Origin of the sequence: Kitasatospora sp. NPDC096140 (assembly GCF_040303045.1) — a bacterium.
Taxonomy (GTDB): domain Bacteria; phylum Actinomycetota; class Actinomycetes; order Streptomycetales; family Streptomycetaceae; genus Kitasatospora.
The window spans coordinates 82,418-313,103 of record NZ_JBEOUW010000003.1; the positions used below are offsets into that span (position 1 = coordinate 82,418).

The 230,686-nt window shown below is 73.8% G+C and carries 185 protein-coding genes, 8 tRNA genes, 1 other RNA gene, 2 pseudogenes and 1 riboswitch (2 of these 197 cut by a window edge); of the genes and pseudogenes, 100 read left to right on the forward strand and 96 right to left on the reverse strand.

All coding sequences use genetic code 11. From position 1 onward, the window contains the following. Both ABT048_RS03720 and ABT048_RS03725 read left to right on the forward strand, forming a co-directional pair. Positions 1-1,410, forward strand: partial view of a hypothetical protein gene (locus tag ABT048_RS03720; RefSeq protein WP_350519678.1) — the 3' portion only. The gene continues 60 nt to the left of window position 1, outside the view; only the last 1,410 of its 1,470 coding nucleotides appear in the window; its start codon lies beyond the left edge, outside the window; its stop codon occupies positions 1,408-1,410. 253 nt (positions 1,411-1,663) lie between these two features. Next, positions 1,664-2,887 carry a hypothetical protein gene (locus tag ABT048_RS03725; RefSeq protein WP_350519679.1) on the forward strand — a complete coding sequence of 408 codons (1,224 nt, stop codon included), beginning with the start codon at positions 1,664-1,666 and terminating at the stop codon, positions 2,885-2,887. A 112-nt stretch (positions 2,888-2,999) separates the two neighbouring features. Here ABT048_RS03725 and ABT048_RS03730 read toward each other — a convergent pair whose 3' ends face one another. Both ABT048_RS03730 and ABT048_RS03735 read right to left on the reverse strand, forming a co-directional pair. Further along, positions 3,000-4,499 (reverse strand): aminopeptidase P family protein, encoded by a 1,500-nt coding sequence (locus ABT048_RS03730; RefSeq protein WP_350519680.1) that lies wholly within the window; start codon positions 4,497-4,499, stop codon positions 3,000-3,002. 213 nt (positions 4,500-4,712) lie between these two features. Beyond that, positions 4,713-6,194: a PP2C family protein-serine/threonine phosphatase gene (locus ABT048_RS03735; protein WP_350519681.1), complete on the reverse strand. Its 1,482-nt coding sequence runs from the start codon at positions 6,192-6,194 to the stop codon at positions 4,713-4,715. A 615-nt stretch (positions 6,195-6,809) separates the two neighbouring features. Between ABT048_RS03735 and ABT048_RS03740 the strand changes: the two genes are divergently transcribed. After that, positions 6,810-7,445: a bifunctional DNA primase/polymerase gene (locus ABT048_RS03740; protein ID WP_350519682.1), complete on the forward strand. Its 636-nt coding sequence runs from the start codon at positions 6,810-6,812 to the stop codon at positions 7,443-7,445. 193 nt (positions 7,446-7,638) lie between these two features. On the opposite strand, the gene ABT048_RS03745 is transcribed toward ABT048_RS03740, so the two are convergent. The 4 genes from ABT048_RS03745 to ABT048_RS03760 all read right to left on the reverse strand — a co-directional run bounded on the left by ABT048_RS03745 (position 7,639) and on the right by ABT048_RS03760 (position 12,061). Continuing rightward, positions 7,639-8,622, reverse strand: coding sequence for a DUF5926 family protein (locus ABT048_RS03745; protein ID WP_350519683.1), 984 nt, complete (start codon positions 8,620-8,622; stop codon positions 7,639-7,641). Between the two features lie 130 nt (positions 8,623-8,752). Next, the gene (locus ABT048_RS03750; protein WP_502893967.1) at positions 8,753-9,208 is read right to left on the reverse strand and encodes an ATP-binding protein; all 456 of its coding nucleotides are present in this window, start codon (positions 9,206-9,208) and stop codon (positions 8,753-8,755) included. Positions 9,209-9,614: 406 nt separating this feature from the next. After that, on the reverse strand, positions 9,615-10,439 hold the full coding sequence (locus ABT048_RS03755; RefSeq protein WP_350519684.1) for a glycerophosphodiester phosphodiesterase family protein: 825 nt from the start codon (positions 10,437-10,439) through the stop codon (positions 9,615-9,617). 173 nt (positions 10,440-10,612) lie between these two features. Next, a complete protein-coding gene (locus tag ABT048_RS03760) occupies positions 10,613-12,061 on the reverse strand; it encodes a purine-cytosine permease family protein (RefSeq protein ID WP_350519685.1) in 1,449 nt (482 codons plus the stop codon). Beyond that, positions 12,054-12,200, reverse strand: a riboswitch (TPP riboswitch). Its footprint overlaps the gene before it by 8 nt. Before the next feature lie 208 nt (positions 12,201-12,408). On the opposite strand from ABT048_RS03760, the gene ABT048_RS03765 reads away from it, so the two are divergent. Both ABT048_RS03765 and ABT048_RS03770 read left to right on the forward strand, forming a co-directional pair. After that, on the forward strand, positions 12,409-14,301 hold the full coding sequence (locus tag ABT048_RS03765) for a S1C family serine protease (protein WP_350519686.1): 1,893 nt from the start codon (positions 12,409-12,411) through the stop codon (positions 14,299-14,301). A 76-nt stretch (positions 14,302-14,377) separates the two neighbouring features. Further along, positions 14,378-14,465: transfer RNA gene (locus ABT048_RS03770), tRNA-Ser, on the forward strand. Between the two features lie 138 nt (positions 14,466-14,603). On the opposite strand, the gene ABT048_RS03775 is transcribed toward ABT048_RS03770, so the two are convergent. The 11 genes from ABT048_RS03775 to ABT048_RS03825 form a co-directional block, all read right to left on the reverse strand. Next, on the reverse strand, positions 14,604-15,971 hold the full coding sequence (locus tag ABT048_RS03775; protein ID WP_350519687.1) for a tyrosine-type recombinase/integrase: 1,368 nt from the start codon (positions 15,969-15,971) through the stop codon (positions 14,604-14,606). 69 nt (positions 15,972-16,040) lie between these two features. Then, positions 16,041-16,235: a helix-turn-helix transcriptional regulator gene (locus tag ABT048_RS03780; RefSeq protein ID WP_328955754.1), complete on the reverse strand. Its 195-nt coding sequence runs from the start codon at positions 16,233-16,235 to the stop codon at positions 16,041-16,043. A gap of 256 nt (positions 16,236-16,491) precedes the next feature. Further along, positions 16,492-18,474 (reverse strand): DUF3987 domain-containing protein, encoded by a 1,983-nt coding sequence (locus tag ABT048_RS03785; protein WP_350519688.1) that lies wholly within the window; start codon positions 18,472-18,474, stop codon positions 16,492-16,494. 69 nt (positions 18,475-18,543) lie between these two features. Beyond that, a complete protein-coding gene (locus tag ABT048_RS03790; RefSeq protein WP_350519689.1) occupies positions 18,544-19,527 on the reverse strand; it encodes a serine/threonine-protein kinase in 984 nt (327 codons plus the stop codon). A gap of 5 nt (positions 19,528-19,532) precedes the next feature. Next, a complete protein-coding gene (locus tag ABT048_RS03795; protein WP_030393886.1) occupies positions 19,533-19,940 on the reverse strand; it encodes a hypothetical protein in 408 nt (135 codons plus the stop codon). A 16-nt stretch (positions 19,941-19,956) separates the two neighbouring features. Further along, a complete protein-coding gene (locus tag ABT048_RS03800; RefSeq protein ID WP_350519690.1) occupies positions 19,957-21,036 on the reverse strand; it encodes a hypothetical protein in 1,080 nt (359 codons plus the stop codon). Positions 21,037-21,198: 162 nt separating this feature from the next. Then, the gene (locus tag ABT048_RS03805; RefSeq protein ID WP_350519691.1) at positions 21,199-21,369 is read right to left on the reverse strand and encodes a hypothetical protein; all 171 of its coding nucleotides are present in this window, start codon (positions 21,367-21,369) and stop codon (positions 21,199-21,201) included. Further along, positions 21,369-21,608, reverse strand: coding sequence for a hypothetical protein (locus tag ABT048_RS03810; RefSeq protein WP_350519692.1), 240 nt, complete (start codon positions 21,606-21,608; stop codon positions 21,369-21,371). The genes ABT048_RS03805 and ABT048_RS03810 overlap by 1 nt, the downstream gene beginning before the upstream one ends. After that, complete coding sequence (locus ABT048_RS03815) at positions 21,605-22,000, reverse strand: hypothetical protein (protein ID WP_350519693.1); 396 nt, start codon at positions 21,998-22,000, stop codon at positions 21,605-21,607. Before ABT048_RS03815 ends, ABT048_RS03810 begins: the two co-directional genes overlap by 4 nt. Continuing rightward, entirely contained in the window at positions 21,997-22,998 is a 1,002-nt protein-coding gene (locus ABT048_RS03820) for a DUF2637 domain-containing protein (protein ID WP_350519694.1), read from the reverse strand. The genes ABT048_RS03815 and ABT048_RS03820 overlap by 4 nt, the downstream gene beginning before the upstream one ends. A 91-nt stretch (positions 22,999-23,089) precedes the next feature. Continuing rightward, positions 23,090-23,368, reverse strand: coding sequence for a hypothetical protein (locus tag ABT048_RS03825; RefSeq protein ID WP_350519695.1), 279 nt, complete (start codon positions 23,366-23,368; stop codon positions 23,090-23,092). A gap of 427 nt (positions 23,369-23,795) precedes the next feature. On the opposite strand from ABT048_RS03825, the gene ABT048_RS03830 reads away from it, so the two are divergent. From ABT048_RS03830 to ABT048_RS03865, 8 genes are all read left to right on the forward strand, one after another. Further along, positions 23,796-24,644 carry a GntR family transcriptional regulator gene (locus ABT048_RS03830; RefSeq protein ID WP_350519696.1) on the forward strand — a complete coding sequence of 283 codons (849 nt, stop codon included), beginning with the start codon at positions 23,796-23,798 and terminating at the stop codon, positions 24,642-24,644. Then, the gene (locus tag ABT048_RS03835; protein WP_350519697.1) at positions 24,641-25,339 is read left to right on the forward strand and encodes an HAD family hydrolase; all 699 of its coding nucleotides are present in this window, start codon (positions 24,641-24,643) and stop codon (positions 25,337-25,339) included. Before ABT048_RS03830 ends, ABT048_RS03835 begins: the two co-directional genes overlap by 4 nt. Before the next feature lie 257 nt (positions 25,340-25,596). Then, a complete protein-coding gene (locus ABT048_RS03840) occupies positions 25,597-26,898 on the forward strand; it encodes a DUF262 domain-containing protein (RefSeq protein WP_350519698.1) in 1,302 nt (433 codons plus the stop codon). A 7-nt stretch (positions 26,899-26,905) separates the two neighbouring features. Beyond that, entirely contained in the window at positions 26,906-27,829 is a 924-nt protein-coding gene (locus tag ABT048_RS03845; protein ID WP_350519699.1) for a HEPN domain-containing protein, read from the forward strand. Positions 27,830-28,269: 440 nt separating this feature from the next. Then, positions 28,270-29,544: an MFS transporter gene (locus ABT048_RS03850; RefSeq protein WP_350519700.1), complete on the forward strand. Its 1,275-nt coding sequence runs from the start codon at positions 28,270-28,272 to the stop codon at positions 29,542-29,544. Between the two features lie 215 nt (positions 29,545-29,759). Then, positions 29,760-31,124 carry an FAD-binding oxidoreductase gene (locus ABT048_RS03855; protein WP_350519701.1) on the forward strand — a complete coding sequence of 455 codons (1,365 nt, stop codon included), beginning with the start codon at positions 29,760-29,762 and terminating at the stop codon, positions 31,122-31,124. A 487-nt stretch (positions 31,125-31,611) separates the two neighbouring features. Then, the gene (locus ABT048_RS03860; protein ID WP_350519702.1) at positions 31,612-31,944 is read left to right on the forward strand and encodes a hypothetical protein; all 333 of its coding nucleotides are present in this window, start codon (positions 31,612-31,614) and stop codon (positions 31,942-31,944) included. A 458-nt stretch (positions 31,945-32,402) separates the two neighbouring features. Further along, positions 32,403-33,191 (forward strand): pyridoxine/pyridoxamine 5'-phosphate oxidase, encoded by a 789-nt coding sequence (locus ABT048_RS03865; RefSeq protein ID WP_350519703.1) that lies wholly within the window; start codon positions 32,403-32,405, stop codon positions 33,189-33,191. A 135-nt stretch (positions 33,192-33,326) separates the two neighbouring features. Here ABT048_RS03865 and ABT048_RS03870 read toward each other — a convergent pair whose 3' ends face one another. Further along, positions 33,327-34,148 (reverse strand): EamA family transporter, encoded by an 822-nt coding sequence (locus ABT048_RS03870; RefSeq protein ID WP_350519704.1) that lies wholly within the window; start codon positions 34,146-34,148, stop codon positions 33,327-33,329. Between the two features lie 347 nt (positions 34,149-34,495). On the opposite strand from ABT048_RS03870, the gene ABT048_RS03875 reads away from it, so the two are divergent. The 3 genes from ABT048_RS03875 (at position 34,496) to ABT048_RS03885 (ending at position 38,503) form a co-directional block, all read left to right on the forward strand. After that, positions 34,496-35,368 carry a DUF1906 domain-containing protein gene (locus ABT048_RS03875; RefSeq protein ID WP_350519705.1) on the forward strand — a complete coding sequence of 291 codons (873 nt, stop codon included), beginning with the start codon at positions 34,496-34,498 and terminating at the stop codon, positions 35,366-35,368. Between the two features lie 43 nt (positions 35,369-35,411). Further along, complete coding sequence (locus ABT048_RS03880) at positions 35,412-36,689, forward strand: hypothetical protein (protein ID WP_350519706.1); 1,278 nt, start codon at positions 35,412-35,414, stop codon at positions 36,687-36,689. A gap of 152 nt (positions 36,690-36,841) precedes the next feature. Continuing rightward, positions 36,842-38,503: a long-chain fatty acid--CoA ligase gene (locus tag ABT048_RS03885; protein ID WP_350519707.1), complete on the forward strand. Its 1,662-nt coding sequence runs from the start codon at positions 36,842-36,844 to the stop codon at positions 38,501-38,503. A gap of 127 nt (positions 38,504-38,630) precedes the next feature. Here ABT048_RS03885 and ABT048_RS03890 read toward each other — a convergent pair whose 3' ends face one another. Next, complete coding sequence (locus ABT048_RS03890) at positions 38,631-42,176, reverse strand: response regulator (protein ID WP_350519708.1); 3,546 nt, start codon at positions 42,174-42,176, stop codon at positions 38,631-38,633. 178 nt (positions 42,177-42,354) lie between these two features. Here ABT048_RS03890 and ABT048_RS03895 point away from each other — a divergent pair. From ABT048_RS03895 to ABT048_RS03925, 7 genes are all read left to right on the forward strand, one after another. Beyond that, positions 42,355-42,448, forward strand: a tRNA-Ser gene (locus ABT048_RS03895). 296 nt (positions 42,449-42,744) lie between these two features. Continuing rightward, a tRNA-Arg gene (locus ABT048_RS03900) sits at positions 42,745-42,820 on the forward strand. A 31-nt stretch (positions 42,821-42,851) separates the two neighbouring features. Beyond that, positions 42,852-42,927 (forward strand) — tRNA-Arg (locus ABT048_RS03905). 685 nt (positions 42,928-43,612) lie between these two features. Then, the gene (locus tag ABT048_RS03910; RefSeq protein ID WP_350519709.1) at positions 43,613-46,288 is read left to right on the forward strand and encodes an Ig-like domain-containing protein; all 2,676 of its coding nucleotides are present in this window, start codon (positions 43,613-43,615) and stop codon (positions 46,286-46,288) included. 194 nt (positions 46,289-46,482) lie between these two features. Then, on the forward strand, positions 46,483-47,784 hold the full coding sequence (locus tag ABT048_RS03915; RefSeq protein WP_350519710.1) for an SPFH domain-containing protein: 1,302 nt from the start codon (positions 46,483-46,485) through the stop codon (positions 47,782-47,784). Beyond that, positions 47,781-48,797: a C40 family peptidase gene (locus ABT048_RS03920; RefSeq protein WP_350519711.1), complete on the forward strand. Its 1,017-nt coding sequence runs from the start codon at positions 47,781-47,783 to the stop codon at positions 48,795-48,797. Before ABT048_RS03915 ends, ABT048_RS03920 begins: the two co-directional genes overlap by 4 nt. Before the next feature lie 176 nt (positions 48,798-48,973). Further along, entirely contained in the window at positions 48,974-49,174 is a 201-nt protein-coding gene (locus ABT048_RS03925; protein ID WP_350519712.1) for a hypothetical protein, read from the forward strand. Between the two features lie 54 nt (positions 49,175-49,228). Here the strand turns inward: ABT048_RS03925 and ABT048_RS03930 are convergent, their stop codons facing one another. From ABT048_RS03930 to ABT048_RS03965, 8 genes and pseudogenes are all read right to left on the reverse strand, one after another. After that, positions 49,229-50,248, reverse strand: coding sequence for an endo alpha-1,4 polygalactosaminidase (locus ABT048_RS03930; RefSeq protein ID WP_350519713.1), 1,020 nt, complete (start codon positions 50,246-50,248; stop codon positions 49,229-49,231). Positions 50,249-50,270: 22 nt separating this feature from the next. Next, positions 50,271-50,966, reverse strand: coding sequence for a spherulation-specific family 4 protein (locus tag ABT048_RS03935; RefSeq protein ID WP_350519714.1), 696 nt, complete (start codon positions 50,964-50,966; stop codon positions 50,271-50,273). Then, positions 50,963-51,880 (reverse strand): NAD-dependent epimerase/dehydratase family protein, encoded by a 918-nt coding sequence (locus tag ABT048_RS03940; RefSeq protein ID WP_350519715.1) that lies wholly within the window; start codon positions 51,878-51,880, stop codon positions 50,963-50,965. Before ABT048_RS03940 ends, ABT048_RS03935 begins: the two co-directional genes overlap by 4 nt. 125 nt (positions 51,881-52,005) lie before the next feature. Beyond that, a pseudogene (locus tag ABT048_RS03945) lies at positions 52,006-52,707 on the reverse strand (nucleotidyltransferase family protein); the annotation flags it as partial. A 73-nt stretch (positions 52,708-52,780) separates the two neighbouring features. Further along, positions 52,781-53,773 carry an SDR family NAD(P)-dependent oxidoreductase gene (locus ABT048_RS03950; protein WP_350519716.1) on the reverse strand — a complete coding sequence of 331 codons (993 nt, stop codon included), beginning with the start codon at positions 53,771-53,773 and terminating at the stop codon, positions 52,781-52,783. Positions 53,774-53,922: 149 nt separating this feature from the next. Further along, positions 53,923-55,449 carry a hypothetical protein gene (locus ABT048_RS03955; protein WP_350519717.1) on the reverse strand — a complete coding sequence of 509 codons (1,527 nt, stop codon included), beginning with the start codon at positions 55,447-55,449 and terminating at the stop codon, positions 53,923-53,925. Between the two features lie 73 nt (positions 55,450-55,522). After that, complete coding sequence (gene pelF / locus ABT048_RS03960) at positions 55,523-57,037, reverse strand: GT4 family glycosyltransferase PelF (RefSeq protein WP_350519718.1); 1,515 nt, start codon at positions 57,035-57,037, stop codon at positions 55,523-55,525. Positions 57,038-57,148: 111 nt separating this feature from the next. Then, entirely contained in the window at positions 57,149-59,497 is a 2,349-nt protein-coding gene (locus ABT048_RS03965) for a hypothetical protein (protein WP_350519719.1), read from the reverse strand. Positions 59,498-60,019: 522 nt separating this feature from the next. Between ABT048_RS03965 and ABT048_RS03970 the strand changes: the two genes are divergently transcribed. Further along, positions 60,020-60,799 carry a tyrosine-protein phosphatase gene (locus ABT048_RS03970; protein WP_350519720.1) on the forward strand — a complete coding sequence of 260 codons (780 nt, stop codon included), beginning with the start codon at positions 60,020-60,022 and terminating at the stop codon, positions 60,797-60,799. A gap of 135 nt (positions 60,800-60,934) precedes the next feature. Here the strand turns inward: ABT048_RS03970 and ABT048_RS03975 are convergent, their stop codons facing one another. The 8 genes from ABT048_RS03975 to ABT048_RS04010 form a co-directional block, all read right to left on the reverse strand. Then, the gene (locus ABT048_RS03975) at positions 60,935-61,840 is read right to left on the reverse strand and encodes an RNA polymerase sigma factor SigF (RefSeq protein WP_350519721.1); all 906 of its coding nucleotides are present in this window, start codon (positions 61,838-61,840) and stop codon (positions 60,935-60,937) included. A 144-nt stretch (positions 61,841-61,984) separates the two neighbouring features. Then, positions 61,985-62,824, reverse strand: coding sequence for an RNA polymerase sigma factor SigF (locus ABT048_RS03980; protein WP_396545244.1), 840 nt, complete (start codon positions 62,822-62,824; stop codon positions 61,985-61,987). Positions 62,825-63,131: 307 nt separating this feature from the next. Next, entirely contained in the window at positions 63,132-63,425 is a 294-nt protein-coding gene (locus ABT048_RS03985) for a Dabb family protein (RefSeq protein ID WP_350519722.1), read from the reverse strand. 140 nt (positions 63,426-63,565) lie between these two features. Beyond that, positions 63,566-63,730 carry a hypothetical protein gene (locus ABT048_RS03990; RefSeq protein WP_350519723.1) on the reverse strand — a complete coding sequence of 55 codons (165 nt, stop codon included), beginning with the start codon at positions 63,728-63,730 and terminating at the stop codon, positions 63,566-63,568. A 449-nt stretch (positions 63,731-64,179) separates the two neighbouring features. Beyond that, positions 64,180-64,269, reverse strand: a tRNA-Ser gene (locus tag ABT048_RS03995). Between the two features lie 66 nt (positions 64,270-64,335). Next, entirely contained in the window at positions 64,336-64,863 is a 528-nt protein-coding gene (gene tadA, locus ABT048_RS04000) for a tRNA adenosine(34) deaminase TadA (RefSeq protein ID WP_350519724.1), read from the reverse strand. A 26-nt stretch (positions 64,864-64,889) separates the two neighbouring features. Beyond that, positions 64,890-65,447 carry a tRNA adenosine deaminase-associated protein gene (locus ABT048_RS04005; RefSeq protein ID WP_350519725.1) on the reverse strand — a complete coding sequence of 186 codons (558 nt, stop codon included), beginning with the start codon at positions 65,445-65,447 and terminating at the stop codon, positions 64,890-64,892. 291 nt (positions 65,448-65,738) lie between these two features. Then, positions 65,739-65,975, reverse strand: coding sequence for a hypothetical protein (locus tag ABT048_RS04010; protein ID WP_350519726.1), 237 nt, complete (start codon positions 65,973-65,975; stop codon positions 65,739-65,741). Between the two features lie 163 nt (positions 65,976-66,138). On the opposite strand from ABT048_RS04010, the gene upp reads away from it, so the two are divergent. Continuing rightward, positions 66,139-66,774, forward strand: a complete 636-nt coding sequence (upp, locus tag ABT048_RS04015) for a uracil phosphoribosyltransferase (RefSeq protein ID WP_350506235.1) — start codon at positions 66,139-66,141, stop codon at positions 66,772-66,774. A gap of 79 nt (positions 66,775-66,853) precedes the next feature. On the opposite strand, the gene ABT048_RS04020 is transcribed toward upp, so the two are convergent. Next, entirely contained in the window at positions 66,854-67,543 is a 690-nt protein-coding gene (locus ABT048_RS04020) for a LytR C-terminal domain-containing protein (RefSeq protein WP_350519727.1), read from the reverse strand. Positions 67,544-67,811: 268 nt separating this feature from the next. Beyond that, on the reverse strand, positions 67,812-68,108 hold the full coding sequence (locus ABT048_RS04025; RefSeq protein WP_030061387.1) for a type II toxin-antitoxin system VapB family antitoxin: 297 nt from the start codon (positions 68,106-68,108) through the stop codon (positions 67,812-67,814). A 255-nt stretch (positions 68,109-68,363) separates the two neighbouring features. Between ABT048_RS04025 and ABT048_RS04030 the strand changes: the two genes are divergently transcribed. Then, entirely contained in the window at positions 68,364-69,983 is a 1,620-nt protein-coding gene (locus ABT048_RS04030; RefSeq protein ID WP_350519728.1) for a helicase HerA-like domain-containing protein, read from the forward strand. 4 nt (positions 69,984-69,987) lie between these two features. On the opposite strand, the gene ABT048_RS04035 is transcribed toward ABT048_RS04030, so the two are convergent. Together ABT048_RS04035 and ABT048_RS04040 are read right to left on the reverse strand one after the other, a co-directional pair. Next, a complete protein-coding gene (locus ABT048_RS04035) occupies positions 69,988-71,154 on the reverse strand; it encodes a type II secretion system protein M (RefSeq protein WP_350519729.1) in 1,167 nt (388 codons plus the stop codon). A 90-nt stretch (positions 71,155-71,244) separates the two neighbouring features. Further along, positions 71,245-71,910: a rhomboid family intramembrane serine protease gene (locus ABT048_RS04040; protein ID WP_350519730.1), complete on the reverse strand. Its 666-nt coding sequence runs from the start codon at positions 71,908-71,910 to the stop codon at positions 71,245-71,247. Between the two features lie 83 nt (positions 71,911-71,993). On the opposite strand from ABT048_RS04040, the gene ABT048_RS04045 reads away from it, so the two are divergent. Further along, positions 71,994-72,512 carry a YbhB/YbcL family Raf kinase inhibitor-like protein gene (locus tag ABT048_RS04045; RefSeq protein WP_350519731.1) on the forward strand — a complete coding sequence of 173 codons (519 nt, stop codon included), beginning with the start codon at positions 71,994-71,996 and terminating at the stop codon, positions 72,510-72,512. A gap of 317 nt (positions 72,513-72,829) precedes the next feature. Here ABT048_RS04045 and ABT048_RS04050 read toward each other — a convergent pair whose 3' ends face one another. Continuing rightward, a complete protein-coding gene (locus tag ABT048_RS04050) occupies positions 72,830-73,807 on the reverse strand; it encodes a helix-turn-helix transcriptional regulator (protein ID WP_350519732.1) in 978 nt (325 codons plus the stop codon). Positions 73,808-73,918: 111 nt separating this feature from the next. On the opposite strand from ABT048_RS04050, the gene ABT048_RS04055 reads away from it, so the two are divergent. Next, positions 73,919-75,397 carry an MFS transporter gene (locus ABT048_RS04055; RefSeq protein WP_350519733.1) on the forward strand — a complete coding sequence of 493 codons (1,479 nt, stop codon included), beginning with the start codon at positions 73,919-73,921 and terminating at the stop codon, positions 75,395-75,397. Positions 75,398-75,503: 106 nt separating this feature from the next. Beyond that, the gene (locus ABT048_RS04060) at positions 75,504-75,725 is read left to right on the forward strand and encodes a KTSC domain-containing protein (RefSeq protein WP_350519734.1); all 222 of its coding nucleotides are present in this window, start codon (positions 75,504-75,506) and stop codon (positions 75,723-75,725) included. A gap of 163 nt (positions 75,726-75,888) precedes the next feature. On the opposite strand, the gene ABT048_RS04065 is transcribed toward ABT048_RS04060, so the two are convergent. Beyond that, positions 75,889-76,533, reverse strand: a complete 645-nt coding sequence (locus ABT048_RS04065; protein ID WP_350519735.1) for an HhH-GPD-type base excision DNA repair protein — start codon at positions 76,531-76,533, stop codon at positions 75,889-75,891. A 263-nt stretch (positions 76,534-76,796) separates the two neighbouring features. On the opposite strand from ABT048_RS04065, the gene ABT048_RS04070 reads away from it, so the two are divergent. The 4 genes from ABT048_RS04070 to ABT048_RS04085 all read left to right on the forward strand — a co-directional run bounded on the left by ABT048_RS04070 (position 76,797) and on the right by ABT048_RS04085 (position 81,430). Then, positions 76,797-77,144 (forward strand): DoxX family protein, encoded by a 348-nt coding sequence (locus tag ABT048_RS04070; RefSeq protein WP_350519736.1) that lies wholly within the window; start codon positions 76,797-76,799, stop codon positions 77,142-77,144. Between the two features lie 318 nt (positions 77,145-77,462). Next, positions 77,463-79,931 (forward strand): terpene synthase family protein, encoded by a 2,469-nt coding sequence (locus ABT048_RS04075; protein ID WP_350519737.1) that lies wholly within the window; start codon positions 77,463-77,465, stop codon positions 79,929-79,931. Positions 79,932-80,076: 145 nt separating this feature from the next. After that, on the forward strand, positions 80,077-80,874 hold the full coding sequence (locus tag ABT048_RS04080; protein ID WP_350519738.1) for a VOC family protein: 798 nt from the start codon (positions 80,077-80,079) through the stop codon (positions 80,872-80,874). A gap of 43 nt (positions 80,875-80,917) precedes the next feature. After that, a complete protein-coding gene (locus ABT048_RS04085; protein ID WP_350519739.1) occupies positions 80,918-81,430 on the forward strand; it encodes a DinB family protein in 513 nt (170 codons plus the stop codon). Positions 81,431-81,558: 128 nt separating this feature from the next. Here ABT048_RS04085 and ABT048_RS04090 read toward each other — a convergent pair whose 3' ends face one another. Then, on the reverse strand, positions 81,559-82,323 hold the full coding sequence (locus ABT048_RS04090) for an ArsR/SmtB family transcription factor (RefSeq protein WP_350519740.1): 765 nt from the start codon (positions 82,321-82,323) through the stop codon (positions 81,559-81,561). 64 nt (positions 82,324-82,387) lie between these two features. Here ABT048_RS04090 and ABT048_RS04095 point away from each other — a divergent pair, with 64 nt between their 5' ends. Both ABT048_RS04095 and ABT048_RS04100 read left to right on the forward strand, forming a co-directional pair. Beyond that, a complete protein-coding gene (locus ABT048_RS04095) occupies positions 82,388-83,842 on the forward strand; it encodes a hypothetical protein (protein ID WP_350519741.1) in 1,455 nt (484 codons plus the stop codon). Positions 83,843-83,949: 107 nt separating this feature from the next. Next, positions 83,950-84,744 carry an isocitrate lyase/PEP mutase family protein gene (locus ABT048_RS04100; RefSeq protein WP_350519742.1) on the forward strand — a complete coding sequence of 265 codons (795 nt, stop codon included), beginning with the start codon at positions 83,950-83,952 and terminating at the stop codon, positions 84,742-84,744. A gap of 58 nt (positions 84,745-84,802) precedes the next feature. Here the strand turns inward: ABT048_RS04100 and ABT048_RS04105 are convergent, their stop codons facing one another. Beyond that, positions 84,803-85,588, reverse strand: coding sequence for a TetR/AcrR family transcriptional regulator (locus tag ABT048_RS04105; protein ID WP_350519743.1), 786 nt, complete (start codon positions 85,586-85,588; stop codon positions 84,803-84,805). 290 nt (positions 85,589-85,878) lie between these two features. On the opposite strand from ABT048_RS04105, the gene ABT048_RS04110 reads away from it, so the two are divergent. Next, entirely contained in the window at positions 85,879-87,405 is a 1,527-nt protein-coding gene (locus ABT048_RS04110) for an MFS transporter (RefSeq protein ID WP_350519744.1), read from the forward strand. Positions 87,406-87,562: 157 nt separating this feature from the next. Next, positions 87,563-88,273 (forward strand): helix-turn-helix domain-containing protein, encoded by a 711-nt coding sequence (locus ABT048_RS04115; protein WP_350519745.1) that lies wholly within the window; start codon positions 87,563-87,565, stop codon positions 88,271-88,273. Positions 88,274-88,303: 30 nt separating this feature from the next. Here ABT048_RS04115 and ABT048_RS04120 read toward each other — a convergent pair whose 3' ends face one another. The 4 genes from ABT048_RS04120 to ABT048_RS04135 all read right to left on the reverse strand — a co-directional run bounded on the left by ABT048_RS04120 (position 88,304) and on the right by ABT048_RS04135 (position 91,572). Next, entirely contained in the window at positions 88,304-88,708 is a 405-nt protein-coding gene (locus tag ABT048_RS04120; RefSeq protein ID WP_350519746.1) for a VOC family protein, read from the reverse strand. Positions 88,709-88,858: 150 nt separating this feature from the next. After that, the gene (locus tag ABT048_RS04125; RefSeq protein WP_350519747.1) at positions 88,859-89,173 is read right to left on the reverse strand and encodes a hypothetical protein; all 315 of its coding nucleotides are present in this window, start codon (positions 89,171-89,173) and stop codon (positions 88,859-88,861) included. Positions 89,174-89,338: 165 nt separating this feature from the next. After that, a complete protein-coding gene (locus ABT048_RS04130) occupies positions 89,339-90,541 on the reverse strand; it encodes a hypothetical protein (protein WP_350519748.1) in 1,203 nt (400 codons plus the stop codon). Positions 90,542-90,642: 101 nt separating this feature from the next. Then, a complete protein-coding gene (locus ABT048_RS04135; RefSeq protein ID WP_350519749.1) occupies positions 90,643-91,572 on the reverse strand; it encodes an NAD-dependent epimerase/dehydratase family protein in 930 nt (309 codons plus the stop codon). A gap of 120 nt (positions 91,573-91,692) precedes the next feature. On the opposite strand from ABT048_RS04135, the gene ABT048_RS04140 reads away from it, so the two are divergent. Further along, positions 91,693-92,664, forward strand: coding sequence for a GlxA family transcriptional regulator (locus ABT048_RS04140; RefSeq protein WP_350519750.1), 972 nt, complete (start codon positions 91,693-91,695; stop codon positions 92,662-92,664). 244 nt (positions 92,665-92,908) lie between these two features. Here the strand turns inward: ABT048_RS04140 and ABT048_RS04145 are convergent, their stop codons facing one another. Further along, entirely contained in the window at positions 92,909-93,313 is a 405-nt protein-coding gene (locus tag ABT048_RS04145) for a carboxymuconolactone decarboxylase family protein (protein WP_350519751.1), read from the reverse strand. Next, the gene (locus ABT048_RS04150) at positions 93,310-93,975 is read right to left on the reverse strand and encodes a class II aldolase/adducin family protein (protein WP_350519752.1); all 666 of its coding nucleotides are present in this window, start codon (positions 93,973-93,975) and stop codon (positions 93,310-93,312) included. The genes ABT048_RS04145 and ABT048_RS04150 overlap by 4 nt, the downstream gene beginning before the upstream one ends. A gap of 141 nt (positions 93,976-94,116) precedes the next feature. Here ABT048_RS04150 and ABT048_RS04155 point away from each other — a divergent pair, with 141 nt between their 5' ends. Further along, positions 94,117-94,500, forward strand: a complete 384-nt coding sequence (locus ABT048_RS04155) for a MerR family transcriptional regulator (RefSeq protein WP_350519753.1) — start codon at positions 94,117-94,119, stop codon at positions 94,498-94,500. Between the two features lie 179 nt (positions 94,501-94,679). Here the strand turns inward: ABT048_RS04155 and ABT048_RS04160 are convergent, their stop codons facing one another. Both ABT048_RS04160 and ABT048_RS04165 read right to left on the reverse strand, forming a co-directional pair. Continuing rightward, a complete protein-coding gene (locus tag ABT048_RS04160; RefSeq protein ID WP_350519754.1) occupies positions 94,680-96,209 on the reverse strand; it encodes a serine hydrolase domain-containing protein in 1,530 nt (509 codons plus the stop codon). Between the two features lie 88 nt (positions 96,210-96,297). After that, positions 96,298-96,927 carry a TetR/AcrR family transcriptional regulator gene (locus ABT048_RS04165; protein ID WP_350519755.1) on the reverse strand — a complete coding sequence of 210 codons (630 nt, stop codon included), beginning with the start codon at positions 96,925-96,927 and terminating at the stop codon, positions 96,298-96,300. A 111-nt stretch (positions 96,928-97,038) separates the two neighbouring features. Here ABT048_RS04165 and ABT048_RS04170 point away from each other — a divergent pair, with 111 nt between their 5' ends. The 3 genes from ABT048_RS04170 (at position 97,039) to ABT048_RS04180 (ending at position 99,288) form a co-directional block, all read left to right on the forward strand. After that, positions 97,039-97,701: a hypothetical protein gene (locus ABT048_RS04170; protein WP_350519756.1), complete on the forward strand. Its 663-nt coding sequence runs from the start codon at positions 97,039-97,041 to the stop codon at positions 97,699-97,701. A 554-nt stretch (positions 97,702-98,255) separates the two neighbouring features. Further along, positions 98,256-98,720, forward strand: coding sequence for an excisionase family DNA-binding protein (locus ABT048_RS04175; protein WP_350519757.1), 465 nt, complete (start codon positions 98,256-98,258; stop codon positions 98,718-98,720). A 1-nt stretch (position 98,721) separates the two neighbouring features. After that, entirely contained in the window at positions 98,722-99,288 is a 567-nt protein-coding gene (locus ABT048_RS04180; RefSeq protein ID WP_350519758.1) for a PIN domain-containing protein, read from the forward strand. 220 nt (positions 99,289-99,508) lie between these two features. Here the strand turns inward: ABT048_RS04180 and ABT048_RS04185 are convergent. Further along, positions 99,509-99,593 (reverse strand) — tRNA-Ser (locus ABT048_RS04185). A gap of 108 nt (positions 99,594-99,701) precedes the next feature. On the opposite strand from ABT048_RS04185, the gene ffs reads away from it, so the two are divergent. The 10 genes from ffs (at position 99,702) to ABT048_RS04235 (ending at position 109,915) form a co-directional block, all read left to right on the forward strand. Beyond that, positions 99,702-99,798, forward strand: an RNA gene (gene ffs, locus ABT048_RS04190) — signal recognition particle sRNA small type. Between the two features lie 78 nt (positions 99,799-99,876). Then, positions 99,877-102,060, forward strand: a complete 2,184-nt coding sequence (locus ABT048_RS04195) for a DNA polymerase III subunit gamma and tau (protein ID WP_350519759.1) — start codon at positions 99,877-99,879, stop codon at positions 102,058-102,060. Between the two features lie 191 nt (positions 102,061-102,251). Then, complete coding sequence (locus ABT048_RS04200) at positions 102,252-102,590, forward strand: YbaB/EbfC family nucleoid-associated protein (RefSeq protein ID WP_148644036.1); 339 nt, start codon at positions 102,252-102,254, stop codon at positions 102,588-102,590. Positions 102,591-102,848: 258 nt separating this feature from the next. Beyond that, entirely contained in the window at positions 102,849-103,448 is a 600-nt protein-coding gene (gene recR / locus ABT048_RS04205; protein WP_218198914.1) for a recombination mediator RecR, read from the forward strand. Then, complete coding sequence (locus ABT048_RS04210; protein WP_350519760.1) at positions 103,441-104,103, forward strand: DUF5063 domain-containing protein; 663 nt, start codon at positions 103,441-103,443, stop codon at positions 104,101-104,103. Before recR ends, ABT048_RS04210 begins: the two co-directional genes overlap by 8 nt. Before the next feature lie 352 nt (positions 104,104-104,455). Beyond that, the gene (locus ABT048_RS04215; protein WP_350519761.1) at positions 104,456-105,736 is read left to right on the forward strand and encodes an aspartate kinase; all 1,281 of its coding nucleotides are present in this window, start codon (positions 104,456-104,458) and stop codon (positions 105,734-105,736) included. Between the two features lie 28 nt (positions 105,737-105,764). Continuing rightward, positions 105,765-106,835 carry an aspartate-semialdehyde dehydrogenase gene (locus ABT048_RS04220; RefSeq protein WP_350519762.1) on the forward strand — a complete coding sequence of 357 codons (1,071 nt, stop codon included), beginning with the start codon at positions 105,765-105,767 and terminating at the stop codon, positions 106,833-106,835. Between the two features lie 277 nt (positions 106,836-107,112). Next, entirely contained in the window at positions 107,113-107,658 is a 546-nt protein-coding gene (locus tag ABT048_RS04225; RefSeq protein ID WP_350519763.1) for a SigE family RNA polymerase sigma factor, read from the forward strand. Next, a complete protein-coding gene (locus tag ABT048_RS04230) occupies positions 107,651-108,973 on the forward strand; it encodes a hypothetical protein (RefSeq protein ID WP_350519764.1) in 1,323 nt (440 codons plus the stop codon). The genes ABT048_RS04225 and ABT048_RS04230 overlap by 8 nt, the downstream gene beginning before the upstream one ends. 129 nt (positions 108,974-109,102) lie before the next feature. Beyond that, entirely contained in the window at positions 109,103-109,915 is an 813-nt protein-coding gene (locus tag ABT048_RS04235; protein WP_350519765.1) for an SURF1 family protein, read from the forward strand. A 61-nt stretch (positions 109,916-109,976) separates the two neighbouring features. Here the strand turns inward: ABT048_RS04235 and ABT048_RS04240 are convergent, their stop codons facing one another. The 4 genes from ABT048_RS04240 to ABT048_RS04255 all read right to left on the reverse strand — a co-directional run bounded on the left by ABT048_RS04240 (position 109,977) and on the right by ABT048_RS04255 (position 114,845). Then, on the reverse strand, positions 109,977-110,639 hold the full coding sequence (locus ABT048_RS04240; RefSeq protein ID WP_350519766.1) for a hypothetical protein: 663 nt from the start codon (positions 110,637-110,639) through the stop codon (positions 109,977-109,979). Further along, positions 110,636-112,498, reverse strand: a complete 1,863-nt coding sequence (locus ABT048_RS04245; RefSeq protein ID WP_350519767.1) for a S9 family peptidase — start codon at positions 112,496-112,498, stop codon at positions 110,636-110,638. The genes ABT048_RS04240 and ABT048_RS04245 overlap by 4 nt, the downstream gene beginning before the upstream one ends. A gap of 297 nt (positions 112,499-112,795) precedes the next feature. Then, positions 112,796-114,328: an MFS transporter gene (locus ABT048_RS04250; RefSeq protein WP_350519768.1), complete on the reverse strand. Its 1,533-nt coding sequence runs from the start codon at positions 114,326-114,328 to the stop codon at positions 112,796-112,798. A 139-nt stretch (positions 114,329-114,467) separates the two neighbouring features. Further along, positions 114,468-114,845 (reverse strand): nuclear transport factor 2 family protein, encoded by a 378-nt coding sequence (locus ABT048_RS04255; RefSeq protein WP_350519769.1) that lies wholly within the window; start codon positions 114,843-114,845, stop codon positions 114,468-114,470. Between the two features lie 221 nt (positions 114,846-115,066). Between ABT048_RS04255 and ABT048_RS04260 the strand changes: the two genes are divergently transcribed. After that, positions 115,067-117,895, forward strand: a complete 2,829-nt coding sequence (locus ABT048_RS04260) for an AAA family ATPase (RefSeq protein WP_350519770.1) — start codon at positions 115,067-115,069, stop codon at positions 117,893-117,895. Between the two features lie 446 nt (positions 117,896-118,341). Here ABT048_RS04260 and ABT048_RS04265 read toward each other — a convergent pair. The 6 genes from ABT048_RS04265 to ABT048_RS04290 form a co-directional block, all read right to left on the reverse strand. Then, positions 118,342-118,415, reverse strand: a tRNA-Pro gene (locus ABT048_RS04265). 100 nt (positions 118,416-118,515) lie between these two features. Continuing rightward, entirely contained in the window at positions 118,516-119,460 is a 945-nt protein-coding gene (locus ABT048_RS04270) for a metallophosphoesterase (RefSeq protein ID WP_350519771.1), read from the reverse strand. Positions 119,461-119,771: 311 nt separating this feature from the next. Further along, entirely contained in the window at positions 119,772-120,143 is a 372-nt protein-coding gene (gene panD / locus ABT048_RS04275; protein WP_350519772.1) for an aspartate 1-decarboxylase, read from the reverse strand. A gap of 92 nt (positions 120,144-120,235) precedes the next feature. Then, positions 120,236-121,495, reverse strand: coding sequence for a beta-ketoacyl-[acyl-carrier-protein] synthase family protein (locus ABT048_RS04280; protein WP_350519773.1), 1,260 nt, complete (start codon positions 121,493-121,495; stop codon positions 120,236-120,238). Further along, positions 121,492-121,710, reverse strand: a complete 219-nt coding sequence (locus ABT048_RS04285; protein WP_350519774.1) for an MbtH family protein — start codon at positions 121,708-121,710, stop codon at positions 121,492-121,494. The genes ABT048_RS04280 and ABT048_RS04285 overlap by 4 nt, the downstream gene beginning before the upstream one ends. A gap of 110 nt (positions 121,711-121,820) precedes the next feature. Beyond that, positions 121,821-128,255 carry a non-ribosomal peptide synthetase gene (locus tag ABT048_RS04290; RefSeq protein ID WP_350519775.1) on the reverse strand — a complete coding sequence of 2,145 codons (6,435 nt, stop codon included), beginning with the start codon at positions 128,253-128,255 and terminating at the stop codon, positions 121,821-121,823. A gap of 413 nt (positions 128,256-128,668) precedes the next feature. Between ABT048_RS04290 and ABT048_RS04295 the strand changes: the two genes are divergently transcribed. Next, positions 128,669-129,139, forward strand: a complete 471-nt coding sequence (locus ABT048_RS04295) for a hypothetical protein (RefSeq protein ID WP_350519776.1) — start codon at positions 128,669-128,671, stop codon at positions 129,137-129,139. A 53-nt stretch (positions 129,140-129,192) separates the two neighbouring features. Here the strand turns inward: ABT048_RS04295 and ABT048_RS04300 are convergent, their stop codons facing one another. Then, entirely contained in the window at positions 129,193-130,812 is a 1,620-nt protein-coding gene (locus tag ABT048_RS04300) for an AMP-binding protein (RefSeq protein ID WP_350519777.1), read from the reverse strand. Between the two features lie 277 nt (positions 130,813-131,089). Here ABT048_RS04300 and ABT048_RS04305 point away from each other — a divergent pair, with 277 nt between their 5' ends. The 4 genes from ABT048_RS04305 (at position 131,090) to ABT048_RS04320 (ending at position 145,961) form a co-directional block, all read left to right on the forward strand. Continuing rightward, on the forward strand, positions 131,090-137,410 hold the full coding sequence (locus tag ABT048_RS04305) for a non-ribosomal peptide synthetase (RefSeq protein WP_350519778.1): 6,321 nt from the start codon (positions 131,090-131,092) through the stop codon (positions 137,408-137,410). After that, on the forward strand, positions 137,407-143,877 hold the full coding sequence (locus tag ABT048_RS04310; RefSeq protein WP_350519779.1) for a non-ribosomal peptide synthetase: 6,471 nt from the start codon (positions 137,407-137,409) through the stop codon (positions 143,875-143,877). The genes ABT048_RS04305 and ABT048_RS04310 overlap by 4 nt, the downstream gene beginning before the upstream one ends. A 142-nt stretch (positions 143,878-144,019) precedes the next feature. Beyond that, positions 144,020-145,078: a guanitoxin biosynthesis L-enduracididine beta-hydroxylase GntD gene (gene gntD / locus ABT048_RS04315; protein ID WP_350519780.1), complete on the forward strand. Its 1,059-nt coding sequence runs from the start codon at positions 144,020-144,022 to the stop codon at positions 145,076-145,078. A gap of 106 nt (positions 145,079-145,184) precedes the next feature. Further along, positions 145,185-145,961 (forward strand): SDR family NAD(P)-dependent oxidoreductase, encoded by a 777-nt coding sequence (locus tag ABT048_RS04320; protein ID WP_350519781.1) that lies wholly within the window; start codon positions 145,185-145,187, stop codon positions 145,959-145,961. 99 nt (positions 145,962-146,060) lie between these two features. Here ABT048_RS04320 and ABT048_RS04325 read toward each other — a convergent pair whose 3' ends face one another. Then, complete coding sequence (locus tag ABT048_RS04325) at positions 146,061-147,797, reverse strand: acyl-CoA dehydrogenase family protein (RefSeq protein WP_350519782.1); 1,737 nt, start codon at positions 147,795-147,797, stop codon at positions 146,061-146,063. Between the two features lie 202 nt (positions 147,798-147,999). Here ABT048_RS04325 and ABT048_RS04330 point away from each other — a divergent pair, with 202 nt between their 5' ends. Continuing rightward, on the forward strand, positions 148,000-149,016 hold the full coding sequence (locus ABT048_RS04330; protein ID WP_350519783.1) for a ferritin-like domain-containing protein: 1,017 nt from the start codon (positions 148,000-148,002) through the stop codon (positions 149,014-149,016). A 44-nt stretch (positions 149,017-149,060) separates the two neighbouring features. Beyond that, positions 149,061-150,320 (forward strand): beta-ketoacyl-[acyl-carrier-protein] synthase family protein, encoded by a 1,260-nt coding sequence (locus tag ABT048_RS04335; RefSeq protein WP_350519784.1) that lies wholly within the window; start codon positions 149,061-149,063, stop codon positions 150,318-150,320. Positions 150,321-150,558: 238 nt separating this feature from the next. Here the strand turns inward: ABT048_RS04335 and ABT048_RS04340 are convergent, their stop codons facing one another. Beyond that, positions 150,559-150,894 (reverse strand): acyl carrier protein, encoded by a 336-nt coding sequence (locus tag ABT048_RS04340; RefSeq protein ID WP_350519785.1) that lies wholly within the window; start codon positions 150,892-150,894, stop codon positions 150,559-150,561. Positions 150,895-151,197: 303 nt separating this feature from the next. Between ABT048_RS04340 and ABT048_RS04345 the strand changes: the two genes are divergently transcribed. Next, positions 151,198-151,773, forward strand: coding sequence for a hypothetical protein (locus tag ABT048_RS04345; protein ID WP_350519786.1), 576 nt, complete (start codon positions 151,198-151,200; stop codon positions 151,771-151,773). Positions 151,774-151,864: 91 nt separating this feature from the next. Here the strand turns inward: ABT048_RS04345 and ABT048_RS04350 are convergent, their stop codons facing one another. The 3 genes from ABT048_RS04350 to ABT048_RS04360 all read right to left on the reverse strand — a co-directional run bounded on the left by ABT048_RS04350 (position 151,865) and on the right by ABT048_RS04360 (position 155,636). After that, a complete protein-coding gene (locus ABT048_RS04350) occupies positions 151,865-152,878 on the reverse strand; it encodes a class I SAM-dependent methyltransferase (protein ID WP_350519787.1) in 1,014 nt (337 codons plus the stop codon). 67 nt (positions 152,879-152,945) lie between these two features. Beyond that, positions 152,946-154,115: a class I SAM-dependent methyltransferase gene (locus ABT048_RS04355; RefSeq protein ID WP_350519788.1), complete on the reverse strand. Its 1,170-nt coding sequence runs from the start codon at positions 154,113-154,115 to the stop codon at positions 152,946-152,948. A 213-nt stretch (positions 154,116-154,328) separates the two neighbouring features. Then, positions 154,329-155,636: a helix-turn-helix domain-containing protein gene (locus tag ABT048_RS04360; RefSeq protein ID WP_350519789.1), complete on the reverse strand. Its 1,308-nt coding sequence runs from the start codon at positions 155,634-155,636 to the stop codon at positions 154,329-154,331. A 565-nt stretch (positions 155,637-156,201) separates the two neighbouring features. Between ABT048_RS04360 and ABT048_RS04365 the strand changes: the two genes are divergently transcribed. Further along, positions 156,202-156,654: a GatB/YqeY domain-containing protein gene (locus ABT048_RS04365; RefSeq protein ID WP_350519790.1), complete on the forward strand. Its 453-nt coding sequence runs from the start codon at positions 156,202-156,204 to the stop codon at positions 156,652-156,654. A gap of 186 nt (positions 156,655-156,840) precedes the next feature. Here the strand turns inward: ABT048_RS04365 and ABT048_RS04370 are convergent, their stop codons facing one another. Further along, on the reverse strand, positions 156,841-159,186 hold the full coding sequence (locus ABT048_RS04370) for a transglycosylase domain-containing protein (protein WP_350519791.1): 2,346 nt from the start codon (positions 159,184-159,186) through the stop codon (positions 156,841-156,843). A gap of 423 nt (positions 159,187-159,609) precedes the next feature. Here ABT048_RS04370 and ABT048_RS04375 point away from each other — a divergent pair, with 423 nt between their 5' ends. Continuing rightward, entirely contained in the window at positions 159,610-159,933 is a 324-nt protein-coding gene (locus ABT048_RS04375) for a WhiB family transcriptional regulator (RefSeq protein ID WP_030240986.1), read from the forward strand. A 142-nt stretch (positions 159,934-160,075) separates the two neighbouring features. Here ABT048_RS04375 and bagB read toward each other — a convergent pair whose 3' ends face one another. Both bagB and bagA read right to left on the reverse strand, forming a co-directional pair. After that, the gene (gene bagB / locus ABT048_RS04380; protein WP_350519792.1) at positions 160,076-161,245 is read right to left on the reverse strand and encodes an ATPase BagB; all 1,170 of its coding nucleotides are present in this window, start codon (positions 161,243-161,245) and stop codon (positions 160,076-160,078) included. Beyond that, positions 161,242-162,330 carry an ATPase BagA gene (bagA, locus tag ABT048_RS04385; RefSeq protein WP_350519793.1) on the reverse strand — a complete coding sequence of 363 codons (1,089 nt, stop codon included), beginning with the start codon at positions 162,328-162,330 and terminating at the stop codon, positions 161,242-161,244. Before bagA ends, bagB begins: the two co-directional genes overlap by 4 nt. 213 nt (positions 162,331-162,543) lie before the next feature. On the opposite strand from bagA, the gene sp36 reads away from it, so the two are divergent. From sp36 to ABT048_RS04410, 5 genes are all read left to right on the forward strand, one after another. Further along, the gene (gene sp36, locus ABT048_RS04390; RefSeq protein ID WP_094743074.1) at positions 162,544-162,702 is read left to right on the forward strand and encodes a Sp36 family protein; all 159 of its coding nucleotides are present in this window, start codon (positions 162,544-162,546) and stop codon (positions 162,700-162,702) included. Continuing rightward, positions 162,699-163,166 (forward strand): RidA family protein, encoded by a 468-nt coding sequence (locus tag ABT048_RS04395; protein ID WP_350519794.1) that lies wholly within the window; start codon positions 162,699-162,701, stop codon positions 163,164-163,166. The genes sp36 and ABT048_RS04395 overlap by 4 nt, the downstream gene beginning before the upstream one ends. A gap of 63 nt (positions 163,167-163,229) precedes the next feature. Further along, on the forward strand, positions 163,230-164,096 hold the full coding sequence (locus tag ABT048_RS04400; protein WP_350519795.1) for an NUDIX hydrolase: 867 nt from the start codon (positions 163,230-163,232) through the stop codon (positions 164,094-164,096). Positions 164,097-164,242: 146 nt separating this feature from the next. Continuing rightward, positions 164,243-164,416 (forward strand): hypothetical protein, encoded by a 174-nt coding sequence (locus ABT048_RS04405; RefSeq protein ID WP_350519796.1) that lies wholly within the window; start codon positions 164,243-164,245, stop codon positions 164,414-164,416. A gap of 34 nt (positions 164,417-164,450) precedes the next feature. Then, positions 164,451-165,281: an MBL fold metallo-hydrolase gene (locus ABT048_RS04410; RefSeq protein WP_350519797.1), complete on the forward strand. Its 831-nt coding sequence runs from the start codon at positions 164,451-164,453 to the stop codon at positions 165,279-165,281. A gap of 160 nt (positions 165,282-165,441) precedes the next feature. Here the strand turns inward: ABT048_RS04410 and ABT048_RS04415 are convergent, their stop codons facing one another. Next, complete coding sequence (locus tag ABT048_RS04415) at positions 165,442-166,116, reverse strand: Crp/Fnr family transcriptional regulator (protein ID WP_030240972.1); 675 nt, start codon at positions 166,114-166,116, stop codon at positions 165,442-165,444. Positions 166,117-166,299: 183 nt separating this feature from the next. Further along, the gene (locus ABT048_RS04420) at positions 166,300-167,316 is read right to left on the reverse strand and encodes an ArsR/SmtB family transcription factor (RefSeq protein ID WP_350519798.1); all 1,017 of its coding nucleotides are present in this window, start codon (positions 167,314-167,316) and stop codon (positions 166,300-166,302) included. A 111-nt stretch (positions 167,317-167,427) separates the two neighbouring features. On the opposite strand from ABT048_RS04420, the gene ABT048_RS04425 reads away from it, so the two are divergent. Beyond that, on the forward strand, positions 167,428-168,252 hold the full coding sequence (locus ABT048_RS04425; RefSeq protein WP_350519799.1) for an isocitrate lyase/PEP mutase family protein: 825 nt from the start codon (positions 167,428-167,430) through the stop codon (positions 168,250-168,252). A 60-nt stretch (positions 168,253-168,312) separates the two neighbouring features. On the opposite strand, the gene ABT048_RS04430 is transcribed toward ABT048_RS04425, so the two are convergent. Continuing rightward, positions 168,313-168,930, reverse strand: a complete 618-nt coding sequence (locus ABT048_RS04430) for an RraA family protein (protein ID WP_350519800.1) — start codon at positions 168,928-168,930, stop codon at positions 168,313-168,315. A 101-nt stretch (positions 168,931-169,031) separates the two neighbouring features. Then, positions 169,032-169,820 (reverse strand): alpha/beta fold hydrolase, encoded by a 789-nt coding sequence (locus ABT048_RS04435; RefSeq protein ID WP_350519801.1) that lies wholly within the window; start codon positions 169,818-169,820, stop codon positions 169,032-169,034. 187 nt (positions 169,821-170,007) lie between these two features. Between ABT048_RS04435 and nth the strand changes: the two genes are divergently transcribed. The 4 genes from nth to ABT048_RS04455 all read left to right on the forward strand — a co-directional run bounded on the left by nth (position 170,008) and on the right by ABT048_RS04455 (position 173,927). Continuing rightward, positions 170,008-170,904, forward strand: coding sequence for an endonuclease III (gene nth / locus ABT048_RS04440; RefSeq protein WP_350519802.1), 897 nt, complete (start codon positions 170,008-170,010; stop codon positions 170,902-170,904). Beyond that, on the forward strand, positions 170,901-171,635 hold the full coding sequence (locus ABT048_RS04445) for an NUDIX hydrolase (RefSeq protein ID WP_350519803.1): 735 nt from the start codon (positions 170,901-170,903) through the stop codon (positions 171,633-171,635). Before nth ends, ABT048_RS04445 begins: the two co-directional genes overlap by 4 nt. A gap of 82 nt (positions 171,636-171,717) precedes the next feature. Further along, positions 171,718-172,902: a MarP family serine protease gene (locus tag ABT048_RS04450; RefSeq protein WP_350519804.1), complete on the forward strand. Its 1,185-nt coding sequence runs from the start codon at positions 171,718-171,720 to the stop codon at positions 172,900-172,902. Positions 172,903-173,222: 320 nt separating this feature from the next. Further along, a complete protein-coding gene (locus ABT048_RS04455) occupies positions 173,223-173,927 on the forward strand; it encodes a metal-dependent hydrolase (RefSeq protein WP_350519805.1) in 705 nt (234 codons plus the stop codon). Positions 173,928-174,026: 99 nt separating this feature from the next. Here ABT048_RS04455 and ABT048_RS04460 read toward each other — a convergent pair whose 3' ends face one another. From ABT048_RS04460 to ABT048_RS04490, 7 genes are all read right to left on the reverse strand, one after another. Further along, complete coding sequence (locus ABT048_RS04460; protein ID WP_350519806.1) at positions 174,027-174,236, reverse strand: hypothetical protein; 210 nt, start codon at positions 174,234-174,236, stop codon at positions 174,027-174,029. Positions 174,237-174,391: 155 nt separating this feature from the next. Next, positions 174,392-175,534, reverse strand: a complete 1,143-nt coding sequence (locus tag ABT048_RS04465) for an alpha/beta fold hydrolase (RefSeq protein WP_350519807.1) — start codon at positions 175,532-175,534, stop codon at positions 174,392-174,394. A gap of 90 nt (positions 175,535-175,624) precedes the next feature. After that, entirely contained in the window at positions 175,625-176,101 is a 477-nt protein-coding gene (locus ABT048_RS04470) for a phage holin family protein (RefSeq protein WP_350519808.1), read from the reverse strand. A gap of 331 nt (positions 176,102-176,432) precedes the next feature. After that, positions 176,433-177,926: a Na+/H+ antiporter NhaA gene (gene nhaA, locus ABT048_RS04475; RefSeq protein ID WP_350519809.1), complete on the reverse strand. Its 1,494-nt coding sequence runs from the start codon at positions 177,924-177,926 to the stop codon at positions 176,433-176,435. A 412-nt stretch (positions 177,927-178,338) separates the two neighbouring features. After that, positions 178,339-180,297: an acetate--CoA ligase gene (gene acs / locus ABT048_RS04480; RefSeq protein ID WP_350519810.1), complete on the reverse strand. Its 1,959-nt coding sequence runs from the start codon at positions 180,295-180,297 to the stop codon at positions 178,339-178,341. A 242-nt stretch (positions 180,298-180,539) separates the two neighbouring features. Next, positions 180,540-182,957: a SulP family inorganic anion transporter gene (locus ABT048_RS04485; protein ID WP_350519811.1), complete on the reverse strand. Its 2,418-nt coding sequence runs from the start codon at positions 182,955-182,957 to the stop codon at positions 180,540-180,542. A gap of 490 nt (positions 182,958-183,447) precedes the next feature. Continuing rightward, positions 183,448-184,455 carry an ATP-binding protein gene (locus tag ABT048_RS04490; protein WP_350519812.1) on the reverse strand — a complete coding sequence of 336 codons (1,008 nt, stop codon included), beginning with the start codon at positions 184,453-184,455 and terminating at the stop codon, positions 183,448-183,450. Between the two features lie 221 nt (positions 184,456-184,676). On the opposite strand from ABT048_RS04490, the gene ABT048_RS04495 reads away from it, so the two are divergent. After that, positions 184,677-185,567 carry a Fic family protein gene (locus ABT048_RS04495; RefSeq protein WP_350519813.1) on the forward strand — a complete coding sequence of 297 codons (891 nt, stop codon included), beginning with the start codon at positions 184,677-184,679 and terminating at the stop codon, positions 185,565-185,567. A gap of 371 nt (positions 185,568-185,938) precedes the next feature. Here the strand turns inward: ABT048_RS04495 and ABT048_RS04500 are convergent, their stop codons facing one another. Next, the gene (locus ABT048_RS04500) at positions 185,939-186,736 is read right to left on the reverse strand and encodes an HAD family hydrolase (RefSeq protein WP_350519854.1); all 798 of its coding nucleotides are present in this window, start codon (positions 186,734-186,736) and stop codon (positions 185,939-185,941) included. Between the two features lie 828 nt (positions 186,737-187,564). Between ABT048_RS04500 and ssd the strand changes: the two genes are divergently transcribed. The 7 genes from ssd (at position 187,565) to ABT048_RS04535 (ending at position 193,743) form a co-directional block, all read left to right on the forward strand. Further along, positions 187,565-188,689, forward strand: a complete 1,125-nt coding sequence (gene ssd, locus ABT048_RS04505) for a septum site-determining protein Ssd (protein ID WP_350519814.1) — start codon at positions 187,565-187,567, stop codon at positions 188,687-188,689. Then, positions 188,689-190,062, forward strand: a complete 1,374-nt coding sequence (locus tag ABT048_RS04510) for a TadA family conjugal transfer-associated ATPase (protein ID WP_350519815.1) — start codon at positions 188,689-188,691, stop codon at positions 190,060-190,062. Before ssd ends, ABT048_RS04510 begins: the two co-directional genes overlap by 1 nt. Positions 190,063-190,635: 573 nt before the next feature. Then, entirely contained in the window at positions 190,636-191,472 is an 837-nt protein-coding gene (locus ABT048_RS04515) for a type II secretion system F family protein (RefSeq protein WP_350519816.1), read from the forward strand. 218 nt (positions 191,473-191,690) lie between these two features. Then, the gene (locus ABT048_RS04520) at positions 191,691-192,251 is read left to right on the forward strand and encodes a type II secretion system F family protein (protein ID WP_350519817.1); all 561 of its coding nucleotides are present in this window, start codon (positions 191,691-191,693) and stop codon (positions 192,249-192,251) included. Positions 192,252-192,294: 43 nt separating this feature from the next. Then, the gene (locus ABT048_RS04525) at positions 192,295-192,567 is read left to right on the forward strand and encodes a DUF4244 domain-containing protein (RefSeq protein WP_350519818.1); all 273 of its coding nucleotides are present in this window, start codon (positions 192,295-192,297) and stop codon (positions 192,565-192,567) included. 256 nt (positions 192,568-192,823) lie between these two features. After that, positions 192,824-193,168 (forward strand): TadE family type IV pilus minor pilin, encoded by a 345-nt coding sequence (locus ABT048_RS04530; RefSeq protein ID WP_350519819.1) that lies wholly within the window; start codon positions 192,824-192,826, stop codon positions 193,166-193,168. Then, the gene (locus ABT048_RS04535) at positions 193,156-193,743 is read left to right on the forward strand and encodes an Rv3654c family TadE-like protein (protein ID WP_350519820.1); all 588 of its coding nucleotides are present in this window, start codon (positions 193,156-193,158) and stop codon (positions 193,741-193,743) included. The genes ABT048_RS04530 and ABT048_RS04535 overlap by 13 nt, the downstream gene beginning before the upstream one ends. Here the strand turns inward: ABT048_RS04535 and ABT048_RS04540 are convergent. Continuing rightward, positions 193,738-196,203 carry a DEAD/DEAH box helicase gene (locus tag ABT048_RS04540; protein WP_350519821.1) on the reverse strand — a complete coding sequence of 822 codons (2,466 nt, stop codon included), beginning with the start codon at positions 196,201-196,203 and terminating at the stop codon, positions 193,738-193,740. The genes ABT048_RS04535 and ABT048_RS04540 overlap by 6 nt on opposite strands. A 222-nt stretch (positions 196,204-196,425) precedes the next feature. Here ABT048_RS04540 and bldG point away from each other — a divergent pair, with 222 nt between their 5' ends. The 13 genes and pseudogenes from bldG (at position 196,426) to ABT048_RS04605 (ending at position 214,250) form a co-directional block, all read left to right on the forward strand. Beyond that, positions 196,426-196,767 carry an anti-sigma factor antagonist BldG gene (gene bldG / locus ABT048_RS04545; protein WP_049659132.1) on the forward strand — a complete coding sequence of 114 codons (342 nt, stop codon included), beginning with the start codon at positions 196,426-196,428 and terminating at the stop codon, positions 196,765-196,767. Between the two features lie 160 nt (positions 196,768-196,927). Next, a complete protein-coding gene (locus ABT048_RS04550; RefSeq protein ID WP_350519822.1) occupies positions 196,928-197,347 on the forward strand; it encodes an ATP-binding protein in 420 nt (139 codons plus the stop codon). A gap of 129 nt (positions 197,348-197,476) precedes the next feature. Beyond that, positions 197,477-197,846: pseudogene (locus ABT048_RS04555) on the forward strand (cyclophilin-like fold protein). A gap of 130 nt (positions 197,847-197,976) precedes the next feature. Continuing rightward, on the forward strand, positions 197,977-198,765 hold the full coding sequence (locus ABT048_RS04560; RefSeq protein WP_350519823.1) for a hypothetical protein: 789 nt from the start codon (positions 197,977-197,979) through the stop codon (positions 198,763-198,765). A gap of 364 nt (positions 198,766-199,129) precedes the next feature. Continuing rightward, positions 199,130-200,662, forward strand: coding sequence for a DUF7059 domain-containing protein (locus ABT048_RS04565; RefSeq protein ID WP_350519824.1), 1,533 nt, complete (start codon positions 199,130-199,132; stop codon positions 200,660-200,662). 146 nt (positions 200,663-200,808) lie between these two features. After that, complete coding sequence (locus tag ABT048_RS04570; RefSeq protein ID WP_350519825.1) at positions 200,809-201,267, forward strand: DUF3592 domain-containing protein; 459 nt, start codon at positions 200,809-200,811, stop codon at positions 201,265-201,267. 469 nt (positions 201,268-201,736) lie between these two features. Beyond that, positions 201,737-204,607: a type I DNA topoisomerase gene (gene topA, locus ABT048_RS04575; RefSeq protein ID WP_350519826.1), complete on the forward strand. Its 2,871-nt coding sequence runs from the start codon at positions 201,737-201,739 to the stop codon at positions 204,605-204,607. Between the two features lie 367 nt (positions 204,608-204,974). Next, the gene (gene tmk / locus ABT048_RS04580; RefSeq protein WP_350519827.1) at positions 204,975-208,502 is read left to right on the forward strand and encodes a dTMP kinase; all 3,528 of its coding nucleotides are present in this window, start codon (positions 204,975-204,977) and stop codon (positions 208,500-208,502) included. A gap of 287 nt (positions 208,503-208,789) precedes the next feature. Further along, the gene (locus ABT048_RS04585) at positions 208,790-210,001 is read left to right on the forward strand and encodes a DNA polymerase III subunit delta' (protein ID WP_350519855.1); all 1,212 of its coding nucleotides are present in this window, start codon (positions 208,790-208,792) and stop codon (positions 209,999-210,001) included. A gap of 314 nt (positions 210,002-210,315) precedes the next feature. Further along, positions 210,316-211,470: a hypothetical protein gene (locus tag ABT048_RS04590; RefSeq protein WP_350519828.1), complete on the forward strand. Its 1,155-nt coding sequence runs from the start codon at positions 210,316-210,318 to the stop codon at positions 211,468-211,470. Positions 211,471-211,665: 195 nt separating this feature from the next. Then, a complete protein-coding gene (locus ABT048_RS04595) occupies positions 211,666-213,336 on the forward strand; it encodes an alpha/beta hydrolase (protein WP_350519829.1) in 1,671 nt (556 codons plus the stop codon). 108 nt (positions 213,337-213,444) lie between these two features. Next, positions 213,445-214,095: a leucine efflux protein LeuE gene (gene leuE, locus ABT048_RS04600; protein WP_350519830.1), complete on the forward strand. Its 651-nt coding sequence runs from the start codon at positions 213,445-213,447 to the stop codon at positions 214,093-214,095. An 81-nt stretch (positions 214,096-214,176) separates the two neighbouring features. Beyond that, positions 214,177-214,250: transfer RNA gene (locus ABT048_RS04605), tRNA-Thr, on the forward strand. Between the two features lie 372 nt (positions 214,251-214,622). Here the strand turns inward: ABT048_RS04605 and ABT048_RS04610 are convergent. From ABT048_RS04610 to ABT048_RS04635, 6 genes are all read right to left on the reverse strand, one after another. Further along, positions 214,623-215,222: a YbaK/EbsC family protein gene (locus ABT048_RS04610; protein ID WP_350519831.1), complete on the reverse strand. Its 600-nt coding sequence runs from the start codon at positions 215,220-215,222 to the stop codon at positions 214,623-214,625. Between the two features lie 363 nt (positions 215,223-215,585). Continuing rightward, positions 215,586-217,199, reverse strand: coding sequence for an ABC transporter permease (locus ABT048_RS04615; RefSeq protein ID WP_350519832.1), 1,614 nt, complete (start codon positions 217,197-217,199; stop codon positions 215,586-215,588). Beyond that, positions 217,193-218,131, reverse strand: a complete 939-nt coding sequence (locus tag ABT048_RS04620) for an ABC transporter ATP-binding protein (RefSeq protein WP_502893968.1) — start codon at positions 218,129-218,131, stop codon at positions 217,193-217,195. Before ABT048_RS04620 ends, ABT048_RS04615 begins: the two co-directional genes overlap by 7 nt. 126 nt (positions 218,132-218,257) lie before the next feature. Next, positions 218,258-218,842 carry a TrmH family RNA methyltransferase gene (locus ABT048_RS04625; protein ID WP_350519834.1) on the reverse strand — a complete coding sequence of 195 codons (585 nt, stop codon included), beginning with the start codon at positions 218,840-218,842 and terminating at the stop codon, positions 218,258-218,260. Further along, entirely contained in the window at positions 218,839-219,483 is a 645-nt protein-coding gene (locus ABT048_RS04630) for a class I SAM-dependent methyltransferase (RefSeq protein WP_350519835.1), read from the reverse strand. Before ABT048_RS04630 ends, ABT048_RS04625 begins: the two co-directional genes overlap by 4 nt. Before the next feature lie 175 nt (positions 219,484-219,658). Further along, positions 219,659-220,126, reverse strand: coding sequence for a carboxymuconolactone decarboxylase family protein (locus ABT048_RS04635; RefSeq protein WP_350519836.1), 468 nt, complete (start codon positions 220,124-220,126; stop codon positions 219,659-219,661). 256 nt (positions 220,127-220,382) lie between these two features. Here ABT048_RS04635 and ABT048_RS04640 point away from each other — a divergent pair, with 256 nt between their 5' ends. Continuing rightward, positions 220,383-220,580 (forward strand): hypothetical protein, encoded by a 198-nt coding sequence (locus ABT048_RS04640; RefSeq protein WP_350519837.1) that lies wholly within the window; start codon positions 220,383-220,385, stop codon positions 220,578-220,580. Positions 220,581-220,620: 40 nt separating this feature from the next. Here ABT048_RS04640 and ABT048_RS04645 read toward each other — a convergent pair whose 3' ends face one another. Both ABT048_RS04645 and ABT048_RS04650 read right to left on the reverse strand, forming a co-directional pair. Beyond that, positions 220,621-223,185, reverse strand: a complete 2,565-nt coding sequence (locus ABT048_RS04645; RefSeq protein WP_350519838.1) for a lysylphosphatidylglycerol synthase transmembrane domain-containing protein — start codon at positions 223,183-223,185, stop codon at positions 220,621-220,623. Positions 223,186-223,568: 383 nt separating this feature from the next. Further along, positions 223,569-224,342 carry an SDR family oxidoreductase gene (locus tag ABT048_RS04650; RefSeq protein WP_350519839.1) on the reverse strand — a complete coding sequence of 258 codons (774 nt, stop codon included), beginning with the start codon at positions 224,340-224,342 and terminating at the stop codon, positions 223,569-223,571. A 183-nt stretch (positions 224,343-224,525) separates the two neighbouring features. On the opposite strand from ABT048_RS04650, the gene ABT048_RS04655 reads away from it, so the two are divergent. The 4 genes from ABT048_RS04655 to ABT048_RS04670 all read left to right on the forward strand — a co-directional run bounded on the left by ABT048_RS04655 (position 224,526) and on the right by ABT048_RS04670 (position 227,376). Then, positions 224,526-225,422, forward strand: a complete 897-nt coding sequence (locus ABT048_RS04655) for a helix-turn-helix transcriptional regulator (protein WP_350519840.1) — start codon at positions 224,526-224,528, stop codon at positions 225,420-225,422. A gap of 52 nt (positions 225,423-225,474) precedes the next feature. Next, on the forward strand, positions 225,475-225,741 hold the full coding sequence (locus ABT048_RS04660) for a UBP-type zinc finger domain-containing protein (protein ID WP_350519841.1): 267 nt from the start codon (positions 225,475-225,477) through the stop codon (positions 225,739-225,741). A gap of 193 nt (positions 225,742-225,934) precedes the next feature. Continuing rightward, the gene (locus ABT048_RS04665) at positions 225,935-226,207 is read left to right on the forward strand and encodes a hypothetical protein (RefSeq protein WP_350519842.1); all 273 of its coding nucleotides are present in this window, start codon (positions 225,935-225,937) and stop codon (positions 226,205-226,207) included. 176 nt (positions 226,208-226,383) lie between these two features. After that, the gene (locus tag ABT048_RS04670; RefSeq protein WP_350519843.1) at positions 226,384-227,376 is read left to right on the forward strand and encodes a sigma-70 family RNA polymerase sigma factor; all 993 of its coding nucleotides are present in this window, start codon (positions 226,384-226,386) and stop codon (positions 227,374-227,376) included. Here ABT048_RS04670 and ABT048_RS04675 read toward each other — a convergent pair. Continuing rightward, complete coding sequence (locus tag ABT048_RS04675) at positions 227,269-227,673, reverse strand: STAS domain-containing protein (RefSeq protein WP_350519844.1); 405 nt, start codon at positions 227,671-227,673, stop codon at positions 227,269-227,271. The two genes, ABT048_RS04670 and ABT048_RS04675, sit on opposite strands and share 108 nt — an antisense overlap. A gap of 98 nt (positions 227,674-227,771) precedes the next feature. Between ABT048_RS04675 and ABT048_RS04680 the strand changes: the two genes are divergently transcribed. Further along, complete coding sequence (locus ABT048_RS04680) at positions 227,772-228,263, forward strand: NUDIX domain-containing protein (RefSeq protein WP_350519845.1); 492 nt, start codon at positions 227,772-227,774, stop codon at positions 228,261-228,263. Between the two features lie 88 nt (positions 228,264-228,351). Here the strand turns inward: ABT048_RS04680 and ABT048_RS04685 are convergent, their stop codons facing one another. The 3 genes from ABT048_RS04685 to ABT048_RS04695 form a co-directional block, all read right to left on the reverse strand. Next, positions 228,352-229,110, reverse strand: coding sequence for a Clp protease N-terminal domain-containing protein (locus ABT048_RS04685; RefSeq protein ID WP_350519846.1), 759 nt, complete (start codon positions 229,108-229,110; stop codon positions 228,352-228,354). A gap of 100 nt (positions 229,111-229,210) precedes the next feature. After that, positions 229,211-229,954: a tyrosine-protein phosphatase gene (locus ABT048_RS04690; RefSeq protein ID WP_350519847.1), complete on the reverse strand. Its 744-nt coding sequence runs from the start codon at positions 229,952-229,954 to the stop codon at positions 229,211-229,213. A 131-nt stretch (positions 229,955-230,085) separates the two neighbouring features. Next, positions 230,086-230,686: the 3' portion of a VC0807 family protein gene (locus ABT048_RS04695; RefSeq protein WP_350519848.1), read on the reverse strand. 140 nt of this gene lie beyond the right edge of the window; only the last 601 of its 741 coding nucleotides appear in the window; its start codon lies beyond the right edge, outside the window; it ends in the stop codon at positions 230,086-230,088.

The window sequence follows — 230,686 nt, forward strand, 5'->3', positions numbered from 1 at the left end:
ACCGAACGGCTGCTCCGCGAGGCGATGGGCGCGCGCGCCGCCCTGGTCACGGCGAACAGCCTGCGCCCGGCCGCACCCCCGAAGAGCCGGATCCGCCGACTGCGCCCGGTGTACGCCGTCACCGTCCCGCTCGGCCTGGCCGCGGCGATGGCGCTCGGCGTGCTCACCTTCCACGGTGAGCCGGTCGCCCACGACCAGACCCCGCCGCCGCCGGCCGCCTCACTGACGACCTCCCCGAGCCCGACCGCCGAGCCGACCGTCACTCCCACCCCGTCGGCGACCCCCACGGCCACCGACACCCCGACGGGTGAGCCCGAGACCGACCTCCCGCTCGCCGACGGCGTCCCGTCCTCCAGCGCGTCGGCCACCAACACCGCACCCCCGGTGGGCCCGGCGACGTCGTACTCGTTCCGCGGCGTCAAGTTCAAGGTGCCGGCGGGCTGGAAGACGGTGCCGCTCGACGCCTCCACGGTCTGCGTCCTGAGCCCGGGCGCGCCGACGGACTCCTCGTCGAACTGGTCCCAGGACGAGTGCGAGCCGTACGGCGTCTACGTCACGGTCTACAACACCCCGGACGAGAGCGCGCACGCCATCTGGCCCACGATGGGCGACATGGCCTCAAGCTCGGGCTGGAGCCACCAGCCGTCCTGCCCGATCTGGGGTCATCCCTACATCCCCACCGGGCCCTACTCGTCGGTCTCCCCGGCCGTGCGGACCCGGCCCACCATCGCGGGGAAGACGGGCGACAAGACCCAGTGGAAGGCCACCTGCAAGCCCGGTGACTCGTTCACGTCCCAGATGTGGGCCCTGAGTTCGGACCAGGTGTACGTGGCGGCGAGCGGCCTCAAGGACGACTACCAGGCCGGCCTGCAGGCGATCGTCAACAGCCTGGACGTCAGCGGCCACAAGGCGCCGGGGGTGGCGTCGGAGGCTCCGGACCCCCCGGCGGTGAACCGCGACACCGTCGCCGTGACGTACAGCGGGATACTTCCGGGGGGAATGGTGTCCGTCAAGGACCCGCTGCCGGTGAGCATCGTGGTGACGTACCGGAACACCGGCACGGTCAACCTGCCGGCGGTCCAGCCGCTGGTCTTCACCGACCCCTACCCGGGGACGCCGAACAGCCCGATCCCGATGAACGTCGGCACGCTGGAGCGCCAGGACGGTGGCACCTGGACCAAGGTGAGCATGTCGCCCGGAAGCGGCATGGACTACGCGACGGCCGGCAAGGCGGCCGCCTTCCCCCTGGCGCCGGGCGCGAGCCACACGGTGATGTACCGCATGAGCGTCGACCCTGCCGACGGACCGGGGATCATGCCGATTCGGATGCAGGCGACGCTGCCGTACGACGGCAGCGGCTCGCTGACCGTGATCGGCGAGAAGATCGCCTTCGAGAACATCGTGAGGTAGTCGACCGGCGGCCGCCGAGAGGCGCCGTGACCAGGAAAACCCCTGGTCACGGCGTCTTTCGGCGTTCCGGGGCGAGGTTGCGGAAAAACCTTCGGATCCACCTGCAACCCCCCGCCGGGACGGACGTCTATCAGGGTGAGAGGCGGGGAGAGCGAGCCGGCGGGGCCGGGGCTCGGGCCGGTTCCTCGGGACGCAGGCAAGGCGTCCGCACATCCGACATCACCAGCACTGTGTCCTCTGGGGGGACTGTCACATGAACGCGTCCGTTATCGCCCGTATTGCGAAGATCGTCCCGCTCGTTGTGGTGGCTGCCATCGGCGCCTCCGCCTGCGACGCCTCGGAGGCCGCCCTCCAGGCCGCCCCCGCCCCCACCGCCGTCCGATCCGCCACGAGCGCACCGGCTGCGGCCTCCGTGGCGCCCACCGAGGCCGCGCCGAGCGCCGCCACCGCCGCCCCCTCCGCCGCCCCGACCGCCACCGCCCCGACCGCCACCGCGCCGGCCGCCGTCGTGACGCCCGCCGTGGTGGCCACCACGGCCACGGACTCCACCAGGACCACCACCAAGGACACGGCCAAGAACACCGCCAAGGACGCTCCCAAGCCCGTGACCAAGCCCGTCACCGGGAGCGGCGGCATCGCGATCACCTTCAACGGCCTGGGCGAGGGCCGGCAGGTCCAGGTGGGCGACCAGGTGCCCTTCTCGGTGACCTGGAAGAACAACGACGCCTCCGGCAGCCGCGCGGTGGCGCCGGTGGTGGCCACCCAGGAGTACGAGGGCGCGCAGTGCACGCAGATGCTCTCGATGGCGCGGGGCACGCTGGAGCGCAAGGACGCCTCGGGCTGGAAGGCCCTGCCGTCGCTGAGCCAGGGCGGCGGGATGGACTACGCGGGGACCGGTGACGACGCGGCGTTCACCCTGGCCGCGGGCGAGAGCCGGACCGTCGAGTACCGGATGGTCCTCGACGCGGGCAACCAGCCGGGCCGGCTGGCCGTCGAGGCGGACGCCGTGCTGCCGCACTCCCTCTCGGTCATGACGAAGAGCGTGGTCGGCGCCTCGGTCGTGGACCGCCACCGCCCCGTCGTGACCTCGGTGTCCGCCCCGACCGCGCTGGTCGTCGGCAAGGCCCCGACCGAGTTCTCCTTCAAGGTCTCGTCGCCGGACGGGTCGGCCCTGCTGCGCCCGGTGGTGCGGCTGTCCCTGCCCACGGGCGCCGGCCTGACCGGGTCGGACGTCACGATGGAGGCCAAGGTCGGCAACGAGTGGAAGTCCTTCGAGGTGACCGCGGACTGCAACGGCAGCCTCGGGGTGGCGCCGGCCGAGCTGGTCGGCGTCCTGCACGGCAACCCGGTGGAGTACACCTTCCGGGTGGGCCTGAAGCGGACCGGCAGCGCCGGCCCGGTGGAGATCCAGGTCGGCGGGGACTCGGACGGCCACCGCGGCGCGACCGCCGCGGTCCGGCCCACCGTCCAGCGCTGACCCCCCGGACGCACCGGGGCCCGGCCTCCCGAGCGGTTCGGGAGGCCGGGCCCTTCGGCGTACGGCGGCTCGGAGCGCGGTCAGGCCGGCTCAGGCCGGGTTCGGGCCGGGCTCAGGCCAGCGAGGCCATCCAGGCCTCGACGTCCTCGGAGCGGCGGGGCAGGCCGGCCGAGAGGTTCTCGTTGCCGTCGGCGGTGACCAGGATGTCGTCCTCGATCCGGACGCCGATGCCGCGGTACTCCTCCGGCACGGTCAGGTCGTCCAGCTGGAAGTACAGGCCGGGCTCGACGGTGAGCACCATGCCGGGCACCAGCAGGGCGTCGACGTGCTCCTCGCGGCGGGAGTGGGCGCAGTCGTGGACGTCCAGGCCGAGCATGTGCCCGGTGCCGTGCAGGGTCCAGCGGCGCTGCAGGCCCAGCTCCAGGACCTTCTCGACGTCGTACGCCGAGGCGTCCAGCAGGCCCCAGGCGAGCAGGCGCTCGGCGAGCACCCGCTGCGAGGCCTCGTGGAAGTCGCGGAAGCGGGCGCCGGGCTTCACCGCGGCGATGCCGGCCTCCTGGGCGTCGTACACCGCGTCGTAGATCTTGCGCTGCAGCTCGGTGAAGCGGCCGTCGATCGGCAGGCTGCGGGTGACGTCGGCGGTGTACAGGGTGTGGGTCTCCACGCCCGCGTCCAGCAGCAGCAGCTCGCCGGGGCGCACGTCGCCGTCGTTGCGGACCCAGTGCAGGGTGGTGGCGTGCGGGCCGGCGGCGGCGATGGTGCCGTAGCCGACGTCGTTGCCCTCGACCCGGGCGCGGCGCCAGAAGGTGCCCTCGATCCAGCGCTCGGAGGTGGCGACGGCCTGGCCGAGCTCGCGGACCACGTCGGTGAAGCCCTTGACGGTGGCGTCGCAGGCGGCGCGCAGCTCGCCGATCTCCCACTCGTCCTTGACCAGCCGCAGGCCGCTCAGGAACTCCTTGAACTCGGCGTCCTTGTCGGCGTCCAGGGCGTCGGCCAGCGCGGCCTCCAGGCCGGCGTCGTAGCCGCGGACGATCCGGGTGGGGACGGTGGAGTCCCCGGCCGCCGCGGCCAGCTCCTCGGCGGCCTTGCGGACGTCGCGGGCGGGCAGGCCGAGCAGCTGCTCCTGCTCGCTCAGGCTGTACCGGCGGCCGACCCACAGCTCGCCGTGGCCGTCCAGCCAGAACTCGCCGTTCTCGCGGTCCGAGCGGGGCAGCAGGTAGAGCGCGAACGCGTGGCCGGTCCCGCCGGTCGGCTCGGCGACGAGCACCGCGTCCTCGGTCTGGTCGCCGGTGAGGTGCACGTACTCGCTGGAGGCGCGGAAGGCGTAGTCGGTGTCGTTGGAGCGCACCCGCAGGTTGCCGGCCGGGACGACGAGGCGCTCGCCCGGGTAGGCGGCGGACAGCTTGGCACGGCGCTCGGCCGCGTACGGGGCCTGCGCGACCGGGGAGAGGCCGTGCAGCTCGGTGTCGGCCCAGCCGGACTTCATCGAGGCGGCCAGCTCGTCGGAGATCTCGCCGTAGAGCCCGTTCTTGCGGCCCTTGAACTCCTGCGGCTCGTCGCCGCCCTCGGCCTCGGGGTTCTCGGCCACCGCGGGGGTGCGGTCCTCGGTCACGTGCAACGCCTCCTTGGGGGTGGTACCGCCGCCCCTCGGGGGAGTGTCGGATCGCGACACGCGCGGGCGGCCGTGCGTCCATGGTACGGACGCCCGGTCGCTCGTCGGTTCGGGCCCGGTACATCCGTCCGGGCCCGGTCCGGGTGCGTCCGTCCGGGCCCCGCGGACCTCGGGGAGACGTGTGCACGCGCGGGAACGCGCGGGAACGCGCGGCTACTCGAAGCGCGCCGCCAGCAGCATCAGGTCGTCGGTGGCCGTCGTCGCGGCCTCCGGGGCCGGGCAGACGGCGAGCAGGTGGGCGCAGAGCCGGTCCGGGTCGATCCGCACGTCGCGCGGGGCGTCGGCGGCGGCCCGGCGCAGGTTGGCCTGCCCGGCGTGCAGGGTCGGGCCGCAGCGGCGGGCCAGGCCCTCGGTGTAGAGCAGCAGGGTGTCGCCGCGCTCGGCGGTGAACTCCACCCCGGGCGCCTCCCAGCAGGCCAGCATGCCGAGCGGGGCGGACAGCGAGGTCTCCACGAACTCGGCGCCGCGCCGGCCGACCAGGACGGGCGGGCAGTGCCCGGCGCCGGCCAGGGTGACCCGGCGCTCCTCGGGTTCCACCCAGGCGTAGACGGCGGTGGCGGTGCGGGTCGGCTCGGTGGTCTTGAGCAGCAGCTCCAGGTCGCCCAGGACGGAGACCGGGTCCTCGCCCTCCAGCACCGCGTAGGCCCGCAGCGCGGCCCGCACCCGGCCCATCGCGGCGGCCGCGCCGGGGGCCGAGCCGGGGCCGGCGCCCGGGCCGTCGCCGGAGACGGAGCCGACGGTGAGGCCGACGGTGCCGTCCGGCAGCGGGATCGCGTCGTACCAGTCGCTGCCGCAGGAGCGGTCCAGCCCGGCCGGGACGAGCCGGGCGGCCAGTCGCAGCCCGGCGGTCTGGGGGAGGTGGTCGGGCAGCAGGCCGCGGCGCAGCGCCTCGGTGGTGCGCCGGATCCGTTCCGCCTCCAGCTGCTTGGCGAGCAGTGGAGCGGCGATCGCGCAGTAGTGGCGGGCCAGTTCGCGCCGGCACTCGGTCGGCTCGGCGGGCTCGTCCCAGAACCAGAGGGCGGCGGCGAGCGGGCCGTCCTCGGGGGTGGCGAGCGGCAGGCCGAAGGCGCCGCCGAGGCCGAGGTGGACGGCGAGTTCGCGCAGCCGGGCGCCGATGGCCGGGTCCTCGGCGAGGTCGGGGGAGTGCAGCTGCTCGGGCCGGTCCCGTTCGCGCAGCAGCCGTCCGAGCAGGCTCTGCTCGGGCGGGACGGTCTCCAGGGCGCCGAGGCTGGCGCGGTCGAGGCCGAGGCCGACCGGCTGGCCGGGGCCGCCGCCGGGCATCCGGGTGACCAGGACGCCGCGGCGGGCGCCGAGCAGGGCGGCGCCGGAGGCGAGGAGGGTGTCCAGGGTGGTGGCGAGGCCGCGGGCCCGGGCGAGCCGCTCGGTGTGCTCGTGCAGGGCGGTGATATCGGACAGGCGTCCGGCCAAACGGTCCTGCACGGCGGTGGACGGTGCCGTGCGGTCGTCGGCCGGGCCGTCCGGTGCGCCCGGCGCGTCCGCGGGGCCGTCCTGGGCGTCGGCGGGGCCGGGGAGTCCCGGCGGGTCGAGGACGGTGAGCCCGCCTGCGCAGCCGGTTTCGCCCGGTTCGGCGGTCGTCGTCGACGGGAGGGCCGTCGGCGGGTGGGACTCGGTCATGCCGCCACTCCTGACGCGGTGCTACGTGCCATGCGAAACCCCCAGGTACGGCCAATGTGGAGCGAGCACGGCCAAAGGGCGTGTTTCGCCTCGATTCGCTACTACTCGTCATTGATCGACAGCAATGCCACCACTTCTACACAGGCCATTCGGGGCATGTCCAGATCCAGGACGACGCGGTGGCCGGTTCCACGGCCATTGCGACCCGGTCGGAGGGCGTGCGGGGTTCGTGTGCGCGCCGGTCGGACCGGGAGGCATGGAGCGAGCCGCGAACGGGCAGAACCGAGGGGACGGACCGGGCGGCCGTCCGGATCGTATGCCCGTGCCGCCCGGGAGCCGGGTCGGCCGGAAGTCTCTCACTCGTACGGTGGAACCAAACGCGCCCGGGCGGCGTCCATCCGGTCGCATACGGGATTCTCGTTCCAAGGGCTGTTTCCAGTGCACGGCCCTTCTCATGTCGTGCTCCACACCGTGCTCCTCGTCGTAGCCGCCCCGTCCGCATTGCCGCCCGCTCCGCACCGCCCGGGGCCGTGCCGCGGCGGGCCCGCGCGGAGGATCCCGACGGATGCCGACGGAGCGGAGCGAGCCGAGCGGTCAGGGAAAGGAACGAGCGCCATGCGTGAGAACCCGAAGGACCGGTCGGAGGAGCGTGCCGCCCGACTGGCCGCGGCCCTGGCGGCCGCCGTCGACCACCGCTGGCCCGTGGTGCCGGGCACCGTGCTGAGCGGTGGGCGCTGCTCCTGCGGCGACCGGGACTGCACCGTCCCCGGCGTGCACCCGCACGACCCCTCGCTGCTGGCCGCCACCACGGACGCCCGGATGGTGCGCTGGTGGTGGGAGCGGCAGAGCCCGGACGCGACGGTGCTGGCCGCCACCGGCTCCACGGTCTCCGCGGTCAGCCTGCCCGCGGAGGCCGGGGCGCGGGCGCTGGCCTACCTGGGCGCGTTGCGGATGCCGCTCGGCCCGGTGCTGGCGATGCCGGGCCGCTACGCGCTGCTGGTGGCCCCGTACTCGCTGGATGCGCTCGGCGAGATGCTCGCCCAACTCCCTTGGGTGCCGGGATCGTTGCGCTATCACGGGCCGGGCGGCTTCCTGCCGCTGCCGCCCGGCGGCTCGGCCGGCCGGGTGCGCTGGGTGCTGGCGCCGCGACCGGGGGCGGGCGGCGGGGTCTGGCTGCCGCAGGTCGGGCCGCTGCTGGGCGAGTTGGTCGATGCGACGGTCCGGTTGGACAGCGGCCGCTCGGCGTACTGATCCGCGGTGATCCACGCGGCCCGCCGGAAAAACAAAAGATCCGGCCGCTGGCGACGGGGGATGCACCAGCGGCCGGACTCTTTAGACAGTAACAAGGATCCGCGCCCGCGCCAATTTCCAAGACGCCCTCCACGCCCGGAAATTGCGCGTTCACCGCGACAATGTGACGCGTATCACGCGGATCCTGCGCGCTTTAGTTCAGGGTGACCTGACGGTTCACCAGGTTCGCGCGGGCGCGACGCTCCTCGGCGGTCAGCGGGGTCGCGTCGGCGAGGACGGCGGCGAGCCGCTCGCCGAACTCGGCGGCCGGCTTCTCGCAGTCGGCGGCGGTCATCGCGAGCGGCAGGTCCCACACCGGGACGGTCAGGCCGTGCGCGCGGAACGAGCCGACCAGGCGGGTGTCCGGGCCGAGCGAGGCCTCACCGGCGGCGTTCAGCCGGGCCAGCGCGTCCAGCAGCTGCTCCTCCGGGACGGTCATCACCCAGCGCAGGTGGTTCTTGTCCGGGGTGCCGCACCAGTAGGCGGCGTCGACACCGGCCAGCTTCTCGGTCGGGATGGCCGAGGCGTTGGCGCGCTCCAGGGAGGCGGCGACCTCGCCGGTGGCGGTCTCGGCGTCCTCCAGCCAGAACTCGAAGCCGGTGTGTACGGCGGGCGCGAACGCGGCGGTGGCGTCCAGCATGTCCTGCAGACGGCGCCCGCCCGGCACGGTCCGGCGGGCCGGTACCGGGGTGCCCGGCTCGGTGGCCAGGGCCAGCTCCAGGGCGTCGCCGAGGTCGCGGCTGAGGTCGCCGGAGGAGGACTGGGTCTGCAGGCCGAGCAGGATCGAGCCGTCCTGGCGGCGCAGGGCCGGCCAGGCCAGCGGCAGCACGGTGGCCAGGGTCACCGACGGGACCTCGCCGTTGGCGCCCTCGGCCACCCCGGCGGCCAGCGTCAGCGGCACCGTGGCGGCGGGCACCAGCTCGCGCAGCGCCACCCAGTCGGCCTCGCCCGACAGGCCCTCGAACGGGCGGTGCACCAGCTCCTGCACCGCGTGCGAAGCCTCCCGGCCGTGGCAGGCCTTGTAGCGGCGGCCCGAGCCGCAGGGGCAGTCCTCTCGGGCCCCGACCACGGGGATCTCGCCCGTGACGGCGGTGGTGGACTGACGCTGCGGCGCCTTCTTGGCGGCCTTCTTGCCCATGGTGCGGCTCTCCCGGGAACGGTGGTCCTGTGTCCCGGGAAGCCTACTGACGTTCCTGCGGCACCCGCGCTACCCCCGGCGCGCGCGAACGCGCCGGGGCGCGCCGGCACCGGGGACGCGAGGACGGGCCCTACGCGCTGCGGGCGTCGCCCCCGGTGCGCCGGGCGTGCCGGCTGCGGGCGGGCAGCGCCGCCCAGACCGTCACCTCGCCGGGCGCGTCGCGCACGCCCCAGTCGCTGGCCAGTCGGTCGACGATGCCCAGGCCGCGGCCGCCGCGCGAGGTCAGCGAGGGACTGGCGGGCAGCGGCCGGGTGGCCGCCCCGCCGTCGGTGACCTCCAGGGTGAGCACGCCGTCGGCGTGCATCTGCCAGCGGACCAGTACACCGCCGTCCGGCTCGTCCGTGCCCTCGCCGTGCTCCCGGCCGCCGTCCGCGGCGTGCGCCCCGGACGGCACGGAGGGGCCGGACGGAACGGACGGGACGGACGGCACGCCGACCAGCACCTGCCCGAGCACCTCGGCCCGGGCACTGCGGCCGAGCGCCGGCAGCGGGCCGAGCGGACGGGCGTACCGGCACGCATTGCTCAACAGTTCGGAAAGGATCAGTACGGCATCATCGATGACCGGTTCGGGTATCTGCCGGTCGCCCAGATCTCGACGCAGTCGGCGCCGTGCGACCCCGACACTCGCTGGGCCGTGCGGCACTGCCATGGTCGATGAAGTCGGCACTTCACGCGCCACCATCAACGCCACCCCCGGACCTCCTTCAGCGTATGCCGAGGGAGAGATGCCCCTTGGTAATGCGTCGGAAACGAGCACCGGACGATCCCGCGAGCCCATTTCGAGCACGGCGACGGACGGTCGACCGGAGGTCATTCCGTGCTCACCCTCTGTCGCCCGAGGCAAGGAATTCCGGCAATATCGCGCGCGGAAGGTTTGACTGCCGACCAGACCGATCAGTCCGCACCGGCACGGCCGTCGGTGCGTCGGCGGATCACCTGCCGAGCTGCGCCAGCACCTCGGCGGGCCGGTTGGTGATGATCGCGGACACACCGAGTTCCAGGCAGAGCTCGACGTCGGCCGGTTCGTCCACCGTCCACACGTGCACCTCGTGCCCCAGCTCGCGCAGCCGGGTCACCAGCTGCGGGCGGGCCCGCACCAGCTCGATGCCCGGCCCGGCGATCCGCGCCCCGCCCGGCAGCGCCGCGCCCTCGCGCAGTCGGCCGACCAGCGGCAGCGCCCGCTCGAACAGGAACACCCGCCGGAACTCCGGCGCGGCGGCGGCCACCCGGTTCAGCGCGACCGAGGAGAAGCTCATGATCCGGGCGGACGGGCGGTCGTTCTCCCGGGCCGCGCCGATCTTGAACCGCTCCAGCATCCGCAGCAGCTCGGCCTCCACCAGGCCGCGGAAGCGCACCGGGTGCTTGGTCTCGATCGCGAGGTCCACCGGGCGGCCGCAGTCCACCACCAGCTCCAGCAGGCGCTCCAGCCGGAGCACGCCGCGCAGCTCGGGGTCGGTGCTGGGGCGGCCGGTCTTCCAGGCGCCGAAGTCGTACGCCTCCAGCTCGGCGAGCGTCATCGCCGAGACGGTGCCCCGGCCGTTGGACACCCGGCCGATCCGCCGGTCGTGCACGCAGACCAGGTGGCCGTCGGCCGTCACCCGGACGTCGCACTCCACCGCGTCGGCGCCCTCGTCGAGCGCGCGCCGGAAGGCGGCGAGGGTGTGTTCGGGCAGGGCGTGGGAGGAACCGCGGTGGGCGATCACCTGGACGGGCAGCGCGGTGCGCGCCGCCGCCGAGGACAGGTCTGGGCTGGTCACAGGGCCAACGATAGGCGGCGGAGGTGACGGGGAGGCGAAGACGGTCCCAACCTGTGGGGCCGTCTGCCGGCTGCCGGGGGTCGCCGGGCGTCCACGCGGGGGACGCCCGGCGCCCGGGCGAGGGGTGCCCGGCGCGTCGGATGACGGCGCGCCGGGCCCCGGGGCGCGGGGTGTCAGCGCGCCGTGCGGCGGGAGAGCGGGGTGAGCGCCCAGGTGGCCAGGGCGGGCACCAGGAAGGCGAACAGCGAGGCGGAGGTCCACTCCTGCGGGGTGAAGTGCAGGGCGTCCTGGGCCGAGGTCCAGAAGTCCGTCCACCAGTCCGCCACCTTGGTCGGCGCGATGAACTGGTAGACCGCGAAGCCCAGCACCCACGGCAGCAGCATCGTCCAGCGGGCCGGCGCGTCCTCGGCGAGGTTCCAGCCGCGGCGCCCGGCGCCGAGGAAGAAGTCCACTGCCAGCACCGCCAGCAGCGGCACGAACACCGAGCCGATCAGGCCCAGGAAGTTGTAGTAGCTGTCGGTGAACTTGTCGATCTGCAGTGCCAGCACGGTGGTCAGCACGCCGATCCCGCCGCTCAGCACCCGGCGGTCCACCTTCGGCAGCAGGTTCTGCACCGACATCGCGGTCGAGTACACGTTGGCGAAGGACTGGTCGGTCTCGCGCAGCACCAGCACCAGCAGGAACAGCCAGCCGGCCCAGACGCCGAGGAAGGAGTCGAAGATCTTGTCCGGGTCGCCGCCGGACTGCAGCAGCGCCATCAGGCCGAGCACGTAGCACCAGACCTGGGCGATCGTGTACCCGGAGAAGCTGCCCCAGAACGCCGAGCGCGCGGTGCGCGAGTGCCGGGTGTAGTCGGCGGCCAGCGGGACGAAGGAGACCGACACCGCGATCATCGCGTCGGTCGCGCCGAGGAAGCCGTGCCAGTTGCCGGCGCCCGGGTCCGGCACGCCCTGACGCCCCAGCTGGACGGTGAAGTACACCATCGCCACGGCCACCGCGCCGGCCACGAAGCGGCGCAGCACCGCGATCGAGCCCAGCGGCCAGATCGTCAGCGCGGTGGTCACAGCCCCCGCGAGCAGCACGAACAGCCAGCGGTAGCCGGTGGTGTGGGCGACGGTCTGGGCGCCCGCCGAGATGGTGAGCAGCTCGAAGACGCCCCAGCCGATGCACTGGACGATGTTCAGCACCGTCGGCAGGTACGACAGCCGGGTGCCGAACAGCCCGCGCAGGTTCGCCATCGCGGGGGCGCCGGTCCGGGCGCCGATCAGCGCGGCCACGCCGAGCATCGCGGTGCCGACGGCCGTGCCGACCACGATCGCGGTCACCGCGGCGGCCAGCGACAGCTCGCTGCCGGGGGCGCCGAGCACGGTGGCGGCGGTGGAGAAGCCGATCAGGCTGACGCCCAGGTTCATCCAGAGCGCGAAGTGGTCGCGGAACCGCAGCGTGCGCGGCGGTTCGGTGTCCAGGACCAGCGGCGCCTCGACGCGTTCGAGGCGCTCGGGGCGGTCCAGGACGGCGGTCGCGGCACCCGTGCCGGCCGCGGGGCCGGAGGAATCCGCGGGGGCGGGGAAATCCTCGGAGCCGGAGGCACCCGAAGAAGAGGATGGCGAAGCAGACGGCATGGCCGATACTCCCTACGCCGGCATTACCCGGACAGGTTCCGGCGGTCTGCGCCCCCTCGACCGTGCGCCTCGCTCGCGTGGCGTACGGTCGACATGCGCACTCTCAGCCTGGTCGGTCCAAGCTCCCGCGTGTCAGTTTGGAGCGACAGGCTAACCGGCAGGGGGGCGAACGCCCAAGGCCACGGCGTGCGCGGTCCGCATCGCGGGACGCCAGGCGGGGAGGGGAGCCCCCGGCCGTCGGCACCGGCTAAGGATTCTTATGAGTTCTTCAGAGGGGTCCTTACGGCAATCGAATCGACAATGCGAAAAACTATGGTCCTTGGTTCTGCCAGCTATGGAGGTCGTCCGTGAGCACCGAGCGCGAGGTTGGGCCCACCGGGCCGCAGGGGGAGCAGCCCGCCGGCCAGGGGGCGGCTGAGTCGGCTCCCGACGGCCCCGCTCAGGGCGGGCACAAGCCGACCATGGCCTTCCGCCGGGTCACCGAGCCGGAGGCGGCGGCCGACGCCGTCGACGCCGCTCCGGCGGACGCGGCCCACGCCGGTGCCGCTCCGGCGGAGGGCGGCCACAAGCCGACCATGGCGTTCAGCCGGGTGTCCGAGTCCGCGGCCGAGCCGACGGCGTCGGAGCCGGCCCCCGAGGCCGCCGCGCCGGAGGGCGGGCACAAGCCCACCGTGGCCTTCACCAAGGTCCCCGCGCCGCAGGCCCCGGCCGAGGCACCCGTCGCAGCTGCTGCACCCGTCGCGCCGGTCGCCGAGGAGCCCGCCGTCGACCCGGCCACCGGGTACATCGACGCGCCGCCGCCGGTCCTGCCGCCCGCGCCGGCCGCTCCCTCGGCCCCGGTGCTGCCGCCGGCCGCCAACCCGTACGCCACGCCGACCCACGGCGTCCCCGCCGCCGGCGCGCACGACCCGTACGCCGCCGCGTCCGCCCCCGGCACCCCGGCAGCGCCCGGTGCGCCCGCCGCACACGGCCACCACCCGTTCGGCGCCGGCCAGCCGCTCGGCGGCTGGGGCCCGACCCACGACGCCACCTCCGGCGGCGCGGGCTACCCCGGCGGCCCGTCCGGCCCGCTGGGTTACCCGGCCGACTACCCCGGTGGCCCGACCGGCGGCGGCCCGCGCAAGAAGCGCGGCGGTCTGGTCGCCGTGATCGCGGCCGTCGCGCTGGTCGCCGGCGTGGCCGGCGGCGCCGTCGGCGTCACCGTGGCCGACCGCAACGGCAGCAGCAGCTCCGCGGACGACCACCGCAGCACCACCGTCCAGGCCAGCGACACCCAGAAGAACGAGCCCGCCCCCGGCTCGATCGCCGCCATCGCGCAGAAGGCGCTGCCGAGCGTCGTCACCATCAAGGCGCAGGGCAACGGCGAGTCCGGCACCGGCACCGGCTTCGTCTTCGACACCGAGGGCCACATCCTCACCAACAACCACGTGGTCGCGCCGACCCTCAACGGCGGCAAACTGACCGTCAAGTTCGCCGACGGCACCTCGTACAACGCCTCGGTGCTGGGCCACGCCGAGGGCTACGACGTCGCCGTCGTCAAGATCGACAACCCGCCGAAGAGCAAGCTGGCCCCGCTGCCGCTGGCCGACTCCGACAAGGTCAACGTCGGCGACGCCACCGTCGCGATCGGCGCGCCCTACGGCCTGGAGTCCACCGTCACCAGCGGCATCATCAGCGCCAAGGACCGCCCGGTCGCCTCCGGCGACGAAACCGGCTCGCAGGCCTCGTACATGAACGCCCTGCAGACCGACGCCTCGATCAACCCCGGCAACTCCGGCGGCCCGCTGCTCGACTCCGGCGGCGCGGTGGTCGGCATCAACTCGGCGATCCAGTCCAACGCCTCGGCCAACGGCCGGGCCGGCAGCATCGGCCTGGGCTTCGCCATCCCGATCAACCAGGCCAAGTGGGTCGCGGACACCCTGATCAAGACCGGCAAGCCCGTCTACGCCAAGCTCGACGTGCTGCGCAACGACGACTACAAGGGCGACGGCGCGCAGATCCAGACCAAGGACATCCAGGGCCAGCCGGCCGTCACCCCCGGCGGCGCGGCCGACAAGGCCGGCCTCAAGCCGGGCGACGTCATCACCAAGCTCGGCGGCGTGCCGATCGAGAACGGCCCCGCCCTGGTCAGCCGGATCTGGACGCACAAGCCCGGCGAGACCGTCGACGTCGAGTACACCCGCAACGGCCAGACGCTCACCACCAAGGTGACCCTCGGCCAGCGCGACGGCGACCAGTGACCCCCGCCCGCCGACCCGCACGCTCCCGAATCATGTGCGCCGAACCCGGCCGGACCCGTTAGGCTGACCTCCGCCTGGAGAGCTGCCCGAGCGGCCTAAGGGAACAGTCTTGAAAACTGTCGTGGCGTGACCCGTCACCGTGGGTTCGAATCCCACGCTCTCCGCTGGTGGAGAAAGCCCAGATCAGGGCGGGTATCGGCGAACTGCCGATACCCGCCCTTTTCGATCCCGTCCCGGGGTGTCCCACCCGGATGCCCCTCCGGACCACCCTGTGTGGAACACCTGTGGAACGCATCCGGGCCCTACGAGGCGGGCTCCTCGCCGTCGAGGAACCGCTCGATCAGGCCATTCGCGCGCTCCTGCCGCCCGTTGATCACCTTCGCGTAGAACCGGAGCAGGACGGCCACGCTGTGCCCCGCCCGCCGGGCCACCTCGGTCTGGTCGACGCCGGCCGCCAGCCACCCGGAGACGGCCGTGTGACGGCAGGAGTACGGCACCTCGGCGAGCTTGGTCTTCAGCTCATTAGGGGTGAGGGCGATCTCCCGGGCCTGCTTCCAGACGGCCGCGGTCTCCTTGGTCAGCAGCCGACCGCCCCGCGCCGCGCGGAACAGCCGGCCGTCCGGTGCCACCCCGTACGCGGCGACGTGCTCACGGAGCAACTGGACCAGCACGGGCGGGATCGGCACCTCCCGGGTGGCGTTCCGGGCCCGCCGCTTCAGGGCGCGCTCCTCGTGCGACTGCCCGTCGTTCGTCCAGCGCGACCCGACCCGGGGCGAGCTGCTGCCGAGCACCAGCTCGCCCCACCCGCTCTCGGGGAGGGTGCAGTCGGTCAGCCGCAGGTTCGTCGCCTCGGCCGGCCGCGTGGCGGCGTACAGGATGCACCCGTAGAACGCCCGCAGGTGCTGCCCCCGGGCCGAGACCTGCCCGGCGGCCGCCAGCAGCGCGCGGCCCTGCGCCGGGCTGGGCACCCACCGGAAGTCGATCTCGTCGCTCGTGGCCGGCGGTGTCCAGTCGACGAACTGGAGCGGGTTGGTGGGCAGTCGCCGACGTTCCACCGCGTACCGCAGGGCGTTGTTGAACACCATCCGCTTCCGGGCGAGCGTGGTGTCCGCGGCGATGTTTCCGTCCAGCAGCCGGGCGATGGCCTCCAGGCCGAGGCGGACGTTCTCGGAGTCGTCCAGCTGGTCCAGGGGGATGGACTTCTTGGTCACCCAGGCCAAGGCCGAGCTGATCTCCTCGGGCGGCTCGGCCAGGTGCTCGGAGAAGTTGAACGCCCAGCAGGAGAGCGCGCGACGGAGCACCTTCCGGTCGGGCCTGCCACGACGGTCCGTCACCAGCGCCTCGGTGAGCGTGGCCAGGGCATCCGCCCGGGTGGCGCGGTTCTTCGCGGACGAGCGCGGCCATTTCGCCTCGGCGTACTCCTTGGCGTGGGCGAACCACGTCACCTGGTTCAGCTTCCGGAACTCGGACGCGGGCAGGCCGGTCTCGGTCTCGAACTGCTCGCCCTTGCGCATGGCGATCAGCAGTTCCGCCCGTCGGCCGTCGGCGAGCGGGAAGGTGGCGAAGGTCGCGGAGTGGGGGTTCTTCCCTACCCGCCAACGGAGTTGGTGCGGACGGCGGCCGCGTCCGAGATCGCGGATGGCGTGGATCTGGACGTCGTAGGTGAGCAATGGGGTTCCAGAACGAGAGCAGCCCCCGGCCGATCGGCCGGGGGCTGCGAGGGAAGGGCGGGGCGAGGGTCAAGCGGCGGCGTTCTGCTCCTGCGCGGCCCACCAGGCGTCGAGGTCGCTCCGGCGGACGCGGATCTGGTGGTTGGGGAGCTTGATGAGCTTCGGTGCCTTCCCACGGGCGACCATGCGGTAGAAGGCGGAGCGGGACATCTCCAGCTCTTCGAGGACGGCGGCGAGCTTGAGCTTCGGGTCCTGCGTGGGCATGGCGGCGACTCCATCAACGGGTGCGAATGGTGATTGCGGAGTGTTACCGGCCCTCTCGCGGACGGAGGCGGAGGGCGGAAAGTGTCAGGGATGTCAGGGAAAATCGCTGACCTGCGGCTTTGGCTCCTGGTAGGGCGTCAGGGATTGTCAGGGATGTCAGGGAAAATCGCCTTTTCCCTGACATCCCTGACGTTCCCTGACAGGCCGTCCGGCGACGTTTTCGCTGGTCAGGGATTTTCCCTGACATCCCTGACGGTTACGGGGCTTCGGCCCCGTCCATGGGGGTGCTCACGGCCGGGTGGACACGGTAGGTAACTGCCGCTTGGCGGCCGCGTTGGCCGCCGGCGGGCGGCTGGTCGGTGCGGAGCCAGCCGTGCTGTTCGAGGAGGGCGAGGGCGGGTTCGACGTCGGCGACCTTCTTGAAGCGGCGGCTGCTGGCGACGGCGTCGTGGGCCTTGATGTGGGTGCGGTGGGTGCCGTCCTTCTTCGGGCGTCGGAGCCATTGGAGGAGGGCGTGGGCGTCCTCGGTGGCGGGGTCGGCGGCGATGAGGTCGAAGACGGCGAGGGTGTGGGCGGTGTAGTACTCGGCGATCTCGGCGGCCCGGTCGACGGTGGCGGCCTGGAGGGGTGCGCGCCAGTCGCCGGCGATGTGGTCGGCGAGGTGGAGGAGGACGGCGATGCGGGCGATGTGGCCGACGAGCTTGCCGGCCCAGTCCTTGATGTGGGCGAGGGGCTCGTCCGGGCGGAGCTGGACCTCGAACTTCTCCTGGAGCTTCTCGACGGCGAGGTCGGCGGCTTCGGTCATCCTGACGGTGACCGGCTCGTCGAGGGCGGTGAGCGTGTGCAGGAGGGTGGTGAGGCGCAGGTCGTAGGCGGCGGTGACCTGTTCGGGGACGGGGGTGGTGCGGATCTTGCGCCAGCCGAGGTTGGAGGGCGGCAGGGAGTACAGGAAGCGGGCGAGTAGGCCGCGGTCGCGGGCGCCGGGGGCGGCGCCGAGTTCCTGGAGGACGGCGGGCTGGGGGGTGACGCCGATGGTGAGGGCGGGTTTGTCGACGGTGGGCTGTTCGCGGGTGATCCGGTCGGCCTGCAGGCGCTCGCCCTTGTGCGCCTGGAGGAAGACTCCCAGGTTCGGCTTGCTGCTGTAGCGGCCGACGATGCTGTCGAACAGGTCGCCCTCGGGGGAGAGGGCGGCCAGGCAGCGGTGGATGCCGAGCTGGTGGGTGACGGTCTCGGGGGTGATGTCCCCGGACAGGGTCAGCCGCGGGCTCGGCGGGACCTGGATCTCGTCGGCGATCATCCGGGCGCCGGAGATCTCGGCGACCAGGTGCGCGCGGTCGAGGTCGGGGTTCTTGCGGGCCCGGGCCATGAGGGCGTCGACCTCGGCGAGCGCGGTCTCCTTGGCGGTCTCGGCCTCGATAATGCGGGCCCGAGCCTCGGCGCGAAGCTCGTCCTCGACCCGGTAGACCGGTGCGGTCATGGTCGCGAAGACGTCGGACTTGCGGCTGGCCGGGGGCATCGCGCACACCAGGTAGAGGTTCGACTGCTCGCGCCAGCCGGGCCGGATCTCCACCCCGACCCGCCCTCCGGCGGCCGTCGACAGCGCGGCCAGGCCCATGGTGGCGGCCATGTCGGGCGGGGTCTGGGTGAACTCCGCCACCGCCTCCACGTAGGAGCCGACCCACCCGGGGAGGGCGTGGACCGGGAAGGTCGGCAGCGTGCCGTGGGAGCCGAGCGGAACGGGGTCGAGCCAGCTCTCGCCGGTGGCGAGGTCGGCGAGCGCGGCCAAGGCGGCGGCGCGCACGTCGTCCAGGTCCGCCTGGCCGTCGCCGGCCATGTGGGCCAGGCGGCTGGTCGCGGTGTTGATCCGGCGCCGCTCGGCGGCGACGCGCACGATCTCCGCGTAGTAGTCGCCGTTCGCCGCGGTCGGGGTCGCCTCGACGCAGGCGTGCAGGTAGCCGGGGCCACCGACCCGGCCCAGGTCGCCCTGCGCGCGCAGGACACCGGTCAGCAGCAGCGGGTCCACCGGCCGCTCACCACCGGCCATACGGGTGATGGTGCGCCAGATCGTCTCGTGCGCGGGGTGGTAGAACGCGCCGGGGCCGCCGAGCTGGGCGGCCAGCGCGGGAATCTGAACGGGGTCGAGCAGGGCTGCGCCGATGACGGCCTGTTCGGCGGCCTTGATCTCGGCGGGTTCGGGCCGGAACGGGATCACGTTTGGGTGCGTGGGCTCGGTGCTCAACGCTGCTTCTTTCGTACGGAGCGAGCGGCCCGCGCCCGGGCGTTGCCGGGCGCGGGCCGAAGGGGAGGTTCAGGCGGCGGTGGTGCGGCCGACGATGATCGTTCGAGCCGGGTTGTCCGGGTCGGCCCTCATGACGAACCCCTCTCGGGTGGACCACTCCCGGGCGTTGTTGGTGTTGGCGTTGGCACTCTGAGCTGGGCCAACGTTGGCAACAGCGGTGGTCTCGGGAGGGCAGGGGAGCGGGGGCACGTCCTGGTGGTGGACGCCGGGCCCGTTGCCGTCCGGGGTGCGGACCCCTTCGCGGACCGGGACGCGGGCCTGGGAGAGGAGTGCGCGGACGGCCTTGGTGGAGCCCGTCCAGGAGGGGTGGGCGGCGCCCAGATCGGCCGCCAGCCGGGTCAGCAGAACGGAGCTGCCGGAGGCCGTCAGGGAGGCGGTCAGGGAATGGGCCTCGACGGGGGTCGGGGTGGTCGCCCGGGGAGCCTCTACGGGGGTCTTCTCGGCGGGCCCCTCCTCGACCGCGGGCACCGGCTGCTCCTGGTCCTCCTGACCCTCGGCCGGGGCGTCCTTCCCGCAGGCGGGAGCGTGGATCAGGGCGGCGATCCACCAGACCCCGAGGAGGACGCCGATGCCGGGCTGGATCCAGGGGCGGGCGAGGGACCAGACCAGCGGGCCGCCGACGATCAGAAGCAGAGCCGCCACGCCGGCGGTGTCGCCGAGCCTGCTCCGCTGTTCCTTGCGGGCGGCCTTGGCCTGCTCCAGCTCGACCTGCCGGGCGGTGACCTGGGCGGCCTCCCGGGCCTGGAGCATCGCGGCGCGCTTGACCGGGTCCGCCTCGGCCAGGAGCTTCTGGGTGAAGGCGGTCTCGGCGGCTTCGGCGGCCTGGGTGGTGATCTCGTCGCGCTTGGCCTTGAGGGCGGCGGCCTCGGCCCGGCGCTCGCGCTGGGGGGCCGTCAGCTTGCGGACGAGGACGGGCGTGCCCGCGACGAGGCCGGTGACCGGGTAGAGCAGGGTGGGGATCAGCCTCTCGGTGGGGAAGATCTTCTCGGTCATGGCGGTCAGCCGATGAACGAGGTGATGAGCCCGCTGAGGATGCTGGCCGGCAGGGCCCAGAGTCCGCCGGCGGCGGCGAACAGCGAGGGGGCGACGGCGCCGCACAGCGCGTCCTTCCACGGCTTGGGCTTGAGGCCGAACACGGCGATGGTCAGGACGGCGGCGGTGGCGCCGGTCTGCCACTCCCCCAGGGCGGCGTTGCCCTGGAAGGAGCTGCTCAGCTGCTGGCCGATGCCCGCCAGCTGCTGGAACGCGGTGCCCGCGTTGGCCGACAGCAGGCCGATTCCGAACGCCCAGTAGGGGACGTGCTCGTCGGCGACGTTGATCTTGTTCTTGCCGCGCACGCCGACGTACAGGTACATGGTGGTGACGGTGGCGGCGCCGCCCGTGCCGAGGGCGATGAGGCTGCTCATGGTGGGTCTCCTTCGGTCAGTGGAGGGGGAGGGCGGCGAAGAGGCGGTCGAGGCCGGCGGCCACGGCGAGGCCGGAGGCGACCGGGACGCGCAGGGCGACGAGGGTGATGAGCGGGAAGGGGCCGGTGACCTCGGAGACGCGCTGGCGGCCGCGGTCGCGGACCTGGAGGTCCAGGGCCCAGCCGAAGGCGGCGACGAGCAGGCCGACGAAGGGCCCGCCGGGGGCGATCAGTGGCACCAGGCCGGTCGCCCAGCCGCCGGTGGCGCTGATCGCGGTGAGCACGCACCAGCGGCGGAAGCGGCGGGTGCGTTCCGACGGACTGGCGGTGCGGGCGGCGCGGCGGCGCTGGCGGCGGGCCCGGGTGCGGGCTTCGCGCTGGTCGGCGAGTCGCTGCTCGCGGTGACGGCGGGTGCGCTGCTCGGGGGTCTCCCCGGCGGCGGCCCGGGCGGCGTCCTCCCGGGCGCGGGCCCGCTGCCGGTCCAGTTCCTGTTCGGCCCGGCGGCGGGTGTCCCGCTCCTCGGGCGTCTCGCCGATCCGTTCGGCCAGCAGGTCGACCATGCCGACGAGGTCGTCCCGGCGGTGGCCGGGGGCGAGCAGCTGCTCGACGCGGTGGCGCTCGGCCCGCTGCTCGGCGCTCTCGCCGGCGGCGGCGAACGCGGCGTCGCGCTCGGCGCGCTGCTGGGCGATCAGGGTCTCGTACTGGACCTGTTCGCGGGCCGTGCGCTGGGCCTCGGTCTCGCTCATCAGTTGGGTGACCTGCTGCCCGACCTGCGAGGCGATCGTGGGGACCTGCTCGGACAGGATCCTGCCGACCGGGGCCCAGAACGCCTGCGCGGCGGCCTCGAAGGACGGCCGGGCGCTCTGGTCACCGCCGAGCGGAACCGGGGTGTGCACGATGGGCCCGGACTTGCGCCACCACTCGTCGACCACCGGCCCGGTGCCGGCCGCGGCGGGCGGGGTCTGGGGCGGGACCGTCGGCGGCGCCGACGGCATCGGCGGAACGGGCGGGGCGGGGGCGGGAGGGGCGAGGGTGACGAGCCTCTGCAGGACGTCGGCCAGGTCGTCGTCCCAGTCGCCGTTGTGGGGGGTGGTCATCGGTTCGACCCCCGGCGGATCAGCTCGCGGACGGCGACGCTGGCGATCGCGGCGTCGAGGAGCACGAGGAACAAGCTCAGCAGGTAGCCCATGGAAACTCCCAGGTCGGAGAGGATGCGCGCCCCGCACCGAGGGGGTGCGGGGCGCGCGTCGGGGAGTGGGTCAGGAGGAGCGCCACCAGGCGCGGGGGGACTCGGCGTGGTGCCAGGCGGTAGTGGACCGGCTGGTGCGGTGGGAGTCGATCTGGCGCTGTCCGGCGCGGTCCGCCTCGCGGACGGCCTTCGCGCGCCGCTGCCGGCCGGATGCGGGCGGCTTCGGGTCGCGGCCGAACATCAGCGCTGCCTGATGCGGCCGACGAGGACGAACGGCTCGCCGTCGACGACGCACATCGCGGTGAACTCGCCGGGGCAGGCGCCGCCGCTCCGGGCGTCGGTGACGACCAGGCGCGAGCACCACGGCTCGCGGATCAGGCCGCTGACCACGTCCAGCGGCACGGGGTCGGCGACGCGGTACGCGATGCCGTCGCGACGGATGGTGCCGACCAGCGGCAGGGAAGTGATCGGCTGGCTCACTTCGCACCGCCGCCCTCGCCGACCCGCACGCCGTGGTCGACGTGCGGGGCGCGGACAGCGAGGGTGTAGTAGCCGGTCAGGGTCAGCGGGGTGCCGGCGTAGGTGGTGGCGGCGCTCAGCCATGCGTGGGGACCGGTGCTGCTGTGCTCGACAGCGGCGGGGTCGACCACGAGGGCCTGCCGCCACTGCTCGAAGTCGCTCAGCGCGGTGTCGCGGTGGAAGCCGAAGCACAGGCCCCAGACGAGGACCAGGTCGCCGGAGGCATCGCGTTCGGCGGACACGACCTGCTCGCTGGTGACCCTGGGGACGGGCAGCTCGGCGTGGGCGTGGAGTGCGGCCATCAGTGCCCCGGCCGCGTTGATCAGCCCGGAAGCGGTGTGGTTGGTGGTCACGATGCCTGCTCCTCAGCGGTCGTGGTGGGGACGGCGTGCAGGGCGGGCCGGACGGCGAGGTGTTCCTTGTAGCGGGCGGCGATCCAGCCGGCGGACCAGCCGGTCAGCTTCACCGCCTGGCGCTGCGGCAACCCGGCCTCGACGGCGGCCCTGACCACCTCACGGGCCCGCTCCTCCGCCAGCCGCTCGGCGGCCGGGCCGGCGGACAGCAGCTCGGCGCGGGCCCGCTCGGCGGCCTCCCGCTCACGCCGCTCACGGTCGGCCCGGGCGGCGTGCTCACGGCGCTCACGCTCGCTCGCCTCCTGCTCACGACGCTCGCGCTCGGCCCGTTCGGCGGCCTCCCGCCGGGCCTGATCCTCGCGCGCCGCAGCCTCCCGGTGGGCGCTCTCCTCGCGCTGGTCGCGGGCCATGCTCGCGTCGTGCTCACGCTGCTCACGGGCGAGCCGGGCTTCGTGTTCACGACGCTCACGCTCGCCCCGCTGGGCGGCCTCGAAGCGCTCCAAGCGGTCGGCCCGCTCCTCCCGGCGCCGGGCCTCGGCCCGTTGCTCGCGAAGCTCGCGCTCGGCCCGCTCAGCGGCCTCACGGGCGGCCAGCGCGGCGCCGATCGCCCGCCGGTAGGCGAGAGAGGTCTCGGCCGTGACGATCAGCAGCAGCGGCGCGACCGCGTGGACCGCCACCCCGACCGGATCCCGGTCCAGGGCGGACAGACCCACGTTGAGCAGCACCGTCATGAGGCCGGTCATCCACCGCAGGACCACCGGCCAGCGCCCGCCGTCGCCGTTCAGGCGGGCGAGCGTGGCGTCCATGCGCACCACGATCACCACCGCCGCGTCGACCACGAGCGGCAGGATCGGCGCGGTCCACTGCCAGCCCTTCGGGGTGTGGCTGGCCATGAGCGGGGTCACCGTGAGCACGCTGTAGAGGACCGCGCCGAACGTGATCGCCCACGTCCCGACGCTCAGCGCCCGCTCCGCCGAACGGATCTGAGCGGGACTCATCGCCGCCTTCATCGCGGCCCCCGATCCGCCCGCGGTGAGCGGCCGGTGAGCACGCTCACGGCGACCGTGAGCGCGGTGAACACGTTGCTGTTCACGCCGCCACCCGGTAGGTGCTCGCCGCGCGGCGGATGACCGCCGGGCGCCGCAACGGCACCGGCGCCGACCGCAGCAGACGCTCGGCGAACGCGGCCAGCACCGGGTCCTCACGGCGCAGGTCCGCCAGCATCGCGTGCGCCGCATCCAGCCGGGCCGCGCGCTCGATCTCGTCCTCGCCGGCGACCCCGGCGAACAGCTGCTTGTCCACGCCGAGCGCCAACTCGGCGAACTCGTCGTCGTCCGCGGCCGTCTGGCCCGCGATAATCAGCCTCATGGGCCTACCTCTTCTCTGGGGTGTGGGCCCGTGAGGGGTCGCCGCGCTCCGGCCAAGGAAGGCGCGGCGGCCCCGTTCTCACAGGCCCGGCCAACGTTGATCAACAGCACTGGCCGCCCCGGTTGCCCAGGACGGCCAGCAGGTCTGCGCCCTTGCAGGCGGGCGCGGCCTTTTTGATCTAGGTCTCCGATCTGACAAGGCGCCGGGATGCCTCGGCCCGATCTGTCCCGGGCCCCTTCGCCCTGGGCGCGGCGGAAGGCCGGCCATCTACGGGCGCATTCGTGCAGGTCAGAGCAGCCCAAAGAAGGCCCCTCTGTGTCACCCCTGTCTCACTTGGCGCGACACTCACAACATAGAGAACCTGCTTAGGCAGGTCAAGAGAGTTGGGTTTCTCGCGCCTGTTGAGCACCTCCCCTAGCATTGGTCCATGGCCCTGGACCCGGACGACTCTCGCCCCCCGTATCAGCAGGTCGGCAGCTCTCTGCGGGCCTCGATCCTCACCAAGAAGCCGGGCTTCGAGACCGGCGACAAGCTCCCCTCAGGCCCCGAGCTGGCCAAGCACTTCGGCGTGGCGCGCGGCACGGTGGATAAGGCGCTCGACCTACTCCGCACCGAGGGGCTGATCGTGACCCGGCAGGGGAGCGGGTCCTTCGTCCGGGAGCGGACATCCCGGCCGGTCGGGCTGCGGCCTCACCTCGAAGCGGCCTTCGAGCAGCAGCAGGTGACCCTCGACTTCGCGGGGTTCTCCAGCGAGACGCTGCACAACGCGCTCCAGGAGCCGCTGGACAAGGTCCGCTCCGGCCGTCTGGCGCCGGAGTCCATCACCATCCGGCTCCTGCTGCCGGACACCACGGCGCCCATGGCGGTGCCCGTGCTCGTCGACGGTCTCCAGGACGAGGCCGCCCTCCGGCAGCGCGCCCGCAACATCGCCCTGACGAACGCCGGGGGCATCGCGCACTCGGTGGAGATGCTGGCCGAGCTGGGCCTCGTCCAGAAGGCCAGTGTCGAGGTCAAGGTCCACCGCGCGTCCAGCCTGTTCAAGCTGTACATCCTGAACCGGTCGGAGGCGTTCTTCGGCTTCTACCCGCTCCGCGAGCGCACCGTGGCGATCGACGACAGCGCCCACACCTTCTACGACGTCACCGGCAAGGACACCACCCTGTTCCACCACGCCGCCGGCCCGGACGACGCCTCGCTCGGCTCGCAGTACGTCCAGCAGGCCCAGATGTGGTTCGACAGCGTGTGGAGCACGATCGCCTACGAGCGGCAGTCATGATCGCCACTCCCCAGCAACTCGCAGACGTGCTGCGGCCGGTGAAGCACGTACTGCTCGACTTCGATGGCCCGGTGTGCTCAGTCTTCGCCGGCCTGCCCGCTCCCGAGGTGGCCCGGCGACTTCGTGAAGGCATGTTCGCCGTCGGCGAGCAGGCCCCGGTTGGGGCTGAGGACGAGAGCGACCCGCTTGCTCTCCTCCGGCTGATCTCGGACGCTCGGCCCGACCTTGCAGAGAGCTCGGACGCGGCGCTGGCCGCGCTGGAGACCGAAGCTGTCCGGGTCGCTCGCCCAACCCCGGGCGGAGAATCGGTTCTCCAAGCGTGTGCCCGATCCGGCCGCCTGGTCTCCGTGGTTAGCAATAACGCGGGCGAGGCCATCGAGACCTATCTCACCGCGCACGGCCTCAGTGAATATGTGGCCGGAGTCTTCGGGCGCGTCCCGGCCGATCCCTCGTCCATGAAGCCCAGCCCGCGCCTGCTGCTCGAAGCCATGAAAGCCGTGGAAGCCAAACCGTCGGAGTGCATCTTCATCGGCGACGCTGTCCGGGACGTAGAAGCGGGCGATGCGGCAGGGGTTAGGACGATCGGCTATGCCAACAAACCTGGGAAGGGTGCCAAGCTGATCGCAGCTGGTGCGGTTGTCGTAGTGGATTCGATGCAACTCATTGCCGATGCCTTGGCAGGCAGCCGCGTCTAACGCGGTCTGCCCAGGCAGACCTCAAGTAGCCGGCACGAATCTCGAACCGAACCTACGGCTCCCAGCGCTCGACCTCAGACGAGGGGAGACCCCGCGGGCCACTGCTAACGCCTGTTCGGTCTGGATGTACTGGTGGGCAGTACGGTCAGTGATCGGCGCTCAATCTCGGCTCGGTTCCGATGTCCAGGGAGTACTCCCCGGCGCCATCGCAAACCGCGTAGGCTGTCCGCATCTACGGGCAGACTCTAGGAGCCGAAGTGTCGTCAGAGCGCGCGCAAGCCGAGGAAATGCGTCGTGAACTGGTTGAGAGGCAACGGGAAGCCCTGCTAGCGGGAGAGTTGGTTGAAAAGCGCCTGGCTCGGACTCCATTGGAAGAAAAGCCATCTGACGAGGATATCAATGCCCGGTACGACCGAGGAGAAATTCGGATTGTCACCGAGCAGGCCCGGTACCCCCTTGACTCAATCACGAGCCTTCTAGAATCTGGCAACTACAAGCTCGATCCTGATTACCAGCGGCGGCACAGGTGGTCGAAGGACCAAAAGAGCCGGCTGATCGAGTCGTTCATTATGAATGTTCCGGTTCCGCCAATTTTTCTTTATGAGCACGACTTCAATCGCTACGAAGTCATGGACGGCCTTCAGCGCCTAACTGCAGTCAAAGAGTTCTATGCCAATGCCTTCGAGCTATCTGGGCTTGAGTATTGGACCGAGCTTGAGGGGATGACCTATGGTCGACTCCCCTCTCGAATTCGCGACGGCATCAGTCGGAGGTATCTTTCGTCCATTGTCCTCCTGAAAGAGACAAGTCATGGCGAAGAAGACCCTGAGCGCCTAAAGCGATTCGTTTTCGGCCGGATCAACACAGGCGGCGTCCAGCTTTCCCATCAGGAGGTCAGGAACGCTCTCTATGACGGGCCCATGAATACGCAGTGCAAAGAGCTGGCTGCGACTCCAGCGTTGCGAAGGCTGTGGGGAATTCCCGAGAATGTCGAGGAGCTTGTTGGAGGGGCGACGGAGGCCGACTATGCCCTCGAAGAAGCTTCCGACATCCCTATCGGTGGCGCAGACCAGCCTGCGGAGATTCCGCGAGCCTGGCGAGAGATGACCGATGTCGAATTGGTGTTGCGCTTCTTCGCCAATCGTCAGCGCATGATCGTCTATCGAGACAATATTCGAGGGTACCTGGATGCGTATCTCCAGGCCGCAAACTCGTTTGACCAGACAACCATCGACCGTCTCGGCGCAACCTTTGTGGATACAGTTGATCTAGCTGAGGAGATTTTCGGGGCCTATGCATTTAGGCGTCCGCGAGGTCAGGGCTGGACTGCCGTTCCTTCCGTGTCAATTTACGATGCTCTGATGAACGTGCTCTCTCGGCTACTTGATAGGGGTGGCGATTTGGTGCGGCGGCGCGAGGAAATCCAGAGGGGTCTTCCGGATTTCTATCAGGAGCACTCCCGAGTGTTCAATCTCCGAGGTCAGACGCGAACGGATTTGATGACCAGGGAGATTGAATTTGAGAAGTACCTTCGCAGCTTCATCGATGTAGCGAGCTGATGGCGCCTTGTACCTCAACTCCGCATGGCGGCGCTGCTCGGAGCGGTTCGACGAGGTTAACCTCTTCATCGACGCTTCCTCTGGTTTGGCGAGGACGGCCGCGGCGCCGTCCTTCAGGTCAGATCTGTACGGTAGCTGGGTTCTCATGGCTTATGCCGCCTGCCAATTTTCGCTCGTTGAAATCGGGCGAGGCACTATGGCGTTTCTCGGGCAGAAATATAAGCACCCTGCATCAATGCCCGGTAATGTTCTGCGAGCTCATGAGAAAATGACGCTCGATGGAATTCGGCGCTTGGTGGAGGGCGATGCAAAGAGTCAGGCTTTAGTCCGCCAAACTCTCAAAGACATCTACTCCAGCAATTGGTCGACAACTTCCAAGCTCCTAAAAATGGATCGCAATGTGTGGCCCAATAATGTAAAGGAGTGGCTCAAGCGCCTTGGTGTAGAGGATAGCGAGATGTCCTGGATGAAGGACACAACGCCTGGAACTTCGGAGACCTACGAGTCTCGGATGGCCGAGCTAGTCGAAGAACGTAATCCAATCGCTCACGGGCAGTCCCCGTCACAGCTTCTGACAGCCCAGCTGATGAAGGACTGGCTTGGTGAGTGTCGCGAGTTCATGGAACGTTGCGCCATGACGGTGGAATGGCGACTGGCGATCGACCACAAGCCTCGCCTGAGAACGGCTGGGTCGGTAGATAAGGCTCTTGTACTTGGCAATAAGACCGTTCCTATCGTTCAGCTTTCCCTTCCTCTGCGAGTGGGGGACCATGTACTCCTGGCTAGTGCGGGGCAGCGTAAGAAGGTCGCACGTGTTGAGGCCCTCTACTCAAACATGGCGAGTTATCAGGAGCTTCCGGCCGGACACCAGGCTGTTGCTGTTGGCCTGAGTAAGACTCACCAGGCGTGTGGGATATTTCTAGTGCCCTGAGTGGCTCCAGCGCTGGGTCAGATGGCCGCACCGGTAGGCTCGTACGGTATGCACGGCTGGCAGCTCGGCTGGGTGGAACACGCCTGGAACGCTAGGCCCAGTAGCGATGTCAATATGGGACGGCCCCCAAGGTGGGCGGTTTGCGTCCGGTGTTGAGCTGCATGCTCTTGAAAACTGTCGTGGCGTGACCCGTCACCGTGGGTTCGAATCCCACGCTCTCCGCCGGTAGGAGAACCACCTGCTCAGGGCGGGTGCCGACATCGAGTCGGCACCCGCCCTCTGCGTTTGCGGGCACCGGTCCCGGTCGTCGCGGCGGCCCAACCGGCCGCTGTGGCCGCGGGTTACGGGCCGGGGGCGCCCGGGGTGGAGGTCGAGGCGGTCGCTCGGCCGGTGGACCGTGCTTGCCCTCGACCGGGTCGAGGGTCCTAGCGTCGCCCGGCATGACCGACGCCGCCGTTCCCACCGCCGCCGTTCCCACCGCCGCCGTTCCCGAGGCCGCCGATCCCGACGCCGCCGTTCCCCGGGCTGCCGTGCGGTCGCCGCTGCCCCGGCCCTACCTGCTCTGGCTGGCCGGCACCCAGGCGGGACTGCTGGGCGACGCCGCGCTGTACTTCGCCCTCGGGTGGGCCGCGTCCGCGCACGGTGGCGGGGCGACCGGGCTCGTCCTGACCGCGATCACCGTGCCCCGGACGGCGCTGGTGCTGCTGGGCGGCGCGGTCGCGGACCGGGTCGGCGCCCGCCGGGTGATGCTCGCCGCGGACACGGTGATGCTGGTCGCGACCGTCGCCCTGGCGCTGGTGGCGGGCAGCCGCGGCACGCCGCTGTGGCTGCTGGTCGCGGCGGCCGCCGTGATCGGGACCGTCGACGCCTTCCACCTCCCGGCGAGCGGCTCGATGCCCAACCGGCTGGTGCCCGCCGACCGGCTGCCCCGGGCGCTCGCCCTGCGCCAGGCCGGCGGGCAGGGCGCCGCGCTGCTCGGGGCGCCGCTGGGCGGCCTGCTGGTCGCCGTCGGCGGGTTGCCCGGTGCGGCGGTGGCGGACGCGGCGAGCTTCGGGGTCGTCCTGCTGGTCCTGCTGCGGCTCCGGCCGGGGGCGGCCGCGCCGGTCGACGCGCCGGCCGGCCTGTTGCGCGAGGCGGCGTCCGGCGTCCGGCTCGCCCTGCGCGACCCGCTGCTGCGCGCCGCGCTGCTGCTCACCGGCGCGGCCGCCGGGGCGCTGCTGCCGGTGATGTCACTCCTCGCCCCGCTGCTCGCCCGGGCGCACGGCTGGACGGCGGGCACGGCGGGGCTGGTCACCGGCGGACAGGCGGCCGGGGTGCTCGCGGTGGCAGGTCTGATCGCCTGGCGGGGCGGGCTGCCCAGGGCGGGCGTCGGGGCGGCGGCCGGGCTCTGTACGGCGTCCGTGGGGGTCACGCTGCTGGCGCTGGCCGCGGGACCGGCGGCAGCGGTGACCGGCAGCGCGGTGACGGGCGTCGGCTCCGGGCTCTTCGCCTGCCACCTCGGACCGCTGGTGGCGGCCGGCGCGCCGGACTCCCATCTGTCCCGTGTGCAGGCGCTGTTGACGCTCGTGCAGAGCGCGGCCCTGGTGCTCGCCAACGCGCTGCTGGGCGTGCTCGCCGACACGGCGGGCGCGACCCTGCCCACCCTCCTCTGCGCCCTCGCCGCCGGCACCGCCGGCCTGACCGCCCTGGCCGGCCCCACCCTGCGGCGGGCGTGACCCGTGACCGGGGCGTGGGGGTTGCGCCCGGGAACGCCCGCTGCCACGCCCGCCGGAGCCCCGGTCCGGGTGCCTTCCCGCTGCGCTGCCGCCGCCCGGCGGGCGTGCCTCCCCGTCCCTCCCCGTCCCGCGCCGCCCGGGGCCCACTTGCCCCTCTCCCGGCACGCGGGCAGAGTGCGGAGGTGGAGCTGGTCGGGCGGCGAGCGGAGGCGGCGATGGGTGATCTGACGGACCGACTGGCGCAGGGCCTCCCGGCCGGGGCCGTGGTGGTGGATCCCGACGTGACCGCCGCGTACAGCCGCGACATGGCCGGGTTCTGCGCGGCAGGCGTGCCCGCGGTGGTGGTGTTCCCGGAGACGGTCGAGCAGGTGCAGCACGTGATGCGCACGGCGACCGAGCTGCGCGTGCCGGTGGTGCCGCAGGGTGCCCGGACCGGGCTGTCGGGTGCGGCGAACGCGGTGGACGGTTGCGTCGTGCTGTCGCTGGTGAAGCTGAACCGGATCCTGGAGATCGACCCGGTGAACCGGATCGCGGTCGTCGAACCGGGTGTGGTGAACGCCGAACTCTCGCGTGCGGTCGAGGAGTTGGGCTTGGCCTACCCGCCGGACCCGTCCAGCTGGGAGTCCTGCACGATCGGCGGCAACATCGGCACCGGCGCGGGTGGGCTCTGCTGTGTGAAGTACGGCGTCACCAGTGAGTACGTGCTCGGCCTGGACGTGGTGCTGGCGGACGGGCGGCTGCTGTCGACCGGCCGCCGGACGGCCAAGGGCGTGGCGGGGTACGACCTGACCCGGCTGTTCGTCGGCTCGGAGGGGACGCTCGGCGTGGTGGTCCGGGCGGTGCTGGCTCTGCGGCCCGCGCCGGCCCCGCAGTTGGCGCTGGCGGCGGAGTTCCCGAGTGCGGACGCGGCCGGTGCGGCGGTCTGCGAGGTGATGGCGCGCGGTCTGACCCCGTCGCTGATGGAGCTGATGGACGCGGTGTCCGTGCGGGCGGTCAACGAACTGGGGCAGATGGGGCTGCCGGAGTCGACCCGGGCGCTGCTGCTGGTGGCGTTCGACGGCCCGGACCGGGTGGGCGAGCTGGCGCGGGTCGAGCAGTTGTGCCGGGAGGCCGGGGCGACCGAGGTGGTGCCGGCCGAGGACCAGGCGGAGTCCGATCTGCTGCTGGCCGCCCGGCGGCTGGCGCTGCCCGCGATGGACCGTTTGGGCACCACGATGATCGACGACGTGGCGGTGCCGCGTTCCCGGCTGGCCGAGATGCTGAACGGCGTCGCCGCGATCGCCGAGCGGCACGGGCTGACCATCGGGGTGGTCAGTCACGCGGGGGACGGCAACACCCACCCGATCGTGATCTTCGACGCCTCGGACGAGGAGCAGGCCGCCCGTGCCCAGCGCTCCTTCGACGAGATCATGGCGCTCGGACTGGAGCTGGGCGGCACGATCACCGGGGAGCACGGCGTGGGGCTGCTCAAGCGGGACTGGCTGGCCCGCGAGCTGGGTCCGGTGGCGCTGGACCTGCAGCGGCAGTTGAAGGCGGTCTTCGACCCGCTGGGAATCCTGAACCCCGGCAAGATGGTCTGACGTCCGCCGCGGTCCGCCGGGGCCCGTTCGAGGCCCGTTGTGGTCTGTCCGCGGCCCCTTGTGGCCCGCCGTGGCCCCCGTTTCGGTGTGACTTTCCGATGGTCTGCGAATGGCTGGAAAAGTCGACATGGAAGGGTGGTCGAACTTTTCCGGGGCGCATGGGCGACCGGTCTGCGCCGGGGTGGTGCGCATGGCGGTTCGCATCGCGTCGAAGCGCCGTTCCGGATCGCCCGCGAACCGGCGGCCGTACGGGCAGAATCCCAGCTCGATGGCGGTGTGTCGGCGCGCTGTCCGATTTCCTGTCCGTTATGCGCGGCCCGGGTGGATATCACGCTAACGGGCGAAATCCGTTGGTCGAGCTAGTGCTTTGTCGATTTGTTGCGGAAGTCTGTCTCCCGGCGTCGCAGCCCGCAGGTGTTCGTCTGGCCGGCGAACCCCCGCACACCATGCTCGACATTGCACGATCAACAGCTTTCTGGAGGCTTTGATGGCTCGCATCCATACCCGCCGGGTGGCCGGACTCCTGTTCGCCGCCCCGCTCGCGGTCGGTCTGCTGCTCGCGGCGGCCGCCGGTGTCGCCGTCGCCGACAACGGCGCGGGCGCCGCAGGCGGTTCCAACGCCGGTGTGGTGTCCAACGTGGGCACCGGCAACGTGTTCGGCGGCGTCGACGGCAACTACGTCTCCACGCAGCAGACGGCCACCGGTTCCGGTGCCTCGAACCAGAACAACACCCTCGCGGTGAAGGACAACGCCGGCGCCGTCCTGGCCGGCCAGGGCAACAAGAACGTCAACGTCATCTTCGCCCCGATCTTCCCCTGACCGTACGACCGTGCCGGGTCCCACCGAGCACCACCGAGGGCGGGGGCGCCCGAAGTGAGCGGCCACGGGTGAACTGAGCACCCGCGGACGGGCTCGGACCGGATCGAACGGCCGGGGAACAGCGAACAACCGGCTCGGGAACAGCGAGCCGCGACAATCGCGACAACCGCGACAACCAGAGGGAACCGCGCATCACCAAGGGAACAGCGCATGACCGGCCAGCGGAAAGGGTCACCGCGAAACCGGCTCCGTGGGCGGTGCCGCCATCGGCACCGCCCACGAGTGCGTCCGGGGCCGGCCACCGCCGACCCGGGCCCGATCCGTCCACCGAGGGCCCGCGCCCGGGGCCGTCGGCCCGCGGCGGTACGGTTGCGCTCCGACAGCGCACCGCGCCGGGGCCCGGAAAGGGACGGCCCGGCCGGGGTGGCGACCGCGGCATTCGGAAGGAAGGGCGCGCGATGGCGGCGGAGGAGGAGGGCCTGACCGGCCCGGACGGGGCCAGGCCCGTACCGGAGCCGGAGGCGGGGGCACGCCCGGAGCAGGCGGCCGATCCGGCCCGCGAGCACCGGCCCGAGCCCAGGTCCGTCCCCGAGCTGCTGCTCGGCCGCCCGCCGATGGCGCGCCCGCTGCCGTTCTTCGACCACGAGGCCGCTCCCGCCGAGCCGGGCCCGCTGTTCGTGGACTGGCTCGCCACCGCCCTGGACGCCGGGGTGCTGGACCCGCAGGCGTTCACCCTCTCGACCGTCGACGCGGACGGCATGCCGGACGCCCGGGTGCTGGTGCTGCGCGACGTCGACGCGGCCGGCACCGGCTGGAACTTCTCCGCCGCCGCCGACAGCCCCAAGGGCCGCCAGCTCGCCGACCACCCGGCCGCCGCGCTGACCGTCTACTGGCCGCAGCTGGGCCGCCAGGTGCGGGTGCGCGGCACCGTCGAGCGGGCCGCCGACCTGGTCGCCGCCGCCGAGTTCGCCACCCGCTCGCCCGCCGCCCGGGCCTCCTCGCTGGTCGGCCGGCAGAGCGAGCCGCTGGCCGCGCTGGTCGAGTACGACGACGCGGTGGCCGTCGCCCGCCGCCGGCTGGAGGCGCACCCGGACGTCGTCCCGCCCGGGCACGCCGTCTACACCCTGTGGGCGCACGAGGTGGAGTTCTGGCAGGGCGACTCCGACCGCCGGCACGTCCGGCTGCGGTACACCCGCACCGGCCCGGTCAGCTCCCCGGACTGGTCGCGCACCCTGCTCTGGCCGTGAGCCGCCGACGCCGGTAGCCGACAGGCACCCCCGACGTCGGTAGCCGACGGGCACCCCGCCACTGGTAACCGACGGGTTCACCCGGCGCCGGCCGCCGGGTGCCCCGGGCGGTCCACCGGCGTCCGCGGACGGGCCCTACCGGCGCCCGGTCAGCGTGGCGCCCACGCTGGCCGCCACCACGCAGCCGATTCCGGCAAGCTGCGGCACGCCCAGCAGCTGGCCCAGCACTACCAGGCCGACCAGCGCGCTGACCGCCGGCTCCAGGCTGACCAGCACGCTGAACACCCGCTGCGGCATCCGGCGCAGCGCGGTCATCTCCAGCGCGTACGGGATCACCGGCAGCAGCAGCGACACCCCGGCCACCGAGGCGAGCAGCACCAGCGGCGAGGCGCCCGGCGCGGTCAGCCCGTGCCAGGCCTCGCCGAGCCCGAGCGGCGCCAGCGTCAGCGCGCCGACCGTCATCGACACCGCCAGTCCCTGGAACCCCTGGAAGGTCGCGCCGACCTTGTCGGTGAACAGGATGTACGCGGCGTAGCAGGCGGCCGCGCCGAAGGCGTACAGCAGGCCGACCGGGTCGAGCGAGCCGCCGCCCTCCCCCTCGCCGAGCAGCGTCAGCAGCACCACGCCGGCGGCCGCGAGCAGTGCCCAGAGCAGGTGGCTGGCGCGCCGGGCGAAGACCAGGGCGACCGCGAGCGGGCCGAGGAACTCGATGGTCGCGGCGGTGCCCATCGGCAGCCGGTCGATCGCCCCGGCGAACAGGCAGGTCATCCCGGCCGAGGCCACGCCGAGCAGCGCGGCGGCGCCGAGGTCGCGCGGGCGCTTGTCGCGCAGCTTCGGCCGGGTGACGGCGAGCAGGATCGCGGCGGCGAAGCCGAGCCGCAGGAAGGTCGTGCCGCTGACCCCGAGCGGGCCGAAGAGCGGCTTGGACAGGGCGATGCCGGTCTGCACCAGGAACATCGCGGTCAGGCAGAGAACCGGCGCCGGGATCCTTCCCCAGCCTTCGGCCGCGGGGCCGGACGCCCCACCTCGTCGCCGGCCACCCCGCTCGCCATGCCGCTCGCCCTTGAGGGCGGGCGGCATGGCAAGAGCCTCGGCGACGGCGGCGGCCGACGACGAGGCAGTGGAGGTTTCGCTGGTATGGGAGGTGGGCATACGGGCGAGTTTGCCGTAAGGAGTGATGTGGCGGCAAGCTCGTTACAAATATCGGGACGGATACGGACGGGTGCATCCGAAAGGGTGGACCCGCGCGCGGCTGGCGGCGTGGCTGCCGCATTCGTCCGACGATCCGTCAGTATCAAGGCCGGGTGCGCTATCTCCGCCCCGCGGCCCTCCTCGCCGCCTCCCTCGTCCTCCTGCTGGCCACCGACGGGACGGGCGCGAGCGCCGAAGCCACCGCCGCCGCGCGAGCCGCCGTGCCCCGCATCCGGGCCGTCACCCTCCCCGACCGGGGCGCCCCGCCCCGCCCCGACGACGACTGGAACGGCCCCGCCTTCGACGTCTGCACCGCACCCCCGCTCGACACCCTGCGGGCCTGGCACGGCGCCTCCCCGTACGGGGCGGTCGGCATCTACACCAGCGGCTCCCAGCGCGGCTGCGCCCAGCCCCGGCTCACCGCCGAGTGGGTGCGCCGGGCGCGCGCGACCGGCTGGCGCTTCCTGCCGGTGCACGTCGGAGCCCAGGCGCCGTGCGGAGACCCGAGCCGCAGGCCCGCGCGGATCGACCCGGCGAGGGCCGTGCAGCAGGGCCGGGACGAGGCGGGCGAGGCCACCCGCGCGCTGCAGTCGCTCGGGCTCGGCCCGGGCAGCCCGGTCTACCTGGACATCGAGGCGTACCCGATGCACGACCGGGCCTGCGGACAGGCCGTGGTCGACTTCGCCCTGGGCTGGACCCAGGCCCTGCACTCGGCCGGCTACCACTCCGGCTTCTACTCCAGCCTCGACTCCGGGATCGCCGACCTGGCGGCCGCGGCCCGGGCCGGCAGCGCCCCGCTGCCCGACGCGTTCTGGTACGCCCGCTGGGACGACCACGCCGACACGGCTGGCTCCGGCGCCCTCGACCCCGGGCTGTGGAGCCTCCACCAACGCGTCCACCAGTACCGCGGCAACGTCACGGAGACCTACGGCGGCGCCACCCTCACGATCGACCGCAACCAGGTCGACGCCCCCACCGCGGGCTGAGGCCGCCGGTAGGGTGGCCCCCGATCCGGCACAGGGGGGCGGAATGACGAACAGCCACGGACACGGCGGCGAGCACGGGTACGGCACCGCGGGCGGATACGGCGCGGTGCCGCCGCAGAACCCGTACGGGCAGGCGCCGTACGAACAGAACCCGTACACCCAGCCGGTCCCGCCGCAGCCGTACCCGGGCCGGCCGGTCCCGCCGCAGCCGTACGCCGCCGCTCCGGAGCCGTACGCCGCCCAACCGCCCGCCGCAGCACCGCAGTTCGCTGCTCCACCGCACGCGCAGCCGCAGCAGCCCCAGCCGCATTCGCAGCCGCAACCCGGCGCCTTCCCCGGCTTCCCCGGCCCGTTGCCGCGTCGCAGCCGCCTCGCCGTCCTGCTCCAGTTCCTGCTGCAGTGGATCTACGCCCCGCTCTGGATCGTCGGCCTGGTGATCCTCTTCGCCGTCCTGATCCTCTCGGACTACAACGGCGGCGGCCCCAGCTCCGACGGCTGGCTGAAGGTCAACCGCACCTTCATCCCGCTGCGCCGCCTGCGGGCCGAGCTCACCGGCCGCCCGGAGGACTGGGAGCGCTACGTCACGCCGATCATCCGGCGTCGGATCGCCGCCGCCGAGGCCAAGCACGCGGCCGGCGGCGGCGAGGTGCAGGCCGACCTCGGCCGGGAGGTGTCGGTCGGGCTCGCCGATCGCCTCTACCGGGGCCTCGGCGCGGCCGGCGTGGTCCGGATCGGCGAACGGCACGGCTGGCACGGCGTGCTGCCGTCCGGTCCGAACACCGTGCACATCCGGCTCGTCCGCCGCTTCCCCGCGCCGGCCGGCCTGAACGCCCCCTCCCCGCACGACCCGCCGGCCGCCCCCGGCACCCCGTGGGGCCCGCAGCCGACCCGCTCCGCGCTGCTGCTGCCGTTCGTCTTCCTGCTCCAGATCGTCTACGTCCCGGTCTACGGCCTGGCCACCTTCTGGATCGACCGCCCCGAGCCCGACCACTGGGAGCGCTGGGGAGCCCGGTGGACGGTCGGCCCGCGCGCCTTCCGGGCCGAGTTCACCGACAGCCCCGCCGCCTGGGACCGCCACATCCGCCGCATCCTCCAGCGCGACACCAAGCGCGAACTCGGGCGCACCGCCGACAGCTACGCCAGGCTCACCACCCCCGACGGCACCTACTTCCGGCGCATCCAGGTCCACCGCGCCACCTACCGCGGCGTCGGCGCCCACCGGGCCCTGTCCATCGCCGCCGAGGGCGGCTGGACCCTCGACCCCGCCTACACCCCCGACCCGGCCAACTCCCTCCGCCTCTGCCGCCGCGAACAGCGCTGACCCGGGGCCGGCGGGGGCCCGTGATCCGTGCAACGGGGTCGGGATGCTGACAGCGGGCCGTGGGGGCGGCAAAATCGGGCAGGTCGGCGCGCATTACCGCCCGGTAGGTGCCGCAGGCGATTCCGCCAGTGCCGCCAGGTCAAGGAGGACCCGTGTTCAGCACGATGCAGGACGTACCGCTCACCGTCGCCCGAATCCTGGAGCACGGGTCCACGATCCACAGCAGGTCGACCGTCACCACCTGGGACGGCACCGGGCCGGTCGTCCGTACGTACGCCGAGGTGGGAGCCCGTGCCGCGCAGCTCGCGTGCGCGCTGCGCGACGAGCTCGGGGTGACCGGGGACGACCGGGTCGCCACGCTGATGTGGAACAACGCCGAGCACCTGGAGGCGTACCTCGCCGTTCCGGCGATGGGGTCCGTGCTGCACACGCTCAACCTGCGGCTGCCCGCCCAGCAGCTGTCGTTCATCGTCAACCACGCCGCCGACCGCGTGATCATCGTCAACGGCACCGTCCTCCCGCTGCTGGCCGCCGTCCTGTCGGACCTCGCGCCCACGCTCAAGCACATCGTGGTGAGCGGCCCCGGCGACCGCTCGCTGCTCGCGGGCTTCGCGGGCGGCGTGCACGACTACGAGGAGCTGATCGCCGGCCGCCCCACCACGTTCCCGTGGCGGAGCGACATCGACGAGCGGCAGGCCGCGGTGCTCTGCTACACCTCCGGCACCACCGGCGACCCGAAGGGCGTGCTCTACAGCCACCGCTCGGTCTACCTGCACTGCCTGCAGGTCAACACCGGCGACAACTTCGCCTTCACGCCGCGCGACACCGCGCTGCCGGTGGTCCCGATGTTCCACGTGAACGCCTGGGGCATCCCGCACGCCGCCTTCATGTCGGGCGCCAACCTGCTGATGCCGGATCGTTTCCTCCAGCCCAAGCCGATGGCCGAGATGATCGCCGCCGTCCGCCCCACCGTCAGCGCCGCCGTCCCCACCATCTGGAGCGGCCTGCTGGACGAGCTCGACGCCGGCGACTACGACACCTCCAGCCTGCGCATGGTGGTCATCGGCGGCAGCGCCTGTCCGCCGTCGCTGATGGAGGGCTTCCAGGAGCGCCACGGCATCCGGGTCATCCACGCCTGGGGCATGACCGAGACCTCCCCGCTCGGGTGCTTCGCCCAGCCGCCGGGCGGCCTCACCCCGGAGGAGGAGTGGCCGTACCGGATCACCCAGGGCATCTTCCCGGCCTCCGTCGAGGCCCGGCTGATCGGCCCGGGCGGCGAGCGGATGCCGCACGACGGCGTCTCGGCCGGGGAGCTGGAGGTGCGCGGCCCGTGGATCGCCGGGGCGTACTACGGCGGCGCCGGACAGGACCCGGTCCGCCCGGACGACAAGTTCTCCGAGGACGGCTGGCTGCGCACCGGTGACGTCGGCACCATCACCGCCGACGGCTACCTGACCCTCACCGACCGGGCCAAGGACGTCATCAAGTCCGGTGGCGAGTGGATCTCCTCGGTCGACCTGGAGAACCAGCTGATGGCGCACCCCGAGGTGGCCGAGGCCGCCGTGGTCGCCGTCCCGGACGAGAAGTGGGGCGAGCGCCCGCTGGCCACCGTGGTGCTGCGCCCGGGCGCGACCGTCGGGCTGAAGGAGCTGCGGGCTTTCCTGGCCGGGCGGATCGCCTCCTGGCAGCTGCCGGAGCGCTGGTCGATCGTGGAGTCGGTGCCCAAGACCTCGGTCGGCAAGTTCGACAAGAAGGTGATCCGGGCCGACTACGCGGCGGGCGGGCTGGACGTCACGGTGCTCGGCAAGGAGTAGCCGGGAGCCGCAGGGACGGGAAGAGGGCCGGCCGCCCCCCTTACGCAACGGGGGCGGCCGGCCCTTCCACATGTCCCGGCGGGCGTCGGCCCGTGTCCCGACCGGTGTCGGCCCGCGTCCCGGCGGGTCAGCCCGCGGCGGCCACGTCCGCCTCGCCCATCGTGCCGATCCGTCCGAGCAGGTCCACGATCCGGCCCTGGACGTCGTCGCTGGTCGAGCGCTCGGCGAGGAACAGCACCGTCTCGCCGGTGCGCAGCCGGGGCAGTTCGCGCGGGTCGAGGTCCACCGAGGTGTAGACCACCAGCGGGGTGCGGTGCAGCCGGTCGTTGGCGCGCAGCCAGTCCAGCAGGCCGACCCGGCGGCGGCGGATCTGCAGCAGGTCCATCACCACCAGGTTGGGCTGCACGCTGCTGGCCCGGGCCACGGCGTCGTTCTCGTCCACCGCGTGCTCGACGTGCATGCCGCGCCGCTCCAGGCTGCTGATCATGGCGGCGGCGATGTCCGGGTCGCCCTCGACCAGCAGCACCCGCGGGGCGTGGTGCTCGCCGTCGCGGGGCGCGAGGGCGCGCAGCAGCACGGCCGGGTCGGCCCCGTACACGGCGTCCCGGGTGGCCTGGCCGAGGCCGGCGGTGACCAGCACCGGGACGCGGCGGTTGAGCGCCGCCGTGCGCAGCGACTGCAGCGCGGTGCGGGTGATCGGGCCGGTCAGCGGGTCGACGAAGAGGGCGGCGGGGAAGCCGGCGGCCTGGGCGTCGACCTCCTCGCGGGAGCTGACGATCACCGGGAGGTACCCGCGGGCCTGGAGGGCCTGCCTGGTCGCCGGGTCGGGCTCCGGCCAGACCAGCAGCCGACGGGTGTTGGCCAGTTCGCCACCGGTGGCCGGCGGCTGATCGGCGGCGGGCCGTTCGTCGGCGGGCGGGAGTTCGGCCATCGGGCGCGGGGCGGTCCGGGCCTCGGCCGGGACGGCCGGCTGCGCCGGAACGGCGGACATCGGCGGGGGGCCGAGCGGGCGCGGCGGGGCGAGCTCGCCCAGGCCGGTGCCGACCGGGCGCGGGCCCGACGGCTCCTCGGCCGCGGGCAGCGCGGGCCGTGCGGGCTCCAGGGCGGTGCCGGGGGCACCGGCGTCCCGGCCGGACGGGCCGGCGGGCAGGGCCGGCGCAGCGGGTGCGGCCGGACCGGCGGCGCCCATCGACGCGTCCGGCCCGGGCCCCGGCGGGACGGCCAGTCGGCGGCGGCGGCCGGTCGGCGCGGCGGCCGGTTCGGGCAGCGCGGGCGCCGGGCCGGCCGGCAGGGCGTGCTCCAGCCCGGGGTACACCGGGGTGTCGGTCGCTCCGGGCAGGGCGAAGCCGCCGGAGGAGTCCTCGGCGGAGGGCAGGGCGCGGCGCCGACGCGGCTTGGGCTCGCCCGCGTTCTCGGCCGGGGCGGCCCCGTCGGTCGGGGTGCCGGCCGGCGGGGTGCCGTCGGCGGCCGGGGAGGCGGCCGGGGAAGTGGTGGGGGCCGGGCCGAGCGCGAGCGGCTCGCGACCGCCGGACCGGTTCTGCTGCGCCCGCTCGCCCTCGACGGGCACGGCGTAGGCGGGGCCGGAACGGCCGTCGTCCTTGCCCCACGGGTCGCGCTGCGCACCGTCCGGGCCGGGCAGGCCCTGGCGGCCGTACGCGGGGTCGTTGCCGGTGCCGTTCCACTGCTCCGGCACGGCCCGCTCGACCCGGGCGGGGGCGTTCGGCCACTGGTCGGCGGGACCGGCGGGACCGTCGGACGCGGCGGGCGCGGTCGGCGCCGGGGTCTCGGCGGCCGGGCGGCCACGGCGGCCGCGCCGCTCGGGGGCCGGGGGCTCCTCGGCGGGCGCCCGGTCGGCGGCTGCGGCCTCCACGGCCTTGCGGCCCGGCTGTTCGCCCGCCGGCGCGGCGGGCCCGGCGGCCTCGCCGCTGCTGGGCAGCTGCGGGATGCCCGGCAGCTCGGGCAGGACGGGCAGGACGGCGCTGTCGCTCTCCTTGGGCCGGTCGGAGCGGCCCTCGGTGGCGGCGCGCTCGGCGGCGGCCTTCGCCGCGGCCGGGTCCAGCGGCAGTTCGACGACGTACGTGGTCCCGGACTTGCCGGGCAGCTCGTGCGGCTGGAGCACGCCGCCGTGCCGCTCGACCACCGAGCGGGCTATCGGCAGGTGGACGGGGCTGCCGCCGACGCCGGGGCCGCGGATCTCGACCCGGGCGACCTCGCCGCGCTGGGCGGCGGCCAGGACGACGGTCGGCGGTTCGGGGGCGGTCGGCACCGCGGGCGCCGCGCCGCCGGCCAGACCGGGGACGGCGAGGCCGGGGGAGGGGGTGGTGGGGGCGTCCAGCGCGAGGCGGACGCCGCTGACGTCGGCGACCAGGTGGGCCAGCGCCTGGGCGAGTCGCCGCTCGTCGGCGATCACCTCCACCGCGGCGGCGTGCACCGAGAACCGCACCCGGCCGGGGCCGACCAGCTCGCCGGCCTCCTCGACGGCCCGGCGGACCACCGTGTCCAGAGCCACCGGCACCTGCACGGCGGACTTCCGACGACCCTTGACGTCCTTGCCGTCCTTGGGGTCCTTCGGGTCCTTGCCGTCCTTGGTCTCCGTCGCGCCGGTCTCGCCGGCCTCGCTGCGCTGGTGGTCGAGGACCCCGTCGATCAGCTTCCCGAAGCGGCGGCACTCGTCGGCGAGCCGGCGCAGCGTCCAGTTGGCCTCCGGCCAGAGCTGCCCGGCCGGGTCGGCGGCGAGCGCGTCCAGCCGCTGGTTCAGTGCGCTGAGCGCGCCGCCCAGCTCGTTCTCCAGGACGGCGGTGAGGTGCTCGTTGCGGGCGATCAGGGCGAGTTCGCGGCTGCGGTCGGTGAAGGTCATCACGGCGCCGACCAGCTGGTCGCCGTCCCGCACCGGGGCGGTGGTGAGGTCGACGGTGACCGGACGGCCGTCCTTGCGCCACAGCACGGTGCCGCGCACCCGGTGCTTGCGCCCGGAGGTCAGGGTGTCCAGCAGCGCGGACTCCTCCAGCGCCAGCGGGGTGCCGTCGGCCCGGGAGTGCTGGATCAGCGGGTGCAGCTCACGCCCGCCCAGCTCGCTCGCCCGGTACTCCAGGATGTGCGCGGCGGCCGGGTTGACCAGTACGCAGCGGCCTTCGAGGTCGACTCCGAGCACGCCCTCGGCGGCGGCGCGCAGGATCATCTCGGTCTGCTTGTGCTGGCGGCGCAGCTCCGCCTCGACGCCGAGCCGGCCGGAGAGGTCGCGGACCAGCAGCAGGAGCAGGTCGGAGGAGGACGACGAACGGGAGCCCTCGCGGTACGGGTCGTACGGGACGAGCGGGGAGAGCGCGTAGCCGCGGCTGCTGTCGTTGTCGTCGGCGAAGTCGTTGCCGGAGACCTCGACCGGGAACGTGGTGCCGTCGGTGCGGTGGGCGGTCATCCGGACCGGGCGGTCGAGGGCGTCGCCGTCGCGGGTGGCCGGGCGCATCGAACCGGGGATCCGGCTGGGGTCGAAGTCGGGGAGCAGGCCGAGCACGCCCATGCCGACCAGCGAGGTGCCCGGCGCCTGCAGGGCCTGGACGGCCGCGCTGTTGGCGTCCACGACGGTGCCGTTGCTGTTCACCAGCAACAACGCGTCGGGCAGGGCGTCGAGTATGGCGGCGAGGCGAGCAGCGCCTCGGATCGGCCTGCTGCTCACGTCGACAGGTCTCCTCGGCTCGGGGCAGCTCCTCCGGAGACGGCAGTATCTCATTCTTCTTTGCGGCGGGGACGACCCGCCTAGTAACGTTGGCGGTGGTTGGTGCCGAACCCCAGGGTTGTGGCATCATCACTGACACACGGAACGGGTCCGCTTCGCGCGGATGCGATCCATGTGGGGAGGCTTCGCCTAGTCCGGTCTATGGCGCCGCACTGCTAATGCGGTTTCGGGGTTATTCCTGATCGAGGGTTCAAATCCCTCAGCCTCCGCCAGTCGGGAGCCCCCGTCGACGATCTCGTCGACGGGGGCTCTTTGCGTTCCCGGGGGAGGTTCGGACCGGGGCCGGGTCGGTCCCCGCTCGATCCACCCCGGCGTGGGTCGGCCCGGGTCGGCGGAGGTCGGCGGGGGTCCGGGGCTGGTCCGGGGTGGGCCGGGGAGCCGGTCGGGGGCAGGCCCGCGGGAGGTCGCGGGGGGTCCGCAGAGGGTCCGGGAGCAATCGATTTCGCCCCACGTCGCAGGTCATGTAATGTTGTCCCCGCAACGCCCCGGGGCAACGTTCACGGGGCGAGCGCTCATAGCTCAACGGATAGAGCACTTGACTACGGATCAAGAGGTTGCAGGTTCGAATCCTGCTGAGCGCACCAAACTCCGCAAGATCGGGTTCGCCCGATCCTTGCGCTCATAGCTCAACGGATAGAGCACTTGACTACGGATCAAGAGGTTGCAGGTTCGAATCCTGCTGAGCGCACCATCGAGAAGCCCCCGGCCACCGGCCGGGGGCTTCTCCCGTTTCCGGGCTCCACGCGCTCGGCCCGGCGGAGCACGCCGGCCCGGTGAAGGCGCTCGGCCCGGGGAAGCGGCCGGACCCGGCGAAGCGGTCGGGCCGTTCGAACAGAGCCCCTCGAAGAATGGTCAGGTCCCGGACGCTGGGGTCCGTCGGATCGGCCGGGAATTCCCATTCCCGCGTCCGTTCGGGGGTGCTGATTCCCGCCTAATGGATGAAATAAGGCCGTTTCGGGTACATCCCGTCCTGCCGCCCGGACGACCGCCAAACGGGTGGGACCCGGTCAAAAGCGTAGGTGTCGCAGTTTGACCGATCCGGGATCGTGATTCCTTTTTGTCGGATCTTGTGCCCAGACTGCCCGTCGCCCCGGCAGCCGACCGCGAAGGAGAGCCGGATGAGCCGACAGTTTCCCCGCACCGCTGCCGCCCTGGCCGTCCTCACGACCGGGCTGCTGACCGGCTGGAACGTTCCGCTCTCGGTGGCCCAGCAATCCCCTGACTCCTGGTCGGGGGAACACCGGGCGGTGCTGCCCTCCGGGCTTTCCGTCCGGATCGATTTCGACGCCTCTCCGGGAGTGGGCGTCACCGCCGGACCGGGACAATTGGCGGGCCGATCCGGAGGGGGGCGATCCACCACTCCCTATGCGGACGGAATGCACTCCGGAGACCCCGCGCAGACCTTCGAACTCACCCCGGACCGTGCGCAGGCGGACGGTTCCTGGCGCACCGCGGGAACACTCCGGCTCACATTCTCCCGGCCCGTCCGCAACCCCCGGCTGCACCTCAGCGGGCTCGCCGCGGTCGCCACCGGCACGTCCGGTACGACCGGCACCGCGGCCCGGCTGACCCTCACCGGCGGCTCGCCCGTCGCGCCCACCCTGGCCGGCCGCACCGACTGGTCCGGCTGGACGGTCGACGGCAACACCCTCGCCCCCGCGGGCCGCGACGGCGCCTCCGACGGCACGCCCGGCTCCGCCGCCGAAGGCTCGCTGGAGCTCGTCGGGACCTTCAGCACCGCGGTGTTCCGGGTCGAGCAGCGCTCCACGGCCCAGGCCGGCAGCACCACCGCCCCGCCCGTCCTGCGCCAGGCCTACACCGTCACCGTCGACGAGGGCGTCGGCACCGCACCGCAGGGCTACGGCAACGCCTCGCACGTCGTCTCCGACCTCTTCCTCGGCGCCGATGCGGCCGAGCCGTCGCGGCGCACCCGGCCCGGGTCCGGCGAGGCGGTGGACGACGAACCGATGGTCCGGCTCGACCACGGCGCCTCCCTGCTCAGCCCGTTCGCCGGCCCGTTGCCGCCCAAGCTCCAGCCCGGCCGCAGCGAGTACCACGGCGCCGACCCGTCGATCGGCTTCCCCACCGAGGCCGCGATCGGCCGCTACTACCGGCTGACCGTCCCGGTCGAGGTGGGCGACCAGCCCGCCACCCTGGCCGGCTGGATCGACTTCGGGCACGCCGGCCGGTTCGAGCCCGCCGAGCGGGTGCAGGCCGAGGTCCCGCCCGGCGCCGACACCGCGACCCTGGAGTGGACCGTCCCGCCCGGCGCCGCCTCCGGCGAGACCTGGGCCCGGCTGCGGATCGGCCGCGACACCAGGCAGCTCGTCTCCTCCGGCGGCTTCGCCGACTCCGGGCAGGTCTCCGACCAGCGGATCAAGCTGGCCGTCGGGGCCGCCCGGCCGGAGATCGCCGAACCCGTCGACGGCACCGTCCTCGCCGACGCCCGCCCGGAGATCAGGGGCGAGGGCGCGGTGCCCGGTGCCACGGTCGACATCCGGGAGGGCGAGACCTCGCTCTGCCGGGCCAAGGTCGGGCGCGGCGGCGGCTGGTCCTGCCGCCCCGCCGCGCCGCTCGCCGTAGGCCCGCACGGCCTCACCCCGGTGGAGACCACCACCGGCGGCGTGGTGCTGCGCGGCGAGCCGGTCAGGGTCACCGTGAAGACCGCGCCGCCGACCGCCCCCGCGCTCGCCCTGCCCGCCTACACCAACGACCCCGGGCTGCAGCTCACCGGCACCGGCGACGCCGGCAGCACCGTCTCGGTCACCGACCGTCCCGCGGGCGGCGAGCTCTGCAGCACGGCGGTGCGGACGGACGGGCAGTGGGCCTGCCTGCCGGTCGAGAACCTGGCGGACGGGAAGCACCAGCTCACCCCGGTCGCGGTCGACGCGGCGGGGAACCGGACGGCCGGGCAGTCGGCCGTGCTCGTCGTCGACACCGTCCCGCCGGCCCGGCCGACCCTCGGCGCGCCCGCTCCGGGGGAGACCCTGCGCGTCAGCCGTCCGAGGCTCGCCGGACGGGCGGAGCCGGGCGCGAACGTCCTGGTCACGGCGGGCGCTGGGTCGGGGTCGGGCGCGGGGTCGGGCGCCGGTCCGGACCAGCGGACCGTGTTGTGCGGGGCGACGTCCGCCCTCGACGGGAGCTGGACCTGCACCGCCAACCGGGACCTGACGGACGGGGAGCAGTGGCTGACCGTCACGGCCACCGACCCGGCGGGCAACGGGGCCTCGGCGGACCCGGTGCGGGTGCGGGTCACCGCCGCGGCGGTGCCTTCGCCGGCGACACCTTCTCCGTCGGTGCCTTCTCCGGCGGCCCCGAGCGCGGCGACGGCGAGTCCGTCGGTTTCGGCTTCGGCTTCTGCCTCGGCGTCGGTGTCGGCGACGTCGGGTCCGGCCCTGCCCAGCCCGACGGCGACGGCTTCGACGACGGTGGTGGCGCCCGTCGCCTCGACCACGGCCGCGGCGGCGAGTCCGAGTCCGGCCGTGGCGGCGCCGACCGAGGTGCCGGCGCCGGTCCCGCCGGGGCTGTTGCCGATCGTCGTTCCGACGGCGCCGCCCGCCGTTCCGGCGGCTGCGGCGAGCCCGGTGTCGTCCGGCTCGTCGGTGGTTCCGTCGGCCTCCGCCGTACCGTCCGCTCCTGCCACGACCGCCGCCGCGACTCCCTCGCCCGCCACTCCCTCGCCCACCGCCACCGCTCGTCCGACCCCGAGCCCAAGCCCGACTCTGACCCCTACTCCGAGCCCGCCCCCGACTCCGAGCCCGAGCCCGACGCCGTCCGCTGCCGGCGGCTCGGCCCGGGCCGCGGTCCTCGCCGCGAGCGGCCGGCCGTCGCCGTCCGGGCAGGCCGGGGCCGTGGCTGGGTCCGGGGAGTACGGCGAGGCCGTGGCCCGGCCGCTGCCCGTGCCGCCGACGGAGGGCCCGCACGGTGTGGTGGGCCGGTCCGAGCAGGCCGGCCGGCACGGTGGGCTCGCCGGGATCCTGCTGGTACTCGCCGGGATCGGGCTGATCACCCGTCGGGTGTTCGCCCGCGGTCCCGGTGTGCGACGGCGCTGACCTGCGCCGAACTGTCCCGACCATCCGCCCATGTGCCTGCGCGTCAGGTCGGCTTTGGATGATTCGTCAGTAAATGTCGACACACCTTGGCTCAAATGTCGCATTTGATGACGTATGAACTTAGCCTGACCCTGGCACTGCCCGTCAGATCCGGGCCGCCCGTTGCGCGACACACCGACCCAGAGGACCCGTGCATGGACGTCACCCGCGATTCGTCGCAGCGACCCGAAAACCCGCCCGAGATGCTCCCGCCGGCACTGCCGGAACGTTCCGCCTCCGGCTCCAGCCGGCTGGCCAGGGTCACGGCCGTCACGACCGTCAAGCCCGCCAAGCCGGTCGGTTCCGTCGACGACGGACCGGCGACCACCCCGTTGGCCGTCGTCCCCGGGCCCTCGTCCGTCGGCCCGGCGGACCTGCGGGACCCGCTGGACACGGCGCCCCCGGAGACCGTCGGGTGGCCGGACGCCACCCCGGCCGGGGCCGCCGCCACCACCGCCGCCACCACCGCCTCGACCTCCCGGCGCCCCCCGCGCGCCGACCAGGCGCTGCGTGAGCACGGCGCCACCGCGCTGCCCGGCTGGACCGCCCTGCTGGTGGTGCTGCTCGGGCTCGCCGGGGTGCTGTTCGTGCTGCTGCGCACCGGCGTCGTCCCGCACTGGGACGCGCTGCCCGACCTGCGCGGCGCCACCGCGCGGGCGAGCGGACGGCCTGCGGTCGACGCCGCGGCGATCGCCGCGGTCAGCGCGGCCGGCCTGCTGGTGGTGGTCGCGCTCGCCGGGCTGCTGGCCAACGCGGGCGGCGAGACCCGGGTGCTGAGCCGCTGGGGCCGCTACCGCGGCACCGTCCGCAGGACCGGTCTGGTCTGGGTCAACCCGCTGCTGCGCCGTCGCCGGGTGGACGTCCGTCTGCGGCACTGGCGCAGCGAGCCGGTGCGGGTGGTCGACCGGACCGGCACGCCGATCGTGGTCCGGCTGCTGATCGTCTGGCGGGTCAAGGACACCGCTCGGGCGCTGCTGGCCATCGCGGACCACGAGGGCTACCTGCGCGAGCAGGTCCAGGCGGTGCTCACCCGCACCGCGTCCCTGCTGCCGTGCGACAGCAACGCGGCGCCCGGCCCCGCGCTGCGCGACGGGCAGTGGTTCGCCGACGAGATGACCAGGGCGCTGGCCGCCGAGGTCGCCCCGGCGGGCCTGGAGGTGTACTCGGCGCAGCCGCTGGGGCTGGACTACGCGCCCGAGGTCGCCGAGTCGATGCGCCGCCGCCGGCTGGCCGACCTGGACGCGGGCCTGCGGACGGTGCTGGTGGACGACGCGGTGGAGGCCGCGGCGCTCGCGGTAAGGCGTCTGGAGCGCGCCACCGCCCACGAACTGGACGAGGCCGCCCGCAGCGCCCTGATGGAGCAGCTGCTGGTCGCCTTCGTCGCCCCGGCCGGAGTGGCCGCCTCGGTACCGCCCCCGGCCGCCCGTGCCGGGCGGAAGGAAGGACGACCCGCATGAGGATAGCCACCGGCGCGTACGCCGAACCCGGCACAGGCCTCGACGAGGACCCCGGTCCGATCGACTTCGAGGAGCGGCTCGGCAGCATCCCCGCGATCGCCGGCTGCGGCTGCCCGAACTGCGCGCCCAGGCCGCGCACCGCCCACCGCCCCGGGCCGGCCGGCGGCAGCCGAATACACCGTGCCGTGCGGAGCACCTGCCTGGCCACCACCGTGCTGGCGGGCGCCGGCGTGGTCGGCCTGACGGCCGGAGCCGGGTCGGCGCACGCCGCGGCCGGGAAGCAGGGCTGGGACGGCTCGAAGTACTGGTTCAAGAACGCTGCCGGCGAGTGGCGTTGGACCAGCCACTACGACGTCTACGCGAGCCGCACCGGCCGGTCCGGCGGATCCGGGGGCGCAGGCGGTTCCGGGGGTGCAGGGGGATCCGGCGCCTCCGGCACCAAGGCCCCCTCCAACGGATCGGCCTCCTCGAACGGCCTGCGCCAGGGCTGGGACGGGTCGAAGTACTGGTTCAAGAACGACAGCGGCGAGTGGCGCTGGACCAGCCACTACGACGTCTACCTGAACCGCACCGGGCAGTCCGGCGGCGGTTCGGCCCCCGCACCCGCCCCGCCCGTGAGCCGTGAGCCCCAGGACACCGCGCCGGCCTCCGGGAGCAAGGAGGCGGCCGTCGACTACGCGCTCGCCCAGCTGGGCAAGCCGTACGTGTGGGGCGGCAACGGCCCGTCCGGCTACGACTGCTCGGGACTGGTGCAGCAGGCCTACCGACGCGCGGGGATAAGCCTGCCGCGCGTGGCGGACGACCAGTACGCGGCGACCACGCCGATCGGCGCGGGGCAGCTGCGCCGCGGTGACCTGGTGTTCTGGTCGGACAACGGCCGCGCCTCGGGGATCCACCACGTGGGGATATACCTGGGCGGCGGCACCTTCGTGGAGGCACCCCGGCCGGGCAGGACCGTCCGGGTCTCGACCCTCGACGCGGGCTACTACCCGACCCACTTCGGGCGTCCGTAGCGCCGCGGACGCACCCGGCCCCCGACCGCGCGCCGCCGTCGGGGGCCGGGCTCCCCGCGGTGTTCACGAGCCGGTCGCACCACCGTCGCACCGCCGCCGCACGGCGGGTGGTGCGACGGTTCCGAAGGGGGGTCCGGGCTGTGCCTGAGGTGGGCCGATTCGTTAGAGTCCGTGCCATGGCTGACAACGACTACGACCCCGCCGGCAGCACTCAGATGTTCCGGGCGTTCGTCGACGAGACCCCGGCTCGCCAGGAGCCGGCCACCGTTTCCACCTACGGCCGCAGCGGCGGCGGCAGCCGGACCGGCGTGATCGCGCTGGTCGCCGTCGTCGCCCTGGCCGTGCTGGGCGCCGTCATCTGGCTGGCGGTCAAGTGACCCTCGCGCGGGTGACCCTCGTCCGGGTCACCCGCGCGACGGGAGCGGAACACCTCAACAGGGCTTGCGCCAGGCGTTCAGGTCGAGCTTCTTCTGCATCGAGCTGAAGCCGAGCGACTTGGCCTTGGCGCAGAACTTGTCCGTGTCGAGCTTGTACTCGACGTGGAAGACCGCCTTGCCCGCCTTGACGAAGGGTGCGACGCGGTCGCACTCGTCGAACTGCGAGCACTCCTCGTTGACCGCGAAGTCGAAGTCCGGCAGCAGCGCGGGGATCTGGTCCAGGTCGTTCTTCAGGCCGATGGCCAGGCCGCGCTCGTGCGCGAGCTGGGCCAGCATCCGGTTGTACTTCAGCTGGTCGTCGGGGGTCAGCGGGAAGCCGCTGTTCTGGTTGTAGGCCTCGATGGTGTCAGGCTCGATGGCGTCGAAGCCCTTGCTCCTGCACATGTCGAAGCGGGCGGCCATCAGCGGCTTCAGCTGGTCGAGCTTGCGGATGTCGAACCACTTCTCCCCCTTCCAGCCGGTGTCCGAGCCCTGCAGCGCCTTGGCGAAGGCGGCGGAGTCGGGGCGGAAGTCCTCCCAGGAGCCGGCGTTGATGTAGCAGATCACCTTGCGGCCCTTGGCGTGCAGCGCGGCCACCACCGAGGCGTCGTTCTCGAAGCCGTCGATGTCGTAGACCGGCACGTCCACCGACTGGTCCACGGGGCCGCCGCCGAGCTGCCACTGCCAGGCCAGCCCCGGAGTGGGCTGCCAGCGGGCGCCGGTCGGCGCCGGGGCGGTGCCGCCGGGCGGGGTGGTGCCCGGGGCGGTGGTGCCGCTCGGGGTGCCCGGGGCCGTGCTCGTGGCGGGGGCGCTGGGCGAGTCCGGGGCGGGGGTGGCGTCGGGAGTGCCGTCGGGGGTGCCCGGGGCGCTGGTGCCGGGTGTGCTCGGGGCGGTGGCGGCGGGCGGGGTGCTCGGGGAGCCGTCGGCCGAGTCGTCGTCGTCCTCCGAACCGGAGCTGCTGCACGAGGTGGCCAGCAGAGCGGTGGCGGTGGCGAGGGCGAGGGCGGCCGGCAGGAGCCGGTTACGGCGGTTCACGGTAGTCGAACTCCGAGTCGGGTCAGGTCAGTTCGGCGGCGGTCAGACCGTACGGCAGGGTGCGCCAGGGGTTCTCCCCGGCGCCGGGGACGGCGCAGCCGACGCCGGCCCGGCGGGCGGCGATCAGGGCGGTGGCGTCCTGGGCGTGCTCGGGCGGGACGTCGTAGACCAGGTGGCAGAACCGGGAGGACGCGTGCCGGCCGGTCCACAGCGGTTGGGTCATCGCACGGTAGGTGTCCCAGTCCCCCTCGAAGGTGACCAGCAGGTCGGCCAGGCCGACTTCGGCGTACCCGGGATCGGGGTGCTCGCCGTGACCGAAGATCACGGTGCCGCACCCGGCCGCGCGGGCCGCCGTGGCCAGTCGCCGGTAGTGCGCCAACGCGCCCGGATGGGTGGTCACCTGGTCGAGGTAGACGCCGGTGATGCCGTGGCGCTGGCGGTACGTCAGGATGTCGGCGACGACGGCCGCGTGCGGTCGGCGGCCGTAGTCGGTGTCGGCGTACCCGACCAACGGCAGCCCGGCCGCGCGGAGTTCCTCCGCGGCCTCGGCGAAGACGCCGTCCGGGACCTCGCCCGGACCGTCGGCGAGGTTGAGCACGACGGCGGCGATCCGGGTGGGGTCGGCGGCGGCGACCGCCCGCCAGGCCGCCGGGTCCACCGCGGGGTGGACGTACAGCGGCACCAGCAGGCGGCCGTCGGGGAGGTGCCCGGTGGTCATGCGACCACCGGGGTCGGCGTGGGCTCGGGGGTGGCGAGCCACAGGTCGCGCAGGGTGTCGGCGAGGTCCGTCTCCGGGTGCCAGCCGAGCGCCCGGGCGGCGGCCGAGATGTCGGCCTGCTGCCAGGAGACCGCGGTCGAGCGCTCGGAACCCACCCCGCTCTCGTCGATCCGGCCGGTGAACCCGGCGGCGGCGACCAGTCCGTCGGCGATCGCCCGGACCTGCTTGGCCTGCCCGGAGGCGAGGTTGAGCACCCGGGGGAGCGGGCCGTCGGCCGCGACGGCCAGGCCGATCGCCTTGGCGATGTCCCGGGCGTCGACGAAGTCGCGGTAGGCGGAGAGGTCACCGACCGTGACCACGCCGTCCGCGCCCTCGGGCGCCACCCGGCGCAGCTCGGCGGCCAGTCGGCCGGCCAGCGAGCCGGCCGGGGCGCCGGGGCCGACCGGGTTGAACACCCGGAGCACCACGGCGTCCAGCGGCGAGCCGGCCACCGCGAGGGAGCCGGCCAGCTTGGTCGCGCCGTACACGCCGACGGGGCGGGCGTCGGCGTCCTCGGGCAGCGAACTGCCCTGGTCGCAGACGCCGTACTCGCCGGCCGAACCGATGTGCACCAGGCGGGCCTTCGGGGCGCCGAGCTCCAGCGCCTCGCAGAGCACCGCCGGGCCGCGCGCGTTCACCTCGGCGAGCTTGACCGCGCTGCCGGCCACCGCGCCGGCGAAGTTGACCACCGCGTCGGGGGCCAGTGCGGCCAGTTCCTCGCCGAGCGGGCCGACCTCGGCGGTGGCCAGGTCGAGCCGCAGGTCGTGGTGGGGCCGCCGGCCCGCGGTCAGCAGGGTGGTGTCGGGCAGCGACCGCAGGACGGCGGTGGCGTGACGGCCCAGGAAGCCGTCGGCGCCGAGAAGCAGGATTCTCACGCGGCACGTCCGTCACTCTCGGCGCCCGCGGCGGCGGGCTCGTCGGCGGAGTCGCTCGCGGCGGTGCGGGCGGCCGGGATCGGCAGCTCCGCGACGCCCGGTGCGACACCGGCCGACTCGAAGGGCATCAGGACCGGGCGGATGGTCGAGAACTCGGCGTTGGCCCGGTCGTAGTCGTCGGGGCGGCCGATGTCGAGCCAGTAGCCGCCGAACTCGTACGAGGCCGGCGGGGTCTTCGCGGCCAGGAGGTCCAGCACCAGCTCGTCGAAGCCCAGCGGCAGGCCGGGGGTGTACTTGGCGAGCGCCGAGCGCGAGACGCCGTACACGCCCATCGAGACGCGGTAGTCGATGCTGGGCTTCTCCTGGAAGCCGGTGATCGCGCCGGAGTCGGTGGTCAGCACGCCGAAGTCGATCTTGACCTGGCGGGCGTAGGTGGCGATGGTCAGCGGGGCACCGGACGCCTCGTGGTGCTTGAGCACCCCGGCGAAGTCCAGGTCGGTGAGGATGTCGCCGTTCATCACCAGGAAGTGCTCGGGCAGGCGGTCCTGCATGGTGAGCAGCGGGCCCATGGTGCCGAGCGGGCTGTCCTCGACGGCGTAGCCGACCCGCAGGCCCCACTGGGAGCCGTTGCCGACGTAGGCGCGGATGATGTGGCCGAGGTGGCCGATGGCCAGGGTGACGGACTGGAAGCCCGCCGCGGCGAGCTGGCGCATCACGATCTCCAGGATCGCGTGCTGGTCGCCGATCGGAACGAGCGGCTTGGGAAGCGCGGTGGTGTAGGGGCGGAGACGAACGCCCTTGCCGCCGGCCAGGATCACTGCATGCATGGTGTTTCCCCCACGGAAAGGATGTGCAGTACACGAACCTTGGTTACCAGGACGAGCATGAACGCGAAGGCGGTCAGACGTTGTAGATGTCGGTCTTGTAGCGCGCCAGGTTCGCCGGGTCGCGGAAGAACTCGATGGTCTGCTCCAGGCCCTGCTCCAGGCTGAACTGCGGGGCCCAGCCGGTGGCCTCGCGCAGCCGGGTCGCGTCCGCGACCAGGCGCATGACCTCGGAGTTGGTCGGACGGATGCGCTGCTCGTCCTCCTTCACCACCAGGTCGACGCCCATCAGCTTGCCGACCAGGGTGACCAGGTCGCCGACCGAGATCTCGCCGCCGGTACCGGCGTTGAAGGTCCGGCCGACCACCGACTCGGCGGACGCGGTGCCGACCGTGCGGAACGCGTTGGCGGTGTCCTTGACGAACATGAAGTCGCGGGTCGGGCGCAGGTCGCCGAGGGTGATCTCGGTCTGGCCGGCCGCGACCTGGGCGATCACGGTCGGGATGACGGCGCGCATCGACTGCCGCGGGCCGAAGGTGTTGAACGGGCGCAGCGTGACGACCGGGGTCTCGAAGCTGGCGTGGTAGCTGTCGGCCAGCCGGTCCCCGCCGGCCTTGGAGGCCGCGTACGGGGACTGGGTGTTGATCGGGTGGTCCTCGGTGATCGGCACGGTCTGCGCGGTGCCGTAGGTCTCGCTGGTGGAGGTGTGGACCAGGCGCGGGATCTCCAGGTGGCGCACCGCCTCCAGCACGTTCAGGGTGCCGGTGACGTTGGTGTCCACGTACGAGTGGGGGGCGCGGTAGGAGTACGGGATCGCGATCAGGGCGGCCAGGTGGTAGACCGCCTCGGTGCCCTTGACCAGGCCGTTGACCGAGCCCGGGTCCCGGACGTCGCCGAGGATGATCTCGACCGAGTCCAGCACCTCCTCGGACAGGGTCTCCAGCCACCCGAAGGAGGAGAAGGAGTTGTACTGGACCATCGCGCGGACGTGGTGCCCGTCGGCGACCAGGGTCTCGACGAGGTGGGAGCCGATGAAGCCCTCGGCTCCGGTAACCGCGACGCTGCTCATGCGGGGTTCGCTTTCTCGATCTGCCGTGGCGGGCCGGACGCTCTGTGGTGGTCGGCCGCCGGTTGGTCAGGGTGGGTGTTTCGGGTCAAACGGGTACGACGGTGCACGTAAGGAGGCGTGCGGGATTTTCGGTGTGATTCGGAAGTGGTTCAGCGGTGCTGGGTGGTGCGGCCGAGCGCGGGCCCGGCGATGGAGGTGAGGACGACGGCGGCCGCCCCGCAGCCGATGAGCTGCAGGACGATCGGATCCACACCGGTCAGCAGCCCGGTGCTCTCGGCACCCGCGGCGGCCAGACAGATGAGGGCGGTGCTCCAGCTGAACCCGAAGGCGTTCAGCAGCAGCGCCAGCCAGAGCGAGCCGCCGAGGAGCAGCATCGCGCCGAGCTGGGGCACGCCGAGCGCGGGGGCGCCGGGCCACAGCACGGTCGCGGCGGCGTCCAGCGCGGCCACGGTGGTGAGGTAGATGAAGAGGCAGCCGAGCAGGATCCCGCCGGTGCGGCGGGTGAACTGGCCGGTGGTGTGGCTGGTGCGCAGGGCGGCCACGGCCATCGCCCGGTAGCGGAAGAGCAGCCACTCGGCGAGGCCGAGACTGAGCGTCAGCGCGATCATGGCCGGTCCGGTCGGTGCGGTCGCCGCCCCCTGCGGGGCGTGGCCGCCGGTCTGCACGGCCTGGTGGATGGTCGTGCCCAGGCCGGCGATCAGCGTGAGCGCGCCGCAGGCCAGGCCGAACAGCAGGTGCGGGACCTCCTGGCGGAGCGGCAGCTTGAGCGCCACGGACTCCCGTTCGCCCCGGCGGACGCAGAGGAACAGCTCCCGGACGGCCAGCCCGACGGCCAGTAGCACCGAGGCGAGCAGCACGACCGTACGCACCGCTTGCGGAACGTCCGTCGCCAGCACCACGCCCGCGCCGACCGAGGCCGGGGCCAGCGCCAGCAGCAGGAACTTCTCCCGCCCGAGCACCAGCAGCACGGTGGCCGCCGCCAGGTAGCAGGACTGCCCGGCGGCGAAGCACAACGCCCCGAGCGGCCCGCCCACCACGTACGCGGCAGCGGCCGCGATCAGCGCGCCGAGCGGTGCGCCGACCGCCAGGCAGACCGCGGCCTCCCGGCGGCGCAGCCGGCTCAGCCAGCGGTACGCGCGGTGCGCCAGGGCCTGGTTGAAGCCCCAGCTGACCAGCGTGGCGATCGACAGCGCGAGCATGCCCGAGGGCAGGCCGAAGCGCATCCGGGTGGTCGCGAACAGGTTGGCGCCGAGCAGGTAGCCCAGGCCGGGCAGGGCGAACACCAGGCCGCGCACCACGCAGCGCCAGGGGTCGGCCCGCCAGGGGTTGGCGAACTCGGAGCTCGGGCCGGGGTAGCGGCGCTCGACCTTCTCGAACAGCTCCTCGGCGACGGTAAACGCGTCGGGGCGGCCGTACAGCAGCGCCGCCTGCTCGTCCGAGAGACCGTCGGACTCCAGGAAGGCCGCGATCTCGTACGGGTGGACGGCGTCGGCGCAGACGTCCCGCAGGCGCTCGGCGAGTTCGTCGAGCGGGTCCGCGGAGAGGCCGAGCTGCTGCTCGGGCCCGGGCTCGGGGTCCGTCGGGGCGGGACGGCGGAGCTTGAGCGGCAGCGTGCGCAGCTGCATCGTCCGCTCGGAGCCGCCCTCGTCCGGAACCAGTCTCAGAGGACCGCTCATGCGTCCACCTCGCAGCGCTCGGCGGCCGCTTCGCGGGACACGCACCTCTTGATGGTTCTCTCGCTTCGCGCGCTCACGCGCCCACCTCGCTCGGCTCGGGCCGGGAGGAGGTCAGCTGCTGGCCCCAGTCGGGGCTGGGGGCCTGGTCGGTGACGGCCACCATGCCGCCGGGCATCCAGCGGGAGGTGCCCAGGAGTTCGGTGTAGATGCCGCGGAAGCCGTCGATGTTCTGGCGCAGCGTGAACTGCTCGATCACCCGCAGCCGGGCCCCCTCGCCGAGCCGGGCGCGCCGTTCGGCGTCGCGCAGCAGCTCGATCGCGGCAGCGGCCATCGGCTCGGGCTCGCGCGGCGGGACGACCAGACCGGTGTCGCCGACGGCCTCGCGGACGCCGCCGACGTCGGTGGAGACGGTCGCGCGGCCGCAGGACATCGCCTCGATCAGGGTGAACGGGAAGCCCTCGCTGATGCTGGAGAGCATGACCACGTTGCCCGCCGCGTACGCGTCGGTGATGTCGGCGACGCGGCCCTCGAAGGCCACCGACTCGGCTATGCCGAGCTCGGCGGCCAGGGCTATGCAGCCGTCCCGGTACGCTTCGCCGCCCTTGGGAGTGCCCCCGAAGAGCCGCAGTCGCGCCTCGGGGATCTCGCGGTGGACGATGGCGAAGGCCCGGATCAGCGTCTCCAGGTCCTTGATCGGGTCGACCCGGCCGGCCCAGCTGAGGGTCGGGGTGTCGGGCTCGGGGCCGGCCGGCGGGAAGGCCGCCGGGTCGACCCCGTTGTAGACGGTGCGGATGTGCGCGGACGGCGTGCCGCCGCGCTCCTCCCAGCGCCGGTTGTACCGGTTGCCGGGGGTGACCAGCGCGGCCACCCGGTAGCTCTCCTCGGCGAGCATCCGGTAGAAGCCGAGCAGCAGCGCCTTGACCGGCCAGCGGTACGGGCCGGTGCGGTAGCCGAGGTAGCGCTCGCGCAGGTAGATGCCGTGCTCGGTGAGCAGAAACGGTACGCCGTACTGCTGGGCGGCGATCAGCCCGGGCAGGGTGGCGAGGCCGCCGCTGGCCGCGTGCGCGACGCCCTCCTTCGGCGGCTCGACCGCGAGCGGCCGCAGGGCGTGCTCCAGCAGGTCGGTCGCGTTCAGCGCGTCGTGCAGGGTGGGCAGGGAGACGGCGGTGGGCAGGTAGTCCCGGGTCCACACGTGCTGCAGGGTGCGCAGGGCGCGCTCGCTGCGCAGCGCCGGGCTGAGCAGCCCGCGCCGGGCGAGGTCGGCGAAGCCGTACAGCTCGGTGCCGAAGTGCGTGGTGTAGACCGGGTCGAGGATGGAGTGCAGGAAGCGCTCGTACGCGTTGAGGAAGCGCCGCAGCTCCTTGCCGCGGGGTGCCCTGGCCTCGGAGGCCGGGCCCCACAGCGGAGCGGTCGTGACCGACTTGACGTTGGCGGGCAACTCCCAGGCCAGTGCTTCGTGGCCGGTTCCGGTGACGGCGATGACGTCGAAGTCGACGTCCGGCATGCCTTGAACGAGCTGGTCGCACCAGACGCTCACGCCGCCGTGCTGGTGCGGATACGTCCCCTCGGTGAGCAGGGTGACGCGCATTCCTGTCCCCCCTCCTGTTCTTGCGTAGGTTCCGGCCTGGGTGGCCGGAACGGGAGCCGTGGCGGGGTCGGGCCGGTCGCCCGGTCCGACCCCGCCGGCGGGTGTTACGGGTTACCGCTTGCCGGAGCGTCCGGCGGTGCTGCTCGGCGTGGCCGTCCCCCCGGAGGCCTTGCCGCTGTTCGCCGCGCCCTTGCCGCCGTGACCGTTGTTATCAGTGGTCACGCCCTTGCCGGGCACCGGGGTCCCGCTGCCGGGCACCAGGGACGGCGCCGGCTTGCGGGTGATGTCGCTCGGGCCCACCGGGACCGGAGTGGCGACGCCCTGCGGGACGACCTTCTTGTCCGCCGGCACCGCGGCCGGGACGGACTTGGCCGCGACGCTCGGCGCCACCGCGGCCGGGGCGGCCGGAGCGGACGGGAGCTGCAGGGTGACGTTGCTCTGCAGGGAGCCCGGGGACACCCAGCCGGAGAGCGTACCGGCGTAGGACGAACCGAACCCGGTCGATCCGATGACCAGCTTCTGAGAAGTGCCGGTCGGCATGGTGGCCTGGACCTGAACACCGGACGGCGCGCTGACCGTGACGGTGTTGCCGACCCGGTAGGCGGTGACCTTGCCGGCGGCGACGGCCGCGTTCCAGGCCGCGCGCTTCTGGAACTCCTGGCCGATCTCGCGCTCGCCGAGGTTCACGATCGGGGTGTTGTCGGCGTGCAGCGACCGGTAGGTGCCGAGGATCTTCTCCAGCACCGGGTAGAGGATCTTGTCCTCGGACAGGTTCGACTGGTGGATGAAGTGCGGCCGCGGGTCGTTGTTCAGCACGTGGCCGAGGTCGATCCGGGCCTCCAGCGGAACGATGTACGACTGGAAGCCGGTGTTGACGTCCAGCGGCGCCGGCAGGCAGGTCGAGTTGGCGTTGTTCTCACAGACGCCGCTGCCACCGTTGGCCGCGCTGGTGTAGATCCAGTTGTACTCGTCGGTCTCCTCCTTCGCCGTGCCGGCGTTGTAGAAGACGTTCATCGGGTACCGCGGCACGGTCAGCGTCGAGGAGCCGACGGCCCGCTGGGCGGGCTCGCGGGAGGCGTCGCTGCCGGTGAACTTGATGCCGTTGGCGGCCAGCGCCGGGGCCAGGTACGGGTTGTCGCTGGTCTCCTGCGGGGCGGTCAGCAGACCGGAGTGCTCGCCGGTGACCAGGACCTGCGGGTCGACGTTCAGGCCGTTGGTCTTGGCCCAGTCGAAGTTGTTCTTGATCTGGCTGGAGACGGTGTTCTGGTCGGTCCAGACCGTGTTGCCCGCGGCGTCCTTGGTGCACTTCCACGGCACCACCGAGACGTCCTGGACGCAGCCCAGGTACGGGTGGGTGTACGTGTGGTTGACCCAGCGGTAGCTGTTCTGGTCGGCGATCATCTGGCTCGCCGTGGGGTCCACGGTGGTCTCGTGGTCGGCCTTCCAGTCCTCGCTGCCGCCACCGTTGAACACCATGTCCAGGGTGAAGTTGTTGGCGGTCTGCCACTGCTTGAGGTACTGGGCGTCCGCCTGGGTCATCCGGATCGGGTTCGCGGTGTCCGGGGTGCCGGGCGGGCAGGTGACGTCGCCGGGGGTGCACTTCAGCGTGGTGTCCCAGCGGTCGTCGGCCAGGAAGACGTCGTCGACGTGGGCCGCGAAGTAGTTGCGGTCGTAGCCGAGGTGGACGCCCTGGGTGATCCAGTCGACCATGCCGCGGGCGAGCAGGCGGTACTGCTGCTGGTACTGGTTGTAGACGAACGTGACGACCAGTTCCTTGCGGCCGTCGTGGGTGTACTCGCCGACCAGCGACCCGCGCGAGGTGCCGCCGGGTATCGGCGCGTCGACCAGCGGGACGAAGGAGGCGCCGGCCGGGAGGCTCGCGAGCGGGGTGGCGAGGTAGCCGTAGCTCTCGCTGACGCTCGGGTCGTTGTCCTCGAACGGGACGCTGCCCTTGAGGTACCCGAACGATCCCGATGTTCCGGCCGCGGTGGTGGCGCCCTGGAATCCGTCGAGAGTGCCGACGAATCCGGGATTCTGCGCGTAGTTCAGCCCCACCGCCGGACTGGCCCACGTGTACGCGTCGATCTGACGGACGTTGAAAGCGGCTTCGTAGCTCGCGATGGCCGTCATCTCGGCCGCGCTGTTGGGGAAGGGGTTTTCGTTGGGCAGCACGATGCCCTGGAACTTCCCGCGCGGCTGGCCGTTCACCGTGTCGCTCAGGAAAGCCGCGTTGATCACGGGACGGTTGGGGTCATTGAGGCTGACGACCTTGTACGGCGTGCCCTGGCTCTTGAGCTCGGCGGTGATGGCCGCAACCGAGGGACCGCCGTCGTCGACGACCAGGATGGTGAGGTCGATCCTGGGCGGCGTGGTGTCGCCAAAGGCCAGGGTGGTCTGCAGGCCGCCGGCCAGCAGGACTGCCGCCGCGCACGCGGCGACTCTTCGGGTCGCTCGACCCATGGTTGATCCTCCCCTTGGGCCAGGCAACGCGCTGCTCGGCGCTCGCCTGCCCGTGTAGCTGTTCGCGGGCAGCAGGCTGCCCGGCGCCCATCCTGGTCGAGGGTCGGCCGTGCGAGGGACCAAATGGGCGAGAGTGCAGCGAACCTGTTACCAACGTTCATGGCGTTGCCATGAAGGCGCTGATTGTGACCGGAACCGGACCGGTGACGCAAATAATGAATTGAAAATGAAAAACCGGAAGCTGAGCGCTACAGGTGGTTACCGACGGTGTGGCCCGATGGGGTGGGTGGGACACCTACACTGTCGTCGTTGCGCATGACACTCTTGCACATCTCCCCGGTCCATTGGGCAGGTTCATGCAATATCGGGCACCGTTGTGCCATGTGACAGTCTGAATATGCAATGGAGGCGCGCGTGACCGATCGGCAGGCCCGGTCCGGAAGAATCGTGAACGCACGGAATTCGGCGCCGGAGGGGGGCGGAACGGAGTCGGTCGGGCGCAGCCTCGGTCTGCGCGGCGCGGTGAACGCACGGGATCTGGGCGGTTACCGGGCGGCCGACGGACGGATCCTGCGCCGCGGAGTGGCCCTGCGCAGTGACGGCCTGAACCACGTCACCGCCGAAGACCTCGGCCCGCTGGCCGAGTTGGGCCTGCGCCGGGTGGTGGACCTGCGCAGCATGGACGAGGTCCGCGAGGCCGGCCGCGACCGGCTGCCCGATGGTGTGGCGCTGCACCACTTCCCCTTGCTGGCAACGGACTTCGACATCTACGTGATGATCAGGGATGCGCTGTCCGACGCCAGTGCGCAGCGGCAGCGGGCACTGCTCGGCGACGGCCGGGCGGGCGCGATGATGACCGGCCTCTACCGATGGTTCGTCACGGACCGGGTGGCGCGCGAGCGCTTCGCCGCCCTGCTGCGCCTGTTGGCCGCCCCGGAGGGGCCGCCGCTGCTGTTCCACTGCTCCGCGGGCAAGGACCGCACCGGCTGGGCCGCCGCGCTCCTGATGACCGCGCTGGGGGTGGACCGCGCGACGGTCCTCGACGACTACCTGCTCACCAACGAGCGCTCCGCGGCGGTCGTCGAGCGCGTGCTGGGCGACTTCGCGGCCCGCGGCCTGATGCGCGAGCCCGAGCTGCTCCTGCCGGTCTTCCAGGCCGACCGCGCCTACCTGGACGCGGCCTTCGCGGAGGTCGAGGCCGGCTGGGGCGGCTTCGAACCGTTCTGGCGGGAGGGGCTCGGGCTGGACGACGACGTGCTGGCCGGACTGCGCGTCAACCTGCTGGACGGCAGCGACAGCTGAGGGGACCGATCGACCCGCGTCGATCGGCCCCCTGCTCGGGCCCGCTGCTCGGCCCCTGCTGGGCCTCCTGCCGGCCCCTGCCGGCCCTGCTGCTCGGCCTCCGTCGATCGGCGTCCGCCGGTCGGCCCGGTTCGGTCAGCCCTCGTTGATCAGGCCCTCGCGGAGCCGGGTGAGTGTCCGGGTGAGCAGCCGGGAGACGTGCATCTGCGAGATCCCGATCTCCTCGCCGATCTGCGACTGGGTGAGGTTGCCGAAGAACCGCAGCATGATGATCCGGCGCTCGCGCGGCGGCAGCTTGGCCAGCAGCGGCTTCAGCGACTCCCGGTACTCGACGCCCTCCAGCGCGAGGTCCTCGTAGCCGAGCCGGTCGGCCAGCGGGCCGTCGCTGTCCTCCTCGCCGGAGCCCGAGTCGAGCGAGCTGGCGGTGTACGCGTTGCCGACCGCGAGGCCCTCGACCACGTCCTCCTCGCTGACGCCCAGGCAGGCGGCCAGCTCGGCGACGGTGGGGGAGCGGTCCAGCCGCTGCGACAGCTCGTCGCCGGCCTTGGTGAGTGCCAGGCGCAGCTCCTGGAGCCGCCGCGGCACCCGGACCGACCAGCTGGTGTCCCGGAAGAAGCGCTTGATCTCGCCGACCACGGTGGGCATCGCGAAGGTGGGGAACTCCACCCCGCGCTCCGGGTCGAAGCGGTCGATCGCCTTGATCAGGCCGATGGTGCCGACCTGGACGATGTCCTCCATCGGCTCGTTGCGGCTGCGGAAGCGCGCCGAGGCGTACCGGACCAGCGGCAGGTTGAGCTCGATCAGGGTGTCGCGGACGTACGTGTGCTCCGCGCTGCCGGGCTCCAGCGCGGCCAGCCGCAGGAACAGCGAGCGGGAGAGCGTCCGGGTGTCCAGCCCGGAGCCGGCCGGCGGCTCCGGTGCCGCGTCGGGGCCGGGCGGCCGGACGGATTCGACCCGCTGCCGCGGGACCAGGTCCTCGGCGACGGCCGTGCCGTTGGCGTGTCCAGCGTGGATCTCCGCAGTGCCCAGCTCTCCGGACATGCACCCACCCCCTTGTGACTGACGGTTGAACGGGGGCCCTCGCACGGAGGTTCCCGGCGGGGCCCTCCCCCCTCCATACCGGAACACGGTGCACGGCAAACCCGAACGTCGCAAGATGTCACGCGGGGGTAACGCGCTGCAATCTCACTCTTCCCAGGAGTTGCCGGTCCGAAGCCGGTTGAGGATCCGGGAGAGCAACCGGGAGACGTGCATCTGGGACATCCCCAGCTCGGTGCTGATCTGGGACTGGGTGAGGTTGGCGAAGAACCGCAGCATCACGATCCTGCGCTCCCGCTCGGGGAGTTGGACCAGCAGGTGGCGGACCATGTCGCGGTGTTCGACCTCGGCCAGCGCGGCGTCCTCGTAGCCGAGCCGGTCGAGCAGGGCGAGTCCGCCCTCGTGCTCCTGGGCGGCCTCCAGGGAGGCCGCGTTGTAGGCCCGCCCGGCGTCCAGGCAGGCCCGGACGTCCTCCTCGGGGATCCGCAGGCTGGCGGCGATCTCCGGCACCTTGGGGGCCCGCCCGTGCAGCACCGTCAGCTCCTCCATCGCGCCGCTGACCTGGACCCACAGCTCCTGGAGCCGGCGCGGGACGTGCATGGTGCGGACGTTGTCCCGGAAGTAGCGCTTGATCTCGCCCAGGATGGTCGGCAGCGCGTAGGTGGGGAACTGGACGCCGCGGCTGGGGTCGAAGCGGTCGATCGCGTTGATCAGGCCGATGGTGCCGACCTGGACGACGTCCTCCATCGGCTCGCTGCGGCTGCGGAAGCGGGTGGCCGCGTAGCGGACCAGGGGGATGTTCACCTCGATCAGGGCGGCCCGGACGCGTTCCCGCTCGGGGGCGTCCGGGGGCAGCTCGGCGAGCCGTTCGAACAGCACCCGGGTCAGCGTCCGGACGTCCACGACGGGCCGCCCGCCGGGGCCGCGCAGCCCGTCCGGGCGGAGCTCGCCGGCCGGGCTGATGATCGCAGCCAGCACCTCGTCCACGGACACGTCACCCCTCCCAAAGTCGACAACGGCGGGCCCTGCGGATCGGGTGTCGCGGCTGGTTCATCACCTCGCCATGTCCGGCAAAACCGGTCATAGCATCACAAGGTGGGCGCAGGTCGGGCAAGCACCCGGTAGAGGTGTGTTGGTAGGCCGTTCGACCTGCGCCCGGCCGGTCGGCGGGGAACGGCGGGGATCGTTCCGGGACAGAGCAAGGCGCCCCGCCCGGAGGTCGGACGGGGCGCCGCGGTCCGTCCGGGGGAAGGGCCCGTGACGGGCTCCGGACGGGGCGGGGTCGGACGGGTGCTCAGACCTCGATGTCGGCGATCACCCAGGTCGCGAACTCGCGCCACAGGGCCGCCGCGGCCTGGTGGGCCGGGTGGGTCAGGTAGGCCTGCAGGGCGTCGCGGTCCTCGACCAGGCTGTTGATCGCGTAGTCGTACGCGATGTCCCGCTCGGTGGTGTTCCAGTTGCACTCCCACTCGCGCAGCTCGGGGATGACCGCGCCGAGTTCGGAGAAGGCCTTGGCGCCGGCGAGCGCGCGCTCGTCGTCCTTGCTGACGCCTTCGTTGAGCTTGAACAGGACCAGGTGCCGGATCACGATTGCCGCTCCTCGCGGACGGGGGTGGGGTCCCGCCCACCGTAGCCGGTGCACCGGTGCCGCCGGACGGCCGTCCGCCGGTCGGGTGCGGGCCGGAGCCCGGGCCGGAGCCCGGGTCGGTCACGCCGGGTCGGGCCGGTCTACTTGATCAGGCCGGTCATGAAGGTGCCGACCGCCTTGGCCGCGTTCGAGATGCCCTCGAACCCCAGCTGGACGAGCTCGGCGGAGCGGGCCGGCGACGTGATGATCGAGTAGAGCACGAAGACGAGCAGGAGGACCATGCCGATCTTCTTCGCCTGCGCCATCGGGTGACCTTCCTCCCAGCGGTGGGCCGCCGTCATCCGGTCCCCGAGCGGCCTGCAGGGGGCAGCTTATCCACCCGGACGGGCTATCAAGTGTGCGACGCGTTCGGCCGGCGGGACGAAGGTCCCCGCGAGTGGGGCCTTTCTCCGGGTGCCCGGCCGCGAGCCGGGCGGCAGGATGGATGACGTACCGAGGATCTGGCAGGAATCCCCGGTGCGTGGATCCGGAGCTCCCCGCTGTGGGACCGGCCGCCGCGGCTTCCCCCCGACGCGGTGCCGGTTGTGGGACTCCGCCGGGGGAGCGGTCAGTCCCCCCGAGCCGCTCCCCCCTCCAGGCTCCGTACGGACCGGGCGTCGGTGGTCGTCGGCCCGGTGTACGGGGCCGCTTCCGTGTCCGAGGGTGCGCGGAAACGCCGAGGGCCCGTCCGGATCGGACGGGCCCTCGGGCTTTCTGGCGGTAGCGGTGGGATTCGAACCCACGGTGGAGTTGCCCCCACACACGCTTTCGAGGCGTGCTCCTTTGGCCGCTCGGACACGCTACCGAGGGGAACTCTACCGGACGGGTGGCTCGGGAACGAAATCCGTATCGGGAGGACCGTCGGAGGGGCTCAGCGGTGGGTGTCGAAGAACGCCCGCAGCTGCTCGCCGCACTCCTCGGCCAGGACGCCCCAGATCACCTCGGGGCGGTGGTTGAGCCGGCGGTCGCGCATCACGTCGAAGAGCGAGCCGGCCGCGCCGGCCTTCTCGTCGAGGGCGCCGTAGACCACCCGGTCGATCCGGGAGAGCACGATGGCGCCGGCGCACATCGTGCACGGCTCCAGGGTGACGACCAGGGTGCAACCGCCGAGCCGCCACTCGCCGACGGCGGCGGCCGCCTGCCGGATCGCGACCACCTCGGCGTGCGCGGTCGGGTCGCCGACCGCCTCGCGCTCGTTGTGGCCGCGTCCGATCACCTCGCCGTCCGGGCCCAGGACGAGCGCCCCGACCGGGACGTCCCCGGTGGCCGGCGCCAGGGCGGCCTCGGCCATGGCGAGGCGCATCGGCGCCGCCCAGCGGTCGCGGACCGGGTCGGGGCGGACGGGGGCGGGCAGTGGGGGGACGTGCGGGACGGTCAGGGCGGTGGATGCGGGCTGCATGGCATCCAGTGTCGGGTATCCGGCCGCTACCGGACGGCCTCCAGGACCTCGCCGCAGCCGAGGGCCTCGGCGATCTCCTCCAGGGCGTCGCCCGGCACCGCGCCCTCGCCGCTGAGGGCGAGCAGTTCGTCGGAGGCCAGGCCGAACTCGGTGAGCAGGTGGGCGTCGCCGAGCGGGCCGACCGGGACGCCGCCGCGGGGCTCGGCGTCCTCGTCGTCCTGGGCCTGCGCATCCGCTTCCTCGTCCAGCAGGTGGTCCAGGTCGCCGAACTCGCTCTCGCCGGCCTGGTCGACCAGCTCGTCGGTGAGGACGGAGCCGTACGAGCTGCGGGCCGCGGCGGCGCCGTCCGACACGAAGATCCGCGGGTCGTCCTCACCGTCCACGCGGACGACGGCGAACCAGGAGTCCTCCTGTTCGATGAAGATCAGGACGCTGTCGTCGTCCTGCGCGGAGTTGCGGGCCAGGTCGGCCAGATCGGCCAGGGATTCGACGTCGTCGAGCTCCGTCTCGCTCACATCCCACCCGTCCTCGGTGCGAGCAAGCACTGCAGCGAAGTACGCCACCAGGGACACTCCCAAGATCATCGGTCTCGGCTGTCGGCGCGCCGGGCAACGCGGAATCTGGCCGCCCCCGCGCCAGAGGCGGTCCGCTTGTTCGGACCGTCCCATCGGAATCGTGACAGAAAGCCCGCCCTCGCGGGGGGTGTTCGGCAGCGCGTCTTTGCAGGTCGTGTCGGAAGGGCCGGGCGGCGGAGGGCCGAGCCGTGGCGGGACGGTCCGAAGCCGGTCGAAATTTGCTCCGAACGCCCGCCGGGGCCGATCGCGCCCCGTCTCCGCCCCGCCGCGAGCCCTGTCGCGGACCCGCTCGGAGGCCCGTCAGATCCGGAAGGTTCGCATCCGCATCGCCTCGCGCATCCGCCGTTCCTTGGTCCGGCGGGGCTGGACCCGCTCCCGCAGTTCGCGCGCCTCGGTGAGCTCGCGCAGGAAGACGGCCCGCCGCTTGCGGCGCTCCGCCTCGGTCTCCGGGGGGTCGTCCGGCGGGCCCGCGCGCCGGCCCGCCCCGCCGACGGGCTCGTCCGCCGAGCCGTCCCCGGCCTTCGGGTTGCTCGTCATAAGACGTGACATTCCCAGAACGGCCCGGTTGATACCACAGCAGCCGCTTCCGTCCGGACATTCACCCCGTGTCACGGCGTGTCACGGGTTCGTCACCCGGTCCGGCGCCCGGGTCGGGCCCGGCATGTCGTACAGGCGTCCAGACGCGGGCTAACCTCGGTACATGCGTCTCCACGTCGTCGACCACCCCCTGGTCGCCCACAAGCTCTCCACCCTGCGCGACGAGCGCACCGACTCGCCGACCTTCCGTCGCCTGACCGACGAGCTGGTGACCCTCCTCGCCTACGAGGCCACCCGGGACGTCCGCACCGACGAGGTGGAGATCACCACGCCCGTGGCGGTCACGCTCGGTACCCGGCTCAGCTACCCGCGCCCGCTGGTGGTGCCCATCCTGCGGGCCGGCCTCGGCATGCTGGACGGGATGACCCGCCTGCTGCCGACCGCCGAGGTCGGCTTCCTCGGCATGGTGCGCAACGAGGAGACCCTGGAGGCCTCCACGTACGCCACCCGGATGCCCGACGACCTCTCCGGCCGCCAGGTCTACGTGCTCGACCCGATGCTGGCCACCGGCGGCACCCTGGTCGCCGCCATCAAGATGCTGATCGAGCGCGGCGCCACCGACGTCACCGCCGTGGTGCTGCTGGCCGCCCCCGAGGGCGTCGAGGTGATGCGCCGGGAGCTGGCGGACCTGCCGGTCACCGTGGTCACCGCCGCCCTGGACGAGCGGCTCAACGAGAACGGCTACATCGTCCCCGGCCTCGGTGACGCGGGCGACCGGCTGTACGGCACCGCGGGCTGAGTCCCCGACGGAGAACGGACCCATGGGAAGGGCCCTGCGGCAGCGCGCCGCAGGGCCCTTCCGTTGTCCGTACCGGGCGTCAGCAGCTGCCGGCCGCTGTGGGGGTGGGGGAGGGCTTGGTGGCCAGGGCGAGGGCGGCGGCCGCCTGGGTCTCGTCCAGCAGGGCGTTGTAGCTGTCGCCGATGACGAAGTCCACGGTGGCGTCGGCGCGGGCGTCCGCGGTGACGGTGGCGCCGGCGATCTGCGAGCCGACCAGGGTGCCGGCCCCGGCGCCGGTCGGGCCGGCGATCACCTGGGCGGTGCCGGGCACCTTCTTGTCCAGCTCGGCCGGGGCGTTGCCGACCTTGCCGATGACGAAGCCGCGCTTCTTGAACTCCTCGGCGGTCCGCCCGGCCAGGCCGGCCTTGGTGGTGGCGTTGTAGATGTTCACGGTGACCGCGGTGGGCTGCGGGACGGCGTGCGGGTCACCCTGGGCGGCGGCGGGCGCGCCGGAGGCCGCGGGGGCGCCCGGCGTCGCGCCCGGCGTGGGGGCGGCCAGCGGCTTGCCGGAGGAGGTCGCGCACGCCTGGGCGGAGGAGTTCTTGTTCCGGCCCGTGAAGATGTCGTAGAGCTGCACGCCGCCGAGGCCGATCAGGGCCAGGGCGAGCAGGCCGGCGAGCGCGGCGATCACCTTGCGGCTCTTCTTCGGGGGCCGGCCCAGCCGCGGGTAGGAGTTGCCGGTGACGCGGTACTGCTTCCCCTTGAGGCCTTGGGGAGTCAACATGCTCATGGTTTGTCTCCCCCTCGTACCGGGGCGGGGTCGGGATGACGGGTCGGCCGGGTAGGGGCATCCCCCGGGTGCGGGCGGATCCCCTGGTCGCGGCCGTAGTCAGCAGCGTAGTGCCGTACAGCTGCGAAGGTACTAAATGATCATCATCTGGAGTAGCCCGGTACCCGAATGGGGGTACCGGGGTACGCGCGGACCGCCCTCCGCCGGGTGGCGAGGGGGCGGTCCGGAAGCCTGCGGCCGGTCCGACGGGCCCGGTGCCGGGGGCCCGTCACTCCATTTCGAGGACGCGGGCGTGCAGCACCTGGCGCTGCTGCAGCGCGGCCCGTACGGCCCGGTGCAGCCCGTCCTCCAGGTAGAGGTCGCCGTGCCACTTCACCACGTGGGCGAAGAGGTCCCCGTAGAAGGTCGAGTCCTCGGCCAGCAGGGTTTCGAGGTCGAGTTGGCCCTTGGTGGTCACCAGCTGGTCGAGCCGCACCGGACGCGGGGCGACGTCAGCCCACTGTCGGGTGCTCGTCCGGCCGTGATCCGGGTACGGCCGCCCATTGCCGATGCGCTTGAAGATCACACGGAAAGCCTACCGTTTGGGCGGCGAATGACGCAGCAGCCGCGACGCCGCCACGCGCACCGGTGTGAACTGCGGGTGGACGAATGCGGCTGTTTGATGGGAAATGTCGCGAACATCGCCCGGTGTCGACCGGTTCGAGTCGATCGGGTTCCGGTTCCGGTGACGAAGCGTTCCGATGCGATCCGATGCGATCCGATGCGTGCCGGTGCGTGGCGACGCGTGCCGAATGGTTCCGATCCGCCCAGGAGTGTGCCGATGTCCTCCGCCCCCACCCCGCAAGCCGTCCGGGAGATCGCCGACGGGTACGCCTTCACCGGGCCCGCCCTCGACCTCGGCGCGGTGCTGCTGGACGGCACCGCGTACCCGGACGCCCAGGTGCGCATCCCGCTGGGCGTCCTCAACCGGCACGGGCTGGTCGCCGGGGCCACCGGCACCGGCAAGACCAAGACCCTCCAGCTGATCGCCGAACAGCTCTCCGCGCAGGGCGTGCCGGTGTTCCTGGCCGACATCAAGGGGGACGTCTCCGGCGTCGCCGCGCCCGGCACGGCGAGCGAGCGCACCACCGCCCGGGCCGCCGAGGTCGGGCAGCAGTGGGCGGCGCAGGGCCGCCCCGCCGAGTTCTACGCGCTCGGCGGGCAGGGCACGGGCATCCCGATCAGGGCCACCGTCACCAGCTTCGGACCGTTGCTGCTCAGCAAGGTGCTGGACCTGAACGAGACCCAGGAGTCCTCGCTCAGCCTGGTGTTCCACTACGCCGACGGCAAGGGCCTGGAGCTCTACGACCTCAAGGACCTGACCGCGGTGATCGCCTTCCTCGCCTCGCCCGAGGGCAAGGAGGAGCTGAAGACCCTCGGCGGCCTCTCGGCGGCCACCGCCGGGGTGATCCTGCGGGCGCTCACGGTGCTGGAGAACGAGGGCGCCGGGCAGTTCTTCGGCGAGCCCGAGTTCGACACCGCCGAGCTGCTGCGGACCACGCCGGCCGGCGAGGGCGTGGTCTCGGTGCTGGAGCTGCCCGCGGTGCAGGACCGGCCGCGGCTGTTCTCCACCTTCCTGATGTGGCTGCTCGCCGACCTCTACCAGGAGCTGCCCGAGGTCGGCGACCTCGACCGGCCGAAGCTGGTGTTCTTCTTCGACGAGGCGCACCTGCTGTTCAAGGGCGCCTCCAAGGCCTTCCTGGAGGCGATCACCCAGACCGTGCGGCTGATCCGCTCCAAGGGCATCGGCATCTTCTTCGTGACCCAGACCCCGCGGGACGTCCCGTCCGACGTGCTGGCGCAGTTGGGCAACCGGGTGCAGCACGCGCTGCGCGCCTTCACCCCGGACGACGCCAAGGCGCTCAAGGCCACCGTCTCGACCTTCCCGCGCTCCTCGTACGACCTCGGCACGGTGCTGACCTCGCTCGGCACCGGCGAGGCGGTGGTGACCGTGCTGTCCGAGGAGGGCGCGCCGACGCCCGTCGCGGCGACCAGGCTGCGGGCGCCGCAGTCGCTGATGGGGCCGATCGAGGCGGGGGCGCTGCGGGCGGCCGTGGACGGCTCGCCGCTGACGGCGCGCTACCGGGACGCGGTCGACCGGGAGTCGGCGTACGAGAAGCTCGCGGCGCGGGCGCCCCGGCCGGAGGCGGCGTCGACGGAGCCCGAGCGCTCCGGGCCCGGGGCGCGTGGGACGCGTGAGGCCGACGAGCCCCGGGAGGCGAGGGAGTCCAGGGAGTCCAGGGAGCCCCGGGAGGCTTCGGGGGAGAAGGAGGGCGTGGGCGGGCTGCTCGGGTCGCTGCTGAGCAATCCGACCGTCAAGTCCTTCGCCCGCTCGGCGGGGCGCCAGCTCGGGCAGGAGATCTCGCGCAGCCTGTTCGGGACGTCCAAGCGGCGGCGGTGACGGCTCAGCCGCGGAGGGCGGCGCCGATCCGGTCGAGGGAGGACAGGCGCATCAGGCCGTAGTGGTAGAACCCGATCTCGGGGACGCCGAGTCCGCGCAGCAGGGAGACCTTGGCGGCGAGGTTCTCCGCGCCGTCGCAGTCGGAGGACATCGGGCGCAGGATCACCGCCAGTTCCTGCGGGCGGACGCCGTGCAGGGCGAACGCGGCGACCTTCTCCCGGACGGCCTCCGGAGTCGTGGCGTAGCCGAGCGTCTCGATCCGGTCGGCGGCCCGGGCGAGGGCGGGCAGGTCGATCCCGGCGAGCCAGCCCTTGCCGGGGCCGCCGCCGTCCATGAAGCTCAGCCGCATGCCGTGGCGGCGGGCCTGCTCGGACAGGTCGGCGGCGAGCGAGGTGACGGTGGCGGCGGAGGCGTCCACGTACGCGGCGAAGGCGCCGTCGGCGAGGGCGCTCAGGTCGGCGGGCTCGGCGGCGGCGGAGTCGTCGGCCAGCCGGCGGCGCAGCTCGGTGCGGACCGCCTCGGCCGCCTCCTCGGCCGGGACGCCGGCGGCCGTGGCGGCGGCGCGGCAGTGCGGGCAGAAGCAGACCCCGAGCAGGGCCTCGGCGACGGGGCCCAGCTCCTCGAAGTAGCGCTCGTGGTGGTAGCCGTGGCGCAGCCCGTGGAAGTGCAGCGACTCGGCCCGGATCGCGTCCACGCCGTACCGGGCCTGCTCGGCGACCAGGGTCAGCGCGTACTCGCGGACCTCCGGGTTCGCCGGGCAGAGCTCGGTGAGCAGGCGGTCGCCGAAGGCGTTGGCCGGGGCGCAGTCGGGGTGGGCGAAGCCGAGCCGGTCGTTGTGGCAGAAGACCGTCCAGGCGTGCAGCTTCAGGCCGCGGCGGTGGGCCTGCGCGGCGGCCTCGGCGAAGGGGTCGCGCTCGCCGATGGCGGTGGACGGGGTGGGTGCCAGTCGGCGGCCCCGCCAGGCGGCCGGGTCGGGGCGGAAGTACGCCGCGCCCGGCTCCAGGTAGCGGATCACCCGGCGGGGGTTGTGCGGGAAGACGTCACGGGCCGCGTGGTAGACCGAGGCGAGGGTGACGCCGCCGACCCCGGCGCGGTCGGTGAGGTTGCCGAAGAAGGTGTCGGGGCCCTCGTCGAGCAGGTCGGTGGCGAAGGCGAGGACGGACGACTCCACGGTGCGGCTCCGGGGCTGGGGGCAGGTGCGCCGTTCACGCTAGCCGCAGGGGTGGGATTGGTCTATACCTGGCAGGGCCGGCCGGGTGCCTCAGATGCCCAGGTCGTCCAGCTGCTTGAGCAGGGCGGTGCCGGGGCTGTTCGGGGCTGAAGCCGGGGTCGGAGCCGGGGCGACGGGCCCGGGGGTCCGGTTGCGGAGCAGGACGGCGGCGGCCAGCCCGCCGATCAGCCCGCCCAGGTGGCCCAGCCAGCTGACGCCCTGTGCGACCGGCAGCACGCCGATCAGCAGGGAGGAGTAGAGCACCGCGACCACGACTCCGACGACCGCGTCCAGGACCTTGCGGTCGAGGAGCCCGCGCAGCACCACGTAGCCGAGGTAGCCGTAGACCATGCCGCTCGCGCCGGCCGTCACGGTGTTCGAGCTCTCCAGCAGCCAGACCGTCAGCCCGCCGGACACCATGATCACCAGGCTGGCCAGCAGGAACTTCTGCATGCCGCGGACGGCGGCCAGGAAGCCGAGCACGAACAGCGGCCAGGAGTTCGCCTCGATGTGCTCCCAACTGAAGTGCAGGAAGGGCGAGGTGAACATCTCGGGCAGGTCGCCGAGCTGCTCCGAGCGCAGGCCGAACTCCCGCGACAGCCCGTAGTCGTCCAGCCAGTTCAGCACCTGCACCGACCAGATGACGGCCTGGATGCCGAGCATCGTGAACAGCGCGGTGCGGGAGTCGGAGAGCAGACGGGTCATCCGGGTGGCCATGACCCGACTGTACGGGCGGACGGATCGGACGTGCACCCCATTACAGTGACCGGTGTCATTCCGACTGCGAGAGGTGACCACCCATGAGCAAGCGTCCACCGCTGCCCTACGAGTTCCTGCCGCAGGTGCCGTCCTTCGAGCTGAGCAGTCAGGACGTCACCGAAGGCGGCACGCTGGCCCGGGAGTTCATCCACGCCGGCGGCAACCTCTCGCCGCAGCTGGCCTGGTCGGGCCTGCCGGAGGGCACCCGGAGCATCGCCGTGACCTGCTACGACCCGGACGCGCCGACCGGCTCCGGTTGGTGGCACTGGCTCGCCCTCAACCTGCCCGCCGACACCGCCGGGCTGCCGCGCGGCGCCGGAGCCTCGGACGACAGCCTGCCGGGCGCGGCCTCCTTCCACGGCCGCAACGACTTCCCGGGCAACAAGTACGACGGTGCGGCCCCGCCGCCCGGCGCCCCGCACCGCTACGTCTTCGCCGTGCACGCCCTGGACGTGGAGAAGCTGGACGTCTCCGCCGACACCCCGGCCGCCCAGATCGGCTTCCACCTCACCTTCCACACCCTCGGCCGGGCGCTGCTGACCGGCGAGTACGGGGTCTGAGGCCCGGTGTCGACACCCGATCGTCCGGTCGAGGTCTGGCGGCTGCCCGAGGAGGAGCGGCGGGCCGGGCGCAGGGCCCTGACCTGGACGGTCGGACCGGACGGCGAACTGGCCGTCCTCGTGGTGCCGGAGCCCTACGCGGCACCGCCCGGCGCCTGGCCCGCGGTGCTGGTCACCGACCGGGACGGCCGGATCTGGATGGCGTACGGGGACGAGGGCATCTACGGCGACCACCCGATGGCGATCCCCGGGCTGCTGGCCGCCGGTTCCGCAGCGGCAACGGCTGGTACCGGGTCGGGGTCTGAGCCCCCCTCCCCCTACCTCCCCTCCTGGGTCTCCTCCCCGGCCGCGTGGGCGGCGCGGGCCGCCAGCCTGCGCAGGTGCTCGCGCAGCTCCGGCGGCTCGTGCACCTCGAAGGCGCGGTCCAGCGACAGCAGCCGCACCGCCGTCCACTCCAGGGAGTCGGAGCGGGACCGCAGCCGGCAGCTGTGCTCGTCGACCGGCTCGATCTCGGAGTCGCCCGGCCTGAAGCGCTGCCGGACCAGCGCGGCCGGCGCGTGCACGGTGGCGACCACGGTGCCGCTCGGTGACGCGGGGCGCAGCTTGCCCGCCACGTACGCGGCGGCGTCCTCGGCGGGGAGCGGGCGCGGGGTGAAGCGCGCGCCGGTGGCGAAGGGCTCGCTCAGCCGGTCGACCCGGAACAGCCGCCAGTCCTCGCGGTCCAGGTCGTAGCCGACCAGGTACCAGCGGCGGCCGACCGAGACCAGCCGCTCGGGCTCGACCAGCCGCCTGGTGCCGGTGCCGTCGTAGGCGCGGTAGGCGAAGCGCAGGCGTTCGTGGTTGGTGACGGCGCCGGCGATCAGGGTGAGGTCGTCCGGGTCGACGGTCGGGCCGTCCCCGGTGAGCAGCGGGACGGTGGCGTTGTTGAGCGTGCCGACCCGGTGCCGCAGCCGGCCCGGCAGCACCTGGAGCAGTTTGCCGAGGGCCCGGACCGAGGCCTCCTCGATGCCGACCACGGCGTGCCCGGCGCCCGCCCGCAGCCCGACCGCGATGGCCACCGCCTCCTCGTCGTCCAGCAGCAGCGGCGGCATCGCCGTGCCCGCGACCAGCCGGTAGCCGCCGACCGCGCCCATGGTGGCCTGCACCGGGTAGCCGAGGTCGCGCAGCCGGTCGATGTCGCGCCGGATCGTCCGGGGGCTGACGCCGAGCCGCTCGGCGAGTTCGCTGCCGGGCCACTCGCGCGGGGTCTGCAGCAGCGACAGCAGGTTCAGCAGCCGGGCCGGGGTGTCGGTCATGCCGTCCAGCATGCCGGATGAACTGGGACAGCTCCTGACCTACATGGCCGCTACCGTCGTGGACGTCGAGAAGAAGCGGTCAGAGCGAGAAGTCGAGTCGAGGAGTACGGAATGAGCGCGGCGGGAGCCGATCGGCGGAGGTGGATCGCCCTGGCGATCGTGATGGTGGCCTCCTTCATGGACCTGGTGGACGTCACCATCGTCAACATCGCCATCCCCAGCATCCAGGCGGACACCGGCGCCTCCTTCAGCGCCGTGCAGTGGGTCACCGGCGGGTACGCGCTGGCCTTCGCGATCGGGCTGATCACCGGCGGGCGGCTGGGCGACATCCACGGCCGCAAGCGGCTGTTCCTGATCGGGATCGGCGGCTTCACCGTGGCGTCCGCGCTGTGCGGGCTGGCCTCCGGGCCGGAGATGCTGGTCGCGACCCGGCTGCTGCAGGGCGGGACGGCGGCCCTGATGGTGCCGCAGGTGCTGTCGATCATCCACGCGACCTTCCCGGCGGAGGAGCGCGGCAAGGTGTTCGGCATGTTCGGCGCGGTGGTCGGACTGGGCGCCGTCTCCGGTCCGATGATCGGTGCGCTGCTGACCGAGTGGGACCTGTTCGGCCTGGCCTGGCGGCCGATCTTCCTGATCAACCTGCCGGTCGGCATCGCCGGCCTGCTGCTCGGCCGCCGCTTCATCGACGAGTCGAAGGCCGACCAGGCGCTGAAGCTCGACCTGGTGGGCGTGCTGCTGGCCAGCCTCGGCCTGCTGATGCTGATCTACCCGCTGACGCACGGGCGGGAGGCCGGCTGGCCGCTCTGGGGGTACCTGTCGATGGCCGGCAGCCTGCCGGTGTTCGCGCTGTTCGTGGCGTACGAGAAGGTCAAGACGCGGCGGGACGGCTCGCCGCTGGTCGAGCTGGCGCTGTTCCGGGTGAAGTCCTTCGCCGCCGGGATCTGCGTGCAGCTGGCCTTCGGCGTGGCACTCGGCATCTTCTTCCTGGTCTGGACGCTCTACATGCAGGTCGGCCTGGGCTGGAGCCCGCTCAAGGCCGGTGCGACCGGCATCCCGTTCTCGCTCGCGGTCTCCACCGCGGCCGGGCTGTCGGTGCAGAAGCTGGTGCCGCGGTTCGGGCGGAAGGTGCTGCAGGCGGGCGCGCTGGTGATGGCGGCGGGCGTGCTCACCTACATCTGGGAGGCGGACCGGTACGGCACGGCGATCTCGCCCTGGCAGATGGCACTGCCGCTGGTGGTGATGGGCCTCGGCATGGGGCTGATCGTCGCGCCGATCACCGACGCGGTGCTGGCGGAGGTGCCGCGCGAGCACGCCGGCTCGGCCTCCGGGCTGATCAACACCGTGCAGCAGGTGGGCAACGCGCTCGGGCTCGGCCTGGTCTCGGTGGCGTTCTTCGGGGCGATGGACGACGTGGTCGCGCCGGAGGCGGTCGGGACGGCGTTCGGCGGGGCCTTCGTGCACGCGCTGTGGTGGGTCGCGGGCGTGCTGGCGGCGGTGTTCCTGCTCATGTTCGCGCTGCCGCGGCGGCGCAAGGCGCTCGACGCCGGCGCCGCGGGCGCGGTGGAGGAGCGGGAGTCCGTCCTGGTCTGAGGACCGGCCGACTGATCCGCCGCCGACCCGACGGACGGAACGCACCCGGAGCGAGGGCCTCGGTCGCACTGCGCGACCGGGGCCCTCGTCGCACACTGGGAGGGCCATGGACCGTACGGCGGTGGACTCCTCGGTGCTGCGCTCGGTCGGGTACGACCCGGCGGCGCGGCTGCTGGAGCTGGAGTTCACCGGCGGTCCGGTGTACGAGTACGCGGGCGTACCGGCCCGGGTGCACCGGGAGCTGTTGGCCGCGGAGAGCCACGGGCGGTACTTCGTCCGACGGATCCGCGGCCGGTACGCCTACCGGCGGTCGGCGACCGACCGGTAGCTGCTGCCGTCCCGGGGGCGGACGTCGGAGGGGCGGGCCGGGAGCCGGTCCCGGCGGGCTGCCCTGCGGGGGACGGTGATCGGGCGCGGTCCGGAGGTCCGGCGGCCCGGCGTGGGTCCGGCGGGCCGGTGTGGCGGCTGCGGTCGTGTCGGGGCCGCCGGTTTCAGCGCGCGCCGGTCGGCGTGGGCGCGGCCGTCGAACGGGTGGTGGTGCGCGGCTTGGCCGCCGCCTTGGCCTCCTTCGCGGCGCGCTTCACCTCCTGCTTGAACTCCCGCACCAGGACGAGGGAATCGGGGCCGGTGATGTCGGCGACCGAACGGTGCGCGCCCTCCTCGCCGTACGCGCCGGCCGCCTCGCGCCAGCCCTCGGGCCGTACGCCGTACTGCTTGCCGAGCAGGGCGAGGAAGATCTGGGACTTCTGCTTGCCGAAGCCGGGCAGCGCGTTGAGGCGGCTGAGCAGCTCCTTCCCGGTGCGGACGTTCTTCCACAGTGCGGCGGCGTCGCCGTCGTACTGCGCGACGAGGAACTGGCAGAGCTGTTGGACGCGTTTGGCCATCGCGGCGGGATAGCGGTGGACGGCGGGTTTCGCGGAGAGGAGCGCGACGAACTCCTCCGGGTTGTAGGTGGCGATCTCGTGGGCGTCCAGGTCGTCCCGGCCGAGGCGCTGGGCGATGGTCAGCGGGCCGGTGAACGCCCACTCCATCGGCACCTGCTGGTCCAGCAGCATGCCGACGAGCGCGGCGAGCGCACTCCGTCCGAGCAGTTCGTCGGCCTCGGGCTGCTGTGCGAGCCGAACGGTGACGTTCATGGGCTTGCCCTCCTCGGAGTTGACGTCGGGTCGGCGCCCAGTCTGGTGGACGTGCGGGGGGCGGAGGCGGTCAACACGCCCGTATCGTGGGAAGTCTTGGTGTTCCAGGCCTTGGCATGCCTGCTTTGTTCGTTGGCGGAGCGGTTGTTGGGGGTCTTCGGGGCGTGGCGCGGAATATTTTTTGCCCGCGTCTGTCACATCCGTCGGGGGCGTCGGGTCAGAGGGGTGTCGAACCGAACAGCCATCGAGTGGGGAGCACTTCAATGTCCGTCGCCTACACCGTCGTCACCGTCCTCGGCGCCCTCATGGTCGGCTTCTCGGCCTACTCGGTCTTCGCCGGCGCCGAGTACGTCGTCAAGCCGCTCGCCGACTACGGCGTCCCGCGCGCCTGGTGGACCTGGCTCGGCGTGGCCAAGGCGGCCGGTGCCCTCGGCCTCCTGGTCGGCCTCGCCGTCCCGGTCATCGGCTACGCGGCCGCCGTGGGCGTGATCCTCTACTTCCTCGGCGCCGTCCTCACCGTCGCCCGCGCCCGCGCCTACGCCCACATCCCCTTCCCGCTCGTCTACCTCGCCCCGGCGGCCGCGTCGCTGGCCCTGGGACTGGCGGCCTGAACGAGGGGGCGGCGTCACGGGGGCGGGCCGATCGCGGTCCGTCCCCGTGGAGTTGGGGCGGGTGGTGCGGGTGGGGAGCAGGGGGCGCGGGTGGGTGGGGGTGCGCTCGGCCGGGCGGGTGGTTCCGGTGGGATCGGGTGGAGTCGTGGGGCGGGGCCGTACGTACGATCCAGGGCCGGGCCGTTGCTCGGGTGGCGGGTCGCGCTGGGGTTCGAGTGACTTGGTCATCTCATATGACTGTTCCTGTTGTGCCGGTGCGGCGTCCCGGTCGCGGGTCATTCTTGGTCCAATCGACGCGTCCAGAAAGGCTCGCCCGCCGTGACCCAGCCGTTCGAACTGCCGTCCTTCTACGTGCCGCACCCGGCACGCCTCAACCCCCACCTGGACGACGCACGGGCCCATTCCACCGGCTGGGCCCGGGAGATGGGCATGTTGGAGGGTTCCGGCATCTGGGAACAGGCCGATCTGGAGGCCCACGACTACGGGTTGCTCTGCGCCTACACCCACCCCGACGCCTCCGCCGAGGCGCTGTCGCTGGTCACCGACTGGTACGTCTGGGTCTTCTTCTTCGACGACCACTTCCTCGACATGTTCAAGCGCACCAACGACCGCGAGGCGGGCAAGGCGCACCTGGACCGGCTGCCGCTGTTCATGCCGGCCGACCCGGCCGCCGAGATGCCGGAGCCGCAGAACCCGGTCGAGGCGGGCCTGGCGGACCTCTGGCGGCGCACCGTGCCGGCGATGGGCGAGGACTGGCGGATCCGGTTCGCCCGGAGCACCCGCAACCTGCTCGACGAGTCGCTCTGGGAGCTCGCCAACATCGACGCGGGCCGGGTGGCCAACCCCGTCGAGTACATCGAGATGCGCCGCAAGGTCGGCGGTGCGCCGTGGTCCGCGCAGCTGGTCGAGTACGCCGCCGGTGCCGAGGTGCCGAAGGAGGTGTCGGGCTCGCGTGCGCTGCGGGTGCTGATGGACGCCTTCTCCGACGGCGTGCACCTGCGCAACGACATCTTCTCGTACCAGCGGGAGGTGGAGGACGAGGGCGAGCTGAGCAACGGCATCCTGGTGCTGGAGCGGTTCCTGGAGTGCACCACCCAGGAGGCCGCCGAGGCGGTCAACGACCTGCTCACCTCGCGGCTCCAGCAGTTCGAGAACACCGTGTTCACCGAGCTTCCGGTGCTGTTCGCGGAGACCGGGCTCGACCCGGAGGGCGTCGCGAAGGTCATGGCGTACGTCAAGGGCCTGCAGGACTGGCAGGCCGGCGGGCACGAGTGGCACATGCGCTCCAGCCGGTACATGAACGGCGGTGGGGCGTCGGCAGGTTCGGCCGGCGAGGTGGCGCCCGGGTCGGGCGGAGCGCTGCCGGGGCTGCCCGGTTCGGGGAACTGGTGGGACCAGTACGCGATCGGCGGGATCGGCACCTCGGCGCTGGACATCCTGCGGAGCGGTGCGACGGCGGGAGCGGACGGCGGCGCGGCGACCGCCGCTGCGACCGCCGCTGCGGCGGACGGGGCGGTGAAGGGTGCGGTGAAGGGCGGGGCCCGCCCGGCCGAGCGGCGGGCACGTTCGCTCGGGTACGTGCCGTTCCAGGCCGTCGGTCCCTCCGTGCTGCCGGAGTTCAGGCTGCCGTACGCCCTCTCGCTGAGCCCGCACCTGGACGGTGCCCGGGAGCGCGTGGTCGAGTGGGCCGAGCGGATCGGCCTGCTGGCGGCGGACCCGGCGATCCCCGGATCCGGCATCTGGGACGCCGCGTCGATGCGCGACCACGACCTCGCGCTCTGCGCGGCCGGCATCCACCCCGACGCCGGGGTCGAACAACTCGACCTCAGCTCCGCCTGGTTGGCCTGGGGCACCTGGGCGGACGACTACTACCCGGCGGTCTTCGGCCCCACCCGCGACCTGGCCGGCGCCAAGCGCGCCAACGAGCGGCTGGCACTCCTCATGCCGGTGGACGGCACCCCCGCGCCCGAGCCCGCCAACGCCCTGGAGCGCGGTCTCGCCGACCTCTGGGAGCGCACCGCCGGGCCGATGACCGTCGAGGCGAGGACCCGGTTCCGTGCGGCCGTCGAGTCCATGACGGAGAGTTGGGTCTGGGAGCTCGGCAACCGCATCCAGAACCGGATCCCGGACCCGGTGGACTACCTGGAGATGCGGCGCGCCACCTTCGGCTCCGACCTCACCACCAGCCTCAGCCGCCTCGGCCACGGGCAGGCGATCCCGTCCGACGTCCACCGGCACGGCTCGATGCGCGCGCTGGAGAACTCGGCCATGGACGTCGGGGCCATGGTGAACGACCTCTTCTCGTACCGGAAGGAGATCGAGTACGAGGGCGACCTGCACAACCTCGTCCTGGTGGTGCAGAACTTCTTCGACTGCGACTACCCGTCGGCGGTCCGGATCGTCGACGACCTGATGCACTCGCGGCTGGGGCAGTTCGAGCACGTCGCGCAGAAGGAACTCCCGGTCATGTACGAGGACTTCGGGCTGGACGGCGAGGCGCGGAAGCTGCTCGACGGGTACGTGAAGGAGCTGGAGGACTGGCTCGCGGGCGTCCTGAACTGGCACCGGGAGTGCCGTCGTTACGGCGAGGAGGACCTGCGGCGGCACTTCGGCGCCGACCGGGACCTGGTGGCGGCGACGGAGGCCCGGCGGGCGGCGGCGGGGGCTGCGGAGACGGCCGCCGCGGCGGGCTCGGCCGGGGCGGCGGGCGTGGTGCCGCTCGGACCGACCGGCCTGGGCACGGCGTCGCTGCGGCTGTCGCCGACCTGGGCGGCGCCGGGGCACTGAGCAGGTCGTAGCGGCAGGCGGGCATCCGGCTGCACCCGCGCGGGGCCATCCCGCGCGGGTGCGCCGCGTCGTGGCTAGGCTGGCGAGTCGGGGGCCGGCGTGCGTCTTCCGGCGTGCGCTCTTCGCCGCACACGAAGGCAGAGATATGGCTGCGCTACCTGAGGGCACACCCTGTTGGGCCGACGCGATGTTCACCGACCTGGAGGGCGCGAAGGCCTTCTACGGCGACGTGCTGGGCTGGACCTTCGGCGAGAGCTCGTCGGAGTTCGGCAACTACACGCAGGCGTACTCGGACGGCAAGGCGGTCGCCGCGGTCGTCCCGCCGATGCCCGGCCAGGAGGCCCAGTCCGCCTGGTGCCTGTACCTCGCCTCGCCGGACGCCGGAGCCACCGCCGCGCGGATCCGCGCCAACGGCGGTGAGGTCGTCATGGGCCCGATGCAGATCGGCGACTTCGGCACCATGGTGATCGCCAAGGACCCGGGCGGCGTCGTGTTCGGCGTGTGGCAGGCCGGGCGCCACGAGGGCTTCCAGAAGCAGGGCGAGCCCGGGGCGTACAGCTGGGCCGAACTGGTGACCCGCGAGCCCGCGAAGGCGGACGCCTTCTTCCCGGCGGTCTTCCCGTACGGCGTGAAGAAGATGGACTCCGAGGAGTTCGACTACCGGATGTTCCAGGTCGGCGGCCGGCCGGTGCTCGGCCGGATGGGCGCAGAGGGCGACTTCCTGCCGCCCGAGGCGCCCTCGTACGTCAGCGTCTACTTCGCCGTGGACGACACCGACGCCGCGATCGAGCGGCTGACGGCGCGCGGCGGCAAGGTGTACTTCGGGCCGATGGACAGCCCGTTCGGCCGGTTCGCGGCGGTCGGCGACCCGCAGGGTGCGGCGTTCGGGCTGATCGACCTCGGGCGGACGAGCGGCGAGCAGCCGAACACGGTGGACGTCTGATGGCGGCGGGCCGGCCGGGGGAGCGCTCGCCGGGGTGCGTGGGATGAGCGAGCGCGAGGACTTCGTCGAGACGCTCGACAAGCACCGCGAGCTGCTGCGCCGCACCGTCCGCGACCTCACCGACGCGCAGGCGGCCGAGCGCACCACGGCCAGCGAACTCTGCCTGGGCGGTCTGATCAAGCACGTGGCGGCGGTCGAGGCGCGCTGGGCGCGGTTCATGACCGGCGGCGCGGAGGCGATGCGGGCCGGGGGCGAGGACCCGGGCCGGGCCGGCGGTGCCGAGGCGTGGGCGGACCAGTTCCGGATGGCGGAGGGCGAGACACTGGCCGGACTGCTCGCCGAGTACGAGCGGGTGGCGCGCGGGACGGACGAGCTGGTCCGCACCGCGCCAAACCTCGACCTCGCCCACCCGCTGCCGCCGGCTCCGTGGTTCGAGCCGGGAGCGACCTGGTCGCTCCGGCGGGTGCTGCTGCACATCGTCGCCGAGACTGCGCAGCACGCCGGGCACGCCGACATCATCCGGGAGTCGCTGGACGGGGCGAAGTCGATGGGGTGAGGCCTGAGGGTGCTGAGGGCGCTGAGGGCGCTGAGGGCGCTGAGAGCGCCGCCGTGCTGCCGCAGGAGGGGGCGATCGAGAAGCGCCCAACGGCGGGGTGTTCACAGCGGCCGGAGTAATGCGCCGGCTCAGGGGACGTCGACGCCGAGCAGTTCACGCAGTGCCCGGCCGCCGTCCGGAGTGACCCGCAGGGCCCGGCCGGAGCCGATCCGCTCGACCCAGGCGCGGTCCAGGGCGGTCCGGCAGAGGGCCGCGCCCAGCGCCCCGCCGAGGTGGCTGCGGCGCTCCGTCCAGTCGAGGCAGCTGCGCACCACCGGGCGGCCGCCTCGGCGGCCCGCGCGCGCCGGCAGCTCGATCGCCTGCGCGGCCAGCCAGTCCCGGCCGCGCTCGGTGACGGCCAGCCCGGCCTCGTCCGCGACCAGGCCGCGCGCGAGCAGCGCGTCGGCGACGGCCACGCCGAGGCGGCCGGCCAGGTGGTCGTAGCAGGTCCGGGCGCGGGCCTCGGCGCTCAGCCGGGTGGCCTCGCCCAGGCTGCGGGGTGCCGAGGTGTCGCGGCCGCCGGATTCGGCGAAGGAGGTCAGGTCCTCCAGCAGCGTCGCCACGGCGGGCGTGGCCAGCCGGACGTAGCGGTGCCGGCCCTGCCGCTCCTCGGCCAGCAGCCCGCCGGCGATCAGCCGCGACAGGTGCTCGCTGGTCGTGGACGGCGCGACGCGCGCGTGTCGGGCCAGCTCGCCGGCCGTCCAGGCGCGGCCGTCGAGCAGGGCGGAGCAGAAGGCGGCGCGAGTGGGGTCGGCGAGCAGGGCGGCGAGGGCGGCGAGCGCCGCGCCGCCGTGGTCGGAGCGCCGGGTCGCGCGGCTGGTCGGCGGAGGGGCGGGGTGCGGTTGCGCGGGCATGCCTCCATGGTCGCTCCGGCACAGTTCGGCGGGGGCCGAAACGAGCCGGGGTCACGATGACGGCATGAGCGAACCGACGGTGATCTCCGGCTCCGCAACCATGACCTTCTCCCGCTACGACGACGTCACGGCGGCCCTGGCCGACCCGGCGCTGGTCCCGCTGCCCGCGGCGCCCGTCGCCCCGGGCGGGCCCGCCGGGGTGGCCCGGCTGCGGGCCGCCGTCGCCCGGTTCAGCTCGGGCGAACCGCACGCCCGGCGTCGGGCGCTGGTGCTCGCCGACCTGGAGCGGCTGGACCCGGCCGCGCTGCGGGTGGCGGCGGCGGGTGGCTTCGAACCGGACGTACGGCTGCGGGTGGTCCGGGTGCTGGCGGCGGCGCTCGGTCTGGCCGATCCGGAGGCCTTGGCGCGGGACATCGTGACGGTCGCCCGGTCGTACTTCGCCGACGCGCCGGACGATCCGGAGGCGGACGCGGCGGTGGGCCGGCTGCTGCCCGCGATGTCGGGCACGGTGTGCGGTCCGGAGGGTGCGTGCGATCCCGAGCGCCCGCACGATCCGGTGGGTGCGGACGGCGGGGAGGCCGTGTGCGGCGCGGACGAGGAGACGGCCGCCAACCGGATCGGGCTGCTCGTCCAGGCCTGCGACGCGACCGCCGCGCTGGTCGAGCGCGTCCGCCGGAACGGGGGCGGACCGGTCGGCGCGCTGCGCGAGGACCCACGGCTGCGCGAGGACCCGCCGGTGCGGGTGATGCGCCGCCTCGCCGCCCGGGCGACCGAGGTCGGCGGGGCCGCCGTACCGGCCGGGACGCACGTGGTGCTGGACGTCGCGGCCGCGCAGGCGCAGGCGCCGGAGGGCGTGCTGCTCACCTTCGGCGCCCCGCCCCGGATCTGCCCGGGCCGGGCGCACGCACTGGCCATCGCGGAGGGCATCGTGTTCGGGGCCTCCGATCCTGCCGACCCGGAGCTGGTGGGCGCCGACTCCGCGAGCCCCGAAGCGGCGGCCGGGCAGGGCCTCGGCAAGGCCGAACTCGCCGCGCTGGTGCCGGAGACGGTCGACCGGGTGCTCGCCCTGGCCGCCACCTGGACGGCCTGGGACGGGCAGCCGATCGTGAACGAGGACGGCCGAACCTACGCGCCGCACAAGGCGGTTCGCCGTGTCACCGACCATCTCGTCGACCACCTGGCCGAGTTGGACGCCCGGCTGGCCGGCGAGCCGACCGAACCCGACCACTGGCACGCCTCCGGCGTCACCACCCCGGCCGACCTCGCTCCGTTCACCGCCGCCGACCTGGACGAGGCCCGCAGCCGGCTCACCCGGCTGGCCGGGATCTGGTCCCGCCGGGTGGCCGCGCTGCCGGACGCCACCCTGGACGACTCGCCGGGCACGGGCTGGAGCTTCCGGCGGATCGTCTGCCACGTCGCGGGGTCCGGGTACTACGCGGACTCGGTGGGGGACCTCGGCCGGTCGGCGGTGGCGGTGGCGGAGGCGGTGGAGACGGCGGAGGCGGTGGGGCGGGTATGACCCCGAGTCGGCTGCACCACGCCGGGCCGCCGCACCACCCCGGGCCGCCGCAGCACCCCGGCGCGGATGAGCACGTACGCACAGCACCCCGGAGAACCGGAGGACACATGAACCACGGAGACCACGCCATGACCCCCTTCGCCGCCCTGCACCACCGCCCCGGCCGCCCCCTGCTGCTCCCGAACGCCTGGGACCACGCCTCCGCCGCCGCCCTCGCCGCCGCGGGCCACGTCGCGATCGGCACCACCAGCCTGGGTGTGGCGGCCGCCGCCGGGCTGCCCGACGGCGCGGCGGCGACCCGCGCGGAGACCGTACGGCTGGCGCGGCGGCTCGGGCGCGACGGTTTCCTGCTCAGCGTCGACGCGGAGTCCGGCTTCAGCGACGACCCGGACGAGGTCGCCGTGCTGGCCGTCGAGTTGGCGGAGGCGGGGGCGGTCGGCATCAACCTTGAGGACGGCCGGGCGGACGGCACGCTGGCGCCGGTCGCCGTCCACGCGGCGAAGGTCGCGGCGGTGAAGGCGGCGGTGCCGGAGCTGTTCGTGAACGCCCGTACCGACACCTACTGGTGTGCGCAGGACGACCCCGAGCCGGAGACCCTCCGGCGCCTGGAGGCGTACCGGCGGGCAGGGGCGGACGGCGTGTTCGTCCCCGGGCTGGCCGAACCGGTGGCGATCGCCCGGGTGGTCGGTGCCGTCGCCGCCCCGCTCAACATCCTCTGGACGCCGAACGGCCCGGGCCTGGCCGAGTTGGCCGCGCTCGGGGTGGCCCGGGTCAGTCTCGGCTCGCTGCTCTACCGCTCCGCGCTGGCGGCGGCGGTGGCCACGGCGGCTGCCGTGGCCGCGGGCGAGCCGGTCGGGCCGGTGCCGGGCTACGCGGAGGTGCAGGCCCTCAACGAGCGCTGATCCGGGGGGAGTCGGCGATCGGCGCCCCGGTGCCGCGCGGTCGGAGCCCGGCTGCCCCTCAGGCCCGACCGGTGCGGTCGGCGGACCGGGCCGCCCAGGAGGCCTCGATCCCGTCCAGGATCAGCCGGACCCCGCTGAGGAAGGCGGTGTCCCGGCCGGCCGCGATCTCCTGGTCGACCTGTGTCGTGTACAGCCGGTGCAGTCGCGGGTGCTCCTTGGTGGCCTCGACGACGGCGGGCAGGAGCTGCTCCATCCACTCCTGCTCCTCCCGGCCGCGCTTGGCGAGCGCGCTCAGCCAGGCGGCCTCCACGGTGGCCGCGCCGATGGTGTAGCCGATGACGACACCCATCGCCTCGTTGGCGTCGGCGAGGTCGAGACCGGACGTCTCCAGCAGCGTCAGAAAGGCCTCGGACAGGCGCATCCAGCTGGGGCCGAAGTAGACCATCCCGACGTCGCCGATCACCGAGACCATCCAGGGGTGGCGCAGGATGACCGCGCGCACGCCCTCGGCGCACCCCTCGACGGCCGTGCGCCAGACCTTCGGGTCGTCCCCGGGGGTGGCGGTGGTCTCCGGCAGCGGGAGCTCGGCGAAGACCTGGTCGACGGCGAGCGCGAGCAGTTCCTCCTTGTTGGCGACGTGGGTGTACAGCGAGGTCGCGCCGGCGTTGAGGCGGGCGCCGAGCTTGCGCATGCTCAGCGCCTCGATGCCGTCGCTGTCCAGGAGGGCGAGGGCCGCGGTCACGATCTGCTCGCGGCTGAGGGCCGGCTGCTCCCGGCGGGGTCGCTGGGGTCGGGTCCACAGCGTCGGGATGCCCGACGTTCCGTCCTCCGGCTTGGCCGCCATCGGGCCCTCCTCGTCACTCGTGATCGCTCGCCGTCGCCCGTCCCGGCTCCGTGGGGTTCAGCATAAGTGGCGCCGTACAGTGTTCGGCGTTGCGTACGATGTTCGGTCTCCGTACAGTGTTCGGAGCGGCGCACACCGTACCCGTGGGGACGGAGGGCGGTGTGCCCGCACGGCTTCCGCCCGCACGACCGCCGCGCGCACCGACTTCCGCGTGCCGATGTCTGCGCGGCCGTACCCGGGAAGTCCGAGCTGTTCGATCGAGACGTCCGAGAGTTTCAAGGGGGAACGCGGTGGAACGGAATCCGCGGCGCTGGTTCATCCTGGTCGTGCTCTGCCTCAGCAGCCTGGTGCTGGTGATCGACAACATGGTGCTCACGGTGTCCATCCCGCCCATCGCGGAGGACCTCGGGGCCGGCGCGCAGGACATCCAGTGGATCATCGACTCGTACATCCTGGTCTTCGCCGGCCTGCTGCTCACCTCGGGCAGCCTCTCCGACCGCTACGGGCGGCGGAAGGTGATGATCGTCGGACTGGCACTGTTCGGCGTCGCCTCCCTGGTCGCGGCCGTCGCCGACAGCCCCGGCCAGCTGATCGCCGGCCGCGTCCTGATGGGCGTCGGCGGCGCGCTCGTCATGCCGAGCACGCTCTCCATCCTGATCACCGTCTTCGACGACGACGAGCGGCCGAAGGCGATCGCGGCCTGGACCGCGGTGGCCATGGTCGGCCTGGTCAGCGGGCCGGTGCTCGGCGGCGCGCTGATCGCGCACTTCTGGTGGGGCGCGGTCTTCCTGCTCAACGTGCCGGTCGCGGCCGTCGCGATCCTCGCGGCGGTGCTGCTGATGCCGGAGTCCAAGGGGCCGTGGCGCCGGCCCGACCTGCCGGGCATGGTGCTGTCCATGGTCGGCATGACGGCGCTGGTCTGGTCGATCATCGTGCTGCCCCGCGACGGCCTCAGCAGTCCGGGCACGCTCGGCGCGCTCGTCGTCGCCGTGGCCGCGCTGGCCGGGTTCGCCGTCCGACAGGTCCGCACCGACGCGCCGATGGTCCCGCTCAAGCTGTTCCGCAACCGGGTGTTCACCGGCGCCAGCCTCTCGCTCGTCCTGCTGACCTTCGCCACCGGCGGACTGATGCTGGTGCTCACCCAGTACCTGCAGTTCGTGCTGGAGTTCTCGCCCACCGACACCGGTCTGGCCTTCATCCCGCTGGCCGTCGCCTCGCTGGTGTTCAACGGGATCGGCGCCGCGCTCGGCAAGAAGGTCCCCGCGCGGGTGCTGACGGCCGTCGGCATGCTCGTCATCGCGGGCGGGTTCGGCCTGCTGGCCACCCTGTCCGTCGGCGACGGCTTCACCAAGGTCGCCCTGGCGATGCTGGTGCTGGGCGTCGGCTCCGGCCTCGGCATGCCGGCCGCCGCCAACGCCCTGATGAGCGCGATCCCCGGCGAGCACGCGGGCGTCGGCTCCGCACTCAACGACACCATCCAGCAGTCCGGCGCCGCGCTCGGCGTCGCCGTCCTCGGAACCGTGCTGTCCAGCACCTACACCGGCGCGATGCCCGACGCCGCCCCCGCCGCCGCGCGCCACGACATCACCGGGGCGCTGGCCGTCGCGGGCTCCACGGGGGACGGCGGGCTGGCGGCGGTCGCCCGCGAGGCGTTCAACACCGCCACCTCCACCACTTTCACGGCGGGCGGCATCGCGGTGGTGGCGGCCGCGGCGCTCACCCTGGTGCTGATGCGCGGGGGCGGCGGGGCGGCCGCTTCCGCCGGGGTGACTGCGGAGCCGGCGGCCGAGGCCGAGGCGGCCGAAGCGGTCGGCTGAGCCTCCGGCTCCCTGTCCGCTCTGATGGCCTCGACGGCCTCGGCTGCCTCGTGCGGCCGGGGCCGTCGGTGTGCGGTCCGTCGGCGTGGGGTCCGTCGGCGTGGGGTCCGTCGGCCGTCCGGGGCGCTCCCTGGCGCGGAGGCGTAGCCTTCGCCCCATGGCCCCCGAGTACGCAGAGCGCACGTCCCGGCTGCCCGGCGCGGTCGTCTGGACGAAGCAGGCCCTGGTCGGGCGTAGGGGTGCCGGCGCCGCCGGGCTCGTGCTGCCCGACGGCTGCATGGACCTGCTGTGGACGGAGGGCCGGCTGCTCGTCGCCGGCCCGGACACCACGGCCTTCCGCCCCGGCCCCGGGCTGCGCGGCCCGTGGGCGGGCGTGCGCTTCCGCCCCGGCGCAGCACCCGCGCTGCTCGGCGTCCCCGCGCACGAGCTGCGGAACCGCAGGGTCGACCTGGCCGACCTGTGGCCCGGTGCCGAGGTCCGGCGGCTCACCGAACGGATCGACGCGGCACCCGACCCGGCCGTCGCGCTGGAGTCCCTGGCCGTGCGCCTGGCAGCCGCGGCACCGCCCGAGGACCCGCAGGTCAGGGCCGTGGTCGCTGCGCTCTCGGCCGGGCGGACCATCGCGGCGACGGCCGAGGCGGTCGGCCTCGGCGCGCGGCAGCTGCACCGACGCTCGCTGGCCGCCTTCGGCTACGGTCCCAAGACGCTCGCCCGCATCCTGCGTCTGCAACGCGCCCTCGCGCTGGCCCGCCGCGGCGTCCCGCTGGCCGACACGGCGGCCCGGACGGGCTACGCGGACCAGGCCCACCTTTCCCGTGACGTACGGGAGTTGGCGGGCGTGCCGGTGACGTCCCTGCTGGGTCCCTAGGGCCCACTCAGGTGGGTTCCCAGGGCCCGCTCATGCCAGCGGCGCGAGCAGGTCCACCCCGTTGCCGTCCGGGTCGTGCACCACGGCGTACCGCTGGCCCCAGAAGGCGTCCCACGGCTTGAGCTCCCCGTGGTACCCGGCGGCGGTCAACTCCTCGTACAGCGCGTCCACGTGGGCGGGGCTCCCGCAGCGGAACGCCAGCGCCGTGCGCCAGCCGCCGGTCGGTGGCTGCCAGGCCGGGTGGAACGAGCGGATGGTGGACTCGGCGTCGAGTACCAGAAGCAGCCCGCCGGGCAACTCGGCCTCGACGTGCGGCTCGTGCTCGACGCCCGCGGGGAACTCGATGCCGAGCCGCCGGTAGAAGGCGATCGACGCGGCCATGTCGGAGACGGCGAGCCCGATGAAGGCGAACTGTGGTGCCGGTGTGCTGGTCATGCCCGCCACGCTAGGCGGCGCAGGTCCACCGGGTCTTGAAGGAATCGGACACCCGTGGGCGCGCTGGAGAGGTGGTCGACCCCCCGCCGGAGATCCAAAAGGCGCCGGGCCCGATCGGTGCTCGATCGGGCCCGGCGCTCACGTGGTGCGTCAGGCGGCCGCGTTGACCTGCTTGACCAGGTCGACTGCGGCCGCGAGGCTGAGGCCGGGAACCGCGCGGCGCAGTTCGCGGATCGCGACGACCTCCTTGGCGCGCGGGTCGATCCCGGCCTGCGCCAGCAGGCCGGTGGCCCACTTCGCCTTCAGCTGCTGCTCGGTGCCGCCCATGCCGTCGAGGACCGACAGGGCGCGCTCCAGACCGGGACGCTCCTCGGCGGTGGCGGCGGCCAGCGCCTCATGCAGGGCGGTGCGGGCGTCGTCCAGCTCGCGCAGGACGATCACATGGGTCTCGCGGGAAGAAAACATGATCAACTCCTTGTATCGGGCAACCTATCAGACTGGCCGTCAGGCGCCCGGAGGCGGCGCACTCCTCGTCCGTGAACGCGGCGAACCGCCCTCCTTGGAAGCGAAGTTGGCCGCCAAGACCCCGTTGCCCGGCCCCGCGCCCCGGCCCGGGTGCGGGTCCGGTGCTCAGCCGCCGCCGTAGGTGGCCTGGGTGACCGCGAAGACGTTGCGTCCGCCCGCGGGCTCCTGCAGCGACCACAGCAGGTCGGGGTCGGTGGTGTCCTCCCAGTAGGACAGGCTCTCGCCGCCGCTGACCCAGGCGAAGGTCGCGGGCCCCGCGGTCGGGGTCCAGTAGTAGAGCTTCTTCTGCCCCGAGGAGTTGAACCACCACCGGCCGTTGTGGGACGCCACGCCGTTGAGTTTGTACCAGGGCAGTTGGAGGGCCTGACCGGCGGTCGTCGTCGCCGCGAACGTCGTCGCCCCGGCCTCGAACGGGAACCGCACCGCCCTCGGCGGGCGGTTGGGGTAGTCGGTGCAGTCCGCCTGGCAGGTGTACTCCGTCATCACGATCGACTTGCTCACCCGGTCGAGGGAGACCGACGACCACACCAGGTCCTTGCCGGGGGGCGTGTGCGAGGTGATCGTGCCGACCTGGGGCAGCACGTAGGCGTAGTTGTGGGCGTAGTAGACCGTGCCGGACTGCCGGCCGATCTGGTCGGCGGTGCCGCCGGAGTCGGTGTTGAGGATCTTCCGCATGTCGAAGACGCGCATGCCGCGCCCGGTGTCGGCGACGTAGAGGTAGTCGCCGTACCAGGAGACGCCGCCGGCGTGGATCGGGATGTCCTTGAAGTCCGGCGCCGCGGCGGTGCCGGTCGGCTCCACCAGGAGGATCTTCCGGTAGGTGTTGGGGTAGGTGGCGTCCCAGTCGGCCAGGGTGATCCGGCTGCGCTGCTGGGCGCCGTTGCAGCCGTCCTTGGTGTACCAGCTCACCAGCACGAGCTGGTGGCCGTCGTAGTTGCCGCTGTTCGCGGTCCCCACGGCGTCCCGGCTCGTCGTGATGCCCTGCGGGAAGCTCTGGCAGTCGGAGTCGTCGCCGTCGTCGAACCGGAAGCCGGTGGACAGGCCGGCCACGGAGAAGGACGAGGGCAGCGCCTGCCGCTGGTGGTTCGCGTTCTCCATCACCGTGTGCACGGCGGAGGTCCCCAGCGTCGAGACGAGCGCCGAGTTCAGCGCGTCGTACCGGTGGTAGTCCGCGGTGAGGGTGTAGTCGGACGCGGGCAGGGCCGTCGGCGCCGCGGCGGCCGCCGCCGGCGACGCGCCCGCGAGGGTCCCGCTGACCAGCAGGCCGGCCGCGAGTAACGCCCGCGCGGCGGTTCTGACGTGACGCAACATCAAAGTGTGCCTCTCCAGGTGAACGGATCAAGGGATCATTCACGCTAGGCACGCATTGAGCATGTCCGCAACACCCGGTGAACGGTGGGCTCCGGCCCTCAGCGGGCGGTGCGTCGGTGCTCGGCGGCCATCTCGTCCAGGACCGCGTGGACCGGCGTGGGAGTCAGGTTCAGGACCGCCGACGTGTTGGCTGCGTCGAGGAGGTTGGGGCGGTCGTACAGGTACAGCATCTCCGGGAACTCGGCCATGACGGAATCCGTCCGGCCGATCTCCTCCAGCGCGGCCCCGGTCATGTGGGTCAGCTCGGGAGCGGGCGCACCGGCCGCCAGTGCCAGGGACGCGGCCAGCTCACGGACCGGGGCCCGGGAGGTGGACGGCGTGTGCCAGGCCCGGCCCCACGACTCCTCGCTCCGGGCCGCCGCGATCAGCGTGCGCGCGGCGTCACCGGTGTAGGTCCAGCTGTGCGGGGCGTCGAGATCCCCCGGGTAGGCGACGGGGGCGCCGCTCAGCACCTGCGCCCCCACCATGAGGGTGAACGGCGAGTAGGCACCCGCACCGAGGTAGTCGCTCGCCCGGACCTCGGTCACCCGCACCCGGCCGGCCTCGTACGCGGCGAGTGCGTCGTGCCACATGTGCGCCCTGACGCGGCCCTTGACGCTGCTGGGCTCCATCGGCAGCTCTTCCGTGACGGGTCCGTCGACCGGCCCGTAGCCGTAGGTGTTGCCGAGCATCACGTAGTCCGACCCGGTGCGTTCCGCAGCCGCCAGCAACGAGGCGGCCAGCGGCGGGAATTCGGACGGCCAGCGGTCGTAGGCCGGCATGGCGCAGTTGAACAGGACCGCCGCCCCGCGGGTCAGCTCGGCCAGCCGACCGGTGTCGGTGGCATCCGCGGCCACCCGTTCGATCCGCTCGTGCAGCGGCCCGCCGCCCCGGCGGGTGACGAGCCGGACCCGCTCACCGGCGTCCGCCAACAGCTGCGCCGCGGCCGCTCCGGTGGCTCCGGCTCCCACGATGACGTTCAAGGACACGCTGGTACTCCCTGGTCGATGGTCCACGAGAAGGGGCGGACCGCCCCGGCTGCTCCACCCTCCACCGCGGGCGATTCGTAAAGTAGTGGCCCGAATGCCAAACATCCGGAGGTTCGGGCCGTGCACCGCGTCGCCGTCATCGCTGTCCCCCCTGCCACCACCTTCGACCTGTCCATCCCCGAGCTGGTCCTCGGCGAGACGGTCGTCGACGGCCGCCCCGGCTACCGGGTCCGGGTCTGCACCGCACGTCCCGGCTTCGTCGCCACCAGCGGCAGTCTGCAGGTCACCGTCCCCCACGGGCTGGAGGCCGTCGACGACGCCGACACCGTCATCGTGACCGGGACCGGGGCCCGTGAGGACGTCGACCCGCGCGTCCTCGCCGCCCTGCACCGTGCGTCTGCCGCGGGCAAACGCGTCGCCTCCATCTGCACCGGAGCATTCGTCCTCGCCCGGGCCGGACTGCTCGACGGGCGGAGCGCCACCACCTACTGGGCCAAGTCCGAGGAGTTCTCCGCGCGCTTCCCGTCGGTCCGGCTGCGGCCCGACGTGCTGTACGTCGAGGACGGCAACGTGCTGACCTCCGCCGGGCTGTCCGCCGGCATCGACCTGTGCCTGCACCTGGTGCGCACCGACTACGGCGCCGCGACGGCCAACGCGGTCGCCAGGCTGGTGGTGGCGGCGCCGGTGCGGCCCGGCGGGCAGACGCAGTTCATCGCGACCCCGCTGCCACCCGAGACGGGCACCTCGCTGGCCGTGACCCGGGCCTGGGCGCTCGACCGCCTGCACGAACCGCTCACCCGTACCGACCTCGCCGCCCACGCGGCGACCAGCGTCCGCACCCTGACCCGCAGGTTCCACGAGGAGACCGGCCTGAGCCCGCTGCAGTGGCTCCTCCACCAGCGCGTGATCCGGGCCCAGGAACTCCTGGAGACGACCGACCTGCCGATGGACCGGGTCGCCCGGCTCAGCGGCCTCGCCACCCCCGACTCCCTGCGTCACCACGTGTTCCGGCGCACCGGCCTGACCCCCACCGCCTACCGCGCCGCCTTCACCCACGGCCCCCGCCGAGGTGGTGCCCCGGGCCCGGGCTGAGCCCCGATCCGGCCGCGGCCGACAACGCGGCCGACAACGCGGCCGGAGAGCCGGGACGGAGCCGGGTGGGAGAGCCGGGACGGAGAGCCGGGCCGGACGATGACGAGGGCCCCGATCGGCGAACCGGTCGGGGCCTTCGGGAGGACGCGGATGCGAGGTTCGTACTGGCTCATCGGCAGACGTGCCACCAGCTCCGGCCTGCGGGCGGGGAGTTCACGCGTCCTGCGTCGCCCGTGTGCGGTGGTCAGCCGTCCTGGCCGTGGTCGTCCGGCAGGAGCTCGACGATGATCTCGATGCCGAGCGCGTAGGCCGGCGTGCCCGAGGTGATGAGTGCGGTCTCCGCGACTCCGATGAGGTCGGCGATTCCGGCGCCCGCGTGGAGTGCTCCCCGGGCGTGGATCCGGGCCGGTTCCGCCCGGCCGAGGGACAGCAACTGTCCGAAGTGGACCAGCTGTTGCACTCGACCGCCGAGTGGGCTGTCGGCCAGCACGATGTGGCGCAGGGCCGTGAACGCCTCCTCGGTGGAGAGCCGCCCGAAGGCCTGGGCCACCCGCAGACGGTCCTCCACCGCAGGAGGGACGGCTCCGAGCGTTGTGCGGTAGCGCTCCCGCAGGGCTTCGGAACGCTCGGCGAAGGTGTGGTCGGTCATGACGAGACCCGTGCGATCGAGGCCCGGACGGCCTCCAGGGCGCCCTCGGGGAAGTCCACGGCCCCGCCGATCGCGGCAGCGGCGATCTCGGCCTCGGCGCTCTCCTCGATCGCCACCACGAGGTGGCCGGCGGCCGCCGCGTCCGGGCCGAACACCAGCAGCCCGTGGTTGGCCAGGAGGACCGCGGACGTCGTCGGGCGTCGCTCCAGGACGTCGGCGATGCCCCGGACCGACACGTCCGACCCGCGCGGCCCCCAGGGCACCACCGGTACTTCCTCGGGCTGTCCGAAGCGGAGCATCGGCTCGGTGCGGCACGGCAGCGGCCGGTGGGCCACCGCGAAGGCGGTCGCGGAGGGCGAATGGGTGTGGATGATCGCGCCCACGTGCGGGCGGGCGCGGTAGACGGCGCTGTGCATGGTGATGATCTCGGCGCTGACGGAGCGCAGTTCTCCCTCCAGGACCTGCCCGTCGAGACCGATGGTCGCCAGCTGGTGGGGCTCCAGGTCGCGGACGAACCCCGGGGTCAGCAGGAAGCGGTCGGCGTCGAGCCGGACACTCAGGTTGGCGTGCCCGGAGTGTGACATCACCCCGGCCACGAAGAGCTGCCGGGCGGCTTCGACGAGCTGGTGGGCCAGGCTCTTCACTTCGGGCGCGTCGGTCATCTCGGCATCTCCAATTCCCTGTCGGCGGCGGCCGGTTCGCCGCCGCTGCACGTGTCGCCCACTCTGTGACTTGAACTAAGGTTCAAGTCAAGCCTCGGCCCGGTACGACGGGACGACGACAGGGGAGAGGAGCGGCGGAGCATGCGCATGACGATCGGCCGGCTCGCCGAGATGACCGACGTTCCGGCGTCGGCCATCCGGTTCTGGGAGCGCCACGGCCTGCTGCCGGCGCCCGAGCGCGAGAGCGGGCAGCGGCGTTATCCGCCGCAGGCTGCGGAGCGGATCGTGCTGCTGCGCAAGTTCCAGCAGGCCGGGCTGAGCCTGGCCGAGGTCAGGGAGTTCCAGCAGGACCAGCCGCGCCGGCAGGCGATGATCCGCGCCAAGGTCGCCGAGATCGAGCAGCGCATGGTCGATCTCGACCACGCCCACCAGCTCCTGACCCACGCCCTCCAGTGCGGCGAGACGGACATCGTCAGCTGCCCGACCTTCCGGGAGCAGATGGCGACGTGGAGCCCGTCCGGCTGACGTCGTCGACGGCACCGGGCGCATCGGCGCCTGCTCCGGTTGTCCGGGGTGGTGGGCCGGAGGGGCGTGCAAGGCCGCCCGGCGGCCGGCTGCTCCTCGACGGGTGGGGCGGGACGGCGAAGGCCCGGACCGTACGCGAGACGGTCCGGGCCTTCGATCATCGCGGAGGGTGTGTGGGGTCAGGCCGTCCTGGCGGTGGCGCGGACGCCGAAGTGGACGTAGCGGGTGCCGTCGGGGAGGGCGTAGAAGACGACGGGGATCCAGGCGTCCTTGTCGTTGCGGCGGCCGGCGAAGACGGTCTTGGCGGGGGTGTCGGAGACGGGGGTGAGGTGCCAGACGAGCGGGTCGAAGGTGCCGGCGAGGCCTTCGACACCTTCGTAGCGCAGGTTCAGTACGCCGTCGCCGCCGTCGCCGCTGTCGCCGCCGGCAGGGGCGGTGATCGTCATGAGGAAGCCCTCGCGCTTGTAGCGGCCGATGAAGGGCTCGGTGTCGACGGTCGGGGGGTTGTCGCCCGGCCCGAACGCGGGCATCGCGACTCCGGCGAGTTCGGCGCTCAGTTCGCGGCAGAGGGCCTCGTGGACCTTCGGTGCGGCGCCTCCGCCGTTGGTGAGCAGGGCGATGGCGAGGCCCTTCTCGGGGATGGCCCGCAGGTAGGCGAGCTGGCCGAAGGTGCTGCCGTCGTGGCCGAAGCCGCGGGCGCCGTCCCACTCGAACAGGCCCCAGCCGAGGCCCCAGTGGGCGCCGAGGAACCACTGGTCGGGCATCTCGACCTCACGCGTGAGCATCGCCTCCACCGCCGCGGCGGAGAGCACCCGGATGCCGTCGGGCGCGGTTCCGCCGTCGATGAACATCCGGGCGAAGCGGACCACGTCGGCCGCCGTGGCGCTGATGCCGCCGTACGGTCCGGCGGAGCGCGGCAGCATGTTCCACAGCGGGGTGGGCACCGGGTCCTCGCCGGGCTCGCCCATGTGCCCCATCGCGGCGCGGAAGCGCAGCACCTCCTCGGGCAGCGTCATGGTGTGCCGGAGCCCGAGCGGCTCGCAGATGAGCTCCCTGAGCGCCTCGTCCCAGGTCAGGCCGGTGATCACCTCCACGATCCGGCCGAGGACGTTGTAGGCGGTGCTGGAGTAGGACATGGTGGCGCCGGGCGGGTTGGTGAGGCCGACGTCGCGCGTGCCGTCGACGTAGCGGGCCAGGCAGTCGTCGCCGCGGCCCGTGTCGTTGACGTAGTCGCCCTCGATCCCGCTGGTGTGGTTGAGCAGTTGACGCGGCGTGATGGTGCGGGCGGCCTCGGCGTCGGCGAGCGCGAATTCCGGCAGGACGGTGACGACCGGCCGGTCCAGGTCGAGCTTGCCGGCGTCGGCGAGGGCCAGGATCAGAGCGGCGGTGTAGCCCTTGCTGACCGAGCCGATCTGGAAGACGGAGTCGGTGGTGGTCTCGACCCCGGTGCCGGTGTGCAGGATGCCGCCGGCCAGCTCGTGGATCTCACCGTCGGCGAGGACGGCCAGCGCGGCGCCGGGGACGCGGTGGGTGGCGAGCAGTTCGTCGAGCCGGCGCTGCCAGCGGGCGGTGTCGAACGCCCGCGCGGCACCCGTCCTGCCCAGTGCCCGGTCGACGGCCCGTGCGGCCTCCCGGTTGGTGCGGTCCACGAGCTTCGCGACCTCGCGGTCGACGCTGTCCGAGAACTCCTTGTACACGTCCTTCGACACGGTTTCCCTCCCCGGTGACAGGTGGCGCGATGGTGCCCCACCTTTTCGAACATCGTTTGAAACGATCTCGAAGTGATCCCGGTTCCCGTCATTCGAGGACGGCCGCGAAGCCGGCGCAGAGCAGGTGGACGCTCTGCGCGAACTTCTCGTCCTGGCTCAGGCGCGGGATCAGCGGGCCCATGATCAGCGGGAACTGCTCGCACAACTCGGCGTAGAGCTCGGCGGTGACGGTCGGCGGGGTGGCGGGCTGGTTCTGCTCCTGGAGGACGAAGCCGGTGACGTGGCTGAGCAGGATGTCGGCGGCGATGCCGCAGTGGCCGGCGGGCAGGCCGGCGTCGAGGAGGGTGCGCAGGAGGCGCTCCATCAGGGACAGGGCGCCGGTGCTGAGCATGCCCGGGCTCTCGGCGAGGAGTTGCGCGCCGCCGGCGTGCTGCTTGATGCTCAGGCGCAGCGCGGTGGCCTGGGCCTCGATGCGGTCCTGCCAGGTGGCGTCGGGCGGGAGGGCGGCGAGGGCTTCGGTGCCGGTGTCGTGGGCCCGGCGGCAGACGCGGTCGGCCATCAGGGCGAGCAGCTCGTCCTTGCTGCGCACGTGGTAGTAGAGGCTGCCCGCGTGGGCGTCGAGGCGGTCGGCGACCTGGCGCATGGACAGGTTCTGGTAGCCGACCTCGGCGAAGACGGCCATGCCCGCGTCGACGATGCGGTCCTTGGTGAGCTTCATGCGATCCACCGTACAACGCTTTTCCAACACCGTTCGAAAACTGTGCTAGCTTTGCGCCATCAGGTTTTCGAACGGCGTTGGAAAGCGCTGTAACCGGGGGGAGGGGCCGACATGGGGGCGATCGTCTTCAACGTGACCACGGCCGCGCTGATGGTCATGATGGTCAACTGCGGGCTCGGCGTGGTCGGCCGCGACACCCTGCGCGGACGGCCGCTCCCGTGGGCGGCGATCGCCCTGACCGCGGTCGCCGTCGGCGGCGTGCTGCTCCAGCTGGTCTGGTCCGGTGCCATGGACGCGCTGGACGCCGACCCCGCCAGGTCCGGCTGGTGGCGCGAGTTCACCTCGGTGTTCATGCAGAACGGCGGCCTCTTCGGCGGCCTGTGGAACCTCGTCACCCTCGCCGCCGTCGCCGCACTCGCCCAGTGGTACTGGGGCGGCCCGCTCACCCTCGCCTTCTTCCTCACGGGCATCCTGCTGCCCGGGCGCCTCGACACCCTGCTCGGCCTCGGCGACGGCCCCAGCACCGACCCCCGCAACTTCGCCGGCAGCTCCGGCGCCACCTACTTCCTCGGCGCCACCCTCGCCCTCGCCTTCCTCACCCGCACCCGCCTGCCCAAGGAGATCGCCCTGGCGGCCGGCGTCCCGGCGCTCGGCCTCGCGATGTGGATCGCCCAGGACAACGGCCACGGGCTCGTCTCCGTCTACGGATTCGCCCTCGGCGGAGCGGTCTGGGCGGCCCGCCGCCTGGTCCGCCCCGCCGGAGAGGCAGCCTGACCCGCACCGCTGCGGCCGCCCGCGACACGACGGGAAACCCCGACCGGTTTCCCGTCCCGGATCGCCGGGCGGCCTCGGAGCCCCCGGCGGACGGCATCCCTCGAACACGACGAAGGCCCCGACCGGCGAACCGGTCGGGGCCTTCGTTGAAGGCGGAGGATACGAGATTCGAACTCGTGAGGGGTTGCCCCCAACACGCTTTCCAAGTGCCTCCAATGGTGTCCGCCGGGGTTCGTGGCTGTCCTGACCCGCGTCGGAGTGAACCACTGGGCAGTGGCTGAACCCGGCTGGACGGGGGTGAACGAGACCAGAACTGAGACCAAGCGTGCAGGCGGCCCTTGGGGAGCGTCCGCCCTGTCGCAGGCATCGGTCCGCCCCTCTGGTCCGGCTGCAGCCGGACCAGAGGGGGCGTGGCCCGGGGGTAGCCATCGCTCCCCTGATCGAGTGAACCGACAGTAGCCAGCGGTTCGCCGAATCGTTACCCGGGAAGATGTTGCGAATATTTCGAATACTTCGGATGCTGCGACTACGCTGGGAAGCTAGGAGGTTCGACTATGGCAACCGCCACAGAAGGCCGGAAGATCGCGCCGGGCACCGTCGACGCGCAAAGCGCCGAACGGGCGCTGCGTAGGGTCCGTGACTACCTCGCGCACAACACGGACGCCACCGCAGACATCACCATCGTCGGTGAGGTCGGCTCCGACGATCCTCTCGTGCTGCCGCGCCCCACGGTCGAGATGTTCGCCGCCATGCTCGCTGCCCTGGCGAACGGGCAAGGCGTGCAGATCATGCCAGTCAATGCCATCGTGTCCACCCAGGTCGCCGCCGACATGCTCAACGTTTCCAGGCCCTACCTGATCGGTCTCCTGGAGAAGGGAGACATCCCCTTCGACCGGGTCGGGCGCCATCGGCGCATCAAGTTCAACGATGTCATGGAGTACAAGCGGAGAGACGACCGCGAACGTAAGGACGCAGCCGACTCGCTCACGGCCCTCGACGAGGAGCTGGGGCTGCTCTGACATGGCCTTCATCGTTCTGTACGACTCGAACGTGCTCTACCCGAACACGGTGCGGGATCTGCTCATCCGTCTGGCTCGGCACGGGATCGTCCAAGCCAAGTGGACCGAGCAGATCCTCGACGAGGTGGAAGCTGCACTCCGCCGCAACGACATCGGAGACGACGAGAAGCGTGCGGAGCTGCGGCGCCGCATGAACGCAGCTGTGCGGGACTGCATCGTCACCGGCTACGAGCCTCTGATCGACGGGCTCAAGCTCCCCGATCCGGACGACCGCCACGTCCTCGCGGCGGCGATCAGGGCCGGCGCGCAAGTGATCGTCACCGACAACAGCACGGATTTCCCGTCCGAGTACTTGGCGGAATGGGGCATCGAGCAGAAGACCGCCGACGACTTCGTCATGGACTTGATCGACTTGGACGACCGTGTGGTCTACGGCTGTGTCATGGAGATTGCGGGTAGTCGGCGACGGGAGCCGGTCACGTTCGACGATGTGCTGGGCCAGTTGGAGAGATCTCAACTGATCGGATCAGTGAGCATGCTCCGAAGCGGACCTGTCGAGAGCACCTGACGAGCCAAGTCCACGGGCCCCGGCCAGCAGATGCTGGCCGGGGCCTTCCCGCACTCGCTCACACAGGAGCGGGGCGATGCTTGGCAACTCTGGGGGACAAGCTCCATGTCGCGCACCACGCCGTTGCCCCGGTGGGCCGCCGAGATGGTCGACGGGCGGCTGCGGGGGAAGGGGAAACGACGAAGGCCCGGCCGCTTTCGCGGTCCGGGCCTTCTGCCGGCGGAGGATACGAGATTCGAACTCGTGAGGGGTTGCCCCCAACACGCTTTCCAAGCGTGCGCCCTAGGCCTCTAGGCGAATCCTCCGAGGGAGAGCTTAGTACATGTTTCGGGGTGGTCGCGACCACCTATCCCGCAGGCCGGGGGGTGGGGGTGGCCTGTGGATCGTCGGGCCCGGAATCCGGTAGTGTGGGGGTCAGCCCCTCGTGTGGCGTCATCTCTCTGAACCCCCCCAGGGCCGGAAGGCAGCAAGGGTAGGAGAGCTCTGGCGGGTGCACGAGGGGTCTTTGCGTTCCCCGGGCCCGTGGGCGCGGGGGTCGTGGGGTGCGGGGCGACGCGTTTGTCGGTCCGTCCCGATATCGTCGGTGGTGTGTCCCTAGCCCTGTACCGCCGCTACCGCCCCGAGACCTTCGCGGAGGTCATCGGGCAGGAGCACGTGACCGCTCCGCTCCAGCAGGCCCTGCGCAACAACAGGGTCAACCACGCGTACCTGTTCAGCGGGCCGCGAGGCTGTGGCAAGACGACGAGTGCGCGCATCCTGGCCCGCTGTCTCAACTGCGAGCAGGGGCCGACGCCCACGCCCTGCGGGGAGTGCCAGTCCTGCCGGGACCTCGCGACCGGCGGGCCCGGCTCGATCGACGTGATCGAGATCGACGCCGCCTCGCACGGTGGTGTGGACGACGCGCGCGAGCTGCGTGAGCGGGCCTTCTTCGCGCCGGTGCACAGCCGGTACAAGATCTTCATCCTGGACGAGGCGCACATGGTGACCTCGGCCGGCTTCAACGCGCTGCTCAAGGTGGTCGAGGAGCCGCCGGAGCACCTCAAGTTCATCTTCGCGACCACGGAGCCGGAGAAGGTCATCGGGACGATCCGGTCCCGGACGCACCACTACCCGTTCCGGCTGGTCCCGCCCGGCACGCTGCGCGACTACCTCACGGAGGTCTGCGGCCGCGAGGGCATCCAGGTCGAGGACTCGGTGTTCCCGCTGGTGGTCCGGGCCGGGGCGGGCTCGGTGCGTGACTCGATGTCGGTCATGGACCAGCTGCTGGCCGGGGCCGCCGAGGGCGGCGTGACGTACCAGATGGCGACCGCACTGCTCGGGTACACCGACTCCGCGCTGCTGGACGAGGTGGTGGACGCCTTCGCCGCGCACGACGGGGCGACGGTGTTCCAGGTGATCGACCGGGTGGTCGAGGGCGGACACGACCCGCGCCGCTTCGTCACCGACCTGCTGGAGCGGCTGCGCGACCTGGTGATCCTGGCCACCGTGCCGGACGCCGGGGAGAAGGGGCTGATCGACGCCCCGGCCGACCGGGTCGCGGTGATGCAGGCACAGGCCGACGCGTTCGGCGCGGCCGAGCTGAGCCGGGCCGCGGACATCGTCAACACCGGGCTCACCGAGATGCGCGGCAACGCGGCGCCGAGGCTGCAGCTGGAGCTGATCTGCGCCCGGGTGATGCTGCCCGGCGCGTACAGCGACGAGCTGTCGCTGCAGGCGCGCCTGGACAAGCTGGAGCGGCGCGCGACGGCGGGCGGGTTCGCCGCGCCGATGGCGGTGCCGGGATCGGTACCCGTGGCGGCTCCGCCGGGCGTGCCGGCGGGCGTGCCGGTGGCCGTACCCGCTGCCGCGCCCGCTGCGGCGCCCGCGATGGAGGCGCCGGTGGCGGCTCCCGTGCAGGCCGCGCCCGTGGCGCCGGTGCAGGCTCCGCCGCCCGCGGCCGCGCCCGCCGCGCCCGCCGGGCCCGCGCCCGGGGCGTGGCCGATCCCGCGCAGCTTCCCGCCCGCCGGTGGCGGCGCCCCCGTCCAGGCCCCCGCCGCGCCGGTGGCTCCCGCCGCGCCGCAGCCGCAGGCCGCGCCGGTCCCGGCTCCGGCCGCTGCTCCGGTGCCCGCGCCGGCCCCCGCCCCCGCGGCGGTTCCCGGCGGGCAGCCGTCGGCCTCCGCACAGCAGGGCGCGGCGCAGGTCCGGCAGCTGTGGCCGCAGATCCTGGAGGCGGTGAAGAACCGCCGCCGCTTCACCTGGATCCTGCTCAGCCAGAACGGCCAGGTGGCCGGGTTCGACGGCAGTGTGCTCCAGGTGTCGTTCATCAACGCCGGCGCCCGGGACAGCTTCGTCGGCAGCAACAGCGATGACGTGCTGCGCGCCGCGCTGGCCGACGCGCTCGGCGTGGACTGGCGGATCGAGTGCATCGTCGACCCGTCCGGCGGCGCCGGGGCCGCCCCGAGCGGTGGTGCTCCCGGGGGCGCCCAGGGCGGTGGGGGCTGGGGAGCCCCGGCTCGTCCCGCCGCCTCCGCGCCGGCCGTGACGGCGCCCGCTCCGGCGCCCGTGGCGGCGCCCGCGCCGGTGCAGGCTCCGCCCGTGCAGTCGGCTCCCGTGCAGGCCCCGCCGCCCGCCGCGGCTCCGCCGATCCGCCCGGTGCAGTCGGTGGCCCCGGAGGACGACATCCCGGAGGAGGACGACCCTGACCTCAACGAGGAGGCGTTCTCCGGCCAGGAGCTGATCATCCGCGAGCTGGGTGCGACGGTGCTGGAGGAGATCCACCACCGGGGCGGCTGAGCCGCCGGGCACCCGGGCCGCCGAGACGGCCGAGCCGCCGAAGCAGCCGGGCCGCCGAGACGGCCGAGTCGCCGAAGCAGCCGGGCCGCGGGGGCATCCGAGCCGTCGAGGCACCCGAGCAGGACGCAGCACGTAGGCTCGGCGGTGACGTACGACGCACCGCAGACAGCCGTGACAGCAAGGAGAGAGCCGTGTTCCCCGGTGGTGGCCAGCCCAACATGCAGCAGCTGCTGAAGCAGGCGCAGAAGATGCAGCAGGATCTCGCGAAGGCCCAGCAGGAGCTGGCCGAGGCGAAGGTGAACGGTTCGGCGGGCGGCGGCCTGGTCGAGGCGACGGTGACCGGCGCCGGTGAGCTGGTGGCGCTGACCATCGCCCCGGCCGCGGTCGACCCGGAGGACACCGAGACCCTGGCCGACCTGATCCTGGCTGCGGTCCGGGACGCGAACCAGACGGCGCAGAAGATGCAGGCCGAGCGCATGGGCCCGCTGACCCAGGGCCTCGGCGGCGGCATCCCCGGTCTGCCGTTCTGAGCCCATTGCTCCGAGCCCACTGCTCCGAGCCCGCGGACTCCGAGCCCGCGGACTCCGGGCTCACCGCTCCGGGCTCACCGCTCCGAGCCTGCCGTTCCGGCCCCGCTGCTCTGAGTGACCGGGCCGGAAGGGTCTGAAGTTCAGACGACAGACCCATGTGATTTATGTGGGAGTCGGGCGTCGGGCGCTGTGTCCGACGCCCGATTCGTTGGATGATGGCACCGGAGCACCACCGACCATCCGAAGGAAGGCGCGACGTTGTACGAGGGCGTGGTTCAGGACCTGATCGACGAACTGGGCAGGCTGCCCGGCGTCGGGCCCAAGAGCGCCCAGCGGATCGCCTTCCACGTGCTGCAGGCCGACCCGACGGACGTGCGCCGACTCGCGCACGCGCTGCTGGAGGTCAAGGACAAGGTCCGCTTCTGCGCGGTCTGCGGCAACGTCGCGGAGGCCGAGCAGTGCCGGGTCTGTCTGGACCCCCGCCGCGACCTCGCCGTCATCTGCGTGGTCGAGGAGCCCAAGGACGTCGTCGCCATCGAGCGCACCCGTGAGTTCCGCGGCCGCTACCACGTGCTGGGCGGCGCGATCAGCCCCATCGAGGGCGTCGGCCCGGACGACCTGCGCATCCGCGAGCTGCTGTCGCGCCTCGCGGACGGCACGGTCACCGAGCTGATCCTGGCCACCGACCCCAACCTGGAGGGGGAGGCGACCGCCACCTACCTGGCCCGGCTCTGCAAGCCGATGGGCCTGAAGGTGACCCGTCTGGCGAGCGGCCTGCCCGTCGGCGGGGATCTGGAGTACGCGGACGAGGTCACCCTCGGCCGCGCCTTCGAAGGGAGACGACTGCTCGATGTCTGACCGGACGATCAACCAGCAGCACACCCACGCCCACGGCTCGGAGCCGGACGACTTCGCCGTGCAGATCGCCGACTCGGTGGAGAGCTTCGTGCTCGCCGTCACCGAGGTCGCCAAGGGCGACGAGCCGGGCAGCGCGGTCTCGCTGCTGCTCCTGGAGGTCTCGCAGCTGCTGCTGGCCGGCGGCCGGCTGGGCGCCATCGAGGACGTCGTCCCGGAGGACCGCTTCGAGCCCGACGCCGGTCCGGAGCCGGACGGCGAGCAGCTGCGCGAGCGGCTGGCCGAGCTGCTCGCGCCGATCGACGTCTACCACGAGGTCTTCGACCCGTACGGCCCGCCGGAGAAGCCCAACGCCTTCCGGATCTCGGACGACCTGGCCGGTGTGGTCAGCGAGCTCCAGCACGGGCTGACGCACTACCGCGAGGGCCGGGTCAGCGAGGCGCTGTGGTGGTGGCAGTTCTCGTACCTCTCCAACTGGGGCACGACCTGCACCGCGGTGTTGCGGGCGTTGCAGTCGTTGATCGCGCACGTCCGGCTGGACAGCCCGATGGGCGCCGCGCTCGACGGCGCGGACACCGACGACGACGGGCTCACCGACGAGCAGCTGGAGCAGCAGGCGGGCGACCTGATGGCGGCCGAGCTGGGGCTCCAGCGCTGAACCGGTGAGGCGCTGAACCGGTGCGGCCGCGAGCCGAGCGGACGGAAGGGCCCGGCCGGGGCGTGCGGCGTCGACTGTGACGAATGCCTCAGCGATCCGCCCGGAAAGGAAATCCGGCCGGATCGCCGTCCGCGGATCCGCCGTTTCTCCGGGCCCGTACCGAATCGCCCGCAGACCTGCCTGTCCGGCCACCCACCCCGCCGATCACCTGCTGAAACAGGTGTCTCATCATATGGAAAGCGCCGGTCGGAGCACCCCTGCTCGGTAGACTGGCGCCGACCGCACACCCCCCTCCCCCGGGGGGTGCGGGGGCCCGGAGCCCCCGGAAGACGACACGAGTCGAGGAGCGCACGTGGGCCTTGTCGTGCAGAAGTACGGCGGCTCATCCGTTGCGGATGCCGAGGGCATCAAGCGCGTGGCCCGTCGAATCGTTGACGCCAAGAAGGCCGGCCATGAGGTCGTCGTCGTGGTGTCCGCGATGGGCGACACGACGGACGAGCTCATCGAACTCGCGGAGCAGGTGTCACCGATCCCTGCCGGCCGCGAGTTCGACATGCTGCTGACCGCCGGGGAGCGCATCTCCATGGCGCTGCTGGCCATGGCGATCAAATCCCTGGGTCACGAGGCCCAGTCCTTCACGGGCAGTCAGGCCGGCGTCATCACCGACTCCGTCCACAACAAGGCGCGCATCATCGACGTGACGCCGGGCCGCATCCGCACCGCCCTGGACCAGGGCAACATCGCGATCGTGGCCGGCTTCCAGGGCGTGTCCCAGTCCAGCAAGGACATCACCACGCTGGGCCGGGGCGGCTCGGACACGACCGCCGTCGCCCTCGCCGCCGCCCTCAAGGCCGAGGTCTGCGAGATCTACACCGACGTGGACGGCGTGTTCACCGCCGACCCGCGCGTGGTGAAGAAGGCCCGCAAGATCGACTGGATCGCCTACGAGGACATGCTGGAGCTGGCGTCCTCCGGCTCCAAGGTGCTGCTCGACCGCTGTGTGGAGTACGCCCGGCGCTACAACATCCCGATTCACGTACGCTCGTCCTTCTCGGGTCTTCCCGGGACGATCGTCAGCAACGACAACCCGAACAAGCCCGAAGGGGGCGAGATGGAGCAGGCCATCATCTCCGGAGTCGCCCACGACACCTCCGAGGCCAAGGTCACCGTCGTCGGCGTGCCCGACAAGCCGGGCGAGGCCGCCCGGATCTTCCGCGCCATCGCCGACGCCGAGGTCAACATCGACATGGTGGTGCAGAACGTCTCCGCCGCGTCGACCGGCCTGACCGACATCTCCTTCACCCTGCCCAAGACCGAGGGCCAGAAGGCCATCGACGCGCTCGGCCGGGTCAAGGAGGGCATCGGCTACGAGTCGCTGCGCTACGACGACGCGATCGGCAAGATCTCGCTCGTCGGCGCCGGCATGCGCTCCAACCCGGGCGTCACCGCGACCTTCTTCGAGGCGCTGTCCGCCGCGGGCGTCAACATCGAGCTGATCTCCACCTCGGAGATCCGCATCTCGGTGGTCACCCGCGCCGATGACGTGCCGGAGGCCGTCCGCGCCGTGCACAGCGCCTTCGGCCTGGACAGCGAGACGGACGAGGCCGTCGTCTACGGCGGCACCGGGCGATGACCCGGGAGCGGAGCGGGAGCACCGGGCGATGACCCGGCGGCCGAACCTCGCCGTCGTCGGCGCCACCGGCGCGGTCGGCGAGGTGCTGCTCGGCCTGCTCTCGCTCCGTCAGGACGTCTGGGGCGAGGTCCGACTCGTCGCCTCCCCGCGCTCGGCCGGCCGCAAGCCGGTCGTGCGCGGCGAGGCCGTCGAGGTCGTCCCGCTGACCGAGGAGGCCTTCAGCGGGATCGACGTCGCCGTGTTCGCCGTCCCGGACGCGGTCTCCGCCCAGTGGGCGCCGATCGCGGCGGCCAAGGGCATCGTGGTGGTCGACGACTCCGCCGCCTTCCGCACCGCCGAGGACGTGCCGCTGGTCGTCCCCGAGGTCAACGCGGCCGCCCTGCGGATCCGCCCGCGCGGCATCGTCGCCAGCCCGGCCAGCACCACCCTGGCGATGATCGCGGCGGTCGGCGCACTGCACGCCGAGTACGGGCTGGCACAGCTCGTGGTCGCCTCCTACCAGGCCGCCGACGGCGAGGGCCGCGCCGGGGAGGCGGCCCTGCGCGAGCAGACCGCGCTGGTGGCGGGCACGGACGTCGGCCGGCAGACCGGCGACCTGCGCGCGGTGATCGCCGACCACGGGCCGTTCGCCGCCCCGCTCGCGCTCAACGCCGTGCCCTGGACCGGCGGACTGCGCGAGGGCGGCTGGGCCGCCGAGGAGCTGGGCATCCGCGACGAGTCCCGCAAGATCCTCGGCCTGCCCGCCCTGAAGGTCTCCGCGACCTGCGTCCACATCCCGGTCGTCCGCACCCACGCGCTGGCCGTGCACGCGCGGTTCGAACGGGAAGTCACCCAGGAGCACGCGCAGGAGATCCTGCGGGACGCGCCCGGCGTGGTCCTCTACGACGACCCGGCCGCGGGCGAGTTCCCGACGCCGAACGACGTGGTCGGGACCGACCCGGTCTGGGTCGGGCGGGTGCGCCGCGCCCTGGACGAGCCGGACGCGCTGGACCTGTTCCTCTGCGGGGACAACCTGCGCAAGGGGGCGGCGCTCAACCTGGTCCAGATCGCCGAGTTGGTGGCGGGTGAACTGACGGTGGAGCAGGACGTCGAACCCTGACGCCGCTTCCGATCTGCCCGCTTATGGACGCACCTGTGTCCATACCTGTGTCCGCTCCTCGACACAATCTGTCCGGAATCCCGAGGGAATCCCCTGGAGGCCTCTTCCGCCCATGCGGAAGAATGGTCCCCGGGCTGGGCAACCATGACAGGGGATCGAGTGTCCAACGGGCGTGGCGAACGTGATGGTGGGGGCAAGGGCGGGCATCCCGGCGAGGGCCGCGGTGTCGTTCCCCTCGCGCGCCCCGTGGCCTGCGAGTAGGCCGGAAGACGACCAGATGACGGCGGCCGCACCCGGTGCGGCGGACTCCGGCGCCGGTACCGACGCGGGTACCAGCGAGGACCTGCTCACCGAGACCTACCAGGCGCACTACCGCTCGCTGCTGCGGCTCGCCGCGCTGCTCCTGGACGACCTCTCGACCTGCGAGGACGTCGTCCAGGAGGCGTTCATCCGGGTGCACGCCGCCCGGCGCCGGGTTCGCGAGCCCGAGAAGACCCTGGCCTACCTGCGGCAGACGGTCGTCAACCTGTCCCGCTCCACACTGCGCCGCCGGATCCTCGGTCTGAGACTGCTGCAGAAGCCCATGCCTGACATGGCCAGTGCAGAAGAAGGTGCCTACGATGCCCTGGAGCGCGACCAGTTGAAGGCCGCGCTGCGTGGTCTGCAACGCCGTCAGCGGGAGGTTCTGGTGCTGCGTTACTTCGTGGACATGACGGAGGCGCAGGTCGCCGACACCCTGGGCATCTCGCTCGGCTCGGTGAAGGCCTACGGATCGCGCGGACTCGCCGCCCTGCGCGCGCAGATGGAGGCCGGTCATGGCTGAGGCGGCGGCGGGCGGCGGGCGACGGGGGGCGGACGGCGTACCGTCCGAGGGCCCGGGCACGCCGGAGGCCTTCCCGGCCGCCCAGGCCGCCCCGGCGGCGTCGGTGACCTCGGCGGTCGCGGAGCTCTCAGGACGGGCCCCGGGGGCCTCGGGACGGGCCGCAGGGCTCTCGGGAGGGGCCGCGGAGCTCTCGGGACCGGTCGAGCTGTCGCCCGACGAGCGGGCGGTGCGGGAACTGCTGCACCACGCCGTCGCCGGGATCCAACCCTCGGCCGCCGGACTGCCCCGGATCCGGCGGGCCGTACCCCGCCGGCGGACCGCCCGGCGCGGAGCCTGGACCGGCGCAGCCGCCCTCGCGTTCGCCGTCGCGATCGCCCTGCCCGTCCTGCACGAGGGAGAGCACCTCGGACTCTCCGGCGGCCCCGGCTCGGCCGACGCCAAGAGCCCGGCCGCCACCGCCCCCAGCGGCGCCGTCATCGGCGCCACCGGCACCGGCACCGCTCCGCGTACCGGCCCGAGCGGCACCGGGGACGCCTCGCCCGCCGCCGGCACGGCCGGCGCCTCCCGCACCCCCGGCACCGGGGCCACGCGCACCGACGGCACCGTCTCGCCCACCGGGACCTCCGGGGCCGGCGACGGCGGCATCATCCCGCTCTGCACCCGCACCGACCTCGGCGACGGCGCCGCGCAGGTCGGTTCGGCCGACGCGGCGGGACGGATCTTCGGCTCGTTCACCGTCTACAACGTCTCCGGGCACAGCTGCCGCCTCGGCGGGCCCGGTGCGGTCGCCGTCACCGGCGTCAGCGGCGGCGACCGCAACCGCATCCGCACCGCCGACCACTCCCCGGGCGATCCGGCCGGCGGCCTGACCGCCATGGACGCCGAACCGCCGGTGCTCGCCCCGCAGGGCGGCTACCGGCTGCCGTTCGCCTGGATCCCCGACCCGAGCTGCACCGTGGCGGGCGGCGCCACCAGCGCCCCGACCGGCGCCAACCGGGTGTCCCTGACCACGCAGGTCCCCGCGGCCTCGGGCGGGCCGGCCTCCGGCGCCTCCGCCGCCCCCAGCTCCAACCCGCAGGCCACCTCGTCCCCCTCGGCGGGCCCCACCTCGGCCCCCAGCCCCACCGCCACCCCGACCACCGACCCCACCGGTCCGGCCCCCACCGCCACCATCGCCCACACCCCCGCCCCGGGCAGCCCCACCGCCGCCACGGCGACGCTGCCGCTGGCCTGCAGCGGGACGCTGTACCGGGGCGGTGTGCAGGCGGTGCCGGGTGCGGTGCCGCAGCCGTCGGGTTCGCCTTCGGCGGGGTGACGGGCCCTCGCCCCCGCCGGGCCGGCGTGTCCGGGGCAGGGCGAAGGGGCGGGCCGACGGGGTGGGCCGACGGGGCCAGGGCCGGGCCCGGGGGCCGGACGGGTGTGAGGAGTGGTTACCGTGGGGGGTGTGTACCGGTTCCTCCTGACTCCGCGCTGGCTGGGCGGCACTGCTCTGGCCGTGGCGGCCGTGGCGGTGTGCGTGTGGCTGGGCTCCTGGCAGCTCGGTCGGTTCGAGGACCGGGTGTCCACGCACAACGAGACCAAGCAGGCGCTCGCCGCATCGGGTGACGCCAGGCCGATCGACGCCCTGCTCAACCAGGTGACGCCGCAGGTGACCACGGAGACCGTCGGCAAGTCCGTCACCGTCACCGGCAGCTACGACACCGAGCACCAGCTCCTCGTCCCCAATCGGGTGGTGGACGGCAAGCAGGGCTACTACGTGCTCACCCCGCTGCGCACCGCCGACGGGCACGCCGTGGCCGTGGTGCGCGGGTGGGCGCCCGGGGCGCCGGGCACGGGGGCCGCCGGGGCGACCGCCGGGGCGAGCGCCGTCGGGCCGCCGCCGGACGGATCGGTGACGGTGTCCGGGCGGCTGCAGGCCAACGAGGCCGTGGGCAGCAACGGTGCGGTGGCCGGCGGCCTGCCGGCCGGGCAGCTCGGCATGATCAACCGGGCCTCGCTGCTGAACGTGCTGGAGTACGACGGCTGGTACGACGGCTGGGTGGCCGCCGACGAGGCGCCCGCCGGGCTGACCCCCGTACCGACCGTGCAGCCGCAGGGCGGGGACGGTCTCACCCTGCGCGCGTTCCAGAACCTGGGCTACACGCTGGAGTGGTTCGTCTTCGGCGGCTTCGTCGTCTTCATGTGGTACCGCCTGATGCGCCGTGAGGCGGAGGCGGAACAGGACCGGGCCCTGGGGCTGGACCCGGTCCTGGAGTAGCGGCTGACGGCTGACGGCTGCGGGCCGGCCGGGGGATGACCTCCCGGCCGGCCCCCCGGCCTCAGCGCTTGGTCGGCAGCGGCGGCGCCACCGTCGGCTTGACCGGCGGCAGGGTCGGCAGCGCCGGTGCCGTCGGGGCCGGCGTCGGTATCAGCGGTTGGGTCGAGGCGGTCGAGGCGGTCGGCACGGGCGTCGGGTTGCCGAAGCAGCGGCTGTGGTTGCTGCCGGTGTTGTCGTCCGAGTCGTAGTGGTCGATGTGGTGGTGCACGGTGCGCCCGGTCTTCGAGCCCTTGGAGCCGGACGACCCTGACGAGCCGGACGAGCCGGACGACCCCGATGAGCCCGATGAGCCCTTGGAACCGCTCTTGCCCTTCGAGCCCTTGGCCAGCTGGACCGGGCCCTCCCCGTCGGCCGGCTCGTGCGAGGTGCGGGCGGCCCCGGCGTCGTACAGCCCGTACGGCTCGTACGCCGGGTACGCCGTGTACGCCGCCGGTACCACGGAGGTCGAGGTGCCCGCTCCGACCGCGCTCGCCCGGGTCGCCGTGGCGAGCGGCGTGGCGGGTGGTGCGGCCGGTGGTGCCGCCGGGACCGCGGGCGCGGTGGTGGGTGCGCCCGGCACGGCCGGGGGCGGGCAGGCCGCACTGTCGCTGCGCGAACCGGAGCAGCCGGTGAGCACCAGGGCCCCGGCCAGCACCGCCCCCGCGAGCATCAGCACACGTCTCACGCCGACTCCCCGTCCCCGTCGCGCCCGGCCGGGGCCAGGTGCCGTCGGACGAAGTCGATCTCCAGCCGCAGCTGCTTGATCCGCTCCTCCACGACCAGCGACCCGTGTCCGGCGTCGTACCGGTACACCTCGTGCGGCTTGCCGAGCTGCTCCAGCCGCTCGACGTAGTTGTCGATCTGCCGGATCGGGCAGCGCGGGTCGTTGACCCCGGCGCTGATGTACACCGGCACCCGCACCTGCTCGACGTAGGTCAGCGGCGAGGAGGCGGTGAAGCGGTCCGGGACCTCCTCCGGCGTGCCGCCGAAGAGCGTGCGGTCCAGCGACTTGAGCGCCTCCATCTCGTCGGCGTACGCGGTGTGGTAGTCCGCGACCGGCACGGCGGCGACGCCGAGCGCCCAGACGTCGGGCTGGACACCGAGGCCGAGCAGGGTCAGGTAGCCGCCCCAGCTGCCGCCGGTGAGCACCAGCCGGCGCGGATCGGCGAGGCCGCTGTCGACCGCCCACTCCCGGACCGCCGCGATGTCCTCCAGCTCGATCAGGCCGACCCGCTCGTGCAGGGCGTCGGTCCAGGCCTGGCCGTAGCCGGTCGAGCCGCGGTAGTTGACCCGGACCACCGCGAAGCCGTGGTCCAGCCAGGCGGCCGGGCCGGCGGCGAAGGAGTCGCTGTCGTGGTGGGTCGGGCCGCCGTGGACCTCGAACACGGTCGGGAGGGGGCCGTCCTCGGGGCTGCTCCCGGCCGGCCGCTGCACGAGGGCGTGCACCCGGCCGCCGGGCCCGTCCACCCAGACGTCCTCGACCGGGACCGACCCGGGCGGCACCGCGCCGGGCGCCCGCAGCACGACCGTCCCCGCGGTGGAACGGACCGCCGACGGCTCGGCGGCGGAGGACCACAGGTACTCGACGGTGCCGTCCGGACGGGCGGTGGCGCCGCCGACGGTGCCGCGCGGGGTGTCGAGGCGGGTGAGCCGGCCGTCGGCGAGCGCGTACGAGAACAGCTCGCTGCGCGCCTCGTACTCGTGCTCGACCAGCAGCTCGCCGGCGCCGGGGCGCCACTGCGCGGAGACGTCGCCGGGCAGTTCACGGCCCTGCTCGTCGCGCAGCGGCAGCGCGGTCTCGGCACCGGTGGCCACGTCCCAGATCATCGGCTCCCAGCGGCCGGTGCGCTGGTGCGCGACCAGCAGACGGGTGTCGCCCTCGACCGGGGCGAAGCCGAGGCAGGCCACGCCGCGCGGCTCGTCCCGGCCGGTCACCTCGTCCAGTTCGGCGACGGTCTCGACGGTGCCGGTGCCGCTGATGCGCACGACCCGGATCGCGGAGTGCATCGCGTCGCCGTGCTCGGTGTGGTCGACGGCCAGCAGGGTGCCGTCGTGGCTGAGGTCGCCGACGCCGCCGTACTCCGCGTGCCGGTAGATCTCGACCGGCTCGGAGGCACCGGGGAGGCGCAGGTGCAGGGTGGTGCCGTCCTCGTCGGTGGAGCGGCCGACGACCACGGTGCCGTTGCGGCCGAGGGCCAGGCCGGCCGAGTAGGAGGGGGCGAGGCCGGGCACGGCCTCCTCGTCCGGGCCGCCCGCGAACGGCTGGCGGCGCCAGACGCCGAACTCGTCGCCGTCGTGGTCGTCGAACCACCAGACCCAGTCGCCGTCGGGGGACAGCTCGGCGTCGGTGGTGCCGTTCGGGCGGTCGGTGACCCGGCGGTGGGCGCCGGTGGCGCGGTCCCAGGCGTAGACCTCGTAGGTGCCGGTCGCGTTGGACACGTACAGCGCCCGGTCGGGGGCGTCCTCGGCCCAGTCGGGCAGTGACACCCGGGCCGCCCTGAACCGCTGCTCCCACGCCGGGACGGCGCTCTTCTCCTCGCTCATCCGACCATCCAACCCGATCGGGGGGAGGGAATGGAACGGGCGGGTGGGCCTGAGGCCCACCCGCCGGGTGGTTCGGGGGTGTTCACGAGGGTCGCGCCCGTTCGTGCCCGCCCGGCCCCCGGGGTGCCGGGTGCCGGGCGGGTCCTGCGGGGTCGGTCCGCGGGGCGGGTCCTGCAGGGTCGGTCCGCGGGGCGGCAGGTGCCGGGCGGGTCCTGCAGGGTCTGTCCGCGGGGCGGTTCCTGCGGGGTGGTTCGGTTTCTGCGGAGCGGCCCGCCGGGCTTCCGGGCGTGCCGGGCTTCAGGTCCGGCGGGGCAGCAGTCGGACCAGGCCCACGAGCACCAGCTCCAGCACCGCCAGCACCAGCACGCTGCGGCCGAAGGCAGCGGTCGGGTCGCCGGCGCCGTAGTAGACGAGGCCGATCAGCGCGATCCCGAGCGCCCCGCCGACCTGCTGCACGGTGGACACCACCCCGGCGGCGGAGCCGGCCAGCCGCGGCTCGACGCCCTCCAGGACGACGGCGGTGACCGGGGCGATCACCAGACCCATGCCGAGGCCGTCCACGAACAGGCCGGGGGCCAGCCACCAGACGCTGCCGTCCGCGACGTCGAACACGGCGAGGGCGAGCAGGCCCAGCCCGGCGGTCATCAGCAGCCCGCCGACGGTGATCGTGCGGCGGCCGCCGAGACGGGCGGTGACCCGGTGGGTGGTGTTGGAGGTGATCAGGTAGCCGAGGCCGATCGCGGTGAAGACCAGCCCGGCGCCGAGCGCGTCCAGGCCGCGGCCGAACTGCAGGTGCAGGGCGAGCACCAGGAAGAAGGAGCCCTGGCCGAGCCAGAAGGCGAGTTGGGCGAGCACACCGGCGCTGAAGGCGCGGCTGTGGAAGAGGCGGGTGTCGACCAGCGGGGTGGTGTTGCCGGTGCCGGCGGTGGCGGAGTTGGCAGCGGTGGCGGTGTCGCGCGGGGTGGCGCGGTGCTGGTGCACGGCGAACGCGGCCAGCAGGACGAGCGAGGCACCGAGGCAGAGCACCGTCCACAGCGGCCAGCCCAGCTGGGGTCCCTGGATGAGCGGGAGCACCAGGGCGGTCATCGCGGTGGAGACCAGCAGCACGCCGACCGGGTCCAGCCCGGGCCGCTGCGGGGCGCGGGACTCCGGCAGGGAGCGGCGGACCATCGCCAGGGCGACCAGGCCGATCGGCAGGTTGATCAGGAAGCAGCTGCGCCAGCCCAGGCCGAAGAGGTCAGCCCGGATCAGCAGCCCGCCGATCAGCTGCCCGAACACCGCGCCGACGCCCATCGTCAGCCCGTACCGGGCGAAGGCCCGTGCCTGCGCCGCCCCGCTGAACGCGGTCCGCAGGATCGCCAGCACCTGCGGTCCCATCAACGCCGCCGACAGGCCCTGCACCACCCGGGCACCGACCAGCGCGGCGGCGGTGGGGGCGAAGCCGCAGCCCGCGGAGGCCAGGGTGAAGAGGGCCAGGCCGAGGCCGAACACCCGGCGGCGGCCGTAGCGGTCGCCGAGCCGCCCCGCGGTGACCAGGCCGGCTGCGAGGGCCAGGCTGAAGCCGGCCATCACCCACTGGACGGCGGCCGGGCCGGCGCCCAGGTCGGCCTGGAGCGAGGGGAGGGCGACGTTGACGACGAAGACGTCGAGGGCGGTCATGAAGGTGGCGGTCAGGACGACCGGCAGCAGGCCCCTGGGGGGCGTGGCCGGCGTGGCCGGCGTGGCTGGCGTGTTCGGGGCTGCGGTGGGCGGGTCCGGCGGGGCTGCGGTGGTCGGGGCTGCGGCGGGCGGGGCCATGGCGGGCCGCCGGGCGTCCAGGGCGGTGCTCATCTCGGGCTCTCCTCAAGGGGTCGGTGGGGCGGCGGGCCGGAGGCCGGTTCGGGAGGGCGGTGGGCTTGGGGCAGCGGGCCGGCGAGGGGCGGGCCGAGGGGGAAGGGGCCCGCCCCTTGCGCAAGCGGGGAGCGGTGGCTCAGGCGCCCGGCACGCGGTCGAGGAAGCCGTACACCGCGCCGATCCGACCGTCCGGGGTGGCCGTCAGCACGTCGAAGCCGATCACCACCGGCTCCGCGCCGGCCGGACCGAGGTTCCAGGTGAAGCGGGCGATGTCGTGGTGCGCGTCCACCGGGCCGAGGGTGAACTCCAGCCCCGGGAACTGCGCCTGGGCCGCGCCGATCAGCGCGTCGATCGCGTCCCGGCCGGTGACCGCGGCCAGCGGGTCGGTGTAGCGGCCGTCCTCCGCCCACACCTCGTCGATCAGCTTGCGGCGGGCCGCCGGGTCCGTCTCGTTCCACACCGCGAGGTAGCGCTCGGCGAGCTGCTGGAGGGCGGCGGTGGTGATCTCGGTCATCGTCATCTCCTGTGTTCCGGTGGGGTGTTGGCCGGTCGTTCCCGGTGCTCACCAAGGTAGGGAGCGGCGCGCGGCGGCGAATCGGTCACGTATAGGCATGGGGGTACGTAGGTCCGTGGTCCGTACCGGGGTGCCGGGGTGCCCGTGCCGGGGGCGCCGTGTCCCCGCCCGCCGTGGTTCCGCGCTGGGGTGGCACGGGCCGGATGGGTAGGGTCGAGGGCATGTTGTACGGGAGGGAACACGAACAGTCCGTCGTGGACGGACTGTTGGACGCGGCACGGGCCGGCCGCAGCGGCGTCCTGCTGCTCCGCGGCGAGGCCGGCATCGGCAAGACCGCGCTGCTGGACGACGCCGTCGCGCGGGCGGGGGAGACGTTCCGAGTGATCCGGGCAGCGGGCGTCGAGTACGAGGCCGAGCTGCCGTACGCCGGGCTGAGCCTGCTGCTCGCGCCCGGCCTCGACCGGCTGGACGCCCTGCCGGGGCCGCAACGGCGGGCCCTGGAAGCAGCGTTCGGGCTGGCCGACGGCGGGGCGGGCGAGGCGGGCGGGGCGGCCGAAGCGTCCGGGCGGGCCGTCGACCAGCCGGGCGGCCAGCAGGCCGAACGGCCGACCGACCGGTTGCTGGTCGGGCTCGCCACGCTCGCCCTGCTCGCCGAACTGGCCTCCGATCAGCCACTGTTGTGCGTCCTGGACGATGTGCAGTGGCTGGACCGGGCCTCGCTGGACGCGCTGCTGCTGGCCGCGCGACGGTTCCAGGCCGAGGGGGTGGCCCTGCTGCTCGCCTCCCGTACCGGCGGTGGAGCCGGTGCCGGGGCCGCTGCCGGGGCCGCCGTCGGAGCCGGCCCCGACATCTCGTCGGAGCGCCGGCTCGGCCTCCCCGAGCTGGAGGTGACCGCCCTGGCCGCGGCCGACGCCACCCGGCTGCTGGCCCGACGGACCGGCCCCGACCTGCCCGCAGCCGCCCGCGAGCGGCTGCTCGCCGAGGCCGCCGGCAACCCGCTCGCGCTCACCGAACTCCCCGTCGCCGCAGGCCCGCAGGCGCACGCACCGGGCGGCCTGCCGCTCACCAGCAGGCTGCTGATCGCCTTCCACGGGCAGGTCACCGGGCTGCCCGCGGCCACCCAGACGCTGCTCCTGGTCGCCGGCGCCGAGGAACGCGGTGAACTCGACGTCATCCTGCCCGCCGCGGTCGCGCTCGGCGTCACCGCCGAACACCTCACCCCCGCCGAAGAGGCGGGCCTGGTGACGGTCACCGCCGACCGCCGGATCGCCTTCCGGCATCCGCTGCTACGCTCCGCCATCCTCCAACGTGCGCCGCACCACCAGAAGTTGACCGTTCACCGGGCACTGGCCGACGCGCTCCCGGACGGCGACCGCCGCACCTGGCACCTCGCCCTCGCCGCCACCGCCCCCGACACCGACCTCGCCGACGCCCTGGAACGCGCCGCCGTCCGCGCCGAGCGCCGCGGCGGACACGGCGGCGCCGCCGCGTACGAGCGCGCCGCCCGGCTCACCCCGGACCGCGACGGCGCCACCCGCCGCCTCGTCCTGGCCGCCGAAGCAGCCACCGAGGAAGGCGAGTTGGCCCGCGCCGAGGCGCTCGCCGACGAGGCCGCCGGCCGTACCGACAGCGTGCTGGCCCACGCCCTGCTCGACCAGGTCCGGGCCACCGCGCACTTCTGGCGCGGCTCCTACCCCACCGCCTACCGGCTGCTGCTCGACGCCGCCGGCACCGACATCGACCCGCAGCACGCCGCCCGGATGCTGTTCCAGGCCTTCCACACCGCCTGGTACGCCGGGGCGGAACCGGTGACCGCCGTCCTCGACCGCCTCGCCGCCCTCCCCCTGGCCGACGGCGACCCCCTCGCACCGCTCGCCCGCCACCTGCCAGCCGCCGTCCTCCCCGCCCTCGGCCGACCCGTCGCACCGCCCCCACCCGTCCGGGAGGCCGCCGAGGCCGCCCGTCGAGCCGGCGCCGAGAGCCCGGTCGACCTCGTCCAACTGTGCGGCGCCACCCTCATCCTCGGCCGCGACGACGAAACCGCCGAACTCGGCGCCGAACTGATCGCCGAAGCCCGCGCCAAGGGCACCGTCGGCGTGCTGCCCACCCTGCAGTTCTTCCTCGCCGAAGCCGAGCTCTTCCACGGCCGCCACCGCGACGCCGAACTCACCGCCACCGAGGCCCTCGGCCTCGCCCGCGACACCGGCCAGCACCAGTGGGTCAGCCAACTCACCGCGCTGCTCGCCTACCTGGCCGCACTCGACGGCCGCACCGACCACTGCACCGACCTCGCCGCCACCGCCCTCGCCACCACCGGCCCGCAGAGCGCCGCCCCCGCAGCCGGCCTCCCCTGGGCCCAGTGGGCGCTCGCCCTCCTGGACCTCGGCCAGGGCCGCGCCGGCGACGCCGCCGACCGCCTGCACACCCTCACCACCGGCCCCCACCGGCACCACGTCAGCGCCACCAGGGCCGTCCCCGACCTGGTCGAGGCCGCCGTCCGCCTCGGCACCCCCGACCGCGCCGCCGAACCGTACGAGCGCTACGCCCGCTGGGCCGCCGCCGCCGACCGCCCCTGGGCCGAAGCCCTCCGACTGCGCTGCCAAGCCCTCCTCGGCCCCGACGAACTCGCCGAATCCGCCTACCGCGCCGCCCTCGACCTCCACGAACCCGGCCACCGCCCCTTCGAACAGGCCCGCACCGCCCTCCTCTACGGCGAATGGCTGCGCCGCACCCGCCGCCGCACCGACGCCCGCCCCCACCTGCGCGCCGCCCTCGAAACCTTCGACCGCCTCGCCGCCCACCCCTGGGCCGCCCGCGCCCGCACCGAACTCTCCGCCACCGGCACCCCGGCCCCCACCCCCGCAGGCACCGCCCAGTCCCCCCTCACCCCCCAGGAACTCCAGATCGCCCGCCTCGCCGCCCAGGGCCTCACCAACCGCGACATCGCCGCCCAGCTCTTCCTCAGCCCCCGCACCGTCGCCCACCACCTCTACAAGGCCTACCCGAAGCTCAACATCACCTCCCGCACCGAACTCACCACGGTCCTCTGAGCCCCGGTCCATGGCCGAACCGGTCCGGCCGACTGCTTCTACGGGTTCCTGCCGATCGGGGCGCCGGCACGCCGGCCGTGGTCGGGGGTCGGCCGGAGGGGGCGTCAACCGCGACGGCTTCCCGCGCCTGGAGAGCTCCGGGTCCGAAGGGGGAGCCGGACGGCCGGGCTGCCCACGAAGTGTGCGATGCGGTGCGGCTTCGAGACCGCCCGCCACTGCCACGCCCGGAGCCGGACGGGCATGTACCGGAAGAAGTCCCGCCGAGTGATCCGTGCCACGACGGGCCACGGTCAGTGAACTCGTCCCTGCTGGCGGATCCCGGAGGAGGAAGGGGTACGGCCCCGGCTGCCGGAGATTTTCTCCCAGGATTCTCCCGAGAGTCCCCGGAAAGCCAGTCAGGGCCGGTCTCCCTTGCGGGAGACCGGCCCTGAGCTGGTCTTACTGGGTCGGGGTGGCGGGATTTGAACCCACGGCCTCTTCGTCCCGAACGAAGCGCGCTACCAAGCTGCGCCACACCCCGGTCTTGCGGTTTGTCGCTCCGTCTCCTTCGCGACGAGTAGAACTCTACCGGACGCTCGCCGAGACACGAAATCCGGTTTCGGGCGGGCGTCCGGTGGGGGTCAGCGGGGGGCCGGGGTGAGGGTGAGCAGGGTGGCTTCGGGGGGGCAGGCGAAGCGGACGGGGGTGTAGCGGTTGGTGCCGCAGCCGGCGGAGACGTGGAGGTGGGAGCGGTGGCCGCCGGCGGTGTGGGTGGAGAGGCCCTTCACGCGGCGGGTGTCGATGTCGCAGTTGGTGACGAGCGCGCCGTAGAAGGGGATGCAGAGCTGGCCGCCGTGGGTGTGGCCGGCGAGGATCAGCGGGTAGCGGTCGGCGGTGAAGGCGTCGAGGACGCGCAGGTAGGGGGCGTGGACGACGGCGAGGGAGAGGTCGGCGTCGGGGGAGGGGCCGCCGGAGACCGCGCTGTAGCGGTCGCGGCGGATGTGCGGGTCGTCGAGGCCGGTGAATTCGAGGTCGAGGCCGTTCACGGTGAGGCGGCCGCGGGTGTTGGTCAGGTCGAGCCAGCCGGCGGCGTCGAAGCCGTCGCGGAGCTTCTCCCACGGGTTGTGGACGGCGCCGCTGATGCCGCGGCCGGCGGTGCCGTCGGGGTTGTTCATGCCGTGGATGCCGCTGCGCATGGCCTGGAGGTAGCGCGCCGGGTTCTTGCGGGCCGGACCGTAGTAGTCGTTGGAGCCGAAGACGTAGACGCCGGGGAACTCCATCAGCGGCCCGAGCGCGTCGAGGGTGGCGGGGACGCCGAGCGGGTCGGAGAGGTTGTCGCCGGTGTTGACCACGAGGTCGGGGCGCAGGGCGGCCAGGCTCTTCAGCCAGCGCTGCTTCTTGCCCTGGCCGCTCACCATGTGGATGTCGGACACCTGCAGGATCCGGAGGGGGCGGGCGCCGCGGGGGAGGACGGGGACCTCGACCCGGCGGAGGCGGAAGGCCCGGACCTCGTACCCGGCGGAGTAGGCGAGGCAGGCGGCGCCGGCGGCGGCGATGCCGAGGGGAACGGAGTACAGCGGTCGCATCAGCCCATGCTCTCAGACGGTCGATCAGCCGGTGAACGTCCGGCCGGGGCGGCGGCGGGCGCGGAGGCCGGCCGGGAGCCGTCGGCGGGCAGTGGGGTAGTGGGGCGGTGGTGCCGTCGGGGCGCGGGTGGGGACCGGTGGGGACGGGCGGGCGCGGGTGAGGGGGCGGTGATCGGGACGGCCGCCGGGGCCGAACCGGGGCGGTGGGTTACGGCATCCGGGGGGCGAGGGGGAGTGACAGGGGAACGAGGGGGAGATACAGGGGTGCCCGCCGGCTTGTGCGCGGCGGGCACCCGGGGGCGGGGCGGCGGTCAGGACGCCGGGTCGACGCCGACCTTCACCACCGCGTTGGACTTGTCCACGAACACGACGGCCGGCTTCAGGTCCGCGGCCTCGTCGTTCTCGATCGAGGCGTAGGCGATGATGATCACGGTGTCGCCCGGGTGGACCAGGCGGGCCGCGGCGCCGTTGATGCAGACCACGCCCGAGCCGCGCTCGCCCTCGATGACGTAGGTCTCCAGGCGGGCGCCGTTGTCGACGTCCACCACGTGGACCAGCTCGCCGGGCAGCAGGTCGGCGTTCTCCATCAGGACCGGGTCCAGGGTCAGCGAGCCGACGTAGTGGAGCTCGGCCTGGGTCACGGTGGCGCGGTGGATCTTCGACTTCAGCATGGTGCGTCGCACGTTCTCAACCTCACAGGTGTGGTTTTCGACAGGGGAGGGGTGGTACGGCGGGCGGGGCGGGGCAGTACGGCGGGGCGGGGTGCGGGCGGGTCTCAGCGGGTGAAGGCGAGCGACACGTTGTGACCGCCGAAGCCGGAGGCGTTGCAGAGGACGGCCGCGGGGCCGGCGGGCAGCTCGCGCGGGGTGTCCCGGACCAGGTCCAGGGCGAGGCCCTCCTCCGGGTGCTCCGCGTTGACGGTCGGCGGGACGACGCCGTCGGACAGGGACAGGACGGCCGCGACCGCCGCGAGCCCGCCCGCGGCGCCCAGCAGGTGGCCGGTCATCGACTTGATCGCCGAGACCGGGACGGCGCCCGGCCCGAACACCGTGCGCAGTGCCGCTGCCTCGGCCGCGTCGCCGGCCGGGGTGGAGGTGGCGTGCGCCTGGACGTGCCGGACCTCCGCCGGGTCGAGCCGGGCGTCGGCCAGGGCCCGGCGCAGTGCGGCGGCGAGGCCGCCGCCGTCCGGGCGCGGGCCGGTGGGGTGGTGCGCCTCGGAGGCCAGGCCGGCGCCCGCGAGGACGCCGTACCGGTGTGCCCCGCGGGCCCGGGCGTGGCGCTCGCGCTCCAGCACCAGGACGCCCGCGCCCTCGCCGAGGACGAAGCCGTCCCGGTCCCGGTCGAACGGCCGGGAGGCGCGGTGCGGCTCGTCGTTGCGGCCGGAGAGTGCGCGCATGGCGGCGAAGGCCGCGGCGACCAGCGGGTGGACGCCCGAGTCCGCACCGCCGGCCACCACGACGTCGGCGCGGCCGAGCCGGATCAGGTCCAGGGCGGTGGCGATGGCGTCGGCGCCGGCCGCGCAGGCGGTGGCCGGGGCCGACGCCTGTGCCCGGGCGTTGACGTGGAGGGCGGCCAGCGCGGCGGTGTGATTGCCCATCAGCATCGCCACGGCGTGCGGCGAGACCCGGCGCGCCCCGCGGGTGCGCAGCTCCTCGTGGTTGTTCACGACGGTGTGCACGCCGCCGATGCCGGTGCCGAGCACCACCGCGACCCGCTCCGGGTCCGGGGCGCCGGGGGTGCCGGCCGGTCCGGCGTAGCCGGCGTCCGCCCAGGCCTCGCGGACGGCGGCCAGGCCGAAGGCGCCGACCCGGTCCATCCGGCGGGCGAGCACCCGGTCCAGCAGCTCCCCGGGTTCGGCCGCGGCCCGCGCCGCGATCCGGACCGGGAGCTCGGCCGCCCAGGGGTCGTCCAGGGCCGCAACGGCTCCGCGCCCGGCGAGCAGCGCCAGCCAGGTGTCCTTGGCCGTCGCTCCGAGGGGGGTGACCGCGCCGAGTCCGGTCACCACCACGGCGTCACCGCTGCGGTCGTCCGTCATGCCGGCTCGGACTCCATGGCGGCGACCAGGCTCTGCGGCCGGATGTCGGTCCAGTTGCGCTCGATGTAGTCCAGGGACTCCTGGCGCCCGGCCTTCTCGTGGGCCACCGTCCAGCCTGCCGGGACCTCGGCGAACGCCGGCCAGAGGGAGTGCTGCGCCTCCGCGTTGCGCAGGACCAGGAACGTGCCGTCCGGGTTGTCGAAGGGGTTCTGCATCAGACTCGTGCCTTTCGTTGCGGGTCGCTCTGCGGGTCTTGTCGCGATGCGGGGCTTGTCGAGGTCGGGAGGGTGGGGCCGGCCGGGAGTGCGGCCGGGTGGCGGTGCGGTCAGTCGGTGTCGGGGTCCGTGAAGCCGGGGGAACCGGGGGCGGCGGCGCTCGGGGCGCACAGGGCGGCCAGGCGGCGCGGGGTGCGCTGCTGGAAGACCGCGCGGATGTCGACCGGGTGGCCGAACGCGGCCTCGATCCGGCCGGACAGCCGTAGCGCCGCCAGTGAGTCGCCGCCGCGGGCGAAGAAGTCGTCGTCCGCGTCCAGCGGCTCGACGTCGGCGGTCGGGTCGGCCGCGGCCCCGATGGCCTCGGCCGCCAGCGCCGCCAGGGTGTCCCGGGCGGCCCGCAGGGCGTCGGGGTCCGGCAGCAGCTCGCCGACCTTCGCCTTCGGCTGCTGCGCGACGGCGTGCAGCAGCGCGAGCAGCAGGTCGCCGGCCCGCTCCGCGAGCGCGGTCGGGACCAGCTCCGGCCGGTGGCTGAGCGCGAGGTGCAGCCGCTGCTCCGGGGTGACGGTCAGTCGGACCGGGTAGTGGTACGGGTCATGGCCGTGGGTGTCGGTGATCCGCAGACCACCCGAGGACCCCGCCGCCCCACCGGCGCCCGCCCCACCGGATCCGGGCCCACCGGATCCGGGCCCATCGGATCCCGGCCCATCGGACCCCGGCCCGATCGGCTCGGCGGCCGCGTAGTTCTCGAACACCAGGCAGCTGTCGAAGAGTTCGCGCTGCCCGGCGCGACCGGCGGCGCGCAGGATCTCGCCGAGCGCCAGGTGCCGGTGCGGGGCCAGCTCGGCCTGCTCCCGGTGGAGGTCGCGCAGCAGGGCGTCCAGTCCGGCGTCCGGGTCCAGCCGTACCGGGACCGGCACGGTGTTGACGAGCAGGCCGACCAGGTCCTCGTGGCCGGGCAGTTCCGGGGTGCGGATCGACCCGGTGGCGCCGAAGACCGGTCGGCGGGAGCCGGTGAGCCGGTGCAGGGTGAGCGCCCAGGCCGCCTGGACCACGGTGTTGAGGGTGACGCCGTGGTCGCGGGCCGCCCGGCGGAGCGCCTCGGTGGTCTCCTCGGGGAGTTCCGCGGTGCGCCGCAGTGGCCGGGCGTGCACCCGTGCGGGGTCGGCGTCGGGCGCCAGCAGGGTCGGTTCGGCACCGGACAGGGCCTTCTGCCAGGCGGCGCGCGCGGCCTCGCCGTCCTGCCGCTCCAGCCAGCCGAAGTGCCGCCGGTAGGGGACGGTGTCGGGCAGGCCCGCGTCGTCGCCGCGGTGCCGGTACAGGTGCGCCAGGTCCCGCAGCAGGATCGCGCTGGACCGGCCGTCGACCAGGATGTGGTGGAGCGTCAGCACCAGTTGGTGGCGGCGTTTGCCGAGGCGCACCAGCAGGCCGCGGACCAGGGGGGAGCGGGCCGGGTCGAACGGCTCCTGGCGCTCCCCGGCGAGCACCTCCCGCCGTCGGGCCGTGTCGGCGCGGCGGAGGTCGAGTGCGCGCCAGGGGGCCTCGGCGTGCTCGTCCAGGACCTGCACGGGCTCGCCGGAGGGCAGCAGCTCGAACCGGGCGCGCAGTGCCTCGTGGCGCCGCACCACGGCCCGGAACGCGGTGCGCATCCGGTCGGCGTCCAGCTCGCCGTCGAGTTCCAGCACGGTCTGGACGGTGTGCAGGTCGGGGGCGCCGTGCTCGTATCGGGCGTGGAACAGCAGGCCCTGCTGGGTGGGGGTGAGCGGGAGGACGTCCGTGACCGGGCCGTCCTGGGCGAGGGCGTCCAGCTCGTCCTGGGTGATCCGGACCAGCGGTACGTCCGAGGGGGTGATCCCGTGCGCGGCGGGCCGGCCGGCGAAGGCGGCCAGGGCGCGCAGTGCGGTGGCCCACTCCTCGGCCAGCGCCCGGACCTCGGGTTCGGTCAGCAGGCCGGGGGCCCAGGACCAGGTGGCGGTCAGCCGCAGGCCGTCGCCGCCGTCCTCGGCCACCGCGTTGACCTCCAGCGGGTGGGCCATCGGCTGGTCGGGGTGGACGGGCGGGGCGGCGGTCTCGCCGGCCGGGCGCCAGTCCGCTTCGGGGCCGGCGGTGAACCGGCCGAGGTAGTTGAAGGCGACCTGCGGGTGGGGGAGGCCGCCGAGGGTGGCGCGGCCCCGTTCGTCCAGGTAGCGCAGCAGCCCGTAGCCGAGGCCGTGGTCGGGCACGGTGCGCAGCTGTTCCTTGACCGTCTTCAGGGCGCGGGCCAGCGCGGCGTCATCGAGTGCCGCGTCATCGAGTGCCGCGTCGTCGAGCACGGCGTCATCGAGTGCCGCGTCGTCGCGCGCGGCGGTGCCGGGGGTGAGCAGCACGGGGTGCAGGGTGGTGAGCCAGCCGACCGTCCGGGTGAGGTCCAGCCCGTCGAGGTCGCGGCGGCCGTGGCCCTCCAGGTCGACCAGCAGCCCGCCGGGGCCGCGCGTGCGGGCGGCGGCCAGCGCCAGGGCGGTCAGCAGGACCTCGTCGGGGCCGGCCCGGAAGGCCGTGGGCAGCGTGGTGAGCAGCGCTTCGGTCTCGGCGGGGGTGAGTTCGACGGTCAGGCTCCGGGCGGTGCCGTGCACGTCGCGGGCCGGGTCGGCGGCGCGGTCGGTGAGCTGGGGGCCGGCCTCGGCGAGGGTGCGCCGCCAGTGCTCCAGCTGCGCCGCGACGTGTGGGCGCCCGGAGGCGTCGGCCAGCGTCTCGTACCAGCGCCGGAGCGAGGTCGGCACCGGGTCGAGCAGGGCCGGGGCGCCGGTGCCGGCGGCCCGCCAGGCGGCGTGCAGGTCGGGGAGCAGGACGCGCCAGGAGACGGCGTCCACGGCCAGGTGGTGGACGACGACGAGGAGGCGGCCGGGGGCGGTGCCGGCGTCGAACCAGACCGCCTGGAGCAGGTTCCCGGTGCGCGGGTCCAGCCGGCCGGTGGCGTCGGCGGCGTGCTCGGTGACGGCCGCGGCCAGGGCGTCGGGGGCGAGCCCGGCGACATCGACCCGGCGGACGCGGTCGGCGGCGGTACCGCTGCCAGTACCGGCGTCGGTACCGACGCCGGCACCGACGGCCGGGACGGTCAGCGACCAGTCCTCGGTCAGGCGCATGCGCAGCGCGCCGTGCCGGTCGAGCAGGGCCTGCACCGCGCCGGTCAGTCGCTCCAGGCCGAGCCCGGCCGGGACGGTGAGCAGCGTGGACTGGTTGAACGAGTCGACGGGGCCGCCGAGTTCGCGCAGCCGGTGGACGATGGGCGGCGCCGGGAAGTCGCCCACACCGTCGTCGTGGGTGACCGGGGCCGCCGTGCCGGTCGTGGCGCCGGACAGCGTGGCGAGCGCGGCCGCCGTACGGTGCTCGAAGACCTGCTTGGCGGTGAGGTCGAGGCCCGCGCCGCGCGCCTTGGCGACCAGCTGCAGGGAGGTGATGGAATCGCCGCCGAGCTCGAAGAAGCCGTCGTGGACGGAGCGCACGTCGCGGTGCAGCACCTCGCCGAACAGCTTGACCAGCAGCTTCTCGACCGGGTTGCGCGGCGCGCGGCCGGTGGTGCGCTCCTCGGCCGGGTCGGGCACGGGCGGCAGCGCGGCGCGGTCCAGCTTGCCGTTGGGCGTGAGCGGGATCTCCGGGACGGGGACGAAGGCGTCCGGCACCATGGCGGCGGGCAGCCGGGCGGCGACGTGCTCGCGCAGCTCCTCGGCCCCCGGTGCGCCGTCCAGGACGAGGTAGGCGACCAGCCGGTCGGCCTGCGGGCCGCTCCGGACGACGACCACGCAGTGCCGCACCGCCGGGTGCCGGCAGAGCTCCGCCTCGATCTCGGCGGGTTCCACCCGCTGGCCGCGGATCTTGACCTGGTCGTCCGCGCGGCCGAGGTAGACGAGTTCGCCGTCGGCGCCCCACCGGGCGATGTCGCCGGTGCGGTACATCCGCTCGCCGGGCGCGCCGAAGGGGTTGGCGACGAAGCGCTCGGCGGTCACACCGGGGCGGCGGACGTAGCCGCGGGCCAGGCTCGGCCCGGCGATGTAGACCTCGCCGGGCACGCCGACCGGAACGGGGCGCAGCCAGGTGTCGAGGACGTGCATCGCGGCGCCCGGGATCGCCCTGCCGATCGGGACGGCGCCGGGGGCGATCCCGTCGTCGGGCCCGCTGCGGAACTCCATGCAGCCGACGGTGGCCTCGGTCGGGCCGTACTCGTTGACGGCGGTGGCCGTCGGGTTGCCGGCCCGCCAGGCGCGCAGCATCGCGCCGGACAGCTGCTCGCCGCCGACCACCAGGTCGCGGGTGGGCGACAGCCAGGCGTGGGTGTCGGCGAGCAGCGGCATCTGGCTGGGCGTCACCTTGGCGAAGGTGGCCGGGCCGAGGCCGGTGGGCGCGGCTTCGGTGAGCTCCGCCATGTGCACCCGGCCGCCGGCGGTGAGGCCGCCCCAGACGCCGGTGACGGTGAAGTCGAAGGAGATCGGTGACTGCACGATCGCCGTCCCGGCCAGGCCCGGGTAGGTGCGCCGGGCGAAGTCCAGGTAGACGCCGACGGAGCGGTGCTCGACCTGGACGCCCTTGGGGCGGCCGGTGGAGCCGGAGGTGTAGATCAGGTAGGCGCCGTTGCCGGGGCGCAGCGGACGGACGCGCTCGGCGTCGGTGACGTTGCCGTCCGGGTGCGGCTCGGCCAGCAGGTCGGCGGGCCGCAGGTGGGCCGGCGCCGGGCCGGCGGGGAGCGGTTCGGTGGGCCGCGGTTCGGTGGGCGAAGGGCCGGCCGCCGTCGGGTCGGCGGGCCGGGGCGCCTCGGCCGGGAGGGCGGGGTCGCGGTCGGTGAGCAGCGCGGCGGGCCGGGCGTCCCGGAGCATGAAGGCGACCCGCTCCGCCGGGAGCGCCGGGTCGATCGGCAGGTAGGCGGCGCCGGACTTCAGCACGCCGAGCAGCGCGACGACCAGCTCGGCGTCGTGCGGCAGCAGGACGGCGACCACGGACTCGGGGCCGATGCCGCGGGCGATCAGGGCGCGGGCGATCCGGTTGGCGGCCGCGTTGGCGTCCCGGTAGCTGAGCGTGCGGTGCCGGTCGGAGAGCGCGACGGCGTCCGGCGCCCGGTCGACCCGGGCCTCGAACAGTGCGGGCACGGTGGTCTCGGGCACCGGGCCGCGGGCCGGGACACCGGGGACGGGCAGGGCGGCCCGGGCGGCGTCGTCGAGCAGGTCGAGGGCGGCCACCGCGGTGTCCGGGGCGGTGGCGAAGGCGGTGAGCGCGGCCTCCAGCCGGCGCAGCACGCCGCGGGCCGTGTCGGCGTCGAACACCTCGCGGCGGTGGGTGAGTTCGAGGACCAGCCGGTCGCCGGGGACGACCACCAGGCTGAGCGGGTAGTGGGTGGAGCCGCGGGCGCCGTCCGGGTCGGCGGCCGCCGGGTCGTCGGTGAGCGGGGAGATCCGCAGGCCGGCCAGGGGCCGGGCGGCCGCGTCGTCGCCGCTGCCCGGGTCGGCGAGGGCCAGGAAGGTGTCGAAGAGGGTGCCGTGCCCGGCGGACCGCTGGATCTCGGGCAGCGGGAGGTGGTGGTGGTCGGTGAGCGCGGACTGCTCGCGCTGCACCCGGTCCAGGAGGGCGTGCAGCGGCTCGGCCGGGTCCAGGCGCACCCGTACCGGGACCGAGTTGATGAGCAGTCCGACCATCTCCTCGACCCGCGGGGCGGCGGCCGAGCGCACCGAGACGGTCTGCCCGAAGACGACGTCGGTCTTCCCGGTCAGCGAGGCGAGGGCGAGCGCCCAGGCGGTCTGGGCGACGGTGTTGAGGGTCAGGCCGCGGGCGCGGGCGGTGTCCCGGACGGCCGCGGTGAGCTCGGCGGGGAGTTCGGCGGCGACCAGGTCGGGGAGGTCCTCGGCCGCGCCGGTGTGCTCGGGGCCGGTCAGGGTGGGCGCGTCGAGCCCGGCGAGGGCCTGCCGCCACGCGTGCTCGGACACCCGGGCGTCGCGCTTGGCGAGCCAGGCCAGGTAGCCGGTGGGCGGGACGGCCTTCGGTAGGGCGGTGTCGTCGCCGCCGGCCGCGTAGATCGCCACCAGGTCGCGCAGGACGGTCGACAACGACCAGCCGTCGAGCAGGATGTGATGGTGTGTCAGAACCAGGACGTGCGACTCGGGGGCCGTCCGGACGATCGAGAAGCGGACCAGCGGCGGGGCGCCGAGGTCGAAGCCGCGCAGTCGCTCCTCGGCGAGGTGCCGGGCCAGTCCGGCGTCCGCCCCGCCGGCCGGGTCGGCTGGGGCCTCCGCCCCGCCGGCCAGGTCGAGTTCGGTGATCGGCACGGTGACCTTGCGGTGCACCAGCTGCACGCCCTGCCCGTTCTTCCGCTGCTGGAAGGAGGCGCGCAGTGCGGTGTGCCGGCGGACCACGGCCCGGCAGGCGGCGCGCAGCCGCTCGCGGTCGAGCGGGCCGTCCAGGCGCAGCGCGGCCTGGCTGACGTACTCGTCGATGCCGCCCTGGCCGAGCAGCGAGTGGAAGAACAGCCCCTCCTGCAGGGGCGCGAGCGGAAGGACCGCTTCCAGCGGTGAGTCGTGGGCAGGCACTGGGTGATCTCCAACCGGGGCGGGTTGCGGTCGCACGGTCCGCGGGCGACGTCCGGCGCGGGCCGGCCGGGATCGCCGGGGGGACGGGAGCTGCGGGGCCGTCCGGCCGGCCCGCGTCGGCCATGCTTCCGGCTGCCGTACGGCCCGGCCAGGCAAGTGCCCGGCAATCGAAATTGCATTCCAGCTGCCGATCGGGTGTAACGGTCTCCACCAGGGGAATTCGGTTCTGCGGAGACGTCCGGAAGACTTCCGCAAGGCGTCCCTATTCCACCGGCGGGGGCTGCAGTAGGGTGCCTCTGCGCCGTTCCGACCGCCGTTCTGACCACCGCTCCGATCGCCGATCTGACGAGGCCGCGCCCGTGCTCACGGCGCCGGTGCCGATGCGGGCGCCTCACACACGATGGGATTTCCCCGTGAAAGACAACATGGTCGAGATTCTGACCGCAGCCGTTCTGGTGCTCGGACTTCTCCGTGAGTTCAGGGATCAGAGATTGACCCTCGCGCCGTGGCTGCTTCCGGTGATTCCGATTGTGGTCGGAGCCCTCCAGGACGACCTGATTGACCACGACAGGAGCGGCGCCTCGATCGGGCTCGGCGCCGCGATCACCGGGGTCGGTCTGGTGCTCGGCGTGGCGTACGGCGCGCTGCTGCCGATCAGCCGGGACGCGGCCGGGCACACCGTGTTCAAGGGGGGCCTGTACGCCGTGGCGGTCTGGGCGGGCCTGCTGGTCTCCCGGACGGCCTTCTACAAGGTCGGGCAGAACCAGGACATCGAGACCGGGTTCGGTTTTCTGGCCATCTCGTTCGGCGCAATGCTCCTGGCGCGCACGCTGGTTGTGACCGTCCGGTCCCGCAAGCGGCTCCCCGCCGGCTCGCCGGCCTGAGGCGGCGGGCGGCGCCCCGGGCCGGCCGGTGAGGCCGCCCCGGGGCCGGCCGGTCAGGCCGGCGTGAGGCTCCGGACGTCGCCGCCCAGTTCGCCGGCGGTCAGCGCCGCCCACATCACCCGGCGGCGCGGTTTCCCGCTGGAGGTGACGGCGAGGCCGCCGCGCGGCACCTCGACCGCGAGCAGGTCGGCCTCGGTGCCCAGGGCCTCGGAGAGCACCGTGTGCGCCGCGGCCTGCCACTGCGGGTCGGGCTTCTCCAGCACCACCACGCCGGTCGCGCGGTCCTCGCGGTGGCCCAGCAGGACCGCCACCCGCCGCTGGGGGATGCCGAGTTCGTGCAGCTTGGCCTCCAGGCTCTCGGCGAAGACCATCTTGCCGCGGACCTTGACGCCGTCGCCGAGGCGGCCGACCACGTAGAGCTGGCCCTCGTGCAGGAAGCCGGCGTCGCCGGTGTGCAGCACCCCGCCGTCGAGCACCGTGCCGGAGGCGGTGCCGGCGGCGCCCTGGTAGCGGGTGCCCAGGGTGTTCCCGCTCACCAGCACCTCGCCGACCACGCGGTCCGGCACCTCGGTGCCCTCGTCGTCCACCACGGTGACCGTGACGCCGCGCAGCGGGCGGCCGCAGCCGACGAAGCGTCCGGCCTGGTCGCCCTCCAGGGTGACCTCGCTCCAACCCTCGCCGATCGGCAGGCCGGTGACCGCCAGGGTGGCCTCGGCGCCGCCGTACGCGGGCAGCAGCGCGCGCCGGTCGAAGCCGTGCGGGCCGAGCAGCGCCTCGAAGCCCTCCAGCACCTGCGGGTCGATCCGCTCGGCGCCGAGGATCAGCGAGCGGAAGGACGAGAAGTCCAGGCCCTCCAGCTGGGCCGGCTTCACCCGGTGCAGGATGTACGCCAGGCCGAAGTTGGGCATGGCGGTGAGGCCGACCGCGTTGTCGCTGATGCAGCGCAGGTAGCGAAGCGGGGAGCGGATGAAGTCCTCCGGCTGCATCATCCAGCCGTCGCAGCTCATCGTCACGAAGTTGACCATGCAGCCGATCAGGCCCATGTCGTGGTGGACCGGCAGCCAGGAGATGCCCGAGTACTCCGGGTACCACTCCAGCCAGCGGTGCATCGCGTTCACGTCGTTGGTCAGCGCCTCGTGGCCGACCAGCACGCCGCGGGAGCGGCCGCTGGACCCGGAGGTGAACTGCAGCAGCGCGAACTCGGCCGGGGGGTACGGCTTCGCGGCCGGCTCGACGCCGTCGATGAACGCGTCGAAGACCACCGGCGCGGGCAGGTCGAGGCCTTCGGTGACGGTGCGCACCGGCGCCTGCGACTCCTCGTCGCAGACGATCACCCGGGGCTGCGCGGTGTCGAAGAGGGCCCGCGCGTGCTCGGCGTACTCGCTGCCGCGCTGGAAGGCGAACGGCGGCGCGATCGAGCACGGCGTGCAGCCGGCCGCGATGGCGCCGAAGAACGTCGCCACGAAGCCGGGGCTGCAGCGCTGGACGACCGCGACGACGTCGCCGTCCTGCGCGCCGGCGGCGCGCAGCGCCTCGGCCGTGCGCAGCACCTTGTCGGCCAGCTCGGCGTAGCTGTGGAACTCCCAGGAGTCACCCGGACCGGCGAAGTGCAGGCCGCGCTCCTCCGAGGCCTCCTCGACCCAGTCCAGCAGGGCCCTGTCGGGGATGCTCATTGACCGATTCCTTCCCAGATCCTCGCGTTCGTCGGAGCAACGTGGCTGCCGCCCACGGCCGCATCCTCCGGTTCGTACGGGCGGGAGGCCAGGAATCGAGCGGGCAACTCCGGCCCGCCGCGCGGCCGGTACCAGCAAGGCCGATTGCCGGTCAGTTTCCTGGTCGGATCACTGCGCGCGCGCAAGCATCGGCGGCGAGAACCGTCAGTGCGGTCCCCGGGCAGCGGCCGGGGGGCCGCCCGTGCCGCCGGCCGACCGCCGTGGAGAGGAGCCAGGTGTGTACCGGGCAAGCGATCGAGAAGGATCCGGTTCGCACTCGTCGACCCGCGGGGCCGGGAACCGCACGCCGCTGACCGCCGCCGGCCGGGCGCTGTGGCTCGCCCAGCAGTTCGCGCCGGACTCGCCGAGGTTCAACCTGGTGCGCCGCTTCGAGATCCGCGGCCCGCTCGACCCCGAGCTGTGGCACCGGGCGATCCGGCAGGCGCACGCGGAGAGCCAGGTCTTCGAGGTGCGCCTGGGCGAGGACGCCGACGGCCCGTACCAGGAGCACCTGGGCCGCTCGAACGCCGGCTGGGACGTCGTCGACCTCTCCGACCGGGCCGACCCCGAGCTGGCCGCCCACCGCTGGATCGCCGACCGGATGAGCACCACCTACGACCTGCGGCGCGGCCCGGTGGGCGAGGACGTGCTGCTCCGCCTCGGGGCCGGCCACTGGTTCTGGTACAGCAGCTACCACCACGTCCTGACCGACATCCAGGGCCTGGCCATCCTCACCGAGCGGATCAACGGGCTCTACACGGCGATGGCGGCCGGCACCGAGCCGGGTGGCCGCCCGCTGCCGTCCTCCCTGCTGCTGCCCCTGGAGGAGGCCGCCTACCTGGCCTCGGAGCAGTACGAGGCGGACCGCGCGTACTGGCTGGAGCGGATGGCCGACCGTCCCGAGCCGGTCACGGTGGCCCCGCGCGCCGCCGACTGGGTGGGCGACGTGCTGCGCGCGCAGACCCTGCTGACCTCGACCCACGCGACCGCCCTGCGCAAGCTGGGCCGGCGTCGGCGCACCGACTGGACGGCGGTGGTCGCGGCCGGGGTCGCCGCCTACCTCGGCGGTCTGAGCGGCCACCAGGACCTGGTCCTCGGCCTGACGGCGACCGTCCGGCGTACCGACACGGCCCGCGCGACCCCGGGCATGCTCGCCAACGAACTCCCGCTGCGCGTCCGGCTGGAGCCGGACATGACGGTGGGCGAGCTGATCGACCACACCTCCGCGCGGCTCGGCGAGCTGCTCACCCACCAGCGCTTCCCGCACGAGCACATCCGCCGCGAGCTGGGCATGCGGGACGCGGGTGACCGGCTGTTCCACGCGGCGCTCAACCTGGTGCCCACCGGCGACCGCACCGAGCTGGCCGGCTTCCCGGCCACCGTGACCGGCCTCAACGCCGGCCAGGTCCCCGACCTGGTGCTCACCCTGTTCCCCGACCCGGCCGGCGGGCAGCACGTCCGCCTGGAGGGCAACGAGGCCCGCTACGACCAGGCGGACCTGGACGCCCACACCGTCCGGCTGCTGGCCTTCCTGCACCGCCTGGCCGAGGCCGACCCGGACACCCCGCTGGCCCGGCTGCAGTTGGCGACGGCCGTCGAGCAGGACCGGGTGCTGAACGACTTCAACGACACCGAGTGGCCGACCGAGCGGATCACCCTGCCGGCGCTGTTCGAGCGCCAGGCCGCCCGCACCCCGGACGCCGACGCGGTGGACTTCGAGGGGCGCACCCTCACCTACCGGGAGCTCGACGCCCGGGTGAACCGCCTGGCGCGGATGCTGCTCGAACGCGGGGTGCACCGCGGCGGTTTCGTCGCCGTCGCCCTGCCGCGGGGCCTGGACAACCTGGTGGCGCTGCTCGCGGTGATGAAGGCCGGCGCCGTCTACTTCCCGGTGGACCCGGGCTACCCGGCGGACCGGGTGGACGGGATGCTCTCCGACGCCCGGCCCGACCTGATGGTCACCCGACACGCCGACGGGCTCCCGGCCCGCGACGGTCTGGCCGCGGTGCACCTCGACGACCCCGCGGTGGCCGCCGGGCTGGACGCCGCCGACCCCGCCGAGCCGGCGCCCCCGACCGCGCCGACCCCGGCCGACATCGCGTACATGATCTACACCTCGGGCTCCACCGGCCGCCCCAAGGGCGTGCTGGTGCCGCACACCGGCCTGGCCGACTTCGCCGAGTCCCAGCCCGGCGTGCTGGCGCTGCGCCCGGGTGAGCGGGTGCTGATGATCAGCTCGCCCAGCTTCGACCCGTCGATGTGGGAGCTGTCGGTCTGGCTGATGAGCGGCGGCTGCGCGGTGATCGCCCCGCCGAAGCTGATGCCCGGCCCGCAGCTGGCCGAGTTCATCGCCGAGCACCGGGTCGGCTGCGTGGGCACCGTGCCGTCGGTGCTGGCCGCGTTCCCGCCCGGCTCGCTGCCGGACGACCTGATCATCGCGGTCGGGGCGGAGGCGCTGCCCGCCGAGCTGGTCCGCCGCTGGGGCGGCGCGCACCGGCTGCACAACGTGTACGGCGCCACCGAGAGCACCGTGTTCACCACCATGACCGGCCCGCTGAGCGGGCCCGGCACGCCGTCGATCGGCTCGCCGCTGCACAACGCCCGGGTGTACGTCCTGGACGCGCTGCTGCGCCCGGTGCCGCCCGGTGTCACCGGCGAGATCCACCTGGCCGGCCCCGGCGTCTCGGTCGGCTACCACCGCCGGCCCGGCCTCACCGCGCAGCGCTTCGTCGCCGACCCGTGGGGCCCGCCCGGCAGCCGGATGTACCGCACGGGCGACAACGGCTCCTGGGGGCCGGACGGCAAGCTGCACTTCGTCGGCCGCAGCGACCACCAGGTGAAGATCCGCGGCTTCCGGGTCGAGCTCGGCGAGGTGGAGAGCAGACTCACCGCGCACCCCTCGGTCGCCCGGGCCGCCGTGGTGGCCCGGGCCGCGCAGGGCAGTGCGCGCCGCCTGGTCGCCTACGTGGTGCCCGCGCCGGGCGCCGCCGTCGAGCCCGCCGAGCTGCGGGCCTGGGTCGGCCGGACCCTGCCGGAGCACATGGTGCCCGCGGCGGTCGTCGTGCTGGACGCGTTCCCGCTCACCTCCAACAACAAGATCGACCGGGAGGCGCTGCCGGAGCCCGACATCCGCGGCGGTGCCACCCGCCGGCCGCCGCGCACCCGCACCGAGACCCTGCTGTGCGAGCTGCTGCACGAGGTGCTCGGCGCGGAGGAGATCGGTATCGACGACGGCTTCTTCGACCTGGGCGGCGACTCCATCACCGCCGTCCAGCTCGCCGCCCGGGCGGTCAACTCCGGGCTCGCGCTCACCCCGCAGGACGTCCTGACCTACCGTACGGCCGCCACCATGGCCGCGGTCGCCGACGGCGGCCGCGCCGCGGACCTCGACCGGTCGCTGCTGACCGACGCCGGCGGCCCGGCGGAGGGGCTGCCGCTGACCCCGCTGCAGCGCGGCATGCTGTTCCACTCGCTGTACGCCGACGACACCGGCGCCGACCCGTACATCGGCCAGATGGTGTTCGACCTGACCGGCGAGGTCGCGCTCGACCGGCTGCACGCCGCCTGCGACGCCCTGGTCGCCCGGCACGACGCGCTGCGCGCCCGCTTCGACCTCGACGAGCTGGGCGAGGCCCGGCAGAGCGTTCCGGCCCGGGTCACGGTGCCGTGGGCCGAGCACGACCTGCGCGGGCTGGACGCCGAGGAGCAGCGCACCCGCACGGCCGAGCTGCTGGCCGCCGACAAGGCGGCCCGCTTCGACCTGGCCCGGCCGCCGCTGCTGCGGTTCGCGGTGGTCAGCACCGCCGACGACCGGCACCTGCTGGTCTTCACCAGCCACCACGTGCTCTTCGACGGCTGGTCCGTCGGGATCATGCTGAAGGACCTGTTCGCGGCCTACTCCGAGGTCTCGGAGCCGTCCGAGCAGGTCTCCTTCGCGGCCTACCTGCGCTGGCAGGACCGCCAGCCGAAGGAGACCGCCGCGGACGCCTGGAAGCGCGCGCTGGCCGGGGTCGAGCAGCCCTGCCTGGTCGCCCCCGGGGCCGCGCTGACCACCGGGATGCCCGCGCTGACCCGCCGGGCGCTGTCCGGGAAGCTCTCCGCGGACCTGGCCCGCACCGCCCGGACGGCCGGCCTGACCGTCAACACCGTCCTCCAGGGCGCCTGGGCGGCCCTGCTCGGGCAGCTGACCGGCCGGGACGACGTGGTCTTCGGCACCTCGGTCTCCGCCCGGCCGCCGCAGCTGGCCGGGATGCAGGACCTGGTCGGCCTGGTGATGAACACCGTCCCGGTGCGGGTCCGGCTCTCCGCCGAGCGGACCCTGGCCGAGCTGCTCACCGAGGTGCAGGCCGAGCAGGCCGCGCTCGGCGCGCACCACCACCTCGGCCTGGCCGACATCCAGCGCGGCCTCGGACTGGGCGAACTCTTCGACACCACCATGGTGTTCGAGAACGCGCCGGCCGACCGCGAGGCGATCCGCCGCGCCCTGCCGGGGGTGGAGATCGCCGTCGCCGAGTCCGACCGCACCGGTGTCACCCACTACCCGCTCAGCCTGATCGTCCACCCCGGTCCGCAGCTGCGCCTGGAGCTGACCCACCGCCCCGACCTGTACTCCGGCGAGCAGGCCGAGGCGCTGCTGGGCCGGCTGGAGCGGTATCTGCAGGCCTTCGTCGACTCGCCCGAACTGCCGCTCGGGCGCGTCGGGTTGGTCGATGACGAGGAGCGCCGCGCGCTGGTCGGGGACGGCGGCCCGACGGCCGTGCCGCACGAGGGGGGCACCCTGCACGGCCTGTTCACCGCACAGGCCCGCCGCACCCCGGACGCCGAGGCCGTGGTGTACGGCGAGCGCCGGGTCAGCTACGCCGAACTCGACGCACTCTCCGGGGAGTTGGCCGCCATCCTGGCTGCCGACGGGATCGGTCCCGGCGACGTGGTCGCGGTGGCGCTGCCGCGCGGCGTGGACCTGGTCGTGGCGCTGCTCGCGGTGCTGCGCACCGGCGCCGCCTACCTCCCGCTGGACCCGGAGTACCCGCCGGAGCGGGTCCGGGCGATGACCGAGGACGCCCGCCCGGCGCTCACCCTGGACGAGCGGAGCTTCGCCGGGCTGTCGGCGCGCGAGGCCCCGGGCCCGGCGCCGGACCGCGCGGTCGACCCGGTGCACACCGCGTACGTGATCTTCACCTCCGGGTCCACCGGCCGCCCCAAGGGCATCGTGGTCGCCCACCGCGGCATCGTGAACTACCTGCGCTGGATGCAGCGCCGCTTCCCGCTGACGCCCGGCGACCGGGTGCTGCAGCGCACCTCGATCAGCTTCGACCCGTCGGTGTGGGAGATCTTCTGGACCCTGCACGTCGGCGCGACGATGGTGGTCGCGCTGCCGGAGGCCGACCAGCACCCCGGCTACCTGCCGGAACTGATCCGCACCGAGCGCATCCACACCGCGCAGTTCGTGCCGTCCACCCTGGAGCTGTTCCTGCTGGAGCCCGGCGCCGCCGCGTGCGACAGCCTGCGCCAGGTGTTCTGCGGCGGCGAGAAGATGACCGCCGGTCTGGTGGAACGTTTCCGCAAGGCCGGCGACGCCGACCTGCACAACCTGTACGGCCCGACCGAGGTCTCGATCTACACCACCAGCTGGCAGGCCGGGTCGGAGACCGGCACCGCCGACGTCCCCGTCGGCAGCCCGGCCGACAACCTGCGGGTGTACCTGCTGGACGGCGCCCTGCGCCCCGTCCCGGTCGGCACGCCCGGAGAGATCTACATCGCCGGCACCGGCGTGACCGACGGCTACACCCGCCGGCCGCTGCTGACCGCCGAACGGTTCGTCCCCGACCCCTTCGGCCCGCCCGGCACCCGGATGTACCGCACCGGCGACCTCGGCCTGCGCCGCCCCGACGGCGCCGTGCGCTACCTCGACCGCGCCGACCACCAGGTGAAGATCCGCGGCCACCGGATCGAGCTCGGCGAGATCGACTCGGCACTGTCCGCGGTGGACGGCATCCGGCAGGTCGCCACGGTCGTCCGCGAGGACGTCCCCGGCAGCCCGCGGATCGTCTCGTACGCGGTGCCCGAACCCGGGGCGCTGCCCGATCTGGAGACCGCCCGCAAGCAGGTCGCGGAACAACTGCCCGCGTACATGGTCCCGTTCGCGATCGTGTCGCTGACCGCCCTGCCGCTCACCCCCAACGGCAAGCTCGACCGGACCGCGCTGCCCGCCCCGCAGGCCGGCCGGCGGGAGCGGCGCGAGCCGCGCACCGACCGCGAGCGCCTGCTGTGCCGCCTCTTCACCGAGGTGCTCGACGGACAGCAGGTGGGCATCGACGACAACTTCTTCGACCTGGGCGGCGACTCCATCGCCTCCACCCGGCTGGCCGGGCGGGCCCGGATCGCCGGCCTGTCCCTCACCCCACGGGACGTGTTCCGTCACCGCACCGTGGCGGCCCTGGCGGAGGTCGCCACCGGGATCGAGCCCGAGGCGGCCGTCGCCCCGCCCGCGGCGCCGCAGCTCGAACTCGACGCCGACGAGCTCGCCGAACTCGAAGCGCACTGGAGAAGTGGGAAATGAAGCCGACCTCGTTCGACGCGATCTGGCCGTTGACACCGCTGCAGGAGGGCATGCTCTTCCACGCCCTGTACGACGGCGGGCAGGACGGCGTCGACCACTACAACATGCAGCTCCCGATCGAGCTCACCGGAGCGCTGGACCGGGACGCGCTGCGCCGCGCCTGCGAACTGGTCGTGGCCCGGCACCCCGCGCTGCGCGTCGGGTTCCTCCAGCGCCGCTCCGGCGAACCGTTCCAGGCCGTGGCGTCCCGGGTGGAGCTGCCGTGGGCCGAGGTCCCCCTCACCGGCCTCGACCCCGCCGAGCAGCAGCGCCGGCTGCGCGAGGTGCTCACCGGGGAGCGCCACCGCCGCTTCGAGATGACCCAGCCCCCGCTGCTGCGCTTCACCCTGGTCGCGCTGGCCGCCGACCGGCACGTCCTCGTCCTCACCAACCACCACATCCTGATGGACGGTTGGTCGATGCCGGTGGTCGTCGAGGACCTGTTCCGGATCCTCCACCACGGCGGCGACGCCACCGCCCTGGACCCCGCGGTCTCCGTCGGCGACTACCTCGGCTGGCTGAGCACCCGCAACCGCGACGCCACCGAGGCCGCCTGGGGCAAGGCCCTGGCCAGCCTGGAGGGCCCCACCCTGCTCGGCCGCGGCGCCGAACTCGCCGGCGGCGACGTCGCCCAGCACCGGATCCGCCTGGAGCTGGACGAGGAGCGCTCCCGCGCGCTGGCCGAGGCCGCCCGCGGCCGCAACCTCACCGTCAACACCGTGATCCAGGGCGCCTGGTCGCTGCTGCTCGCGCTGATGACCGGCAGCGACGACGTGGTCTTCGGCTGCACCGTGGCCGCCCGCCCGGCCGCCGTCCCCGGCGTGGACCGGGTCGTCGGCCTGCTGATCAACACCGTCCCGGCCCGCGTGCGGATCGACCGCACCGAGCCGTTCGGCGCACTGCTCGACCGCGTCCAGGACGAGCAGGCCGCCCTCGCCGAGCACTCCTGGCTCGGCCTGGCCGACATCCACCGGATCAGCGGGCACGACAGCCTCTTCGACACCACCCTCGCCTTCGAGAACTTCCCGCTGCCGGCCTCCGCCCGCGGCGTCGAGGTCGCCGGCCTGCGCCTCGCGCTCGCCGGTGACGCCGTCGACGAGGTGCCGGAGGGCACCCACTACCCGCTCAGCCTCGCCGTCTTCCCCGGCCCGACCACCGTCTTCGAGCTCAACTACCGCGCCGACCTGTACCCGAGGGCGCGGGCCGAGGCGCTGCTGGAACGCCTGGGCCTGCTGGTCGGGCACGCCGTCGAGCGGCCGGACACCCCGGTCGGCCGGCTCCCGCTGCTCACCGGGGAGGAGCGGCGCCGCATCGAGCGCGCCGCCGCCCCGGCCCCGGTCGCCACACCGCCCGGCACCCTGGTCGAGCTGTTCGAGCAGCAGGCCGCCCGCACCCCGGACGCGCCCGCGGTCGGCTGCGGCACCGAGCGGCTCACCTTCGCCGCGCTCGACACCGCCGCCAACCGGCTGGCCCGGCAGCTGGTCGCCCGCGGCGCCGCCCCCGAGCGGCCCGTGGTGATGGCCCTGCCGCGCACCGCCCGGGCCGTCGTCACCCTGCTGGCGATCCTCAAGTCCGGCGCGGTGTACGTCCCGGTGGACCTCGAACAGCCCGCCGAGCGGATCGCCGCCGTCTTCGCCGAACTGCGCCCCCACCTCGTGGTCACCACCGGTGCGTCCGCCGCCCGGCTGCCCGGGGGGACCGAGCGGGTGCTGCTGGACGAACTGCCGCACGAGCCCGACGGCACCGCCCTCACCGACGACGAGCGGATCGCCCCGCTGCGCCCGGAGAACCTGGCGTACACCATCCACACCTCCGGTTCGACCGGCCGCCCCAAGGGCGTGGCGGTCGAGCACCGGTCGCTGGCCAACATGTTCCACAGCCACCGCAACCACCTGTTCGAGCCCGAGCAGGCCGCGGCCGGCCGGCCGCTGCGCGCCGCGCTGACCAACTCCCTGGTGTTCGACGCCTCGTGGAGCCAGCTGCTGTGGATGGTCGGCGGGCACGAGCTGCACATGATCGAGGAGGAGCTGCGGGCCGACCCGCACGCCCTGCTCGACCACGTCACCCGGCACGGCATCGAGGTGCTCGACACCACGCCGAGCTTCGCCCGCCAGCTGATCGCCGAGGGACTGCTGGACGAGGGCCGTACGGTCCGCGTGCTCGCGCTCGGCGGCGAGGCCGTCGACGAGCCGCTGTGGCTGCGGCTGCGCGCCGCCGAGGGCCTGTCCGCGTACAACCTGTACGGCCCGGCCGAGTGCACCGTCGACCCGATGTACGCCCGCCTCGCGGCGCACGAGCACCCGGTGATCGGCGGCCCGGCCGACAACCTGCGCGCCCACCTGCTGGACGACGCGTTGCGGCCCGTCCCGCCCGGCGTCACCGGCGAGCTGTACCTGGCCGGCGCCGGCCTCGCCCGCGGCTACCTCGGACAGCGGGTGCTCACCGCCGAGCGCTTCGTCGCCGACCCGTTCGGCGAGCCGGGCGCCCGGATGTACCGCACCGGCGACCGGGCCCAGCGGGACGACGACGGCACCCTGGTCTTCCTCGGCCGCACCGACGACCAGATCAAGATCCGCGGCTTCCGGGTCGAGCCCGGCGAGGTCGAGGCCGTGCTGGCCGCCGACCCGGCCGTGCGGCACGCCGTCGCGGTGGCCCGCGAGGACGGCCCCGGCTCCCCGATGCTGGTCGCCTACGTGGTCGCCGCGCCCGGCGCCACCGCGGACGGCGCGGCGCTGCGCGCCCGGGCCGCCGAGGTGCTGCCCGGCTACATGGTGCCGTCCGCCGTGGTCGTGCTGGACGAGCTGCCGGTGACCGTCAACGGCAAGGTGGACAAGGCGGCGCTGCCCGCGGTCCGTTTCGACGGCGGCGGCGAGGGCGGCGAGCCGCGCGACGAGCAGGAGGAGCTGCTCCGCGGGCTGTTCGCCGAGGTGCTGCGGGTCGAGCAGATCGGCATCCACGACAACTTCTTCAACCTGGGCGGCGACTCGCTGCTGTCGATGCGGCTCTCGGCGCTGGCCCGCCGGGCCGGGCTGGCGCTGAGCCCCCGGGACGTCTTCCTGCACCGCACGGTGGCGGCCCTGGTCGCCGCCGCCCGGGACACCGACCCGGAGTCCGGCGACGCCACCGCCACCGCCGTCACCGGTGCCGCCGACGAGCCGCTGCCCGAGGGCCCGCTGCTCGACCTGACCGCCGAGGAGCGCGCCGAGATCGAGGCCGCCCACCCCGACGCCGTCGACGTGTGGCCGCTGACCCCGCTCCAGCAGGGCATGAGCTTCCACGCCCTGCTCGCGCCCGACCGGGTCGACCCGTACGTCACCCAGCAGGTCTTCGACCTGGACGGCGAGGTGACGCCCGCCGTCCTGCGCGCCGCCTTCGACGCCGTCCTCGCCCGGCACGCCAACCTGCGGGCCCGCTTCGTGCGGCTGCGCTCCGGCCGGGCCGTGCAGGTGATCCCCGAGCGGGTCGGGGTGCCGTGGCAGGAGGTCGACCTCGGCGGCCAGGCCGCCCCGGAGCAGGCCCGCCGGGTCGAGGAGCTGGTGGCCGAGGAGCACGACCGCCCGTTCCCGCCGGGCTCCGCCCCGCTGCTGCGGGCGCTGCTGGTCCGGCTCGCCGACGACCGCCACGTGCTGGTCGTGACGGACCACCACATCCTGCTGGACGGCTGGTCGGTGCCGCTGTTCTTCCGCGAGGTCTTCGCCGCGTACGCCGCCGGCGGCTCCGCGGAGGGGCTGCCGGAGCCGGTGCCGTTCCGCCGGGTGCTCGCCTGGCTCTCCGGCCGGGACGGCGCGGCGGCCGGCACGGCCTGGGCCGGTGCCCTGGCCGGCCTGGACGAGTCCACGCTGGTCGCCCCGCACGCCGACCTGTCGGTGCTGGCCGGGCAGGGCACCGTCCACCAGGTCCTGGACGCGGAGGCCTCCGCCCGGATCACCGCCGCGGCCCGCGCCGCCGGGATCACCGTGAACACCCTGGTGAACGGCGCCTGGGCGATCGCCCTGGAGCGGCTGACCGGCCGCGGCGACGTCGTCTTCGGCGCCGCGGTGTCCGGGCGCACGCCCGAGCTGCCCGGCGTCGAGGACGCGATCGGCCTGGTCATGAACACCGTGCCGTTCCGGGCCGTGCTCGATCCGGCGGAGCCGCTGTCCGCCGCCCTGGTCCGGATGCAGACCGAGCAGTCCGAGCTGATCGCCCACCACCACCTCGGGCTGCCGGAGATCCAGCGGGCCGTCGGCCTCGGCGAACTCTTCGACACCATCGTCGGCTTCGAGAACGCCGGGATCCACCACCCCGAGGCGCGCCGGCCGGTGCCCGGACTGGACATCGGGCTGCGCGAGCCGTCCGTCCCCGGCTCCGCGCACTACCCGCTGCGGCTGCTGGCACGCCCGGGCGAGCACCTGGACCTCAAGCTCCACTACCGCACCGACCTCTACGGCGAGGCCGAGGCGGGCGACCTGCTGGCCTCGGTGCTGCGGGTGCTGGAGACCTTCGCCGAGGCGCCGCGGACCCCGCTCGCCGCACTGGACCTGCTGTCCGCGACCACCCGGGAGACCGTCCTGGAACGGTGGGCCGCGACCGCCCCCGCCGCGCCCGCGGCCACCATCCCGGCGCTGTTCGCCCAGCGGGTCGCCGAGCACCCCGGGGCGCCGGCCGTGCTCACCGGCACCGAGGAGCTGAGCTACGCCGAACTCGACGCCCGGGCCAACCGGACGGCGCGCGTCCTGCTGTCGCACGGGGCCGGCCCGGAGCGCATCGTCGCGGTCCTGCTGCCCCGCAGTGCCGAGCTGGTCACCACCATCCTGGCGATCTGGAAGAGCGGTTCCGTCCACATGCCGGTGGACACCGACTACCCGGCCGACCGGATCGAGTTCATGCTCACCGACGCCCGGCCGGACCTGATCCTGGCCGCGCCCGACGCCGTCGCGAAGATCCCGGCCGGACTGCGCGACCGGGTCGTCACCACCGACCGGCTCGCCGCCCCGGCGGACACCCCCTCCGGCGAGGTGACCGACGCCGAGCGCGGCCGCCCGCTGCTGCCCGGCTGCGGCGCGTACGTCATCTTCACCTCGGGCTCCACCGGCCGCCCCAAGGGCGTCCTGGTCACCCACGCCGGCCTGGCGAGCTTCCTGGCGACCCAGCGGCGGCACCTGGACCTCGGCCCCGGCCGCAAGGTGCTGTGGTTCGCCTCGCCCAGCTTCGACGGCGCCATGGGCGAGCTCAACACCGCGCTGCTGAGCGGCTCCTGCGTGGTCGTCGGCAGCTACGAGGAGATGCTCCCCGGGCAGCCGCTGGCCGACTGGGTGGCCCGGACCGGGGTGCAGACCCTGACCGTCCCGCCGTCCTCGCTGGCCGCGATGGCCGACGGCAGCCTGCCGGAGGGGATCACGATCGTCACCGGCGGCGAGGTCCTGCCGCCCGAGCTGGTGGCCCGCTGGGCCCCGGGCCGGCGGATGCTGAACATCTACGGCCCGACCGAGACGACGATCATCGCGACGGTCGGCGGCCCGCTGGAGCCCGGCGTCGCCGTGTCGATCGGCGCCCCGGTCGTCGGCGCCCGGATCCGGGTCCTGGACCACTGCCTGCGCCCGCTGCCCGCCGGGGTGCCCGGCGAGGTGTACATCTCCGGAGCCGGCCTGGCCCGGGGCTACCTGCACCGCGCCGACCTCACCGCGAGCCGCTACGTCGCCGACCCCTTCGGCGGGCCCGGCGCCCGGATGTACCGCACCGGCGACATCGCCCGCTGGCTGCCGGACGGCCGCCTCGACTACGTGCGCCGGGCCGACGACCAGGTGAAGCTGCGCGGCTTCCGGATCGAGCCGGGCGAGATCGAGGCCGTGCTGGCCACCGACCCGGGCGTGCGGCACGCCACCGTGCAGCTGCGCGAGGACACCCCCGGGGCGCGGCAGCTGGTCGCGTACGTCGTCCCGGCCGGGCCGGACGGCACCGACCCCGCCGCGCTGCGCGAGCTGGTCGCCGCCCACCTGCCCGAGTACATGGTGCCGGCCGCCGTGGTCGAGATCCCCGAGCTGCCCACCACCCCGCACGGCAAGCTGGACCGCGCCGCACTGCCCGCCCCACGCTTCGCCGGCGCCGAGGGCGGCCGGGAGCCGCGCACCCCGCGCGAGGAACTGCTGCGGCAGCTCTTCGTGGACGTGCTCCGGGTCGAGCGGATCGGCATCGACGACAGCTTCTTCGCGCTCGGCGGCGACTCGATCATGTCGATCAAGCTGGTCACCGCGGCGCGCGAGGCCGGGCTGGAAATCTCCCCGCGGGACGTCTTCACCCACAAGACCGTCGCCGAACTGGCCGCCGTGGCCGGCGAATCGGCGCCGGAGGCCGCCGGCGGGGAGGTCGAGGAGGCCGAGGAACCGCTCGTCGACCTCGACCAGGACGAACTCGACGAGTTCATCGCCAGGTTCGCCGACGAGGACTGACAGACCCGGGCGGAGAGCCGGCCGGGACCCTGCTCGGCCCTCCGCCCGTGACACCACCCGCCGCCCGCCCCGCGCCGACGGCACAGGACCATCCGCCCGCCCACCCGGCCGAACCGGTCGGAGAACAGCAAAGGAACGCCTGATGCTCCGTCGAGAACCGTCCACTGCCACCGCTCCGACCCCGTTCCAGGGCCGCCTGGCCGAGTACGCCCTGAGTCCGGACGAGGCCGCCGAGCTCGCCCGGGCCGCCCACAAGATCGCCGACGACTGCGGCAACCCGCTGGACGAGGAGTTCTACGACCGCGCCTGGCAGTTCGACCGGATGCTGCCGGTCGGCCTGCAGTCCTTCCTCGCCGACTTCCGCCGCCGCGAGCCCGCCGCCGCCTGCCTGGTGCACGGCCTTCCGGTGGACGACGTCGAGCTCGGCCCGACCCCGGCGCACTGGCGCGACGCCATCGCGGCGGAGACGGCCCGCACCCAGGAGGCCATGCTGGCGCTGGTCGGCCTGGCGCTCGGCGAGCCCTTCGGCTGGGCCACCCTCCAGGAGGGCAGCATCATCCAGAACGTCCTGCCGATCCGCGGCGACGAGGACCGGCAGAGCGGCTACGGCAGCGAGGCCCTGCTGGAGTTCCACACCGAGGACGGCTTCCACCCCAACCGCTGCGACTACCTGATCCTGCTCGGCCTGCGCAACGCCGACCACGTGCCGACCATCGTCGCCTCCGTCCGGGACGTCGAACTCGACGACCGCACCCGGGAGGTGCTCGCCCAGGACCGCTTCCACATCCTCCCGGACACCGAGCACATCCGGCAGCTGGAGACCTCCGACCCGGACCACCCGGCGCTCGCCAAGCTCCGCCGGATGGCCGACGACCCCACGCCGACCAGCGCGCTGTTCGGCGACGGCCTCTCCCCGTACCTGCGCATCGACCTGCCGTTCATGCGCTGCGTCGGGGACGACCCGGAGGCCGTCGAGGCGCTGGACCGGCTGATGGCGGAGCTCACCCGGGTCCAGCAGGAGGTGGTGGTCGGCCCCGGCACCCTGCTGGTCGTGGACAACTACCAGGCCGCGCACGGGCGGCGCTCCTTCAAGGCCCGGTACGACGGCACCGACCGCTGGCTGAAGAAGATCACCGTCAGCCGCAACCTCCGCCGCAACATGGCCGGTTACGCCCCCGACCGGCACCGGGTCATCGTCTGATCCGGGCAGCGGGCCCGCACCCGCCGCCAGCTCCGCACCCGCACACCCAGCCGGGACCCGGCCGCTCCGGCGGCCGGGCCCGGCGTCCTCCGAAAGGCCCCCGTCCATGCGCACAGTCATCGTCTCCGGCGCCTCCAGCGGCATCGGGAAGGCCACCGCCGAGCGGTTCGCCGCCTCCGGCGACCACGTGGTGAACCTCGACATCACCGAGCCCGCGGCCCCGGCGGCGGGCCTGGACGGCGGCCCGGGGTCGGTGAGCTTCCTGGAGGTCGACGTCGCCGACTGGCAGGCCGTCAAGGAGGTCGTCGACACCGTGCACGCCGCCCGGGGCGGCCTGGACGTGGTGATCGCCAACGCCGGCATCAGCATCCGCAGCGGCGTGCTCGAACTGACCGAGGCCGACGTGCGCCGCGCCGTCGACGTCAACCTGGTCGGCGTGCTGGCCCTGTGGCGGCACTCGGCCCCGTACCTGCTCGGCCAGGGCCACGGCGTGCTGCTCGCCACCGCCTCGGTCAACGGCAGCCGCGGCTACCCGCTCTACGCGCCGTACAACGCCACCAAGGCCGGTGTGGCCTCGCTCTGCCAGACCTTCGCCATGGAGCTCAGCCCGCTGGTGCGCACCGCGTGCGTCACCCCCGGCGCGGTGCTGACCCCGATGCAGCGCGCCGAGTACACCGACGCCATGCTGGACGAGGTCAACGAGCGCATCCCGGCGCGCCGGCACGCCTCCCCGGAGGAGATCGCCGAGGTCTTCCACTTCCTCGCCTCCGACCGGGCGAGGTTCGTCACCGGCCAGGAGTTCGTGGTGGACGGCGGCGAGACGGCCGGCGCCACCACCGCCTTCTTCCCCGGCCCCCTCGCGCCCGGCTCGGCGCAGGTCTAGGGACGTCCACCACGGCGGAGGGCGGTGCCGACCCCGGCACCGCCCTCCGCCGTCCTGCTGTTGTCCTTCCGCCGTTCCGGCCCGGCCCGCCGGCCCTGTTCAGACCCGCGCGTCGTGCTCCAGCACGGCCTCCAGGCCGAAGTACCGCCGGCTGGCCCGGCACTCCTCCATGACGGCCTCCAGCCCCGGCAGGTACGCCTCCTGCTCGTCCAGCACCACGTCCCGGTCCAGCCGCTGCAGCAGTCGGCGGAGCACCAGGACGAGCCAGCCCGCGTCCGGCGCGGAGCCACGGTTGTGCAGCCAGACGTGCACGCAGGAGGCGGCGGCGTGGAAGACGCAGTGGTCCTCCGCGGTGCGCGAGCCGGCCACCGAGGCCGCGTCGATGCCGTGCTCGGCGACGCGGCCGTAGAGCGCGGCCCGGCGGCGGTCCAGCTCGGCGACCGCCTCGGCCAGGTCGCGGGCCTGCCCGGGGGCGCACTCGGCCGCGGCCACCCGGTCCAGCCGCTCCACCGCGGTGCGCCAGCCCCGGGTGATCTCGTCCTGCCCGTTGGTCGCCAGGGCCAGCCTGTTGCCGTCCGGCTCCCAGACCGGGGCCTCGACGGAGAGGTCGAACAGCCGCTCCAGCAGCTCCTCGGAGCCCTCGGCGGCCCGGTCCACGAGCGGGGCCAGCGCGGCCAGCTGGGTCGCGATGTTGAACAGGTTGACGTGCGTGGTGCCCTCGAAGATCGAGGTGATGCAGTGGTCCCGGCGGATCTTCTGGAAGGCGCCGGAGGCGACCAGCTCGCGCAGGTAGCCGCGCGCCGCGAGGACCTTGGACATCTGCTCCATGGTCTCCTCGCCGATCACCGGCACCAGGTACTTCACCACCGAGGACCAGAGCGCCAGCCGTGCCGGGGCGAGGGTCAGCGCCCGGGCCACCGGGATCGTCACGCAGTCGGCGACCAGCAGGTCCAGGTGCGCGTCGACGAGGTGCCGGCGGACCACCGGGAGGCGGTGGATCGCGGCGCCGTAGAGCCGGCGCTCGTGCGCGTAGTCCAGCCCGATCCGCAGCACGGCGTCCATGCTGCCGAGGGACATGCCGCCGATCGCGGTGCGGGTGATCTGCAGGGTGCGGACGGTGTCGATCAGCGCGCGGCCGGGCCGGCCGATGACGGCGCCGGCCGCGGGCACCCGGGAGCCGGTGAACCGGATGCCGCTCACGTCGTGGCCGCGCAGGCCGAGGGCGCGGACGATCGGCTTCGGCTCGACGCTGTCCGGGTCCAGCTCCCGCCGGTCGACGAGCAGCAGCACCGGTCCGCGCGGCCCCTGGGCCAGCACGGTGTAGAAGCGGGCCCGGTTGCCGTTGCCCACCGGCCACTTCTCGCCGTCCAGCACGTAGTCCTCGCCGTCGGGCACGGCGGTGGTGGCCGTGGTGGTGAGGTCGCTGCCGACCTCCGCCTCGGAGACGGCGAAGCACAGCTTGTCCCCGGAGGTCACCGCCTCGGCGATCCGCTTCTGCTGGTCGGGCGTTCCCCACAGCCAGACCGGCTGGCAGCCGAGCATGCTGGAGCCGAACATCACCGCCATGGTCAGGTTCCGCCGGGCCAGCGAGCGGGTCACCGCGAGCACCGATTCGAGGTTGAGCATCCGCCCGCCGGCCAGCGCCGGGACGAGGCGCTCCGGCAGGCCCCAGTCCAGGAGCAACTGCTCGGCGCCGGGCGGGACTTCACCGAGTTCCTCGTGCTCCACGACCTCGGCGAAGGCGAACGGGCCGGATGCGGCCAGCGGGTCGCCCAGCAGCCCCTCCAGCTCCGCGGTCAGCCGACGGGTCGGGCGGGGAACGGAATTCGGTTCCATACGACTGGCTCCTGTGCACGGGAATACGGAACGCCCAGCGTGTTCCGGTGCAGTGTCGTCAGGAGGTCTTCCGCACTTCCAGGCAGCGGCGCAGGCAACTCGTCATGCCTGCAAGTTGCCCAGTGAGTGCCTAGGTTCTGCGGGTTATCCGTCCGAGAGTATCCGGTGTGGCAGTACGTCAATCCGAAGGAGCCCGGCGGCGATGAACACCGAATTCCACGACGAACGGGAAACCGTGCTGTTCACCCTGGACCGGACCAGGGAGAGTCTGATGGAGGTCGACGCCGCGTTCAAGGCCAATCTCAACTGGAACTACGGCGAGCGCAACAACCGGCTGTGGGCGCTCTACGAGAAGAGCAAGATCGCGCAGTGGAATGCCGCGACCGACATCGACTGGAACCACGAGGTCCGGTTCGGTGCGCTCCTGGACGAGGGCCAGAGCACCGGTCTGCAGAACTTCCGCGGGCCGGGCAGCCCGGTGCCGGAGGAGCTGATCAACCAGTTCCGCTGGGAGTACCTGTCCTGGATGATCAGCCAGTTCCTGCACGGTGAACAGGGCGCGCTGGTGACCACCGCCCGGCTGGTGGAGACCGTGCCCGACATGGAGGCCAAGATCTACGCGGCCGCCCAGGTCGCCGACGAGGCGCGGCACGTCGAGGCCTACGCCAAGTACATCGACGAGAAACTGGGCAACTGCTACCCGATCAATCCGGGGCTCAAGTCGCTGCTGCGCGACCTGCTCTCGGAATCCGACTGGGACATCGTCTACCTCGGCATGCAGGTGATCGTCGAAGGCCTGGCGCTGGCCGCGACCCGACTGGCGGGCACCGGATTCGGCGAGCCGATCATCACCCAGATCACCCGGATGATCGCCCGCGACGAGGCGCGGCACATCGGTTTCGGCGTGGTCTCGCTCACCGGAATGTACGAGCAGATGAACAGCAAGGAGCGCGCGGAGCGGGAGGAGTTCCTGCTGGAGTCGATCTTCCTGATGTCCCGCCGGTTCCTGCTGCGCGAGGTGTGGGAGCGCATGGAGCTGGACGTCGAGGCCGGCATCACCTTCGCGATGAACGACCCGATGATGTTCGGCTACCGCCAGCTGCTGTTCCAGCAGGTGATCCACATCCTGCGGCAGGTCGGCCTGCTCAGCCCGAAGCTGCGCGACCTGTTCCTGAGCGAGCAGCTGGCCAAGCCGGAAGCCTTCGTCGGCGTCAACTGACCCGGACGACGAGAACGAGGACGAGAACGAATCGGAGGAGCCGCGTGCCTGCGCAGCGCGACGACGTCGTCATCACCGGGCTCGGCGCCACCACGCCGCTGGGCGGCGACGCCCGGTCCACCTGGACGGCACTGCTCGACGGGGTCTCGGCGGCGGTCGCGATCACCGAGCCCTGGGCCGAGGGCCTGCCGGTGCGGATCGCCGCCCCGGCCGCCGTGGAGCCGGGCCCGCTGATCGACCGGGTCCAGGCCCGGCGCACCGACCGTTCCGCGCAGTTCGCGCTGCTGGCGCAGCGGGAGGCCTGGCAGGACGCGGGCTTCAGCGCCGCCGCGGGCGCACCGGGGCACCCCGAACCGGAGCGCCTCGCGGTGGTCGTCGGCAGCGGCATCGGCGGCCTGAGCACCCTGCTGCCGGCGCACGACCTGATCCGGGCCGGGGACACCCGCCGGGTCTCGCCGTTCACCCTGCCGATGCTGATGAACAACGCCGCGGCCGCGCTGTGCGCGCTGGAGCTGAACGCCACGGCGGTGGCCCACGCGCCCTCGACGGCCTGCGCGGCCGGCGCCGACGCCCTCGCGGCGGGGCTGGACCTCATCCGCCTGGGCCGGGCCGACGTGGTGGTGGCCGGCGGTACCGAGGCGGTCATCAACCCGATGGCGATCACCGCCTTCGCGGCGATGAAGGCGCTGTCCCGCAACAACGACGCCCCGGCCTGCGCCTCCCGGCCCTTCGACAAGAAGCGGGACGGCTTCGTCCTGGGCGAGGGCGCGGCGGTGCTGGTGCTGGAGTCCGCCGAGCACGCCCGGCGGCGCGGGGCCCGGGTCTACGCCGGGTTCGCCGGGGCCGGGGCGAGCGCCGACGCGCACCACATCACCCGTCCGCACCCGGAGGGCGAGGGGATGGCGCGGGCCATCCGGCGCGCGCTCGCGGACGGCGGGGTGGAGCCGGCCAAGGTCGGCCACGTCAGCGCGCACGCCTCCTCCACCTCGGTGGGCGACGCGGCGGAGGCGCTGGCGATCCGGACCGCGCTGGACGGCGTGCGGCCGGCCGTGTCGGCGGTCAAGTCGTCCGCCGGGCACCTGATCGGCGCCTCCGGCGCACTGGCCGCGCTGACCACCGTGCTGGCCCTGCACCACCGCACCGCGCCGCCCACCATCAACCTGGACGACCTGGACGACGCGATCGACCTGGACGTGGTCCGGGTCGCGCCCCGCCCGCTGCCCGCCGGGCCGCTGGCGGCGCTCACCCAGAGCGCGGGCTTCGGCGGGCACAACACCGTGCTGGCCTTCCGCGCCGGGGCGTGAGCCCCCCCCGGCACCGCGCGCGAGGCGGCCCGGGGCGTGCGCCCGTAGCGGACGCGCGCCCGCTACCGGACGCGCGCCCGCTACCGGACGTGCGCCCGCTACCGGACGTGCGCCCGTACCGGGCATGAGTCCGCCCCCGGTCAGGTCGGCTCTCCTGGCCCGGGGGCGGTGGCGGGGCGTGCGGGTGGGTGCGGTGCGGGCGGGTGTGTGCGTGCGGTGTTCCCGGGCTGTCCCGCGGTCAGGACGCCGGCGGCCAGTCGCCGCCGAGCGGGACGACGATGGACTCCAGGTGGTCGACGGTCGGCAGCGCGCCCTCGCCCTCGTCCAACAGCTCCCGGACGAGCTCGACGAGCTCGTGGACGGTCTCCAGCGAGGAGGCCCGCTCCTGGGGCAGGCCGTCGAACTCGAAGACGTCCTCGATGGTGAGGCCCAACTGGACCATCGCGAGCGAGTGGTAGCCCAGTTCGCTGACGAGCTTGGTGTCCGGACCGATCGGGTCCTTCTTGGTCGGCGCGATGAGGAGGACCAGCTGGCTGATCACAGCAGGGATCTGGTCGGAGGCGATGTCGGTCATACAGGGATCGTCGCCGCGCGGGGGCCCGACATTCCAGGCATCGCCTCCGGCAACGACTCGGCAAGATCGCACCTTGGGTGACCGCGCCGACCCGGCGGGTGACCGGATTGCCGCCGGTTTGCCTGGAGACCGGCCGGGTCGGCCCCCTATGCTCGGAGCATGGGCACCCGTGCGCTCTCTGAGCCACCGTCAACAGTCGTGACGGTCAGACCGGTTGGGGCTCGGCGGCGGCGACTGCGGGGGGTCCGCCTGCCGCACGGCACGTGGCCCGACCATCACCCCTGACACCACCGAGGTGGCTCTATGACGCTGTTGGCATCCTGGGGATCCCTGGCCGCTCAGCCCTCGCCCGCGGACGACACGCTCTTCGCCGTGATCAACGTGGCGTTCATCGTCCTCATCACGGCGATCGTCCTCGTCTCCCAGTTCAGCGTCCGCGACGTCAGGGCCCAGACCTTCCTGTGGGTCGCGATGCTCGTGCTGCGCGGCTTCCTGCCGCCGGGCCCCGCCGAGGCGACGGCGACCGGCGTCGTCTTCCTGGCCATCGGCCTGGCGTTCTCCCTGGTCTTCGGCTACTACCGCGGTCTGACGATGCCCATGTGGCGGGACCAGACCGGCCGGCTGCTGCGCAAGGGCGGCCGGACCACCGCCAAGCTGTGGGTGGCGAACCTGGCCGAGCGCCTGGTCGTCGGCGGTGTCGAAGCGGTGTTCTTCCACGGCCGGTTCAACGGCAACGGGGTCTGGCTCGGGGTCGGTGTGACGCTGGCCGTCCAGCAGGCCGTGATGATGCGCCGCGCTCCCGGCATCACCGAGGTCCGGCCCACCGGTCCGGGTCGCACCGTGCCCGCGGTCGAGCAGCCGGACGCCCGGACGAACTGACCGCGGGCCGTACCGGCCGGCCGCGGGCCGATTCACCGCGCGTAGCGAGAAGTGCTCCGAGGCCCACGGCCCCGGAGCACTTTCCGTGTCGTCAGTCGGCGAGCGGTTCGAGCTCAAAGATCACGCTGTCCGCCGGGGTCACCACGCGGTGCGCCTCGACCAGGCGCCAGCCGCCCTCCTCGAACACCCCGTTCCACTCCTGGAGGGTCGGCAGGTAGGCGCCCATCATGCGGTGCGCGACCTCGAAGCCCAGGGTGAAGACCGGGATCTCGGAGTCCGGGATGTCGGTGGTCATCGCGGTGTCGCCGAGCAGGAAGCGCTTGACGTTGGGGAACGCCTTGCGCAGCCCGCGCAGGGAGGTGACGCAGTTCTCCCGCGGCCAGAAGTCGTGGCCCATCAGGAAGGAGGTCAGGAGGTCGACGTCGGCGAACTCCGGGTGCGGCTGCGGGTTGGTGGCGTCGTCCTTGACGAAGGACACCTTGCCCTCGAAGCCGGCCTCCTTGGTCGAGGCCCGGGCCACGCCCAGCGCGCCCTCGGCGATGTCGATGCCGAGGCCGGTCGCGTCCGGGTTCTGCCGCAGCACGCTGATGATGCGCTCGCCGCTGCCGCAGCCGAGGTCGGCGATCTTGCGGAACCCGCCGACCGAGCCGAGGGCCTTCTTGAACACCGGGTCGAAGAAGTTGGCGTTGATGTCGCGGCAGGCGATCGCGATGGCGGCGGAGTCGCGGCGGTAGAAGCTGCCGACCCGGTTCTCGTTCTTCAGTACGGCGGGCATGTCGGCGAAGAGCGCCGCGCAACCGCGGGACAGCCAGTGGTAGAAGGCCTTGGCGCGGTACACCTCGGCGAAGTTCGCATCGGTGGTGATCAGGGTGCCCTGCCGCTGGACGACGCGGACGCTGGCCAGGGCCTGGAACATCCCCTCGACCGCGTACTGGTCGAGGCCGTTGCGTTCGGAGAACTCGGCGACGTCCAGTTTGTCCTGGTCCGCCAGCTCTTCGAGCGCCCCGGCCTCCCAGGCGGCACCGATCGCCGAGGAGGCGACGGTGGCGTTGAAGATGTCGGCGGCGGTCATTCTCGCCGCTCCGAGCACGAGGTTGTCGGTCACGTCCTGGTCCCCTCTGAGGAATGGAATCCGGCAGGCCGGACGGGAGGTCCGGCCGGGCTGGTGGTGATCACGGGCGCCGGGCGAGCAGGATCCGGTGCATCGGGGTGTCGACCAGCGCCGTCCTCACCAGGCCGGCCCGGTCGAGCCATTGGTCGTAGTCCGCCAGGGAGAAGGAGTCTCCGCCGCCGGTGACGAGCATCGACGCGGCGAACAGTCGGAAGAAGCGGTTCTGGATCGACTGGGCGTCGGTCTCGTCGTCCACGATGTGGTCGACGACGGCGACCACACCGCCCTCACGCACCGCCTGCGCCGCCCGTCGCATGAGCTCCTCGGAGCCCTCGGCGGTCTGCAGGTGGAAGATGTTCACCAGGAGGACGAGGTCCTGACCGGTGTTCCACTCCTCGGTGAAGAAGTTGCGCTCCACCGGTTCGAACCGGTCCTGCACGCCCAGCCGTTCCGCCTGTCCGCGGGCGATGGGCACGATCCGCGGGTGGTCCAGGCCGGTGGCCCGCAGCCCCCGGAAGCGCTGCAGGAGCAGCTGGCTGTAGATGCCGGTGCCGCAGCCGACGTCGAGCATCGAGCGGTCCGCCTCGCCCTTCCAACCCTCCTCCTCCGCAAGGAGGTTGGCGAGCGATTCGACGATCGGCGGGGCCCAGAAGTTGATCCCGCGGGCGACCTGCTCGTAGTCCTCGGCGGACAGCTGGTTGGCCTGGTAGTCGCCGTCCGCACCGCGGGCGGGCCGCTTGACGTGGTCGGCGAGGTTGCGCCACACGTCCCAGCCGATCGCCCGGTCGTAGCCGATCCGGCCGGCCAGGCTGTAGAGGCCGCCGGGCAGCAGGCACTCGGCCATGCCGTCCACCAGCCGGTAGACGTCCTGACCGTCCTCGGTGCGCACCCGCTGGACGATCTCGTAGCAGTACAGGCCGTCGAGCAGCACCCGCAGGCCGTGGGCGTCGGCGTCCAGCCGGGCGGCGAGGTCGGCCGGGGTGGCCGGTCCGTCCGCCAGGGCGACGAAGACGCCGAGGTCGAACGCGGCCTCGATCATGCCGGGCGCGAACATCGCGATCAGGTGTTCGTAGACGCGATGCGAGGCCCGGACGACGGCGCCGTCCCGGGGATCGCCGATCAGTTTCGAACCGTCCACCAGGGGCGCCACACCGGTGTCCGGCAGCGGAGTGTTCTCGTCCGACGTTTCGCCGGTTCTGTCGTCGTGGACGGAGGCGTCTATCGTGGTCATCGATCCCCATTTGCGCTCAAGGCATTAAGCCGGGCAGTGCTGAATGACCCGCGGAGGAGTTTCCCGAATGGACCGGAGAAGTTAACCCGTCGATTCGATCGAATTCGATCGCCGGTCGGCCGGGTCGCACCCGGAACCGATTCCGGGCACGACAGTGCGGCCGACGCGACGGAAAACGCCCCGACGAGCGGACGGTGTGCGTGCGGGCCGGCCTCAGGCCGGAATGGCGTTGACGTACTCGCGCATCATCCGGGGGACCCGGTACGCGTACTGGTGGCCACGTTTCACCTGGACGACGGAGAAATCCACGAGATCGGCCAGCACATCGATATTGCGGGAGGGCTCCCGGCCGCCGTCGACCGGTTCCTGCCGGACATCGTCGATGGAGAATTCATCGGGAAAGCGGGAGAGTTGTCTGAGGGCCCGGCGCTGCCGGTCGTCGAGGAGTCCGTAGGCCCAGGCGAGGCTGCGGTGCAGCGAGCGGTGGTGGGACAGCCCGCCCACCTCGTCCTGACCCAGGATCGGCAGCACCTGGCACTCGTCCACCAGGACGTGCAGGGGCACCGAGCGCATCCGGAAGGCGGCGTTCTCGATGGCGAGCGCGAGACCGCCCAGCCGGCGGCAGAGCTCGACCACCTGCGGCATCTGGTCGCCGAGGTCCAGCGTCGGGACGACGGAGTGCACCCGGCGGCAGAACAGCTCGGCGGCGGGCGGGCAGCCGTAGCTGCCCTCGGGGTGGTCGACGGACAGCGGCGACACCTCCCACAGGTCCGCCGGGATGGAGGCGGGCGCCCGCAGCGAGGTGATCAGGATGTGGAGCGCGGGATGCCGCTCCAGCATCATCCTGACCTGCCTGGTCACCGCGCCGATGACGTGCTCGGCGTTGTCGATGACGACCATCATCTGCAGTTCGGGGTTGGTCCTCGGGTCCCGTTCGTAGCCGTGCAGCAGGGTGTCGAGCGAGCGCTGCACCTCCGCCGAGGCCGCGGCGGCGTCGACGCTCTCGGGGGTCACCGAGCCGAGTTCGAGCACCACCACGCCGTCCCGGAAGCGGTCGAGCAGGTGTGCGGCGGAGTCCAGGGCCAGTCGGGTCTTGCCCACGCCGGCCGGGCCGGTGAGCACCAGCGGCCGGCCCGGCCGGAGGGTGGTCACCACGTGCAGCAGGTCGGCCTGGCGTCCGACGGTGATGTCCGTCTTGGGACGCAGCCCCTGCCACCGGGCGTTGTCCGGGACCTCGACGACGTTGGTCAGCAGACCGGGCTCCAGGCGGGAGGAGAGCATGCCGGTCGGGGTGCCCGGACGGGCCACGTGGGACATCAGCGTGTCCTGGCTGGTCGCCGCGGACAGCAGGGCGCCGACCAGGAGTTCCACGGAGCTGCGCCGCGGATTCTTGATGGCCCCGGTTTCCAGATTCCTAATGGTCCGCACACTGACATTGGAATGCTCGGCTAACTGCTCTTGGCTCCAGCCGACCATCTTCCGTTGGGTTACTAACATGGAGCGAAGCTGATTGTTGTCCATTCCCCCGCGCTTCCTGCTGTTGTGAGCAGAATTCAAGTCAGAACTTAACACGCCGACTTGCGGCGCCAATCACTCCAGAACGATCATTACGTGCCGCGCGGTCATGGCGGAGCGCATGCGAGAGCGCCCGCGCCGAGCGTGGGTCGTGATGTGTCAGAACCGTGGAAAAATGAGTTGAGGACGTTCCGCTGCTGCTCGGGAGCGGCCTTTGAGGGTGAGGTGACCACAGCCCGTTAGGCTACTCAAGCTACATGTGAACGAGTGTACTACGCGGACTATTTCTGCGAACCTGCCGCTACGTTCGATTTGCCCCTTTTGGCACCGGCAACTCCCCGGTGCTCCCGGCAATATCCGGCTGTTCTGCCGAGAGTATGCAGGCATTGTCGGCCAGGTTGGCCGGATCACACTGCCCCTTCCCGGCCGTGATCGACCGTCGGGCCGGCGGGGCGTCAGGCGACGGCCGCCCGCTCTTGACACGGCATACTCGTTCACCTGCGCAGACCGCAGTGGATACCCGGTGGAAACCTGGTTGAGACCGCCCACAGCCGAAGGATAAGAAGAGGAAATGACAACGCTCAAGGAGCAGCTGCAGGAGGACCTCACGGCTGCCATCAGGGTCCGGGACGAGCTTCGCGCGTCCACCATCCGGCTCACGCTGGCCGCCGTCACCAGCGAGGAGGTGGCGGGCAAGCAGAAGCGCGAGCTGTCCGACGCCGACGTGCTGAAGGTGATCGGCCGCGAGGCGAAGAAGCGCCGGGAGGCCGCCGAGGCCTTCGACGGGGCGGGTCGCACCGACCAGGCCGCCCGGGAGCGGGCCGAGGGCGAGGTGCTGGCGACCTACCTGCCCAAGCAGCTCTCCGACGAGGAGCTCGCCGCGATCGTGGCGGACGCCGTGGCCGAGAGCGGCGCGACCGGCCCGCAGGCGATGGGCGCCGTGATGAAGCTGGTGAAGCCCAAGGTCGACGGCCTGGCCGAGGGCGGCCGGGTCGCCGCCGCCGTGAAGGCCGCGCTGTCCTGACCGCGGACCGCCCGGGTCCATCGGGTCAAGCCGGCTCTGGCCGGAATCGAGCGGCCCTGTAGGGCTCGCGAGGGGCTCCCGCGGCCCCGGCGGCCCGTCACCCGGCAACACGACGCCGAAGGGGCGCCCTCCGAACCGGAGGGCGCCCCTTCGTCACTGCTGCGCGGCTCGTGCCGGGTGGCGCGGTCAGCCGTTGCCGTTGCCGCCGCCGTGCCGGCCGCCGTTCCCGCCGCCGATCATCCCGGGCGGGAAGGTGAACCCGCCGCCGATCATCCCGCCGGGGCCGCCCCCGGGGCCGCCGCCCCCGGGGTTGCCGCCGCCGGGGTTGCCGCCGCCCTGCTGCGGCGGGGGGTTGCCCGCGGGCGGCTGGGGGTTGGGGTCGGCCGGCGGGGTGGCCGGCTGCGGGTCCGGGATGTCGACGGTCTGGATCGGCTCCATCGGCGTGCCCTGGAGCGCCTGGTTCATCGCCAGCTGCCAGATCGGGCCGGGGCCGTCGGCGCCGAACACCTCGTCGAAGTGCTTGCCGCCGATGTTGATGTTCTTCATCTTGACGCCGCCGGCCGGGCCGCCGAGCCAGACCGAGGTGGCCAGCGACGGGGTGTAGCCGCTGAACCAGGCGGCCTTCTTCTCGTCGGTGGTACCGGTCTTGCCGGCGATCTTGCGGCCGCCGTCCAGGCCGAGCGCGGCCGCGGTGCCCTTCTCGGTCACGTTCAGCAGGACGGTGTTGAGCTTGTCCGCGGTGTCCTCGGAGAAGGCCTGGCTGCACTGGGTCTGCGGGACCTGGAGCTCCTTGCCGTCCACCGTGCTGATCTTGTTGATCGCGATCGGGGTGCAGTACTTGCCGCGCGCGGCGAAGGTCGCGTAGACGTTCGCCATGGTCAGCGGGGAGAGCTCCAGGGTGCCCAGGACCATCGAGGGCACCTCCCGGAAGGCGTCGCCCTTCGCGGACTGGGTGATGCCCAGCTTGTTCGCCATCTGCTTCATCGCGCAGAGGCCGACCTGCTGCTCCATCTGCACGAAGTAGGTGTTGACCGACAGCGCCATGGCCTGCTTCAGCTGGTACGGGCCCTTCTCGGACTCGGACTCGTTCTTGACCGTGGCCTTCTGCTCGCCGGGCGCCGGGACGTTCTTCCAGGTGCCCGAGCAGGTGGACATCTGCGGGTAGTCGATCTTGTTCTCGGACGGGAACGCCTGGGTCGGCGACATGCCCGACTCCAGCGCCGCCGCGGCCAGGATCGGCTTGAAGGTCGAACCGGTCTGGAAGCCGTTGCCGCCGCCCATCGAGGCGTCCACGTTGAGGTTGACGACGGTCTGGTTCTTGTTCGAGTCCAGGCCGTACGGGCGGGTCTGGGCCATCGCCAGGATCTTGCCGGTGCCCGGCTCCATCATGGTCGCGGCCGCCGACACCTGGTCGGTCACGTTGACCTTCTTGGTGACGGCGTTCTGGGCCGCGGCCTGCTTGTCCGGGTCCAGCGTGGTGTAGATGTTCAGGCCGCCGGTGTCCCAGAGCTTCTTGCGCTCGTCGGCGCTCTTGCCGAACGCCGGGTCCTGCTTGACCACGTGGCGGACGTAGTCGCAGAAGAAGCCCATCCCGGCCTGGGCGGTGATGCAGCCGTTCTGCGGGTCCTTGTACTTCAGACCCAGCGGGGCGGCCTTCGCCTCCTTCGCCTGGTCCGCGGTGATGTGCTTGTTCTCCAGCAGCTTGTCGATCACGACGTTGCGGCGCTTGACCGTGTTCTCGGGGTAGCGCACCGGGTCGTAGGACGACGGGTTCTGCACCATGCCGGCCAGCGTGGCGGCCTCGGCGACGGTCAGGTCCTTGTTGCTCTTGCTGAAGTAGCGCTGGGAGGCGGCCTCGACCCCGTAGGCCTGGTGGCCGTAGAAGGTGATGTTGAGGTAGTTGGTGAGGATCTGGTCCTTGCTCAGGTCCTCCTCCAGCTTGATGGCGACCTTGAGCTCCTGGATCTTGCGGCCCAGGGTCTTGCGCTGCGCCTCCAGGACGGCGGCCTGGTCGTCGCCGGCCTTCTCCACGTTGACGTTCTTCACGTACTGCTGGGTCAGCGTCGAGGCGCCCTGCGAGGCGGTGCCGCTCTCGGCGTTCTTGCTGGCCGCGCGGAGGATGCCCTTGAGGTCGACGGCGCCGTGCTCGTAGAAGCGGGCGTCCTCGATGTCCACCTGGGCGTGCCGCATGAACGGCGACATCTGGTCGGCGGTGAGGACGGTGCGGTCGCGCTCGTAGACCTTGGCGATCAGGCCGCCCTTGGCGTCGAAGATCTGGGTAGCCTGGGTGAGCGGCGGGGTCTTGAAGTCGTCGGAGATGTTGTCGAAGCTCTCCGCCGTGTCCTTGGCGGTCAGCCCGATGGCGCCGACGGCGGGCAGGGCGAGTCCTGCCAGCAGGACTCCGGAGAGCACGCTGACGCCCAGGAACTTCACGCCGTTGCCGACGTGCTCCAACGGTGATCCGCCGCTGCCGCCGCGCGGAGCTCCGGTGTTGCCTGGGGGCTGGGATGCCTGTGGGCGCTTCGGTGCCATGGGGAGAACCCTACGTCGCGGATTCCCGTACATAGGGGCACGTGTTCGCCTAGGCTTGTCACAAGCTTGGTACAGCTTCGGTGCGTCAGCATCATTCACTCTTGTGGGCGAGGAGAGTTGCCCGAATCGCCCTGGAATGTCCGGGCTTTGAGGCAGCTGGGGCCTGCTGTGCACGGGTGAACGGTTGCGCTCCGTGACGACGCCTGCGGCGAGAGTGGGGGCTCCGCCCTTGGCAAGGTGCGCGACCTGCGATCACTCCAACGAGTGAGCTGACCGATACCCATAGTCCAATCGGGTCATTCGAGATTGAGCCCGAAGGGGCTGTTGCAAGCTGTCGTTCTTCCGTAACGTCCTCAACTGGCAACGGTGAATATGCCGTTGCCGCCGTGGGGGAGCCTCGATACGGGAGAGGACGGCGCCGGCATGGGCTGGGTTGACGACTGGAGTGCGCAGGCCGCCTGCCGCACGAGTGATCCGGACGAACTGTTCGTCCAGGGGGCGGCGCAGAACCGCGCGAAGGCGGTGTGCAGCGGCTGCCCGGTGCGCACGGAGTGCCTCGCGGACGCCCTGGACAACCGGGTGGAGTTCGGGGTCTGGGGCGGGATGACGGAGCGCGAGCGCCGGGCGCTGCTGCGCCGCCGCCCGACGGTCATCTCGTGGCGGAGGCTGCTGGAGACGGCCCGCACCGAGTACGAGGAGTCCCTCGCGACCGGTGTGATACTGACGGACTACGCCCAGGCGGGCTGAGCCGGGGCACACCGGCTGCACAGGCCGAACCGGCCGTACCGGGGGGTCCGGGCCGGTCGGCCCCGGGCGGGCGCCCACGCCGCACCGCCCGAGCCGTCCGACGGCGTTCCGCGCCGTCCCACGTCCTACGTCGTCCGCCGTCCTACGCCGTGCTGCTGAGCCGGTCGCCGATGGCCCGCAGGCCGTCGAGGTCGTGCACGTCACCCGGCAGCGCCGGGACCTCCACGATCGGCACGTCCGGGTAGACCGAGACGAAGCGGTCGCGGGTGCGGCGCTCCCGCCCCATGATCTGCATCCGCTCGGCGTGCAGCCGCAGCAGCCCGGCCGCGAGCAGCTCCGCCTCCGGCGAGGAGTGCTCCGAGCCGTTCTCCTCCAGCGCCTCGGCCGCCGCCAGCGCCCGCTCCGCCGTGAGCTGCGGGGCGCCCGAGCCGTGCACCCGGTTGAGCACCAGCCCGGCCAGCGGCATCCGGTCCGCGGCGAGCCGGTCCACGAAGTACGCCGCCTCGCGCAGCGCGTCCCGCTCCGGCGCGGCCACCACCAGGAACGCCGTGCCCGGCGCCTTGAGCAGCTGGTAGGTACGGTCCGCGCGCTCGCGGAAGCCGCCGAACATCGAGTCCATCGCGCTGACGAAGGTCTGCACGTCGGTGAGCAGCTGGGCGCCGAAGATCTTGCCCAGGGCGCCGGTGAGCAGGCCCATCCCGGCGTTCAGGAACCGCATGGCGCTGCGCCCGCCGACCTTGGCCGGGGCGGTCAGTATCCGGATCACCCGGCCGTCCAGGAAGGACCCGAGCCGGTTGGGCGCGTCCAGGAAGTCCAGCGCCGAGCGCGACGGCGGGGTGTCCACGACGATGAGGTCCCACTCCTCGGCGTCGCGCAGCTGCCCGAGCTTCTCCATCGCCATGTACTCCTGCGTGCCCGCGAAGCCGGCCGACAGGGACTGGTAGAACGGGTTCTCCAGGATCGCCCGGGCCCGTTCGGGCTCAGCGTGGGCCAGCACGACCTCGTCGAAGGTCCGCTTCATGTCCAGCATCATGGCCTGGAGCTCCCCGTCGCCGGTCACCCCCTTGACCACCCGGGGGGTGTTGTCGAGTTCGGTCAGGCCCATCGACTGGGCGAGCCGGCGGGCCGGGTCGATGGTCAGCACCACGACCTTGCGGCCCCGTTCGGCGGCCCGCAGGCCGATCGCCGCGGCGGTGGTGGTCTTGCCGACGCCGCCGGAGCCGCAGCAGACGATGATCCTGGTCCCCGGATCGTCGATCAGCTCGTCCACCGCGAGCCGCTTCCCGGTGCTCCGCACCCCGTTCGAGGTCATGCCGCCCCCTGCCGCTTCAGGTCGCCCGCCAGCCGGTACAGTCCGCCGAGGTCCACGCCCTCGCCCAGCAGCGGCAGTTCGTACGTCGGGATCCGCAGCTGCTGCAGGTCGGCGCGCTGCGCGCGCTCCAGCTCGACCCGCTCGGCGTGCTCCCTGGCCTGCTCCAGCAGTGGGTCGATCAACGGCTCCACCGCCGCGCGGACCGTCTCCGGCTTGCGCGAGCGGCCGCCGAGCCCGGCCTCCCCGAGCGCCAGCGCGACCTCCTCGCGGTGGTTGCCGTCCACCGCGGCCACCGCGGCGGCGTCCAGGACCGGCGGGCGGACCATGTTGACCATCACCCCGCCCACCGGCAGCTTCGCCTCGCGCAGCTCCGCGATGCCGTCGACCGTCTCCTGCACCGGCATCTCCTCCAGCAGGGTGACCAGGTGCACCGCGGTCTCCGGGGACTTCAGCACCCGCATCACGGCCTGCGCCTGGGTGTGTATCGGGCCGATCCGGGCCAGCCCGGCGACCTCGGCGTTGACGTTCAGGAACCGGGTCAGCCGCCCGGTCGGCGGGGCGTCCATCACCACCGCGTCGTAGCGGCGCCGGCCGTCCGGGTCCTTGCGCCGGGTCGCCTCGCAGGCCTTGCCGGTGAGCAGGACGTCCCGGACGCCGGGCGCGATGGTGGTGGCGAAGTCGACGAAGCCGACCTTCTGCAGCGCCTTGCCGGCCCGGCCGAGCTTGTAGAACATCTCCAGGTATTCGAGCAGCGCCTGCTCGGTGTCGATCGCCAGCGCGAACACCTCGCCGGGCTGCGCCGCGTCCGCGGACGCCTCCGCGGCCGGGAGCCCCAGCTGCCGACGGGAGACCGAGGCGATCCGGCGCTCCTCGTAGGGCAGTGCGGCGATCCCGAACAGTTCGGCGATGCCCTGCCGGCCCTCGACCTCGATCAGCAGGACCCGACCGCCGTCGGCGGCGAGCGCCAGGGCCAGCGCTGCGGCCAGCGTGGTCTTCCCGGTGCCGCCCTTGCCGCTGACCACGTGCAGCCGGACGCCCTCCCAGTCGGGGTCGCGCCGGTCCGCCTGGCCGGGGGTGCGTGCCACGCTCCGTCTCCGTCCGTCTCCGTCCTACGGGCGTCCCCTCCTGACGAGGGTGCCCCTCGCCAGGGTGCCCTCCCGCGAGGGTAACCAGGGACCGCGCCGGATGCCCGGAGCACCTGGGGTTGCCAGGCCTGATCATGCCCTCTTTGTGCCCCACCTCACACGCCGCCCGCCACGCGGCGCCGATCCCCGCGGCGGCTCGTCTAGAGTCTGGCCATGACCAAGTGGGAATACATGACGGCGCCCCTGCTCGTGCACGCCACCAAGCAGATCCTGGACAACTTCGGCGAGGACGGCTGGGAGCTCGTCCAGGTCGTGCCCGGCCCGAACCCGGAGCAGCTGGTGGCCTACTTCAAGCGGGAGAAGAACGCATGAGCGCCGTCGAGTCGAAGCTCGCCGAGCTGGGCCTGACCCTGCCGCCGGTGGCCGCGCCGGTCGCCGCGTACGTGCCGGCCCTGCAGTCCGGCGAGTTCGTCTTCACCTCCGGCCAGCTCCCGGTGGTCGAGGGCAAGCTGCCGAGCACCGGCAAGGTCGGCGCCGAGGTGTCGCCGGAGGAGGCCAAGGAGCTCGCGCAGATCTGCGCGCTGAACGCCCTGGCCGCCGTGAAGTCGGTGATCGGCGACCTCGACCGGATCGAGCGGGTCGTGAAGGTCGTCGGCTTCGTCGCCTCCGCCCCCGACTTCACCGGCCAGCCCGGCGTCGTCAACGGCGCCAGCGAGCTGCTCGGCAAGGTGCTCGGCGCCGCGGGCGTGCACGCCCGCAGCGCCGTCGGTGTCGCGGTGCTCCCGCTGGACGCCCCGGTCGAGGTCGAACTCCAGGTCCGCGTCAAGACCGTCTGAGTCCGATCACGAAGGCGGGATCGGCCCTGGCCGAGCCCGCCTTCGTGCGCTTAGCATCCGGGCATGGACCATCGAGCAACGACGCTCCCGATGCCGCCCGGTTGGCCTGCCCGCATCCGGGCGGTCGACTCCGGCGTGCTGATGCCGCCGGTGCCCAGGCAGGCGGCCACCGTCGTGCTGCTGCGCGACGCCGACGCCGGGCCGGAGGCCTACCTGCTGCGCCGGCGCACCTCGATGGCCTTCGCGGCCGGGATGTACGCCTACCCGGGCGGCGGGGTGGACCCGCGCGACGCCGAGGTCGAGACGGGCTGGGCCGGGCCCCCGCCCGAGGAGTGGGCGCGGCGCCTCGGGGTGGACGTCCGGACCGCCCGGGCGGTGGTCTGCGCGGCCGTCCGCGAGACCTTCGAGGAGGCCGGCGTGCTGCTGGCCGGCCCGGACGAGCGGAGCGTCGCCGCGCCGCGCGACTGGACCGCCGAACGGGCCGCGCTGGAGGCGCACGAGCTGTCCTTCGCCGAGTTCCTCCGGGACCACGGCCTGGTGCTGCGCAGCGACCTGCTGGGCGGCTGGGCGCGCTGGATCACCCCGGAGTTCGAGGAGCGGCGCTACGACACCTGGTTCTTCGTGGCGGCCCTGCCGGCCGGCCAGCGCGCGGCGCTGGAGGTCGGCGAGGCCGACCGGGTCGCGTGGCTGAGCCCGGCCGAGGCGGTCCGGGGTTACCGGGAGGGCCGGTTCGGCATGCTGCCGCCGACCGTGACGGTGCTGCGCGAGCTGTCGCCGGTGCGCACCGCCGCCGAGGCGCTGGCCGCGGCCGCCGAGCGCCGGCTGGAGCCGGTCCTGGGCCGGGCCGAGGTCCGCGGGGACCGCATGACGGTCCGCTGGCCCGGGTACGACGAGCTGACCATCGACGGGGAGTTCCCCGAGGACTCCTGAAGCCGTCCGCCCGCGCCGCACCACCGGCGGGGACGGCCGGCCCGGGGAGCGAATCCCCGGGAAGCCTTGTCCGCAGAGGACCCGTCCGCAGAAGATCCATCCGAAGAAGATCCGCCGCACCACCGCAGAGAAAGGACCGACGCCCGATGACCCACAACGACGTGGCTCGCCGGACGGCACCCGAGATGCCCGCCCGCCGCCTGAACCCCCGCACCCCGGCCTGTGACAGCCCGGTCCCGTTCGTCGAGGTGGCGCAGCGCGCCCTCGTCCGGGCACTGCCGCTGCGGGCCCTCCAACGCGACGCCGAGGGCGGCCGGTGAGCGAGCAGCGCGAGCGAATCGTCGAGGTGGGTGCATGAGCCTCCTGCCGGGTGACCCCGCCGCCGTCGTCGGCGGCGAGGCCACCTCCCGGGCGCTGTGCGTGCTGGCGCCGAACCCGTCGCCGATGACGCTGGACGGCACCAACACCTGGCTGCTCTCCGAGCCCGGCTCCGACCTCGCCGTGGTGATCGACCCGGGCCCGCTGCACGAGGAGCACCTGCGCCGGGTGATCGACCTCGCCGAGGAGCGGGGCAAGCGGATCGCGCTGACCCTGCTCACCCACGGTCACGCCGACCACTCCGAGGGCGCGGCCCGGTTCGCCGAGCTCACCGGCACCGAGGTCCGGGCCCTGGACCCGGCGCACCGGCTGGGCTCGGAGGGCCTGGTGGGCGGCCAGCGCCTGGACGTCGGCGGTCTGGACCTGCGGGTGGTGGCCACCCCCGGCCACACCTCGGACTCGCTGACCTTCCACCTGCCGGACGACGGCGCGATCCTCACCGGGGACACCGTGCTCGGCCGCGGCACCACGATGGTGGCCCACCCCGACGGCCGGCTGGGGGACTACCTGGACTCGCTGCGCCGGCTGCACACGATGGCCTCCGAGCACGGTGTGCGGACCGTGCTGCCCGGGCACGGCCCGGTGCTCGCGGACGCGCTCGGCGCCGTCGACTACTACCTGGCGCACCGGGCCGCCCGGCTCGCGCAGGTGGAGACGGCGGTCGAGGCGGGCTTGCGGACCGCTCCCGAGGTGGTGGCGCGGGTCTACGCGGACGTGGACCGGGCGCTCTGGCCGGCCGCGGAGCTGTCCGTCCGGGCCCAGCTGGAGTACCTGGAGGAGCACGGGCTGACCCCGGAGCTCGACTGACCCCGTAGCTCGACTGACCCCGGCGCCCGGCCGGCCCCGGAGCCCGATCGACCCGGGCCGCTCCGGGAGCGCGACAGCCGAAGGGCTCGTGAACGCCGAAGGGCTCGTGAACGCCGAAGGGCCCGTCCGTCCGGACGGGCCCTTCGGCGTGTTCGGGGCGTCAGCGCGAGCGGCGGGACAGCCGCTCGACGTCCATCAGGACCACCGCGCGCGCCTCCAGCTTCAGCCAGCCGCGGCCGGCGAAGTCGGCGAGCGCCTTGTTGACCGTCTCGCGGGAGGCGCCGACCAGCTGGGCCAGCTCCTCCTGGGTGAGGTCGTGGGCGACGTGGATGCCCTCCTCGGACTGCACGCCGAAGCGGCGGGAGAGGTCCAGCAGGGCCTTGGCGACGCGGCCGGGCACGTCGGAGAAGACCAGGTCGGACATCACGTCGTTGGTCCGGCGCAGTCGGCGGGCGATGGCCCGCAGCAGCGCGATGGAGACCTCGGGGCGGGCGTGCAGCCAGGGCTGCAGGTCACCGTGGCCCAGGCCCAGCAGCTTGACCTCGGTCAGCGCGCTGGCGGTCGCGGTGCGCGGGCCCGGGTCGAACAGCGACAGCTCGCCGATCATCTCGCTGGGGCCGAGGACGGCGAGCATGTTCTCGCGGCCGTCCGGGGATGCGCGGTGCAGCTTGACCTTGCCCTCCGCGACGACGTACAGCCGGTCGCCCGGGTCGCCCTCGTGGAACAGCGACTCCCCACGGGCGAGGGTGACCTCGGTCATGGAAGCGCGCAGCTCGCCGGCCTGTTCGTCGTCGAGTGCCGCGAAGAGTGCGGCGCGCCGCAGAACGTCGTCCACGTGCTTCCTCCTTCTCGGCCGTACGGCGGGTGGGCCGTCCGGCGCAAGTTCCGTTCAGTGTTCTGCATCACCAAGCATGGCGCATGTCGCTCCGATCATATGAGGAGGGGGTGTGCCGAGGTGTGCCGTGCGGGGCCATTCGTACCGGTTGGTCATGGGGCGGGGCGGGCCGCAGGAGCGCCCTCACGTGCTCCTGTCGAACTCCTGTTCGTCCTGATCGAACAGCGAATCGCCGATCGCGGTGCGGGCGTGCAGGACGGCGTGGCCCGCCCGGTGGGCGCTGGTGAGGCCCGCCGTGCGCAGCGCGGTGAGGTGCTGCGAGGCCCCGGCCGGGGAGAGCCCGGTGCGGTCGGCCAGTTCGGTGGTCGAGGCCGGGGAGTCCAGCTCGGCCAGCAGCCGGGCGCGGGAGCGGCCGAGGACGCCGGCCAGCGCGTCCGTGCGGGCCGCCGTGCCCGCCCGGCGCTCCCACAGGGCGGCCGTGCCGCGTGCCGGGTAGATCAGTTGCGGCGGGTCGGGCGGCAGCACCCGGGTGAGCACCCGGGGCCAGGCGAAGGCCGAGGGCAGGAGCACCAGCCCGGAGCCGGCGGTCAGCCGGGTGAGCGCGCAGTGCCGCTGCTCCAGCAGCAGTGCGGTGCCGTCCCAGCGGACCGTGTCGTGCAGCTCGCCCAGCATCCGCGCGGTGCCGTGCTCGGCGGCCTGCCGGGAGCGGTGGAAGACGTCCGCCGAGAGCAGCGCCCGGATCCGGGCCCAGTAGGGGGCGAGCGCCAGCTCCCAGTACGCCCGGAGGTCGGCGGCCAGCCGGGGCAGCTGGGCGGCCGGGTCGCGGTGCAGCGGGGCGAGGACGGCGGGCAGCCGGCCGCCCGCCTCGGCGGCCATGATGTCGAGGTCGGCCCGGACCTGTTCGGCGCCGGTGGCGGTGATCGCGGCCAGCTCTTCGGCGAGCGTGGGGGAGTGGCCGGCCGGGGCGGGGTTGAGGAAGTCCGGCAGGTGGCCGGTGGGCGGCACCAGGGCGGCCAGCCGGTCCATGGTCGGCGCGGCGGCGGTCAGCCGCCCGCGGACCTCCGCGGCCCAGCGGCGGTGCAGCGCCGGCGCGGGGTGCCGTGCGAGGGCGCGCAGGCTGGTCACCACCTCCTGCATCGGGGAGACGGCGAACCGGGTCAGTGCCAAGTCCTGCGCGGAGAAGTGCAGTTCGGATCGCATGCGGCCCCCTCCGGGAAAGATTCAGCCTCAGCTTAATCACTGGTACGGGTGGGGGAGCCGGGCGCAGGATGCCTGCGTCCCCACCGATCCGTACGAAAGCCGGTGACACCCATGTCCACCACCCCCGAGTCCCGCGAGCGGGCGCTGCGGCTGCGCGAACTGGTCGCCGACGGCGGGCTCGTCCTGCCCAACGCCTGGGACGCGGGCAGTGCCGCCGTGATCGCCTCGGCCGGCGCCCGGGCGGTCGCCACCACCAGTGGCGGCGTCTCCTGGTCGCTCGGGCACGGCGACGGCCAGCGCCTCGGCCGGGCGGCCGCGGTCGAGGCGGCCCGCCGGATCGTCGCCGCGGTGGACCTGCCGGTCACCGTCGACGCCGAGGGCGGGTACGGGCCGCTGCCCGCCGACGTGGCCGAGACCGTGACCGCGCTGGTCGGGGTGGGCGCCGTCGGCGTCAACCTGGAGGACTCGACGGCCGTCGGCGGCCCGCTCTTCCCGGTGGCCGAGCAGGCCGGGCGGCTGCGCGCGGCCCGTACGGCGGCCGCCGCCGCGGGGCTGCCGGAGCTGGTGGTCAACGCCCGGACGGACGTCTTCCTGTTCGGACTGGGCGGGCTCGACGACGTGCTGGTCCGGGCCGAGGCCTACGCGCAGGCGGGCGCCGACGGCCTGTTCGTCCCCGGGCTGCTGGACCTCGACGTCCTCACCGAGCTGTGCCGGCGCTCGGCGCTGCCGGTGAACGCGATGGCCGTCCCGGGCGGGCCGAGCGTCGCGGAACTCGCCGCCACGGGGGTGCGGCGGATCAGCGTCGGTACCGGCCTCGCCCAGCTCGCGTACACCGCGGCCCGCCGCGCCGCCGTCGAGCTGCTCGGCGCCGGGACGCTGACGCAGCTCGACGGGGCGCTGGGCTTCGGGGAGCTGGACGGGCTGTACCGGGGCTGACGGCGGACGGCCCACGGCGGCCGACGTCCGGCAGCGCTGCCGTGGGCCGGCCGCCGCGGGTCAGCCCTGGAAGCCCAGCTCGGCGAGGGTCCGCTCGATCCGGTCGCGGTGCTCCGCCGCCCACTCGTCCAGGGTCTGGGCGGCCTCCTTGGCCAGCTTCGCCCGGGCCGCCTCCAGGACCCGGTCCCGTTCGGCGGCGGGCACCGCCACGACACCCTCCTCGTCGGCCACCACGATGTCGCCGGCCGCCACCAGCACGCCGCCGCAGCGCACCGGGGCGCCGTGCGTGCCGAGCGCCTTCTTCGCCCCGGGGATCGGGATGACCCCGCGGGCGAAGACCGGGAAGCCCGCCTCCCGGACCTCGCCGAGGTCCCGGATCAGGCCGTCGGCCACGAAGGCCACCACGCCCCGGCGCTGCGCCACGGCGCACACGTTGCCGCCGGCCAGTGCGTAGTCCAGGTCGCCGGACTCGACCACGATCACCGAGCCGGGCTCGGCCCGGTGGATCGCGGCGTGCAGCATCAGGTTGTCCCCGGGCGGGCACTGCACGGTGAAGGCCGGGCCGGCCACCCGGGGCATGCCGTCCCAGAGCGGGCGCAGGCCGATGTCCATGACCCGGTCGCGGCCCAGGATGTCGGCCAGGGTGGTGGTGGGGATGTCCTTGAAGTCCGCGTCCATGCTCCCTCGTTCTCCGCTCGTCGGTTCGTTAGTTCGTCAGTTCGACGATTCATCGGTTCGTCGGAAGACTAGTGACCGCGGGGCGCGGCGCGGACCGGTGGTCAGGCGAAGAACTCCACCAGTTCCGGCACCAGAGCCCCGGCCGCCACCTCGTGGGTCTGGTCGGCCAGCGTCCGGTACTCGGCGTCCGGCACGGCCGCGGCCACCGCGGCGGACGGTGCCCGCAGCAGCTCCGGGCTGGCACCGCCGTCCAGCACCAGGGTCGGCACCGCGATCCGGGCCAGCACGTCCACCGGGACGGTCCCCCCGGTCCGCGCGCCGAGCGCCGCCGCGTCGTACGCCAGCGTCGGCGCGACCGCCTCGAACAGCGGCCACACCGGGGCGGCGCGCATCCCGTCCACCGCTTCGGCGGGCATCCCCACGAAGGTCATGAAGGCCGCCACGGCGTCCCCGCGGCGTCCCTCGGCGAGCGCCGCCTCCAGTTCGCCGGCGTACCCGACGAAGCGCTCGCTCTGCCCCTCCGCGGTGCTGAACGGCGGCTCGTAGACGGCGAGTCGGCGCACACCGACGCCCGCGGCGGCCGCCCGCAGCGCGAGCGCGGCGCCCGAGGAGATGCCGTACACGGCGGCCGAGCCGCCGGCCGCCGCGATCACCGCGGCCAGGTCCTCGATCTCGCGCTCCACCGCGAACGGCGCGGTGTCCCCGCTGCCGCCCCGGCCGCGCCGGTCGTACGCCCACACGGTGTGGTGGGCCGAGAGCTGCTCGGCGACGGCGACGCCCGGGTCGAAGGCCCGGTGGCCGATCGCCCCGTCCACCAGCACGACGGCCGGGCCGGAGCCGGTGACGGTGCAGGCGATGGTGGTGCCGTCGGTGGAGACCACGGTGCTCATGGGAGTTCCTTCTGTCGTCGTGCGAGCCGGTCACAGGGGTAGACCGGCGCCCGCCGCGAAACTCATCGCTCCCGCCGAGGAATCCCGAGGAATCCCGAGGAATCCCGCCGAGGAACTCGCCCCGGCCGGGCCCGCTTCCGCGCATGATCGCCCCCGGGCCACCCGTCGGTCGGCGTAGCCTTCGTGCATGGCAGAGAGCAAGGTCCGGAAAGCGGCGGCGCCGAAGGCCGAGCCCGCGGTGAAGCGGGCGGCGAAGCGGCCCGCCGTGAAGCCGAGGAAGCCCGAGTCGCACCTGGCGATGGTGCGGCGGGCCCGGAGGATCAACCGTGAACTGGCGGAGCTGTACCCGTACGCGCATCCGGAGCTGGACTTCGACAACCCCTTCCAACTGCTGGTGGCCACCGTGCTGTCGGCGCAGACCACCGACCTCCGGGTGAACCAGACCACCCCCGCGCTGTTCGCGAAGTACCCGACGCCGGAGGACATGGCGGCGGCGGACCCGCAGGAGCTGGAGGAGATCATCCGTCCGACCGGCTTCTTCCGGAACAAGGCGAAGTCGCTGCTCGGCCTCTCGATCGCGCTGCGTGACGAGTTCGGCGGAGAGGTCCCCGGCCGCCTGGCCGATCTGGTGACCCTGCCGGGCGTCGGCCGCAAGACCGCCAACGTCGTGCTGGGCAACGCCTTCGGGGTCCCCGGGATCACCGTCGACACCCACTTCGGCCGCCTGGCCCGGCGGTTCGGCTGGACGACCGAGGAGGACCCGGTGAAGGTCGAGGCGGCCGTCGCGGAGATCTTCCCGAAGTCGGAGTGGACGATGCTCTCGCACCGCGTGGTCTTCCACGGCCGCCGGATCTGCCACTCCCAGAAGCCGGCCTGCGGCGCCTGCCCGATCGCGCCGCTCTGCCCCGCGTTCGGCGAGGGCGTGACCGACCCGGAGAAGGCGCGCAAGCTGCTCAAGTACGAGATGGGCGGCCAGCCGGGGCAACGGCTGAGGCCCCCGGCGGACTACCCCGGCGAGGCGGCCGCCCGGGCGGACGCCGCCGCCCACCACGGGCAGGTCGCGGACCTGGCGGTGGCGGAATGATCACGCGCGGGATCGAGCGGAACGACCTGCCGACCTGGCTGGAGCCGGTCCGGGAGGCTGCCGAGCGGGTGCTGCCGGAGCAGCTGAGCCGCTTCCTGCCGCCGGCCGACGGCGGCCGGGCGGCGGCCGTGCTGATGCTGTTCGGCGAGGGCCCGGAGGGGCCGGACCTGCTGCTGATCGAGCGGGCCCGCTCACTGCGCTCGCACGCCGGCCAGCCGTCCTTCCCGGGCGGCGCGCTGGACCCGGAGGACGGCGACCCGGACGGTCCGGGCCCGATCGCCGCGGCGCTGCGCGAGGCGTGGGAGGAGACCGGACTGGACCCGGCCGGGGTGCAGGTGTTCGCGGCGCTGCCGCGGCTGTACATCCCGGTGAGCCGCTTCGTGGTGACCCCGGTGCTCGGCTGGTGGCGCGAGGAGTCGCCGGTGCACCCGGTGGACCAGGGCGAGACCGGCGCGGTGTTCCGGGTGTCGATCGCCGACCTGGCCGATCCGGCGAACCGGGTGCGGCTGCGCCACCCGTCGGGGCACATCGGTCCGGCCTTCGCGGTCGCCGGGCGGCTGGTCTGGGGCTTCACCGCCGGGGTGATCGACCGGGTGCTGCACCACAGCGGACTGGAGCTGCCCTGGGACCCGTCCCGGATCGTCGACCTCTCGGACGACGCGCTGGCCCTGGTCCAGGGCGACCTCGAACATTCCCGCGTCCTGCCGGGCGGCGACGCCGGAGCCCCGTGAGCCGGCGGCGCCCCGTGAGCCGGCAGCGTCCCGTGACAGGTCGTCGGTACACCCGGCCGCCGGGCCGTGGGAGGGTGTCGTGGTGAACGTCCTGGATGTCCTGCTGATCATCGCCGCCGTGGGGTTCGCCGTGTCGGGCTACCGGCAGGGCTTCGTGGTCGGCGTGCTGTCGCTGGTCGGCTTCCTCGGCGGCGGCCTGCTGGCCGTCGAGCTGCTGCCGCTGCTGCTGGACCACCTGAGCCCCGGCACTACGGCCTCGGTGGTGGCGGTCGTGGTGGTGATCGTCTTCGCGGCGATCGGCCAGGCGATCACCGCGCACTTCGGCTGGAAGCTGCGCGGCCACATCGACCGCCGTCCGGCCCGGGTGCTGGACGCGGCCGGCGGGGCGGTGGTGAACGTGCTCTCGATGCTGCTGGTGGCCTGGCTGATCGGCTCGGCACTGGCCGGTGCCTCGCTGCCGACGGTCTCCAAGCAGGTCCGCTCCTCGGCGATCCTCGGCGGCGTGCAGAACGCGCTGCCGTCCGACGCACCGAACTGGTTCTCGGACTTCTCCAAGGTGCTCGCCCGCAACGGCTTCCCGCAGGTCTTCAACCCCTTCGAGCACGAGCCGATCACCCAGGTCGACACCCCGGACCCGGCGCTGGCCGCCAGCCCGGCGGTGGCGCGGGCCAAGCAGAGCCTGGTCAAGGTGGTCGGCACCGCGCCCTCCTGTGGCAAGACCCTGGAGGGCAGCGGCTTCGTCTTCGCCCCGCACCGGGTGATGACCAACGCCCACGTGGTCGGCGGGGTCAACGAGCCGACCGTGCAGATCGGCGGCGTCGGCCAGCTGTACGACGCGACGGTGGTCCGCTACGACTGGCAGCGCGACATCGCGATCCTGGACGTGCCCAAGCTGAACGCGCCCGCGCTCACCTTCGCGGGCGAGGCGAAGACCAACGACAGCGCGATCGTGGCCGGCTTCCCGGAGAACGGCGCCTTCAACGTCCAGCCCGCCCGCATCCGCGGCCGGATTCAGGCCAACGGCCCGGACATCTACCACCGCGGCCAGGTGGTGCGCGACGTCTACTCGGTGCGCTCGACCGTCCGCCAGGGCAACAGCGGCGGCCCGCTGCTCACCCCGGACGGCCAGGTGTACGGGGTGGTGTTCGCCAAGTCCCTGGACAGCGCCGACACCGGGTACGTGCTGACCGCGGCCGAGGTCCGCGAGGACGCCCAGCAGGGCGGCGCCGCGACCGCCCGGGTGGACACCCAGGGCTGCGCGCTCTGACGGGGGCGCCCCGGGCCGGGACCGGCCCGGGGCGGGGCGACGGGGCACGTGCAGGCCGGATGGGCTCCGGGTCGGGCCGGCACGACGGGGCGTGTGCAGGCCGGACGGGCCCCGGGTCGGGCCGGCAGGACGGGGCACGTGCAGGCCGGATGGCCCCCGGGTCGGGCCGGCACGACGGGGCGCGACGGGACGCGCCGGGCCGGGCCGTGCGATATCCGTCGCGCCGTCAGCCCACCCTGGTAGCGTCGGCCGCGCTCACCCGTTCGGCTCAACCGGGCGCCGTCCCGGAGTGGGCCTTACGGGGAGGTCCTGGCAGTCCGATGATGGGTCACTCGCACGCGGTGAGCGGGGCGATGCTGTACGCGGCCTCGGCCCCCTTCCTGCCCCCGCTGCTGCTGCACACGACGCTGAAGCCGGCGGACATACTGATGGGCACGGTGCTGTGCGCGGGCGCCGCCCTGCTGCCGGACCTCGACCACCACGACGGCTCGATCGCCAACTTCCTCGGCCCGGTCTCCAAGGCGCTCTGCCGCGTCGTGGCCTGGGCCTCCGGCGGCCACCGGCACGCCACCCACTCGCTGCTGTTCGTCGCCCTGATGGGCGCCGGCACGTGGGCGGGCGTCACCTACCTGGGCCGCAACTTCACGCTCGCGCTGACCTTCTTCCTGCTGGCGCTCGCGATCCGGGCGCTGCGGCTCTGCCCGCCGAGCAACGGCCCGGAGGCGTGGATCACCGTCATCGGGCTGTCCGCGCTGGGCACCTTCGGGATGAACACCTGGATGCCCAACTCGCCCGGCTGGCTGCCGTACGCGGTGGCGCTGGGCACGCTGGCGCACCTGCTGGGGGACTGCCTGACCAAGAAGGGCGCGCCGCTGCTCTGGCCGCACAAGGAGCGCTACGAGGTCGTGCTGATCAAGCGCAGCGGCAACAACGTGGAGACCAAGGTGCTGGTGCCGATCATGTCGGTGGCGACCTTCGTCCTGCTCTGGTTCACGGCGCTGTCGCCGATCACGATCACGAACTGAGCGGCGCGGGCCGGGCGGCCGTCGACCGGCCGCCCGCCACCTCCGGGCAGACGCCACCTCCGGCTGCCCGCCACCTCCGGACAGACGCGGCGCGGGGCCTCAGGTCTCGCGCCGCAGCCGTGCGCCCACCCAGCGGGCGCGTCGGCCGAGGATGCGCGGGATGCCGAGCTCCCGCCGTTCCGCGCGAGGACGGCCGTCGAGGCCGTCGAAGCCGAGGTCGTCCGTCCGGTCGGGGCGGTGGGCGGAACGCTGGGGGCTGTTCTGGCGTCGGCCGCGCGGGGCGGCGCCGCGATCGGGCATCCAACTCATACCGGAATGGATGCCCCTGGGCCGGTGGGGGAAACCGTCCGGGCTGTGCCGAAATTGGCCTATGCGATTGTCATATGAACTCAGCGTCAGGGCAGTTGGACCCGGGGGCCCCTCCGCGACGTCGCACGGTCGGCCGCCCCGGGTGCCCCCGTCCGTCACTCCTTGTGGCGCCCGACCCAGTCCAGCAGCTCGGCGGTGAACTCCTCCGGCGCCTCCTCGTGCGGGAAGTGCCCGACCCCCGGCAGCAGCCGCCAGCGGTACGGAGCCGCCACGTACTCGCCGCCGCCGAGCGCGGTGTGCGACAGCAGCACCGGGTCCGCCGCGCCCTGCACGTGCAGGGTCGGCGCGGTGATCGGCTTCTTCATCCGCCGGGCGAACTGGATGCCGTCCGGCCGGGCCATCGACCGCATCAGCCAGCGGTACGGCTCGATCGAGCAGTGCGCGGTGCTGGGGATCTGGATCGCCTGCCGGTACGCGTGCACCGAGGCCTCGTCCAGGCCGTTCGGGCCGGTCCAGGAAGTCAGGTAGCGGCCGACCAGCGCGGCGTCGTCGGCCACCAGCCGGCGTTCCGGTATCCACGGCCGCTGGAAGCCCAGGACGTGCTCGAAGGCCGCGAACTGGCGGCGGTCGGTCAGCAGCGCCCGGCGCAGGTCCCTCGGGTGCGCGGCGGAGACCGCGGTCAGGCTCTGGATGACGGACGGCCGCATCACCGCCGCCACCCAGGCCAGGGTGCCGCCGGAAGCGTGCCCCACGAGGTGTGCCCGGCGCTCGCCGAGCGAGCGGATCACGCCGGTGATGTCCAGCGCGAGGTTGCCCGGGTCGTACCCGCGCGGGGTGCGGTCGCTGCCGCCGATGCCCCGCAGGTCGAGCGCCACCGCCCGGTAGCCGGCCTCCGCGAGCGCGATCAGCTGGTGGCGCCACGCCCACCAGTACTCGGGCCAGCCGTGCACCAGCAGCACCAGCGGGCCCGAGCCCAGCTCGGCGATGTGGAAGCGGGCACCGTTGGCCGCGAGGTCGCGGTGCGCCCACGGGCCGGCCTGCCGGATGCTCCACGCCTCGGCCCCGGCGCCGGCTCCGGCCCCGGCCCCGAAAGCGCCCCCGCCCGCAGCTGCCGGCTCGGCCCCGGTGCCCGCCTCGACGGCCGCTCCGGCGGTCTCCCGTCCGGCGGTCGGGCCGGTGCCCTCGGGGGCGGGGCCGGACCCGGAGTCTGGCCCGGAGTCTGGCCCGGAGTCTGGCCCGGAGTCGGGTCCGGAACCGGCGGACGGCTGCGCGGGTACGGGCTTCTGGTCAAGCGGCATACCGAGAGCGTGTCACATCCGCGCACCGGACACGTGCCCGGCACTCACTGTCGGGGGGTTCGCCCAGGGGTGTCCGTTGACGCGGGTGCTTTACGGGATGCGGCCCAGGGCCCGGTCGATCTCCTCCTTGGTGGCCGGGCGCGGCCGGGCGTTCTTCAGCACGTCGGCGGTCTTCTGGGCGCCCTCGATGGTGCGGTGCGGCGGCTCGATCTTCCTGAACGAGCGGTACGCCAGCACCCCGAGCAGCGCCGCGAGCAGCAGGTAGGCGCCCGCCACGATGAGGAAGGACCAGCCCAGCGACAGACCCAGCGCGTGGATGCCGAAGGCCGCCGCGGCGCTCAGCATCGGGATCGAGAACAGCGCCACCACACCGGCGACCATCAGCGAGACACCGCCGGAGACACCGCGCTTGACGTCCGCGCGGATCTCGGCCTTGGCGAGTGCGATCTCGTCGTGGACCAGCGCGGACAGGTCGGCGGTGGCCGCCGCGAACAGCTGCCCCACCGAACGCTCGCCCTCGTAGGGCGCCCGGCCGTTGCTGGACGGGTCTGCGGCTCCTGCGGGCATCAGCGGTTCTCCTCTGCGGCTGTGCGGCGTGACGCCACCGCGGGTCTGCGGTTCCGGGGGCCGGTGGGGGGTCCCGGGGCGTCAGTGGATTGTCGACAGCTCAGAATCATGCCTCTACCGGTCAGTCGGACACCACTCCGGGGCCCCGCGGGAGGGACGTGTCCGGCCGCCTGCGGCCTCCGGGGACTCCTGGAGGGGGCTGCCGGAGGGATTCCGGGAAGGTCCCGGGGCGGGGCTCCCGTGAGAGTTCCGGCGGGAGTTCCGGCGGGAGCGCCGGGGTGGGCTCCGGGGTGGGCTCCGGGGTCCGTTGTGTGGAGTCCCGGAGGGACCGTCAGTGCTCCGACGAGGAGTCCCCGGAGGTCCGGGAGTCCGGGGCGTCCGCGGAATCCTGGGAGGCCCCGGGAGCGCCGGAGGCCCCGGTAGCGCCGGAGGCCTCGCCGGGCAGCGGTCGGGCCCGCTCCGAGCCCCGGGCCTGCTCCGAGCCGCGGGCCCGCTCCGAGACCCGAGCCCGCCAGGCCGGGTCGTCCTCCTGGTAGACGTCCGGGACGCCGTCCTCGTCCACGTCCCGCTCCTCCTCCTCGCACAGCGCGCGGTAGTGCTGGTTGCGCAGCTTCAGCAGCACCGTGGCGACCGTCGCGCAGAGCAGTGAGCCGACCAGCACGGCGGTCTTGGCCCGGCCGGCGAGCGTCGGGTCGTCCGGGAAGGCCAGTTCGCTGATGAGCAGCGAGACGGTGAAGCCGATGCCCGCGACCACCGAGACGGCCATCATGTCGGCCCACTTGAGCTGCGGGTTCAGCTCGGCCCGGGTGAACCGGGCGGTCAGCCAGGTGCCGCCGAATATGCCCACTGACTTGCCGACCAGCAGACCGATCACGATGCCGATCGGGACGGCCTGGGTGAACACCTCGCGCAGCGCCGTGCCGGAGATCGTCACCCCGGCCGAGAACAGCGCGAACAGCGGGACGGCCAGGCCGGCCGAGAGCGGGCGGACCAGGTGCTCGATGTGCTCGCCGGGGGAGTGCTGCTCGTCGCCCTCCCGGTGGCAGCGCAGCATCAGGCCCATCGCGACGCCCGCGACCGTGGCGTGGATGCCGCTCTCGTGCATCAGGGCCCAGGTCACCAGCGCCAGCGGCACGAACAGGTACCAGCCGTGCACCCCGCGCCGGTGCAGGAACCAGAACAGCACCAGCCCGACGAGAGCCAGTCCGAGCGCCCAGAACTTGATGCCGGAGCTGTAGAAGATCGCGATGATCAGGATGGCGATCAGGTCGTCCACGACGGCCAGGGTGAGCAGGAAGGCGCGCAGCGCCGAGGGCAGGTGGCTGCCGACCACGGCCAGCACGCCGAGGGCGAAGGCGATGTCGGTGGCGGTCGGGATCGCCCAGCCGCCGGGGTGTCCGCCGCTGCCGGAGTTCACCAGGGCGTAGAGGATCGCGGGCAGTGCCACCCCGCAGACGGCGGCGATGACGGGCAGCACCGCGGCGCTCGGTGTGCGCAGCTCGCCCGCGACGAACTCGCGCTTGAGCTCGATCCCGGCGACGAAGAAGAAGACCGTCAGGAGCCCGTCCTTGGCCCAGGTGGCCAGCGTGAGGTCGAGGTGTAGCGGGGTGGAGGGGCCGATGGTGTAGTCGAGCATGCTCTGGTACGCCTGCGGCCAGACGTTGGCCCAGATCAGCGCGATGACGGCGGCGCCGAGCAGCAGCACACCGCCGACCGTCTCGGTGCGCAGGGCGTCGGCGATGAAGGTGCGCTCGGGCAGTGGCAGCCGGCCGAGGAACTGCCGGCGGCGGGTCGTCGGCTCTTGGACGGGCGGCTGGTCGGTCACGCGGGACCTCCTGGGGCGGGGAGCGGCAACGGATGCACGGGTGGTGCAGTTGCCGACCAGACTTCCCGGCTCGCCCTGTGACGCCCGGATCCCCGGCGAGGGGATCTTGATGCGTCGTTAACAGTCTAGCGGGGTGTTCGGGTGACATCCGGATTGTCTTGATAAAGGACTTAAGCCCTGTGGGCCGGTCCTGCACTCCGGAGGGCGAGCGGCCCGGCGCCCGTACGGCCCCGGTCGCCTGCACCCGGGTGAACGCGGAGGAGCCCCGCCCCCGCGCCCGGAGGTGTGACCGTTGCCGGTTCCCCGGCCGCCCCCCGGCCGACGACTGGGCTGCCGACGGCGGCTGCCCCTGCCGACGACTGTGCCCCGGGCGGTGACCACCGCCCGGGGCACAGTCGCCGTATCAGTCGGATCAGCCGTTGCCGTTCTCCGAGGGCGGCAGCTGGGCCTGGATCTGGCTCATGACCGAGCTGTCGGCCAGCGTGGTGGTGTCGCCGACCTCGCGGCCTTCGGCGATGTCGCGCAGCAGGCGGCGCATGATCTTGCCGGAGCGGGTCTTCGGGAGCTCGCCGACGACCTTGATCTGCTTGGGCTTGGCGATGGGGCCCAGGGTGCGGCCGACGTGGGCGCGCAGCTCGTCGACGAGTTCGGGGCTCTCGGTGACGCCGCCGCGCAGGATCACGAAGGCGACGATGGCCTGGCCGGTGGTGGCGTCGGTGGCGCCGACGACCGCGGACTCGGCCACGGAGGGGTGGCCGACCAGGGCGGACTCGACCTCGGTGGTCGAGATGTTGTGGCCGGAGACGAGCATGACGTCGTCGACCCGGCCGAGCAGCCAGATGTCGCCGTCCTCGTCCTTCTTGGCGCCGTCGCCGGCGAAGTAGCGGCCCTCGAAGCGGGACCAGTAGGTGTCGATGTAGCGCTGGTCGTCGCCCCAGATGGTGCGGAGCATGGAGGGCCAGGGCTCGGTGAGGACGAGGTAGCCGCCCGAGCCGTTGGGGACCTCGACGGCGTTGTCGTCCACGACGGTGGCAGCGATGCCCGGCAGGGCGCGCTGCGCGGAGCCGGGCTTGGTCTCGGTGACGCCGGGCAGCGGGCTGATCATCATGGCGCCGGTCTCGGTCTGCCACCAGGTGTCCACGATCGGCGTCTTGCCGGCACCGATGTGCTCGCGGTACCAGATCCACGCCTCGGGGTTGATCGGCTCGCCGACGCTGCCCAGCACCCGCAGGCTGGACAGGTCGAACTTCGCGGGGATGTCGTCGCCCCACTTCATGAAGGTGCGGATCGCGGTCGGCGCGGTGTAGAGGATGGTCACGCCGTACTTCTGGACGATCTCCCAGAACCGGCCCTGGTGCGGGGTGTCGGGGGTGCCCTCGTAGATGACCTGGGTGGCGCCGTTGGACAGCGGTCCGTAGACGATGTACGAGTGGCCGGTGACCCAGCCGATGTCGGCCGTGCACCAGTAGACGTCGGTCTCCGGCTTGAGGTCGAAGACCGCGTGGTGGGTGTAGGAGGCCTGCGTGAGGTAGCCGCCGGAGGTGTGCAGGATGCCCTTGGGCTTCCCGGTGGTGCCGGAGGTGTAGAGGATGAACAGCGGGTGCTCGGCCTCGTGGGCCTCGGGGGTGTGCTCGGTGGACTGGCGGGCGGTGATCTCGTGCCACCACACGTCGCGGCCCTCGGTCCAGGCGATGTCCTGGCCGGTGCGGCGGACGACCAGGACGTGCTCGACGCCGTCGGCCTTGGTGAGGGCCTCGTCGATGGCGGGCTTGAGCGCGGAGGGCTTGCCGCGGCGGTAGCCGCCGTCGGCGGTGATGACGAGCTTGGCCTGGGCGTCCTGGATGCGGGAGGCGACGGCGTCGGCGGAGAAGCCGCCGAAGACCACCGAGTGGGTGGCGCCGATCCGGGCGCACGCCAGCATCGCGACGACGGCCTCGGCGATCATCGGGAGGTAGACGGCGACGCGGTCGCCCTTGCGGACGCCGAGCTCCAGCAGGGCGTTGGCGGCCTGGGAGACCTCGTCCTTGAGCTGGGCGTAGGTGATGGAGCGGCCGTCGCCGGGCTCGCCCTCGAAGTGGATGGCGACCCGGTCGCCCAGGCCGTTCTCGACGTGGCGGTCGACGCAGTTGTAGGCCACGTTGAGGCTGCCGTCGGCGAACCACTTCGCGAACGGCGGGTTCGACCAGTCCAGCGTCTCGGTCGGCTCGACCGCCCAGCTGAGGCGGCGGGCCTGCTCGGCCCAGAACGCCAGGCGGTCCTCGGAGGCCTGCGCGTACGCGGCCGCGGTGACGTTGGCCGCTGCGGCGAGCTCTGCCGGAGGAGCGAAGCGCCGCTCCTCCTTGAGCAGGTTGGCCAGGCTCTCGTTGCTCAACACGCACTCCTCATCGAGTCATGATCGGGGACGATCCCGTGCGTGGGGATTGTCCCGTGTGTCCCAGCGCACAGCTCACCAGGCGAATGGGGCACTTGACAAGAGGCTCCCTGGAATTGGTGTAGACCTTTGGCTGCTGGGCGGGCTGAGACCCGCACGGTTCGCCGCCCGGGAGCGGAAGACCGTCCGGGGGCTGGTGGGCCCGTGCCCCGGCCCGCCCGGCGGGGACACGGGCCCGGCTCTCAGGCGGCCAGCCGGGGGCCCTTCCCGCCGCCGCCGGACGGAACCAGACCGCCCTCATTCACCCGTTCGGCGGAGCCCTCCCCGGTCCCGGATCCGGGACCGGGGCCACACCCGGAACCGGCACCTGTTCCGGACCCGGCGCGGGCCTCGACCGGGCTGAACGTCCCGGCGGCGCGGTCCAGGACGTAGGCCTGGGCGGTCGCGAAGTCGAAGTACATCCCGACCAGTCGCAGGGTGCCCTCCTGGACCCGCCGTTCCACGGCCGGGTTCGCCATCAGCTGGTCCAACTGCTGCACCACGTTGGTGATGCAGAGCTGCTCCACCGGGTCCACCACGGGCCGGGTGGCGAACTCCGCGGGCACCCGTCGGAGCCGGTCCAGCGAGCCGCGGCCGTTGCGCAGCCAGCGGGCCAACGGGGTGGGCGGACCGGGGCGCTCGTGCACGCCGTCCAGCAGGGCCTGCATCGCGCCGCAGCCGGAGTGGCCGCAGACCGTGATGGAGCGCACCTCCAGCACCTCGACCGCGTACTGCACCGCGGCGGCCACCGAGTCGTCGGCCGCGCCGGGCTCGAACGGGGCCGGCACCAGGTTGCCCACGTTGCGGACGGTGAAGAGGTCGCCCGGGCCGCTGTTGGTGATCATGCTGGTGACCATCCGCGAGTCCGCGCAGGTCAGGAACAGCTGGGAGGGCGTCTGCCCCTCCCGTGCCAGCCGGGCGAGTTCGGGCCTGATCAGCGGGGCGGTGTGCAGCTGGAACACCCGGACCCCGTCCAGCAGCCGACCGTGCGGGTCCTCCTGCTGGTCGATGCAGTGGTGGCCGACCCAGGGCGTCCAGGCCCGGCAGCGGTGCGGCCCCGGTGAACTCCCCGCGCGCACCGTGCCGTCGGGATCGAGCACCTCGTCGTCCTGGCGCCTCGTCACCATCGAGACCCGGCCGCCCGCGTCCTGGTGTCCGGCGCGCCAGGTGTGCAGCGTCTCGTACGCGGCGTGGTCCAGGAAGGAGCCGTCGTGGATCACCGTGACCCCGGCTCCGGCCGGGATGCCGGCCAGTGCCCGGCTGAGCCGGGGCACGGCGGTGAAGGTGAGCGGGCCGTGCGTCTGGACGGTGACCGAGCCGTCCGGCCCGGTCTCGACGTCCACGTGGGCGCGGGTCAGCCGGTAGAGCGCGAGCAGGACGGCGGTGCCGGCCCCGATCGCGACGCCCCACAGCACCCCGGCCCCCACCACGGCGACCACGGTGGTGAGGTAGACGGGGAACTCGCGGTGCCGGTGCACGTTGCGGATGTGCGCGAAGCTCACCATCTGCAGCCCGACCACCAGGACCAGCGCGGCGAGCGCGGCCAGCGGGATCCGGCGCAGCCCGCCGGTCAGCGCCAGCGCGGCGGCCAGCACCCAGACGCCGTGCAGCACCGAGGCCCACCTGGACTGCGCGCCGGCCTGCACGTTGGCGGTGCTGCGCACCGCGCCGCCGGCGATCGGCAGCCCGCCGACCAGGCCGCTCAGCAGGTTGGCGAGGCCTTGGCCGCGCAGCTCGCGGTCGAGGTCGCCGGTGCGGCGGGACATCCGGTCGATCGCGACGGCGGACAGCAGCGATTCCACACTGGCCACGGCGGTGACGGTGAGGACGGCGGCGATCAGGCCGGGCACCGGACCGTGCGGCAGGGCGGGCACGAGGGAGTGCGGCTGCCACGCGGGCAGCTCGATGTGGGCGAGCCGCAGGTCCAGGGCGAGCGCCAGGGACGTGGCCAGGGCGACGGCGGCGAGCGGGCCCGGCAGCCTGGCCGCCCGGGCGCCCAGCCGGCCCGCGCGGCCGGGAAGTCGGCCGAGCCGGGGCCAGCCGAGCAGGACGGTCACCGTCACCGCGCCGACCAGCAGCGCGGGCGGGTGGGGGCCGGCCAACTGCCCGGGCAGGGCGAGGAGGTTGGCGATCGCGGAGCTCTGCGGCGAGCCGCCGAGCACGACGTGCAGTTGCGCGATGGCGATGGTGAGGCCGACCCCGGCCAGCATGCCGTGCACGATCGCGGGCGACACGGCGAGCGCCGTTCGGGCCACCCGGCGTGCGCCGAGCAGGAGTTGGATCAGGCCCGCGGCGAGGGTGATGGCGCAGGTGGCCCGCCAGCCGTACTGGGTGATCAGCCCGGCGGTGATCACGGTCAGCGCCGCCGAGGGGCCGCTGACCATGAGTGCGGTGCCGCCGAACAGCCCGACCACGATGCCGCCCACGGCGGCGGCGGCCAGCCCGGCGGTGAGCGGGGCGCCGGTGGCCAGCGCGATGCCGAGGGAGAACGGCACGGCGATCAGGAAGACCACGAGCGAGGCGGAGAGGTCCTGGGCCCAGCGGATCCGGGCGCCGGGGCCCGGTGGTGCGTGGTCGGTGGTGTCGGAGGCGATGGGGGCGCTGGAGATGTCGAGGGTCATTGTCTTCCCGTCTGTCCGGGGGAACGAACGCAGTCAGGTCCGGCGGTGAGTCCGGGGTGGGGCTCCGGGCGGATCGGCTGTCGTGGGTCGCGACGGCGTGGCGGGATGGCGTGGCGCGGCGGGGAGTGCGGGTGTCACCGGCCGGCGTTGACCATCGGGCCCGCCAGGAGCCCGGGCGAGGTGCGGGACGTCTCGCCGAGGGCCGTCGGGACGGACCATCAAGACTCGGTAAACCGAGGGTAATGAAAGCTTTGCACAGCGTGGTTGCGGGTGGGAAGCGGAAAACCCCCTGGTTCACCCCAATGGGTGGTGTCCGAACCGCAGGGAATCTGCTGGTGGGGTCGGTGGGCGGCCGGGCGCCGGGCGCCGGGCGCCGGGCGGTGGGTGGCTGGGTGGCAGGGCGAGCGGCGGTGCCGGAAACGGCGGACGGGCCGCGGCCTTCCCGGGGTGGAGGGAGGTTGCGGCCCGTCCGGGCGCGGTGGCGCGTGCGTCAGGCGTGGGCGCCCGCCGGGGTCGGCTGCTCGCGGTCGTCCGCGAACCCGCCCGGCACGAAGCCCTCGTCCACCTGGGTCGCCAGGTCGATGCCGACCTTGGCGTTGGCCCAACTCTCCGCGTTGCGGCGGTGGAAGAGCACGGCCTGCTCGGTGTAGCGGTGCGCGTCCCGCCGTCCGTACGCCGCGTCGGCCTCGGCCCGCAGCTGCTCCAGCACGGCGCGGTTGGCCGGCTCCAGGGACTTCAGCGGCGGCTCGGCGCCCTGCTCCAGCCGGCGCACCCAGTCCGAGTGCCCGAAGGTGGTGAGCAGGTCGTCGCCGACCTCGCGGCGCAGGAAGGCCAGGTCGTCCGGGCCCTGCACCTTGTTGCCGACCACCCGCAGCTGGACGCCGAAGTCGGCGGCGTAGTCCCGGTACTGGCGGTAGACGGAGACGCCCTTGCGGGTCGGTTCGGCCACCAGGAAGGTCAGGTCGAAGCGGGTGAACAGGCCGGAGGCGAAGGAGTCCGAGCCCGCCGTCATGTCGGTGACCAGGTACTCGTCGGGGCCGTCCAGCAGGTGGTTGAGCAGCAGTTCCACCGCGCCGACCTTGGAGTGGTAGCAGGCCACCCCGAGGTCCTCCTCGGTGAAGGCGCCGGTCGCCAGCAGCCGGACCGAGCCCTCGTCCAGCGCGACCGGGCGGGCGCAGGCGGCGTAGACCGGGTTCTCCTCGACGATCCGCAGCAGCCGCGAGCCGCGGCCGGGCGGGGTGGTCTTGATCATCTCCTCGGCCGAGCGGATCAGCGGGTTGCTGCCGCGCAGGTACTCCTTGATCTCCGGCAGGTGCGCGCCGAGCGAGGGCAGGTCGGCGGCCTGGCCGTCCGTCAGTCCGAGGGCGGGGCCCAGGTGCTGGTTGATGTCGGCGTCCACGGCGATGACCGGCCGGCCGGCGGCGGCCAGGTGGCGGATGAACAGTGCGGACAGCGTGGTCTTCCCGCTGCCGCCCTTGCCGACGAAGGCGATCTTCATCTGGGGACTCCGGCTCTCGCTCAGGGCCCTCGCTCGGGGCCGCCTGTCCAGGGGCGCGTGTGACGGGGGCGCCACCTAGTTGGAAATCGTTATCGTCTCCGATAGCGGCCATGCTAGCCGGGGTTTGGGCGTCGCCGGGGGAGGGAAGTGAGGATTGCCTCTAACGGGTGATGCGGGGTTGCTGTTCCAGGATGGGCGGCCCGTTCATTACTCTCGGGTAGGTGAGCACTGGAACAGATCCCCTCGCCCCGCTGGCCCAGCTCCCCGGGGTGCCCGACGCGGTGGCCGAGGTGCGCAAGGCCGTCGACCGGCTCTACGGCCACCGGGTGATGCGCCGCCGCGCGGCCGAGGTCACCTCCGAGTCCGCACTGCGCGGCGCCCGCGCGTCGGCGGCCCTGGCCGGGGCCGACTGGCCGCTGGAGGAGGTCCGCCGCCGCACCGACTTCGGCGCGGACGCGGAGTCCCGCACGGTCGGCGCGTCCCTGCGGATCGCCGCCGAGGCCGGCCAGCTGCTCAGCATCTGGCGGCACTCGCCGCTCCAGGTGCTGGCCCGGCTGCACCTGCTCGCGGTCGGCGACGGGGACCCGGCCGCCGGGCGTCCGCGCCGGGCGGGGGAGGGCGCGGAGGCGCTGTTCCCGCTGGAGCTGGAACCGGTGGAGAGCGTCCGGGTCGAGGCCGTGGACGGGCCGCTGCCCGAGCTGCCGCCCGCGCCGGGCGCGGAGGAGGTCGCGGCCCGGCTCGACCAGCTCTCCCGGCTGCTGGTGGCGCGCGCGGACGGGCAGGGCGTGGGCACGCCGGCCCTCGTCGTGGCCTCGGTGGTGCACGGCGAACTGCTCGCGCTGCGGCCGTTCGGCGCCCACAACGGGGTGATCGCGCGGGCCGCCCAGCGGATCGTGCTGATCGCCGAGGGGCTCGACCCGAAGGCGATCTGCCCGGCCGAGGTCGGCCTGGCGGAACTCGGCACCGGCACCTACCGGCGGGCCCTCGCGGGCTACCTCGCGGGCACGCCCGAGGGGATGGCGGCCTGGATCGCGCACTGCGGTGCGGCGCTGCGGCTCGGCGTGCGGGAGAGCACGGCGGTCTGCGAGGCGATGCAGCGCGGCATGGCCTGAGCGGCCGGAGCGGTGGAAGGGTCCGTGTGCGGGCCCGTACACACGGATGCGGCGGCACCTGGTGTTGCAGGGTGCCGCCGCTGGTGCAGGTACCGGGTGACCATGCATGCACCGGAAGTGCCGATCAGACGGGGATCCTGCCCGTTCGTCTGGTCCGGCGGCCCGACAGCGGGTCGGCTGCATGTGGGTGCTCGGATACCTGTACGTGCGGTCCGTGGGGCCTGAACTGCGTTGTCGGTTTGACCTCTTCGGTCCTGACCGGGTCTCGCGGGCCGTGCTTCATTTGTATCGCGTTTCGGGCGAAAGGGGAACCCGAAACAAGAAGTCTGTGCCGATTGCCCGTTTTGTCCGAAGGGAGCCCGGGCGGGTCCTCAGGCCAGTGGGCGGCGCCGACGGGCCAGGTACCAGATCACCCCGGCGGTCACGGCGGCCGTCCCGATCGCCACCGCGGTCAGCACCGAACCGCTCGGGGCGGAGAACTCGGGCAGCCGCCGCCGCAGTTCCACCGGCTTGTCGAAGACCAGCACCGGCCACTCCCGCGCCTGCGCCTCCTTGCGCAGGGCGCGGTCCGGGTTGACGGCCGACGGGTGGCCGACCGCCGCCAGCAGCGGCAGGTCGGTGGAGGAGTCGCTGTAGGCGTAGGAGGCGGCGAGGTCGTAGCCCTCGACCGCGGCCAACTCCCGGATGGCGGCGGCCTTGTTCTCGGCGTAGGCGTAGTACTCGATCTCGCCGGTGTAGCAGCCGTCCTCGACCTTCAGCCGGGTGGCGATCACGTGGTCCGCGCCGAGCAGGGCGCCGATCGGCTCGACCACCTCGGAGCCGGAGCTGCTGACGATCACCACGTCCCGGCCGGCCGCGTGGTGCTGCTCGATCAGCGAGGCGGCCTCGTCGTAGATGATCGGGTCGATCAGGTTGTGCAGGGTCTCGGCGACGATCTCGCGGACCTGCTGGACGTTCCAGCCCCGGGTGAGCGCGGAGAGGTACTCGCGCATCTTCTCCATCTGGTCGTGGTCCGCGCCGCCGACCAGGAAGACGAACTGCGCGTACGCACTGCGCAGTACGGCCCGACGGTTGATCAGGCCGCCCTGGTAGAAAGGGCGGCTGAAGGCCAGTGCGCTCGATTTGGCGATGATGGTCTTGTCGAGGTCGAAGAAGGCCGCCGTGCGCAGTCCGCCGGACCGGGCGGGGGCGGGTGCGCGGAGCTCTTCGGGCCCGCTGGTGCCGCCCTGGGACTCGTCGGCGTGGTCGTCGGCGTTCTCGGTGGTGTCCACGGGAACCGAGGATAGAGGGAGCCACAAAACACCCCGCCATTCGGCGTACTCGCGGGCGTGCGGGTTTGTGTTTCTGGCCGCTCGGGTACACCATGGAAGTCACGGATCGTTCGCGACCGTGCTAACCCGGTCCGGCTCCTCCCCCCCGAGTCGGGCTGTGGATAGACGACCCCCGCTCTCCCCCCCGGCGGGGGTCGTCGCACGTCCGGGGCCATTTTCGGGGCTTGAAGGCGCTTGGGGGCGCATTCCGTCCGCGCCGCGCCGACGGTCTACAGGGGGTGTCGACACCTCGGCCCGCCGACCGTCTTCGGTCACTCTGTGTTGCTGTTTGCTCATGGCTGCCGGGAAGCGAACGGCTGGTTCCGATCGGCGGGGCAGGACCGGTCCGCGGGGTGCCGTTACCCGAGTGAGGGCCGCCGGAAGATCCTCCGATCCCGTCGCGACGAGTCGCCGGTTCATCTCCGTGACCTCCTTTCGTCAATTCTTCGCCGATTAGCCCCCCGCCCGGGTGAACGTTTTCATCCACAGCCCACGAGTTATCCACAGGCAATCGCAACGTGGATGACGGAATCCGGATCTCCCCCCACCGTGATGGTCGGCGGCGGTCGCCGGGCAGGCCCCATCCCCCTTCTTCTCCCAGGGGTCTGCCGGGCGGCCGTCCGCCGGAACCGTCCGACGTGCGTCGCCGGCCGCCCCGGTGGCCGGCGACGCGGAGGGGAGACCACCATGTCGACGCCGATCGCCGACCACGTCACCGCCGAGGGCCCCGGCTCCGCCGGGCCGCTCGTCGTCACCGAGGACGACGGCCTGGCCGAGCACCTGCTGCGGCTCTGCGCGGCGGCGGGCACCGAACCGAGGCTGATCCGCGGCGCGCCGCCGACGCGGGAGCTCTGGGAAGAGGCCTCACTGGTCCTGGTCGGGGACGACCAGGCCGTCCACTGCGCCGAGTTGGGACGGCGCGGCGGGGTCCTGCTGCTCGGGTTGGACCTCGACGACCCCAGCGTGTGGGTCCGGGCCGTCCGGCTCGGCGCCGAGCACGTGCTCTTCCTGCCCGACGCGGAGGCCTGGCTCCTCGACCGGATCGCCGACGCCGCGGAGGGCGGCGGGCCCCCGGCGGTCACCGTCGCGGTGCTCGGCGGCCGCGGCGGGGCCGGCGCTTCGACGCTGGCCTGCGCGCTGGCGGTCACCTCAGCGCGGGCGGGCCGGCGGACCATGCTCATCGACGGTGACCCGCTGGGCGGCGGCCTCGACGTCCTCCTCGGCGGCGAGACGGCGGGCGGGCTGCGCTGGCCCGATCTGGCCGGCTCGCGCGGGCGGGTCAGCGGGGCCGAACTGGCCCGGGCACTGCCGGCGCTCAAACGGCTCTCCGCGTTGGCCTGCCTCTCCTGGGACCGCGGCGACACCCTGACGGTGCCGCCGGAGGCCATGCGCAGCGTGCTGGCCGCCTCCCGGCGGCGCGGCGGACTGGTGGTGGTCGACGTGCCCCGCCATCTCGACGCGGCCGCCGGGCAGGCGCTGGAACAGTCCGACCTGGCACTGCTGGTGGTGCCGGCCGAGCTGCGGGCGGTGGCCGCCGCCGACCGGGTCGCCGCGGCGGCCCGGATGCGGCTCGGGGACGTCCGGGCCGTGGTCCGGCCGGTCCGGGCCGGCGGGCTCCCGGCCCACCGGATCGCCCGCGGGCTACGGCTGCCGCTGGCGGGGGAGTTGGAGCCGGAGCCCGGTCTGGCATCGGACGTCGAGAAGGGCGTCCCGCCCGGGATCCGGGAGAGCGGCCCGCTCGCGCGCTTCTGCGCGACCTTCCTGGACGAGGTGCTGCCGCCGGTTCCGGCGGTCGGAGGAGGTGTGTACTGATGGTCCGTCTGCGCAGAACAAGCCTTCGGGGCGGCGAGCCCGGTCCGCTCGCCGGTGCGCGGGAGCACCGGCCGCTCCGGAGCGTCCCGCCGCCCGACGGGCCGCCGGAGGCCGAGCACGGGCCCTGCCCGTACGGCCGGACGGCCCGTGAGCAGCGGGCGGCGGCCCTGGTGGACGCGGTGCGGCTGCGACTGGCCGAGTCGGGGGCCGCCCCGACGGCGGGGTCGGTCGCAGCCGCGCTCCGGGCGACCCGCCCGCCGCTCGGCGGGGACGAGGTCCTGGACACCGTGCGCTCGCTGCGCGCCGAACTGGTGGGTGCGGGCCCGCTGGACCGGTTGCTGGCGGCGCCCGACGTCACGGACGTCCTGGTGAACGGTCCGGAGGAGGTGTGGGTCGACCGTGGCGGCGGCCTGCAACGGGCCACCGGAGTCCGCTTCGCCGACACCGAGGCGGTGCGGCGACTGGCCCACCGGCTGGCCACCGCGGCCGGGCGGCGGTTGGACGACGCCCGGCCCTGGGTGGACGCCCGGCTGCCGGACGGCACCCGACTGCACGCCGTACTGCCGCCGATCGCGGCCGGCTGCACGCACATCTCGTTGCGGGTGTGCCGGCCCCGGCCGTTCACGCTCGACGAGTTGGTGGCGGGCGGGGCGCTGCCGCCGCAGGGCGCCGACCTGCTGGCCGGCATCGTGCGGGCACGGTTGTCGCTGCTCGTCTCGGGTGGGACGGGCTCGGGCAAGACCACCTTGCTCGCCGCGCTGCTCGGGCTGGTCGGGCCGGACGAGCGGGTCGTGGTCGCCGAGGACTCCGCCGAGCTGCAACCGGCCCATCCGCACGTGGTCCGGCTGCAGAGCAGGCCGCCCAACCAGGAAGGGCTGGGCGAGTTCACGCTCAGGGACCTTGTCCGGCAGGCGCTGCGGATGCGCCCGGACCGGCTGGTGATCGGCGAGGTGCGCGGTGCCGAGGTGTCGGACCTGCTGGCCGCGCTGAACACCGGGCACGAAGGCGGCTGCGGCACGGTCCACGCCAACACGGCGGCGGACGTGCCGGTCCGGCTGGAGGCACTGGGCTCACTCGCCGGGCTCGACCGGCCTGCGCTGCACAGCCAATTGCGGGCCGCGCTGGACGTGGTGGTGCACCTGGTCCGGGATCCGGGCTCGGGGCGGCGCCGGGTGGCGGAGATCCACACCCTGGCCGGGGACCGCACCGGGTTGGCGGTGACCACCCCGGCGGTGGCCTTCCCGGCGGCGGGCGGGCTCGTTCCCGGGGCGGGCTGGGAGCGACTGGTCGGGCTGCTGGCGGCCCGTGGAGTGGCGCTCGGGCCGGGGTTCGGACCGGGGCCTCTCGGGACCGGGCCCGGAGGCCCGTCGTGACGGCGGGCGCGTGGGCGCGGGCGGTCGAACTCGCCTTCGTCCTGCTGCTCGGCGGCTGCGCCGCCGGTGCCCTGGCGTTGCTAGGGCCCGTCTTCAAGCCCCCGCCTGCGGGGCGACGCTCCCCCAGCCTGGCGGCCGGGAGGTGCCCCCAGGCCACGCACCTCGCCGCGTTGTCGTCGGTCGCCGATGGCCCCCAGCCTCCGGCCGGGAGGTGCCCCCATCCTCCGCCTTGCGATGCACGCACCCCAACGCCGCCCCGCCCGCCCTTCGGGCGGACGACGGGGGCTTGAAGACGGGCCCTGAGGGCCTGGAAGAGAAAGGAGTGACGGCGACATGGCCATGGAGGTAGGCATGGCGGCGAGGGATCAGCTCGCGCTCTGCTGGACGCTGGCGCTGTGCCTGGTGGCTTTCGCCGGGTGGCGAGCGCTGCAGGATCGGCTGCCGGGCGGGCGGCGTTCCAGGCTGGTGCTTGCGGGAAGTGGGCCTCCCGGGCGGGCGGCTGGCCGGGCTCGGGCGAGGTGGCTGCGAGCCCGACTCCGAGTCCGGCTCGGGCTCCGGCGATCGGAAGTTCTCGTGCCGGAACTCCTGGCCCTGCCCGTGGGGTTGGCGGCCGGGCAGGCCACCGCCTCTCCGGTGCCGGTGCTCGCGGCAGCCCTGGCCGTCCTGCCGCTGCGCCGCTGGCGGTTGCGGCGACGCCTGGCGGCCGAGGCCCGGCAGCGGGCCGCCGCTGTCGTGGAGCTCTGCGCCGGGCTGGCCGGGGAACTGCGCGGCGGAGCGACACCGGAGCGGGCCTTGCACGTGGTCACCGGTCGGCTCGTCGGCGACTCGGCCGGGCGGCGCAGGCTCGGCGAGGAGCCGGTGGCCCGGCTCGCGGCGGGCCGCTACGGCGGGGACGTGCCCGCAGCGTTCCACCTGCTGGCCGAACTGCCGGGCGGGAGCGGCGCGGCGGCACTCGCGGCCTGCTGGCGGGTCGCCGCGGACAGCGGGGCGGGGCTGGCCGCCGCGTTGGACCGCGTCGCGGAGGCGCTGCGCGGAGAGCAGGCGTTGGCGGAGGAGATCGCCGGGGAGCTGGCCGGGCCGCGGACGACGATCGCCGTCCTGGCCGCGCTGCCGGGAGCCGGGCTGTTCCTCGGTGCCGCGCTCGGGGCCGACCCGCTGGCCGTCCTGCTGCACACGCCCGTCGGCTTGGGCTGTCTGGTGGCGGGGGCGGTCCTGGAGGGGCTGGGCGTGCTCTGGACGGCGCGCATCGTCCGGTCGGCGGCCCGGGGCGCACTGGAGGCGCCTCCGGGGCGCGGTGGGGCCCGCCGGGCTCCCGGCGGTCCACCGTCCGCATCCCGCCCGGGCGGACGGAGTTGCGGGCTGTCGCGACTGAGGGAGCGGGCACTCGGCGCGGAAGCGGTGACCGGGTGATGCGGGGAGCCGAGTGGGCGGCGGCCGGAGTTCCGGCGGCGGCGGCCGCCGTGGTGCGGGCGCGGGCGCTGATGCGGCAAAGGGCGAGGCGGCGGCGGGCGATCGCCGGGGCCCGCGAGCGGGAGGAGGGGCGGGCGTCGGCCGGGCCCACGAGTCCCGGGGCGGGACGCCGACGGCGGACGGCCTCGGCTGTCGGAGCGGGGATCGCGGCGGCCCTGTTGATCGGTGGCGGCGCCGGGCTCGTCGCCGGGGCGCTGGCGGCGGCGGCCGTCCACCGCTGGTCGGCCGGGGCGCGGTCACCGGCGGAGCGCCGGGCGGCGCTGGAGGAGGAGCTGCTGACCAGGCAACTCCCGCTGAGCGCCGAACTCCTGGCGGCCTGCCTGGGCTCGGCGGCACTGCCCTCCGAGGCGGTGTCGGCGGTCGGCCGGAGTGTGGGCGCGCCGATGGGCCCGCAGCTGGCCGCGATCGGGGCCGAGCTGGCCCTCGGCGCTCCGCCGGAGCTGTGCTGGAACCGACTCGGCGACCAGCACCCGTCGCTGGCGTCGATGGCGCGCTGCCTGGTGCGGACGAGCCTCGGCGGGACCCCGGCCGCCGAGCCGCTGATCGGGCTGGCCCAGGGGCTGCGGACGGCGGCGGCCCGAGCCGCCCACGCCAGGGTCCGCCGGGCCGCGGTGCTCGCCACCGCTCCGCTCGGGCTCTGCTTCCTGCCGGCCTTCGTGCTGATCGGGGTGGTTCCGGTGGTCGTCGGCCTCGCCGGCCGCTTCCGGCAAGTGATGTGACGTGACATCGGAAGTGTGGACATCGAGAGATCAGGAGGGATCCATGACTGCAGTGATCGCGATCAGGCCCGTCAGTGGGCGCCCGCTCCGGAGGTTGCTCGGGGCGTGGCGGAGGAAGAGCCGCTGGGCGGGTTGCCGGATGCGCGGGGTGGCCCGGCGCCGGGGCCGCTCGGACGCGGGGATGACCACGGCCGAGTACGCCGTCGGGACCTTGGGCGCGTGCGCCCTCGCCGCGGTGCTGTACAAGGTGGTGACCAGTGAAGCCGTCTTCGGCGCGCTGACCGACACGCTCCAACGGGCGCTCCATGCGGCCTAGTTCCAGTCCACGGACCGTCGTGGGCCCACCGCCGCCCCCGCGCCTCGGCGGCCGGGAGACGCCTCCGTCCTCCGCCGTGCTCGGCGTGCGCTCCGACGCAGCCGCGCGGGCCCGCTGGGCGGACCACCGGGGGCCGAGGACGGGGCCCGGAACCCGCCTTCCGGGCGCGGGCGTCGGTCCGCGCTCCGGGGCGACGCGGGGAGGAGGTCGGTCGGGGCGGCGGGGTGACGGCGGCTTCGTCACGGCGGAGACGGCGGTGGCCCTGCCGGCTCTCGTCCTGCTCGCGGCGATGCTGATCTGGGGCGTGCTCGCGGCGGCTGCCCAGATCCGCTGCGTGGACGCCGCCCGGGTCGGGGCCAGGGCGGCCGCGCGCGGCGAGGTGGACGCCGCCGGACTCGCCCGTGCGGCGGCCCCGGCGGGCGCGCGCGTCCGGGTGACCCCGGCGGCCGACACCGTACGGGTGGACGTGGACGCACCGTGCGCGGCGCCGGGCAGGCTCGGCGGACTGCTCGCGGTACGGGTCGGGGCGGCGGCCGTGGCAGCGCGTGAGGACGTGCTGGCGCGAGCTGCGGAGGGAGGTGGCTCCCCATGGCCGCCCTGACCGTTCCGCCCGACCTGACCGCGCCGATGGGTCCGGCCGAGCCGATCGGCGGGCCCGGGCCCGCCTCCCTCGCGGGGCCGCCCGTCCGGTCCGGCCTGCGGAGGGCGGTGGAACGGGCCGCCCGGGCTCGTGCGGGACGAGCGGCGGCGGATGGGCGGGGGCCAGACGCCGGCTCGGCGACGGTCTGGCTGCTCGCCCTGGCGATGCTGGGCACGGCGGTGTTCGCCGCGACGCTCGCGGTCGGCGCCGTGGTCGCCGCACGGCACCGGGCCGAGTCGGCCGCCGACCTTGCGGCCCTCGCGGCGGCGGACCGGCTGCTGCTGGACCCGGACGGCGGCTGCGCCCGGGCCGCGGGGATCGCCGCCGCCCAGGGCGCCGTTCTGGTGTCCTGCGCGGTGGACCGGTCGGCGGACGCCGTCGACGTGGTGGCCGAGGTGGAGGTCGGCCGGCTCCCGGTGCGCCTGCCGGTCGGCCCGGCGCGGGCGAGGGCCCGTGCCGGGCCGGTACGGGCTGCGGTCACCGCCGCCGAGGACGGCCTCGACGGCGCCCCGGGCGGTGCGGAGGCGGCCTCATGACACGCTCGGCGCCCCACCGTCCGGTCCCGACCCGACCTCCCGCGACTCGGACGCCCCGGCCCCGGCTGCAGTGCCGGCCCCGACCTCCCGCGACTCGGACGCCCCGGCCCCGGCTGCAGTGCCGGCCCCGGCCTCCGCCTCCGCGGCCCCCGGTGCTCCGGCCAGCAGGACGTCCAGGAGCCGGACGGCCGCCGCCTTGTCCAGCGGGTCGTTCCCGTTGCCGCACTTGGGCGACTGCACGCAGGACGGGCAGCCGCGCTCGCACTCGCAGGAGGCGATCGCCGCGCGGGTGGCCGTCAGCCACTCGACCGCCCGCCGGAAGCCGCGTTCGGCGAAGCCGGCCCCGCCCGGGTGACCGTCGTAGACGAACACGGTCGGCAGCCCGGTGTCCGGGTGCAGCGGGACGGAGACGCCGCCGATGTCCCACCGGTCGCAGGTGGCGAACAGCGGCAGCAGGCCGATCGAGGCGTGCTCGGCGGCGTGGGCGGCGCCGGGCAGCTGGTCGAGCGGGATGTCCGCGTCGAGCAGCTGGTCCTCGGTGACGGTCCACCAGACCGCGCGGGTGCGCAGCGTGCGGGGCGGCAGGTCGAGCTTGGTCTCGCCCATGATCTCCCCGGTGGAGATCCGCTTCCGGAGGTAGCCGACCACCTGGTTGACCACCTCCACCGAGCCGAAGCTGAGCCGGCCCTCGCCCCAGTCGACGGTGGTGTCGGTGTCGAGGACGGAGATGGAGGTGATGTCGCGGGCGGCCGTGGTGTACGGCGGATCGGCCGGTTCGACCAGGGCGACGGAGTTCTCCAGGTCGAAGTCCCGGACCAGGTAGGTGCGGCCCTGGTGGAGGTGGACGGCCCCGGTGTGGACGGTGGTGTGCGCGGCCGCGGCGTCCACCGTGCCGAGCAGTCGGCCGGTGTCGGCCTCGACGATCTGGACCGGGCTGCCGCCGCTGCCGCGCAGGTCCACGGCGTCGGCCGCGCGCTCACGGCGGGTCCAGTACCAGCCGTCGCCGCGTCGGCGCAGCAGACCGCGCCGTTCCAGGACGGGCAGCAGCGGGGCGGTGGAGGGTCCGAACAGCTCCAGGTCGGCTTCGGCGAGCGGCAGTTCGGCGGCGGCCGCGCACAGGTGCGGGGCGAGCACGTGCGGGTTGTCGGGGTCGAGCACGGTGGCCTCGACGGGCGCCGCGAACAGCGCCTCCGGGTGGTGCACCAGGTAGGTGTCCAGGGGGTCGTCGCGGGCGATCAGGACGGCCAGTGCGCCCTGGGCCTCGCGGCCCGCCCGTCCCGCCTGCTGCCAGAGCGAGGCCCGGGTGCCCGGGTAACCGACCATCAGGACGGCGTCGAGGCCCGAGACGTCGACGCCGAGTTCGAGGGCCGAGGTGGAGGCGAGGCCGAGCAGTCGGCCGCTGTGCAGGGCGCGTTCCAGGGCCCGGCGTTCGTCGGCCAGGTAGCCGCCGCGGTAGGCGGCGACCCGCTCGGCGAGCGGTCGGCCGAGCTGGTCCTGGGTCTGGAGGGCGACGAGTTCGGCTGCGCGGCGGGAGCGGACGAAGACGACGGTGCGGGTCCCCCGCTCGACCAGGTCGGTGAGCAGGTGCGCGGCCTCGGCGGTGGCGGTGCGGCGGACGGGCGCGCCGTGCTCGCCGACGTTCTCGGTCAGCGGTGGCTCCCAGAGGCCGAAGACCATCGGCCCGCGCGGCGAGGCGTCCTCGGTGACGGCCACGGCGGGCAGGCCGGTGAGGCGCTCGGCGGTCGCGGCCGGATCGGCGGTGGTGGCGGAGGCCAGCAGGAAGGCCGGTGACGAACCGTAACGCGCGCACACGCGGCGCAGTCGGCGCAGCACCTGGGCGACGTGCGAGCCGAACACGCCCCGGTAGCTGTGGCACTCGTCGACGACCACGTAGCGCAGCGCTTTGAGGAAGGAGGACCAGCGGGCGTGGCCGGGCAGGATGCCCCGGTGCAGCATGTCCGGGTTGGTGAGCACGTAGGAGGCGTACTGGCGGACCCACTCGCGCTCCTCGGGCGGGGTGTCGCCGTCGTACAGCGCGGCGCGGACCCTCGGCGGGGCGAGGTCGGCGGCCCGGCGGCGCTGGTCGGCGGCGAGGGCCTTGGTCGGTGCCAGGTAGAGGGCGGTGGCGCCGCGGCCGTTGCGGGCCTCGGTGCCGTCCAGCAGGTCGCTGAGCACCGGGGCCAGGTAGCCCAGCGACTTGCCCGAGGCGGTGCCTGTGGCGATCACCACAGTCTGACCGCTTTTCGCCAGGTTCATCGCTTCTGCCTGGTGTGCCCAGGGCTGTTCGACCCCGACCGCGAGTGCCGCGTCCACGATCTCCGGACGGATCGACTCGGGCCAGGGTGAATAACGCGCAGGTCGGGCGGGAAGGTGCTCCGTATGGGTGAGCCGGTCGGACCGCCCCCGATCAGTGGTCAGGGTCGTCAGCAGTGCCTCGGGCGGGCTGTGTCGGGGCGGCATGAGGACCCAGTGTGTCACCGGCGTGACGGAGAATCGTCGTAAGCCATCGTGCGGGCATGGTCGCAGGTGGTTGAATGTGGCCGTGACGGCCGTACGGCCGTGGGTCGCAGCGCTGAGGCTTGCCACGCGTTGGCTGGGCGCGTCCGGGCTCGCGACCATGCGGTGGCGGCCGTCCGGCCGAGGATCGCACATGACGTAGCAAGGCAAGGTGCTGGAGGTTCCGTGGACCTGTCCCTGTCGACCCGTTCAGTCGGCGATCGCACGGTCGTCGAGGTTGGCGGCGAGATCGATGTGTACACCGCCCCGAAGCTGCGCGAGCAGCTGGTCGAGCTCGTCAACGACGGCAAGTACCACCTCGTCGTCGACATGGAAGGCGTTGACTTCCTGGACTCGACCGGTCTGGGTGTGCTGGTGGGCGGTCTGAAGCGGGTGCGCGCTCACGAGGGCTCGCTGCGCCTCGTCTGCAACCAGGAGCGCATCCTGAAGATCTTCCGCATCACCGGCCTGACCAAGGTCTTCCCGATCCACACCTCGGTGGACGACGCGGTCAACGCGACCGACTGACGCGGCCGGGCCGGCCCTCGTGGCCGGCCCGCCCCGTTTCCTCGCGTCCGGGGTGCCTGGGCCCCCGCGGCCCGGCGCGTCCCGGTCGCCTCTGGGCCGGCCCTGCCGGCCCGTAGGGGCCGTACTTCCGGCCCCGGTCGGAGCACCCCGAGGGGGAGAGATGGCAACCGTCGAACTTCGATTCAGCGCGCTTCCCGAGCACGTGCGGACGGCCCGCCTGGTCGCCGCGGCCGTCGCCAGACGGGCCGGGGTCGACGAGTCGGTGCTCGACGAGGTACGGCTCGCGGTCGGCGAGGCGTGCTCCCGCGCGGTCGGCCTGCACCAGCGGGGCGGCATCGGCGGCACGGTCAGGGTCGCGCTGACCGACCAGGAGAAGCGTTTCCTCATCGAGGTCGAGGACGAGGCCGGCCCCGTCGCCGTCCCGGACTCGGGCGCCGCCGACGGCGGTGAGCCGGAGGACGACACGCTGGGCATCGCCGTGATCACCGGCCTGGTCGAGGACCTGGAGGTCACCAACGGCACGGACGGTGGCCTGATCCGGATGAGCTGGCCGGTCTCGGTCGCCTCCGTCTCGGTCTGAGGCACCTCCGACGCGCGCGGGGTCCGCTCCCCGGGCATGCGTTGACAAACTGTTGAGCCTCGCGGTTCGCTGCTTCCGGCACGACCGGGTCCGATCGCTGATCGGACCTCGTCGCGGAAGAGGAATTCCATGCGGATCCGCATCCTGTGGCCGGCCGGGCAGGCGACTGCCACGCTGGCGGCCACCCCCACCGCCGAGGCGCTCTGGGCCGAGCTGCCGATCAGCTCGTCGGCGAGCACCTGGGGCGAGGAGGTCTACTTCGGCACGCCCGTCAGCGTGCCGCGCGAGAACGACGCCCGGCAGGTCGTGGAGCCGGGCACGGTCGCCTTCTGGACGGACGGCGACAGCCTCGCGCTGCCGTACGGGCCGACGCCGATCGCACGCGACGGTGAGTGCCGGCTGGCCGGTCCCTAGCAACGTCCTGGGCGCGTTGGACGGGGACGCCGCCGTGCTGCGCACCGTCCGGCCGGGTGATCCGATCCGGGTCGAGCGGGCCTGAGCCGTGGCTGCGGCCGCAGACGTGGGCGGGCCGGACGGGAGGTCGGCGGCGGGAACCGGGAACCGGGCGGTGGGGAGCGGCCGTGTAGGTTCGACGACCGATGACGACCGAAACCGAAAGGCTTCTCCCGGTGAACAAGCGACTGCTGGCCGTACCCGCCCTCGGCGTGCTGCTGGCGTTCGGCGCCGTCGGCTGCGGCGGTGGCGACGACAACAGCAAGCAGCTGGAGTCCTGGGCGTCGAACGTCTGCGGCGCGGCCAAGGACCCGATCGCCCAGTCCCGGACCGCGCTCGCGGACACCGGTCAGGTGAAGACCGGCGAGGTCCCGGCGGACCTGCAGAAGCGGCTCTCCACGGACATCGGGCGGCTGGCCAAGACCAACCAGGACATAGCGGCTGCCATCGACTCGGCCGGTGCCCCCAAGGTGCAGGACGGTGCGGCCCTGCAGAAGGACACCGTCGACGAGCTGAAGAAGGCGGCCGACGGCTACCAGGAGGTCCAGAAGAAGCTGGACGCGCTGCCCAACGACGACCAGGCCAAGTTCGCTGACGGGCTGCGCAGCGTCGCCGACCAGGTGCAGCAGCTGGCCACGCTCTCCACCCAGGCGCAGAGCAAACTGCAGCGCGGCGACCTCGGCGCGGCGATGGCCAAGCAGGAGGGCTGCAAGCCGTCCCCGGCCGGCGCCCCCACGGCCGGCGCGACCGGCGGTGCGAGCGGTGCCCCGACCGGCGGTGCGAGTGGCACCCCGGCTCCCGCGGGCGCGAGCGCGACCCCGACCCCCGGTGCGAGCGGCACCCCGGGCACCGCCGCCACGCCCGCGCCCGGTGCGACCGACACCGCGAGCCCCGCCGCCGGCGCCACCACCCCGGCAGCCCCGGCCGGCACCCCGGCCGGCACCCCGGCTCCCACCGCGAGCTGACCGGGCAGATGATCCCGCTCTCCTGCCAGGGGAGGGAAAGCAGCCGGTGCCGCTCGCAGGAGCGGCACCGGCTGCTGCGCATCGCAGACGCAGACGCAGACGCAGGCACACGCGCAAACGCGGGCTCGGGCGCAGGCTCGGCCAAGGCCGAGGAGCGCCGAACAGCGAGCCGCCCGGCGGAACCACCGCGCCCGGGCTCCGGGGCGTGCGACCGGGCGCGTGGAAGCCCGGTGGGGCGCGCGTCCAGCCTCGGGCTCCCGACGGGATGCTCGCGGTCGGCCGGCCCGGAGGCGGACCTCGCAGCGCGGGGCGCCCGGGCCCGCGGGCGGGCGGCGGCGGGGGATCGGCGGGGGACAATGGCGGGGTGATCAGTAGCCCCGTTCTCGACCCGACCCGCCTCGCCAAGCTGCGCGAGGCGCTGCTCGCCGCCTCGTTCACCGCCGACGGGTGCCTGGACCTGCTCGGGCCCACCGGCTATTCGGCGCTGGCCCGCAGCGAGGCGGTTCCGGCGCTGCGTGCGACACGCGGTGGCAGTCCGCTGGAGACGCTGGTGCGGCTGTTCTTGCTGCAGCAGCCGGTGCCGTACCGGGCGGCCGCCGCCGCGCTGCCGGTGGAGGACTGCCTGGCGGACGGCTGGCTGCGCCCCGACGGGGACCTGGTGCGCGCCACCGTCGACGTCCGGCCGTACGCCAACGAGGTCGCCGGGATGCCGAGTTCGGACGCCTGGGTGGTCTCCGACCTGGGCTGCGCGGTGGGTGGCGCGGGCGGAATCGGCTCCGGCGAGACCGCGCACGGGGTGGCCCGGCAGGACCTGGTGCTGGGTGTCGGCGGTGCCTCCACCACGCTGGCCAACATCACCGTGCGCCGTCCGGTCCGGGCCGCGCTGGACCTCGGCGCGGGCTCCGGCGTGCAGGCGTTGCACGCGGCCCGGCACGCCGGCACGGTCACCGCCACCGACCTCAACCCGCGCGCGTTGCGCTTCACCGAACTGACCCTGGCGCTGTCCGGTTTCGACCACACCGAGGTGCTCTCCGGAAGCCTCTTCGAGCCGGTCGGGGAGCGGAAGTTCGACCTGATCGTCTCCAACCCGCCGTTCGTCATCTCGCCCGCCGGCCGGTTCACCTACCGCGACGGCGGCATGGCCGGCGACGACCTGTGCCGCAGCCTGGTCCGCTCCGCCGCCGACCACCTGGAGCCCGGCGGCTACTGCCAGCTGCTCGCCAACTGGCAGCACATCAAGGGCGAGGACTGGCACGAGCGGCTGGCCGGCTGGGTCGCGGGCACCGGCCTGGACGCCTGGGTCGTCCAGCGCGAGGTCCAGGACGTGGCCCAGTACGCCGAGTTGTGGCTGCGCGACGGTGGCGACCACCGCGGCCCCGGCGGCGACTACCAGGCCCGCTACGGCGAGTGGCTGGACGCCTTCGAGGCGGGCGGGGTCGAGGGCATCGGGATGGGGTGGATCACCCTGCGGGCGAGCGGTGCCGAGCGTCCGACCGTGCGGGTCGAGGAGTGGCCGCACCCGGTGGAGCAGCCGCTCGGCCCGCACATCGAGGCCTGGTTCGACCGGCAGGACTTCCTCCGTACGCACGACGACGCGGGCCTGCTCGCGGCCCGCTACGTGCTGGCCGACGAGGTGGTCCAGGAGCAGGTCGGCGAGCCGGGCGCGGAGGACCCGGAGCACGTGATCCTGCGTCACAACCGCGGCATGCGGCGGGCCACCAAGGTGGACACGGTGGGCGCCGGCTTCGTCGGCGTCTGCGACGGGACGCTGTCCGCGGGCGAGATCGTGGACGCCATCGCTCAGCTGCTCGGCGAGGACCGGGTGGTCCTGCGGGACCGGGTGCCGGAGTCGCTGCGGCTGCTGACCGAGCAGGGGTTCATCGAACCCGTTCGCTGACGGTCCCGCCCGCATCGCGCCCCCGGTTCACCCGCCCGTACCTCCTGGTTCGTCCAGTGGCCCCCGAACGGCTGCCCCGCGTTGGCCCTCCGCTGTGAGGCTCTGTCCACAGGCTGTGGACAGAGCTGGGGAGCCGGGGGCCAGGAGTGGACACGACGACGGCGACGGTGGCCGGGCTGGTGCTCGCCCTCTTCGGTGGCGTACTGCTGCTCTGGTGCGCCGCCGAAGTGCGCCTCCGCCACCGGGTGCGCCGTCGGGGGGTGGCGGTGGTGGCCACGGTGGTGGCCGACGACGACGCGCACGGCCAGCTGGACAGCTCACCGCTGCTCTCCTTCTCGGTGCCGCCCTCGGTCGGCGGCTCCGGCGCGTGCCGGGTGGCGGGGCTCGTGCTCACCCGTCCGCGCGGGCACACCCCGCTGCGCCGTCCGGCCCGTTTCGCGCCCGGTGCCCCGGTACGGATCTGCTACGACCCGCAGCGCCCGAGCCGGGTGGTGCTGGCGGCCGGGGAGATCGACCGGGCCGCCGTCGCCGACCTGCTGTGGAGCGCCCTGGGGGTGGCCTGTCTCGCGGCGGGCGCCGGCCTCCTGGCCGCGGTCGGCGGCTGAGCGGTCCGCCCACCGGCGCGCGGTCGTCCCCGGCCGCCCGCGAGCAGTTGGTTCCAGCCACCCGTGCGGACGTTCCCGCCGACCCGCGCGCCGCCGACCCGCGCGCCGCCGTTCCCGCTCACCCGCCCGCCGACGTCCCGACCGCGCCCTCGGCGAGCTCCCCCGCCCGGCCGTCGATTTTCCGTTGACAGATCTTGAAATCCGTCATTCCATCCTCCGGAACCTGCCGAAGCCCGGCCTCCACGGGGCGCGAACCTCCGTCATCGGGTTACCGTTCGAGTGGCGTCGGTGAGCCCGGCAAGTGAAAAAGCGGGATCCGTCCGTTTGACAAGGGTGGCCGGGGTACGGTCACACTCCGCTGGTGGGGTGTCGTGAAGCGGCGACCCCGGGACGGTGGAGGGGTCGGGCGGAGCGCAGCCCGTGCTGCCGCGCCGACCAGCCACATAAGGACCGGGAGAGAAGAGCGAAGGTGTCCCCGAGCAGCGAGACCGCGCACGGACAGCGACTCGTCATTGTCGAGTCGCCGGCCAAGGCGAAGACGATCAAGGGCTACCTTGGCCCCGGCTACATCGTCGAGGCGAGCGTCGGGCACATCCGCGACCTGCCGAGCACCGCGGCCGAGGTGCCGGACAAGTACACCGGCGAGGTGCGCCGCCTCGGGGTGGACGTCGACCACGACTTCGCGCCCATCTACGTGGTCAACGCGGACAAGAAGTCCCAGGTCAGCAAGTTGAAGTCGCTGCTCGCGGAGTCCGACGAGCTTTTCCTCGCCACCGATGAGGACCGCGAGGGCGAGGCCATCGCGTGGCACCTGCAGCAGGTGCTGAAGCCCAAGGTGCCGGTGCACCGGATGGTGTTCCACGAGATCACCAAGTCGGCGATCCAGGAGGCCGTGGCCAACCCGCGCGAGCTGAACCAGCGCCTGGTCGACGCCCAGGAGACCCGCCGCATCCTCGACCGCCTCTACGGCTTCGAGGTCTCGCCGGTGCTGTGGAAGAAGGTCATGCCGAAGCTCTCGGCGGGCCGCGTCCAGTCCGTCGCCACCCGGCTGGTGGTCGAGCGCGAGCGCGAGCGGATGGCCTTCCGCACCGCCTCGTACTGGGACCTGGTCGGCACCTTCGGCACCGGTCGCACCCCGGCCGACGCCGCCAACCCGGAGACCTTCGGCGCCCGGCTCGCCTCGGTCGACGGCAAGCGGATCGCCAGCGGCCGCGACTTCGGCTCGAACGGCCAGCTGAAGGCCGGCAGCGCCAACACCATGCACCTGGACGAGCAGGCCGCCCGGCAGCTGGCCGCCGCCCTGGAGCAGACCGCGTTCAGCGTCCGCAGCGTCGAGTCCAAGCCGTACCGCCGCTCGCCGTACGCGCCGTTCCGCACCACCACGCTCCAGCAGGAGGCCAGCCGCAAGCTGGGCTTCGGCGCCAAGCGGACCATGCAGGTGGCCCAGAAGCTGTACGAGAACGGCTTCATCACCTATATGCGCACCGACTCCACCACGCTGTCGGACACCGCGATCTCCGCCGCCCGCGCCCAGGTCACCCAGCTGTACGGCGCCGACTACCTGCCGGACGCCCCGCGCACCTACGCCAGCAAGGTCAAGAACGCGCAGGAGGCGCACGAGGCCGTCCGCCCCTCCGGCGACCGCTTCCGCACCCCCGCCGAGACCGGCCTGACCGGTGACGACTTCAGGCTGTACGAGCTGATCTGGATGCGCACCGTCGCCTCCCAGATGAAGGACGCGGTCGGCCAGTCCGTCACCGTCCGCGTCGGCGGCAACTCCGCCGACGGCCGGGACGTCGAGTTCTCCGCCTCCGGCAAGATCATCACGTTCCACGGCTTCCTCAAGGCCTACGTCGAGGGCGCCGACGACCCGAACGCCGAGCTCGACGACCGCGAGCGCCGGCTGCCGCAGGTCACCCAGGGCGACCCGCTGGGCGCCGAGCGGATCACCCCGGAGGGCCACGCCACCAAGCCGCCGGCCCGCTACACCGAGGCCTCGCTGGTCAAGGAGCTGGAGGACCGGGAGATCGGCCGTCCCTCCACCTACGCGTCGATCATCGACACGATTATCCAGCGCCGGTACGTGTTCAAGAAGGGGACGGCGCTCGTCCCGTCCTTCCTGTCCTTCGCCGTGGTCAACCTGCTGGAGAAGCACTTCGGCCGGCTGGTCGACTACGACTTCACCGCGAAGATGGAGGACGACCTCGACCGGATCGCCGCCGGTGAGGCGCAGTCCGTGCCGTGGCTGAAGCGCTTCTACTTCGGCGAGGGTGAGGGCCACGCCGCGGGCGGCGCCGCCGAGGCCGGCAACGGCGACGGCGACCACCTGGGCGGCCTGAAGGAGCTGGTCACCGACCTCGGTGCGATCGACGCCCGGGAGATCAGCTCGTTCCGGATCAGCGACGACCTCACCCTGCGGGTCGGCCGCTACGGCCCGTACGTCGAGCGCGCCTCCGTCGTCGAGGGTGAGCCCGGCCAGCGCGCCGACATCCCGGACGACCTGCCGCCGGACGAGCTCACCATCGAGCTGGCCGAGGAGCTGCTGGCCAAGCCCAGCGGCGACTTCGAGCTCGGCCCGGACCCGGTCAGCGGCAACATGCTGGTCGCCAAGGACGGCCGCTACGGCCCGTACGTGACCGAGATCCTGCCCGAGGGCACGCCCAAGACCGGCAAGAACGCCGTCAAGCCGCGCACCGCCTCGCTCTTCAAGACGATGTCGCTGGACACCGTCACCCTGGAGGACGCGCTGCGGCTGCTCTCGCTGCCGCGCGTGGTCGGCACCGACGCCGAGGGCGCGGAGATCACCGCGCAGAACGGCCGCTACGGCCCGTACCTCAAGCGCGGCACCGACTCCCGCTCGCTCACCAGCGAGGACCAGCTCTTCACGATCACCCTCGACGAGGCGCTGGCGATCTACGCCCAGCCCAAGCAGCGCGGCCGGGCCGCCGCCGCCCCGCCGCTCAAGGAGCTGGGCAACGACCCGGTCAGCGAGCGCCCGGTGGTGGTCAAGGACGGTCGCTTCGGCCCGTACGTGACCGACGGCGAGACCAACGCCACGCTGCGCAAGGACGACGACGTCGAGACCATCACGCCGGAGCGCGGCTACGAGCTGCTCGCCGAGAAGCGGGCGCGCGGGCCGGTGAAGAAGGCGGCGAAGAAGGCCCCGGCGAAGAAGACGGCGGCCAAGAAGGCGACGGCGACCAAGACCGCGGCGACCAAGACCGCGGCCGCGAAGAAGACCGCCGCCAAGAAGACCACCACCACCAAGACGGCGGCGGCGAAGAAGACGGCGGCCAAGAAGACGGCCGCGAGCAAGACCACGGCGACCGACGAGGGCTGATCGCCGGTCACCGCCGACGGGCCCGCGCCCCCGATCCCGGGGGTTGCGGGCCCGTTCGCTGTCGGCAGCCGGGTGAGCGGTCGGGCGAGTCGCGGGCAGGTCGCGGGGCGAGCGGGTAGGGCGAGCGGAGGGCGGGTCGCGGGGCGAGCGGGCGGGGCGAGCGGAGGGCGGGTCGCGGGGCGAGCGGGCGGGGCGAGCGGAGGGCGGGTCGCGGGGCGAGTCGCGGGCGAGCGGTGGGCCGGGTCGGCCTCAGCCGACCGGCGAGACGATCGGGATCTGTGCGGGGAACGTCACAACCCGGTGATGAGCGGGATCCGGAAGCCCGTTCACCACATTCCGGCCAAGCCCCGCCCGCTACGCTGACCGTATGACGAGCGAGGAGCAGCCCACCCCCAGCGCCGCCCCGGCCGCCAGAGCCTGGGCGTCCGACCTGCCCGAGGTCGCACCCGCCGGTACCCCGGTGGACCGGGCCCGGGCACTGCTGCGGACACGCGCCTACCGGCGTCTGTGGACCACCCAGCTGATCGGCGGCACCGCCGACCGGCTCGGCCTGCTGGTGCTGCTCGCGCTCACCGTGATCGCCGCCGCCCTCGGCGGCCAGTTCGGCGACCTGCCGCGCAGCCTCTCCTTCGCCCTCGCCGCGGTCCTCGCCGTCCGCGTGGTGGCCACCGGCCTGGTCGGCGTGGCGCTGCTCGGCCCGGTGCACCAGCTGGTCGCGGGCAAGCTCGACCGGCGCTGGACGCTGTTCGGCGCCGACGCGCTGCGCGCCCTGCTGATCGGCCTCGCGCCCTGGTGGACCGTCTGGCTGAGCTCCGGCTCCAAGCCCTCCGGCGCCGCCACCTACGTCCTGCTCGCCACCGTGTTCGTCACCGGCGCGGTCGAGCGGGTCCGGGAGATCGCCAGGGCCGCCGCCGTCCCCGGCCTGCTCCCGGCGGCCGACCCCTACGCCCCGGCCGCCGAGCGGCGGCCCGCCGCCGCCAACCTGGAGACCGTCCGGGTCATCGACCGCTTCACCGGCTGGGTCACCGTGCCGCTGGCCGCCGTCGGCCTGGTCGGTTTCACCCTGCTCAACAACATCGGCGCGGCGGCCGGTTCGGACTGGCTCCGCGCTCACCAGCTCACCTTCGCGGCGCTCGGTTCGGCCGGCCTGTTCGCCGCCTCGGCCGCCCGCGGCTACCTCCAGCAGCTGCCCGGCGGTCCGGTGGCCGTCGCCCCGGTCTCCCCGCTGCAGGGCCTGCGCGCCCCGACCGATGCGGTCCCCGGCCCCGCGCTGAGCAAGGGCCGCACCGGTAGCGCCCCCTACTTCACCTTCGCCGTCGCCGCCGCCTTCGCCTCGATGGCGGGCGTCGCCGCGCTCGCGCTGCTGACCGCCGCCGAGCACCGGGCCGGTCCGATCGGCTACGGCCTGGTGGTGCTCGCCGCCACCGGGGCGCCCGCCCTCGGCGCCCGGCTCACCAGGGCCACGCTGCCCACCTTCTCCCGCCGCCGGCTGCTCGCGCTGGCGCTGCTCACCCAGGGCGTCGCGCTGATCCTGGCCGGGCTGGTGCTGGACTTCGTGCTCGTCCTGCTGCTCACCGTGCTGGCCGCCCTGGCCGCCGGGATCGTCCTCTCGGCCGGGCGCACCCTGCTCGCCCAGGAGGTCGAGGAGGCCCGGCTGCCGAAGGTCACCGAGCACCTGTACGCGGTGCTGCGGATCGTGGTCGCCGCCGCGCTGGTCGTCGTCCCGCTGATCGCCGCCGCCTACGGGGACGTCGATTACGGCACCGCCGAGCCCGGCTCGTTCACCTTCATCCACGGCGGCGCGGCCCTCGCCGTGGCCACCGCGGGGCTGCTCACGCTGGTGCTCGCCGCCGTCGTGCTGCTGCGCACCGACGACCGCCGGGGCACCGTGCCGTTCGGCCGGGACCTGGTGGACGCGCTGCGCAGCGCGGCCGGCCCGGTGCCGCACCGGGGCGCGGGCACCGGCTTCTTCATCGCCCTGGAGGGCGGCGACGGCGCCGGCAAGTCCACCCAGGCCCAGGCGCTCGCCGAGTGGATCCGCGGCAAGGGGCACGAGGTCGTGCTCACCCGCGAGCCCGGCGGCAGCCCGGTCGGCCAGCGGCTGCGCGGCCTCGTCCTGGACGTCGGCAACACCGGCCTGTCGCACCGCGCCGAGGCACTGATCTACGCCGCCGACCGCGCCGAGCACGTCGAGAACGTCATCCGCCCGGCCCTCGCGCGCGGCGCCGTGGTGATCACCGACCGGTACATGGACTCCTCCATCGCCTACCAGGGCGCCGGTCGCGACCTGGCCGCGACCGAGGTCGCCCGGATCTCCCGCTGGGCCACCGGCGGGCTGCTGCCCGACCTCACCGTCGTCCTGGACGTCGACCCGACCAGGGCCCGGGAGCGCTTCACCGAGGCGCTGGACCGGCTGGAGTCCGAGCCCACCGAGTTCCACCAGCGGGTCCGGGCCGGCTTCCTCGCCCTCGCGGCCGCCGACCCGGCGCGCTACCTGGTCGTGGACGGCAGCCAGGCACCCGGCTTCGTCACCACCGCCATCCGGCACCGGCTCGACCGCGAGCTGCCGCTCTCCGAGCAGGAGAAGGCCGCCCGCGCCGAGCAGGAGCGCCTCGCCCGTGAGGAGGCCGAGCGCCGCGCCGCGGAGGAGGCCCGCAAGAAGGCCGAGGAGGAGGCCGCCGAGCGCAAGCGGCAGGAAGTGCTGGCTCAGCTGCGCGCCGAGCAGGCGGAGAAGGAACGGCTGGCCAAGGAGGAGGCCGAGCGGGCCGCCGCCGAGGCCCGGCGCAAGGCCGAGGAGGAGGCGCGCCGTCGGGCGGCGGCGGAAGCCGAGCGCCGCGCGGCGGAGGAGGCCAAGCTCCGCGCCGCCGAGGAGGCCCGGCTGGCGGCCGAGGCCGCCGAGCGCAAGCGGATCGCCGACGAGGCGGCCGCCCAGGCCGAGCTGCAGCGCCAGCGCGAGCTCGCCCGTGAGGAGCAGCGTCGTCGGGCGGAGGAGGCGCTGCAGCGGGCCGAGGAGGCCCGGCTGGCGCAGGCCGCCGCCCTGGCGGCAGCGGCCGAGGCGGCCGAGACGGCGGCGGACCGGGCGGCCGGGCGGCCGGGGTCGACCGGCGGGGACGCCGTGACCACGGAGCTGCGGGTGGTCCGGGAGACGCCGCAGGACGCTCCGGTTCGGGGCGCTTCGGACCAGGGCGCTTCGGAGCAGGGTGCTCCGGTTCGGGACGTGCCGGTTCGGGACGTGCCGCAGGAGTCGGCGCAGGGCCCGACGGACGGGCTCGGGGACGAGGCGACGCGCGAGCTGTCGCTGCGGGACCGGCAGACCGCGGTCCTGGCCGCCGATGCCGCCGAGGCGCGCAAGGCGGCCGGAGCCGCCGGGGCGGTTGACGAGACCGCCAAGCTGCCGGTGGTGCCGGCGGTGGATCAGACGGCCGTGCTGCCGAAGGTCCCGGCGGAGGCCGCCGACCGGACGGCCGTGCTGCCCCGGGTCGGGTCGGACCGCCCGGTGGACGGTACGCGTGAGCTGCCGCGAGTCGGCGGGGAGCCGACCGCGCAGCGGCCCCAGGGCCAGCCGCAGCCCCAGGGCCGGCAGCCTCAGGCCCAGCCTCAGCCTCAGGCCCAGCCGGAGCCCCCGTCGGCCGCCGAGCGGTCGCGGCCGGAGTGGGCCGAGGAGACGCCGATGGACGACCTGCCGAGCCTCACCGACACCCTGCTCGGCTCGCACGACGAGTGGACGCGTTGGGAGCACGGCAGCCCGGCGCAGGGCGCTCCGCAGCAGGGTGCGGACCCGCGCGACGGGTTCGGCCAGGAGGGCCAGGACAGGCAGGACACGCAGGAGAAGCAGGAGAAGCAGGACAAGGGCGACGGCAAGGGCAAGGGCCGTCGTTGGGGCCGCCGGGGCTGACCGGACACGACGCGGGCGGCGCCGCCGGGGCAGGTCCCCGGCGGCGCCGCCTTGCTGTCGGGCGGGCGCCGGCGTCGGTGTCGGCCGGTGGTGGTCCCGCCATCCGCCCGTGCCGTCCGCCGGTGCCGTCCCCCGGTGCCCTCCACCGGTGTCTCCGCGTGCTGCCGTCCGCTTCCGGGCCCGTCCGTCGTGACCCGGACGGAGCAATGGCTGTCAGGGCGGAGACGTATGCTCGACGGCGGGGAAGAGGCGCCGCAGGCGCTGCCGTACGGAGCTTGGGAGCAGCAGTGGCCGTCTGGGACGACCTCGTGGGCCAGGAGCGGGTGGTCGAGCAGCTGACCGCCGCGGCCCGGGCGGCCGGGGCGACGGTTGAGGCCGGTCGCGGGGCAGCACCGGTCGAGGGCGGGAACGCCTCGCTGATGACGCACGCCTGGCTGTTCACCGGTCCGCCCGGCGCCGGTCAGGTCACCGCCGCGCGGGCCTTCGCCGCCGCACTCCAGTGCACCAGCCCCGACCTCGCGCTCGGCGGCACGCCCGGCTGCGGATTCTGCGACGGCTGCCACACCGTGCTCGCCGGCAGCCACGCCGACGTGAAGTACGTCCGGACGGACGGCCTGTCCATCGGCGTCGGCGACATGCGTGACCTGGTGATGCGCGCCTCCAGCTACCCGACCGGCGGCCGCTGGTCGGTGATCCTGGTGGACGCCGCCCACCGGCTCACCGAGGCCGCCGCGAACGCGCTGCTCAAGGGCGTGGAGGAACCCTCCCCGCGCACCGTCTGGCTGCTCTGCGCCCCCTCCGTCCAGGACGTCCTGCCGACCATCCGCTCGCGCTGCCGCCTGCTGGTGCTGCGCACCCCCGCCGCCGAGGCGGTCGCCGACACGCTGGTGCGTCGCGACGGCGTCGACCCGGAGACCGCCCGGCTCGCCGCGCTCGCCGGGCAGGGCGACATCGAGCGCTCCCGCCGCCTCGCCGTCGACGAGCAGGCCCGCTCCCGGCGTGCGGAGGTGCTGCGGATCCCGCTGGAGGTCGGCGACATCGGCGGCTGCCTGGCCGCCGCCCAGCGCCTGGTCGACACCGCCAAGGCCGACGCCGAGGCGCTCGCCGAGACCCAGGACGCCAAGGAGACCGACGACCTCAAGGCGGCCTACGGCGCCGCCGAGGGCAGCAAGGCCCCGCGCGGCATGGCCGGGGCGGTCAAGGAGCTGGAGAAGCGGCAGAAGAGCCGCGCCACCCGTACCCGCCGGGAGACCCTCGGCGTGGCCCTGCTCGACCTGCTGGGCTTCTACCGGGACGTGCTCGCGATCCAGCTCGGCTCCAGCGGCGCGCTCGCCAACGAGGACCAGCGGCAGGCGCTGAACCGGGTGGCCCAGGCCGGTCCGGCGGAGGGCACGCTGCGCCGGATCGAGGCGGTGCTGGCCTGCCGCGAGGCGTTGGACCGCAACGTGGACCCGCTGCTCGCGGTCGAGGCGATGACGGTGGCGCTGCGCGCGGGCTGAGCCGACCGCGGTGCGTCCGCCGGTCGTCCGCCGGCCCGCTCTGCCCCGACGCGCTCTGCTCCGACGCGCTCTGCGGGCCCCGCTCCGCCTGACCGGCTCGGTCGGACCGCTCCACCGGCCGACGGCCGTACGCCTGCCGGAGCCGGTGCGCTGTCCCACCTTCGAGTGAACGAGCGATACGCGCCGGGCACACCCGCGTGTGACCGTCCGCCGGTTGTGCACGCTGGGGGCCGACTGCGCCCGGACGGGCCGGTCGCCTCCCGTACGCGCCGGGTCCGGTCCGGCGCCGACCCTCCTCCGAGGCGGTGCGTCGCATGGTTCGTTCGCTCCTCGTCATCCCCCTACTGGCCGCCGCGCTCGGCGGGATCTGGCTCGCCCGCGGGGCCCTCCAGCGCTGGCGCGACCTGCGGGCCGCCGAGACCTACGAGCTGGCCGGCGACCGGTGGCCGATGCTGGTGCGGGCGGGCGGCGCGATGGTCTGCGGGGTGTGCGTCACCGGATTGACGCTGCTCACCGCGCTCGGCGCCTTCGGCGGCCTCGGTCGCGGCGACCGGCAACCGGACCGGTCGGAGCCCGTCGTGGACACGGCGGGCGCGGACGCGGGGGCAGCGGGCGGTGCGGCCGTCCGGCAGCAGGCGGTGCCCCCCGCGGCCACCGAGTCGGCCGCTGCCGCCCCCGGCACGGCCGCCACCACGGCCCCCGCGGTGGTCAGCCGCTTCGACAGTGTCGGCCACCCGGGCGGCGGCGAGCTGCTCCAGTCCGCCGTGCTCGGCCCCGACGGGCGTCCGCGCAACGTCCGGGTCTGGCTGCCGCCGCAGTACGCCAAGGAGCCCAACGCGCGCTTCCCGGTCGTGGTGATGCACGCGGCCGCGCCGCGCAAGACCGCCGACGCCGAGGTGCCCGACGTCTTCGAGGGCATCGGCTCGGCGCTGCAGACCGGCAAGTCCCGTCCGTTCATCCTGGTCGCCCCCGAGGCGCCCAACGGCACCGCCCACCCCTGCGAGCTGGTCGCCGCCGCCCCGGCCGCCGTCGCCGACGACGCGGCGCTGCGCACGACCATCGCGGCCTCCTTCCGCACCCTGCCGCCCGGCCCGGCCTCCTGGGGTGCCCTCGGCGTCGAGGGCGGCGCGCCGTGCGCGGCCGCCGCCGGGCTGGCCCGCCCCGACCTGTACGGCGCGGCCGCCGCGGTCTCCGGCCGGTACGACGCCGCCGCGCTCACCCAGACCGGCGCCGAGGCCCCGACCGGCAGCGCGGCCAAGCTGCTGCTGGCCGCCGCCAAGGCCGACGCCGCCGGGCTGGACGCGGCCCGCAAGCTCCAGGCGTCGCTCAAGGCGGGCCCCGGTCCGGCAGCCAAGGCCGAGGTGCGGATCTCGGACAACGTGCAGGACTTCACGCCCGACCGGGAGCGGCTGCGGCTGGTCCGGCAGGCGGCGCAGTTCCTGGCCGAGGCGCTGGCCAAGTCGTCCTGAGGGAGCGCCGAGCGGGCGTTACGCTGCCCGGTACCCCGGGGTGGGTGCCGGGCAGCGGCGCATCCCCCCGGGTTCCCCGCGTCCCCCAGCCCTCCCGTCTCCCTGTTCTCCCGTCCTCCTGTCTGTCTTCGTGTCATCACGTCATCGCGTCATCGCGTTTTCGTTCCTTCGACCCCTTCTGAGGAGAGCAACCGGATGAGGGCCTTCGGGCGGGTTCGGGTACCGGCCGCCGCGGTGCGGCTGTCGGCCGCGGCGGTGGCCGTCGGGCTGCTGGCGGGCGGGTGCAGTTCGGGCCCGTCCGGGGTGCCGGGGGCGGCCTCGTCCGACTCGGCCCGCCCCGGTGGGTCCTCCGCCCCGGGCCCCGGCACGTCGGGGGCCACGCCGCTGGAGCCGCTGCCCGCCGACGTCCCGGCCGGGCTCGCGCCGTACTACGCGCAGCGGCCGGCCTGGCAGTCGTGCGACGGCGGGTTCGAGTGCACGACGTTCCGGGTGCCGCTGGACTACGACCACCCGGGGGACGGCGACCTCACCCTCGCTGCCGCCCGCTCGGTGGCCGACCCCGCCGCGGCCGGGGCGGTCGCCGACGCCGGCGCGATTCCCGGCGCCGGCGCCCACGACCCGCGGCTCGGGTCGCTGCTGCTCAACCCGGGCGGGCCCGGCGGCTCGGCGGTCGAGTACCTGGAGGCCACCGCCCGGACGTTCGACAGTGGGGTGCGCGCCCGGTACGACCTGGTCGGCCTCGACCCGCGCGGGGTGGGCCGCAGCAGCCCCGTCACCTGCCTCAGCGGCGACCGGATGGACGCCTTCACCGCCGTCGACCTGACCCCCGGCGACCAGCGCGGGATCGACGCACTGGTCGCCGCCGACAAGGAGTTCGCCGAGGGCTGCCGGAAGCAGGCCGGTCCGGCACTCGGCCACCTCAGCACCGTCGAGGCCGCCCGGGACATGGACGTGCTGCGCGCCCTGCTCGGCGACGAGAAGCTCAACTTCGTCGGCAAGTCCTACGGCACCTTCCTCGGCGCCACCTACGCCGGGCTCTTCCCGAGCCGGGCCGGCCGGCTGGTGCTGGACGGCGCGATGGACCCGGCGCTCGACTCGGTCACCGGCAACCGCACCCAGGCCGGTGGCTTCGAGACGGCCTGGGCCGCCTTCGCCAAGGACTGCGCCAAGCGCGAGGACTGCCCGCTCGGGCGTACCGAGCAGCAGGCCGGCGAGCGGCTCACCGCCCTGTTCGCGGCCGTCCGGACCGCCGCGCTGCCCACCACCGACAACGGGCGGCGGCTCACCGAGGCCCAGGCGACCACGGGCGTCATCGAGGCGATGTACGCCGACTTCCTCTGGCCCAAGCTGCGCGCGGCCCTCGCCGACGCCGCGGCGGGCGACGGCACCGGGCTGCTGAAGCTCTCCGACGCCTACTACGGGCGCGAGGCGGACGGCTCGTACCCCAACCTGATGTTCGCCAACACCGCGGTGAACTGCCTGGACCTGCCCGCCCCGTTCAGCGGGCCGGAGGACGTCCAGCGGGCGGTGCCGGACTTCGAGCAGACCTCGCCGCACTTCGGGCGGGACATGGCCTGGATGGCGCTGACCTGCGCGTACTGGCCGGTCCGGGCCACCGGCGCGGCGCACACCATCCGGGCGGCGGGCGCCGCCCCGATCGTCGTCGTCGGCACCACCCGCGACCCGGCCACCCCGTACGCCTGGGCCCAGTCCCTGGCCGGACAGCTGGAGTCCGGCCGCCTGCTCACCTTCGACGGGGACGGCCACACCGCCTACGGCCGGCACAGCGCCTGCGTGGACGGCGCGGTGAACCGCTTCCTGCTCACCGGAGAGGCCCCTGAGCAGGGCAAGCGCTGCGACCGGTAGAGGCGGGGGCGCCGGGCGGCCGGCAGGTAGTTTTCGTTTCAATCGATTACCGGTGCGACGTTACGATGAGCGCCCCCCTCTGCCGCCCTTCCCCCACAGGAGCGCATCGTGCTCGGAGTCGACAACCTGGCGACGTACGTCCTCGGCGCCCTCGTCATCGTCCTGCTGCCCGGCCCCAACTCCCTGTACGTGCTGTCCGTCGCCGCCCGCAAGGGCATCCGGACCGGCTACCGGGCCGCAGCCGGAGTCTTCGTCGGCGACCTCACCCTGATCAGCCTCACCTCGATCGGCGCGGCCTCCCTGCTGAAGGCCAACCCGGCCGTCTTCGCGGTGGTCAAGTTCGGCGGCGCCGCCTACCTGCTCTGGATCGGCTACGGCATGCTCCGCGCCGCCCGTCAGCTCTGGCGCGAACGCCGGGCCGCGGCCGACCCCGCCACCGAGACGGCCCCCGAGTCCGCCGAGAACCCCTTCCGCCGCGCCCTGGTGGTCAGCCTCCTCAACCCCAAGGCCATCCTCTTCCTGCTCTCCTTCTTCACCCAGTTCGTCGACCCCTCCTACAGCCGGCCCGCCCTCTCCTTCGTCCTCCTCGGCGGCATCCTGCAGACCTTCAGCGTCCTCTACCTCTCCCTGCTGATCTTCGCCGGCACCACCCTCGCCACCGCCTTCCGCCGCCGCAAGCGCCTCTCCGCCACCCTCACCAGCGGCGTCGCCGTCCTCTTCGCCGGCTTCGCCGCCAAGCTCGCCGTCTCCTCCGCCTGACCCACCCCCCTGGTATCCGAGTACGGATCACCCGCGAACCTGTGTAGACTGGCCCGCGTTGCCGCCACACACGGCAACGGTGCCGCCTTAGCTCAGTTGGCCAGAGCAACGCACTCGTAATGCGTAGGTCGCGGGTTCGAATCCCGCAGGCGGCTCAGTGAAGGCCCAGGTCACGTAGCCCGTGACCTGGGCCTTTTGTCGTTCGTGGGCGCGCTCGGGCAATTGGGTGGTGATGCGTCGGCTGCGAAAAGTGCCCGGGGGGTGCCCGGGTGTGCCGTGATCATGAATCGGGCGAGGGTGCTTGCCGGCGCCCCGCTGATGGCGCCGCCTGCGACCCTGCTCTTGACCTGGACGACCGACCATGGGGCTCCGTTGAGGCCGACCACGTCGAAGTCCGCTGTTCGGGGACCCCGGCCGGGGTTGATCGGGGTGGGGCCCAGGCCGGGGGTCGTCCGGCCTGGGCCTTTTGCGTCCGCGGGCGGGGGAGTGGGCCGGTGGGGGTGTGGGCGGGCGGACGGATGGGTGGGTCAGGCGGCGATGGCGAGGATGTGGGGGTGGGCCAGGGTTCGGTAGGCGGCGGTGCACAGGGCGATCGAGCGGTCGAGTCGTGCTGCGTTGAAGTAGAGGTGGCTGTGGGTCAAGAGGTCGTGGTCCACGAGGAGTTCGAGGTCGGGGTGGAACGAGAAGGGGATGATCGAGCCGCTCGTGCAGCCGCTCAGTCGTTCGGCGGTGGTGCGGTCCGCGAAGCCGACCCGGTCGGATCCCAGGGCGTGGCCGACGGCGTCCAGGTCGACCCGGCGGTCGCCCGGCACCACGGCGAGCGCGTAGCGGCCGCCGCCGTCCTGCTTGGTTCGCTTGGCTCGGAGGACGATGGACTTGGCGGCCTGTGCCAGTGGGTGGCCGCGTAGTTCGCTGGCGAGGGCGGTGTTCCCCTCCGGCTCGTGGCAGATCGTGCGGTAGGCGGCGGGGTTGGTCGCCAGGAGGCCCAACAGTCTTCTGTAGGTGGAGAGTTCGGCGGGGTCGGAGCAGCCGGAGGAGTCGGAGCAGCCGGAGGAGTCGGAGGAGTCGGTGATCCCGGTCGGGCGTCCGCCGGTGTCCTGGCTCGTGCTGGACAGGGCAGGGGTCATGGGTGCGTCCTCACAGACGGGCATCGGGGCGTGGCGCGGCCCGTCGCCCTGCCTGCGCAGCACGACGGGCCGTCGTTCTGGGCCTTGCCTGGTGCTGTGGTGCGGTTGACGGTCCTGGGCGCGCGCGGCCCTGGCCCACCGTGTGCCGGGAGGATCGCTTCGGCGAGGGGCGGGCCTGCCAGGGCGCTCGGGTGTTCGGCGCCTCCGGGACCGGGCCATCGTACTCCGGCGCTCCGGCCCCCGGCCGGGCCCAATCTGCCGGTTGACCGGCAGCTTTGTGGACCCGGGCGGGTGCGAGGTCTCCCTGTTGCCGGAGGCGACGGGCACCTGTCCGGATGGGTGCGCTCGCGCCCGCCCGGCGGCTCAGCGGGTGGCGTGGCGTATCGCGTCCACCGCGAGCACGCCCAGCGCCAGTGCGGCGGCGAGGCCGGCGACGGCTGCGGGTGCCGGGGCGCGATCCCCGGAGACGCCGAGGAAGTCCAGCCCGCCGACGCGGTTGATCATTCCGTACCAGAGCAGCGGGTAGACGGCCTGGAACAGCCGGGGGCCGCGGGTGACGGTGCCGCAGAGCATGGCCAGGGCGGGGATCAGCAGTGCGCCGGCCAGGGCGCCCGCGGCGGCGCGGGGCTCCCCGGCGCCGAACAGCCGGACGACCGATCCGGCCACCACCGCGAGTGCCGGGACGATCCCGGCGAGCAGGGCGGCCAGCCCCCGGCGGAGCGGGGACGGGCAGGCGCCGAGCAGTTCGGCGGTGCTGCCGCCGTCCGCCCGGTGGCCCATCCGGGACCAGAGCAGCACCGGCCAGAGCATCGCGAACGGCAGCACCGCGTGGCTCGGCCCGTCCGGTGCGACGCTCAGTGCCGCCGCGGCGATGACGGCGGCCCCGGCCCACCACCATTGCTGACCCTGCACCAGGATTCGCAGCTCGCCGGTGAACGCGGCGGCCACCGTGCGGCCCTGGCGGGCCGGGGTCAGCCGGGCCGGATCCAGGGCGAAGGCGGCCGCTCCGGGCTCCGGTGCCGTGCCGGCCCGTTCGCCGTCCCGCGCCGCGCTGCGGCCCCATCCGCCCGGACGCACCCCCGTCGCACCCGGGCGGAGCCCCGTCGGGGCCGGGCGGGCCTCCGGCCCGTCGAAGCGCCGGAACCACAGCGCCCCGAGCAGCGCGAGCCCGAGCGCCGCCGCGATCAGCAGCAGCCCCGTCGCGGCCGGCCCGCCCGCCTCGCCCGGCCCCAGACCGGGCCAGTCGAAGGTGCCGAGCACCCGGTTGTCCGCCGTCAGCCCGACCCCGAACTCCACACCGTCGACGGGTCGTCCGCCCGCCGCGAGCACCTCCCGGATCGACGCGGTGATCCGGCGCATGCCCAGCAGGTCCAGCCCGCCGGTGGTCTGCGCGCCCAGGACGAACACCAGCCAGACCGCGAACCAGACCATCGACCCCAGCCCGCCGCGCAGCCCGGGCACGGTGTCGAAGAGCACCGCGCACCCGGCCACCGCCGCCAGCAGCGGCAGCGTGATCAGGACGTACGGCAGCAACAGCCGCACCACGTCCACCCGGTCCGAGTCCCCCTTGAGCAGCTGCACCCCGAGGGCCGTCCCGGCCAGGGCGAGCAGCATCGAGCCGAAGAGCAGCAGGTTGCTTCCGAACTTGCCCGCCAGGTAGGCGATCCGGCCTGTCGGCGTGGCGGCGAGCAGTCGGCCCACTCCGCTCTGCTCGTCCCGGGGGATCGCCCCGCGCGCGATGCCGAAGCCCGCCAGCGAGAGCCAGACCGCGCCGCCGAGCGCGGTCACCGTTCCCACGTAGCCGCTGGTGTAGCGGCCGTGCAGGTCGGTCACCTGGAACACCTCCCACCGGGAGTCGCCGACCGGCGCGGCCAGCAGCCCGAGGGCGAGCGTGCCGAGCAGCACGACCAGGTACCCGGGCCGCCGCCGGCGCTCCCGGAAGTCGGCCAGCGCGAGCGCCCCGACGCGCGTCACCACGCCGCCACCTCCTCGGCCGAGGCCGAGGCTGACGCCGAGGCCGAGGCTGACGCCGCCGCCCCGGCCGGCGCGGCGGTGAGCAGCAGGTACGCGTCCTCCAGCCGGGGCGTGACGGGCTGCGCCTCCGGTGCGGGCCGACCCCCGGACAGCACCCGGACCCGGACGCCCTCCGGGGTGCGGGTGGTGCCGCCGAGCAGGAACCGCGAACGCAGCGACGGGAGCCGGTCGGCGGCGACGGTCAGCTCCCACACCGAGCCCTCCGCGCGGCCCAGGAGCTCCTCCGGAGTGCCGTGGTGCAGCAGCCGGCCGTGCCCCATGACGGCGATCCGGTCCGCGGTGGCGGCGACGTCCGGGACGATGTGGGTGGACAGCACGACGATCCGGTCGGCGCCGAGCGCGCTCAGCAGGCTGCCGAAGCGCAGGCGCTCCTCCGGATCCAGCCCCACCGTCGGCTCGTCCACGATCAGCAGGGCCGGGTCGTTGAGCAGCGCCTGGGCGATGCCGACCCGCTGGCGCATCCCGCCGGACATCGCCCCGAGCCGCTGCCCGGCCGCGCCCGACAGGTTGACCAGGTCGAGCAGTTCGTCGATCCGGGCCTTCGCGGGGCGGCGCCGCATGCCCTTGGCGGCGGCCAGGTACCCGAGGAACTCGCGGGCGGTGAGCTGCGGGTACACGCCGAAGTCCTGCGGGAGGTAGCCGACGGCACGGCGCAGCGGCCCGGGGCGGCGGGCGGTGTCGACGCCCTCCCAGAGCACCCGGCCCGAGGTGGGCCGGGTGACCGTGGCCAGGATGCGCATCAGGCTCGACTTGCCGGCGCCGTTGGCGCCGAGCAGGCCGAGCACGCCGGGCCGTAGCGTCAGCGAGAAGGAGTCCACCGCGCGCTTGCCGCCGCGGTACTCCTTGGTCAGGTCGAGGATCCGGAGTTCGGTCACGACCGGAATGCTTCCGGGCGGGGCCCGTTCGCACATCTGCCGTTCGGCAGAGATGCGCGGGGTTTCCGGGCGGAAACGGCGGGAGGGGTGGGCCTTTCGGCACACCCCTCCCGCCGTTCACACGACTCAGTCCTCGTCGCCGCCGAAGTCGCCGAGGTCGCCCGCGAGGTCGCCGTCCGGGGTGCCGCTGATCACGTACCCCTGCCGGCGCGCCTCGTAGCAGGCCACCGTCGCGGCCGCCGACACGTTCAGCGAGCCGACCCGGCCCAGCTGCGGCACGAACACCACCTGGTCGCAGAGCGCCAGCGCCTCGGGCGTGATCCCGCGGTCCTCGTGCCCGAGCACGAAGGCCACCGCCGGGGTCAGCTCGGCGGCGAACATCGGCACGGCCTCGTCCGCCAGCTCCAGGCCGACCACCTTGAAACCGTCGGCCTTCGCCGCCGCCACCGCCTCGGCGACGGTCGGGAAGTGCTCCACCTTCAGGTACTTGTCGGTGCCCATCGCGGCCTTCTGCGCGCCGGACGAGCGCACCGACGGGGTGTCCCCGGTCAGGTACAGCTTCTCGGCACCCATCGCCGCACCGGTCCGGACCACCGAGCCGACGTTGAACGGCGACTGCAGGTTCTCCAGGATCATCGCGAGCCGGAACGCGTTGCTGCGCCGCCAGGATCGGTGCAGTCGCTTCAGTTCGGTCCCGCGCAGCTGCTTCACGTCGTCGTCCCTCGTCCGCTCTCGGAGCCCTCGCCCGCCTCGGGGCGGGGCCGCACTTCCAGAATCCGGCTCCCGTTGACCGACGTGACCCGGCTGGTCGGGTAGCCCTGCTCGTTCAGCCACTTCTGGAGCGAGTCCGAGCCCAGGTGCTTCTGCACCACCAGGAACGCCGAGCCGTCCGGGGTCAGCCGGCCGAGCCAGTGCGTGAGCAGGCGGCGCAGCGCGGCCTTGCCGATCCGGATCGGCGGGTTGGAGTAGATGGTGGCGAAGCGGACGTCCTCGGGGACGTCGTCGGGCAGGGCGGCGTGGACGTTCCCGAGCCCCAGCGCCTCGGCGTTCAGCCGGACCAGCTCCAGGGCGCGCTCGTTGACGTCCACCGCCCAGACCGGGAGGCGCTTGCGCCGGCTCGCCCAGGTGAGCGCGATCGGACCGTACCCGCAGCCGATGTCCAGGATCGGGCCGCGCACCCGCGGCGCGGGTGCGTGCTCCAGCAGGATCCGGGTGCACGGGTCGAGCCGGCTGCGGGAGAACACCCCGGTGTCGGTGGTCAGTTCCAGGGTGAGGTCCGGCAGGGAGACCGTGATCGGCCGGCGGTCGCTGGCGACCTCGGGTGCACCGGTGAAGTAGTGCGAGCCGGACATGCTTTCCCCGTCGTTCGTATGGGCCTCGGGGCCACCGGGTGGGTGTGGGTAAGCCCTTTGTACGGCACCGATCGTACCCCCGGCGGCCTCGGCGGCGTTCCGGGCGGCCGGGCCGGCAGGCGCTGCGGCGTCGCTGCGGCGGGCCCCGGGGCGGATCGGACGGCGGGCCCTCCGCTCAGGCGGCGCCGGGGAGGTTGCGGGTGGCCACGTTGAGGCGGTTCCAGGCGTTGACGGTGAAGCAGACCGAGATCAGCTGCCCCAGCTCGGCTTCGGCGAAGTGCTCGGCGGCCCGGGCGTACACCGCGTCCGTCACCCCGTCGCCGACCCGCGCGATCGCCTCCGCGAGCGCCAGGGCGGCCCGCTCCCGCTCGCCGTACACCCCGGCCGGGGCCTCCGGCCAGACCGGCAGCAGGTAGATCCGCTCGTCGCTCTCGCCGGCCTTGCGGGCGTCCTTGGTGTGCATGTCCAGGCAGTACGCGCACTTGTTCAGCTGCGAGGTGCGCATCTGGACGAGCTCGACCAGCGCCGGGTCCAGGCCCTCGCGGGCGGCGGCGTCCAGGGCGATCATCGCGCGGAACACCTTCGGGACGGTGCGGGCGTAGTCGAGGCGGGCGGGGGATCCGGTGGTCTCGTTCGTCGTCATGGCCACGACCCTAGGGACGGAGTGCACCCGTCATCAGGGTCATTCGGGCGCATGATCCGCGGGTCAATCAGGGGGTTCGCGCGCCGGGCCCGGGCCGCGTCCGGGCCACGTCCAGGCCACGACCGGGCCGGGCGCCGCGCGGCCTCCGGCAACACGCCGGGGCGGACCGGCGCTTCGCGTCGGGGCGCCGGGCGGCGGATACTTCCAGTACGCCACCCGAGCCCGTGGGAGCCTCCGAACAGTGAGGACGGACGCCATGCCGCAGGATCACGAGGAGTACCTGATCGACGAGACCGTCGAGACCGTCGAGCCGGACGAGGAGGCGCCGCAGGTCGACGAGTACGACGAGGTCGCCGAGCGCCGCGCCCTCGGCGCCGACCCGGCCACCGACGTCGCGGACGCCGCGGAGCAGTCCCGGGTGGTCCAGCTCGACGAGGACGAGTACCGGGAGTAGCCGCCGGGGCGGTGGTCCCCGGGGCGGTGGCCCCCGGGGCCTACAGCGCGCGGCGGCGCTGCAGCCAGGCCATCGCGGCCCACCCCGGGAGCACCGGCAGGATCAGCGTCAGCAGCCGGTACAGCGCCACCGCCGCCAGTGCGCCGCCCTTCTCCATCGACGCGGTCTGCTGCAGCAGCGTGATCAGCGCCCCGTCCACCGCGCCGGCCCCGCCCGGGGTCGGCGCCGCGCTGCCCGCCGCGTTGCCCACCAGGAACACCACCGCGACCGAGGCGAAGGACGGCTCGCGGCCGATCGCCCGGGCGCAGCAGTAGAGGCAGGAGATCAGGCAGATCGACACCAGCAGCTGACCGGTCACGCCCACCGCCAGGCGGGTCGGGCTGCGCAGCAGGTCCAGCAGTCGCGGCAGCACCTCGGTCGTCAGCGGCCGCAGCCGCGCGGCCAGCCACCGCCGGGCCACCGGGATCGCCGACACCACCGCCAGCAGGGCCGCGGCGCCCGCCAGTCCGCCCACCACCGCCGGCAGCGCGTCCAGCTCGGAGCCGCCCGGCTGCAGGTCCAGCAGGTAGACGAAGGCGCCCAGCTGCAGGAGGTGCAGCACGAGCCCGATCATCGTCCCCACGCCGACGCTGGACAGCGCCTGCGCCGTCGGGATGCCCGCCTTCTGCAGCAGCCGGGTGTTCAGCGCCACCCCGCCGACCCCGCCGGGTGACACCAGCTTCACGAACGACCCGGCCACCTGCGCCAGCACCGCGTTGCGGAAGTCCAGGCGCTCCGGCACGAAGCCGACGAAGCCCATCGCCGCCGTGACGTGGCTGGTCGCCGCTGCCGCCAGTGCCAGGAGCAGCCACCACGGATCGGCGTCGGCCAGGGCGGAGACCGGATTGTCCTCCGCCGCGAACAGCTGCGGGATGAGCAGCCACCCGGCCACCACCCCGCCCACGACGGCCAGCAGCGTCCGCGGCCGCAGCCGCTCCAGGCGCACCGGCCGGCCCACCACCTGCGGCCGCGCCCGCAGCACCTCGGCCCGGATCTCCTCCAGCAGCCCACCGGGCACCGGGGCGTGCTCGGCCTGCGTGCCGTCGCTGCCGGAGCCGGCGATCGGGCGGCCGGGGCCGTCGGCCGGGGCGGTGGATGTGGTGGCGGATGTGGCGGTGAGTGTGGCGGTGACGGTCTTCGCACGGTTGCCGGCGCTGGGGCGGGAGCCCGCGTCGGCGGGTGACGGCTCCGGGTGGGCCGGGGCCGGTTCGGCGGGTTTCCCGTGGTGTTTGAGGGCGCGGCGGGTGGTGTGGGTGAGCGCCATGGGTTGGAGGAGGGGGAGGACGGCGTCGATCGGGTCGGGGCCGAGGACGGCGGTGGCGGTGCGGACGGAGCGGGCGGCGCCGGTGCGCAGGGCGAGCGTGGTGAGGAGCTGGGCGACGTCGCAGCGCAGCACGAGTTCGGTGGCGGCGATGTCGCCGTCGGCGAAGTCGACCAGGTGCACCGCGCCCGAGCCGTCCACCAGCAGGGAGGAGGGGACGAGGGCGCGGTGGGCGATCTCGCGGCGCTGGAGGAGGGCGAGCTGGCCCCAGGCGTCGACGAGCAGCTCGTCGGTGATCTCCTCGTCGGCGAGCTGGTCCAGGGTGCGGCCGTCCAGCCGCTCGTACGCGATGAGGGCGGTGTCCTGGCCGAGGCCGGCGGTGGCGGCGATGTCGCGGGTGCGGACGCCGGCCGCCAGGGCCGCGTACGTGACCAGGGCCTCGTGCTCCAGCCCGGTGCGCGGGGAGCGCAGGGCCCGGGGGTCGGGGGCGGTGCGCAGGCGCAGCCGGCGCCAGGCCCGCTGGACGGCGGCGGCGGTGACGGCCTGCCGGTCGAGGAGCTGGACGTCGAGGTCGGGGCGGCCGTCGGTCTGCCGGACCCGGTAGCGGTCGGGCCCGGTCGGCTGGGCCTCGACCGGGCGCAGGCCGCTCTCGCGCAGGGCGCGCAGGATCTCGCCGGGCCGGGGGCAGGGGTCGGGGCTGCCGACCGCGTACAGGGTGCCGTGGGCGCCGGTCCAGCCGATGAGCAGGCCGAGCAGCAGCGCGGTGGGGGTGGCGAAGCCGCAGGCCAGTCCGGCGAGGCCGGAGAGGGCGAGGACGGTCCAGGGCAGGCGGCGTTCGCGGCTGCCGGAGGCGGTCATGAAGGCGAGGACCGGGGCGAGGTAGCCGTAGACCGGCTCGGTGCGCCCGAGGACGTCACCGGGCAGCGGCTGGGTGAGCGCGGTGAGCAGCGAGTGCGGGGCGAGGCTGTCGGCCCACAGGTCCACGCCGAGGGTGGCGCCGTACGCGAGGACGGCGGCGAGCAGTCCGTCGGAGACCTGCTGGAGGGCCCGCCGCCGGTCGGGGCCGAACAGGCGCCGGACGGCGAGGCCGACCGGCAGCAGCAGGACGGCGGCGGTGGTGAGACCGCCGGCCAGGCTCGCCAGCGGTCGCGGCACCAGGCCGGCGGCCTCGGCGACGTCGGCGGCGATGCCGCCGGTGGTGGCGCGGGCGTAGTCGGCGAGCAGCAGGGTCAGCGCGATGGCGAGCAGGCCGCCGAGCAGCCGGATCAGGGCGACGGGTTGCCGCAGCCGACCGGTGGCGGGCATCGTCCGGGCCAGGAACCGGGCCGGTCCGGGCTGCCCGGGTATGCCGTCGGCACCCCTCGCGCCGGTGCCCCTCGCGCCGGCGCCTCTCGGGCCGGTGCCCCTCGCGTCGGTGCCCCTCGCGTCGGCGCCTCTCGGGCCACTGCCCGGAGCGCCACCGCTCGCAGTGCCACCGCCCGCCTTACCGCTGCTCGCAGCGCCACCACCTGCAGCGCCACTGCCCGCAGCCCGGCTGTCCGGCGCCCCCGCGCCGCCGTTGCGCTGCGCAGGCACACCTCCGGTGTCGCCACCGTCGGTGTCGCCGTTCGTTCTCCCCGTCACGATCGCCACGGGTGGCATGCTCCCATGCCACCCGTGGACGCGGAGCGGGGACGCCGGTGGGCCGGTCACGCCTGCCGGGTCGGCAGCACGACCAGGTGGCGCAGGTTGACGTGCCGGGGGCGGCTGACGGTGTACGCGACGAGGTCGGCGATGTCCTCGGCCGCGAGCGCCGGGATGGCGGCGAACATGCCGCCGAGCTGGTCGCGCAGCACCGGGTTGTCGATGTGCCCGCCGAGTTCGGTGTCGGTCAGGCCGGGCTCGACGGCGCTGACCCGGACGTCGAGCGGCCCGAGCTCGCTGCGCAGGGCGGCCGACAGCTGGGTGAGCGCGGCCTTGGTGGCGCCGTACACGGCGTAGTCGGGGAAGACCACGTGCGAGGCGATCGAGGAGACGTTGACCAGGTCGGCGGTGCGGCCCTCGGCGGCGGCCGCGGTGAGGTCGGCGGTGAAGGCACGGACGATCCGCAGCGCGCCGGTGAGGTTGGTGTCGACCATGCGGGTCCACTCGTCGATCCGGCCGTCGGCCAGGGGGTTGGGCAGCATCACCCCGGCGTTGTTGACCACCAGGTCGACCTGCCCGTAGGCGTCGTGGACGGCCTTCGCGGCGGCGTCCACCGAGGCCTGGTCGGTGATGTCGGCGGTGACGGCGAGCGCCTGGCCACCCGCCGCGGCGATCTCGGCGGCGAGGGCGTCCAGCCGCTCGGTGCGGCGGGCGAGCAGGGCGACCCGGGCGCCCTGGGCGGCGAGCGTCCGGGCGGTGGCGGCGCCCATGCCGCTGGCGGCTCCGGTGACGACGGCGGTGCGGGCGGCGAGGGGGGCGGTGAGGGGGGCGAGGCTCATCGGGGGCTCCGGATTCCTGGTGCGGTCGGGCTGACGTCGACCACTCTGCGCGGACCGCGACGGCCGACCCAGGGCCGTGTGCTTCCCGGGTACCGCCGTCCTGGGAACTCCCTTCCGGGGACGGCCTTTCCTGGGAACGGCAGTACCACCCTCGCTCCGCCGCACGCGACTAACCTGCCGGGCATGGAGAACACCTTGGGGGACTTCCTCCGTTCGCGCCGGGCCCGGATCCTGCCCGAGGAGGTCGGCCTGCCCTCGCACGGCCGCCGCCGGGTGCAGGGCCTGCGCCGGGAGGAGGTGGCGCAGCTCGCGGGCGTCAGCGTGGACTACTACGTCCGGCTGGAGCAGGGCCGGGGCGGCAGCGCCTCGGACGCGGTGCTGGACGCGGTGGCCCGGGTGCTGCGCCTGGACGAGGTGGAGACGGCGCACCTGCGCTCGCTCGCCCGACCGCCCAAGGCCCCGGCCGGGACGGCCACCGGCCGGGGACGGGCGCGGCAGCAGGTCCGGCCGGGGACGAGGCTGATGCTGGACCTGATGACCGGGGTGCCGGCCTTCGTCCTGGGCCGCCGGATGGAGGTCCTGGCGTGGAACGCGCTGGGCGAGGCGGTGAACGGTTTCTCCACGCGTCCGGACGGCGGCGCGGACGGCCCGCCCAATCAGGCCCGGCACGCCTTCCTCGACCCGGCGGCCCGGGAGTACTACCGGCAGTGGGACGCGGTCGCCGCGGAGACCGTCTCCTACCTGCGCCGGGACGCCGGACTGCACCCCGACGACCCGGTGCTGAGCGCGCTGGTCGGCGAACTGTCGGTGCGCAGCGAGGAGTTCGGCCGACTCTGGGCGGACCACCTGGTCCGGGAGAAGACCCACGGCGGCAAGCTGGTCCGGCACCCGCTGGTCGGCGACCTGGACTTCGGCTACGAGACCCTGGGCGTCAACGGTTCGCCGGACCAACTGCTGGTCGTCTACACCGCCCCGGTGGGGTCGCCGACCGCGCAGAAGCTGGCCCTGCTGGCGAGTTGGACGGCCCCGGCCGGGACGGCCGACTCGGCCGGCCCCTCCGGGGTGTCGGAGGCGTCCTGAGCGGCCCGTCCCTGAGCGGGCGGAGCGGCCCCGAGCGGCTTAGCCTGCACTCATGAGTGCCTGCGAAGACCTCGCTCTGGCCCCTCAGGACATCGAGCCGCTCCCGCCCGCCGGCGGCTGCGCCGAGTGCCTGGCGCAGGGCCGCAGGGACTGGGTGCACCTGCGGATCTGCCTGGACTGCGGCCACGTCGGGTGCTGCGACTTCTCGCCGCAACGGCACGCCGCCGCGCACTTCCACAACACCTCCCACCCGGTGATCCGCTCGTACGAGCCGGGGGAGGACTGGCGCTGGTGCTTCGTCCACGAGGTCATGGGCTGAGGGAGGCCGTGGGCTGGGGGAGACCGTGGGCCGGGGGAGGCTGTGGGCCGGGGCGGGCCCTCGCACGGGTCGCGGGTTGCGGGCCGCCCCCGGTGGCACGGGCGCGCAAGCCGGATAAAATCCGGACATAGCGACCGCGCGGCCCCTCCGGTCGACAGCCGTCCGGCCGGTGACCGCCGAAGGGAGGCCGACGATGACCAAGCGAGCCCCGGGCAGCACCGCCCAGCTCCGTCAGGGCACCCAGGAACTGCTCGAACGCCGCGGCATGGCGAGCCCACCCACCCGGATCGCGCCGAAACTGCGCACCGGTGCGACGTCTGCGGCCGGCACCGGCTACGGCAGCGGCGACGCGTTCCGCCACGGTGGGCGCGACGCGCCGACCACCGCCGTCCACGCCGCCCCCGCGATGCACGGCGAGCTCAAGGGCCACCGGCACCGCGGCGCGGAGAAGCACTCCGCGCACTGAGCGGCCGCCCGGCGCGCCGTTCCGCCGAGGGGCGGGCGCCGGGCCGTCGGCGCCCGCCCCTGATGTGCGGTCAGGGGCGTTGCGGGGGGCGGCCGGAGCGCGGCGGACCGGACTGTCGGTGCCCTGCGCTAGGTTCGTCCCGTTCAGCACGCACGGCAGGACGACGGGGGCACACCATGGCCGACGTGATCACGGAGGAGCCGGTCGAGCTCCAGCTGGAGCGGTACCGGACCGAACTCACCGGCTACTGCTACCGCATGCTCGGCTCGGTCTTCGAGGCCGAGGACGCGGTGCAGGAGACCATGGTCCGGGCCTGGCGCGGGCACCGGGGCTTCGAGGGCCGGGCGGCGCTGCGCTCCTGGCTGTACCGCATCGCCACCAACGTCTGCCTGGACGCCTTGAACGGCCGCAACGCCAGGGCCCGTCCGATGGACCTGGCGGGCCCGGTCACGGTGGCCGCGGCGCACGGCACGCAGCTGCCCGAGGTGACGTGGATCGGCCCCGCCCCGGACGGCCGGGTGCTGCCCGAGACGGGGGACCCGGCCGAGGTGGCCGCCCAGCGCGAATCGGTGAAGCTGGCCTTCGTGGCCGTGCTGCAGCGGCTCGCGCCCCGGCAGCGCGCGGTGCTGATCCTGCGCGAGGTGCTCGGCTGGAAGGCCGCCGAGGTGGCCGAACTCCTCGGCGTCACGGTGGCCTCGGTCAACAGCGCACTGCAGCGGGCCCGTGCGGTGCTCGCCTCGGACGCCCCGGCCGCCCGGCCCGCCCCCGCGCTGGACGAGGACCACCGCGCGCTGCTGGACCGCTACGTCCGCGCCTTCGAGGCCTACGACATGGACGGTCTGGCCGCGCTGCTGCACGAGGACGTCACGCTCAACATGCCGCCGTTCGCGATGTGGCTGCAGGGGCAGGACGAGATCAGGGCCTGGATGCTGGGCCCCGGGAACGGCTGCCGCGGCTCCCGGCTGCTCCCGGTCACGGCCAACGGCGGGCCGGCCTTCGCCCAGTACCGGCCGAGCCCGGCGGGCGGGCACGAGCCGTGGGCGCTGATCGTGCCGGAGGTGTCAGCGGGCCGGATCACCGGGTTCACCAACTTCCTGGACACCGACGTGCTCTTCCCGCTGTTCGGCCTGCCGCCCCGGCTGGACGCCGAGGAGGGCGACACCGAGTAGTCCGGCGGGGTCGCGTAGTCCGGCCGGGTCGAGCGGATCGGCCGGGTCGAGCGGATCGGCCGCGTCCGGCAGCAGCGCCGCGAGCCCGCTGAAGGCGAGCAGTTCGCGCAGCTGGCCGCTCGCGTTCAGCAGCACCACGCCCACCCCGTGCCGGGCGGCGGCGAGCCTCAGCCTGGCGAGGGCGTCGACGACGGCGAGGTCGGGGGCGCTCAGCGCGCCCAGGTCGCAGGTCAGTACGGTCGCGGCGGGTGTGGGGCCGGGCGTCGTGCCGGGTGTCGTCCCGGTGGCGGTCGTCATGCGGGTTGGACCGGCGTGAGGGCGCCGACTCATCGGTCCGGCCCGAAATCCGGTGGCAGAGTGGGGTCGTCGAACCCATGCGCCCCAGGAGGACCACCGTGACGACAGAGCCCTTGAAGTCCCGCGAGGAATGGCTGGCGTCCCTGCCCAGGATCTACGCGGCGGCGGGCTGCCTGCTGCGCGACGAGTCCGGCCGGGTCCTGATCGTGAAGGCCGGGTACCGCGAGCACTGGCAGTTCCCCGGCGGCACGATCGACCTCGGCGAGGGCCCGGTCGAGTGCGCCGTACGGGAGTTGGAGGAGGAGACCGGGATCGTCGGGGAGGCCGGCGAGCTGCTGGCCATCTCCTGGACCCACCCGTCGGGCGAACTCGACCACCCCGCCGAGCACTTCATGTTCGACTTCGGCACCGTCCCGGACGGCACCCCCGTGACCGTCCCGGCCGGTGAACTGGACGACCACCGCTGGGCCCCGGTCGAGGAGGCGTTGGAGCTGCTCGGCCCCGCCCGCTCGGCCCGGCTGCGGGCGGCCCTGGAGGCGGCCGAGGACGGCCGGGTCCGGATCGTCACCACTAACGTCTCCGGTTTCTGATCCGATCCGGTTTCCGGCCGGATCCGGTTTTCGGGAGGAAGTGCCGCGCCCCGGTCGGGAGTTCCGTCCGGGGCGCGGCGTCGGGTCCTCAGCCCTGCTGCTCGGACTCGGTGTTCCGGGCGGCGACGAGGGCGGCGATGGCCTCCGAGACGAAGGTCTCCGCCTCGGACTTGTCCACGTCGAGCGAGGTGAGGACGTCCTGCCCGTTGTCCTGCTCCAGCAGTGCCAGCAGGACGTGCTCGGTGCCGACGTAGTTGTGGCCGAGCCTGAGCGCCTCGCGGAAGGTCAGCTCCAGCACCTTCTTGCTCCCCGCGTCGAACGGGATCAGTGCGGGCAGCTCGTCGGCGGCGGCCGGCAGGGCGGCGGTGGCCGCCGCCCGCAGGGCCTCGGAGGTGACGCCCTGGGCGGCGAGCGCCTTCATCCCGATGCCCTCGGGCTCGGCGAGCAGGCCGAGCAGCAGGTGGGCCGTGGTGATCTCGGCGTTGGCCGCCTTCCGGGCCTCCTCCTGGGAGGCGACCACGACGCTGCGGGCCCGGGGGGTGAAGCGGCTGAAGCCCTGACTGGGGTCGAGGTCGTTGGGGGTGGCCGGGTCCTTGGGGACGAAGCGCTTCTGGGCGGCCTGCTTGCTGACGCCCATGCTGCGGCCGATGTCGGTCCAGGAGGCGCCGGAGCGGCGGGCCTGGTCGACGAAGTGGCCGATCAGGTGGTCGGCGAGTTCGCCGAGGTGGTCCGCGGCGATGACCGCGTCGGAGAGCTGGTCCAGCGCGTCGGTGTGGACCTGCTTGATCGCCGCGATCAGGTCGTCGAGGCGCAGCGGAGTGGTGTTGGGAACAACGGGATTCTCCATGCGTCAACCGTAGGTTGTCGACCCGGGGGCCGTCAACCATCGGTTGACGACTGTCGTGGAGTTCCCGGCGGCCCGCTCGGTGCGGCGTCCGGCGGCCGTCCTAGGTGGCGGGCAGCAGCCGGCCGCGAGCGGCGGCGATCCGGGCCGGCGTGACGCCCGCGGCGAGCAGGTAGCCGGCCGGGTCGAACCCGTCGAGCGCGGCCTCCAGGGCGGCCTCGGCGGTGGTCCCGGCCTCGGCGAGCACCGCGTCGATCCTGCGGTACGGGTCGGGTAGGCCCAGCATCCCGTACAGCGGGCGGACGTTGGGGGCGCTCTGCAGGTAGTCCTCGGCGATCGCGGCCCGGTCGACCCCGGCCAGGGCGAGCAGCAGCAGGGCGGCGAGGCCGGTGCGGTCACGGCCGGCGCCGCAGTGCACGACCACGCCTCCGGGACGGGCGCCGGCGATCGCGGCGATCAGCGCGGCGGCGGCGTGCGGGCAGTGGTCCAGGTACGGGCGGAGCGCGAGCGGGGTGCCGTCCAGCCGGCCGTGGGCCTCCCACCAGGCGGGGCCGGCGAGCTCGTCCAGCGGGACGCGGACCAGGTCGACGCCGTCGGGGAGCGGGAGGAGCGGCTTGTACTCCTCGGTGTTGCGCAGGTCGATCACGGTGCGGACGCCGTGGTCGAGGAGGGCGTCCCAGCCCTCGGCGGTGAGGCGGTCCAGGTTGTCCGCCCGGACGATCGCGCGGCGGGCGGTGAGCCGGCCGGAGGCGGTGGGCAGCCCGCCCAGGTCGCGGACGTTCAGGCAGCCGTCCCAGACGAGGGTGCGGTCCTCGATGGTGGTCAGCGCGTCCGTCGTCCGGTGCATGGGGCTCCCCGTTTCCTCGCCGGGGGTCCCGTTACCCCCTCGTTATGTAAGGACTCCCGGGAGATCCGGATGGTTCCTGGCCGTTCGAGCGCCCGGAACCGTTTGTTCACGTGCCGGTCGGGGGGGGGTGCTCAGGCGGCGGTCGGGGCCTCGGCCTCGGCGCCGACCAGCTTCTCCATCGGCTCGACGGCGATCCGGCCGAGCATCGAACCGGCCACGATCGCGCCGATCAGGAACACGGTGGACAGCCAGGCCATGGTCGACACCGGCAGGGTGAAGGCGCCGACCACCCGGGCCACGCACTCGGCCAGCAGGGCGGTGCCCCAGATGCCCGAGAACAGGCGCTCGTGGCGGCGGAAGGGCCGCGACGCGGCCGCCCGGCCCTCGGCCAGCCGCTGCCAGGCGGCGGCGCGGTCCCGCTTGCCCTTGGTGACGAAGGGCATCAGCATCGGGCTCATCACCGGCCTGCCGATCAGCGCGGAGACCAGGATCGCGAGCGCCACGGTGCCGCTCAGTCCGCCGTCCTTGGCGATCATCAGCCGGGCGTCGCCGGTGACGAAGGTCAGCGCCAGGCCCGCCAGGTTGACGGTCAGCATCAGCGTGGCCCACAGGTTGAGCTTGCGCTCGCGCAGCAGGCCGACGACGGTGCGGGCGGCCGGGAAGGCGCTGCTCCAGGCCAGTGCGGCGAACTCGCTCAGGCCGCAGGCCGAGTGCAGCAGGTAGTAGCCGGCC

Bases quoted from the DNA above. Each gene is read 5' to 3' on its own strand.
- ABT048_RS03725 (WP_350519679.1), top strand. From the start codon at position 1,664: ATGAACGCGTCCGTTATCGCCCGTATTGCGAAGATCGTCCCGCTCGTT.
- ABT048_RS03735 (WP_350519681.1), bottom strand. From the start codon at position 6,194: ATGACCGAGTCCCACCCGCCGACGGCCCTCCCGTCGACGACGACCGCC.
- ABT048_RS03740 (WP_350519682.1), top strand. From the start codon at position 6,810: ATGCGTGAGAACCCGAAGGACCGGTCGGAGGAGCGTGCCGCCCGACTG.
- ABT048_RS03745 (WP_350519683.1), bottom strand. From the start codon at position 8,622: ATGGGCAAGAAGGCCGCCAAGAAGGCGCCGCAGCGTCAGTCCACCACC.
- ABT048_RS03760 (WP_350519685.1), bottom strand. From the start codon at position 12,061: ATGCCGTCTGCTTCGCCATCCTCTTCTTCGGGTGCCTCCGGCTCCGAG.
- ABT048_RS03780 (WP_328955754.1), bottom strand. From the start codon at position 16,235: ATGCCCACGCAGGACCCGAAGCTCAAGCTCGCCGCCGTCCTCGAAGAG.
- ABT048_RS03790 (WP_350519689.1), bottom strand. From the start codon at position 19,527: ATGACCGAGAAGATCTTCCCCACCGAGAGGCTGATCCCCACCCTGCTC.
- ABT048_RS03795 (WP_030393886.1), bottom strand. From the start codon at position 19,940: ATGAGCAGCCTCATCGCCCTCGGCACGGGCGGCGCCGCCACCGTCACC.
- ABT048_RS03800 (WP_350519690.1), bottom strand. From the start codon at position 21,036: ATGACCACCCCCCACAACGGCGACTGGGACGACGACCTGGCCGACGTC.
- ABT048_RS03805 (WP_350519691.1), bottom strand. From the start codon at position 21,369: ATGTTCGGCCGCGACCCGAAGCCGCCCGCATCCGGCCGGCAGCGGCGC.
- ABT048_RS03820 (WP_350519694.1), bottom strand. From the start codon at position 22,998: ATGAGTCCCGCTCAGATCCGTTCGGCGGAGCGGGCGCTGAGCGTCGGG.
- ABT048_RS03825 (WP_350519695.1), bottom strand. From the start codon at position 23,368: ATGAGGCTGATTATCGCGGGCCAGACGGCCGCGGACGACGACGAGTTC.
- ABT048_RS03830 (WP_350519696.1), top strand. From the start codon at position 23,796: ATGGCCCTGGACCCGGACGACTCTCGCCCCCCGTATCAGCAGGTCGGC.
- ABT048_RS03835 (WP_350519697.1), top strand. From the start codon at position 24,641: ATGATCGCCACTCCCCAGCAACTCGCAGACGTGCTGCGGCCGGTGAAG.
- ABT048_RS03850 (WP_350519700.1), top strand. From the start codon at position 28,270: ATGACCGACGCCGCCGTTCCCACCGCCGCCGTTCCCACCGCCGCCGTT.
- ABT048_RS03855 (WP_350519701.1), top strand. From the start codon at position 29,760: ATGGGTGATCTGACGGACCGACTGGCGCAGGGCCTCCCGGCCGGGGCC.
- ABT048_RS03860 (WP_350519702.1), top strand. From the start codon at position 31,612: ATGGCTCGCATCCATACCCGCCGGGTGGCCGGACTCCTGTTCGCCGCC.
- ABT048_RS03865 (WP_350519703.1), top strand. From the start codon at position 32,403: ATGGCGGCGGAGGAGGAGGGCCTGACCGGCCCGGACGGGGCCAGGCCC.
- ABT048_RS03870 (WP_350519704.1), bottom strand. From the start codon at position 34,148: ATGTTCCTGGTGCAGACCGGCATCGCCCTGTCCAAGCCGCTCTTCGGC.
- ABT048_RS03880 (WP_350519706.1), top strand. From the start codon at position 35,412: ATGACGAACAGCCACGGACACGGCGGCGAGCACGGGTACGGCACCGCG.
- ABT048_RS03910 (WP_350519709.1), top strand. From the start codon at position 43,613: ATGCACTCCGGAGACCCCGCGCAGACCTTCGAACTCACCCCGGACCGT.
- ABT048_RS03915 (WP_350519710.1), top strand. From the start codon at position 46,483: ATGGACGTCACCCGCGATTCGTCGCAGCGACCCGAAAACCCGCCCGAG.
- ABT048_RS03920 (WP_350519711.1), top strand. From the start codon at position 47,781: ATGAGGATAGCCACCGGCGCGTACGCCGAACCCGGCACAGGCCTCGAC.
- ABT048_RS03925 (WP_350519712.1), top strand. From the start codon at position 48,974: ATGGCTGACAACGACTACGACCCCGCCGGCAGCACTCAGATGTTCCGG.
- ABT048_RS03935 (WP_350519714.1), bottom strand. From the start codon at position 50,966: ATGACCACCGGGCACCTCCCCGACGGCCGCCTGCTGGTGCCGCTGTAC.
- ABT048_RS03950 (WP_350519716.1), bottom strand. From the start codon at position 53,773: ATGAGCAGCGTCGCGGTTACCGGAGCCGAGGGCTTCATCGGCTCCCAC.
- ABT048_RS03955 (WP_350519717.1), bottom strand. From the start codon at position 55,449: ATGAGCGGTCCTCTGAGACTGGTTCCGGACGAGGGCGGCTCCGAGCGG.
- pelF (WP_350519718.1), bottom strand. From the start codon at position 57,037: ATGCGCGTCACCCTGCTCACCGAGGGGACGTATCCGCACCAGCACGGC.
- ABT048_RS03965 (WP_350519719.1), bottom strand. From the start codon at position 59,497: ATGGGTCGAGCGACCCGAAGAGTCGCCGCGTGCGCGGCGGCAGTCCTG.
- ABT048_RS03975 (WP_350519721.1), bottom strand. From the start codon at position 61,840: ATGTCCGGAGAGCTGGGCACTGCGGAGATCCACGCTGGACACGCCAAC.
- ABT048_RS03990 (WP_350519723.1), bottom strand. From the start codon at position 63,730: ATGGCGCAGGCGAAGAAGATCGGCATGGTCCTCCTGCTCGTCTTCGTG.
- tadA (WP_350519724.1), bottom strand. From the start codon at position 64,863: ATGCAGCCCGCATCCACCGCCCTGACCGTCCCGCACGTCCCCCCACTG.
- ABT048_RS04005 (WP_350519725.1), bottom strand. From the start codon at position 65,447: ATGATCTTGGGAGTGTCCCTGGTGGCGTACTTCGCTGCAGTGCTTGCT.
- ABT048_RS04010 (WP_350519726.1), bottom strand. From the start codon at position 65,975: ATGACGAGCAACCCGAAGGCCGGGGACGGCTCGGCGGACGAGCCCGTC.
- upp (WP_350506235.1), top strand. From the start codon at position 66,139: ATGCGTCTCCACGTCGTCGACCACCCCCTGGTCGCCCACAAGCTCTCC.
- ABT048_RS04020 (WP_350519727.1), bottom strand. From the start codon at position 67,543: ATGAGCATGTTGACTCCCCAAGGCCTCAAGGGGAAGCAGTACCGCGTC.
- ABT048_RS04030 (WP_350519728.1), top strand. From the start codon at position 68,364: ATGTCCTCCGCCCCCACCCCGCAAGCCGTCCGGGAGATCGCCGACGGG.
- ABT048_RS04040 (WP_350519730.1), bottom strand. From the start codon at position 71,910: ATGGCCACCCGGATGACCCGTCTGCTCTCCGACTCCCGCACCGCGCTG.
- ABT048_RS04045 (WP_350519731.1), top strand. From the start codon at position 71,994: ATGAGCAAGCGTCCACCGCTGCCCTACGAGTTCCTGCCGCAGGTGCCG.
- ABT048_RS04050 (WP_350519732.1), bottom strand. From the start codon at position 73,807: ATGACCGACACCCCGGCCCGGCTGCTGAACCTGCTGTCGCTGCTGCAG.
- ABT048_RS04055 (WP_350519733.1), top strand. From the start codon at position 73,919: ATGAGCGCGGCGGGAGCCGATCGGCGGAGGTGGATCGCCCTGGCGATC.
- ABT048_RS04060 (WP_350519734.1), top strand. From the start codon at position 75,504: ATGGACCGTACGGCGGTGGACTCCTCGGTGCTGCGCTCGGTCGGGTAC.
- ABT048_RS04065 (WP_350519735.1), bottom strand. From the start codon at position 76,533: ATGAACGTCACCGTTCGGCTCGCACAGCAGCCCGAGGCCGACGAACTG.
- ABT048_RS04070 (WP_350519736.1), top strand. From the start codon at position 76,797: ATGTCCGTCGCCTACACCGTCGTCACCGTCCTCGGCGCCCTCATGGTC.
- ABT048_RS04080 (WP_350519738.1), top strand. From the start codon at position 80,077: ATGGCTGCGCTACCTGAGGGCACACCCTGTTGGGCCGACGCGATGTTC.
- ABT048_RS04085 (WP_350519739.1), top strand. From the start codon at position 80,918: ATGAGCGAGCGCGAGGACTTCGTCGAGACGCTCGACAAGCACCGCGAG.
- ABT048_RS04090 (WP_350519740.1), bottom strand. From the start codon at position 82,323: ATGCCCGCGCAACCGCACCCCGCCCCTCCGCCGACCAGCCGCGCGACC.
- ABT048_RS04095 (WP_350519741.1), top strand. From the start codon at position 82,388: ATGAGCGAACCGACGGTGATCTCCGGCTCCGCAACCATGACCTTCTCC.
- ABT048_RS04100 (WP_350519742.1), top strand. From the start codon at position 83,950: ATGAACCACGGAGACCACGCCATGACCCCCTTCGCCGCCCTGCACCAC.
- ABT048_RS04105 (WP_350519743.1), bottom strand. From the start codon at position 85,588: ATGGCGGCCAAGCCGGAGGACGGAACGTCGGGCATCCCGACGCTGTGG.
- ABT048_RS04115 (WP_350519745.1), top strand. From the start codon at position 87,563: ATGGCCCCCGAGTACGCAGAGCGCACGTCCCGGCTGCCCGGCGCGGTC.
- ABT048_RS04120 (WP_350519746.1), bottom strand. From the start codon at position 88,708: ATGACCAGCACACCGGCACCACAGTTCGCCTTCATCGGGCTCGCCGTC.
- ABT048_RS04125 (WP_350519747.1), bottom strand. From the start codon at position 89,173: ATGTTTTCTTCCCGCGAGACCCATGTGATCGTCCTGCGCGAGCTGGAC.
- ABT048_RS04145 (WP_350519751.1), bottom strand. From the start codon at position 93,313: ATGACCGACCACACCTTCGCCGAGCGTTCCGAAGCCCTGCGGGAGCGC.
- ABT048_RS04150 (WP_350519752.1), bottom strand. From the start codon at position 93,975: ATGACCGACGCGCCCGAAGTGAAGAGCCTGGCCCACCAGCTCGTCGAA.
- ABT048_RS04155 (WP_350519753.1), top strand. From the start codon at position 94,117: ATGCGCATGACGATCGGCCGGCTCGCCGAGATGACCGACGTTCCGGCG.
- ABT048_RS04165 (WP_350519755.1), bottom strand. From the start codon at position 96,927: ATGAAGCTCACCAAGGACCGCATCGTCGACGCGGGCATGGCCGTCTTC.
- ABT048_RS04170 (WP_350519756.1), top strand. From the start codon at position 97,039: ATGGGGGCGATCGTCTTCAACGTGACCACGGCCGCGCTGATGGTCATG.
- ABT048_RS04175 (WP_350519757.1), top strand. From the start codon at position 98,256: ATGGCAACCGCCACAGAAGGCCGGAAGATCGCGCCGGGCACCGTCGAC.
- ABT048_RS04180 (WP_350519758.1), top strand. From the start codon at position 98,722: ATGGCCTTCATCGTTCTGTACGACTCGAACGTGCTCTACCCGAACACG.
- ABT048_RS04210 (WP_350519760.1), top strand. From the start codon at position 103,441: ATGTCTGACCGGACGATCAACCAGCAGCACACCCACGCCCACGGCTCG.
- ABT048_RS04220 (WP_350519762.1), top strand. From the start codon at position 105,765: ATGACCCGGCGGCCGAACCTCGCCGTCGTCGGCGCCACCGGCGCGGTC.
- ABT048_RS04225 (WP_350519763.1), top strand. From the start codon at position 107,113: ATGACGGCGGCCGCACCCGGTGCGGCGGACTCCGGCGCCGGTACCGAC.
- ABT048_RS04230 (WP_350519764.1), top strand. From the start codon at position 107,651: ATGGCTGAGGCGGCGGCGGGCGGCGGGCGACGGGGGGCGGACGGCGTA.
- ABT048_RS04245 (WP_350519767.1), bottom strand. From the start codon at position 112,498: ATGAGCGAGGAGAAGAGCGCCGTCCCGGCGTGGGAGCAGCGGTTCAGG.
- ABT048_RS04250 (WP_350519768.1), bottom strand. From the start codon at position 114,328: ATGAGCACCGCCCTGGACGCCCGGCGGCCCGCCATGGCCCCGCCCGCC.
- ABT048_RS04255 (WP_350519769.1), bottom strand. From the start codon at position 114,845: ATGACCGAGATCACCACCGCCGCCCTCCAGCAGCTCGCCGAGCGCTAC.
- ABT048_RS04260 (WP_350519770.1), top strand. From the start codon at position 115,067: ATGTTGTACGGGAGGGAACACGAACAGTCCGTCGTGGACGGACTGTTG.
- ABT048_RS04270 (WP_350519771.1), bottom strand. From the start codon at position 119,460: ATGCGACCGCTGTACTCCGTTCCCCTCGGCATCGCCGCCGCCGGCGCC.
- ABT048_RS04280 (WP_350519773.1), bottom strand. From the start codon at position 121,495: ATGACGGACGACCGCAGCGGTGACGCCGTGGTGGTGACCGGACTCGGC.
- ABT048_RS04285 (WP_350519774.1), bottom strand. From the start codon at position 121,710: ATGCAGAACCCCTTCGACAACCCGGACGGCACGTTCCTGGTCCTGCGC.
- ABT048_RS04300 (WP_350519777.1), bottom strand. From the start codon at position 130,812: ATGAGCATCCCCGACAGGGCCCTGCTGGACTGGGTCGAGGAGGCCTCG.
- ABT048_RS04310 (WP_350519779.1), top strand. From the start codon at position 137,407: ATGAAGCCGACCTCGTTCGACGCGATCTGGCCGTTGACACCGCTGCAG.
- gntD (WP_350519780.1), top strand. From the start codon at position 144,020: ATGCTCCGTCGAGAACCGTCCACTGCCACCGCTCCGACCCCGTTCCAG.
- ABT048_RS04320 (WP_350519781.1), top strand. From the start codon at position 145,185: ATGCGCACAGTCATCGTCTCCGGCGCCTCCAGCGGCATCGGGAAGGCC.
- ABT048_RS04325 (WP_350519782.1), bottom strand. From the start codon at position 147,797: ATGGAACCGAATTCCGTTCCCCGCCCGACCCGTCGGCTGACCGCGGAG.
- ABT048_RS04330 (WP_350519783.1), top strand. From the start codon at position 148,000: ATGAACACCGAATTCCACGACGAACGGGAAACCGTGCTGTTCACCCTG.
- ABT048_RS04340 (WP_350519785.1), bottom strand. From the start codon at position 150,894: ATGACCGACATCGCCTCCGACCAGATCCCTGCTGTGATCAGCCAGCTG.
- ABT048_RS04345 (WP_350519786.1), top strand. From the start codon at position 151,198: ATGACGCTGTTGGCATCCTGGGGATCCCTGGCCGCTCAGCCCTCGCCC.
- ABT048_RS04355 (WP_350519788.1), bottom strand. From the start codon at position 154,115: ATGACCACGATAGACGCCTCCGTCCACGACGACAGAACCGGCGAAACG.
- ABT048_RS04360 (WP_350519789.1), bottom strand. From the start codon at position 155,636: ATGGACAACAATCAGCTTCGCTCCATGTTAGTAACCCAACGGAAGATG.
- ABT048_RS04365 (WP_350519790.1), top strand. From the start codon at position 156,202: ATGACAACGCTCAAGGAGCAGCTGCAGGAGGACCTCACGGCTGCCATC.
- ABT048_RS04370 (WP_350519791.1), bottom strand. From the start codon at position 159,186: ATGGCACCGAAGCGCCCACAGGCATCCCAGCCCCCAGGCAACACCGGA.
- ABT048_RS04375 (WP_030240986.1), top strand. From the start codon at position 159,610: ATGGGCTGGGTTGACGACTGGAGTGCGCAGGCCGCCTGCCGCACGAGT.
- bagB (WP_350519792.1), bottom strand. From the start codon at position 161,245: ATGACCTCGAACGGGGTGCGGAGCACCGGGAAGCGGCTCGCGGTGGAC.
- sp36 (WP_094743074.1), top strand. From the start codon at position 162,544: ATGACCAAGTGGGAATACATGACGGCGCCCCTGCTCGTGCACGCCACC.
- ABT048_RS04395 (WP_350519794.1), top strand. From the start codon at position 162,699: ATGAGCGCCGTCGAGTCGAAGCTCGCCGAGCTGGGCCTGACCCTGCCG.
- ABT048_RS04400 (WP_350519795.1), top strand. From the start codon at position 163,230: ATGGACCATCGAGCAACGACGCTCCCGATGCCGCCCGGTTGGCCTGCC.
- ABT048_RS04405 (WP_350519796.1), top strand. From the start codon at position 164,243: ATGACCCACAACGACGTGGCTCGCCGGACGGCACCCGAGATGCCCGCC.
- ABT048_RS04410 (WP_350519797.1), top strand. From the start codon at position 164,451: ATGAGCCTCCTGCCGGGTGACCCCGCCGCCGTCGTCGGCGGCGAGGCC.
- ABT048_RS04420 (WP_350519798.1), bottom strand. From the start codon at position 167,316: ATGCGATCCGAACTGCACTTCTCCGCGCAGGACTTGGCACTGACCCGG.
- ABT048_RS04425 (WP_350519799.1), top strand. From the start codon at position 167,428: ATGTCCACCACCCCCGAGTCCCGCGAGCGGGCGCTGCGGCTGCGCGAA.
- ABT048_RS04430 (WP_350519800.1), bottom strand. From the start codon at position 168,930: ATGGACGCGGACTTCAAGGACATCCCCACCACCACCCTGGCCGACATC.
- ABT048_RS04435 (WP_350519801.1), bottom strand. From the start codon at position 169,820: ATGAGCACCGTGGTCTCCACCGACGGCACCACCATCGCCTGCACCGTC.
- nth (WP_350519802.1), top strand. From the start codon at position 170,008: ATGGCAGAGAGCAAGGTCCGGAAAGCGGCGGCGCCGAAGGCCGAGCCC.
- ABT048_RS04445 (WP_350519803.1), top strand. From the start codon at position 170,901: ATGATCACGCGCGGGATCGAGCGGAACGACCTGCCGACCTGGCTGGAG.
- ABT048_RS04455 (WP_350519805.1), top strand. From the start codon at position 173,223: ATGATGGGTCACTCGCACGCGGTGAGCGGGGCGATGCTGTACGCGGCC.
- ABT048_RS04460 (WP_350519806.1), bottom strand. From the start codon at position 174,236: ATGAGTTGGATGCCCGATCGCGGCGCCGCCCCGCGCGGCCGACGCCAG.
- ABT048_RS04465 (WP_350519807.1), bottom strand. From the start codon at position 175,534: ATGCCGCTTGACCAGAAGCCCGTACCCGCGCAGCCGTCCGCCGGTTCC.
- ABT048_RS04470 (WP_350519808.1), bottom strand. From the start codon at position 176,101: ATGCCCGCAGGAGCCGCAGACCCGTCCAGCAACGGCCGGGCGCCCTAC.
- ABT048_RS04485 (WP_350519811.1), bottom strand. From the start codon at position 182,957: ATGACCCTCGACATCTCCAGCGCCCCCATCGCCTCCGACACCACCGAC.
- ABT048_RS04490 (WP_350519812.1), bottom strand. From the start codon at position 184,455: ATGAAGATCGCCTTCGTCGGCAAGGGCGGCAGCGGGAAGACCACGCTG.
- ssd (WP_350519814.1), top strand. From the start codon at position 187,565: ATGTCGACGCCGATCGCCGACCACGTCACCGCCGAGGGCCCCGGCTCC.
- ABT048_RS04510 (WP_350519815.1), top strand. From the start codon at position 188,689: ATGGTCCGTCTGCGCAGAACAAGCCTTCGGGGCGGCGAGCCCGGTCCG.
- ABT048_RS04525 (WP_350519818.1), top strand. From the start codon at position 192,295: ATGACTGCAGTGATCGCGATCAGGCCCGTCAGTGGGCGCCCGCTCCGG.
- ABT048_RS04535 (WP_350519820.1), top strand. From the start codon at position 193,156: ATGGCCGCCCTGACCGTTCCGCCCGACCTGACCGCGCCGATGGGTCCG.
- ABT048_RS04540 (WP_350519821.1), bottom strand. From the start codon at position 196,203: ATGCCGCCCCGACACAGCCCGCCCGAGGCACTGCTGACGACCCTGACC.
- ABT048_RS04550 (WP_350519822.1), top strand. From the start codon at position 196,928: ATGGCAACCGTCGAACTTCGATTCAGCGCGCTTCCCGAGCACGTGCGG.
- tmk (WP_350519827.1), top strand. From the start codon at position 204,975: ATGACGAGCGAGGAGCAGCCCACCCCCAGCGCCGCCCCGGCCGCCAGA.
- ABT048_RS04590 (WP_350519828.1), top strand. From the start codon at position 210,316: ATGGTTCGTTCGCTCCTCGTCATCCCCCTACTGGCCGCCGCGCTCGGC.
- ABT048_RS04595 (WP_350519829.1), top strand. From the start codon at position 211,666: ATGAGGGCCTTCGGGCGGGTTCGGGTACCGGCCGCCGCGGTGCGGCTG.
- ABT048_RS04610 (WP_350519831.1), bottom strand. From the start codon at position 215,222: ATGACCCCTGCCCTGTCCAGCACGAGCCAGGACACCGGCGGACGCCCG.
- ABT048_RS04630 (WP_350519835.1), bottom strand. From the start codon at position 219,483: ATGTCCGGCTCGCACTACTTCACCGGTGCACCCGAGGTCGCCAGCGAC.
- ABT048_RS04635 (WP_350519836.1), bottom strand. From the start codon at position 220,126: ATGACGACGAACGAGACCACCGGATCCCCCGCCCGCCTCGACTACGCC.
- ABT048_RS04640 (WP_350519837.1), top strand. From the start codon at position 220,383: ATGCCGCAGGATCACGAGGAGTACCTGATCGACGAGACCGTCGAGACC.
- ABT048_RS04645 (WP_350519838.1), bottom strand. From the start codon at position 223,185: ATGCCCGCCACCGGTCGGCTGCGGCAACCCGTCGCCCTGATCCGGCTG.
- ABT048_RS04650 (WP_350519839.1), bottom strand. From the start codon at position 224,342: ATGAGCCTCGCCCCCCTCACCGCCCCCCTCGCCGCCCGCACCGCCGTC.
- ABT048_RS04655 (WP_350519840.1), top strand. From the start codon at position 224,526: ATGGAGAACACCTTGGGGGACTTCCTCCGTTCGCGCCGGGCCCGGATC.
- ABT048_RS04660 (WP_350519841.1), top strand. From the start codon at position 225,475: ATGAGTGCCTGCGAAGACCTCGCTCTGGCCCCTCAGGACATCGAGCCG.
- ABT048_RS04665 (WP_350519842.1), top strand. From the start codon at position 225,935: ATGACCAAGCGAGCCCCGGGCAGCACCGCCCAGCTCCGTCAGGGCACC.
- ABT048_RS04670 (WP_350519843.1), top strand. From the start codon at position 226,384: ATGGCCGACGTGATCACGGAGGAGCCGGTCGAGCTCCAGCTGGAGCGG.
- ABT048_RS04675 (WP_350519844.1), bottom strand. From the start codon at position 227,673: ATGACGACCGCCACCGGGACGACACCCGGCACGACGCCCGGCCCCACA.
- ABT048_RS04685 (WP_350519846.1), bottom strand. From the start codon at position 229,110: ATGGAGAATCCCGTTGTTCCCAACACCACTCCGCTGCGCCTCGACGAC.
- ABT048_RS04690 (WP_350519847.1), bottom strand. From the start codon at position 229,954: ATGCACCGGACGACGGACGCGCTGACCACCATCGAGGACCGCACCCTC.